Raw genomic sequence first — 227420 nt, 5'->3', positions numbered from 1 at the left:
AGTCACCACCGTGATCAAGACCGGCCAGTGGGCCCAGGGCGCGTTGCGCCAGGTGGTCACCGATCACGTCAACCGTTTCGAATTGATGGACGACGCCTACCTGCGCGAGCGTGCCTCGGACGTCAAGGACCTCGGTCGACGCCTGCTGGCTTACTTGCAGGAAGAGCGTCAGCAAACCCTGGTCTACCCCGACAACACCATTCTGGTCAGCGAAGAACTGACGCCGGCGATGCTCGGCGAGGTGCCGGAAGGCAAGCTGGCCGGCCTGGTATCGGTACTCGGCTCCGGCAACTCCCACGTCGCCATCCTTGCCCGCGCCATGGGCATCCCGACGGTGATGGGCCTGGTCGACCTGCCGTACTCCAAGGTCGACGGCATCCAGATGATCGTCGACGGCTACCACGGCGAGGTCTACACCAACCCGAGCGACGTGCTGCGCAAGCAGTTCGCCGAGGTGGTCGAGGAAGAGAAACAACTGGCCCTCGGGCTGGATGCGCTGCGCGATCTGCCGTGCGTGACGGTCGATGGCCACCGCATGCCGCTTTGGGTCAACACCGGCCTGCTGGCGGATGTGGCGCGGGCGCAGAAGCGCGGTGCCGAAGGCGTTGGCCTGTACCGCACTGAAGTGCCGTTCATGATCAACCAGCGTTTCCCGAGTGAAAAGGAACAGCTGGCGATCTACCGCGAGCAACTGTCCGCATTCCACCCGCAACCGGTGACCATGCGAACCCTGGACATCGGGGGCGACAAATCGCTGTCGTACTTCCCGATCAAGGAAGACAACCCGTTCCTCGGCTGGCGCGGCATTCGCGTCACCCTTGATCACCCGGAAATTTTCCTGGTGCAGACCCGCGCCATGCTCAAGGCCAGCGAAGGCCTGAACAACCTGCGCATCCTGCTGCCGATGATTTCCGGCACCCACGAGCTGGAGGAAGCCCTGCACCTGATCCACCGTGCCTGGGGCGAAGTGCGTGACGAGGGCTGCGACGTACCGATGCCGCCGGTTGGCGTGATGATCGAGATTCCGGCGGCGGTGTATCAAACCAAGGAGCTGGCGCGGCAGGTCGATTTCCTGTCGGTCGGCTCCAACGACCTGACCCAGTACCTGTTGGCCGTGGATCGCAACAACCCACGGGTGGCCGATCTTTACGACTACCTGCACCCAGCGGTGCTGCAAGCCCTGCAGAATGTGGTGCGCGATGCCCATGCCGAAGGCAAGCCGGTGAGCATCTGCGGCGAAATGGCCGGTGACCCGGCGGCGGCGGTGCTGTTGATGGCGATGGGTTTTGACAGCCTGTCGATGAACGCCACCAACCTGCCGAAAGTGAAGTGGATGCTGCGCCAGATCAACCTGAGCAAGGCCAAGGAGTTGCTGGCCGAGCTGATGACCATCGACAATCCGCAGGTTATTCACAGCTCGCTGCAATTGGCGCTGAAGAACCTCGGGCTGGCTCGGATGATCAATCCGGCTTCGGTCAAGACGCTCTGAGTCTGTACCGGCCTCTTCGCGAGCAAGCCCGCTCCCACATTTGGAATGCATTCTCCCGTGGGAGCGGGCTTGCTCGCGAAATGGCTCGCATAGACAACGCAAAACTAAAGCCTGATCTCCACTTCCCCAAGATGCCCACCAAACGGCCCGAAGCTCCTTTCGACCATATGCCGCGCCCCATCCGCCTGCACAATCAACGCCGTGCTCGCCCGCGTTCCATAACTCTGGCTGGCAATGAACACACTCGACAACAACGTCTCGGTGGCCAGCCCCACTCCGGTATCCGGCAACTCGGCAAACGGCGCGGTCTGCGCATCGCTCAATAACGCCAACAGCGCCTGAGGCCGCGGATCATCCAGCACCTCGTTCAATGCAGCCTTGGCCTTGAGCAATTTCGGCCACGGCGTGTCCAGCCCGGCGTTGGATAATCCGTAGACCCCCGGGGCCAGCATCACCGCTTCCGATTCCCGTTGATTGAAGTGCCAGAGCTCATTGGCATTGCCGACCAGCAGATTAAAGCCGCCATATTCCATCGATCGGGCGACAACGTCGGCTAAATAGTCGTCTATTGGAATTTCCCCGGTGAGAAACCGCGCGACCAGCTCCCCTCGAGACTTGCGCCCTGGCGGGCGATGGGGATCGCGGATGTTGGTCAGCGCCGCAAAACGTCCGTTGGCACCGACACCGAGCCAGGTGCCCCCCGCCTCGAGGTCGCGCCCCGCATGGACGTGGGGCGCTTCGGGCCATGGTGCCAGAGGCAGGCTGGGGCGGGCGTAGAACTCATCGCGATTGGCCGCCACGACCAGCGGCAGGGCATGACCCGGGCGCCAGGCAAAAACAATCAGGCACATAAGGCTGTCCTTGTGTGTTTTTTGCCCACTCTACGCAGACATCGCTCATCGATCCATCGCCTTGCACAGTGGAGCTTGAGGCCATGCATCCGTTACCATGCCGCTCCGGTTTTGGGGATGCGGGCGGGATAACCATGGAATTTCTGCTCTATCTGGCGCTCGGCGCCTTTGCAGGTGTGCTCGCCGGGCTGTTTGGCGTGGGTGGCGGGATCATCATCGTCCCGGTGCTGGTGTTCAGCTTCAAGGCCCAAGGGTTCGATCCGTCGATTCTCACGCACCTGGCAGTGGGAACGTCCCTGGCGACGATCATCTTTACCTCGGTCAACGCGGTACGTGAGCATCACCGCCGTGGCGCCGTGCGTTGGCCGATCTTCATGTGGATGACCGTCGGCATTCTGATCGGTGCCGGGTTCGGCGCGCTGACGGCAGAAGCGATTTCCGGCCCCAACCTGCAGAAGCTCATTGGTGTGTTCGCCCTGGTGATCGCCGCGCAGCTGGCGCTGGAGGTCAAGCCCAAGGCCAGCCGAACCGTGCCGGGCAAACTCGGTCTGACCGTGGCCGGCAGCGTGATTGGCTGGGCTTCGGCGATTTTCGGCATTGGCGGCGGTTCGTTGACCGTGCCATTCCTGACCTGGCGCAGCGTGCCGATGCAGCAAGCGGTGGCCACTTCATCGGCCTGCGGTCTGCCGATTGCCCTGGCCAGTGCATTAAGTTTCATGATTCTGGGCTGGCACGATCCGTTGCTCCCGGCCCATAGTCTCGGCTTCATTTATTTGCCGGCGTTGCTGGGCATTGCCCTGACCAGCATGGTTTTCGCCCGTTTGGGTGCGCGATTGGCCCACAGGTTGTCGCCGAAGTTGCTGAAACGGCTGTTTGCCGCTTTGCTGTTCTGCGTCGGTCTGAACTTTCTAGTCTGAAGCATCTGCTCTGACGGGCAGCGCAATCCTGGCTTAATCCTGAGGTGGCAGCGTCGCCCGGGAATTTTTAAGATTTGAACTCTAACGAGGAGTCGCAATGCTGCCTTACCCGCAGATCGACCCGGTGGCCCTGGCCATCGGTCCGCTGAAAATCCACTGGTACGGCCTGATGTACCTGATCGGCATCGGCGGCGCCTGGCTGCTGGCGTCCCGCCGGTTGAACCGTTTCGACCCGACCTGGACCAAGGAGAAACTCTCCGACATGGTGTTCTGGATGTCGATGGGGGTGATCGTCGGCGGGCGACTGGGTTATGTGCTGTTCTACGATCTGAGTGCTTATCTGGCCAACCCGACGCTGATTTTCGAAGTGTGGAAGGGCGGCATGTCGTTCCACGGTGGTTTCATCGGCGTGATGCTGGCGGCGTTGTGGTTCGGTAAAAAGAACAACAAGTCGTTCTTCCAGCTGATGGACTTCGTTGCGCCGATGGTGCCGATTGGCCTGGGTGCCGGGCGTATCGGCAACTTCATCAACGCCGAGCTGTGGGGCAAGCCGACCGACGTACCGTGGGCGATGATCTTCCCGCCGTTCAGCGACCCGGCGCAGTTGCCGCGTCACCCGTCGCAGCTCTACCAGTTCGCCCTCGAAGGCGTGGCGCTGTTCCTGATCCTCTGGCTGTTCTCGCGCAAGCCGCGGCCGACCATGGCGGTCTCGGGGATGTTCGCGCTGTTCTACGGCATCTTCCGTTTCATCGTGGAATTCGTCCGCGTACCGGACGCGCAACTGGGCTATCTGGCCTGGAACTGGCTGACCATGGGCCAGGTGCTGTGCGTGCCGATGATCCTCGGCGGTCTGTTCCTGATCTGGCTGGCGTATCACCGCGCTCCGGCGGCTCCAGCGGCAGCTGTATAAAATTCGAACCCCGCAGCGATGGCTGCGGGTTCAAGGACACAGGTAATTCATGAAGCAATATCTCGAACTGGTCGCCCACGTCATCAAGAACGGCACCAAACAGGCCAACCGTACCGGCGTGAACACCATCAGTTTTCCCGGTGCGATGCTGCGTTATGACCTGCAGGAAGGTTTCCCGGCAATCACCACGCGCAAGATGGCGTTCAAATCGGCTATCGGCGAAATGTGCGGATTCTTGCGTGGCGTGAACAATGCTGCCGAATTCCGGGCATTGGGCTGCAAAGTCTGGGACCAGAACGCCAACGAAAACGCCCAGTGGCTGGCCAACCCGTTCCGCCAGGGCGAAGACGACCTCGGCGAAATCTACGGCGTGCAATGGCGCAAATGGCCGGCGTACAAGCAGATCCCGCTGAGCAACCCGGCCGCCATCGAGCAGACCTTGAAGCAAGGCTATCGCCAGATTGCCGAAGGCGAGGAGGATGGTCAGGCCTACGTGGTGCTGTACAAGGCCATCGACCAGGTCCGCCAGTGCGTCGACACCATCATCAAGGACCCGGGCAGCCGGCGCATCCTGTTCCACGGCTGGAACTGCGCCCAGCTCGATGAAATGGCCCTGCCGCCGTGCCATTTTGCGGACAGCACTACAATCACTGTCAAAAAACGTCAGCAAGATTCCGTATTGGTGTCTGCGACCGAGCAAGGGGTATTCCTAGCATGAAGCAATATCTTGAGCTTCTAAGAGACGTCATCGAAAATGGCTCTGAGAAAGGGGACCGTACTGGGACTGGCACTACTGCCGTATTTGGTAGGCAGTTTCGACACAATCTTGCTGATGGATTTCCACTACTGACCACCAAAAAACTTCATTTCAAAAGCATTGCCAATGAATTGATTTGGATGCTGAGCGGGAACACCAATACGAAATGGCTCAATGAAAATGGTGTGACGATCTGGGATGAGTGGGCTACCGAAGAGGGTGACCTCGGACCAGTCTATGGTGCGCAGTGGACTGCTTGGCCCACGAAAGATGGCGGTAAGATCAACCAGATTGACTACATGGTTGACTGCTTGAAGAACAACCCGAACAGCCGACGCATCCTCTTTCATGGTTGGAACACTGAATATCTTCCTGACGAGAAATTGTCACCTCAAGAAAACGTAAAAAATGGAAAGCAGGCGCTGGCGGTATGTCATCTGCTTTACCAAGCATTTGTTGCTGAGGGGAAGCTTTCCATGCAGCTCTATATCCGCAGCTCAGACGTCTTCCTCGGTCTCCCATATAATACGGCCGCTCTGGCACTACTGACTCACATGTTAGCTCAGCAATGTGATTTGATTCCTCATGAGATCATTGTGACGCTGGGAGATGCCCATGCCTATGCGAATCATAGAGATCAAATCGATACTCAACTGATGCGAACACCGAAAAAGTTACCGCAATTAATAATTAATAGAAAGCCGAGTAGCATTTATGATTACAAGTTTGAAGACTTTGAAATAGTGGGCTATGAGTCTGATCCTAGTATCAAGGCTCCTGTCGCTGTTTGAGAGCTTTATTCTTAATGTATTATGGCAAGTCTCAGGGAGAGTTATGAAGGAAGATTGCGTTTTTTGCCGAGAGCTAATCGGGCGTAAGGATACTAACTTTGCTCGGTTATATCCTGAGTTCAGCAGTCGGGTGATCGCTGAAACAGACGATCTCGTTGTGTTTCCATGCATTGGCCAGTTAACTCCTGGTCATTCCTTGGTCGTTACGAAAGCTCACTATTCGAATTTCGCAGAGGCCTTCAACGCATTATCGGATCTGGCTATTCAGTTGAAGTCTGCTCTAGAAAATGCCAACGAATTTCTAGGGTTTAAATCGAAAGACACGCTTTATTTTGAGCACGGAGCGATCACTGCTGATCATGGCGGGTGTGGAATATACCATGCCCATTTGCATTTGGTTCCACAGGCCGGTGGTGTGAAAATTGGTTCTGTATCAGGCTCCGATCCCCAAAGCTTCAAGAGTTTAATGGATGCTTATTTTGCCATCGATGGTGCCAAACCCTATGCTCTAATCGGATCTGAGCAGTCGGGATTTACCACTGAAAGCCTAAATGTCGCTCTTCCGAGTCAAACTATCCGTCGAAAAGTTGCCTCAGAGTTAGGTTGTCCAGTTTGGGATTGGAGAGAGGCAGGTCAGGAAAAGGGAATGATTGATCTATTGAGCAGGAAGCTAGCATGATGGCCGAAGAAACTATCGATTATGTGTGTCCGATAAAATTCGAATATCGCTTTGATAGAAATGCAGCTAAGCACAGTCAGGCTTTGACTATACGTCGCGCATTGGCAAACGCGTATGCTGAAAAGCATCAATCAAAGAACAAAGGCGCTTTCGAGATCGAAAGTTTTGAGCTGTATCCTGTTCCTCGCGCAGGTAATAGTGGTAGCGAAGTTTTCTATTTAGATATCTATCATCAAGGCCAGCAACAGCCCAATCGGTTTGTAGCAAAGTTTCAAGATGTTAAATCAACTAAAAAGGAGTACGTCAGCTCGCTGCGTGCAAAAAGAGCACAAATGTGTTCTGAGGTTGAATATGAGGTTGATGAAGTTAATGACGTAGGAATAATTATCTGCGAACTAGCACGAGTTGCCCACCATTGTGAGTTTAGAGTCTTCTTCCTAGACCTTAAGAATTCCGATGAGCAATGTGCGAGCGCTCTTAGCTCGATCCTAAGCAATGTTGGCAATCAACCAAATGATCAAGGTGAGAGAAAAAATTTCGTCAGTGATTATGAATGGTACGTTGACCGAAAAAATCAACCACTTCTTCGCCTAGATGCGATTGTTCGTTCTGGTGACGACTGTCAAGGGCTAAGCCTTTTAGCTCAAGGGGTAAAAAGCCACTACGACAGAATGGTGGCGGATTTCGATCATCAGGTACTTCCTTATTTGGTGCATGGCGATCTGCATGCTCGGAATTTGATGGTAAATAGTAAAAATGCTAATCAAACTGAACTGATTGACTTCGGTTGGGTGCATGATGGTCACCCTGCGAAAGATTTCGTCTTAATGGAAGCTACGATCAAATACCAATTGCTCAGAGAACTGTTAAGAGACATCAGGCCAGATAGAGCCGAGAATCAGCATCTTTCGGTCGAGTACTTTGAAAGCTTTGAACGCTTCATGTGCAGAAGGGGCATGTGGTTGCCTGAGTTTGAAGAGTATAAGCAATCGGAAAATATTGAGCAGTATTTGCGGGAGGATCAGGTCCAAGCTGTGCGACGTGTTTACGTGTGCGTTGCGCAAATCCGTCAGCAAGCCAGGACCGCTTTGCAGCGGTATATTAGTTTGGCTGGCACAGATAAGTATTCCATTGAACAGCATTATTTTGCGAGTCTATTTTTAGTGGTTCTAGGGCTGAGTGCAATGCCCGAGATGGATATGATCTGGACACTTATAGCGCTTAACAAGATAGGTGATCGGATATGGAACAGCCCGAACTGACCGTCGGAGACGTTGGCGAGCTAAGGCTTTTAAAGGACTTTATTCTGCCTGATGTCTCCTCTTCGGCGTTACCTGGAGACGACTGTGCACATTTGTATATTGGGAGTAGCAGCCTTCTTTGGTCAATGGACCCTTGCCCTACTCCAGTAGCAAACTGGTTTGGTAAGGCTGCGCCAGAAGTTTGGGGATGCTACACCGCAGCTATAAACCTGTCAGATATTGCCTCTTCTGGGGGTAAACCACTGGGTATGCTCGTTTCGTTGGAGATGCCTGATACAACTCCAGTATCCTTCGTACAAGGATTCCAGCGTGGACTGATGGAGTCCCTGACGAATGCAAACGCCAGGTTACTTGGTGGGAATGTAAAAAGCTCTAGCCGCTTCTCTGCAACAGGTACGATCATCGGGAGCCCTGTTTCACGAAGTATCACACGCTCAATTAGTGGCACTGAGTTTTCTGTCTATTTGATTGGGAAAACTGGAGGCTTCTGGACATCGGTAGTAGCCAATCACTTCGCTTGGAAGTCTGTACCGGAATCTCTTCAGCGTCAGTTGGATCGATCACTTTGTTTTCCTGTTCCGCAGGTGGAAGCTGGACAACGGCTTAGCAGCCTTCCCTTCGAAGTGGCTTGCATGGACTGCTCCGATGGCGCAGCGAATGCGATTTATCAATTAGGATCAACTAATAACCTAGATGTCATTTTAGAGCGCGACATTAAGTGGGATTTGCCTAGCGAGTTTGTGAATATCCTGAAGTCTCAGAATATGCTAATTGAAAATGCTTGTTTTAGTTTTGGAGACTGGCAGCTGGCGTGTCTCGTCCCGAAACGCCATGAGGTGATTTTCGAGGAGCAGCTTCGCGAATATACTGTGACGTATCTTGGTCATGCCTTTTCGGGAAGCGGGAAGATAAACGTCGATGATGGTCGAAAACTACTACCTGAACGTTTAAATCAAAATTTCCAGCAAGGGTACAACTCAATTGAGAGCGTCGACGATTTGATCGATGTTTTTATGAGGAAGCCAATTTTTGCGTAGCGAAAGCGTGAGTGAGTCATGATCGTTTCTGGTAATTGATCCGGTATTACAGGTCCTTTGGCTACCTCAAAATTTTTTATTATAGCTACGTCGTGCTCGTCAGAAATATGACTATAAGTGTTCCATCGAAGTAGGCTTTCCTTTTCGATACCGCGCAAGAGGTTGAAAGGTTAGCCATGCTCACGAATAAGCCTAAAGTCATGCAAATGGCTGGTCAGGTCGGATGCAAATGGGTGGGCAGGTCCGTGCAATTACTCACCTGTGATTTGGGATCAAAATCGATTCGCCCAAGTGCCAAGCGCAAATCCAAACGTGGCAGAACATTTCTTGCTGGCTGATGTTGGTGTCAGCCATCCACATGATGAAATCACTGACTGCATCCTGTGATACCACAGGCGAAGGCCTCGTAAACTTTGGCTTGTAAAGAGAATGCTGCCCATTCGAAGGCGGTTTTTTTACCCGATCGCAGAGGAAAATGGGCCTTAGGGCCGGTAAATGCTGACCTTTACACCGTGCTGCCGCAGGTATATATAGCGTTGCCAGGCACCCTGGGGACCAGGCTCGTATTTCCGCAGGCCTGAGTTGAAATGCTTCACGACAATCAAGGAGCAGTCATGGCCGACTCACCTGAAAAAGTAGCTGCACTGGCGAAGTTAGCGCAGCTCGTGCAAGAACTGGAGGCAGCCCAACAAGCGCTCGCTCAATGGCAAGACCGCGATATGAACCGGAGAGACGGAAGCACACGGCAGGACAACATGCACGAAGAAGACGGCCGAGAGGCGCGCGATCGAGTATGGTCCGCACGCAACGCTGTGGATGCGCAGCAAAAGCTGATCGCCTCATTTCCATAGGCCGGAACCCAGGTATCAGCCTAGTAAAACCTGAAGAAGGATCTGCTATGTCTATAACCGATACCGTGCAATACCCCGACGAGCTTGAGAAGCAGGAACTCAAGCTGAAAGAACTAAAGGTGGAACTTAAGTCCGCTCAAAGCGCCATGGACTAATGGGAAAGAGAGGCGGTGGATCGAGACGATGGCAGCCCAGCCCAAGACCGCCGTTTCGAAGAGATGGGTGAGCGCCGTCGAGAGGCCCGTGACAGAGCTCACGATGCCGTCGATGCTCATCAGAAGCTCGTCGATAGTCGCAAATACTTCTGATTGCACCGTTACACCGAAAGCCCGCGATTGCGGGCTTTTTTTTTTGGGGGTCGTATGGATGTAGCAGGCGATAGTGGCGAATTGATCTTTGCATGGGATCGAATGTTACTATCGGCACCCGGACGATACCGCATCTCCTAGCGGCGTTCCGCTTTGACGTATTGATTTCATACGGCTATGGTTTGATTTTCTTACGAGCAGTGCGCAATGGATATCAAGACGCAAATCGAGACCTTGCTGAATGCTTTTTGGGACAAGCGAGCGCAGGACATCATCGACGATCCCCTGTCGACAGATCAACTGGGGGCTCCTCTGGACTCCATCTCTGCTATCGACGCGTTTGTCGGTATTGACAAGCTGGTCCAGCGCAAGCTGCCCGTTGAGCTGATCATCCGCCATGGCGGTTATAACTCGAAGGAGCAGTTCGTCACGGACGTTACCGACAAGGTGCTCCGGCATCTCAAGGAGGTGCCGAAATGAGCGATGTCATGTCTTCGGACCGCAATGATATGGGTGATCGCCTGCGGCAGGCTCGCGAGTATGTAGGGCTCTCGCAAGAAGAAGTCGCAACGGCCATGGGGCTGTCTCGTCCATCGATCACTAACATCGAGCTGGGTGCCAGAAAGGTTGAGGCGACCGAGCTCGGGAAGCTGGCGAAGCTATATCGCCGAACATTGGAATACCTTTTGACGGGCATTGAGCCTGCTCCCAGCGGGCCGGAGCAACTGGCATTCCTGGCAAGGGCGGTGAAGGGCTTATCCGACAAAGATCTGGAAGAAGTCGCACGCTTTGCTGAATTTCTGAAGCAATCTGTGCGTAACCGCGGGGAGTAAATCATGGCCGCACGCGACATCGCGATGGCGACAGCCAGGGTGGCTGCCGAGGTCTTCACTTCCTCTCGCGCCATGGAACGCATCGAGCAAGACGGCTACACACGCATTGATCCCTTTCGCATTGCAGCAGACGAAGGCATTTCGGTGTTGTTGCGGCCTATGGAAAAGCTTCTCGGCGCTTTTATGCGTGAGGATTGCCCCGGGATTCTGGTGAACTCGGCTCGCCCAGCCGGCCTGATCCACATGACCTGCGCTCATGAATTAGGGCATTACTTCATGGGCCATCAGAGCGCGCTGGATGAAACCATCGACTATGGTGGCCAGGCCGCGGTGATGGAACAGGAGGCTGAAACCTTCGGCTACCACCTGTTGGTGCCGCGGCCTCTGCTGTCCATCATCTGCAAGCGCAAGGGCTGGAACAAGGCGTCGCTGAGCAATCCTCACGTGCTCTACCAAATGTCTCTTCGACTGGGCGTGAGCTATTCCGCAGCGGCCTGGTCTCTGGTCCGGCACAAGATCCTTTCATACGACGCGGTTCAGGAACTGTTGAAAGTACAGCCTGCCTCGATCAAGCAGTCACTGTTTCAGGGGCAACTGCCGGATGCCACGAAGGACGTGTGGCTGTTCGACGAAAACGATCAATCCTCGGTTCTGGAGCCTCGTCCGGAAGATCACCTGGTAGTGCGCCTCAAGAGCCACGCATCCGCTGGCTACCTGTGGCGGGCGGACTCGGTGGAGCAACTGACCGAACAAGGCTTTACACTGCTTCCATTGACAACCGCGCGCCCTATGGATTCGCAGGCCGTTGTGTTCGGTGCTGAACCCATGCTGGACTATGTGCTCTCGTCGAAGCGGATGGATGTTGAACAACCCCACCCAGTAACGCTTTCCGAAGTTCGACCATGGATGGGCAAGCAGGCCGGCGATGCCTCTTTTCATTCCAAGACTCATTTCGAGCCGATCGTTGAAGGGCTTTCTCGCGAATCGAAGCGCGCGCTGATTCAAGAGGTCGCCGGCTCGTGATAACAGTCGAGTGTCTGGTCGACAACTCCCCGGTCAAAGCGAGAAACCAGGGGAATCGTCCGACGTGCGTGGCCTTCGCCGTGACCGACTTGAATCGTCAATTTTCTGATGATGATCTTGGTCCCGAGTATTTCTACCGCGCGACGATCCAGAGGATTGCTGGTTGGCAACCCGGAGACGGGGTTCAGGCCGTTGCGGCGGCGGAAGCTTCGCAGGCTGGACATGCCCGGGAAGCCGATTTTCCTTATCAGGCAGATGAGCCCGCTGTTCCCCTTGAGGCCCTGCCTGACGCGCTGGAGTTGTTTGGTCACCCCATCCGCTTCTTCAATGCCGCCGTCGATGAACTGATCGATAGTATGCGCATGGGCGTGCCTGTTGGCTTGGCATTGCGGCTTACCTACGAGTTCTATGCGCCTGTCGATGGAATCGTCCCGTTTAGTCATTCGGTCGTTCCCGGGGCAATGCAGCACGCGGTGGTGGCTGTGGGACTGGGTGTTGACGCTCTCGGCGAGGCTTGGTTTTTAATCCGCAACAGCTGGGGGGAAGAGTGGGGCCAGCAGGGGCACGCCTGGATCCCGGCTGAATATATCGCTGTGCATGCGACGTGCACATTTGGAGTGGAACATGGCAGTCCTGATTCAGCATGACCGAGTAGTGTCCGCCTGGCTGGCTGCGGCCCGCCATCTGGCGACGTGCCCAGATTACGTTGCCAGAAACCTGGTGTTGGAGATCGCTTCGCCCGGCGCTCTGGAAGCGCAGGACAGAGATGTCATTGGTGCGGTCGATGCTGCGATCCGGCGGCGCTGGCCGAAGCTTAGTGTGCAGACGGTAGCGGGCACCATCTTCCCGAACGAGATGTATCGCAGGGATGGGCGTCCTGCATTCTATGAGTCTTACCAGAACGCGATGGCTCGCGGGATGAAGGGTGGGACGTGGGGAACCTATGCCCACAGGATGATGCGCAGGGTCAGCCGGGACGGCAAGACGATCTTCAATCCATTGGAGGTGATCGTCCGAAAACTTCAGGCCTCCAAAACTGGCCGCTGCTATCAGGCGGTATACGAGCTGGGTGTGGTGGATGTCGAATACGACATTGAAGACGACGGATTCGGCTTCGAATTGCCGTTGTACGACCCTGCGACTGATGGGAATAAGCCGATGAATATGCCGTGCTTAAGCCATCTCAGTTTCAAGGTGACCGGCGACAAGCTGGACCTGACGGCGGTCTACCGTTCTCATTGGTACGGCCAGAGGGCGCTGGGAAATCTAATCGGGCTGAGCAATCTGCATAAGTTTGTCAGCGAGGAGTCCAAATTCGAGCGGGGCGTTCTGACCTGCATTGCCACCCATGCGTTCCTGGATGTGGAATCGTTGGGCGGCGCGGCAGAAGCCAAGCAAATGCTCGCGGCGTTTCCTGGTTAGAACAGCGAGCCCTGGCGTTTGGAATTGAATGTCTCAACTGGGATGTTGTACAGGGCACTCATTCCGTTGCGGAAGTCCTTGATGCCGCCGTAGCTTGGATGTCGGATGGCAACAACTTCGACATCGAACCGGCTCGCGTAGCTGTAGGCATCCCCGCCAATGGCGACGACGCGGCGCACGCCCAGCCACTTGATCAATGTCTCGTTGAGCAAGTCAACCTTCTGCAGCTCGCGCGCGGTGAACTTGCGATTGGTAAACGGATTGCCTGGCTCGTGTGGGTGAAACGGGAACACGTTCCACAGTAGCGGCGGGAGCGCGAGCGCCCTAAGCACCGACCAGATTTCGGATGCCGTGCGCTCGACCACTGCCGGGCCGACCGTTGCCTGCTTGAAGTTGGAGCCAGGGTAGCGCTGCATCATTTCCGGCAGGTGGTATTCGTCGGTCAACGCAAGCCCGGTCCGCCGCCCGCCGCGATACCCCAAATCTCGTCCCATCCAGATAGTGTCGACACCGATATCGGTCGCGGCCTTGAGGTAGCCACGCAGATTTCGCCGGCGTGCGGCGACGGCATCGCTGCGGTCATGGACGGGGCACTTGTCAGCGTAGGGATTGAACACGTTGTCCAGCTTCAGCTCAGACAGGGCATTCACAAAGGCGGTAGGGTTCATGGCTGCTCTTTCTTTTCTAAAGGTTCAAAGTGCATGGTGTGCTCGTGCACGTTGATATGTACAGTGCCGCCCCGGTGCTTCTGCAATTCGCGAAAGACCTGAAACCCGGTGAGGATCGCTTTTTCCCATTGCCACAGCTTGCACGCCTCGACCTCGTAGCCTTCAACCATGCTTTTGATTTGTTTTAGCACGCTGTAATCCAGCGCGCCTGGCTCGGCGTCGATAAAAAATTTGCGGCTCTTGGCATGATTGAAGATCCAGGTCGCGATGCCTTCCTCGATGATCATCGCGCGGGCACCGTCTTCGTTCTCGTCCTTCTTCGAATCGGACTTACGTTTGCGTTTGAGCAGTGCGCGCAGTACCGGAGACCAGCCCAAGAAGGCAGCGTACGCCAGATGGAAAACGTCGTGGAAGCGGTAATCGTCCGGCTCGTTGCTGTTGTCCGTGAGCCGATCGCCGATGAAAACACCCCTCAGGCTCTGCACAACGTAGCCGTTCTCTGGAGTGCCCCGCTCATTGAATTCCATGGCCAATTCGGCGGGGAATTGTTCATGATCAGGGCACTTGAGATCAAACGGTTGGGGATAAACGGCTTCGTTGTCTGGCCACCGGCTGAGGATCTTGTCGATATTGCTCCGTGCCACATCCTCGAATCTTAGCTCGAAACTAGCACAGGCGATGGCCAGCTCTGCAAGATGAATCCCCAGGTTCTGGCTGCGCGACGGGGGGGACATTGCTCGCATGGATGTAAACGAAACTTCGGCCAGAACACCGGCACGGTTCGCCAGTCTAGCGAGTTGGGAGGAGCGGTCGACATTATCGGGGCTTCTGCGCATCTCCATGAGGCTGTCGATGTGCCGAAAGGTCACCGGCAGGATGGGGGGCAGCTCGCTCTCCCCATACTGGGAGCGCAGATAGGCGATGCAGCTGGCACCTATTTCATCCGGGCCGACATCCACGGCTGCAGCAATGTTGATCAGATACCACAGCGCGTCACCCAGCTCCTCGGCTGCCAGCTCGCTGATTGATGCTGCCAGGCGGTCGCGGCCGACCTTTTTGACTGCGGAGAGCAGACCGCCGACTTCGCCGAAGTAGCCAAATTTCAGCTTCAGATAGCCCCCCTCGTCGGTCTGAAAGCGATTGGTCCCACCGGCCTTCAGTCGGTATTGGGGGATCGATAGCGAAGGTAGCTGCTGTATCGGTGCTGGCATGGAAGGGCCCTTTCCATTAGTTAGATGCCGCAGAGAGCATCTCGATGAGCCTGAATCATCTCGGATCGCATCTGCCTTGCGTAAATGACAATTTTTTCCCTGTCAACGCCATGCGCACCCATCGCCAGTGCACGCGTCCTGACGGACTTGGTTACATCGTAATGCGGATAGAGCGTCTTGGACTGGAACCAGCTGCGTCTCAGCCCGAGTCTGTCAGCGAAGGCGTGCAGCTCATCCAGCGAGTCGGCAACCAGATGGCTCCATTCACGGCCGCGCCACTTGATTTCTTCTGCATCAACATAGACAGCCATGGTGCTCGCCTTGGAAACGAAAATGTGCAAATATTTTGCACATAGTTAGCAAAAAAATTCAATCGAAATGAACGCATCCGACCTTGGCAAAAGTATAAAAACCGTACGCAGGCAAAAGGGATTTACCCTGAAATACCTGCATCAGAGCACTGGAGTTCACTACACTCAGATCTCCAAGATGGAGCGTGGTGGCTGTAAGCTGCCGAGCAAAAATTTGCTAAAAGTTTGTGATTTTTTGCACATTTCGTATGCTCCCGCTACCAAGCCCGCTCGATCCGAAAGCGTGACTAAGAGGGTCCAGGAGTTGATTCGCTCATGGCCGCAAAGCGAAGGGGTTATTCGCCACTTCCTGGAAGGGGTTGAAATGGCGCTTGAGGCTGGGCATTTAACCTAGGTCTCTGGCTTGAGCATTGCTGAAAGGCGCACGCCGATATCGTCGGCACGAAGTACTTTGAGGAGTCGACGGACCTCGAGAGGAAGTATCAGCCTCTACGCCATCATGCGCAGTCTGTGCTGACCCAAAGGATGCTTTTAGTGCCTTCCTGATGGGAGTGACCAGCGTCTCTCCCAGATACCGCTAGAACGCACGCTGGAATGATTCCTTTGGAACGCTGCCTGGCTGCTGCCGGGCTAACGCCAGGAAGCTGGCCGGCCTCGAAGGCCTCGATCAGGGATAGCCTTGAACCAGGCATCCACTTCAGCCCTAAAGTCTTCAGAGAACGTGTTTCGGTAGTTTCGTGAATGAGGGTAGAGATCGTCTCCTGCAAATTGCCGTAGATGTTCAGGAATTTCCACTGCGCTCGCCCCCCAATAAACAAACTCTTCTCCGATCAAAACGTTGTCCGAATAGGTATCTCGGACAAGGTTCGCCTGGTTCAACTGTCCTCCCACGAAGCTGTGATGCGAGTCTTCCTGAATCCAGTTCTCGCCATCCCGATGGTACATGTTGTCACCATAGGCCAGGCTTTTGCTCGCACGCAGGTTTGGCCGTTTGATCCGGAAGGTCTCGTGATCCCAATATTCCTGGAAGGAAAGCTTGTGGGAAACTCGCATCGCGAAGATGACCCTTCCCTCCAGGTTCAGAGCGACGCTGCCACAGCCGACGATAATATCCCCTACCTGGGCTGATCTCCTGATCTGTGGTTTGCAGGTGCCCAGCGTGCAGATGCCGTGAAACGGATTCGGCGCAAAGCCATAATCCCTTACGAGCTTGTACGAAAACACTTTTGGCACATCACTCATTGGCACTTGACCCGATCAATTTCACGTTCTGTGCTCGGGCTGCCGTCCGCGCGCTCCCAGACATGTTCGCCCTGGATGACGTCGCTCAGGCGTGGGCTGTCGAACGTGAGTACAGAAGTGGCATGGTCGTCGAATACCTGAGGCAGTGATTCGACATTTTCGGCAATGGCCACCATGGTTTTGCCACTCGCCGCGGCATGTTCCGCAGCCCGTTGCAGGCCTCCGTACCCTTCTTCCGGAATCAGAAAAATGCTGATGACAGCATTGTCGATGCAGCTTTGGATCTCCTTGGAGACGGGCTGTGCTGCCTGTGCGGCTTCGACTTCCTCCTGCTCGGCCTCGGCCATGCAGACATCGAAGCCTTGCTCATTCAATTGTTGAGAGACGGCCTGGGCTTTTGATTCGAGCCCTGTCGTGAAGACGATGCACGCTTTATCGCTACTCATGTGTGGAACTCCTCAATTGCATGTGTGGGTTATTGGATGGACTCAAGGGAAGAGAGCACCTTGCTCAGCGCTCTAAAGTGCATTTCACAGACGATGGCTATTCATCGTCGTCATTGCCTTCGCGAAAGCTGATCGTGTGATTCTCGAAGTCCGCCATCACATAACCTTTTCGTTTATCAACGAGCTGCCGGAATATGCTGAATCCGTCCATGATCGCCTTTTCCCATTGCCACAATGCGCACCAGGCAACTTCGTAGCCTCTGACGAAATCCTGAATGGACTTCAGCAGGTCATAGTCGACGTGATCGACTTTCTCGAACAGTTCGCACTCAAGCCCGCGACCAAAGATGAACGTGGCCACACCTTCTTCGATGAGAATGGCCCGGGCGCCGTCCTGGTTTTCGTCAAGCTCAGGGTCGCATTTACGTTTCAGATGAAGGAGCGCCCGGAGTACGGGGGACCACCCCAGATGGACTGCGAACGCCAGGTGGAAGACATCGTGGAAGCGATAGTCATCACGCGCCATCTTGTTGTCAGTCAGACGATCGCCAATGATGATCTTGTTGCACTTCTGAATTACGTACTGCTTCTCACCTGCCGTCTCTTCAGCAATGTAGAACTCCAGCCGCGGAGGGAGTCGTTCATTTTTAGGCATGCCGGCATCGAATCGCGGCGGGTAGGTCGTCTCCGCAGGCCATCGGCTGAAGGTCTTCTTGAGGTTTTCAAGCGCAGCGGCGCCCATGTCCACATCTGCTGAGTCCGCAGCGGCGACCAGCGCCCGAAATATCTCCACCATATGGGCGGAGAGCTTATCGCGGTTGTGATCGAAGATTCCGGTCTTGAAGTCGTTGAGAAGGTCACCCACACAGCCGGCTAGAGCAAGCACCTGAGCACTGAATGACTCTTCCGGGACGGGCTGACCGTGGCGGCTCTGCACGTCTGCGAACCCGAGGGTGGGGTCCGCCGGCTTCACGCTGCTCCAATCAGCCAGCTTACGAAAAGCCAGTTGAGCGATGGTAGAGAGATCAATTTTGGCGCGCGTGGCGAGTGTTGAAAAATACCAGAGAGTGTCTCCAAGTTCCTCCAGGATGGTTGCGTTGTAGCGTTTGAAAGCCGCCCGATCGCGCTGGCGTTTCTTGAAAGCACTCAAGAGGCTGCCGACCTCGCCGAATAGACCAAGAACCGTCAGCTCCAGCCCTTCATCAGGCAGCTTGTCGGTCGTTTTCGCGATTTGCTGGTACGTGCTGATACTCATCCGACCGTCATGAATCTCGGGTGGCAGGATGACGAAATGTTCGGGTGTTTTGGATGGGTCGAAACGGTCGTTCGATGGGGGTGAAGTGTGCGCGTCCATGCAGGCTCCAACTGATCTGATATCTCAGGTTCGACCGTCAACGGTGTGAAGTCGATTTGCCATCATCATGATGGATCCGATGTGAGCTGTTCAAGCCCTGATCTTGGGATTCAGACGGAGAGTCGTGGTGCTGACGCGGGCAGAGATGAAGACATTGTTCATCGCCCTGCGTCGAGAGCGGGTGGCATTTGCGGCCACCCACTGATATCGGAGGGGACGCGCCTCCGAGCGCTGAGGTGCGGGCGGTTAAGGGGGAGTTGCTTCCCAGCAAGTTCCGCCATAGTTGCGCGCTCGATTTTTGCGGCTGTCCATTGAATCTGAGCCAACGGGTGAGTTCGACGCCTTTCTCCTGCATCACGGTCAGGAAAAAACAGCGGGTGGGGCTTCCATTCCTCTAGCGGAGCGTCTTGAAGTGATGCTGCATTCCCGAGCAATCCGCCTGGCGGTGTCCAGCTGCAGTTCAATCGCCAGCTAGCTTCTTCTCGTGAGCTGGTAGTCAGTACCGCTTGCGATCGATACAGCTGCTCCATAAAGACGATGGCCGGAACTATCAATTGGAAGAGCTGCTATTACTAGGTCTAGATCTGCATACGAAAGCTCGATTCCGAAAGAGCCACCTGCTGTACCAGTTCCACCCGAATGTCGAGACCAAGGAGATCTCTCTGACCCTCTACATCCGCTCCAACGACCTGGGCCTGGGCACGCCGTTCAACCTCACCGAAGGCGCGGCGCTGCTGAGCCTGATCGGACGCCTGACCGGCTACACGCCGCGCTGGTTCACCTATTTCATCGGTGATGCCCACGTCTACGAAAACCACCTGGACATGCTCAACGAACAGCTCAAGCGCGAGCCGTTCCCGATGCCGAAACTGGTGATTTCCGAGCGTGTGCCGGAGTTTGCCAAGACTGGCGTGTATCAGCCGGAATGGCTGGAGCTGGTGGAGCCGGGCGATTTCTCCCTAGAAGGCTACGAGCACCACGCACCGATGACCGCGCCGATGGCGGTCTAACGCGCACCATCGAACCCATGTGGGAGCGGGCTTGCTCGCGAAAGCGGTCTGTCAGTGAAATCTATATCAACTGACACGGCCCCTTCGCGAGCAAGCCCGCTCCCACATTGGGTTTTGCGGTGTTAGTGGCCGTGACTACGGCCCACATGTGAATGCTCCACCTCCGGCGCCACAACCCCGCCACTCACTTCCAACCGCTGCAAAATCCCGCATTGATCGACTCCCGGCCCTTCGCCACAGCGTTGGCGCAGGTCGAGCAGTTGTGCCTGCAAGGCCAGCAAGCCGTCGATCCGCGCCTTTACATGGTGGATGTGCTCGTCGATCAGTGCGTTGACGCTTTCGCACTGGTCCTGCGGACTGTCGCGAAACGCCAGCAGGCTGCGGATTTCCTCGAGCGTCATGTCCAGGGTGCGACAGTTGCGGATGAAGGTCAGGCGCTCGGCGTGGGCCTGGGTGTAGACGCGGTAATTGCCGTCACTGCGGGCTGGTTCCGGCAGAAGGTTCTCGCGCTCGTAGTAGCGGATCGTTTCCACGGCACAGTCCGTGAGCTTCGCCAACTCTCCAATCTTCATGACGACAATCTCCAAATCTCCAAAATGGGTGCTTGACCCTATAGTGGCTACAGGGTCTTTACTTGGCAACAGGCACTCTTATGGACGCAACCAATGAGCGATTCCCTGCATTCCCACAAACCCGGGGCTGAACACGAGCACAGCCACAAGCTCAAACCCGTGCAAAAGCATGGCCACGGCGGTCACGGCGATTCCTGCTGTTCATCCAGTGCGACGGCGCCAGCGATAGTAATGCTGAGCGAAGCGCCGACGAACGGGGCCAGACTGAGCAACTTTCGCATTGAAGCGATGGACTGCCCGACCGAGCAGACGCTGATCCAGAATAAGCTAAGCAAGATGACCGGTGTGCAGCAGCTTGAGTTCAATCTGATTAATCGGGTACTCGGCGTGACCCACGATTTGCCCGGTATCGAGCCGATCGTCGAGGCCATACAATCCTTGGGCATGCATGCCGAGCCGCTGGATCAGGGCGCGAAAACGCCGGCGTCGAAGCCGGAGCCCCGGAAAAAGCCATGGTGGCCCCTGGCGGTGTCCGGCATTGGTGCATTGCTGGCAGAAGTTATCCACTTCACCGGTTCCGCGCCGAACTGGGTGGTGGCGGTCATTGCGCTGGTCTCGATTCTCAGCGGTGGTCTCGGCACTTACAAAAAAGGCTGGATCGCCCTTAAAAACCGCAACCTGAACATCAATGCGCTGATGAGCATTGCCGTGACCGGCGCGGTGCTGATCGGCCAGTGGCCGGAAGCGGCCATGGTGATGTTCTTGTTCACCGTGGCCGAGTTGATCGAAGCCCGGTCCCTGGACCGCGCGCGCAATGCCATCGGCGGCCTGATGCAGATGACCCCGGACACGGCAACGGTGTTGCAGGCTGACGGGAGCTGGCTTGAGCAGGATGTCAAAACCATTGGGCTCGGCGCGCGGGTACGGATCCGTCCCGGTGAGCGCATCGGCCTGGACGGTGAAGTGCTGTCCGGTCGCTCGACCATCGATCAGGCGCCCATCACCGGTGAAAGCCTGCCGGTGGAGAAAACCGTTGGCGACAAAGTCTTCGCCGGCACCATCAATCAGGCCGGCTCACTGGAGTACGCGGTGACTGCGGCGGGGGATAACTCGACCCTGGCGCGCATCATCCACGCCGTCGAGCAGGCCCAGGGAGCGCGGGCGCCGACCCAGCGTTTTGTCGACAGCTTCTCGAAAATCTACACCCCGGCGGTGTTCGTCCTGGCCCTGGCCGTGGCGGTGATTCCACCGTTGTTCATGGGCGCGTTGTGGTTCGACTGGATCTACCGGGCGCTGGTGCTGCTGGTGGTGGCCTGCCCATGTGCACTGGTGATTTCCACGCCGGTGACCATCGTCAGCGGCCTCGCGGCAGCAGCGCGCAAAGGCATTCTGGTCAAGGGTGGCGTCTATCTGGAGGGCGGTTACAAGCTTGACGCCCTGGCCCTGGACAAGACCGGCACCATCACCCATGGCAAACCGGTGCAGACCGATTACCTGTCGCTGGACCCGACCGCCGACGAGTTGGCACCGGCCATTGCCGCCGCGCTGGCCGGGCGCTCGGATCACCCGGTTTCCCTGGCCATCGCCAAAGCGGCTGTGGATAAGCAAATCGAGCCACTGGTTGTGGATAACTTTGAAGCGCTGGGTGGGCGTGGTGTGCGCGGCGAGATCAACGGCCAGCTCTATCATCTGGGTAACCATCGTCTGGTGGAGGATCTGGGGCTGTGCTCGCCAGCGCTGGAAGAGAAACTGTTCGCCCTGGAAAAACAGGGCAAGTCGGTGGTGCTGCTGCTTGATTCGTCCGGCCCGTTGGCGCTGTTCGCCGTCGCCGATACGGTAAAAGAGTCCAGCCGTGAAGCCATCCGGCAACTGCATGAGCTTGGCATCAAAACCTTGATGCTCACCGGCGATAACGTCCACACCGCGCAAGCCATTGCTGAGCAGGTCGGCATCGACGAGGCCAGGGGCGACCTGTTGCCGGGTGACAAATTGCAGGCTATCGAGGCCCTTTATGCCCAAGGGCGCCGGGTCGGCATGGTCGGTGACGGCATCAACGACGCCCCGGCCCTGGCGCGTTCCGAGATCGGTTTCGCCATGGCCGCCGCCGGCACCGATACTGCCATCGAGACCGCTGATGTCGCCTTGATGGACGACGATCTGCGCAAGATCCCGGCATTTATTCGCCTGTCGCGGCAGACATCGAGCATCCTCAAGCAGAACATTGCCCTGGCATTGATCATCAAGGCGATCTTTCTTGGGGTAACCTTCGCCGGGGTCGCTACCATGTGGATGGCAGTGTTCGCCGACATGGGCGTGAGTCTGCTGGTGGTGTTCAACGGTTTGCGCCTGCTGCGCAAATAAAGGATGAGGGACGGTTGTGCTGAGTGCCGAGCTGAAGGCGTTTTACATGGTGGCCCGCCTGGGCAGTATTACCCAGGCTGCAAAAAAGCTCGGCCTGAGCCAACCGACGGTGACGACGCAGATTCGCAACCTCGAAAGTCAGTATTCGGTTGAGCTGTTCTACCGTGGCGGCAGGCGTCTCAGTGTCAGCGAGGAGGGCGCGCGGCTGTTGCCCATGGTCAAGGCGCTGATGCAACAGGAAGCCGACATCGAGTTTTTCCTGCGTAACTGCGGCCAGGTCCAGGGCACATTGCGCATTGCCGCCACGGCGCCGTATTACATCCTCGACCTGGTGAAGACTTTCCGCGAGCGACTGCCGCAGGTTGAGGTTTCGGTGGAAATCGGCAACTCCCAGCAGGTGCTCGAAGCGCTGGAGGATTACCGGGTCGATGTCGCCGCATCGTCGCAACTGCTCGACGACGCGCGGCTGATTCGCCGGGTACTCGGCAGCGATCCGCTGGTGCTGGCGGTGCATCGCAATCATCCGCTGGCGGTGCACGATCACGTGCCGCTCGACGCCTTGGCCGGACATACCCTGCTGATGCGCGAACCGGGCTCGACCACTCGGCGCTTGACCGAAGAGTTGCTGGCCGGCGCCGGAGTGGGTTTCGGACCGCTGCTGGAGATCGGCAGTCGTGAATCGATCCGCGAAGCCGTGCTGCGCAACATCGGCATCAGCATCATTGCCCGTCAGGAAGTGCCTCATGATCCGCAGCTGCGGGTACTGACCATCGAGAATGCGCCGCAGATTCCCGAGTACCTGTACTGCCTCAAGGAGCGCAAAGGCGCGCGACTGCCGGCGGCGTTTCTGGGGTTGGCGCAGGAAATGGCCCCGGCTTGAGATTTGTGGTGCCTGTCCTGGCCTCTTCGCGAGCAAGCCCGCTCCCACAGGGGACCGTGATCAATTGTGGGAGCGGGCTTGCTCGCGAAGGCGCCAGATCAAACAACACAGGGCTTGAAGGCTTAACCAAAAATCCCGAATACCACTATCGGCAGTTTTTGCCTTACTGCCACATGACGGACTCATTACAACTCTAGGATGGCCCCATCTGCTAGATGAGGTCCGTCCATGAACAACTCGATCGCAACTGCCCTGACCAACCCCGGCGCACCGATGAAGGTGCGCGGCGTACAGAAGCGTTTTGGCGCCTTCACGGCGCTGGACAACGTTTCCCTCGATGTTGCTGCCGGTGAGCTGGTGTGTCTGCTCGGCCCGTCGGGCTGTGGCAAAACCACCTTGCTGCGCTGCATTGCCGGCCTGGAGAAGCAGGACAGCGGCGAGTTATACCTCGGTGATCGCAACGTTTCCCACCTGGCGCCCCAGGCGCGGGACTACGGCATTCTGTTCCAGTCCTACGCGTTGTTCCCCAACCTCACCGTCGAAGCGAACATTGCATACGGCCTCGCCGGCAATGGCCGCGACCAGATTCGCCAACGTGTCGGTCAGATGCTGGAACTGGTCGGCCTGAGCGGCAGCGAGAAAAAATACCCCGGCCAGTTGTCCGGCGGCCAGCAACAGCGTGTCGCCCTGGCTCGCGCCCTGGCGCCGGCGCCTTCGCTGTTGCTGCTCGACGAGCCGATGTCGGCCCTCGATGCCCGGGTACGCGAGCATCTGTGCACCGAGTTGCGCCAACTGCAGCGCAACCTTGGCATCACCACCCTGATGGTTACCCACAATCAGGACGAGGCCATGCTGATGGCCGACCGCATTGCCGTGATGAACAACGGCAAGGTCGAGCAATACGCCACCCCGCAGGAAATCTACAATCGCCCGGCCACGCCATTCGTGGCTGAGTTCGTCGGCCAGGGTAACTGGCTACCGTTCCAGCGCAGCAGCGACAGTCACGCCCAGGTCGGCGGGATGAACATGCGTCTGGCCGATGGAAGTGCCAAGACCGCTTCCGGCCGTTTGTTCTGCCGTCCGGAAGCGATCAACGTCAACCCACTGGTGCACGAGGAAAACCTGTTCCCGGCCAAGGTTCGCGAAATAACCTTCCTCGGCAACCGCTGCCGCATGAGCTTCGAGCTCGATCATTTGCCGGGTCATGCGCTGTTGGCGGAGCTGGCACCTGAAGCCATGCCGCGCCTTGGCGCCCAGCAGATCATGGTCGCCTTGCCACCGCGCAGCCTGCAGGTGTTTGCCTGATGAGCGCGAACATCGCGCTGCCACTGCCGCAAAAGCAGGTTCGGCAGATATCCCGTGCCGAGATCGGTGACCGGCTGTTCGTGGTCGGCGGCAAGGTCCTGCTGCTGGTGTTGCTCGGCGTCGCCGTGTTGATGCCGTTGCTGGCGATCTTCTGGCGTGGTTTCAGCGCTGAGGCCGGGCAGGGCGGTGGTTGGCTCGCCGCGAAGGAATTGGTAACCAGCGAAAACTTTCACTGGTTGCTGGGTAATAGCTTGAAGGTTTCCCTCAGCGTCGCGGCCATCGTCGTACCGCTGGCCTATCTGTTTGCCTACGCCCTGCAGCGCACCTTGATTCCGGCTAAAGGCATCTGGCGTGGCATCTCGTTACTGCCGTTGATGGCGCCGTCGATGCTGCCCGGCATCGCCCTTGTTTACCTGTTCGGCAACCAGGGCATGTTGCGTGGCCTGCTCTCGGACAACATCTACGGCTTCTGGGGCATTGTGCTCGGCGAGGTCATCTACACCTTTCCGCATGCCCTGATGATCCTGCTGTCAGCCTTGTCCCTGGCCGATGCGCGGCTGTTCGACGCTGCTTCCAGCATGGGCGCCAGCCCGGCGAAAGCCTTCCGCAGCATCACCTGGCCGGCGACCCGTCAGGCGGTGTTCGCTGCGTTCTGCCTGGTGTTCACCCTGACCATCACCGACTTTGGTGTGCCGGTGGTGGTCGGTGGCGACTATCAAGTGCTGGCGCTCGAGGCCTACAAGGCTGTGGTGGGTCAGCAGCAATTTGGTCGCGGTGCGTTGATCGGCATGGTGTTGCTGTTACCCGCGCTGTTCAGCTTCGGTGTCGATGCCTGGTTGCGTCGACGTCATGGTGACTCCATGAGCGGCCGCGCCCAGGTATTCAAGCCTGCACCCTCGAAGCTGCGCGATGGTTGCTACCTGGCCATCGTCCTGTTGATCTGCGCCGCGTTGCTGCTGGTGTTCGGCATGGCGGTGTTCTCGTCCCTGGTGAAGTTCTGGCCGTACAACCTGTCGCTGTCGCTCAATCATTACCAGTTCAACGAAACCGCCGGCGGTGGCTGGCTGGCCTACGGCAACAGCCTGAAGATGGCCTTGGGCACGGCGTTGATCGGCAGCCTGCTGATCTTCACCGGCGCCTACCTGATGGAAAAAACCAAAGGCCAGCGCGGCTTGAACCTGACCTTGCGCATGCTCAGCTTCGTGCCGATGGCGGTGCCGGGCCTGGTGCTGGGGTTGGGTTACGTCTTCTTCTTCAACCTCACCGGCAACCCGCTGCATGTGCTCTACGGCACCATGACGCTGCTGATCGTCTGCACCATTGCGCACTATCTGACCACCGCGCAAATGACCGCCACCACCGCGCTGCGCCAACTCGATGCCGAGTTCGAAGCCGCCGCGCTGTCGCTCAAGGCGCCGCTGTACCGCCATTACCTGCGCGTCACCGTGCCGATCTGCCTGCCGGCGCTGCTGGACATCGTGCGCTACCTGTTCGTCTCGGCCATGACCACCGTCTCGGCGGCGATCTTCCTCTACAGCCCCGACACCATCCTCGCGGCGGTGGCGGTGCTGAACATGGACGACGCCGGCAACGTCGGCGGTGCGGCAGCGATGTCGACCCTGATCCTGATTACCTCGGCGGGCGTTTCCCTGCTGCTGGCCTGGGCTTCGCGCGGTTTGCTGCGCCGCTCACAAGCCTGGCGGCAGACCGCGCCCGGTCATTGAATCTGCACAACCCCTCAACTCAAAAAACAGGAAAAGATCATGTTCAAGCCTATGGCCCTGGCCGCTGCTGTCCTCACCGCTTTCAGCCTGAACGCCTTTGCGGCGAAAACCGAGTTGACGGTGTACACCGCCCTCGAAGCCGAGCAACTGAAGACCTACAAAGAGGCTTTCGAGAAGGCCAACCCGGACGTCGAAATCAAGTGGGTACGCGATTCCACCGGCATCATCACCGCCAAACTGCTGGCCGAAAAAGAACGCCCGCAGGCTGATGCCGTGTGGGGCTTGGCGGCTTCCAGCTTGGCGATCCTCGATCAGCAAGGCATGCTGCAAAGCTACGCGCCGAAGGATCTGGGCAAGATCGGCGGTAACTACCGCGACGCCGCCAACCCGCCAGCCTGGGTCGGCATGGACGTCTGGGCCGCGACCATCTGCTTCAACACCGTCGAAGCCGAGAAGCAGGGCCTGACCAAGCCGGTGAGTTGGCAAGACCTGACCAAGCCTGAGTACAAAGGCAAGATCGTCATGCCCAACCCGGCCTCGTCCGGCACCGGTTTCCTCGATGTCAGCGCTTGGCTGCAAACCTTCGGCGAGAAGCAGGGTTGGGCGTACATGGACGGCCTGCACCAGAACATCGGCCAGTACGTTCACTCCGGCTCCAAGCCTTGCAAACTGGCGGCGGCTGGCGAATTCCCGATCGGTATTTCCTTCGAATACCCGGCCGTTCAGCTGAAACGCCAGGGCGCACCGCTGGACATCATCCTGCCGAAGGAAGGCCTGGGTTGGGAGATCGAAGCGACCGCCGTGATCAAGGGCACTGCCCACGAAGAAGCGGCGAAGAAACTGGCTGATTTCTCCGCCAGCCCTGAGGCGATGGAACTGTACAAAGAAAACTTCGCCGTACTCGCCCAGCCTGGCATCGCCAAGCCGCAAACCGAATTGCCGGCCGACTACGAACAGCGCCTGATCAAGAACGACTTCGCCTGGGCTTCGAAGAACCGCGACGAGATCCTGACCGAATGGCGCAAGCGCTATGACGGCAAGTCCGAGAAAGTCGTCGCCAAGTAAAATCTATATCGACTGACAGGGCCTCTTCGCGAGCAAGCCCGCTCCCACATTGGAACGCATTCCCCTGTGGGAGCGGGCTTGCTCGCGAAGGCAGTTCCACATTCAGGACAAGACTCCATGACACAACACAACGACATGCTGATCGTCGGCGCCGGCATCCTGGGCCTGTCCCACGCGTATGCAGCCGCCAAACGCGGTCTCAAGGTCACGGTTTTCGAGCGCAGCGCAACACCTGTCGGCGCTTCGGTGCGCAACTTCGGCCAGGCACTGGTCACCGGCCAACCACCGGGACCGATGCTGGAACTGGCCCGTGCCAGTCGCGGAATCTGGGGCGATTGGGCGCAGCTTGCCGGCCTGCAACTCAAGCGCAATGGCTCGTACCTGTTCGCCCGCACCGAAGCGCAAGAGCACCTGCTCGAAGCTTTCTGCGACGGCCGCGCGGTGGAGCACGGTTATCGCGTCGACCTGTTGCGCGGTGCCGCCTTGCGCGATTTGTACGGCGGGCAGTTCCGCCATCACCGCGCGGCATTGCACGGCATGGACGACCAGCAGCTGTATTCGCGCGAAGCGATTCCGGCGTTGATCGACTTCCTGCGCCGCGACCTGGGCGTCAAGTTTCACTTCTCTACCCTGGTCCGCGATATCGAGCCGGGCCGCCTGCACAGCACCGCCGGCAGCTTCAATGCCGAGCAGATCATCGTCTGTTCCGGCCACGATTATCAGACCTTGCTGGCCGAGCAGATCGCCGAACTCGATCCGCAAATCTGCCGCCTGCAAATGCTCCGTGCGCGACCGCAGATCAATCTGAACCTGCAACATGCCTTGCTCACCGGATTGAGTTGCGTGCACTACGGCGCCTTCGCTGATTTGCCGGAAGCTGCAGCGGTACAGGCCGAGATTCTGCGGGACGCGCCACACCTGCATGAAAACGGCATCCACTTGCTGATCAGCCCGACGCCCCATGGCGAGTTGATCATTGGCGATTCCCACCACTACGGCAGCGATCCTTCGCCCTTCAATGCCGAGCAGGTCGACGACTGGATGATCGAGCTGGCCGAGCAGACCCTGGGCTGCAAGGTGCAAGTGGTCGAACGCTGGCAGGGCGTCTATGGTTCACGGGGGCCGGGACCGTTCTCGTTCCTGCGTCCGGCAGAAGGCCTGAGCGTGGCGTTGATGCACACCGGTGTCGGCATGAGCGTCGGGCCGGCGATGGCTGAACGCAACGTTGCCACCGTATTGGAGGAAATCTGATGCAGCGTGAAGAGCAAGTGATTGCCGAGGTGTTCGGTTTGTACGAGCGCTTTGGCGATAGCGACTACATCGGCGAGCCGGTGTCGCAGATCGAGCACATGTCCCAGGCGGCGCAATTGGCCATGGCCGAAGGCTTCGACGATGAAGTGGTGCTTGCGGCGTTTTTCCACGACATCGGGCATATTTGCGCCGATAGCGCGGAGAACATGGGCGGCTTCGGCGTGGTCAGCCATGAACGCCTCGGCGCCGACTACCTGCGTCGCGCCGGCTTCAGCGAGCGCATGGCGCGGCTGGTTGAGTACCACGTGCAGGCCAAGCGTTATCTGACGCTGAAAGAGCCGGGGTACTACGAGCGCTTGAGTGAAGCCAGTCGCCGAACCCTGGAGTTTCAGGGTGGGGTGATGACGGCTGAAGAGGCTGAGGCGTTCGAGCAGGATCCTTTGTGTGCCGTGAGTCTGCGCATGCGTCAGTGGGATGAACTGGCGAAAGAGATGCATGTGCCGGTGATTGATCTGGCGGTGTTGAAGGACAAGGCGTGGCGCCTGTTGGCTGCGTAAACCTTTGAACCGAGGCGCTGCCTTCGCGAGCAAGCCCGCTCCCACATTGGATCTGTGATTGACACAAATCCCCTGTGGGAGCGGGCTTGCTCGCGAAGAGACCGGTCGCCTCACCACCATTGCCAAGGGCTAAAGCTGCTGCGCCAACACCTCAACCTGCTCCTGCCGCTCCGCCTGATTCAACTTTGGATGAGGATTGAGCGACGACCATTGCGGATGCGCCCGAGCCTTGTGCAAAGCCTCGGGCAGTTTGCCTTCGCGCCAGCTCTTGTCCTGGGGCGTGGCCACCTGAATGCTGTCCATCGCCGCGTGCCCACGGGCATTGAGCGCTTGCAGCAATTGCCGTTGGCGCAGCGCCAACAGGCGCAGCACATTGTCATCCACCGTCAGTTCGCGCTGGCCCCTGATCTTGCCCAGCAAACGGCTGCCATAACTGCGTGCGGTTTGCAGGGCGCCGCCAGCGATGGCGCCGGCCAGTGCGGCGGCGCCGAGGGTGATGCCACCCACCAGCAAATCGACCCCGGCCCCGGCCGCCGCGCCGGCAGCGATTCCGCCACCGACGCGCACGCCCAGTTGCTTGAGGGTTTCCGGGTTGAACAGGTCATCGCCCCAACGACCGTCGAGCAGCGGCAAATCACTGGCCGCGGCATCCTGTGGGCGGAAGGCGTAGAGCTTGAGCAGGGCCTCGACGCAACGCTGCTCACGCTGGCGCACGGCTTTGCGCAGTTCACTGATCGCCTGTTGTTCCTGATCGGCTTCACTGACCACGCTGCGCCGGCAGGCCGCGCAATCGATCAGCAATTCGGCAATCAATCGCTCTGCGCTTTGTTGACGAGCCAGACGCTGGGCTTGCTGATCGGCGATCAGGCGCTCCAGTTGCGGCCGCGCGGTTTCCAGTAGCAGGGCGAGACTTTCATACAGTCGGCGTTCGCCATCCTCTGGCGGCGCGACGCTATCGAAGCGCACCAGGGCATGCAGGCCCAGCCGTGCCAGCGCTTCACGCCAGGCCGGTTCGCGGTGGTTGGCGCTGCTGACGAAATTCAGCACTGGCAGCAAGGGTTTGCCGCAACTGGCCAACACTACCAGTTCGTCGCGATACTTGGCCAGCACCGGCTCACGGGCGTCGATCACATAGAGACCGGCATCCGATGCCAGCAACTGGCGCAGCACCTTGGCCTCCTGTTCGAAGCGTTGCCGGGCTTCGCTGCCATCGAGGAAACGCGCCAGCCGTGCCGGGCCGTCGAGGCGCTCGCCGGGCCGTTCCAGACGTTCGAGATAATCGAGCAGGGCGATGGCGTCTTCCAGGCCCGGGGTGTCGTAGAGATCGAGCAGCGGCTCGCCGTCCACCGACAACCGTGCGCCCTCGACATGCCGTGTGGTGCTGGGGCGATGGGACACTTCACCGAAGCCGACGTCGCGGGTCAGGGTACGCAGCAACGAGGTCTTGCCGACATTGGTGTGGCCGACCACGGCGAGTTTCAGAGGCTGCTTGCGGGTGTCAGTCATGGCCCGTCTCCAGCCAGTTCATCGGTGCGCAATCGGCAAACGGTAGCTCAAGCTGTTGCAGCGCCACATGCCAGTCGCCCAGGCGCTCGGCGTCCAGTGCTTCACCGGGCGGTGCCTGCAACAACCACACGCGGGTGGCGCTGGCGCTGCGGGCCAGTTCGGCAATCAGGGCCAGGCTGCCGCGATCCGGCGAGCGCTGTGGATCGCAGGCGATGGCCAGGCGCGCCGGGGGAAAGCGGCTCAGTTGTTCGAGGAGTTTGTGCCGCGATTCGCGACTGTCGAGGATGCCGGCGTTGCTGACGTTTTTCGGCAATTGCGGCGGCCACGGGCGCTGGTCATCCAGCTCGATGGCAACCAACAGCGCGCCGTCGCTTTGCTGTTCGCTGACGCCGCTTTCCACGCGATGCAATTGCGCCGGTGCCGCATCGCTGACACCGAGGCGCTCGCTGGTAGGCATCAAGCGCTCGCGCAATTGCGCGTAACCGGGCAGGTTCAAGTCCAGGCGCAGGGCGGTTTGCCCCGCTTTCCAGCGCCACAGGCAAAACAGTGCGAGCAGCAAGCGCGGCAATACGCCGTAGACCAGCAGCACCCCCACCAGCCACGCGGCCCAGGCCTGCCGGGCGCTTTCAATGTTCAGTGCAGCATCACCACTGGCGCGGATCATCTCCTCGGTCGGCACGCTGAAGCCGAGCAGAGCCGGTAGCGCGCCAAGGGCCTGGGTGACGGCAATAAAGGTGTCGGCACTGAGGATCGTGGTTTCCCAGACGAAGCCGTAGCGTCGGGTCGCCATCAGTGTCAGCAGAATCACCAAGGCACTGAGCATCGCCAGCAACCACAAGCCGTTGACCAGCACGCCGATGGCCCAGCGATTGAGTTTCTGGCGTTGCAGCAACAGGAGCAAGGCAGGGGCCAGTTGCGCGGCTTTGGCGTCCCGGGCGAGCTTTTCACTGAGCCATAGCCACAGGCGCCCGAGGCTGGCGCCATGTTCACCGGCAAACATCAGGCCCAGTGCCCAGCTCAGCAGCAGGATCAGATTGAGCCCGAGCAGGCTGCCCAAGGCCCAGAATACGTTCACCGGGTGCAGGCCATCGCCCATTGCCGCGAAGGCCAGGCCGGCGCCGCTGATCACGGCCAACACCGCCATAACGATCAGCGCCAGGCGTGCGCCTTGCAGCCAGTGCTTGAGGGCCGCAGCCAGGCCATCGCGTTCAGCCAGCCACAAGGCCCGGCGTTGAATGCGCGACGGCAAATCGCCGCCCGCGCTGCGGGCCAGTCGGTTGGCTTCAAGGTCTTCCAGGGGACCTGCGTGTTCTTCGCGCAGTCGAATGGTTTCTGTCAGCCAGAGGGTATTGAGTTCAGTCACGCGGCATCCCGTCGCTTAATTGAGCTGTGAGCATAACCGCTGTGGCGCTTATCGGCGAAAGCCCGGCTCTGCTATCCTCGCCGGCATGACTAAATCACTCCCCCTCAGCCTGATCGCAGCCCTCGGTGAAAACCGCGTGATCGGCGTCGACAACAGCATGCCCTGGCACCTGCCGGGGGACTTCAAATACTTCAAGGCCACCACCCTCGGCAAGCCGATCATCATGGGGCGCAAGACCTGGGATTCCCTCGGTCGGCCGTTGCCGGGCCGCTTGAACATCGTGGTCAGCCGGCAGGCGGATCTGGTGTTGGAAGGTGCGGAGGTTTACCCATCGCTGGAAGCTGCCGTTATTCGCGCTGAAGAATGGGCGAAGGAACAGGGCGTCGATGAGCTGATGCTGATTGGCGGTGCGCAGTTGTATGCGCAAGGAATGGCGCAGGCCGATCGCTTGTACCTGACCCGCGTGGCGCTGAGCCCGGAAGGGGATGCGTGGTTTCCGGAGTTTGATTTGAACCAGTGGAAACTGGTTTCGAATGTTCCGAATCCGGCGGAAGGCGATAAGCCGGCATACAGCTTCGAAGTCTGGGAAAAAGCTTAAAAGCTTCGCGAGCAAGCCCGCTCCCACATTGGATCTGTGATCGACACAAATCCCCTGTGGGAGCGGGCTTGCTCGCGAAGAGGCCGGCTCAGTCGCTGAAAGACTTAAGCGTGAGCCAACTCCGAATGCTCATCCGAATCCAGCAGCGCCTTATCAGTCTGCTGCATCACCTGACTGGTAATCGCCCCCGCCGTCATCGAACCACTGACGTTCAACGCCGTACGCCCCATATCAATCAGCGGCTCGACTGAAATCAGCAACGCCACCAGTGACACCGGCAAACCCATCGCCGGCAGCACGATCAGCGCGGCAAAGGTCGCGCCGCCACCGACCCCGGCCACACCGGCCGAACTCAGCGTGACAATCGCCACCAGCGTCGCAATCCACAGCGGGTCCAGCGGGTTGATGCCCACGGTCGGCGCCACCATCACCGCCAGCATCGCCGGGTACAGACCGGCACAGCCATTCTGGCCGATGGTCGCACCGAACGAAGCGGCGAAACTGGCGATGGACTGCGGGATGCCCAGGCGACTGGTCTGCGCTTCGATGCTCAACGGAATCGTCGCGGCGCTGGAGCGGCTGGTGAAGGCAAACGTCAACACCGGCCAGATCTTGCGGAAGAAGCGCAGTGGGTTGATCCCGGCGGCCGACACCAGCACGCCATGCACCACGAACATCAGACCGAGGCCGATGTACGACACCACGACAAAACTGCCGAGCTTGATGATGTCTTGCAGGTTCGAACCGGCAACCACTTTGGTCATCAGCGCCAGCACGCCGTACGGGGTCAGCTTCATCACCAGGCGTACCAGACGCATCACCCAGGCTTGCAGGGTGTCGATGGCGTTGATCACTTTCTGACCTTTCTCGGCGTCATCCTTGAGCAGTTGCAGCGCGGCGACACCCAGGAACGCGGCGAAAATCACCACGCTGATGATCGACGTCGGCTTGGCTCGCGCCAGGTCGGCGAAGGGGTTTTGCGGAATGAACGACAGCAACAACTGCGGCACATTCAGGTCGGCGACCTTGCCGGCGTAGTCGGTCTGGATGGTTTGCAGGCGCGCCATTTCCTGGGTGCCGGCCACCAGGCCTTCGGCGGTCAGGCCGAACAGGTTGGTCAGGCCGATGCCGATCAGCGCCGCGATGGACGTGGTGAACAGCAGCGTGCCAATGGTCAGGAAGCTGATCTTGCCCAAGGACGAGGCGTTATGCAGGCGCGCCACGGCGCTGAGGATCGAGGCGAACACCAGCGGGATCACGATCATTTGCAGCAGTTGCACATAACCGTTGCCCACCAGATCGAACCAGCCGATCGAGGCTTTCAATACCGGGTTGCCGGCACCATAGACAGTGTGCAACGCCACACCGAACGCCACGCCCAGCACCAGAGCGAGCAGGACTTTTTTCGCCAGGCTCCATGTGGTGTGGCGGGTTTGCGCCAAGCCGAAGAGCAGGGCGAGGAACACCAGCAGATTGAGGATCAGCGGCAGATTCATGAGAACTCCGAGTGAGACTTGTGCCAGCCACCTTCCGGGGCAGCTGTGAACCGGCAAGCCTAACAGCTTGAAAACTAATGAATTAATATCAAAAACGTATGGTGACTGTCGTTTTTGGAATAAGCGGATGTCGCTGTCAGAAATGCAACTGACGCGAAAGGGACGTGGGCGGTCGCTGACAGACGAGGACTGTCACACTTATTTGTTAGCGTCGATGTCTTTCATTCAGGGAGATATGCACATGAAGTTCGCACCGAAATTTCTGGCTGCAGCAATTTGCCTTGGCCTTGCCGGCCAGGTTCTCGCAACGGATCTGAAACACTGGCCGGCCGATCAGGCCAAGGTGCTGGACGCGATGATCGCGGCTAACGCCAACAAGGGTAACTACGCGGTGTTCGACATGGACAACACCAGTTACCGCTACGACCTCGAAGAGTCGTTGCTGCCGTTCATGGAGAACAAAGGCCTGATCACCCGCGACAAGCTCGATCCCTCCCTGAAGCTGATGCCGTTCAAAGACACTGCCGATCACAAGGAAAGCCTGTTCAGCTACTACTACCGCCTCTGCGAAGTCGACGACATGGTCTGCTACCCATGGGTCGCCCAGGTGTTCTCTGGCTTTACGCTCAAGGAACTCAAGGGCTATGTTGACGAAATGATGGCGTCCGGCAAACCGGTACCGGCCACTTATTACGAAGGCGATGTGGTCAAGAAACTCGACGTCAACCCGCCGAAAATCTTCACCGGCCAGCAAGAGCTGTACAACAAACTGATGGAGAACGGCATCGAGGTCTACGTGATGACCGCCGCCTCCGAAGAATTGGTGCGCATGGTCGCGGCCGATCCGAAGTACGGCTACAACGTCAAACCGCAGAACGTGATCGGCGTGTCGCTGCTGCTCAAGGATCAAAAAACCGGCGAATTGACCACCGCGCGCAAGCAGATCACCGCCGGCAAATATGACGAGAAGGCCAACCTCGGCCTGGAACTGACCCCGTACCTGTGGACCCCGGCGACCTGGATGGCCGGCAAACAAGCGGCGATCCTGACCTACATCGATGAGTGGAAAAAACCGGTGCTGGTCGGCGGCGATACCCCGACCAGTGACGGCTACATGCTGTTCCACAGTGTTGACGTGGCCAAGGGCGGCATCCACCTGTGGGTCAACCGCAAGGACAAGTACATGACCCAGATCCAGGGCATGATGGCCAAGAACGCCGCAGCCCAGGCCAAGGAAGGGCTCACCGTGACTGCCGACAAGAACTGGGTGATCGTCAAGCCTGAAGAAATCCAGTAAGACCGGGTAGCTACTGTAGGAGCGAGCTTGCTCGCGATGGTCGTTAACGATGGCGCGTGCTTTCTGATTTAGCGCGGTGTCTTTGCGTTCATCGCGAGCAAGCTCGCTCCTACAAAGTTCTCGGGTGAAACCCAGGCCGTGTGAACACCGAAGATCCCCTGTGGGAACGGGCTTGCCCGCGATGGGGCCAATCGGTGCAATGAAAGCCTCCGCTCGAACGACATCTCCTTACAGTCGCAACCTACGCATTCTTGCGTAAGGGCCTACGACTACGCCAGAATCCGCCGGCTTGTGCGCCTTACTCCTGGAATCTACCGTCTACCTGTCACTGAGCATCAGTGATCGGGTTTGGTAGCCCGGCTGTGTAGGGTGCAAAGCATCATGATTTGCAGGCGTTCTTGCGTCTCTGCTTTTTATGGTGGTCATGCACAGGGCGCTTTCGGGCGCGCCGGTTTCCTTACACCCCGGTCTACCAACCTGCGCATGGCCGCCACCCTTCGTTTGGTAGCGAGGGTGATGGCTCCTTGTCTTATGGTGTAAGGAGTTTTATCTATGCTCAAAATTACCCCCGATCCTCCGCGCAAACCCAGCCGAACATTCGTCATCGCCCCCGGCCTCGACACCGAAACCCTGTTGGCCCACGCCTGCGAATCCCTCGCCTCGGCCAATGTCATGGCCAGCGATTTCGCCGCACTGCTGGAAGGTTCGCAACGCAGCACGATGCTGGGGATTGCACAGGTGATCATGCTGGGCGAATTGGCGGTGAATCAGGCGCTGGATAATCTCGACCCGCAGGACTGATCGATGTGACGCCCACTGTAGGAGCGAGCTTGCTCGCGATGAACCTGAGAACGCCGCAGGGTGTCAGGATGCCAGCGTTATCGTTGACGACCATCGCGAGCAAGCTCGCTCCTACAGGGGATCGGCGCAAAAAAATGCCCCGCACTTGGCGGGGCATTTTCATGTTCGACGGTTAACGCTTACAGCCCGTCAAGCATCGCCTTGTTACGCACAGCACCCTTGTCGGCACTGGTGGCCAGCAGGGCGTAGGCTTTCAACGCGGTGGTCACTTTGCGTGGACGCACTTCCACCGGTTTCCAGCCTTTCTTGTCCTGCTCGACCCGGCGTGCCGCCAGTTCTTCGTCGCTGACCAACAGGTTGATCGAGCGGTTCGGAATGTCGATCAGCACTTTATCGCCGTCCTGCACCAGACCAATCGCACCACCGGCAGCCGCTTCAGGCGAAGCGTGGCCGATGGATAGGCCCGAGGTGCCGCCGGAGAAACGGCCGTCGGTGAGCAGGGCGCAGGCTTTGCCCAGGCCTTTGGATTTCAGGTACGAAGTCGGGTAGAGCATTTCCTGCATGCCCGGGCCGCCTTTCGGGCCTTCGTAGCGAATGATGACGATGTCGCCTTCCTTCACTTCGTCGGCGAGGATGCCGCGCACGGCGCTGTCCTGGCTTTCGAAGATCTTGGCGTTGCCTTCGAACACGTGGATCGACTCGTCGACGCCGGCGGTTTTCACCACGCAGCCGTCCAGGGCGATGTTGCCGTAGAGAACGGCCAGGCCGCCTTCTTGCGAGTACGCGTGCTCGACACTGCGGATGCAGCCGTTCTCACGGTCGTCGTCCAGGGTTTCCCAACGGGTCGACTGGCTGAACGCGGTTTGCGTCGGGATGCCCGCAGGGCCAGCCTTGAAGAAGTGATGCACGGCTTCATCGTTAGTCTGGGTAATGTCCCACTTGGCGATGGCTTCTTCCATGCTGCGGCTGTGCACGGTCGGCAGCTGGGTGTGCAGCAAGCCGCCACGGGCCAGCGAACCGAGGATGCTGAAGATGCCGCCGGCGCGGTGCACGTCTTCCATGTGGTACTTCTGGATGTTCGGCGCGACCTTGCACAGTTGCGGCACGTGACGGGACAGACGGTCGATATCGCGCAGGTCGAAATCGATCTCGGCTTCCTGGGCGGCGGCCAGCAAGTGCAGGATGGTGTTGGTGGAACCGCCCATGGCGATGTCCAGGGTCATGGCGTTCTCGAACGCCTGGAAGTTGGCGATGTTGCGCGGCAATACCGACTCGTCGTTATCAAAGTAGTAACGCTTGCACAGCTCGACGATGGTGCGGCCGGCCTGCAGGAACAGCTGCTCGCGGTCGCTGTGGGTGGCCAGGGTCGAACCGTTGCCAGGCAGTGCCAGGCCCAGTGCTTCGACCAGGCAGTTCATCGAGTTGGCGGTGAACATGCCGGAGCACGAACCGCAGGTCGGGCAGGCGCTGCGCTCGTACTCAGCGACTTTCTCGTCAGAAGCGCTGGAGTCGGCGGCGATCACCATGGCGTCGACCAGGTCGAGGCCGTGGGAAGCGAGTTTGGTCTTGCCGGCTTCCATCGGACCGCCGGAAACGAAGATCACCGGGATGTTCAGGCGCAGGGACGCCATCAGCATGCCAGGGGTGATCTTGTCGCAGTTGGAAATGCAGACGATGGCGTCGGCGCAGTGGGCGTTGACCATGTACTCGACGGAGTCGGCGATGATCTCGCGGCTCGGCAGCGAATACAGCATGCCGTCGTGGCCCATGGCGATGCCGTCATCGACAGCGATGGTGTTGAATTCCTTTGCCACGCCGCCAGCGCGTTCGATTTCGCGGGCAACCAGCTGGCCCAGGTCCTTGAGGTGGACGTGGCCCGGTACGAACTGGGTGAAGGAGTTGGCAATGGCGATGATCGGCTTCTTGAAGTCGTCATCTTTCATCCCCGTGGCGCGCCACAGTGCGCGGGCACCGGCCATGTTGCGGCCGTGGGTGGATGTTTTCGAGCGGTAATCAGGCATGAAACACTCCGGGCGGCTAATCAGGTATCAAAAGGGAAGTGAGCTTCTATTGACGTCTGGAACACTCAGAAATGGCCGCGTGTCCGGAAGTTGCCGATAACTTTGCGGGATCGCCGCGCGCTTCAGCTTGAGCTCATAAACCCGCCGGGGATGACTGGCGATGAATGTTCGCGATTCTACACGGCTGGCGGCTGGAGGGAATGGTCGTAAGCGTGGAGGCAGCATTCACAAGACGTGCGGGCAGGCCTGCGGAACTTCACATGGAACGATTATCTGTAGGAGCGAGCTTGCTCGCGATGAACCAGCGGGCAACGCGTTCATCCAGAATAAACGCGTTATCGTTGACGACCATCGCGAGCGAGCTCGCTCCTACAGTTGGCTGCGTTTCAGAGCCAGATGGCGTCCCATAGCGGATATTTGCCGATATGGTCGACTAGCCCTGCTCGCAATGGGTTGGCAACGATGTATCGGGCCATCGCTTTCAGGTCGTCCTCGCGACGCAGCGCCCGGTCAAAATAACCTTTTTGCCATAGCGTCTCGTGACAGCCTCTCGCTTTGTTGATAGCGCGGGCGCTTCGAGATTTGGTGGCTTGCATCAGTTTCGGCAAATCACCGCTATGCAACTCGACCAGCCAGTGAAAGTGATCTGGCATGATCACCCAGGCAATAGAAGAGGCTTGGCCGTCCTCAGTTGCTTTCCTGAATTCGCTTACCACCGTACGACCCATATGCAAGTCCTTGAAGACGGGTTGTCGCTGGTGGGTGACAGCTGTGAGCAAATAAATCCGGCCGTTTTCCGAGTAGCGGCCGGTGCGTAAGTGATGGGCATGGGGTGCGTTGGACATTCCTTGGTCCTCTTCTGCGATTGGAAGAGAAACGGTAGGTGAGGAAGGGGAGCCTGTCGGTCCGACAGTAGTTCCAGATGTGTCTTATATCTGTAGGAGCGAGCTTGCTCGCGATGAACCTACAGACAACGCTGGTTACCAGAAGCGCTGCGTCATTGTTGACGTTTTTCGCGAGCAAGCTCGCTCCTACAAGTCAGCGCCCGATCCTGGTGTTCGTCAGCAAACCCCAAAGACTGAATACGATGTAGCTGACGGCAATGGCGATCAGCAAATTGTCCCCGGCTTGTGCGAGGGCGGCGCTGCTGACGGCCGCGGTGATGAACATGATGCTGTTGCCTGCGGATGCTGCCGTTCCGGCACTGCTTGAGAACAGCAACATGGCTGCGGAAATGGCGGCAGGGCGAACCAGGGTGACTGCCAGAGCACTGATCAGCATCGGTATGAGCAAGGTGATGGTTGTCATCGCCTCATAACGGATGATCAACGCCAACAATACGCCAGCGGCACCCAGTAAACCGAGGCCGATGTTGATTTGCAGAGAGAGGGAAATATGTTTCTGCACAGTGCTGGCAACGACTCCGCCCAGGAAATAGGCGACCCCATACACCATAAGTACCCAAGCGTACTGGTACTCGGACAGTTTCAACTCATCCATGAAGATCAGCGGTGTCACGCTGATCAACGCGAAATAGCAAGCGAACACTAACGCGGCTATCCACCAGTACCGGATGAAGTCTCGATTTCCAACAATGGATTTCAGCGTGCGTAGAACGGAAACGGGTGTTCTTTGATGGTTGACTGCTTTGGAGGGTAGTATCACTTGGGCATGGATAAACATGCCAAGCGCCATGAGCGCAAAACCATAAAAACTTCCCTGCCAGTCAAACGTGGTTTGCAACCATGATCCCAGTAGCGGTGACAGTGCAACAAAGGAACCGCTCAGCGTCATGTAATAAATGCGCACCCGGGCCCGATCCTGTTCTTCGAACAAGTCTTCCACCAATGCGTGACCCAGCACAAAAAAACCACACCCGATTGCCTGCATGATGCGAAATAGCAGGAAGCCCAGATAGTCCGTAGCCAGCGCGCACCCTATTGAGCCGAGCGTAGAAACAACGATGCAACCAAGAAGAACTTCCTTGCGCCCCCACTTATCTGAGAGTGGGCCGGTTACTAATTGAGAAATCGCAAAAACCAGCGTGAACAGGCTGGTGGATAGGGCGATTTCTGCAGTTGAAGTGTTGAACTTCGCGGCCAGGGCAGGAAAAGAAGGCAGGAGGATATTCAGCGGGAAAAAACTGATTAACGAAATATTGGTAATCAGGATAAAGCGGGAGGCCCGTTGGCGTTTCAGGTCGCCACTTAGAGCTGGGTAAGAGGACTCAGACATTGTTTTTGTTTTCCGGAGTGTTCAAGCGTTCATGCTTGAAACCAGAAACCGATACTAGTCTGGGACGCAGGCAATTCAATCAGAAGCGCTGTAGGAGGCTTCCTGTTTTGATGCCGGGAGCCTCTGTAGGAGCAGCCGGTCGACGCTCGATTGCTCGCGATGAGCCTGAGAGCGCCGTGGGGCGTCAGGTTGCCAGCGTTATCGTTGACGTCCATCGCGAGCAAGCTCGCTCCTACAGGGGTAGGGCTTTAGCTGTTTGGCAGCAACCGGCAGGTGATGCTCTTGATGTAACGGGTTTCAGCGATAGCAGGGTGAACCGGGTGATCCGGACCCTGGCCGCCGCGCTCGAGCATCTGGATATTGCGGTCCAGGTGGCGGGCGCTGGTCAGCAGGATGTTTTGCAGGTCGTCTTCCGGCAGGTGCATCGAGCAGGAGGCGCTGACCAGGATGCCGTCCTTGGTGAGCAGGCGCATGGCTTGCTCGTTCAGGCGGCGGTAGGCGCCTTCGCCGTTTTTCATGTCTTTCTTGCGTTTGATGAACGCCGGCGGGTCGGCCACGATTACGTCGAAGCGTTCTTCGCTGGCTTTCAGTTCTTTGAGGGCTTCGAACACGTCGCCTTCGATGCAGGTCATTTTTTCGGCGAAGCCGTTCAGCGCGGCGTTGCGCTCGACGCCGTCGAGGGCGAAGGCCGAGGCGTCGACGCAGAACACTTCGCTGGCGCCGAATGCAGCGGCTTGTACGCCCCAGCCGCCGATGTAGCTGTACAGGTCCAGTACGCGTTTGCCTTTGGCATACGGTGCCAGGCGGGCACGGTTCATGCGGTGGTCATAGAACCAGCCGGTTTTCTGGCCCTGGATGACCGGGGCTTCGAATTTCACGCCGTTCTCTTCGAGAGCAACCCACTCTGGCACCAGGCCGAACACGGTTTCGACGTAGCGGGTGAGGCCTTCGGCATCACGGGCGGCGGAGTCGTTCTTGAACAGGATGCCGCTTGGCTTGAGCACTTGGGTCAGCGCCGCGATCACGTCGTCCTTGTGGGCTTCCATGGTCGCCGAGGCGATCTGCACCACCAGGATGTCGCCGAAACGGTCAACCACCAGGCCTGGCAGCAGGTCGGAATCGCCGTAGACCAGGCGATAGAACGGCTTGTCGAACAGGCGATCGCGCAGGGACAGGGCCACGTTCAGGCGGTGTACCAGTAGCGACTTGTCCAGCGGCAGCTTGATGTCGCGCGACAGCACACGGGCGCAGATCAGGTTGTTCGGGCTCATGGCGACGATGCCCAGCGGCTTGCCGCCGGCGGCTTCGAGGATCGCCTGGTCGCCGGCCTTGAAACCGTGCAAAGGCGTAGCGGCTACATCGATTTCGTTGCTGTAGACCCACAAGTGACCGTTGCGCAGACGACGGTCGGCGTTGGCTTTGAGGCGCAGGCTAGGCAGGGACATGTCGTCGCTCCGGAAAAAAGAGCGGGAGTATAGCGTGTTGAAGCGTACGCCGGTTCAATGGTGGACATGTGGCGAGGGGGCTTGCCCCCGTTCGGTCGCGAAGCGGCCGTCAAGCAGACGAATGGAGTCTGCCTGACAAACCGCAGGTGCAGATTTCAGGACCGCTTCGCGGCCCAACGGGGGCAAGCCCCCTCGCCACAGAGACTTGTCATGCGATTTGGTATGTCGGATCCAACTTCATAAAGGTTAGAATCGCCGTCTGACCCAGAGTGTGCACAAATGTCCCAAGAGCTGACTTCCGAACAGATCCAACAAGCCCTGCAGGGCATCAGCGTACCGGCCCAGCCGCAAATCATGGTGGATTTGCAGATGGAGCAGTACATGCCCGACCCGGATCTGGAAGTCATCGCCAAGCTGATCTCCCAGGATCCGGGGCTTTCCGGTTCCCTGTTGAAGATCGTCAATTCGCCGTATTACGGGCTGAGCAACAAGATTGCCTCGATCCAGCGCGCGGTGAATCTGCTGGGCAGCCGCTCGGTCATCAACCTGATCAACGCGCAGTCGATCAAGGGCGAAATGAATGACGACACCATTGTCACCCTGAACCGTTTCTGGGACACCGCTCAGGACGTGGCCATGACCTGCCTGACCCTGGCCAAGCGCATTGGCATTGAAAATGGCGACGAAGCCTATGCCCTGGGCCTGTTCCACGACTGCGGCGTGCCCTTGATGCTCCAGCGTTTCCCCAACTACATGGGCGTTCTGGAGCAGGCCTATGCCAATGCCAGTGCCGAATGCCGGGTGGTGGATACGGAAAATCAGGTGTTCAATACCAATCATTCGGTGGTTGGCTATTACACGGCCAAGTCGTGGCGCCTGCCGGAACACGTGAGCGCGGCGATCGCCAATCACCACAATGCGTTGGCGATTTTCAGCGATGAATCTTCGCGCAACAGTTCGTTGAAGAACCTGCTGGCGATCCTGAAGATGGCCGAGCACATTTGCGCGTCGTACCGGGTGCTGGGCAATCAGACCGAAGATCACGAGTGGAACAGCATCGCGCCGCTGGTGCTCGATTATGTCGGCCTCTCGGACTACGACTTCGAGACCCTCAAGCAGACGATTCGCGACCTCGGTACTCATCGCTGAGTACCGGGCTTTCTTCTTTCAAGAGAGCACCATGCCTGAATTGCCAGAAGTCGAAACCACCCGTCGCGGTATCGCGCCGTACCTGGAAGGCCAGCGCGTCAGCCGGGTGATCGTGCGTGATCGGCGCTTGCGCTGGCCAATTCCCGAAGACCTCGATGTGCGCCTGTCCGGGCAACGCATCGTGTTGGTGGAGCGGCGGGCCAAGTACCTCCTGATCAACGCCGAAGTCGGTACCTTGATCAGCCACTTGGGCATGTCAGGCAACTTGCGCCTGGTGGAAGCCGGGTTGCCGGCGGCCAAGCATGAGCACGTGGACATCGAGCTGGAGTCGGGCCTGGCCCTGCGTTACACCGACCCGCGGCGCTTTGGCGCAATGCTCTGGAGTCTGGATCCGCTCAATCACGAGTTGCTGATCCGCCTGGGGCCGGAGCCGCTGACCGACCTGTTCGACGGCGAGCGTCTGTTCCAGCAGTCCCGTGGCCGTTCGATGGCGGTCAAGCCGTTCATCATGGATAACGCGGTGGTGGTTGGCGTTGGCAATATCTACGCGACTGAAGCGTTGTTCGCCGCGGGGATCGACCCGCGCCGCGAAGCCGGGAGCATTTCCCGGGCGCGTTACTTGAAGCTGGCCATCGAAATCAAGCGCATTCTGGCAGCCGCCATCGAGCGCGGCGGTACCACGTTGCGGGACTTTATCGGTGGTGACGGTCAGCCTGGCTACTTCCAGCAGGAACTGTTCGTGTACGGCCGTGGCGGTGAACACTGCAAGGTCTGTGGCACGGGGCTGCGGGAAGTGAAGCTTGGGCAGCGTGCGAGTGTGTTTTGTCCGCGCTGTCAGAGCTGAAAGTCAGTTAGATTTTCAGTGAGGCTGATGACGCCTTCGCGAGCAAGCCCGCTCCCACATTTGGAATGCATTTCCCCTGTGGGAGCGGGCTTGCTCGCGAAGGTGGCCTGACAGGCGCCGGATGCCTCAAGCCTTGCCGGTAATTTTCCGGTACTTCTCCATCAACTGTTCTTCAGTCTCCGGATGAGCTTCGTCCAGTGGAATGCAATCCACCGGGCAGACCTGCTGGCACTGCGGTTCGTCGTAGTGGCCGACGCACTGGGTGCACAGGTTCGGGTCGATCACGTAGATCTCTTCGCCTTGGGAAATGGCGGCGTTCGGGCACTCGGGTTCGCAGACGTCGCAGTTGATGCAATCGTCGGTGATGATCAGGGACATGCTAACTCCAGCCGGGGCGGCAGGCCCGGGCGTAATAAACCAATGCGCACAATTGTGCCGCATTGGCGCCTGCGTTGCACGCAGGTGCGACGTACTGTAGGAGCCAGCCTGCTGGCGATGAAGCCGAGAACGCCGCGGGGTGTCAGGTTTCCCGCGTTATCGTTGACGTCCATCGCGAGCAGGCTCGCTCCTACAGTTTGCGGGGATTATTTCTTGAAGCGTTCGGTCAGTGCGTCCGCCACCACAGGGTGCACGAACTTGGTGATATCGCCGCCCAGGGCTGCGATTTCACGGACCAGCGTCGAGGAAATGAACGAGTAGCGCTCGGACGGGGTCAGGAACAGGCTTTCCACGTCCGGGGCCAGTTGGCGGTTCATGTTGGCCAGCTGGAATTCGTATTCGAAGTCCGACACCGCGCGCAAACCACGCAGGAACACGTTGGCATTCTGCTCTTTGGCGAAGTGCGCCAGCAGCGTCGAGAAACCGACGACTTCAACGTTCGGCAGATGTTTAGTGACCTCGCGCGCCAGTTCCACACGTTGTTCCAGAGGAAACAACGGGTTTTTCTTGGGGCTCGCGGCGACGGCGATGATCACGTGATCGAACAGGCGCGAGGCGCGTTCGACCAGATCGCCATGGCCCTTGGTAATAGGGTCGAAGGTACCTGGGTACAACACTCGGTTCATCGCGTCGTCCTGGCGGGAATCCGTTGGGGAGTCGGATGGTATCGCAGCCTTCCCGGTCGGCCAAGTCGCCTGTTGGGTAAGAAAGCACTATAGACGATGGGAATTATCGTCATTTTCATGGTTTTTTTAAACGTTCGGCCAGGGATGTCGCCAGTTGCGCCGTCAGTCCATAGACCGACAGCTGCGGATTGGCGCCAATGCTGGTGGGGAACAGCGAACCGTCGTGGATCGACAGATTGCCCAGTTGATGATGCCGGCCGAGGCTGTCGGTCACGGCGTTCACCGGGTCTTCACCCATGGCGCAACCGCCCATCACATGGGCACTGCCCAGGCGTGTGCGATACAACTCCAGGCTCAGGCCGTCGATCAGCGTGCGGGCTTCGGCTAGGGTCTTCACGTAGCGGGCGTCGGCGTGCATTGGCATGACAGCCCTGGCGCCACCGGCAAACTGGATCTCGGCCATGGTGTGGAACGCCCGGCGCAATCCATCCCAGGCGTACTGTGATAGTTGGTAATCCAGCACTGGCGTGTCATCGCTGCGCAATTCGACGCTGCCACCGGGGCTGTCCGGGTGAAAACCATCGCGCAGCAACGCGAGCATGGCGTGGGTATGCGGCAGATTGGCCATGTGCTGCGAGTTTTCCTGGCCGAAACCACCCAGCAATGTCGTGGCCAGCGCCGGGTGCAGGGGCGGGACTTCCAGTTTGAAAGACATCTTGCCCGTGGTGCCGTCCTGCCATTGGAAATGGTCCGAATAGATCGACTGCGGCGCGCCGTAGAACGGGTTGACCACTTCGTCGAACAACGCGGCGGACATGTTCACCGGGTGCAGGAACGTACGTTTTCCCAGGCGCTTGTGTGGGTCAGGCGCACTGGAGCGCATCAACAAGGCCGGGCTGTTGATACCGCCACCGGCCAGCACGAAATGCCGTGCCTTGACCGTGATGGTGCGCCCGGTCGGTGCGACGCAGCGCTCATCCATCGCCGAACATTGCAGACCGGTGACCTTGTCGCCGCTGATCGTGAGTTTTTCGGCGCGGGCCAGATAAAGCAGCTCACCGCCTTTTTCCAGGGTAGCTGGAATGGTGGTGACCATCATCGATTGCTTGGCGTTGGTCGGGCAGCCCATGCCGCAGTAGCCGAGGTTCCAGCAGCCGCGTACGTTGCGCGGGATGACGTGCCATGAGTAATTCAGTGCTTCGCAGCCCTTGCGGATCACGTCATTGTTGGCGTTGGGCGGCACCATCCACGGCGCGACGCCCAGGCGCTGCTCCATTTTTTCGAACCACGGCGCCATGTCCGTCGGGCTGTGACCCTTGACGTTGTGTTCTTTGGCCCAGTGTTCCAGGGTCGGCTCCGGCGTGCGGAAACTGGAGGTCCAGTTGATCAGCGTGGTGCCGCCCACCGCCCGGCCTTGCAGGATGGTGATCGCGCCGTCCTTGCTCATGCGGCCGATGCCTTCCTGGTAAAGGCTGGCGTAGGCCTGGTCTTCGAGCATCTTGAAGTCGCTGCTGGTCTTGAGCGGGCCTTCCTCGATCAGCAGCACCTTGTAGCCGGCCGCGCTGAGGATTTCAGCGGTGGTGCCGCCGCCGGCACCGCTGCCGATGATCGCCACGTCCGCTTCGAGTGTCAGGTCCTGGGTCAGTTGCGAGCCGTTGTAGGTTTTCCAGCCTCGGGCCATGCCTTCGCGGAACGGATCGGGTACGGGCATCTTCGGGTTCTCTTTTTATTATGGTTAGGTTCTGTGGTGATGCGACCGACGCCTTCGCGAGCAAGCCCGCTCCACAGGGTCATGCGGTCAATGTGGGAGCGGGCTTGCTCGCGAAGGCGTCGACTCGGTATCAAACGGTAGGCGGCCCGGGATACCCACAATGCGCCCACGATTCCTTGCGTCCGTACCAGGCCATCATCACCAGTTGCAGCAATGAACTGTGGCCCATGCGCAACAGGCTCAACGAGCTGTTTTCCCAGCGATCGAGAAAGCGCCGAATATCGTCGGCGCTGGCGTTTTCCCAACTGCCCCAGATCCCGGTCAGCGGTCCGCGAGTCACGGCCATGCCCAGCACATCGAACAGTTGTTGGGTCAGCTTGAGCATTTGCGGCGACAGATGGGCGAGGTTGTAATCCAGGCTTTTCAGTGTGCCTTCGACCGCCTCGGGCCTCCGTTCGGAGGGCGCCGCACCCTCGAGCATGACCGGAATCAACGCCCGTAAAAACGGCAGATCGCCGCTGCGCAGCGTGACGAAACCACTGGCTGGCGCACTCGGCGAACAACCGCTGAGGCTGGCTCCGAGCCCGGCGGTAGCGAGGAAAGCTGTGGCACCGAGGCTGAATTTAAGCAGCCCGCGCCGTGACAGCGCGGGTGTATCGGACAGGCTGGGGGTCATTGTTGTTATTACCCGACTGTGATGATTGTTAGCGGATGAACAGCTTCTGGATCAGCTTTTGAATCGACTTGCCGTACGGCGGGTAGATCAGTTTCGCCGCGTTGAACCGCTGTTTGATCAGCACGCCCTTGGCCTTGCTGAAGGTCAGGAAGCCTTCATGGCCATGGTAATGACCCATGCCCGAGGCACCGATGCCGCCGAACGGCATGTCGTCCTGGGCAACGTGCAGCAGGGTGTCGTTCAGGCACACACCGCCGGAATGGGTTTCGTGCAGCACACGCTGTTGTTCGCGCTTGTCGTAGCCGAAGTAATACAGCGCCAGTGGGCGAGGGCGCTGGTTGATGTAGGCAAACGCCTGATCCAGATCCTTGTACGGCACGATCGGCAGCAGTGGCCCGAAGATCTCGTCCTGCATCACCGTCATGTCGTCAGTGACATTGAGCAGCAGGCTATGGCTCATGCGGCGGCCTTGACCCTGGTCGAACAGCGGCATCAGCAACGCACCCTTGCTGGTGGCGTCGCTGACGTAGCCGTTGAGGCGCGCCAGTTGGCGCTCATTGATGATCGCGGTGTAGTCCGGGTTGTCGGCGAGTGTCGGATAAAAACTGCGGACGGCGGTGCGATAGGCCTCGACGAAACCACCGACGCGATCCTCCGGCACCAGCACATAATCCGGGGCCACGCAGGTCTGGCCGGCGTTCAGGGTCTTGCCGAAGGCGATGCGCTCGGCGGCGTCCTTGAGCGGTACATCCTGGGAAACGATGGCCGGGGACTTGCCGCCCAGTTCCAGGGTCACCGGGGTCAGGTTTTCCGCGGCGGCGCGCATGACGTGTTTGCCGATGCTGGTGGCACCAGTGAACAGCAGGTGATCGAACGGCAGCCGCGAGAAGGCCACGCCCATATCAGCCTCGCCCAGCACCACGCAAACCAGGTCTTCAGGGAAGATGCGCGCCAGCAGTTGCTTCATCAGCAGACCGGTCGCGGGGGTCGACTCACTGAGCTTGAGCATCACCCGATTGCCTGCGGACAGCGCGCCGACCAGCGGACCGATGGCCAGGTAGAGCGGGTAGTTCCACGGCACGATGACCCCGACCACGCCCAGCGGTTGGTAAACGACTTTGGCAGAGGCGGGCTGGAAAGCGGCGCCAACCTTGCGTCGCGAGGCTCGCATCCAGCCCTTGAGGTGTTTGCTGGCGTAATGGATGCCGTGCAGGCTGGGCATCAGTTCGGCGAGCAGGGTTTCATCGGCGCTGCGATGGCTGAAGTCCTGGCTGATCGCATCGATCAGGGCCTGGCGTTCATTGTTCAATAAATCCTTCAGCGCCTTGAGCCATTGCTGACGCTGCGCGGCGGGTGGCATCGGGTTGACGGCGTACGCGGCACGCTGGGCGTCGAACAGAGCCTGAAGCTCTTCCAGCGGCTGCTGTAGGTTCTGCAGGTAGGAAATTTCAGCAGTCATGGTCGGCTCCGGATTTATTGTAATGAAGCACTTTTTAGAGTCTATGCTCTAGAAAGTCAAATGACATCCTGGAACAGCTTTGTTTTATCCGCTCGCGGATAGATCTAAGATGCCCGTCAACGCACTCTGAATTAAAGCTCAAGCCATGGCCCCACGGATCAAAACCAGCGAGCGCATCGTGCAGAACAGCCTGGAGCTGTTCAACCAGCAGGGCGAGCGCAGCATCAGTACCAACCACATTGCTGCCCATATGGAAATTTCCCCGGGCAACCTGTACTACCACTTCCCTAACAAGCAGGCGATCATCGCCGTTTTGTTCAGCGAGTACGAAAGCCTGGTGGACAGCTTCCTGCGCCCGCCCCAGGGCCGTGCCGCCACGGTGGAAGACAAACGCTTCTACCTCAAGGAGCTGCTGTCGGCGATGTGGCGCTACCGGTTTCTGCATCGCGATCTCGAACATTTGCTCGATAGCGACCCCGAGCTGGCCGACCGCTATCGACGCTTTTCCCAGCGTTGCCTGATCCAGGGTGGGGCGATCTACGAAGGTTTTGTCGCCGCCGGCATTTTGAAAATGGACAAGGTGCAGATCGAATCCCTGACCCTCAATGCCTGGATCATCCTCACGTCATGGGTGCGCTTCCTGTGCACCACGCGGGAGAACTCCAGTCACTTGAGCGAACAGGCCATTAAACGCGGGGTTTATCAGGTTCTGGTGCTGGAAGCGGGGTTCGTCACGGATCAGTCCCGCGATGCGGTCAACGCCTTGTTCGAAGAGTTTTACGTGCCCCTGGCCCAGGCACTGGAAGAAGTACAGTAGGATCAAGACCGACTTAATCACAGGAGCCCGTTATGCCCATTGCGCAACTGATCAGCCCGCAAGCACTGGACCTGAAAAAGGACCAGCCGGGGCTGGTGATTCTGGATTGTCGTTTTGCTCTCGAAGACCCGGATTACGGCCAGCGCAGCTATGCCGAAGGGCACATCGCCGGTTCGCGCTATGCCGACCTTGAGCGTGATCTGAGTGGCGCCGTGGTCAAGGGCGTGACCGGGCGTCATCCGTTACCCGAGCCGGCGCAATTGATCGAGCGCCTGCAAGCCTGGGGCGTCAACGCCGATAGCGAAGTGGTGCTGTATGACGACGGTCCGGGTGCCTATGCGGCGCGGGCCTGGTGGTTGCTGGCCTGGCTGGGCAAGCGTGACGGTGTATTCATCCTCGATGGCGGGCTCAAGGCCTGGCACGCAGCCGGTTTGCCGCTGAGCCTGGATGCGCCGGCGATCCTCCGTGGTTCCTTCACTGGCAAGCCTGACACGGCGTTGCTGATCAGTGCCGAGCAATTGCAAAAGCGCCTCTCCCGGCCGGAACTGACCCTGCTCGATGCCCGCGCATTGCCGCGTTTCAAGGGCGAAGTGGAGCCGATCGATCCAGTGGCCGGACACATTCCCGGTGCCCAGTGTGCGGCGTTTACCGACAACCTGGGCAGTGACGGTCGCTTCCTGCCGGCCGATCAACTCAAGCAGCGCTTTGCCGCCAAACTGGGCGATCGTTCGCCGAATGATCTGGTGGCGTACTGCGGTTCCGGCGTGACGGCGTGCCACAACCTGTTTGCGTTGTGCCTGGCCGGTTATCCGTTGGGTTCGTTGTATGCCGGGTCGTGGAGCGAGTGGATCAACGAACCTGCGCGGGGCGTCGCCACCGGCGAATAATCACCACACAACCCTGTGGGAGCGGGCTTGCTCGCGAAAGCGGTGTGACAGTCAAAGAAGATGTTGACTGAACCACCGCTTTCGCGAGCAAGCCCGCTCCCACAATGGATTTTTGTTGTCATCGAGATCCAGGTAACTGCCGGGCTGTGCGATACGCCCCCGGCCCAACCCCATACACCTGCTTGAACTGCCGGCTCAGGTGACTCTGGTCGGCAAACCCCAGTTGCATCGCGACTTCCAGCGGCAGACAACCACTTTGCAGCAACGCCCGGGCCCGGGCGATGCGTTGTTGCATCAGCCATGTGTGCGGCGGCATGCCGGTGGCCCGGCGGAACACCCGGGTGAAATGGAATGGCGAGAGATTGACCGCCGCCGCCAGTGCCTCCAGTGAGGGCGGTGCCGCCAGTTGTGCGTGCAGCAACTCCTTGGCCAGGCTCACGGCCCGGTGTTCCTTGCCAGGTTGGCCTGCATCGGGCACTGCTGCATGACGTTGCAACAGCGACAGCACCAGTTCCCGCCAGACCGTTTGTTGCTGCAATGCGGTGGCCGGGCTTTCCAGCAGGCGGTGGAGCTGGCAGAAGCCGTTCACCAGATCCTGGTCGCGATACAGCGTGGCGCCGAAGGCCGGCAAGTGGTGGGTCGGCAGTTCGAGTTCATCCAGCAGCGAGGTTATCTGCCTGCTGTCCGGATAAAACGCCCGGTACAGCCAGCCATCCTCGGTGCCTTTGTGGCCGGTGTGCAGTTCATCGGGGTTGATCAGCACCAGCGTGCCGCTGCCCGCCAGGTGTTCGACACCGCGATAGCGATAACGTTGGGCGCCGGCCATGATCATGCCGATCACATAGCCGTCATGTACGTGGGGGGCGAAACGATGATCGATGTAACGGGCGGACAACAACTCGACCCCGGCCAGCGGCGGGGTTTGCCAGAAGTGGATGGACTCGCCCTGGTCAGCATCCATGATTCAAGCGCGCTCCATGGCGGCCAGCCACTCGGGGATGCGCCGTTCCAGGTAGTAACCCGGTTGCCTGAGCGTACCGTCGACGAAGCCGACATGCCCGCCCTTGGCTTGCAGTTCGAATTGCGTGCAAGCGGACAGTTCATCGATGTGCGGCAGGCTGTGGGGGAACACGAAGGGGTCGTCCGCGGCCTGAATCATCAAGGTCGGCGTACGAATTTCGCCAAGGAAATAGCGGCTGGAAGCGCGGCGATAGTAATCCTCGGCATCGGCGAAACCGTGCAGTGGTGCGGTGACGCGTCCGTCGAAATCCCAGAACGTGCGCATGTTTTCCAGTGATCCGAGGGCCGCCAGGGCTGCCAGTCCCTCTTCGCGTCCGTCGTGCTGGAACTGTCGCTGTTTGTTCTTGATGTAGGCGACCATCTCGCGCATGAAGTGCGCCTGGTAAATTTTCGAGAAGCCCTGGCCGATGCGATCGGCGCACTGGTCCAGGCGGAACGGCACCGACACCGCCACGGCAGCCATCACGCCGCTGTCGGTGCCAGTCTCGCCCAAATGCTTGAGCAGGACGTTACCGCCCAGGGAGTAACCCACCGCATACAGTGGCGCGAGAGGCCGTTTGGCGCGCAAATGCCGGATGGTTTCGGCCAGGTCTTCGCTGGCACCGGAATGGTAGCTGCGTGGCAACAGATTGGGCTCACCCGAACAGCCCCGCCAGTTCAGCGCGACGCTGGCCCAGCCCCGGTCACCCAGGGTCTTTTGCATGCCGGCCACGTAAGGCGAATTCGACGAACCGGTGAGCCCGTGCAACACCAGCACCAAGGGAGCCTCGGCGCTGTGCGGACCGTGCCAGTCGAGGTCGAGAAAATCGCCATCTTCAAGCCACAGGCGTTCGCGCTCGCGGGCGATGTGCACGGTTTTACGCCACAGCGGCCCCCACAAGGTTTGCAAGTGCGGGTTGCCAATGCCGAAGGCGGGGGTGAACGGTAGTGGTTGGGCTATTGCGGAGTGCGGGTGCACAGCGGTTCTCGGAGAAAGTGCTCATGAGTCTGCCCGAAGACGCGGCGGGACAGAGCCGCGACCGCGTCGTCGCGAGTAACTAACTTGCCACAATCTCTTCAGGTGCGCGACACATGGCGTTGGTTGTGCTTTCGATTGGAGCTGGCAACGCTTGTTGATCTGTCTTCGGCCCCAGGATGACAACGCGCCATTGGTCGGCGTGGTGATGTCGCTTGAGGGCATTCTTGACTGATGCGAGGTTCAGCTCCAGGGCGGCTTGTATGGAAAAGTCGAGATCCAGCGGCAGATTGTGGATGCCGATGTTGTGCAGTCGGCTCAAAATCTGTGCATTGGTGGCGCGGCCCAATGGAGCGCTACCGGCCAGATGCTGCTGGATGTCGTCGAGTTCCTGTTGGGTCGGCCCTTGAGCGAGGAAGTCGCTGAACATCGACTTGATATGGCCCAGCACGGCATCGGCCTGATCCGGTCGGGTCTGCAAGTTAATGCTCAGAATCCCTTTTGCCTGAAGGGATGAGAGGTCGGCTTCAACGTGGTAGGTCAGGCCTCGGCGTTCACGAAGTTCATTAGTCAGGCGTTTGGTGAAAACTTGCGTAGCCATCTGCAGTGCGAGGTAGTCCGAACTGCTGCGCAGGACACTTGGCTGGGCAAGGTACAAGTAAGCCTGGGTTGATGGTCGCTCGACACGCAGCAGATCCGGAGCGGCTGGACTTGTCACAGACTGGATCGCGGCAGTGGCCGGTCCCAGGGGCAAGGCCGCGGATATCTGCGCGCCGATGCGCTGGGCTTCTTCCTCGGTGAGATCACCGACCAGTGTGATCTGGGCATTGCCCGCGGCATAAGCCGTGCGATGAAAGTCTTGCACCTGGGTGCGGGTGATGGAGGCTAGTCCGGCCCGGGTTCCGTAGAGAGACTGAGCATAACTGTGTTCGGGAAATAGCTGGCCGAGATTGGCTTCTCGGGCTTGAGCTGCATGCGACTGATCTTCACGGTCCAGTAAGTACTGCATTTCGGATTTCACCCTAGGCAGGGACTCTTGCGGCAACAGCGGTTTGCCGAGTACTTGGGCAAACAGTTCCAGAGCTGGAGCGCGCCGGCCTTCGTCGCTCAGGCTGCGCAGAGAAAAAAGGGTCCGATCCTGGTTGATGTCCATTGCCACCCTTGCACCCAGATTATCGAAGGTCGCTTGTATGGCGTTGACGTCCTTGCCCGCTACGCCTTCATTCAAAAGACTGAAGGTCACCGCGGCCAGACCGGGTTGATGCAGTGTATGGGCGCTGCCGGCGGCAAAGCTCACAAGGGCATCAAACATCGGCAGGCCAGGGGTGCGGATGAACAGGATCTTCGTTCCACTGAGAGTTTTATAACCCTTGATCGACAGCGTGCGGTGGATCGCCTGAATCTGTGGTTCATTGAGCGATTGCAGCGTTGGTTTCTGGGGTGCCGTGGTTGCAGCGGCAAGGGCCTGTGTACTCAACAGCATGCCGGCCAGAATCAATCCATTGATCAGGCCTTTGAGCTTATCCATTATTTTTTCTCCGGCAAGATTGTCGCGGTACTCAGGCGTTCACGCGTCAGGTAAGTCTTTGCGACCTGTTGAATATCCAGGGGAGTGACCTTATTCAGCTCGTCCGTATCCTGATCGGCCAGCCGCCAGTCGAGGCCGATGGTTTCCAGCAGGCCCAGGGTGCCTGCCTGCCCTTGCAGATCATCCTGCGCATAAACCGCGTTAGCGATCAGGAGGTTTTTCGCGCGCTCCAGCTCTGCTGCTTCCGGTGCCTTGTCTTTTAGTGCATTGATCACTTTCCAGAGTCGGGCGAGCGCCTCGTCGGGGTCTTTGAGTTTGTCCGGATTGAGCTGTGTGCTGATGGTCAGCAACGAATCGCCGCGATTGAAGGCGTCGTACTCTGAGTGGACTTCAGTGAATATTGCTTCGCCCAGTTGCAGTTGCTCTTTGATTCGCGCGCTGTTGGACCCGGCCAGCAACACATCAAGCAGACGCAGGGCATGGGCGGTCCGATGATCCAGGGCCGTGGCCAGGCTGGGCGTGTTGAAGCTCATGATCAGGCGCGGGGATGCTATCGGTGCATGCAGGGTCAGTGACCGTTCACCGGCAGAAGCCAGCTCGACGGGTGCAGGCGCCACAGGTGTCGCGCGCCGCTCAAGGTGTCCGAAGTACCGCTGTGCCAGGGCCTTGATCTGCTCAGGTGCAACATCGCCAACGACCACCAGCGTTGCATTGCCCGGCGAGTACCAGGCCTGGTACCACTGCTGCAATTGCACGGCGTTCATTCGTTGCAGGTCGTGCATCCAGCCAATCGTCGGGGTGCGGTAGCCGCTGGCCGGGTGGGCGATGCTGTTCAGTCGTTCGTGAGCCAGCACGGTGATTTCATCATCAACGTGCATCCGACGCTCCTCCTGAATCACCTTGAGCTCCGGTGTGAAGTCCTGTGCATCCAGCTTGGCCGTACTCATCAGGTCGGCGAGTATTTCGAAAGCGACGCCAGCGCGGCCCGAAGAAAGTGTTTGGTGATATACCGTGAAGTCAGTGCCGGTAACTGCGTTTTCGCTGGCGCCCAGTTTTTCCAGTATCGCCGAGAACTCTCCGGCGCAGGCCTTGCTGCTGCCTTTGTAGACCATGTGTTCGAGGGCGTGGGACAGGCCCGACTGGCCGGGCGGTTCGTAGCTTGAACCGACCTTGATCCAGAGTTGGGCGGTGACGATGGGGGAGCGGTGGTCCTCGCGCACGACAACCTTGAGGCCGTTATCCAGTACGAAGTCTTGTGTCGCAGGGGGTGTCGCCGCGCTAGCCATGAGCGGCAGCCAGGCGATAAAGGACAGCACAAACGTGCTGCGGGAAGTGTTCATCCGTGTACATCCTCAGTGGTTTGCAGGTATTTGCGCAAACCACTGTGGATGATCCGGGAGGGTGTCAGGCGGTAACTATGTAGGGCATTGCCAAGTAGGCTTTGGTGCTGTCATCTCGCCAGGCATTCAGGCGCTGCGTTGCCACAACGAGTAATACACGCGCCCGGATTTTTGCTCCCGGTGCAGGCGCCAGTTCTCCGGCAGGCCCAGGGTCGAAGGCGCCGACTCGCTTTCGGTATACACCCAGGCATCTTCGGCCAGCCATTGGCGTTCTTCGAGCAACTTGCAGACGGCGGGCAGCAGGTTCTGGTTGAACGGCGGATCGAGGAACACCAGGTCGTAGGCCGTTGCGGTCTGGGTTTCCAGGTAGCGCAGGGCGTCAGCGGTCTGGACCTGGCCGTTGGTGCAACGCAGCGTACCCAGGTGCTCCTTCAGGCTGGACACCGCGATATTGCTGGCATCCAGCGCCTGGCCCATGGCCGCGCCGCGAGATAAGGCTTCGAGGAATAGCGCACCGCTCCCGGTAAACGGGTCGAGCACCTTGGCGCCCGGCACGTACGGCGCGAGCCAGTTGAACAGGGTTTCACGCACGCGGTCCGGCGTCGGGCGCAGGCCCGGGGCGTCGGGGAAGCTCAGCTTCCGGCTGCGCCATTCGCCGCCGATGATGCGCAGTTGGTTCACGCCGTTATGGACGTTGCGTGCTGGTTTTTTTGGACTGGCCATTAATGCTCCGGAACCCCGAGCGGCTGCTCGGAAGGTTTATCAGTAGGGGCCGGTAACGGCTTTTGCGGCACGGTCGGGCCAGCGCTGACGATGACCATTTTATCCGTGCTCAGGTGTTTGTTCATGGCCGCTTTGACCTGCTCGACGGTCAAGTCCTGGGACTGTTGCATGAAGTCTTCCAGGTGACTCAGCGGCAGGTTATAGAAGCCGATGGCGCCCAGTTGGCCGACGATATCGGCATTGCTCGCGGTGGACAGCGGGAAGCTGCCGGCCAGTTCGCGCTTGGCGTCGTCGAGCTCTTTTTCCGTCGGGCCGGTTTTAAGGTAGTCGGCGAGCACGTCCTGCACCAGTTTCAGGGTGCCCTCGCTCATCTCGGCCCGGGTCTGCAGATTGATCATGAACGGGCCGCGCACCTGCATCGGGGTGAAGCCCGAATACACGCCGTAAGTCAGGCCACGCTTCTCGCGCACTTCGCTCATCAAGCGGGTGCCGAAGCCACCGCCACCGAGAATCTGGTTACCCATGGACAATGCCGCGTAGTCCGGGTCGTCGCGGTCGATGCCCAATTGCGCGAGCATCAGGTTGGTCTGCTTGGACGGGAACTCGATGTGGCCGACGCTGGCCTTGGGTTCGACCGGTTGCGCGATCTTCGGCAAGGCCGGGCCTTTGGGCAGGGCGTTGGAAACCTGCGCAGCAATGGCTTCTGCTTCTGCGCGGGACAGGTCACCGACCAGTGCGATGACCACGTTACCGGCTGCGTAGGCTTTCTCGTGGAAAGCACGCAGTTGTGCCGCGGTGATCGCCGGTACGCTTTTCGCCGTGCCGTCGCTGGAATGCGCGTACGGGTGATCACCGTACAGACGGTTCATCAGTTCCAGGCTCGCCAGTTTGCCGGGGTTCTGTTTCTGGTATTCAAAACCGGCGAGCATCTGGTTCTTGATGCGCTCCAGCGAATCGGCAGGGAAAGTCGGCTTGCCGATGACTTCGGCGAACAACTGCAGGGCCGGCTCGCGTTTGTCCTTGGCACTGAGACTGCGCAGCGAGGCGATTGCCATGTCCTTGTAAGCGCCGTTGCCGAAATCGGCGCCCAGGCCTTCGAAGCCCTGGGCAATGGCACCGACGTCCTTGCCGGCCACGCCTTCGTTGAGCATGGCGTTGGTCAACAGCGCCAGGCCCGGTGCGTCGCCGTCCTGGCTACTGCCGGCGGCGAAGATCAGGCGCATGTCGAACATCGGCAGCTCATGGGCTTCGACAAACAGCACTTTGGTGCCTTCGGCGGTGTTCCAGGTCTGCACGTCCAGCTTGCGGTGGTCCGGTGCCTTGCCGTTGAGCTCGGTCAGCGACTGCAGTTTCTGGCTGGCCTTGGCCTTGTCCAGGGCTTCACTGGCATTGGTTTGGCCAGAGCGCGACAAATAGAACGCGGCAGAACCGATCACGGCAACGGCGATCAACCCGATCAGGGCCAGGCGGGATTTTTTACGCTCACTCATGAGTCGTCTCCAGAGGCAGTACATGGGCGACGCTGAGACGTTCGCGGGTGAAATACAGCTTGGCGGCTTTCTGGATGTCTTCCGGCGTGACGCTTTCCAGGTCGGCCAGTTCGGTGTCCATCAGTTTCCATGACAGACCGACGGTTTCCAGTTGGCCAATGGCCGTGGCCTGACTGGTGATCGAGTCGCGCTCGAAGACCAGGCCGGCGATGACTTGTGCACGTACGCGTTCAAGCTCTTCAGCGGTTGGCGCCGTGGTTTTCAACTGGTCGAGCAGCTTCCACAAACCGGCTTGCGCCTGGGCAATGGTCTTGTTTTTCTGCGAGTTTGGCGATGCCGACAGGGTGAAGAGGCTGTCGCCGCGGGTGTAGGCGTCGTAACTCGACGAGCCGCCGGACACCAGTTCTTCGCCACGCTCCAGTTGCGTCGGGATGCGTCCGCTGTAGCCGCCGTCGAGCAGCGCCGAGATCAGGCGCAGGGCATTGACCAGGCGTTTGTCGTCGGCGGTGGAGATGCTCGGTACGTTGAAGGCCAGCATCAGGCTGGGCAGTTGGGTCTGCACATGCAGGGTGATCTGGCGCTCGCCCGGTTCAGCCAGTTCCAGCGGTTTTTTCGCGGCCGGCACTTCACGCCGGGCGATCGGGCCGAAATAGCGTTGGGCCAGGGTTTTGACTTCGTCCGGGGTGACATCGCCAACCACCACCAGCGTGGCGTTGTTAGGCACGTACCAGGTTTCGTACCAGTGGCGCAGCTCTTCGACTTTCATCCGCTCAAGGTCGGCCATCCAACCGATGGTCGGCGTGTGGTAGCCGCTGGCCGGGTAGGCCATGGCCTTGAAACGCTCGTAGGCCTTGGACATCGGCTTGTCGTCGGTACGCAGGCGACGTTCTTCCTTGATGACCTCGATTTCCTTGGCGAACTCATCAGGTGGCAGGCGCAAGCTGGCCATGCGGTCGGCTTCCAGCTCGAAGGCCACGCCCAGGCGATCCCGGGCCAACACTTGGTAGTACGCGGTGAAATCATCGCTGGTGAATGCATTCTCTTCAGCGCCGAGGTCGCGCAGGATCAGCGAGGCTTCGCCGGGGCCGACTTTCTCACTGCCCTTGAACATCATGTGTTCCAGGGCGTGGGACAGGCCGGTATTGCCCGGCGTCTCGTAGCTGGAGCCGACCTTGTACCAGACTTGGGAAACCACCACGGGTGCACGGTGGTCTTCACGCACGACCACCTTCAGACCATTGTCGAGGGTGAATTCGTGGGTGGGTTGCGGGTCGGCAGCCAGGGCCGAGAGGGGCAGGCAAACCGTGCTGAGCAGCAGGCCTGCGGCGCGGCGGGCAAGAGCATTCATTCGTTTTTAAACCTTTGGGGCTGCCCGCTTGTTCTTAGCGTCAGCGGGCGAGAGGGTGCTAGGATACTGATCCGTTTTACTGGCGGCCACGCCTATCAGGCCTTTGACCGGCCTGTGGGTTGCATGGGTTACCGGCAGAGACTTTGAGTTTGTCAGCTAAACTCTGCGTTTTCGCCGACGATGCCGTTCCAGTCCTTCGTGTTAGTCGACCTTTGAGGCGCCGTTGGCTCCTCGACAAAATGTTGCGCGTGAACAAGCTGGGTCAATCGCAGTCTGTTCTGCATCGATTATTTATTTGCCGGGGCGCCATTGGCGCGTCGCTACCGTGAGATAGCCGTCCTCCATGTTTGGTTCCAACGACGACAAGAAGACCCCAGCTGCGGCTGGCGAGAAGAAAAGCCTGTTCGGATGGCTGCGCAAAAAGCCGCAGGAAACCGTCGTCGAACAGCCACAAGCCGTTCCTGAGCCAGCGCCTGTCGCGGCTCCGGTAATAGAAGAAGCGCCCGCGCCGGTGGTCCTGCCGATTGCCGAGCCGGTGCTGCAACCGCAGGCCCAAGTCGTTGCCGAACCTGTCAGTGAAATCTTCGAGCAACCGCTGAGCACTGCTGCCGAGCCGTGGCTGACCCTGCCTGTGGCGGAAGAGCCCGTGGCATTGGTCGAGAATGACCTGGCTCCTCACGTGACTCCACCGATTCCGGCTCCGGCAGCGTTTACGCCGGCGCCGGTTCATGCGCCAGTGGTTGAGCCGATTGTTGAACCGGTCATCGTGACCGAGCCTGCGCCCGTTGTCAGCCAGCCAGAGGTTCCGGTATTCGTTGCTCCGGTTGCTCCGGTTGCTCCGGTTGCTCCGGTTGCTCAGGCGCCTGCACCCGCTCCGATTCCTGAATCGATCGCGGCGCCCGTCGAAACCCCGGTAGAGCCTGTGCGCAGCGAAGAAACCAAAGCCGGTTTCTTCGCCCGACTCAAACAGGGCCTGTCCAAGACCAGCGCCAGTATCGGCGAAGGCATGGCCAGCCTGTTCCTGGGCAAGAAGGCGATCGATGACGAACTGCTCGAAGACCTCGAAACCCGCTTGCTGACCGCCGACGTTGGTGTCGAAGCCACGTCGGTGATCATTCAGCGCCTGACGCAGAAGGTCGCGCGCAAAGAACTGGCCGACTCCGACGCCCTGTACAAATCCCTGCAGGCCGAGCTGGCCGCCATGCTCAAGCCTGTCGAGCAGCCGCTGAAAATCACCTCGCAGAACAAGCCGTTCGTGATTCTGGTTGTCGGCGTCAACGGTGCCGGCAAGACCACCACCATCGGCAAGCTGGCGAAGAAGCTGCAGCTGGAAGGCAAGAAAGTCATGCTCGCCGCCGGCGACACCTTCCGCGCCGCGGCGGTGGAGCAGTTGCAGGTCTGGGGTGAGCGCAACAAGATCCCGGTGATCGCGCAGCACACTGGCGCCGACTCGGCTTCGGTGATCTTCGACGCCGTGCAGGCCGCCAAGGCCCGTGGCATCGATGTGCTGATCGCCGACACCGCCGGCCGCCTGCACACCAAAGACAACCTGATGGAAGAGCTGAAAAAGGTTCGCCGCGTAATTGGCAAGCTCGACGCCGACGCTCCTCACGAAGTGCTGTTGGTGCTCGACGCCGGCACCGGCCAGAACGCCATCAACCAGGCCAAGCAATTCAACCAGACCGTCGAACTGACTGGCCTGGCGCTGACCAAACTCGACGGCACCGCCAAGGGTGGGGTGATTTTTGCCCTGGCCAAGCAATTCGGCCTGCCGATCCGCTACATCGGTGTCGGTGAAGGCATCGACGATTTGCGTACCTTTGAAGCAGAACCCTTTGTCCAGGCATTGTTTGCCGAGCGGGAGCGTTCATGATTCGTTTCGAACAGGTCGGTAAGCGCTACCCGAACGGTCACGTCGGCTTGCATGAGCTGAGCTTTCGAGTCCGTCGTGGCGAGTTCTTGTTTGTCACCGGCCATTCCGGCGCCGGTAAATCCACACTCTTGCGCCTGCTGCTGGCGATGGAGCGCCCGACCAGCGGCAAGCTGCTGCTCGCCGGGCAAGACTTGAGCACCATCAGCAACGCGCAGATTCCTTTCTTGCGTCGGCAGATCGGCGTGGTGTTCCAGAATCATCAGTTGCTGTTCGATCGCACGGTGTTCAACAACGTCGCGCTGCCTTTGCAGATCCTGGGGCTGTCCAAGGCCGAGATCGCCAAGCGCGTGGACTCGGCACTGGAGCGCGTGGCGTTGTCGGATAAAACCGATCTGTATCCGGGCGACCTGTCCACTGGTCAGCAGCAGCGCGTCGGCATCGCCCGCGCCATCGTTCATCGCCCGGCCTTGCTGCTGGCGGACGAACCGACCGGTAACCTCGACCCGCGTCTGGCCGCCGAGATCATGGGTGTGTTCGAAGATATCAATCGCCTGGGCACCAGTGTGCTGATCGCCAGTCACGACCTGGCCCTGATTGCCCGCATGCGCCATCGCATGCTGACGCTGCAACGCGGTCGATTGATCGGTGACGGGGAGGCGGCAGTATGAGTGCGACACGTAGCCCCAAGGTTTCCGAGCGCGTAGCCCCGAAGGCTGCCGATCCGCAGCCGCAAAAGAAGAAACACGATGATGATGACGGGCCGGACTTTGCCACGTTGTTCCGCGCCTGGATCGAAAGTCATCGCGCCAGCATGGTCGACAGCCTGCGCCGCCTGGGCAAGCAGCCGATCGGCAGTTTTTTCACCTGCATGGTGATGGCGGTGGCCCTGAGTTTGCCCATGGGCCTGTCACTTTTGCTAAGTAACGTCGAACGCTTGGGTGGTTCCTGGCAGCGCGCGGCACAGATCTCCCTGTATCTGGACCTTGAGGCCAAGCCGGCCGAAGGCGAATCGCTGCGCGATCAGATCAAGGGCATGCCTGGTGTGGCCGATGCCGAATACGTTGGCCGCGAGCAGGCGCTGGAAGAGTTCCAGCAACAGTCCGGGCTGGGCGAGGCACTCAAGGAATTGCCGGAGAACCCGCTGCCGGGCGTGGTCCTGGTGACGCCGAACGAAGTCGACAAGCCGGCCCTTGAAGCATTAAGACAAAAACTATCCGAGCTGCCGAAGGTACAACAGGCGCAACTTGATTTAGTCTGGGTCGAGCGTCTGGCAGCCATTCTCAAGCTGGGTGACCGATTTGTCTTCGGTCTGACCGTGCTTTTGGTTTCTGCATTACTTTTGGTGATAGGCAATACCATTCGTCTTCATATTGAAAACCGCCGCACAGAGATAGAAGTGATTAAACTGGTCGGCGGCACTGACAGCTATGTACGCAGGCCCTTTCTGTATATGGGTGCGTTGTATGGCTTCGGTGCGGGGATTCTGTCCTGGGGGGTGCTGGCTTTCGGCCTTGATTGGCTGAACGACGCGGTAGTAGGGCTGGCTGGTTTGTACGGCAGTGATTTTGCGCTGGCTGGAGTGCCAGTTGCCGACGGTCTGTCTCTCTTGCTTGGCGCGGTGCTGTTGGGGTATATCGGTGCATGGATTGCAGTCGCACGCCACCTGAGGGAGCTTGCGCCTAAGTAGTATCATTTTGCTCGTATTGACCTTTCAGCGTTTTTGGGTTTTAGGGAACTTGTCTTTCGGTTTCCGGTCAATTTTCGCAGTGCTGAACTGCACGAGTTTGTAAGTCGGAGGTTTTTTCGTATGACCAATTCTTTGCAACCTGCATATGCTCTGGTCCCGGGTGCGAACCTGGAGGCCTATGTGCACACCGTCAACAGCATTCCATTGCTGTCGCCGGAGCAGGAGCGTGAACTGGCCGAGAGTCTCTATTATGAGCAGGATTTGGGGGCGGCTCGGCAGATGGTGCTCGCCCACCTGCGTTTTGTCGTACATATCGCCCGTAGCTATTCCGGCTACGGCCTGGCTCAGGCTGACCTGATCCAGGAAGGCAACGTTGGCCTGATGAAGGCCGTGAAGCGCTTCAACCCGGAAATGGGCGTGCGCCTGGTGTCCTTTGCCGTGCACTGGATCAAGGCGGAAATCCACGAGTTCATCCTGCGCAACTGGCGCATCGTGAAAGTCGCGACCACCAAGGCCCAGCGCAAGTTGTTCTTCAACCTGCGAAGCCAGAAGAAGCGTCTGGCCTGGTTGAACAACGAGGAAGTCCATCGTGTGGCGGAAAGCCTGGGTGTAGAGCCTCGGGAAGTGCGCGAGATGGAAAGCCGCCTGACGGGCCATGACATGGCTTTTGACCCGGCTGCCGAAGCGGATGACGACAGTGCTTTCCAGTCGCCGGCCAACTATCTGGAAGACCACCGGTACGACCCGGCCCGTCAACTGGAAGACGCAGACTGGAGCGACAACTCCAACCACAACCTGCACGAAGCGCTGGAAGTGCTGGACGACCGCAGCCGTGACATCCTCTACCAGCGCTGGCTGGCGGAAGAAAAAGCCACGCTGCACGACCTGGCGCAGAAGTACAACGTGTCGGCCGAGCGTATTCGTCAGCTTGAGAAGAGCGCGATGAACAAGCTCAAGTTGTCGATCGCCGCCTAACCGGCGAGCAGGCAATAAAAAACGCCCCGGTCATTGATCGGGGCGTTTTTGTTTGTTCGATGAGCCTTGGTACACCACAGAGCCAATGTGGGAGCGGGCTTGCTCGCGAAGGCGTCCTGTCAGTCGACATTGACGCTGTCTGATACACCGCTTTCGCGAGCAAGCCCGCTCCCACAGGGGATCTTCAGTGTTATTCGGCCCAAGGCGCCCGGCGCGAATCGTTCAGCCCCACCAGATAGCTGTCGCCACCCAGCTGGCTCATCTGTTGCCGGATCCACCCCGCCCGCCGCGCTACATAGGAAGTCGGATGGCTGGCGCTCCAGACCCGCGGGTTGGGCAGCACGGCGGCGAGCAAGCTCGACTGCTGGCGGCTGAGGCCTTTGGCGCTCACGCCAAAGTGGTGTCGGGCCGCCGCTTCGGCGCCAAACACGCCGTCATCCCATTCGACACTGTTGAGGTACACCTCAAGAATTCGCTGTTTGGGCCAGGACACTTCGATCAGCGCGGTAAACCAGGCCTCCAGGCCTTTGCGCAGCCAGCTGCGGCCGGACCACAGGAACAGGTTTTTCGAAACCTGCTGGCTCAGGGTGCTGGCGCCACGGATCGAGCCGCCGCGCTCGTTATGGGCAAATGCCGCCTGAATCGCGCCGATATCGAAGCCCCAGTGCTCCGGGAATTTCTGATCTTCGCCGGCAATCACGGCGACTTTCAGGTCATCGGAGATCTCGTCCCAGGGTTTCCAGGTCCGTTGCAGGTCTATGGGTTCGCCATCGAACCAGGATTCGATCTTGCGCTCGACCATCAACGCCGTCCCCGGTGGTGGCACCACGCGAAAGATCAGCACCAGCAATACGCTGCCACCCATGAACCAGAGCACGGCCTTGGTGAAGCGACGGAAATAGATACGCAGCATAGAGATGGCTTGGCCGAACCCGTTGAGCGGGCCATTATACAGACCCTTTGGATCGAAACTGACTGGAGTTCTGCATGCTGCGTGGCTTTCTGATGCTGGCCGCTTTTTTCGGCTTCACCGGTGTCGGCCTCGGGGCCTTTGCCGCCCACGGCCTGAAAAACAGCTTGAGCGCCGAGTACCTGGCGATCTTCCATACCGGCGTCACCTATCAACTGGTGCACACCCTGGCATTGTTGGGCGTCGCGTTGCTGGCCACGCAGATCCCCGGGCGTCTGGTGACTTGGGCGGGTGCATCGTTTGTCATCGGTATCTTGCTGTTCTCCGGCAGCCTGTATCTATTGACGCTGACGGGCATCAGCAAACTCGGCATCATCACCCCGTTCGGTGGCCTGGCCTTTCTGGTGGGCTGGTTGTGCCTGGGCCTCGCTGCCTACCGATTGGCCTGACCTGTAGGAGCCGGCTTGCTGGCGATACGGACGACGCGGTGAAACAGACAGACCGAGTCGCCTGCATCGCCAGCAAGCCGGCTCCTACGGTTCGTCTGTCCATTTCAAGACGAATGGCTTGGGTCGGCCTGATTGATCGGGCTAGAATGCCTGCCCCTAAAAATGATGGCGGCATCCGGCATGCGCATTCAGTTGAACGGCGAATCCTTTGAACTGCCCGACGGTGAAACCGTTGCGGCCCTGATCTCCCGTCTGGAACTGACCGGACGCCGGGTGGCAGTCGAACTCAATCTGGATATCGTCCCGCGCAGTCAGCACGCCGATACCACGCTCAACGACGGCGACAACGTCGAAGTGGTGCACGCCATCGGCGGCGGCTAGCAACCTCGGCCCAGTGGCCACAGAATTCTGCAAGTACCTCACCCCTACAGAGGATTTCCCATGAGCATCGTTCGTAGCGACAAGCCTTTCGTCCTGGCCGGTCGTACTTACCAGTCGCGTTTGCTGGTCGGTACCGGCAAGTACCGTGACATGGAAGAAACCCGCCTGGCCATCGAAGCCTCGGGCGCCGAGATCGTCACGTTCGCCGTGCGCCGCACCAACCTCGGGCAGATCGAGGGCGAGCCGAACCTGCTCGAAGTGCTGTCGCCGGATCGTTACACCTTCCTGCCGAACACCGCCGGTTGCTACGACGCCATCGAAGCCGTGCGCACCTGCCGCCTGGCCCGTGAACTGCTCGACGGCCACAACCTGGTCAAGCTGGAAGTGCTGGCCGACCAGAAAACCCTGTTTCCCAACGTGATTGAAACCCTCAAGGCCGCCGAAACGCTGGTCAAGGAAGGCTTCGACGTGATGGTCTACACCAGTGATGATCCGATCATCGCCCGTCAATTGGCGGAAATCGGCTGCATCGCGGTGATGCCGCTGGCCGGTCTGATCGGCTCTGGCCTGGGGATCTGCAATCCGTACAACCTGCAGATTATCCTCGAAGAAGCCAAGATTCCCGTGCTGGTGGATGCCGGTGTCGGCACTGCTTCCGACGCCACCATCGCCATGGAGCTGGGGTGTGATGCGGTGCTGATGAACTCGGCCATCGCCCACGCCCAGCAGCCGGTCATGATGGCTGAAGCCATGAAACATGCGATCGTCGCAGGTCGCCTGGCCTATCTCGCCGGCCGCATGCCGAAAAAACTCTATGCCAGCGCCTCTTCGCCGCTGGATGGTCTGATCAAGTAAGAGCCATTGATGACTGAATCGAACGACACGCCAATCCAGACGGAAGAAGGCGACGAGCGCCAACACCGCCGCATCAAGAGTTTCGTGATGCGTGCAGGGCGCATGACCGAAGGCCAGCAAAAGGGCCTGGAGCAGGGCACGCCACTGTTCGTGCTGCCGTTGGCCGACGCACCGGTGGATTTCGACCAGGTGTTCGGTCGCTCGGCACCGCGCTCACTGGAAATCGGTTTCGGCATGGGCCATTCGCTGCTGGAAATGGCAGCGGCTGCGCCGGATCAGGACTTCATCGGCGTCGAGGTTCACCGTCCGGGTGTCGGTGCGCTGCTCAATGGCGTACTGACCCAGGGTTTGACCAACCTGCGAGTCTACGATTGCGATGCCATCGAAGTGCTCAATCGCTGCGTGGCCGATAACAGCCTCGATCGCCTGATGCTGTTTTTTCCGGATCCGTGGCACAAGAGCCGTCATCACAAGCGCCGTATCGTTCAGGCGTCCTTCGCTGAGCTGGTGCGCAGCAAGTTGAAAGTCGGCGGCATTCTGCACATGGCCACCGACTGGGAACCGTATGCCGAGTACATGCTGGAAGTGATGAACGCTGCGCCGGGTTACCGCAACCTCGCCGAAGACGGCAAGTGCGTACCGCGCCCGGTCGAGCGGCCGATTACCAAGTTCGAACGCCGTGGCGAACGTCTTGGGCATGGGGTTTGGGATTTGAAGTTCGAAAAACTGTCCTGATCCGTACAAACCTGTAGGAGCCGGCTTGCTGGCGATGGTGTGCCAGTCAACACTGAAGTGTCTGACCCCCCATCGCCAGCAAGCCGGCTCCTACAGGTTTTTTTTACGCCTGGAAGTCAGCGGCGGTCAGCCACGACGCCAATCAACACCAGCACCACCAGTAACACCGGTGCCAGGCTGTAGTTGTTGAACTGGCTCAAGCCGCGCACGACCCACGGTGTGGCGTAGATCAGTGCCGCGCCGCTGCCGATCATGCACAGCAGGGACATCAGCGGCACGCGCAAGGCGCCGGCGATGCTGCCCAGACGCTGCTCGACCCAGCCTTTGAAGTCCGCACCAAACAGCACCAGCAGGCAACCCACCAGGGCCAGGGCGATTTCCGAGAGGTTGCTGCGGCTCCAGCGAGACACGGTGGCAAGCAGGTCGAGTACCAAATCCATTGGATTTCCTTATGTCAGAAATTTCTGCAGCAAGTCGTTGAGGAAGAGTTGTCCGCGCGCGGTGGCTACCAGACGTGACGGTTCGACCTGCAACAGGCCGCTTTGTTCGGCTTCAAGGCGGCCTTCGGCAAGGCTTTCCAGGGTCATGCCGGTACGTTCCGGGTACAGCCGCGATTCGACGCCTTCAGTCAGGCGCAGCGCGTTCATCAGGAATTCGAACGGCATTTCATCGTTACCCAGCGCTTTCTCGCCGGCCCGGAAGCTTTTTGCCGGATTCAGGTAATCCTTCGGCAGGCGGGTCTTCCAGGTGCGAATGATGCGTCCGTCCGGATGGCTGAGCTTGCCATGGGCGCCGGCGCCGATGCCAATGAAGTCGCCAAAACTCCAGTAATTGAGGTTGTGGCGCGCCGGGCGACCGGGCAATGCATAGGCCGATACTTCGTACTGTGCGTAACCGTGTTCGGCCAGCAGCGCTTGCCCGGCTTCCTGGATGTCCCACAGCGTATCGTCTTCGGGCAGCGTCGGCGGCTGGTTCCAGAACACCGTGTTCGGTTCCAGGGTCAGTTGATACCACGACAGGTGTGTCGGTTTCAGGGCAATGGCTGTGTGCAGGTCGGCCAAGGCGTCGTCCAGGGACTGATTCGGCAAGCCATGCATCAAGTCCAGGTTGAAGTTGTCGAACCCGGCCTGCCGCGCCATGCCAGCGGCGCGTACGGCTTCGTCGCCGTTGTGAATCCGCCCCAGGGCCTCAAGCTTTTCTTGCTGGAAACTCTGGATGCCGATCGACAGGCGATTGATCCCCAGCTTCCGGTACGCCACGAACTTGTCTTGCTCGAACGTCCCCGGATTTGCTTCCAGCGTGATTTCGATGTCGCTGGCAAACGGGATGCGTTGTTCGACGCCTTTGAGCAATCGACCCAGCGAATCAGCACTGAACAGGCTCGGCGTGCCGCCACCGAAGAAAATCGAGCTCAACTCACGACCATAGACGGCGTGCAGGTCCTGATCGAGGTCGGCCAGCAAGGCGTCGACGTACTCTTCTTCCGGCAGCACAGGGCTGGCGGTGTGGGAGTTGAAGTCGCAGTAAGGGCATTTGCGCACGCACCACGGGATGTGGATATACAGCGCCAGTGGCGGCAGCACAGGCAGGGTCGCTCGAGGCGATTGAGCGTCGCCGCCGAAGATCAGCGGCGACGCGGATGATTCACGGGTCATTTCAAGCCCAGACGCTGGCGCAGCAGATCCATTGCACGGGCGCGGTGGCTGATCTGATTCTTGTCGCCCGGGCCCAGCTCGGCGCTGGAGCAATCGCGCTCCGGTACCCAGAACAGCGGGTCGTAGCCAAAACCGTGATCGCCGCTGGCCTGGGTCAGGATGCGCCCGTGCCACAAACCTTCGCAGAGGATCGGCAGCGGATCGTCAGCGTGACGCACCAGCGCCAGCACGCACACGAACTGTGCGCCACGTTCGGCTTCAGGCACGTCTTTCAACACGTCGAGCAGCTTGGCGTTGTTCGCCGCATCACCCTTGCCGTCGGCATAACGCGCCGAGTAGATACCTGGCGCACCGCCGAGGAAGTCCACGGCCAGCCCGGAATCGTCGGCCAGCGCCGGCAGGCCGGAAATACGCGCGGCATTGCGGGCCTTGAGGATGGCGTTCTCGACGAACGACAGACCGGTTTCTTCAGGCTCGACGCTGCTGAACTCGCCGATCGAGCGCAGTTGCACCGATTCGCCGAGCATGGCCTGGAGTTCCTTGAGTTTGCCGGCGTTATGGCTGGCCAATACGAGTTGCGTGAAGTTGGTCATTGGCCGGGGAAGAGCTCTTGGTTGAAATTGATGGTGTTGATTTTGTCGCCGGTCTGCACCTTGATGTCGAAGGTGCGGATTTCCTGCTGGGGTACCGGGTATTGGGCGATGTAGTAGATCGCTCCCTGCTCGGTGACTTGTTTGAAGTTCAGTGTGTAGCTTTGGCTGGTCAGGTCTTTAACGGTGCCGCTGACCTCGGCCATCATCGGCGTGCCGGCCTTGATCACCGAAATGTTGATCACGCCCTGGTCCTTGGCGCGCGTCAGTTGGGCGGCTTTGGCAACGTCCGGTAGCAGGTAGGTGGAGTTGAAGGTGTTGTAATGCACCGTCACGTCACCGAAGGTTTCCTGGCGTTCGCTCTTGATGGCGTCGGCGGCCATGGTGGTGACGCTCAGGCAGGCAGTGATTAGAAGCAACGCTAGACGACCCATGATCGTTCTCCTTGAAATAGGGTGGATCAGACCGCGACCTTGTGGTCGGAAAGTCCCGGACTGCTGACGCGGTAGATTCCGATCTCACCTAACAGATTAGGCCATAGCTTACTGGCCCACCCGTGCCGATGCTGTTGATCCACGGCAAGCCGATCAATGACCTTCGCTTCACGTTCGCGACACAAGGCTTCAAAGTCCGCGAAGGTACAGAAGTGGATGTTCGGCGTGTTGTACCAAGTGTAAGGAAGGAATTCAGAAACCGGCATCCGGCCCTTGCTCGCAAGGTACCAGCGGCAGCGCCAGTGCCCGAAATTCGGGAAGGTGATGATGCACTGGCGGCCGACCCGCAGCATTTCGTCGAGGATCTTGTCCGGGTAGTGCACCGCTTGCAGCGCCTGGGTCATGACCACGATATCGAAGCTGTTGCTGGCAAAGTTGCCCAGGCCCTTGTCCAGGTCCTGTTCGATGACGTTGATGCCCTTGGCCACGCATTCGGCAATGTTGTCGGCGTCGTTTTCCAGGCCATAGCCGGTGACTTGCTTGTTGTCGCGCAGCCAAGTCAGCAGTTCGCCATCGCCGCAGCCGAGGTCAAGCACGCGGCTGCCGGCGGGGATCCATTCCTGGATGATTTCCAGATCAGCTCTCATGGCTTTCTCACAACGTAATGCGGTTCATGTAATTGCCGAATGCCTGCAGGTAGCGCGGGATCGGAATCAGGAAGGCGTCGTGGCCTTGCGGTGCGTCGATCTCGAGGTAGCAGACGTCCTTGCGCGCGGCCATCAGCGCGTCCACCAGTTCCCGCGAGCGGGCAGGGGAGAAGCGCCAGTCGGTGGTGAACGACATCACGCAGAACTTGGCTTTGGCACCTTCAAAGGTTTTTGCCAGGTTATCGTCGAAGTTCGCCGCCGGATCGAAGTAGTCGAGCGCTTTGGTCATCAACAGGTACGTGTTGGCATCGAAGCGCCCGGAGAACTCTTCACCCTGATAACGCAGGTAGCTTTCAACCTGGAACTCGACGCTGTGGAAGTCGTAGTTGAGCTTCTCGCTCTTGAGCCCGCGGCCGAATTTTTCACCCATGGAGTCGTCGGACAGGTAGGTGATGTGCCCGACCATCCGCGCCAGCATCAGGCCGCGCTTGGGGATCACGTTGTGTTCCTGGAACGAACCGCCGTGGAACTCGGGGTCGGTGAGGATCGCCTGGCGCGCCACTTCGTTGAAGGCGATGTTCTGCGCCGACAGCTTGGGTGCCGAGGCGATGGCCAGGCAGTGACGGATGCGGTCAGGGTAGGTGATGCTCCATTGCATCGCCTGCATGCCGCCGAGGCTGCCGCCGATCACGGCCGCGAACTGGGCGATGCCGAGTCGATCGGCCAGGCGCGCCTGGCTGTGCACCCAATCTTCGACGGTCAAGACCGGGAAGTCGGCGCCGAACGGCTTGCCGGTCTCCGGATTTATGCTGCTGGGGCCGGTGGAACCGTTGCAGCCGCCGAGGTTGTTCAGGCTGACCACGAAGAACTTGCTGGTGTCGATCGGCTTGCCGGGACCGATGCAGCTGTCCCACCAACCGGGCTTGCGGTCGTCGGTGCTGTGGTAGCCGGCGGCATGGTGGTGACCGGACAAGGCGTGGCAGATCAGCACGGCGTTGCTCGCCGTGGCGTTCAGCGTGCCGTAGGTTTCGTAAATCAGGTCATAGGCCGGGAGCGAACGACCACAGGCCAAGGCCAGCGGCTCGCTGAAGTGCGCCACTTGCGGCGTTACCAGACCAACAGAATCGGGGGGAAAGGCAGCTGGCATCGACCCTGCTCTCATTGAAATGAGGCGTAAGTCTAAAGACCGCTGGGGTCAGCGGCAAGCAACGATCGGGCCTGATTTCATTCAGCAGAACCGCGGTGCGGCCTTCGCGAGCAAGCCCGCTCCCACAGGAGATCGCATTCCAATGTGGGAGCGGGCTTGCTCGCGAATGAGACGACTCGGTGGATCAGACTGGACGCACCAGATCAGGCAAGTCCGGCAACTTCTTCGGCGAGCAGATTCGCACCCGCTTCTGCCGGTTCAACTCGCCACTGATCAAACTGACCTGGCTCTTGGACACGCCAAAGGCCTTGGCCAGGAACGCCATCAGATAGGCGTTGGCCTTGCCCTCGACCGGCGGCGCGGTCAGGCGGATCTTCAGGCGATCACCGTGCAGCCCGCAGAAACCATCGCTACGGGCTGCCGGTTGCAGGTGACACTCCAGAATCAGGTCGTCACCTTCCCAGCGAAACCAGCTCACCGGGTCAGATCAACACGCGGAGGATTTCCGGCATCATGGTCATGGCGGCGAGGTTGTTGATCACCAGCATGTCGATCAGCTTGATCGCCAGGAACGCAAAGATCGGCGACAGATCCAGCCCGCCCAGGTTCGGCAGGAACTTGCGGAACGGCGCCAGGGCTGGCCCGCAGATGTCGTTCACCAGTTCGGCGCCCGGGTTATGGCTGCCCGGGGCGACCCAGGACAGGATCACGCTGATGATCAGGGCAAAGAAGAAAATATTCAGGAACAGCGCGGTCACACCGATGATCGACCAGATCAGCAGTTGCAGCGGATTACCAGTGGTGCCGTAGGTCAGCAACAGGGTCAGGGCCATCAGTGCCAGTTGCACCAGGATCGCCAGCACCAGCGAGGACATGTCCAGGCCGAACACGCTCGGGATGATTCGGCGCAGCGGCTTGAGCAGCGGCTGGGTGGCTTTCACGGCGAACTGGCAGATCGGGTTGTAGAAGTTCGCCCGCACCAGTTGCAGTACGAAGCGCATCAGCACGATCAGCAGGTACAGGCTGCCGAGGGTTTGCAGCACGTAGACCGCTGCGGTGTTCAATCCAATCATGAAAAGCTCCTTATTGACCCAGTTGTTCGGCCATCTCGGCCGAGCGATGCGCGGCAGCGCCGAGTGCTTTCTCGACCATGGCTTCAAAACCATTGGCCTGGAACGACTTGATTGCAGCTTCAGTGGTGCCAGCAGGCGAGGTGACACGGCGGCGCAACTCGGCGGCGTCGACGTCGCTGGAGACAGCCATGTGGGCGGCGCCCAGTGCGGTTTGCAATGTCAGTTGCGCGGCGATGTCCGCCGGCAGACCGAGTTTCACACCCGCGGCGGTCATGGCTTCGATCAGCAGGAAGAAATACGCCGGGCCCGAACCGGAAACGGCAGTGACGGCGTCCAGTTGCTGCTCTTCATTCAGCCAAAGGGCGATGCCGACCGCGGACAGCAGCTCCTGGGCGTGCTGACGCTGTTCGGCAGTCACTTCGGCGGTGGCGAACAGGCCGCTCACGCCCTGACGCAACAGCGCCGGGGTGTTGGGCATGCAGCGCACGATCGGCTGGGCGCCGAGCCAGTTGTTCATGCTGGCGCAAGTGATGCCTGCGGCAATCGACACCACCAGCTGATGGGGCTTGAGGCTTGGGCGAATCGCTTCGCACACGGCTTTCATCGCCTGCGGCTTGACCGCGAGGACGACGACGTCGGCGCCGTCGATGGCCTGGGCGTTGTCGGCGAAGGTTTCGATGCCGTGCTCAGCGCTCACGCGGGCACGGGTTTCTTCGCCCGGATCGCTGGCACGGATCTGCGCCGCTTCCAGACCCTTGGCCCGCAGGCCGCCGATCAGGCTGGCGGCCATGTTGCCGGCACCGATAAAGGCAATACGCGTCTTGCTCATGTCAGGTCCTTATAAAGAAGAGAGTCAGCCATGGGTTATGGCCGATCGTAATCGCGAGCGCCAAACAAGGCCGTTCCGATACGGACCCAGGTGGCACCCTGGGCGATGGCCGACTCAAGGTCGTGGCTCATGCCCATGGAAAGTGTGTCGAGTGGCAGGTTCAGGCTGGCCTGCAGGCTTTGCACGGCAGCAAACGCGGCATCCTGGGCGGCGCGATCTTCAGTCGGCTCAGGGATAGCCATCAGCCCGCGCAATTTCAAGCGCGGCAGGGCGCTGATGGCATTGGCCAGGGCCGGCAGATCGGCCGGGGTACAGCCGGATTTGCTGGCTTCACCGCTGACATTGACCTGAATGCAGATGTTCAGGGGCGGCAAGTCGGCGGGACGTTGTTCGGACAGGCGTTGTGCGATTTTCAGACGATCCACGGAATGCACCCAGTCGAAGTGCTCGGCGATAGCACGAGTCTTGTTCGATTGAATGGGGCCAATGAAGTGCCAGATCAAGGGCAGGTCGGCCAGTTCCAATTGTTTGCCCAGCGCTTCCTGCAGGTAGTTCTCGCCAAAGTCGCGCAGGCCGGCGGCGTAGGCTTCACGCAGGTCTTGTGCGGGTTTGGTCTTGCTCACGGCCAGCAACCGGACACTGTTTTCGGCGCGGTTGGCGGCGAGTGTTGCGGCGTTTATGCGCGAACTAACCTGAAGAATGTTGTCTGCTATGGTGGACATCAAGAGGCGCCAGCGGTCTGAAGGTTCGCGGCATTCTACTGGAATTGAGAGGCGCAATGGATATCACCGAACTGCTGGCATTCAGCGCTAAACAGGGTGCATCCGACCTGCACTTGTCCGCCGGCCTGCCGCCGATGATTCGGGTAGATGGCGATGTGCGGCGCATCAACCTGCCGGCCCTCGATCATGCTCAGGTGCAGGCGCTGATCGATGCAATCATGAATGACGCCCAGCGGGTGGACTTCGAGAACCATCTGGAAACCGACTTTTCCTTTGAAGTGCCCGGTGTGGCGCGTTTTCGAGTCAATGCATTCAATCAGAACCGTGGCGCGGGCGCGGTGTTTCGCACCATCCCGTCGAAAGTGCAGAGCATGGATGAGCTGGGCATGGGGGATGTGTTCCGCAAAATGACCGATGCGCCCCGTGGCCTGGTACTGGTGACCGGTCCCACCGGCTCCGGCAAGTCCACCACGCTGGCGGCGATGATCGATTACCTGAACACTCATCGTCATCACCACATCCTTACCATCGAGGACCCTATCGAATTCGTCCACGAGCCGCGCAAATGCCTGATCAACCAGCGTGAAGTCCATCGCGATACCCGTAGTTTCGCCAGCGCCTTGCGTTCGGCACTGCGAGAAGACCCCGATGTGATTCTGGTAGGAGAGATGCGCGATCTGGAGACCATTCGCCTGGCTTTGACCGCCGCCGAAACCGGCCATCTGGTGTTCGGCACGCTGCACACCACGTCTGCGGCGAAAACCATCGACCGGGTGGTCGACGTGTTTCCGGGGGACGAGAAGTCGATGGTGCGCTCGATGCTCTCCGAGTCGCTGCTGGCGGTGGTATCCCAGACCTTGGTGAAAAAGGTCGGTGGTGGGCGCATCGCGGCCCACGAGATCATGCTGGGGACGTCGGCGATCCGCAACCTGATCCGCGAGGACAAGGTGGCGCAGATGTATTCGGCGATTCAGTCGGGAGGGGCGCTGGGGATGCAGACGCTGGATATGAGCTTGAAGGACCTGGTGGCCAGAGGGGTGATCAGTCGTGATCATGCGCGGGAGAAGGCGCGGTCACCGGATGGTTTTTGAAGTTGCGCGGGACCTGTGGCGAGGGGGCTTGCCCCCGTTCGGCTGCGGAGCAGACGCAAAGCAGGCAGCGGGTTGTCCCTGATAAAACCATTAAGCTGGCTTTGGGGGCGCTGCGCGCCCCAACGGGGGCAAGCCCCCTCGCCACAAGTGCTCACCTTCAGGTGGGCATTAGCCAATCAACGCTGAACCACACGCAACTGATTCGGCTCTTTCGGCAGAACCCGCTTGGCAACCACGTAGTGGCTTTCCCAGTACGGTTTCTTCAAAGTGTCGATGCTCACCGACTTGCCGCGACGTGGCGCGTGGATGAAGCGGTCGTTACCCAGGTAAATGGCAACGTGATTGACCCGACGGCTCTTGATGTTGAAGAAAATCAGGTCGCCCGGCTTCAGGTCGTTGCGATCGACTTTCTCCCCATGACCGCTGGCCATGGCGTTGGAGGTGCGTGGCAGGTCGAACGTGGCGTCGTTGAACGCGTATTTCACCAGGCCGCTGCAATCGAAGCCTTTGCTTGGGCTACTGCCGCCCCAACGATAGGGAGTGCCAAGGACGTTCACGGCGCGGCTCAGCACGTCGCTACTGACCTTGGTGCCCATCGGTGGAACCAGGCCGCTGTTGCTGGCCAGGGTTGGAGCATGTTTAGCGGATTTTTTGTCTTTGCTCGAAGGAGCAGAGGCATGGGATTTTGGGGTGTAACCATTAACGTTAGGAAGACGTTGCTCACGATTGGTGGCGTGGGCGGCCAGTGGCATCAAAAGGCAAATGGTTAGCCATGTCTTGAAAAATGAACGCATTAGGCAAGGCTCTTAATAAGTTAGCGCGCAACTTTATAACAGCTTTTTTGCCGCTTCCGAGGCCGTTGGTCGATTCAACCCGGGGGGCAATGGTGGCAAAAAAGCGGCAAAATGGCGCAATTGTCGGACAGAAGTCCGGTGTTACAAGGCTTTGACAGGTGCGAAGCTAGCATTTGCCATACGTCGGGTGCCTGTAAAAAAGTCACAAAGAAATGAAGAATATTTATCTATCGCGCGAATCGAGGTCATTCATGAACCCCTATCAACAGGCTGTCCCGCAACAAGACACCCACAGCAAAGTGATCGGTTACCTGCTGTGGATTTTTGGTTTTACCGGCGCTCACCGCTTCTATTACGGCAAGCCGGTGACCGGGACGATCTGGTTCTTCACCTTTGGCTTGCTGGGGATCGGCTGGCTGATCGACCTTTTCCTGATCCCGGCGATGGATCGCGAGGCTGACCTGCGGTTTACCGCCGGCCCCATCGAATACAACGTGGCGTGGATTCTGCTGACGTTTCTAGGTGTGTTCGGTGTGCATCGGATGTATCAGGGGAAATGGATCAGCGGGTTGCTGTACCTGCTGACGGGCGGGTTGTTCTTTATTGGCGTGCTGTATGACTTCTGGACGTTGAATGACCAGGTTTCGGTGCGTAACGCGCAGAGTCGCGGCGCCTTTTAGTCAGTTGTGGTGAGGGAGCTTGCTCCCGTTGGGTCGCGAAGCGACCCCAAAACAGGTCTGCTGCGCAGCCCAGCGGGGGCAAGCCCCCTCGCCACAGTGTTACGCCTGGTGGCTGATCCGCCCATCCACCAGGGTGTAACGCACCACACCCGGCAGGCTGTGGCCGATGAACGGGCAGTTCTCGCCCTTCGACAACCAGGTTTCACCGGCGACGGTCGAGGCCGCAGGGTCGAACAGCACGATGTCCGCCGCGCCACCCACCGCCAGTTTGCCTGCCGGCAGGCGCAAGGCCTCGGCAGGGCCGGTGCTCAGGCGCTTGAGCAGCGTCGGCAGGTCCAACAGGCCGTCTTCGACCAGGGTCATCGCCATCGGCAGCAGCAGTTCGACGCTGCTGATGCCCGGCTCGGTGGCGCCGAACGGTGCCAATTTGGCGTCACGCTCATGGGGTTGGTGGTGACTGGAGATCGCCGAGATCACCCCCGATTTCACCGCAGCACGCAGGCCCTCGCGGTCGGCGCGGGTGCGTAGCGGTGGCTGGACGTGATACAGGCTGCTGAAGCCGATCAGAGCTTCGTCGGTCAGGATCAACTGGTACAGGGCGACATCCGCGGTGACCTTCAGGCCCCGGGCCTGGGCCTGGGCGATCAGCTCCACGCCGCGAGCGCTGGTGAGTTGGCTGAAGTGCGCGCGCACGCCGGTCTGTTCAACCAGCAGCAGATCCCGGGCCAGGGCGACGGTCTCGGCACTTTCCGGAATGCCCGGCAGGCCAAGGAAGCTGGCAGTCGGACCTTCGTGAGCCAGACCACCTTCGGCCAGGTCGTGATCCTGGGAGTTGAAAATCACCGTCAGGTCGAAGGTTGCTGCGTAGTCCAGCGCGCGGCAGAGGGTGCGGGTGTTGCGGAAGCTCTCCAGGCCATTGCCGAAGGCCACGCAACCGGCATCGCGCAGGGCCACGAGCTCAGCCAGCTGTTCACCGTCCAGACCTTTGCTCAGGGCGCCAATCGGGAAGACTTTGGTGTTGCCAGCCTCACGGGCGCGGTCGAGGATCAGTTCGGCCACGGCCGAGGTGTCCAGCACCGGTTTGGTTTTTGGCGGGCAGCACAGGCTGGTCACGCCGCCAGCCGCCGCTGCGCGGGTCTCGCTGACGATCGAGCCTTTACGGCTGTAACCCGGCTCGCGCAGGGCAACATTGAGGTCGACCAGGCCGGGAGCGGCCACCAGGCCTTTGGCGTCGATCGTGTCGACGGCGACAAAACCGGCTGGCGCAGCGCCAAGGGCGACGACTTTGCAGGCTTCAATATGGATGTCGGTAACTTGATCCAGGCCACTGGCCGGATCGATCACGCGGGCGCCGAGAATGCTGAGCTTCACTGGGCGTTCTCCTGCTCGAATTGGCGCTGGGCTGTTTGCCCGCTCATGGCCATGGACAGCACGGCCATACGAATGGCGATCCCGTAGGTCACCTGGTTGAGGATCACCGAGTGCGGGCCGTCAGCCACTGCGGACTCGATTTCCACGCCACGATTGATCGGCCCCGGGTGCATCACGATGGCATCGGGCTTGGCGCCGGCCAGGCGTGCGGTGGTCAGGCCGAACAGGCGGTAGAACTCGCCTTCGCTCGGCAGCAGGCCGCCGGTCATGCGTTCACGCTGCAGGCGCAACATGATCACCACGTCGACGTCTTTCAGGCCTTCGGTCATGTCGGTGTAGACCTTCACGCCGTATTGCTCGATGCCGATCGGCAGCAGGGTCTTCGGCGCGATCACACGGATGTCCGGGCAACCGAGGGTTTTCAGGGCCAACATGTTCGAGCGTGCGACCCGCGAGTGCAGGATGTCGCCGACGATGGCCACCGAAAGGTTTTCGAATCCGCCCTTGTGCCGGCGGATGGTCAGCATGTCGAGCATGCCCTGGGTCGGGTGCGCGTGCCGGCCGTCGCCACCGTTGATGATCGCCACCTGCGGGCAGACATGTTCGGCGATGAAGTGCGCGGCCCCGGAATCACCGTGACGCACGACGAACATGTCGGCGGCCATGGCTTCGAGGTTGCGCAGGGTGTCGAGCAGGGTTTCGCCCTTGCTCGCCGACGACGTCGACACGTTGAGGGTGATCACGTCCGCTGAGAGCCGCTGGGCCGCCAGTTCGAAGGTGGTGCGGGTGCGGGTCGAGTTCTCGAAGAACACGTTGCATACGGTCTTGCCGCGCAGCAGCGGGACTTTCTTCACGGCCCGGGCGCCGACTTCGAGGAAGGAGTCGGCGGTGTCGAGGATTTCCGTCAACAGCTCGCGGCGCAAACCGTCGAGCGAGAGGAAGTGGCGCAGCTGGCCCTGATCATTGAGCTGCAGCGGGCGCTTGGTTTCTAGAGGCGTCATCGCAAGGGGGACTCTCAATAGGGCGAATTAAAGGGCGAGGTCTTGCAGTTCGAGCGCGAGCTCCGGGCCGGACAGCTTCACCCGTTCGTGGGCAGCCAGCGACAGGGTCGCGCCAACCACGTTCGGGCGGATCGGCAGTTCGCCGGCGTCCAGGTCCAGCATGCACACCAGCGTTACGCTGGCCGGGCGGCCGTAGTCGAACAGTTCGTTCATGGCGGCGCGGATGGTCCGGCCGCTCATCAGCACGTCGTCGATCAGCACCAGGTGCTGGCCTTCGATCTCGAACGGCAGCGCGGAAGGGCGAACCTGCGGGTGCAGGCCGTTCTGGCTGAAATCGTCGCGGTAGAAGGATACGTCCAGGGTGCCGAGGGGCTCATCGCTGCCCAGCTCCTTGAGCAGGGCTTGGGCCACCCAGACGCCGCCGGTACGAATGCCGATGTAACGCGGTTCGCTGATGCCTCGTTTGGCCAGATAGGCGTCAAGTCGGGTTGCCATCTGGCTGATCAGTTCGGCGGGATTGGGCAGGCTCATGGTTGCTCCTTCTTGGGCCCGAGCCGGCTTGTGCGGGAGTGGCTCGGGTTGTAGCTAAGAGAGACGCGCAGCGGCTCTTCAGGATTCAAACAGTGCGGTGTTTTCGTCCAGCCAGCCTTGCAGTAGCAGGGCGGCGGCGATGGCATCGACCGGGTTGTCGCGGTAACTGCCTTTCTGGCCACCACGAGCCAGGCGTTCGCCCTTGGCCTCGAAGGTGGTCAGGCGTTCATCGTGGGTATAGAAGGGCAGGTTGAAGCGGCCGTTCAGGCGCCGGGCGAACTTTTCCGCGCGGGCGCACATGTCGCTGGGCGTGCCGTCCATGTTCAACGGCAGGCCGACCACCACGGCATCGGGCTTCCACTCTTTGATGAGGGCTTCGACCTGGTTCCAGTCGGGGATGCCGTTCTGCGCTTTCAGGGTGCACAGTTCACGGGCCTGGCCGGTCACCACCTGGCCGACCGCAACGCCAATCTGTTTGGTGCCGTAGTCGAATCCGAGAATCAACCGCAGGGCCATCAGGCGTGCCCCGCCTGGCTGGTCAGCAGGCTGAGGTTGACGCCCAGGTGCTTGGCCGCCGCTTCCAGGCGCAGTTCGCTGCTGGTGTTGAACAGGATGTCCGCGTCAAACGGGCAGTTCAGCCAGGCATTCTGTGCCAGTTCGGCTTCCAGCTGCCCGGCTTCCCAACCGGCATAGCCGAGGGCAATCAGGCTTTTTGCCGGGCCGACGCCATCAGCGATGGCGAACAGAATGTCCTGGGTGGTCGACAGGGATAACTCGTCTTCCAGATCAACGGTTGCCTGGAACGTCAGCCCCTTGGGGTGAAGGACGAAGCCACGATCGGTCTGCACCGGGCCGCCGATAAAGATCGGCACATGCTGGCAGAGCGCTGGCGGTTCGATATCCGGGCGCAATTGCTCAAGGATATCGGCCAGGCTCAGCTCTTGCGGACGGTTGACGACCAGCCCCATGGCCCCATTGGCCGTGTGCTCGACGATATAGGTCAAGGTGTGCGCAAAGTTCGGGTCGGCCATGTGCGGCATGGCGATCAGGAATTGATGCTTGAGGTAGCTGGGGCTGACGTTTTTCATGTGCGCTAGTGTGGCGTTCGAGGGGCGAACTGACAAGCTGGGGATGGCGCATTTTGGTAGTCGACACCGATCAAATGTGGGAGCGGGCTTGCTCGCGAAGGCGTCGTGTCAGTCGACATTTATATTGAATGACAGACCGCATTCGCGAGCAAGCCCGCTCCCACAGGGGGTTGCGGTGAATCAATTGCTGGAGAGTCGATCCCCGCGGGCAAATTTCCAGGTGCGGATGATCTCCAGCCGGTCAATATCCGACAGATCACCGGTAAACGGTGCAAACGGCGCCGCCAGCCGGACGATCCGTTGCGCCGCCTGGTCCAGCAGGGGCTGGCCTGAAGACTCCAGCACCAGCACTTCATACAGCGAACCGTCGCGATTGATCGACACCATCAAGCGCAAGTTGCCGTAGATCTGCTTGCGCCGCGCTTCGTCGGGGTAGTTGAGGTTGCCGATGCGCTCGACTTTCTTGCGCCATTCGTCCTTGTACCAGGCGCCCTTGTCGCGCATGGTCGAGGCCGCGCTCAAGCGGTGAATGCGCGGGCGTTTGGCGTACAGCTGTTGTTCGGCGGCCAGTTCCGCTTCGAGGCTGGCGATGTCACTGGACAGCTGCTCGCTGTCGAACGTCGGTGCCTGGACCTGAGGCTTGACCTCGGTCTTGGGTTCCTCGGTCTTGGCCGGGGCTTTTTTCGGCTTCGGCGCCACGGTGGTCACGGCAGCCTTGGGCGGGGCTTCCTGTACTTCGGGCTTGGCGGCCGGCGGTGGCGTGACTTTCTGTACCTTGTTGTCCTGGAATGGCGCGACCTCGGTGGTCTTGGGAATCGCCTTTTTAGCCAGGGTGCCGCTGCCTTGCTGATTCTCCTGGGCCAGGAAATCGGCTTTCTCGGGCTTCTTTTCGCTTTTGAAGGTGGCGAGGGTGATTTCCAGGGTCTTGCTGATCTGCTTGGGCTCGACCACTGCAAACCCGATACCCAACAGCAAGGCCAGATGGATCAGCGCGGCCAGGAATAGGGTAAAACCGAGGCGATCGGCCGGGCGCACGCCACGATGGGCGAGTTCGACAGGCAGATCGGACGGGAGGGTCATGACAAAAAAACCAACATCGCGTTTTCACAGGCCGCGCATGATAACGCAATGTTGGTTTGGCTAATCAACGTGCCTTGAGCTTCTGATCGATGGCATCCATCAACATGCCGCCAATATCGGTGCCAAACGCGTTATCAATTTCGCGAATGCAGGTCGGGCTGGTGACGTTGATCTCGGTCAGGTGCTCGCCGATCACGTCCAGGCCAACGAACAACAGGCCTTTTTCACGCAGGGTCGGGCCGACTTGCGCGGCGATCCAGCGGTCCTTGTCGGTCAGCGGGCGGGCTTCGCCACGGCCACCGGCGGCGAGGTTGCCACGGGTTTCGCCCTGGGCCGGGATCCGCGCCAGGCAATAATCCACAGGCTCACCGTCGATCATCAGGATGCGCTTGTCGCCGTCCTTGATGGCCGGCAGGTAGGCCTGGCCCATGATCTGCTGGGCGCCGAGGGCGGTCAGGGTTTCGAGGATCACCGACAGGTTCGGGTCGCCCGCGCGGTGACGGAAAATCGATGTGCCGCCCATGCCGTCCAGTGGCTTGAGGATCACATCGCCGTGTTTGGCGGCGAATTCGCGCAGTACGTCGGCGCGGCGGCTGACCACGGTCGGCGGGGTGCACTGCGGGAACAGCGTGGCGAACAGCTTTTCGTTGCAGTCGCGCAGGCTTTGCGGCTTGTTGACCACCAGCACGCCGGCGCGCTCGGCTTGTTCCAGCAGATAAGTGGAGTAGACGAACTCCATGTCGAACGGCGGATCCTTGCGCATCAGGATCACGTCCAGATCGCTCAGCAGCGCATCGCTTTCGGCACCCAGTTCGAACCATTTTTCCGGGTTGGCGAACACCTGCAGCGGACGCATCCGCGCCCGGGCCTCACCTTCGCCTTGGTACAAGTCGCGCTGTTCCATGTAGAACAGCTCCCAGCCACGCTTCTGCGCGGCCAGCAACATGGCCAGCGAGCTATCCTTTTTATAGGAAATGCTGGCGATAGGGTCCATGACAATCCCGACGCGAACGCTCATTGGGTTTTCCTCGAAATTTTGGGGCGAGAACCGCCTTTCTGTAGGAGCGAGCCTGCTCGCGATGAACTCAAGGACACCGCGGGGTGTCAGGTTTCCCGCGTCATCGTTGACGTCCATCGCGAGCAGGCTCGCTCCTACAATTAAAAGCAGCGATGCCGTATAAAAGTGGCGTCAGAGTGGCGCTGAGTGTGTTCCCGGTCAAGGAAAAACCACCTTGCGGGTCGGCCGATAGATTGGTTCTGGAGACTGTGCTAAAAAGGCTGCCATGTCGTGCTGGCCCTTGAGCACCAAGGGTTTCGAGCCGCGTTAACCGGCAAACGGACAAATAGTTTCGCAAAGGCGACGGTAGAGCATTTTATGGAACAGCACCCCAGCGCCTTGAAGGTCATGGTGATCGATGATTCGAAGACGATTCGTCGCACCGCCGAAACGCTGCTCAAGAATGTGGGTTGTGAGGTCATCACGGCCATCGACGGTTTTGATGCCTTGGCCAAGATTGCCGACAACCACCCCGGCATCATCTTTGTCGACATCATGATGCCGCGCCTGGATGGCTACCAGACCTGCGCCCTGATCAAGAACAACAGCGCGTTCAAGTCCACGCCGGTGATTATGCTGTCATCCAAGGACGGCCTGTTCGACAAGGCCAAGGGGCGCATCGTCGGCTCTGACCAGTTTTTGACCAAGCCTTTCAGCAGGGAAGAATTGCTTGATGCGATCCAGGCTCATGTTCCTGGTTTCGCCGCCGTTTTGCCGCAGTAGGACACGCACAGTGACGCTCGGCCATCGGGCCCGGCGTCGACAAGAATGGGGAAGACCATGGCACGTATTCTGATCGTCGATGATTCGCCGACCGAAATGTACAAACTGACCGGCATGCTGGAAAAGCACGGTCATGAAGTGTTGAAAGCAGAAAACGGCGCCGACGGCGTGGCCCTGGCCCGCCAGGAAAAACCCGACGCGGTCCTGATGGACATCGTCATGCCCGGCCTCAACGGCTTCCAGGCGACACGTCAGCTGACCAAGGACCCCGAAACCGGGCACATTCCGGTGATCATCATCACCACCAAGGATCAGGACACCGACAAGGTCTGGGGCACGCGCCAGGGTGCCAAGGACTACCTGACCAAACCGGTCGACGAAGACACCCTGATCAAAACCCTGAACAACGTGTTGGCCGGTTGATCTTCAGGTCATGAACGAGTCGCTGACGGCTTTCGAGCTGCTGCTGCAAATCGACCAGCGCTGTCGTTTGCTGGCGGCGGACTTGCCGTCCCAGCCACCCCGGCGGGACAGTTGGAGCGGCATCGGTTTTCGCCTGGGCGAGCACTGGTATGTCGCGCCCATGAGCGAAGTCAGCGAAGTCTTGCATGAGCCGCGTTTCACCCAGCTACCGGGGGTCAAGTCCTGGGTCAAGGGCGTTGCCAACCTGCGCGGGCGTTTGCTGCCGATCATGGATTTGTGCGGCTTCTTCGGGCACGAGCTTTCGGCGGTGCGCCGACAGCGGCGGGTGTTGGTGGTGGAGCATGAAGAGGTGTTTGCCGGGCTGCTGGTCGATGAAGTCTTCGGCCTCCAGCACTTTGCCCAGGACAGCCTGGAGCCGGTGCCGGCAGACGAGTTGAAGGGGCCGATGGCGACGTTCGTCAAGGGCCGGTTTCAGCGCGAGCAGTGCTGGCAGGTGTTCAGCCCGTTTGCGTTGACGCAGTCCCAGGGATTCATGAGCGTCGCGGTGTAAGCGGAACAACAGAGAACCAATGTGGGAGCGGCTTGCTCGCGAAGAGGGCAGTCCATTCAACATTGATATTGGCTGATCTACCGCTTTCGCGAGCAAGCCCGCTCCCACAGGGTCTCGGGTAAGCGCAGAAGTTGCTTAACAGGCGAGGACCGATGATAAAAGCAAAAGCAGGCAAGCCAATGGAAGGGTCGCGCAGCCGGTCGCAGATTATCGTGCTGTTCATCGCGCTGATCGTCTTCATCATGCTGCTGTTCGCCAACTTCGCGTACCTCAACACCCAGGCTACCTACGACAAACAGTACATCGGCCACGCCGGCGAGCTGCGCGTGCTGTCCCAGCGCATTGCCAAGAACGCCACCGAAGCCGCCGCCGGCAAGGCTGCCGCGTTCAAGTTGCTCAGCGATGCGCGCAACGACTTTGCCCGGCGTTGGGGTTATCTGAAGAAGGGCGACCCGGCCACCGGCCTGCCGCCGGCCCCCGCCACCGTGCGTCCAGAGATGCGCGCAGTGCAACAGGACTGGGAACGCCTGCTGAAAAACACCGACGCGATTCTCTCCAGCGAACAAACCGTATTGTCGCTGCATCAGGTCGCCGCGACCCTGGCCGAAACCGTGCCGCAGTTGCAGGTCGAGTACGAAAAGGTCGTCGAGATTCTCCTGCAGCGGGGCGCCCCGGCGGCCCAGGTCGCGATGGCCCAGCGCCAATCACTGTTGGCCGAGCGGATCCTCGGCGCGGTCAACACGGTATTGGCCGGCGACGAAAACTCACAGCAGGCCGCCGATGCGTTCGGACGTGACGCAACGCAGTTCGGCAAGGTGCTCAACGGCATGCTGCAGGGCGACCCGGCGCTCAAGGTCAGCCAGGTCGAAGACCACGACGCCCGTGCGCGACTCGCGGAAATCGCCGAGCTGTTCGAGTTCGTCTCCGGCTCGGTGGACGAGATCCTCGAAACCTCGCCGGAGCTGTTCAAGGTCCGCGAATCGGCCTCGAACATTTTCAGCCTGTCGCAAACCCTGCTCGACGAGGCCTCACACCTGGCCAGCGGTTTTGAAAACATGGTCGGCGGACGCACCACCGATACCATTGGCGGTTATGTGCTGGGCTTGCTGGCGCTGACTTCGATCATCCTGATCGGCCTGGTGATGGTGCGCGAAACCAATCGTCAGCTGCGCGAAACCGCCGAGAAAAACGAGCGTAACCAGAACGCGATCATGCGCTTGCTCGACGAGATCGAGGACCTCGCCGACGGCGACCTCACGGTGACGGCCTCGGTGACCGAAGACTTTACCGGCACCATCGCCGACTCGATCAATTACTCCGTCGACCAGCTGCGCGATCTGGTCGCGACCATCAACCTCACCGCCGGCCAAGTGGCCGCCGCCGTGCAGGAAACCCAGGCCACCGCCATGCACCTGGCCCAGGCGTCTGAGCACCAGGCCCAACAGATTTCCGAGGCCTCCACGGCGATCAACGACATGGCCGAGTCCATCGACCAGGTGTCGGCCAACGCGGCGGAATCTTCGGCGGTTGCCGAGCGCTCGGTGGAGATCGCCAACAAGGGCAACGAGGTGGTGCATAACACGATCCACGGCATGGACAACATTCGCGAGCAGATTCAGGACACCGCCAAGCGCATCAAGCGCCTGGGCGAGTCGTCCCAGGAAATCGGTGACATTGTCAGCCTGATCGATGACATTGCCGACCAGACCAACATCCTTGCCCTCAACGCGGCCATCCAGGCGTCCATGGCCGGTGACGCCGGTCGCGGTTTCGCGGTGGTCGCCGATGAAGTGCAACGCCTGGCCGAGCGCTCATCCGCCGCCACCCGGCAGATCGAAACCCTGGTGCGGGCGATCCAGACCGACACCAACGAAGCGGTCATCTCCATGGAGCAGACCACGACCGAGGTGGTGCGTGGCGCCCGTCTGGCGCAGGATGCCGGTGTGGCACTGGAGGAAATCGAAGGCGTGTCGAAGACGCTCGCGGCGCTGATCCAGAGCATTTCCAATGCGGCGCAGCAGCAGACGTCGTCGGCCGGCCAGATCTCCCTGACGATGAACGTGATCCAGCAGATCACCTCGCAGACGTCGTCGGGTTCCACTGCCACGGCCGACAGCATCGGCAACCTGGCGAAAATGGCCAGCCAGTTGCGCCGTTCGGTGTCCGGCTTCACCTTGCCGGCGGCCAAGGCGCAGGTTGTGGACAAGGCGTGAACCGCCCGCAGGTAGAACTATTGTGACTGGAGTGGTTATGGGTGATCGGCACGACTATGTGGCCCTCGAGTGGGTCAAGGGCGAGATTGCCGAAACGCTGAAACAGGCTCATCACGCGATTGAAAACCTGCTCGATGACCCGCAGGCGACCCAAGCGCTGGATGATTGCCTTTCGTGCATCCATCAGGTCCACGGCAGCTTGCAGATGGTCGAGTTCTACGGTGCGGCGTTGCTCGCCGAAGAAATGGAACAATTGGCCGTGGCCTTGCAGGGCAATCGTGTCAGCCATCGCGACGAGGCGTTGCACCTGTTGATGCAGGCCCTCGGGCAGTTGCCGATCTACCTGGACCGGGTGCAAGGCGCGCGTCGCGATTTGCCCTTGGTGGTGTTGCCCCTGATCAACGACCTGCGCAGTGCCCGTGGTGAAAGCCTGCTGTCGGAAACCAGCCTGTTCAGCCCGCAATTGCCGGAGTTGCCAGCGCTGGACGCACAAGCGCTGGCGCAGCTGGAACCGGCCGAATTACCCAATGTGCTGCGCAAGTTGCGGCAGATGCTGCAAATGGCGCTGGTCGGCTTCCTGCGTGAGCAAGACAACGACACCAACCTCGATTACCTGGCCAAGGTCTTCGCCCGCCTCGAAGCGCTGTGCGCCAATGCGCCCCTGAGCCCGTTGTGGCAGGTGGCATCGGCGCTGGTCGAAGGCATGCAGGGCGGCGCGATCGCCAACAGCCCGGCCTTGCGCAGCCTGTTCAAGGATGCCGACAAGGAACTCAAGCGCCTGCTCGAACAAGGCATGCACGGCATCAACCAATCGGCCCCGCCGGAGCTGCTCAAGAGTTTGCTCTTCTACATTGCCAAGGCCGAACATCCCACCGGGCAGATGCTGACCATGAAAGAACGCTACTCACTGGACGAGGCGCTGCCTGACAGCGCGATGGTCGATGAAGAACGCGCGCGGCTGGCCGGTCCTGACCGTGACGCCATGCGCTCGGTCCTGGCGGCGCTGTGCGAAGAACTGGTGCGGGTCAAGGAGCGTCTGGATCTGTTCGTGCGCAGTGACCGCCAGCACACGTCTGACCTCGAAAGCCTGCTGGCGCCGCTGCGGCAAATCGCCGACACCCTGGCAGTCCTGGGCTTCGGCCAGCCGCGCAAGGTGATCATCGACCAACTGGCGGTGGTGCTCAGCCTCGCACAGGGCCAGCGCGAACCCAACGATGCGATCCTCATGGACGTTGCCGGGGCCTTGCTGTACGTCGAAGCGACACTGGCCGGCATGGTCGGGACCGTGGAGCCGGAGAGCCAGGATGACAATCGCCTGCCAACCACCGACCTGACGCAGATCCATCAGATCGTGATCAAGGAGGCCCGCATCTGTTTACAGCAGGCCAAGGACATGATCGTCGACTACATCGACGCCGATTGGGACCGCCAGCATTTGCAGGCGCTGCCGGCCTTGCTGACCCAGGTGCGCGGCGCCCTGGCGATGATTCCGTTGAGCCGGGCGGCGAGCCTGGTGGAAACCTGCAATCACTTCATTCGCGAGCACCTGTTGTTCGAGCCGGGTCAACCGGGCTGGCAGGAGCTGGACAGCCTTGCCGACGTGATCACCAGCATCGAGTACTACCTCGAACGTCTCAGTGATGACCCGCAAGCGCAGGGCGAAAACCTGCTCGATGTCGCGGAAAAAAGCCTGGCGAGCCTCGGCTTTTTCCCCAGTGAGCAGCATGTGCCGGTGCTTGATGAGGTGCTCAACCCGAGCGAAGCGCAGGTCCTGCAGATGATGCGGGAGCTGGAAGATCCGCAGACCGTCCAGACCCTGGCCGATGTGCTTGCCAGCCCGGTTTCGAGCCTGAACCCGCCCGCGCTGAACACCCCGGGCAGCCTGCTGCCGCCGCCCGCAGGCGAAGAGCCGGTGGACGAGGAACTGCGCGAAGTGTTCCTCGAAGAAACCGACGAAGTCCTGGAAATCCTGCGCGAGTACTTGCCGCGCTGGTCGGCCAACCCTGACAACCACTCGGCCCTGAGTGAGCTGCGCCGCGCCTTTCATACCCTCAAGGGCAGTGGCCGCATGGTCCGCGCCCTGGTACTGGGCGAGTTGGCCTGGGCGGTGGAAAACCTGCTCAACCGCGTACTGGAAGACAGCGTGGAGCCGGGCGCTACGGTGCAGCAACTGATCGGCGATGTGCTGCATCTGCTGCCGGAGCTGGTGGCTGAATATGCCGCCAATGCCCAGCGTCAGCGCAACGATGTCGATCAGTTGGCCGCCCGTGCCCATGCCCTGGCCAAGGGCGATGAACCGGTGTCCGATGAGGATACCCAAGACGTCGCGGCCCTCGACCCGCTGTTGCTGGAGATCTTCCGCAAAGAGGCCGAAACCCATCTGGGCAGCCTCAATCGCTTCCTTGATCAGGCCGCCGAACATGTACCGCTGCAGGCCAGCGACGAATTGCAGCGCGCCTTGCACACCCTCAAGGGCAGTGCCTCCATGGCCGGTGTCTTGCCGATTGCCGAGCTGGCCACACCGCTGGATCAACTGGCCCGGGAATACAAGGCGCACCTGATCGCACTGGACCTGGATGAAGTCGAATTGCTGCTGGAGGCAGAAGGGCTGTTCCGCCTTGGTTTGCGCCAGCTCAAACGCGATCCGTTGGCGGAAATTCCCGGCGCGCGGAGTTTGATCGAACGCGCCAGGGCGCTGCTGGCCGAGCGTCTGGAAAACCTCCTGAATACCCCGAACACCGGGCTGCGGGTCAAGCGCGATCCGCAACTGATCAACAACTTCCTCGCCCAGGGCATGGACATCCTGCTGGATGCTGAAAGCCTGTTGCAGCGCTGGCAGCAACACCCCGGCGAACGTCAGGAACTCAGCGCGCTGCTGGACGAATTGACCACCCTCGGCGAAGGCGCCCATCTGGCCGATTTGCACCCGGTGGATGAGTTGTGCGAGGCGTTGCTCGATCTCTACGGTGCCGTGGAAGAAAGCAGCCTCGCGGTCAGCGAGCGGTTTTTCCATGAGGCACAGGGTGCTCACGAAGCGCTGATCAACATGCTCGACGAACTGGCCGCCGGTCAGGAAGTCAGCCCGCAACCGCAACGGATCAGGGCCTTGCGCGAGCTGCTCGACGAGAGCCTCGACCCGTCGGCCATGGGCCTGATCCGCAGCGATGGCAGCCGCAGCCTGAGCATCCGCGAACTGGGCGCAGCCACCGCCGAACTGGAGCACACGCTGCCCCCTGCACCTGTAGGAGCGAGCTCGCTCGCGATGGACTCAAAGGCGCCGCGTTTATCCAATGACAACACGTCATCGTTAACGCCCATCGCGAGCGAGCTCGCTCCTACAGGAGAGGGGCGTGGGCTGGACGATGAAATCGTGGCGATCTTCCTTGAGGAAGCGGTGGATATCCTCGAAAGCGCCGGTCAGGCCTTGCAGCGCTGGTTGCGCGATTCGGACAACGCCGCGCCGCTGTCGTCCCTGCAACGGGATCTGCACACCCTCAAGGGCGGCGCGCGCATGGCCGAGGTCGGGCCGGTCGGCGATCTGGCCCATGAGCTGGAAAACCTTTACGAAGGGCTGGTAGATCGTCGCTATGCCTTCAGCGAGTCACTGGCGGTGCTGTTGCAGCACAGCCATGACCGTTTGGCGCAGTACCTTGAGCAGCTACAGCACCGCCAGCCGTTGGACGACTGCGCCGAACTGATCGAGGCCATTCGCGCCTACCGGCAGGGCCATGCGGGCACCACCGAGGTCAGCGAACCGGCGGCCACCCAGGATTCGGCCGCCCATGATCCCGAATTGCTGGAGATCTTCCTCGAGGAAGGTTTCGACATCATCGAAAGCTCCGGGGCGGCGCTGGAGCGCTGGCAGGCCCAGCCTGCGAATCGCCAGGAAGTGGAAACCCTGCTGCGCGATCTGCACACCCTCAAGGGCGGCGCGCGCATGGTGGAAATCGCCGCGATTGGCGATCTGGCCCATGAACTGGAGTTCCTCTACGAAGGCCTGTCCACTGGCATGTTGCAACCGACGGCGCCGTTGTTTGCGCTGTTGCAGCGCAGCCATGACCGCCTCGCGCAGATGCTCGACGCGGCCCGCGCCGGTGAGCCGATGCCGCCGGCCGACCGCTTGATCGATGCGATCAAGAACTTCAGCCACCCGGCGGTGCCTGAAGCGTCCACGCCGGTTGCGCCATCGACCACGCCCAAGGCCGAGCCGCTGGCGTCGCCGTCCGATGCCGGCGCCGACATGGTCAAGGTCTCGGCGGAACTGCTCGACGATCTGGTCAACCTGGCCGGTGAAACCTCGATCTTGCGTGGCCGCATCGAACAGCAGGTCAACGATGCGCACATCGCCCTGAGTGAGATGGAGACCACCATCGAGCGCATGCGCGACCAGTTGCGCCGCCTCGATACCGAAACCCAGGGGCGGATCCTCAGCCGTCAGCAGGTCGACGCCGAACGCCTGGGCTACGAAGAATTCGACCCGCTGGAAATGGACCGCCATTCACAGTTGCAGCAACTGTCCCGTGCGCTGTTCGAATCGGCCTCTGACTTGCTCGACCTCAAGGAAACCCTTGAGCGACGCAATCAGGATGCGGAAAATTTGCTGCAACAGCAGGGCCGCATCAACACCGAGTTGCAGGAAGGCCTGATGCGTACGCGCATGGTGCCATTCGAGCGCATGCTCCCGCGTTTGCAGCGCATCGTCCGGCAGGTGGCCGACGAACTTGGCAAGGACGTGGATTTCATCGTCGATAACGCCGAAGGCGAGATGGATCGCAACGTCCTTGAGCGCATGGCCGCGCCGCTGGAGCACATGCTGCGCAACGCCGTCGACCACGGCCTGGAGTCCGTCGAAGCACGGCTGGCGGCGGGGAAACCGGCCAAGGGCAAGATCACCCTCGATCTGCTGCGCGAAGGTGGCGATATCATTTTCGATATCTGCGACGATGGCGCCGGTGTGCCGCTGGACGCCGTGCGGCGCAAGGCGATCAAGCGCGGCCTGCTGTCCCCGGACAGCGTCATCAGCGATCACGACGTGTTGCAGTTCATCCTGCAGCCGGGGTTTTCCACCGCCGAGAAAGTCACCCAGATCTCCGGGCGCGGCGTCGGCATGGACGTGGTGCACGAAGAGGTGCGGCAACTGGGCGGCACCATGAGCATCGACTCGGTGCCCGGGCAAGGCGTGCATTTCCGCATTCGCCTGCCGTTCACGGTATCGGTCAACCGGGCGTTGATGGTGCAGTGCGGTGAGGATCAATATGCGATTCCGCTCAATACCATCGACGGCATCGTTCGTGTCCTGCCCATTGAACTCGAAGGGTATTTCCGTTTCGATTCGCCCACCTACGAATACGCCGGGCAACGTTACGAGCTGTGCTATCTGGGTGAGCTGCTGAAAACCAGCCCGCGCCCGAAGCTGTTGGGCCAGAGCCTGCCGTTGCCGGTGCTGCTGGTGCAGTGCAACGAACGGCACATCGCGGTGCAGGTGGATGCCATGGCCGGCACCCGTGAGATCGTGGTCAAGAGCCTGGGGGCGCAATTCGCGGCGGTGCAAGGGGTGTCCGGAGCGACAATTCTCGGCGATGGCCGGGTGGTGCTGATTCTGGATTTGCTGGCGCCGATCCGTGCCATGCAGGCCCGTGTGCCCCAGCGTCCGGCGGGGCAAGAAGTCGAGGCCGAACCGCATCGGCCGCTGCTGGTGATGGTGGTCGACGACTCGGTCACCGTGCGCAAGGTCACCAGCCGTTTGCTCGAACGCCACGGCATGAACGTGCTGACCGCCAAGGACGGAGTCGACGCCATGCTGCTGCTGGAAGAGCACATGCCCGACCTTATGCTGCTGGACATCGAGATGCCACGCATGGATGGTTTCGAAGTCGCGACCCTGGTGCGCAACGACGAACGCCTGCAACACCTGCCGATCATCATGATCACTTCACGTACCGGACAGAAACACCGCGATCGCGCCATGGCCATCGGCGTCAACGACTACCTCGGCAAGCCGTACCAGGAATCGGTGCTGCTCGAAAGCATCGCCTTGTGGAGCAAGACCCATGCTTGAGCACCGCACCAGCAACCTCACCGGCCTGCTGCTGCCATTGGCCGACCGCAACCTGATCCTGCCCAACGTCGCCGTTGCCGAGCTGATCGATTACCAGCCACCGGGGACTTTCGACCTCGACACGCCGCCGTGGTACCTGGGCCTGGTGACGTGGCGCGATCGACAGATTGCGCTGCTGAGTTTCGAGTCGGCCTGCGGGCAGAAAATCGTCATTGGCGAGCGTGCGCGGATTGTCATCCTCAACACCCTCGGCGGGCGCCCCGAACTGAAATTCATCGCCCTGCTGGTGCAGGGCATTCCGCGCTCCTGCAAGCTCGACAGTCAGTTGAGTTATGTGGATGTGCCGTTGTGTGCGCTGGAGCAGGCGGCGGTGCAGGTGGGGGATCAGGTGGCGAAGGTGCCGGATCTGTTGGCGCTGGAAGCGTTGCTGGTGGGGGCGGGGTTAATCTGACCGAACCCCTGTGGCGAGGGTAATGCTGTTCAGTTAAGGAAATTGTAGGAGCGAGCTTGCTCGCGATGGACTCAAGAGCGCCGCGTTTAGCCAGTAAATACGCGTTATCGTTAACGACCATCGCGAGCAGGCTCGCTCCTACAGAGGACCACATTCGCTTAAGTGAACAGCATTACGGTGGCGAGGGAGCTTGCTCCCGCTGGGTCGCGAAGCGGCCCCAAAAAGCGCCGCTTTGACTCGACTGTATAACGAGAGCCTTTAACCGCTGCCAACTGCCCGCCGTCACGCACAAAATCACACCTCGTTGACTCTCTGGAAAGAGCCTTGAATCGCAGCTCACCGGAAAACGCGCATCCGGCGATAGGGCTGCATGGCCTTCAAATAAGCGAATCGATGTCCAGGTTGTAGGGCGCACCGATGGCATGGCCGTAGATCGAAGCCAGCAGTTCGTCATGATTTCCGTTGGCTGGCGCCATGGCCAACTGCTCAATGACCTGATTTTCCGCATGGGCAAGCCAGCGTTGCAGGTTTTCGGCCAGCTGCTCGGGCTGAGTCGTAAGCGATCCGTAGACCTTTTGTTCGGTGACGCGCTCGTAGCGCAAGGTTTTCAGTCGGGCGAGTGTCGAACTTACTTTGTCGGTCTCAAGCACGAGGGCGTTGATATCCGCCTGGTGGGTTTCTTGATACTTCATGGTTTGGTTCGAGAAGTGACGCCGAGTTGAACGCAACTGATCGGTAATGTTCTTGAGTGCATCCTCTATCCATTCAAACTCCAGGTCGGTGACGAGGGAGCGATTTCTCTCTTGAGCCTCCTGCGAACGCTTGAACGATGCCCAGCAGGCTGGAATGTAGCTGCCGGTCATCGAGTGGCTGCCGGCACTGAAGAGTTGGGCCAGCAAAAAAGGTCGATCCGGAAGCCCGTTTTTTTGCTGGATGGCCACCGAGCAGGCGGCATGCTGGGCAATCGTGTCGCATCCGGGTTCCCAGAGGATCATGGACGCTTCCCTGGCGTTGAACTGCACCGGCATTGCGTGACGCAGGGTACCGTGATGTTCGTAGGGTTCGCCTTTCCAGTTAGTGATGCCTGCTACAAAGACCGAGAGGCCAACCGGCACGTTGGCAAAGGTCAAAACTGCCCCCACCCCGTAGATGTCTGCCCGGGTGTTCATCCAGGTACCGGGCACGCTCGGCACCGGGTCGTTATGGGCGACCATGCGGTAGTGCACCAGCGGCTTCGCACCTTTTGCGAAATTGGCGTCGCCGGCGCGGGGGGCGCCGTAGGTGTAGAGCTGGATGTTGTAGTCGAAGCCTTCTCGTCGGCGCAGCATTTCCGAGAGCAGCAACGCCACTGCACCCCCGAGGCTGTGGCCGCAGATCAGTAGCTTTTGACCGGCATAAAACTTGTCGAGGTACTTCACCGCGAAGTCGTAGGCTTTCTGTGCTGCCCCATAAAAACCACGGTGCACCTTTCCATTGGTGTCTTCAAACGGCACTTGTAACGCATCAGCATCGCGCAAGCCATCCGCGATTTTTTCACTGGTGCCCCGTATTGAAATCAGAATCAGTTCGTCGTGGTGGGTGATGAAGGCCTGGGTATCGGTGGCTGCCGAGCCAAGGTCCCGGTCGTCTAGGAAGTGAATTTTCGCAGGAGTTTCCTGATCGTCTTTCAGTTCAGGGCTATTTTTTACGGCATAGAGAACTGGGTCGAATGGCACGATTTCAAGGCGCCTGGAGTACGGCACGTCCTCATACAGCGGGTAGTAGGCGCTTGTTTGCGTCGAATCGACTTTTCCCAGTTCTTCAAACTTGGCCAGTGCGTCCCCGAACCAGTTGCCCACGCTGGGTTGCAGGGGAAAGCTGACAGTCGCGGTATCCACGGGGTGACCATCGGGGTTTTGACCAAAGGGGCAATAGCTCAAGGTGGCCATCAGCGCCAGTTGGTACAGGTTGAGCGAACAGTACGCAGAGTCCGTGGACAGCATGGGGCGCAAGGCCCGCAGCGGGCGCACTTCCAGCACGGTGTGTTTTAGTGGCAGCAGGGCAACACCGCTCAAGCCCTGTTTGCCCATGATCTTCGCCGGCCCCGACCCCATCGGGTAATGGCTGTAAACCTGAGGCGGCAAATGTGCGACGTGCTTGACCAGATGGCGCACTTCCACCTGGAAAAATGCATCGGCGCAGGCTTGTGCGGGGTTTTCTCGGGTGCGGGTGGCGTTAGGGTTCAGGTAGCGGGTGTGCTCGGCGCGGACCTGGAGTTCTGTGATTTCGAGGGGGTAGTGGGGTTGTTCGATCGCGCGCACATAAACCATTTCCTCCCCTTGGTACTTCTGATCAAAGCTGAGTGCAATGGGGCCTGCGAAGTGATCGGTGACCTTGCCAGTACCTGCGGCATCCAGATTGCCATCATAGGTTTTCCCTTCCGAGTCGATTGCGACGTAGGCCAACCCGGCATAGGGTTCGCCGGAGCCGAACTCGTCGACCAGCTGAAAGCTGCTCCATCGACCCTGTGCAGGGCATGCCAATATGCGGCTGCTTAGAGGCGATTCCAGTTCGTTTTCCAATGAGGTCATTTCGAAAGTTCCTTATTCTGTGCAGCCTGGATAGATGGTGCATTGCTTCCCGTCGGGCATCTGAAAGCTGCTGAAATCCCTGTAATTACCAAAGCAATACGCGTCTTGGTCTTCGAAACCTTTACCCATGCAGCGCTTCCAGCCGTTTGGAACCTTGACCCACGTATTCCCGATGGCGGGCCTTTCCTCGTCGGCCAACTTGATGTGCATCTTCACGGTCTTACCGGGCAGTTGGTCCGGGGTATAAGCCGCGAAAGGCTGGCCAGTTCCTCGCTCACCCTGCGCATCGATTGTTTTGCAACTGAGGAGTTTTACGATGCGTCTCTTTGACCCCGCGGTGCGGAACAGCCATTGGCATTCACCGTAGAAGGAACTTTCGCCCGCCTCGTTAACAGTGCTTTTGTACTGATCCTCCACCTTGTCGCGAATGAACACGCTGGCGACATCCGCGCCAAAATCTCCTCGGTCCTTTCCGTAGCGCCCAAAGATTTCCAGCTCGATGCGCCTGATCACCAACGGGCAGCCGCTGACCGTTCGGCGCAGGGCGATTTCAGCGGTTGGCTGATAGTTTTCACGCCAATTCATGTTGTAGCCGACTGCGGTATTTCGCCCACCCGGCACGGCGCAGGTTTCGCCTTCGGCGGGCACATACTTGGCAATGGCCTGATAGGCGACGTCGGGCGGCAGATCGGCGGTGAAGGTAAAGGTGTTCGGCTGACTGCTGGCGCAGCCTGCGGTTAACGCGAGACTGCCGCTCAAACCAAGGTTTTTAATCAGCGACTTCAGCAGCGGATACGACATTGTCATGGGGGATGTCCTTATTCGGTGCAGCCGGGGTAAATGGTGCATTGCCGTCCGTCGGGCATCTGAAAACCGCTGAAGTCTTTGTAATTGCCAAAACAGTAAGCATCCTGGTCTTCATAGCCCTTGCCCATGCAGCGTTTCCAGCCGTTCGGAACTTTGACCCACGTGTCACCCCAACCGGGCTTTTCCTCGTCGGCCAACTTGATGTGCATCTTCACGGTCTTACCCGGCAGTTGGTCCGGGGTATAAGCCGCGAAAGGCTGGCTAGTCCCTCGCTCACCCTGAGCATCGATTGTTTTGCAGTTGAGGAGTTTTCTAAGGATTCGGGGCTTTCCCGAGGTACGAAACAGCTGTTGGCATTCACCGTAGAAGGTGCTTTCGCCCGTTTCGTTAAAGACACTTTTGTACTGTTCTTCCACTTCATTTCGAATGAACACGCTGGCGATATCCACCCCGTAATCTCCCCGGGCTTTACCGTAAGTTGCGTAGATATCCAGCTCGATGCGGCTGATGACCAGCGGGCAACCGCTCACTGTTCTGCGCAGGGCTATTTCAGCGTTGGGCTCGTAGATTCCACGCCATTTCATGTTGTAGCCGACTGCGGTATTGCGCCCGCCCGGCACGGTGCAGGTTTCGCCTTCGGCGGGCACATATTTGGCAATGGCCTGATAGACGAAGTCGGGCGGCAGATCGGCGGTGAAGGTAAAGGTGTTCGGCTGACTGCTGGCGCAGCCGGCGGTTAACGCGAGACAGCAGCCCAGAATTGCTGTGCGGATCAGGCGCTTCATAGGGCGCCTTCTCCTTGCCAAAATGCCGTTGTTTGATACACCCGTTCAAAGTGTTCATCCGGACTTTCATCTGGGCGAACTCGCCAATGCGCCGCCAGCTTATAAGCAGGCGCTTGCAGGCTCTGGATCAGCAGAAATTCCAATTGATCCGGTGCGAACCATCCCCACGCCTGCGCCTGCGCCAGTCTGCTGCGTAGCCACATATCAGGGTCATGTTGTTCAGCGAGATTGGCGTAGGCCTCGACATGCTCCGCCAGCAGGTAGCGACGAGCATTGGTCAGGCGAATTTCATCAGCCTGTTGGTTGGGCGCTGGCACTTGATGCCACAGCGGCTGATCTGGCACTGGATAGGTGCCGGGGGCAGGATTGTCCGTGCTTTCCCACCGTGTGCCTTGCCAGTAACACACGCTGATCGCCGGCCCGAGGTAGGCCGGACAGGCCTCGACAGGTAGATGCGCCAGGGCCCGGCTCAGCACCCGATTATCGTGGAAGCGGTACAGTGCCTGATCAGGCCGTGCGCCAATGATCAATCGCTCCCGCCAGTGTTTGACCAGTGTGGGCAGATCGCCCTTTTGCAGGCTGGCGAACCAGCCCCAGTTTCGCTGCGGATGTTTGAGCAACTCGTCGATGCGGCTGTCGTTGACTTGATCGAAGGCGAAGACAAACGGCCCGGCGTCCGCCAGGTCAGCCACCTGGGTTTCGCCGTACACGCTCGAATACTGGTCGTACCGGCAGGTCTTCAACAACGATTGGCGGGTGTCGCGTTCGTTCTCCGAGTCCAGAACGAGGCACAAGACATGGCCAAGACGTTGTTGCTCGAGCATCCATTGGCGGGGTAAGGAGTCAGTCATGGGGTGGCTTCCTGTGTCATGCAAATGCCTTCTCGGCACGCTTCGCAGATGGGGCAGAAATCAGCTCCCATGACGTTGCTGGCCGACATGAGGGCGCCTTGGCTGGGGGCAATCATGGGCGGCAGTTGCGATGGCTCCGACAGGGCGTCCAGGGTTCCGGGCATCGATAACGAACCGGCCGGGCCCGCCATCGGAGCCCCCCCGATCTGGATTTCGCTGCTACTGAAAATGCCACCGTGGCTGATCACAATGTGCTGTCCACCGGCCTTCAGGCTGATGCTCGCGCCAGCATCCAGGATCAGGTGCGCCCCGGCTTTGATGTGCACTTGCTGACCGGCCTCCACCACCAGCGTTTGATCGACTCGGGTGTGGCTGTTACCGGCGACATGCAGATAGTCGTTAGCCTTGAGCTGTACTTTGCGGTCGGCGGTGACGGTTCGGTGCTCTTGGGCTTCCAGTACGGTGATGCTGTCGCCCTTGATGGTTTCCCGGCGCTCGTTGCCGACTTCCAGGCGGCTGTCGTTCTCGACCTTCTGCTCCATGTCGCGTTGGGCGCGCAGGTAGATCAATTCCCGCCCGGCGCGGTCTTCCAGGTGCAATTCGTTGAACCCGCCGCTGTCCGGTGAGCTGCGGGAGCGAAAAACGCTACGGGTTTTGTGGGTGGGTAGTTCGAAAGGGACCGGGTTGGCGCTGTTGGCAAGACACCCACTGATCACCGGTTGATCAGGGTCACCTTCAAGAAAACTGACCAACACCTCCATGCCCACTCTCGGGATGGTGACGCTGCCATGGGCATTGCCAGCCCAATTGGAGGACACCCGCAACCAGCAACTGCTTTTGTCGTCGTGGCGACCTTCGCGATCCCAAAAAAATTGAGCCTTGACCCGACCGTACTTGTCACAGTGGATTTCCTCACCTTGGGGGCCGGTGACCATGGCAGTCTGGCTGCCCAGCACTCGCGGTTTTTTGTAACGATGTGGCGGACGGTAGAAAACATCCCAAGGTATGGCGACAAACCTGTTTCGATAACCTTGGACAAGATCATCTTCATGACTGGAGGCAACGCGGGCAAAGTTCTCTTCAAGTACTTGCGGCTGCTTGCATTCGTGGCGAACCTCCGTCAGCAACCAAAGATCGTTCCACTCCGCGCGTGAATGCTCCGACATTTGCAGAAAATGCCCGGCCACCAATGTCTGTTGATCGCTTTTGCCTTCTGCTTGGCGGTAGTCGGCACGATGGCGTTCCAGTGCTCGTTTGGCTAATAACTTGCCACGCTCTCGCAAAGTAAAGCGTCCGGGGTAGTCGTAATCTTCCAGATCGGGCGGCGTCCGCTGGATGTCAGGTTGGTAGCCGGACTCCAGCAGAATGCGGGCCTTTTCAAAATCGTAGTCACGACGGGTGGTGCGGCTGGTACGTGCTTCTACACGCAGGCCAAACTGTTGGATCACCGCCTCTTCGGCAACCATGCCACCGTCCTGTTTATAGGGCGTTGGCCGTTCAAGTACGGGGAACACGGTCTGGTCGTCACCAAAGACCATCAGGTGTTTCTCTCGGCTGTGCCGAAAGTGGTAATGAATGCCTTCCTCTTGGCAAAGCCGTTGAATGAAATGCAAATCTGACTCGTCGTACTGCACGCAGTACTCACGATCTGGATACGTGGAGCCCAACTGAAACAGGTGGAAGTCACGATGAATGCCGTGCTCTTCCAGCACTTGCGTAATGATCTGCGGGACGGTCAGTTGTTGAAAAATGCGTTGGTTGATGCGGTGGCCCAGATAAGCCACCCGAGGAACCATTGTCACGTTGTAACGAGTCAGACGCTTGCCGACGTCGCCTTGGGCAACGCGATGGATTTGCCCATGGAAGCCATTGCCACCCTCGCTATAAGCCAGAAAGGCTTGTTTATGCAGCAGGCTTTCAAGATCGATGTTCGGTCTCTCGCTGACCAGAACCACGTCAAAGGCATAGGGCGTACTTATCGCTTCCTGACCGGTGAATTCAAGGACTTGAAGGTCGTGTTCGAGGTCCTGGATCGTCAGGTTGAAACGCGCGAGATGGCTAGAGTTGAACATCCTTTGTTCCTTCGGCGGTCGCTGAGGGCGTTTTGTATCTGAATTTGTTGAGGGGGAGGCGAAGGGGCGAAAGCTAACAAGGGTGCAGGAGAATTGATGTAGGACGGTTCTGATGTGGCTGAGGGAAAAGGCCCTGATTTTCCGGCCTGCCACTGGCCGGCAGTAACTTCATCCAGCCCAACGTCGCCGTTGCCGAGCTGATCGATTACCAGCCACCGGGGACCTTCGACCTCGACACGCCGCCGTGGTATCTCGGCCTGGTGACGTGGCGCGACCGGCAGATTCCGCTGCTGAGTTTCGAGTCGGCCTGCGGGCAGAAAATCGTCATTGGCGAGCGTGCGCGGATCGTCATCCTCAACGCCCTTGGCGGGCGCCCCGAGCTGAAATTCATTGCGCTGCTGGTGCAGGGGATTCCGCGCTCCTGCAAGCTCGATAGCCAGTTGAGTTATGTGGACGTGCCGTTGTGTGCGCTGGAGCAGGCGGCGGTGCAGGTGGGGGAGCAGATGGCGAAGGTGCCGGATCTGTTGGCGCTGGAGCAGATGTTGGTGAATGCCGGGTTGGTCGACTGACTTCAGTTTTTGTATTGATGGTGCTGACCTCTTCGCGAGCAAGCCCGCTCCCACAGTTGATCTGTGGTGAACATAAAACCCTGTGGGAGCGGGCTTGCTCGCGAAGGCGTCAGTTCTGACAACCATTACCCTGAGCGTAACGATCCAGCGCTCTGCTTGATTGATGCCCCCCACCCAACACTCCTAAGGTAGCTCCACGACAGCGAACCCGTGGAGTGGTCATGACAACAACAATATCCCCCGACTCGCGATGGACGCGACGGCGCAGCGAAAAGCAGCGGCGTCTCGAGCTGGTGCGAGGTCTTGCCGACGGTGTGGTGTTGCCCACCGATAACATCGTCGCGGCGCTGGAAGCGTTGATCCTGCCGGGCGACCGCGTGGTGCTCGAAGGCAACAACCAGAAGCAGGCGGATTTCCTTTCGCGCTCCCTGGCCAAGGCCGACCCCGCGAAGCTGCATGACTTGCACATGATCATGCCCAGCGTCGGCCGCGCCGAGCACCTGGACCTGTTCGAGCGCGGCATCGCCCGCAAGCTCGATTTCTCTTTTGCCGGCACCCAAAGCCTGCGCATCAGCCAGTTGCTCGAAGACGGCCTGCTGGAAATCGGCGCGATCCACACCTACATCGAACTCTACGCACGGCTGGTGGTGGACCTGATTCCCAACGTCGTGCTCTCGGCCGGGTTCATGGCCGACCGCGCCGGCAACATCTACACCGGGCCGAGCACCGAAGACACCCCGGCGCTGATCGAGCCGGCGGCCTTCAGCGACGGCATTGTCATCGTCCAGGTCAATCAACTGGTGGACGACGTCAGCGACCTGCCACGGGTAGATATCCCCGCTTCCTGGGTCGATTTCGTGGTGGTGGCCGACAAGCCGTTCTACATCGAACCGCTGTTCACCCGTGACCCACGGCACATCAAGCCGGTGCACGTGCTGATGGCGATGATGGCGATCCGTGGCATCTACGAAAAACACAACGTGCAGTCCCTTAACCACGGCATCGGTTTCAACACCGCTGCCATCGAGTTGATCCTGCCGACCTACGGCGAATCCCTCGGCCTCAAAGGCAAGATCTGCCGCAACTGGACCCTCAACCCGCACCCGACGCTGATCCCGGCGATTGAAAGCGGCTGGGTCGAAAGCGTGCATTGCTTCGGCACCGAGCTGGGGATGGAGAACTACATTGCGGCGCGGCCGGATGTGTTCTTCACCGGGCGCGACGGTTCCCTGCGTTCCAATCGGATGTTCAGCCAGCTGGCCGGGCAATACGCGGTGGACCTGTTCATCGGCGCGACTTTGCAAGTCGATGGCGACGGCCATTCCTCCACCGTCACCCGTGGGCGCCTGGCCGGCTTCGGCGGCGCACCGAACATGGGCCACGACCCGCGCGGTCGTCGCCACAGCACGCCAGCCTGGCTCGACATGCGCAACACCGATGTGGCCGAGCCGATGCTCGAACGCGGCAAGAAACTCGTGGTGCAGATGGTCGAGACCTTCCAGGAGGGCGGCAAACCGACCTTCGTCGAAACCCTCGATGCCGTTGAAGTGGCGAAGAAAAGCGGCATGCCGCTGGCGCCAATCATGGTCTACGGCGACGACGTGACCCATCTGTTGACGGAAGAAGGCATCGCTTATTTGTATAAGGCGCGCTCGCTGGAAGAGCGCCAGGCGATGATCGCCGCCGTCGCTGGGGTGACCGCCATCGGCCTGCGCCACAACCCGAAAGACACCGCGCGCATGCGCCGCGAAGGCCTGATCGCCTTGCCCGAAGACCTCGGCATCCGCCGCACCGACGCCACGCGCGAACTGCTCGCGGCGAAAAGCGTGGCCGATCTGGTGGAGTGGTCTGGTGGCCTCTACAGCCCGCCCGCCAAGTTCAGGAGCTGGTAATGCACGCACTTAACCTGCAACCGAAAAACCTGAGCCTGGCCGAACGGCTGGCGGATCTGGCGGTGGACGCGCTGATCGACGAGGCTGACCTGTCGCCGAAACCGGCACTGGTCGACCGTCGCGGCAATGGCGCCCACACCGATCTGCACCTGGGGCTGATGCACGCTTCGGCGTTGTCCTTGTGGCCGACATTTAGAGAAATGGCTGAAGCGGCTATCGAGTTCGACGAGATCGGCTTGCCCCTGCGCGAAGCCGTGGGCCGCATCGGTCGCGAAGGCGAGCAAGCCATGCTCGACACCACCGGCGGGGTGAACACCCATCGCGGGGCGATCTGGGCCTTGGGCCTGTTGATCACTGCCGCGGCGCTGGAACCTCAATCCTGCAATGCCAATAGCGTGGCGATACGTGCTGCGCGGTTGGCCCTGCTCGACGATCGTTTTGCTCCACGCCCGCTCAGTCACGGTGCGCAAGTCGCCCAGCGTTACGGCGCGCGGGGTGCCCGTGAAGAAGCACAACTGGGCTTTCCGGCGGTGTTGCATCGTGCGCTGCCGCAACTCAAACACAGCCGTGCCGCCGGCCATGGCGAACAGAACGCCCGGCTCGATGCGCTGCTGGCGATCATGACCGGGCTGGCCGACACCTGCGTGTTGTACCGCGCCGGTGAACAGGGTCTGCACACCATGCAATCCGGCGCTCAAGCGGTGCTCTACGCGGGCGGCAGTGCCAGCCTCGCGGGCCGTCGTCGTCTGCATGAACTGGATCAACAACTCATCGCATTGAATGCCTCGCCCGGTGGTGCCGCCGACTTGCTCGCCGCCACGCTATTGCTCGACCGTATCGAGCGCGACGGCATCCTTCAGGGAGCGTTTTGATGGAAACCTTATCTTTTGAATTCCCCGCCGGGCAGCCGCCACGCGGTCGCACCCTGGTGGGCTGCGTTGGCTCTGGCGATCTGGAAGTGCTGATCGAACCGGGTCAGCCCGGCAAGCTGACGATCAACGTGCAGACCTCGGTCAATGGCAGCGAACAACGCTGGCAACATCTGTTCGCACGGATGTTCGACGGCCAGACGCCGCCGGCGATGGATATCGACATTCACGATTTCGGCGCGACACCCGGCGTGGTGCGCCTGCGTCTGGAACAAGGCTTCGAGGAAATCGGCCATGACTGACAGCGCGTCCTTGCTGAACAAGCACAGCTTTGTCGAACTCGGTGCGCGGCAGCGGGCGAAAGCCTTGCTCGACGCCGATACCTTCCGCGAATTGCTCGATCCGTTCCAGCGCATCATGTCGCCGTGGCTGTCGCGCCAGGGCGTGGTGCCGCAAGCCGATGACGGCGTGGTGATCGCCAAGGGCAACCTCGATGGTTTGCCGGTGGTGATTGCGGCCATTGAAGGTGCGTTCCAGGGTGGCAGCCTCGGAGAAGTCGGCGGGGCCAAAATTGCCGGTGCACTGGAACTGGCCGCCGAAGACAACCGCAACGGCATCCCGACCCGCGCCGTGCTGCTGCTGGAAACCGGCGGCGTGCGCTTGCAGGAAGCCAACCTCGGCCTGGCGGCGATTGCCGACATACACGCAGCCATTGTCGACTTGCAGCAGTACCAGCCCGTGGTCGGTGTGGTGGCGGGCAGCGTCGGCTGCTTTGGCGGCATGTCGATTGCCGCCGGGTTGTGCAGTTACCTGTTGGTGACCCAGGAAGCGCGACTGGGCTTGAACGGCCCGCAGGTGATCGAGCAGGAAGCCGGACTCGAAGAATACGACTCCCGCGACCGGCCCTTCATCTGGAGCCTGACCGGTGGCGAGCAGCGCTTCGCCAGTGGTCTGGTGGACCGTTATGTCGATGACGATGTGGCGCAGATCCGCCAACAGGTGGGTGAGTTGCTCCAACAAGGTTTGCCGGCGCAATCACGCAGCCGTCAGGCCGAGCTGTTCTTGCAACGCCTGGCGCGCCTGGACGCCGAACCACAAATCGAGCCGTCCGTGGTTCGCGATCTGTACCAAGGAGAACGCCCATGAACTCGTATTCACTGCGTGGTTTGAACTGGTTCAACGCCTTGAGCGCCGGGGCGAAAGCGATCGAGGGTTTGCCGGCTTCGCTGAAAGTAGCTGACGGTTCGCTAGGCGACCGGCCTGTGCGTTTTATCGCGGTGGTGGCCGACCCGCAAAACCGCTTCGTCCGTGCACGCAACGGCGAGGTGGGTTTGCTCGAAGGCTGGGGCCTGGCCAAGGCTGTGGATGAAGTCATCGCCGCTGATCAGGACAAGGCACACAAACGCGCCTTGATCGCCATTGTCGACGTGCCGAGCCAGGCCTACGGTCGACGCGAAGAGGCCCTCGGCATTCATCAGGCGCTGGCCGCTGCGGCGGACAGTTATGCCCGTGCCCGCCTGGCCGGTCATGCGGTGATCGGTCTGCTGGTGGGCAAGGCGATGTCCGGGGCATTTCTGGCCCACGGCTATCAGGCCAACCGCTTGATCGCCCTGCGCGATCCGGGGGTGATGGTGCATGCCATGGGCAAGGCGTCGGCGGCGCGGGTGACCTTGCGCAGTGTCGAAGAGCTCGAAGCCCTGGCGGCCAGCGTGCCGCCGATGGCCTACGACATCGACAGCTATGCCAGCCTCGGATTGCTGTGGGAAACCCTGTCGGTGGAGCAGATCGAACAGCCGACTGCGGCGGATCTGGCGCGGGTGACCGATTGCCTGCATCAGGCGATTGGCGATGTGGCCGCCGGTGGTCGTGATCTGAGCGGTCGCCTCGGTGCGAGTAATCGTGCGGCCTCGAGCAAGGTTCGCCAATTGCTGAGAGCGCAGTGGTGAATGCGCTTCTGGCTCACGACCTGCTGTGGGGGATGACCCCGCAGCAATTGCCTGCGGATGCGCCTGCGTGGGTGGTCGAGTCGATCAGTGCCGGCCAGCCGGTGGTGGTCCGTCGCGCCTTGAGCGCGGCGGGGCAGGTGGCGGTGGGCGTGCGCGGGCCGTTGCGCGAGCAGCGATTTGCAGCGCTGATGGACGTCGCCGCCATCACGCGACGGGTGCAGCCGGAAGAACTCTGCCATGTTCAAGGCTGGCGTGATTTCCCGGCGCTGCGTGCCTTGTCGCAATTGCGCCCGCACCTCGATAGCTGCGGCTGGACCTGGGGTGTCAGTGGCAGTGCCGGGTTCGAGTTGGCCAGTGGATTTACCGCTTTGCACGAGGGCAGCGATCTCGATCTGATCCTGCGTACGCCACGTCCGTTGAGTCGTGTCGACGCGCAGGCGCTGGTGAACGTTCTCGACACGGCCGTGTGTCGCGTGGACCTGCAGTTGCAGACACCTTCGGGCGCCGTTGCCTTGCGCGAATGGGCTGGTGCTTCGTCGCGGGTCCTGCTGAAAAATGCCATTCAAGCCATTCTGGTTACTGATCCGTGGAATCCGCAGGAGCAGGCAGCGTGAGCAGCTTGTTGGTGTTTCCCGGCCAGGGCGCGCAACAACCCGGCATGCTGGCGCGTTTGCCTCGGCAAACGTTGAGCGAGGCGAGCGACCTGCTGGGTGAAGATGTGACGCAGCTGGATTCTGCCGAGGCGTTGCAGTCGACGAGGGCAGTGCAGCTTTGCCTGCTGATCGCCGGCGTCGCTGCTTCACGCCAGTTGGACATGACCCCGGACTACGTGGCCGGCTTGTCGATCGGCGCCTACCCGGCAGCGGTGGTGGCCGGTGCCCTGAGTTTCAGCGATGCGTTGCATCTGGTCAGCCTGCGCGGTGAGTTGATGCAGCAGGCTTATCCACAAGGCTACGGCATGACCGCGATCATCGGTCTGGACCTGGCCACGGTGGAGGCACTGCTGGCCCAGGTGCACAGCGCAGAAATGCCGGTTTACCTGGCCAATATCAACGCCGATAACCAGGTGGTGATTGCCGGTAGCGATGCGGCGATGGAAGCGCTGGCCGGGTTGGCGAAAGGTTGTGGGGCCGGCCTGGCCAAGCGTCTGGCAGTGAGCGTGCCGTCCCACTGCCCATTGCTTGAGGCGCCCGCGCAACGCCTGGCCGACGCCTTCGCCAACGTGCCGCTGCACACACCGAAGATTGGTTACCTGAGCGGCAGTCGCGCGCGACCGCTGATCAAGCCTGAAGCCTTGCGTGACGACCTGGCCTTCAACATGTGCCGCATTGTCGATTGGCGAGGCACGGTACAAAGCGCTTACGAGCGCGGCGTACGTCTACAGATCGAACTGCCGCCCGGCGCGGTGCTCACCGGGCTGGCGCGCCGGGTGTTCGAGCAAGGCACCGTGATTGCTTTCGACGGTGCGCGGCTCGACACCTTGCAGGCGCTGATGTGTGAGGAGGGCAGCCGTCACTCTTAAATCACCGACTCAGGCTTCGAACAACAAAAACAACATTCGAAAGGCACTTTGAGGACTACAACAATGATTATTTACGGTGTGGCGCTGTTGGCGATCTGTACGCTGGCAGGGGTGATCATGGGTGACATGCTCGGTGTGTTGCTGGGTGTGAAGTCAAACGTCGGCGGTGTCGGGATCGCGATGATCCTGCTGATTTGCGCACGGTTGTGGATGCAAAAACGTGGCGGCATGACTCGGGATTGCGAGATGGGTGTCGGCTTCTGGGGCGCCATGTACATCCCGGTAGTCGTTGCCATGGCGGCGCAGCAGAACGTGGTCACGGCGCTGCATGGTGGCCCGGTGGCGGTGTTGGCGGCAATCGGTTCGGTGGTGGTCTGCGGTTGCACCATTGCCTTGATCAGCCGGACCCACAAAGGCGAACCCTTGCCCGATGAACCGGCGGATGTAACGCCGGTTGGCACTCCAGTGGGAGGCCGCTGATATGTGGGATCTCATCAAGAACGGTCTGGAGCACAACGGTCTGGTCACCGCATTCGCCTTTGTCGGCGTGATCATGTGGGTGTCAGTGGTGATCTCCAAACGCCTGACCTTCGGACGCATCCACGGTTCGGCGATTGCCATCGTCATCGGCCTGGTACTGGCCTGGGTTGGCGGCACGATGACCGGCGGGCAAAAGGGCCTGGCGGACTTGACGTTGTTTTCCGGTATCGGCCTGATGGGCGGCGCGATGCTGCGGGATTTCGCCATCGTTGCCACGGCGTTCGAGGTGCAGGCCACTGAAGCGAAAAAGGCCGGTTTGATCGGCGTGATCGCGCTGCTGCTGGGCACGGTACTGCCGTTCATTGTCGGCGCGTGCTTGGCCTGGGTATTCGGTTATCGCGACGCAGTGAGCATGACCACCATTGGCGCCGGTGCGGTGACCTACATCGTCGGCCCGGTGACCGGAGCGGCCATTGGCGCCAGTTCCGATGTGGTGGCGCTGTCCATTGCCACCGGCCTGATCAAGGCGATTCTGGTGATGGTTGGCACGCCGATGGCGGCGCGCTGGATGGGCCTGGATAACCCGCGCTCGGCGATGGTGTTCGGTGGGCTGGCCGGGACAGTCAGTGGCGTGACCGCCGGTTTGGCGGCGACGGACCGGCGCCTGGTGCCTTATGGCGCGTTGACCGCGACCTTCCACACCGGGCTTGGCTGCTTGCTGGGGCCTTCGCTGTTGTACTTCATTGTTCGCGGGATAGTTGGCTAGGTTCAGGGGCTGAGTTGTCGGGTCTGACGCTTTCGCGAGCAAGCCCGCTCCCACATTTGGAATGCGGTCGAATGTGGGAGCGGGCTTGCTCGCGAAGGGTGCGACACGGTTTCAAACCTGCCGATTGGCATACATCCGGCACTCAGCCAGCAACGCCAGCAGATTCGGATCACGCTCCTTGGCCTTCAGGAACACCACGCCGATGTGCTGCTGCAACCGGTACTTTTCCTGCAACGGGATCAGCTTCACCCGGTTCTCGTACACCGCCGCAATCCGCCCCGGCAGCAACGCATAACCCACGCCCGAACTGACCATGCTCAGCAGGGTGAAGATGTCGTTGACCTGCATCGCCACCTTCGGCTCGAACCCTGCCTGCTCGAATACCCGCTTGCCGTCCTGATGGGTGGCGAAGCCCTGGGTCAGGGTGATGAAGGTTTCGTCGCGGACCTCGGCCAGGTCGACTTCGGTTCGCTGGGCAAACTTCGAGTCGGCGGGGGTGGCGAGGAAGATGTCGTCGGAAAACAGCGGGATCTGCTCGCAATCCGGATCGTTGACAGTCTCGTCCAGCGACACCAGGGCCGCATCGACTTCCATGTTCTTGAGCTTGTAGAGCAGGTCGATGTTGGAGCCCAGAATCAGGTCGATGTTGAGTTCGCTGCGGCGGATCTTCAGGCCCATGATCAACTGCGGCACGGTCTTCACCGTCAGTGAATACAGTGAACCCAGCTTGAATCGTTCGGCCGAGAACCCGGCGGCTTCGCGGGTCAGGCGCACGCTTTCGACGACATCCTGAATCAGCTTCTGCGCTCGTTCTTCCAGCACATAGGCGCTTTCCAGCGGCGTCAGGTTACGGCCTTCGTGCTTGAACAAGGGGCAGCGCAGGGCGCTTTCCAGGGAATGGATCGCCCGATGCACACTCACATTACTGGTCTGCAACTCGGCGGCGGCCCGCGCCAGATTGCCGGTGCGCATGAAGGCCAGGAACACCTCGAGTTTTTTCAGGGTCAACTCTTCATCGATCAGCATGGGGCGGACTCTTTTTGGAATGACTCGATTGTGCCCGGTATTCACAGACCTTTGTAGGAGCTGGCTTGCCAGCGATGGCAATCTTGAAAACAGCGCAAAACTCCATGGCCCCATCGCCAGCAAGCCGGATCCTACAGGGGGACTTTTGTTCTGAAACATTGCGCTTTTACGCTCCAGGGCTGAGCCTTGCGCGTTGCGGTGATGAAACTCGAGGGGAGCACCACATGTATCACGGGGAAAGACTGAACGCCTGGACGCATCTGGTCGGGGCCGTGGCGGCGTTTGTCGGCGGGGTGTGGCTGATTGTGCTGGCCAGTCTCGACGGTAGCCCGTGGAAGATCGTCAGCATGGCGATCTACGCCTTTACCTTGCTGGTGCTGTACAGCGCATCGACCGTGTACCACAGCGTGCGCGGGCGCAAGAAAGTGATCATGCAGAAGGTCGATCACTTTTCGATCTATCTGCTGATCGCCGGCAGCTACACGCCGTTCTGCCTGGTGACCCTGCGCGGGCCGTGGGGCTGGACGTTGTTCGGAATTGTCTGGGGGCTGGCGCTGATCGGCATCCTGCAGGAGATCAAGCCACGTTCGGAAGCGCGGATCCTGTCGATCGTGATTTACGCGGTGATGGGCTGGATTGTGCTGGTGGCGGTCAAGCCGTTACTCGCGGCATTGGGCGGCGCCGGGTTTGCGTGGCTGGCCTCGGGCGGTGTGTTGTACACCGTGGGGATTATCTTTTTTGCCCTGGACGACCGGCTGCGGCATGCCCACGGGATCTGGCATCTGTTCGTGATCGCGGGGAGTTTGCTGCACTTTGTGGCGATCTTCTTTTATGTCCTCTAGTCCGCGTTGCTGCCATTCGCGAGCAAGCCCGCTCCCACATTTGATCTGTGTCGAACACAGCAGCTGTGATCTACATAGGTCTACTGTGGGAGCGGGCTTGCTCGCGAAGGCGGACTAGAAATCACCCCAAAGCTGCTGGGCAACCGCTAGGGCAACAACCGGCGCGGTCTCGGTGCGCAACACCCGAGGGCCGAGGCGGGCGGCGTGGAAGCCGCCGGCCTTGGCCTGATCGACTTCGGCATCGGACAAACCACCCTCCGGGCCGATCAGGAATGCCAGGCTTGAGGGCTTGGCGTGACTCACCAAGGGCTCGGCCACCGGGTGCAGCACCAGCTTCAACTCAGCCTGCGTCTGCTTCAACCAGTCAGCCAGCAACAGTGGCGGATGAATCACCGGCACCCGTGAACGTCCGCATTGCTCGCAAGCGCTGATCGCCACCTGGCGCCAGTGCAACAGGCGCTTGTCGGCGCGTTCGTCCTTGAGCCGGACTTCGCAGCGATCGGTGAAGATCGGGGTGATTTCACTGACACCCAGCTCCGTGGCTTTCTGAATCGCCCAGTCCATACGCTCGCCACGGGACAGGCCTTGGCCGAGATGGATTTGCAGTGGCGATTCGACCTGCCCGGCGAAGCTTTCGTCGATCTGCACCACCACGCGTTTTTTGCCGACGTCGACCAGCCTGGCGCGAAACTCCTGGCCCGAGCCGTCGAACAGTTGCAGCGCATCGCCCTCGGCCATGCGCAGCACACGGCTGATGTAGTGGGCCTGGGCTTCGGGCAATTCGTGCTCGCCGGTGCTCAGGGGGGCGTCGATGAAGAAGCGGGACAGTCTCATTCTGGGTCTCTAAAAATTGGATCGGAATCGCATTTGTGGCTGACGGGCTTTTGTGGCGAGGGGACTCGCCCCCGTTCGGCTGCGAAGCAGTCGTAAACCGGCTAATGCGTTTTAACTGATGTAATGCAATTGCCGAATTTGGGGCCGCTTCGCGACCCAACGGGGGCAAGCCCCCTCGCCACAAGGGTTCTCCATTGGTCTTAGCCCGGATCACGGAACCCCGGATGGAAGTCCTTCGGCACCGCCACGCTGACACTGTCACGGGTCGCAATGTCGATCCCTTCGCTGGCCACTTCGGCGAGGAAGTCGATCTGTTCCGGGGTGATCACATACGGCGGCAGGAAATACACCACGCTACCCAGTGGACGCAGTAAAGCACCGCGTTCCAGGGCGTGCTGGAACACCTTCAGGCCGCGACGCTCCTGCCATGGATAAGCCTCTTTGCTGGCCTTGTCCTTGACCATCTCGATGGCCAGCACCATGCCGGTCTGGCGCACTTCCGAAACATTCGGGTGATCGACCAGATGTGCAGTGGACGAAGCCATGCGTTGCGCCAGGGCCTTGTTGTTCTCGATGACGTTGTCTTCTTCGAAGATGTCCAGGGTCGCCAGGGCCGCCGCGCACGCCAGCGGGTTGCCGGTGTAGCTGTGGGAGTGCAGGAAGGCGCGCAGGGTCGGGTAGTCGTCGTAGAAGGCGCTATAGACTTCGTCCGTGGTGATGCACGCCGCCAGCGGCAGGTAACCGCCGGTCAGGGCCTTGGACAGGCACAGGAAATCCGGGCGGATGCCGGCCTGTTCGCAGGCGAACATCGTCCCGGTGCGGCCGAAGCCGACGGCGATTTCGTCGTGGATCAGGTGCACGCCGTAGCGATCGCAGGCCTCGCGCAGCAGCTTGAGGTACACCGGGTGGTACATGCGCATGCCGCCGGCGCCCTGGATCAGCGGCTCGACGATCACCGCCGCGACCGTGTCGTGGTTTTCGGCCAGGGTCTGCTCCATGGCAGCGAACATGTTGCGCGAGTGCTCTTCCCAGCTCATGCCCTCGGGGCGCAGGTAGCAGTCCGGGCTCGGCACCTTGATGGTGTCCAACAGCAGGGCTTTGTAGGTCTCGGTGAACAGCGGTACGTCGCCCACCGACATCGCCGCCATGGTTTCGCCGTGGTAGCTGTTGGTCAGGGTGACGAAGCGTTTCTTGGCAGGCGTGCCGCGATTGAGCCAGTAGTGAAAGCTCATTTTCAGCGCGACTTCGATGCAGGACGAGCCGTTATCGGCGTAGAAGCACCGGGTCAGGCCTTCCGGAGTCATCTTCACCAGGCGCTCGGACAGCTCTATCACCGGTTGATGGCTGAAACCGGCAAGGATCACGTGTTCGAGTTGGTCGACCTGATCCTTGATGCGCTGGTTGATCCGTGGGTTGGCATGCCCGAACACGTTGACCCACCAGGAGCTGACCGCATCGAGGTAGCGTTTGCCTTCGAAGTCTTCCAGCCACACGCCTTCACCGCGCTTGATCGGGATCAGCGGCAGTTGCTCGTGATCTTTCATCTGGGTGCAGGGATGCCACAACACGGCGAGATCGCGTTGCATCCACTGATTATTCAGGCCCATTTTCACTCTCCTGGAGGCGGTCCGTGACCAGCGCGGACATACAATCGCGCAAGCCTATGCAATGCGTGCGACGGGGACAACCCATTGTGTCGAATGAGCTACTTTGTACGTACCGATAGACGTTGCTGGCAGGCGTCTGAAGGCTGACGTATCCTTCGCGCTTCTTGAGCCGTCTGGCTCGCAAATACTGCTGTTTTCCTCGTGTTATTCCGGAGTTCGCTGAATGTCTGTCGGTTGGCTGCGCGCCTGTGCGCTGGTGATGTTGGGGCTGTTCAGCGTTTCTGCGCTGGCCAAGGATAAAACCGCGATCGTGATCGGCGGCGGCCTGTCGGGCCTGACTGCCGCGTACGAGCTGCAGAGCAAAGGCTGGCAGGTCACCCTGCTGGAAGCCAAGTCGAGCCTGGGCGGCCGTTCCGGCATGGCCACCAGCGAGTGGATCGGCAACGACAAAGTCCAGCCGGTGCTGAACAAGTACGTATCGAACTTCAAGCTGAGCACCACGCCAGCCCCTGAATTCGTGCGGACCCCAAGCTATCTGATCGATGGCGAGTATTTCTCCGCCGCCGATCTGGCGACCAAGCAGCCGGCCACCGCCGAGGCGCTCAAGCGCTTCGACAAGACCGTGGACGACCTGGCGCGCTCGATCGATGACCCGCAGAACCCGGCCGCCAACAACACGCTGCACGCGCTGGATCAGATCAACGTGTCGAGCTGGCTCGACAAGCAGAACCTGCCAGCCACCGCCCGTCAGTTGATCAACCAGCAGATCCGGACCCGCTACGACGAACCTTCGCGCTTGTCGCTGCTGTACTTCGCGCAGCAAAGCCGCGTCTACCGTGGCGTCTCCGATCGTGACCTGCGCGCTTCGCGCCTGGTCGGTGGCAGCCAGGTGCTGGCCCAGGCCCTGGTCAAACAGTTGAAAGTCATCAAGACCAACTCCCCGGTCTCGGCGATCATTCAGGACAAGGACGGTGTGACCGTCAAAGTCGACAGCGTTGGTTATCAGGCTGACTACGTCGTGCTGGCCGTGCCTCTGCGCGCCCTGAACAAGATCCAGATGACCCCGGCGCTGGACGCCCAGCACCTGGCGGCGATCAAAGGTACCAACTACGGCTGGCGCGACCAGATCATGCTGAAGTTCAAGACGCCGGTGTGGGAACCCAAGGCGCGCATGTCCGGCGAGATTTTCAGCAACGCCGGCCTGGGCATGTTGTGGATCGAGCCTGCCCTGAAGGGCGGCGCCAACGTAGTGATCAACCTGTCCGGCGACAATGCGCGGGTGATGCAGGCGTTCGGCGACAAGCAGATGGTCGATCAGGTGTTGATCCGCCTGCACGCGTTCTATCCACAGGCCCGTGGCTCGTTCACCGGTTATGAAATCCGTCGCTACAGCACCGACCCGTCGATGGGCGGCGCTTACCTGGCCTTCGGTCCGGGCCAGATCAGCAAGTTCTGGCGCCTGTGGGAACGCCCGATCCAGCGCGTAACCTTCGCTGGCGAACACACCGACACCCTGTACCCCGGCACCTTGGAAGGCGCGCTGCGCACCGGTCAGCGTGCCGCCAGCCAGGTTGAAGACCTGGCGGCGGGCAAGTCGTTCGAACCGGCGAAAGTCGGCGCGGCCGCCGCGGCGGCGGGCGCTGGTGCGGTGGCGGCGAAGAAAGGCAATTTCTTCAGCAACCTGTTCGGCGGCTCGGATGACGAGAAGAAGCCAGAGCCGGTCAAGGCACCTGAGCCAGTAGCACCTGCTCCTGTGCCAGCACCTGCCCCGGCCGTTGCACCGGCTCCGGTCGAAGCACCGAAGCCTGCGACTCCGGTAAAAGCAGAGCCGGCCAAAAAGGCTCCGGCCAAAGCGCCAGCCAAGACCGAGGCGAAAAAAGCTCCGGCCAAGGCACCGGTCAAGAAGGCTGAGCCGGCGAAGAAGCCAGCGACCAAACCGGCTGCGACCCCGGCAACGGATGCCAAGGCGCAGTAACGGTCAGGCGTAAAAAAGCGCGGCTCAAGGGCCGCGCTTTTTTTTGCCTATCCTTCAAAGGTGAGATATTCCGGCCTTGTTTGGCATCGGGCTCGTGCAACCAACAATCTCGGTCCTACACGCTTTAGCGATATATCAGAAGCTTCCCACAAAGTAATCAGAAATGAATTATAGGTTTCGTATAATGTTCAATTATACGCTCTTAGAAAAACTTGGGGGGTATATGAAAATATTAGCTGCACTAGTAATTTTTATTGCGCTTATTGGTTGTGTGGATGGTGGTCTAACTATTCAAGGTCGCGACCTTGAGTTGACCCATAAATGCCAGATTGATCCGTACAAGCCAGATTGCTTACAGCCACCTCCTGTGATTAAAGGTCCTTAGATATCTAAGGTGTTTATCATAATTAGCGAGGGAATGAGAATTTCCAAGTTTTAATTTCTATGCCTTCAAATAAAACCTTGGCCTGCTTTGCCTTTGGAATGCGGCCAGGGACAAATCCAAAGCGAGCCCAGCACAGACTGCCCGTCCGTCCGTCGTAAATGACCAGATTTCCGTCATCTTGCATGACCATACAAGCGTTGTACCAAAGCGATTTGTCAGTGCTATGAGAGCTTTCGGCAACCCATAGACGCTTTCTGGAGGGGTCGTATAAAAAGCCACTATTACTGATTACAAACTGCAGTCGTTGATTCATTCTTTTTTGATATAAAGTCCTACTATAAATTTGATTGGCGTCCGCAACCCAAACTACAGCACCATTGTCGGTAATAACCAAATTTCCGTCAGCCTGCAACACCAATCGAAATTGTCCATTTTCAGACATGAGGTACTGTCCCGCCGACATCATTTGATTGGGGGGCAGTAAAGGCGAGCCGTTTGCTTGGAATGGAGTGTAAGTAATAGCCATGTTTTTTCCTTGTTCAATGAACTGTTGAGGTCTCATTGAACCAAGTTCAACTACGGAAGTGGCAATACATATTTATCGCTTGAATAAAAAACCGTCGATGTTTAGCCTGAAGCAGAAAAGGAAAGGGCCGTCATCAGGTGTTTGGATCGGGGAGGGTGGAGCCTGCCAGGACGGCACCGGTCAAAAAACTGAATCGGAGAGCAGTGGAGCGGCCACTGAGACCACAGCGCAGTAACGTTCAGGCGAAAAAAAGCGGGGCTCACGGGCCGCGCTTTTTTTTGCCTGAAGAAAAACCGGGAGCAGAATCGAATAAACCATTTGATACAGGTGTTCACTGGTTTGTATTCACTTTTTCTCACAATTTCGACTTTAATCTTTCCTTAACCCTTCGGCTTCAGACTCTTGATCGTATTTCTCGATATTTCAAAGCAAAATTTTCCGCTTTAATTCGATAGATAACTCGATAGTCTTGGGCCAGTACTCACAGGGATCTAGGCAATGCAGCTACGTAACTCTACCTCCCGCTACGGCTGGGTCAGTATCTTCATGCACTGGGGCGTGGCACTGGCCGTGTTCGGTTTGTTCGCCCTGGGGCTGTGGATGGTCGACCTGGGTTATTACGACCCATGGCGCAAGTCGGGGCCGGATCTGCACAAGAGCATTGGCTTGATCCTGCTGGGGGTCATGGTGTTGCGCGTATTGTGGCGCTTCATCAGCCCGCCGCCGCCAACCCTGGCCAGCTACGGCCGCATGACGCGTCTGGGCGCCATGCTCGGCCATGCTTTTCTGTATTTCTGTCTGTTCGCTGTGATGATTGCCGGTTACCTGATTTCCACCGCTGAAGGTGCCGGGATCCCGGTGTTTGACTGGTTTGAAGTGCCTGCCCTGATTTCCGGACTACCGGACCAGGCAGATAACGCTGGCGCGATTCACCTCTACCTGGCGTGGGCGCTGGTAATTTTTTCCGGCCTCCATGCGTTGGCAGCATTGAAGCACCACTTTATCGACCGTGATGTGACCCTCAAGCGCATGCTGGGTCGCAAAGCCTGAAGTTCAACCTCGACTCCCAAGGAAAACAAAGCATGTTGAAAAAGACTCTCGCCGCTCTGGCAATCGGCTCCGCTCTGCTGTCCGCCAACGTGATGGCGGCTGACTACACCGTCGACAAGCAAGGCCAGCACGCCTTCGTCGACTTCAAGATCAGCCACCTGGGCTACAGCTACATCACCGGTACTTTCAAGGACCTCGACGGCACGTTCAGCTTCGACGCTGCCAAGCCTGAAGACAGCAAGATCGAGTTCAACGTGAACACTGCCAGCGTCTTCACCAACAATGCTGAACGTGACAAGCACATCTCCAGCAAAGACTTCCTGAAAGTGGCTGATTTCCCCAAGGCTACCTTCAAGTCCACCAGCGTTAAATCCACTGGCAAAAACGCCGCTGGCAAAGACACTGCAGACGTGAACGGCGACCTGACGATTGCTGGCGTTACCAAGCCAGTGGTGATCAAGGCCACTTTCCTGGGTGAAGGCAAGGATCCATGGGGCGGCTACCGTGCTGGCTTCGAGGGCACTACCAGCATCAAGCGTTCCGATTTCGGCAAGATGATGGACCTGGGTCCACAGTCCGACGCAGTCGATCTGTACGTTACGTTTGAAGGTGTAAAAGCGAAGTAATGCTGAGACCGTAGGAGCCGGCTTGCTGGCGATAGCGTCTTCCGAGACACGGCAGAAACCGAGTTGCCCCAATCGCCAGCAAGCCGGCTCCTACAGGTTTTTCGCCATAAAAAATGCCCCGGCTCTTTCGAACCGGGGCATTTTTCATTGCAGCGATAACTCAGCGATTGCGGGTCAGCAGCGCTGGTTTCTCACCACGAGGACGGCTTGGCAGTTGATCCAGTTGCTCAGGTGTCGGGAAGCGGTCAGCCTTCGACTCCTTGTGCATGATCTTCGGCGCGGGGCCACGTGGGTTCTGCACAGCAGGTTCCGAACGCGGCTGGTCGTCACGGGCCGGGCGGCGATTGCGTGAGTCTTCACGACGCGCCTGACCATCGCGCGGCGCACCACTGCGTGGACCGCTGCGCTTGGCTGGCGGTGTGCCGGTGGTAGCGCCGTCGCTGTTGCGCGGACCGTTCTGACGACCACCCTGTGGCTTGCCGGAACGCGGAGCGCCCGCACCTGCTGCAGTGCCTTGTGCCGGAGCACCCGGACGACGGCCACGGCCTTGCGCGGGTTTCTGCTGAGGCACGTAGTCGACGCGGTTACCGAAGTTATCGATATCGTCATCCAGGAACTCGTCCGGGGCGCGGTCAGCGGCGGCACGAGGAGGCTGTGACGGACGCTGTTCGCGAGCCGGAGTGCCTTCACGTGGCTTCTGCTGACGGGCAGGGCGCTCGCCGCGTTCGCCGGCCGGCTTTTCCTTGCCCTTGTCTTTGCCTTTGTCCTTGCGACCGCCGCCGCCACCGCTGCCGTTCGGACCGTCGCCGCGCGGGCCACGTGGATTGCGCGGGTTGCGCATGTCCGGACGCTCGCGAACTTCAGGTTTTTCCGCTTCGATGGTGCTGGCATCGAAGCCCATCAGGTCGCCGTCGGCGATTTTCTGCTTGGTCATGCGTTCGATGCTTTTCAGCAGTTTTTCTTCGTCCGGGGCTACCAGCGAGATCGCCTCGCCCGAACGACCGGCACGGCCGGTACGGCCGATACGGTGCACGTAGTCTTCATCGACGTTCGGCAGTTCGAAGTTGACCACGTGGGGCAACTGGTCGATGTCCAGGCCGCGGGCGGCGATGTCGGTGGCCACCAGGATGCGCACGGTGCCGGCCTTGAAGTCGGCCAGTGCTTTGGTGCGGGCGTTCTGGCTCTTGTTGCCGTGGATCGCGACGGCGCTCAGGCCGTGTTTGTCCAGGTACTCGGCCAGGCGGTTGGCGCCGTGCTTGGTGCGGGTGAACACCAGTACCTGTTCCCAGGCGCCAGCGGTGATCAGGTGGGCCAGCAAGGCCCGCTTGTGGCTGGCCGGCAGGCGGAATACGCGTTGTTCGATGCGCTCGACCGTGGTGTTCGGCGGTGTGACTTCGATGCGTTCCGGGTTGTGCAGCAGCTTGCCGGCGAGGTCGGTGATGTCCTTGGAGAAGGTCGCCGAGAACAACAGGTTCTGGCGTTTGGCCGGCAGACGCGCCAGCACTTTCTTCACGTCGTGGACGAAACCCATGTCGAGCATGCGGTCGGCTTCGTCCAGCACGAGGATTTCCACGTGGGACAGGTCGACGCTGCCTTGGCCGGCGAGGTCGAGCAGGCGGCCAGGGCAGGCCACCAGCACGTCTACGCCACGGGACATGGCCTGAACCTGCGGGTTCATGCCAACGCCACCGAAGATGCAGGCACTGACGAACTTCAGGTCACGGGCATAGACCTTGAAGCTTTCATGCACTTGGGCTGCGAGTTCGCGAGTCGGGGTCAGGACCAGTACGCGCGGCTGGCGCGGGCCGTGACGCTGGGATTTGTCCGGGTGACCGTTAGGGAACAACCTCTCCAGGATCGGAAGGGCGAAACCGCCGGTTTTACCAGTACCTGTCTGTGCCGCGACCATCAGGTCGCGACCTTGCAACACGGCGGGAATGGCCCGCTGTTGCACCGGAGTAGGCTCGGTATAGCCCGCCGCCTCGATGGCGCGGACTAAAGCCTCGGAGAGACCGAGGGAAGCAAAGGACATGAGTAATCCTGTTCTAGTTAGGGCTTGGCCCAATGGGAGTCTTGCCTGGCGCGAATGGCGTTTAAGAGGACGCAATCCCGTCCGGTCCTGCTGGGTCTCGAAGGCTCGTCTGCAAGCGCTCGCGCGGGCTGAAAGCTGCGCAGTAGCGGGGTTGAGATGCCTTTAACGATTCCGAGCGTCCGGGCGTGAGCCTGGCGGGAAGGCCGGAGTATAACAGAGCAATCACTGCGCGCCGCTTTCCTGCTGCTCAACGGTTTTTTCCGTGGCGGCCGTGGTCTTTTCAGTCTTCACGCTGGCGCCCGGTTCCGCGCCATAGCGGGCACTCAGTTCGGCGTAGGCGGGTTCGCGCTTGAAACGTTTGAGTTCGGCGCCGAAACGTTGCACCAGCAGGTCCATGCCTGCATTGCGCCGCACCGCGAGAAACTGGCTCTGCTGGCTGATGACCGTGGGGTTTTCGGTGATCTTGTCGCGGATGCCCAGTTCGTCGAGCAAATGCTGGCCGACCCGGCGGTCGGTGATCAGCAGGTCAATACGCCCGCGTACCAGCTTGCCGAAGTTGGCCTCATGGGTGGGGGCCGGCTCGCGGGTGAACAGCGTCGAATCACTGAAGTCCTTGCTGTACAGGTAACCCGGCGAGGTGCCGATGGTCAGGCCGCGCAGGTCATCGAGGGTGCGAAACGGATGGGGCCGGTCATTGGCGTAGAACAGCACGAACTGGACTTCAGACAGTGGTTCGCTGGGGTAGAGCAGGGTCGCATCACGCTCGTCGCTGTGAAAAATGTCCAGCGCACCGTCGGCCTGGCCCGACTCAAGCATCGACAGGCAGCGTTTCCATGGCAGGAACTGCCACTCCACTTCGATGCCCAGGCGCTTGAAGACAATGGCGGTGGTTTCGTAGTCCAGGCCCAGTGATTTGCCGTTGTTGTCTTCGTATACGTAAGGCGCCCACGGTTCCGTGACAATGCGCAGCTTCTCGCCCCGGGCGGCGAAGCTCAGGCAAGTGAAGACAAGCAAGGCGATTAACTGCGTGATCAAAGGCATGGGCTGAGATTACGACGAGAAACCGGAAAGAGCCAGAAACTCACCGCAGATGCTCTAAGTCCGTGGATTGCCACACATTAATAGTGCGTTGAAAGCAAAAGATCGCAACCTGCGAAAGTTCCTACAGGAGCTGTCGAAGATTGCGATCCTTTGATTTTAGTCAGCAGCTTTTAGCTTGTAGCTGCTTCAGCGCGGCAACTTCAGGTTGTTCCACACTGCCAGGCTCGCTTCAGCCTGGTTCAGCGTGTAGAAGTGCAGCCCCGGAGCGCCGCCCTGCAGCAGTTGTTCGCACATTTCGGTGATGACCTGTTCGCCAAAGCGCTGAATGCTCTGGGTGTCGTCGCCGTAGGCTTCCAGCTGCTTGCGGATCCAGCGCGGGATTTCCGCACCGCAGGCATCGGAGAAGCGCGCCAGCTTGCTGTAGTTGGTGATCGGCATGATGCCCGGCACGATCGGGATGTTCACGCCCAGCGCTCGTACGCGTTCCACAAAGTAGAAGTAGCAGTCGGCGTTGAAGAAATACTGGGTGATCGCACTGTCGGCGCCGGCATTGGCCTTGCGCACGAAGTTGGCGACATCGTCTTCGAAGTTGCGCGCTTGCGGATGCATTTCCGGGTAGGCGGCGACTTCGATGTGGAAATGATCACCGGTTTCTTCACGAATGAATTCCACCAGGTCATTGGCGTGGCGCATTTCGCCACTGGCCATGCCCATGCCCGAAGGCAGGTCACCGCGCAGGGCGACGATACGCTTGATGCCGGCGGCCTTGTACTGGGCCAGCAGGCCGCGCAAGTCGTCCTTGCTGTCGCCTACGCAAGACAAGTGCGGGGCAGCAGGGATTTTGACTTCGCTTTCGAGCTGCAACACGGTGTTCAGCGTGCGATCACGGGTCGAACCGCCGGCGCCGTAGGTGCAGGAAAAGAAATCGGGGTTGTAGGTAGCCAGCTGGCGAGCAGTGGCGAGCAGCTTTTCATGCCCAGCATCGGTCTTCGTAGGGAAGAACTCGAAGCTGTAGCGACGATCTTGGGACATGGTCATATCCTTGGAAACGCGTAAGCCTGAGGGGCCGGTTTGTCCGCATTCGCCAGCAAGCCGGCTCCTACAGGATTTACGTCGTACCGTCATGTTGCGTACGACTACTCACTTGTAGGAGCCGGCTTGCTGGCGATGCAGGCAACGCGGTGTATCAGAACACCGCTATTGCCGATCAGCGGATCAGCGGATCAGTAGCGGTAAGCGTGCGGCTTGAACGGACCTTCGACGGTCACGCCGATGTAGTCGGCCTGGGTCTTGGTCAGTTGAGTCACGACGCCGCCGAAGCCACGGACCATTTCCAGGGCCACTTCTTCGTCGAGTTTCTTCGGCAGTACTTCAACGGTCAGGCGCTCGGCTTTCTGGGCTGGCGACAGGTCGGCGTACTTCTGGCCGAACAGGAAGATCTGCGCCAGGACCTGGTTGGCGAACGAGCCGTCCATGATGCGGCTCGGGTGGCCGGTTGCGTTACCCAGGTTAACCAGACGGCCTTCGGCCAGCAGGATCAGGTAGTCGTCGTTCTGTGGGTCGAAATCGCCAGCGCCGGTACGGTGGATCTTGTGCACCTGTGGCTTAACTTCTTCCCATGCCCAGTTCTTGCGCATGAAAGCGGTGTCGATTTCGTTGTCGAAGTGGCCGATGTTGCAGACAACAGCGCGCTTCTTCAGGGCCTTCAGCATGTTCGAGTCGCAAACGTTGACGTTACCGGTGGTGGTCACGATCAGGTCGATCTTGCCCAGCAGCGCTTTGTCGATGCTTGCTTCGGTGCCGGTGTTGATACCGTCGATGAACGGCGAAACCAGTTCGAAACCGTCCATGCAGGCTTGCATGGCGCAGATCGGGTCGACTTCGGAGACTTTAACGATCATGCCTTCCTGACGCAGGGACTGGGCGGAACCCTTGCCCACGTCACCGTAGCCGATCACCAGCGCTTGCTTGCCGGACAGCAGGTGGTCGGTGCCGCGCTTGATCGCATCGTTCAGGCTGTGACGGCAGCCGTACTTGTTGTCGTTCTTGCTCTTGGTCACCGAGTCGTTGACGTTGATGGCCGGGATTTTCAGCTCGCCCTTGGCCAGCATGTCCAGCAGGCGGTGAACGCCAGTGGTGGTCTCTTCGGTCACACCGTGGACGCGGTCCAGAACGGCTGGGTATTTCTTGTGCAGCAGCTCGGTCAGGTCGCCGCCGTCGTCGAGGATCATGTTGGCGTCCCAAGGCGCGCCATCCTTCAGGATGGTTTGCTCCAGGCACCACTCGTACTCTTCTTCAGTCTCGCCTTTCCAGGCGAAAACCGGGATGCCGGCAGCAGCGATGGAAGCGGCGGCCTGATCCTGAGTCGAGAAAATGTTGCAGGACGACCAGCGCACTTCGGCACCCAGGGCAACCAGGGTTTCGATCAGCACGGCGGTCTGAATGGTCATGTGGATGCAGCCGAGGATCTTAGCGCCCTTGAGCGGTTGCTCTTCGGAGTACTTGCGACGCAGACCCATCAGGGCTGGCATTTCGGATTCAGCGATGATGGTTTCGCGACGGCCCCAGGCAGCCAGGGACATGTCGGCGACTTTATAGTCGGTGAAATCTGCAGGCGTGTTGACAGCGCTCATGAAGAGCCTCCATTCGTAATGTATGCGAATGGGCGCCGTTGTGCGTTTAGTGTCTGGCTTAAGGCCAGGCAACGCCCCATCCGAGCCTGACAGGTCTAGCCTGCTGCAGCGCCCCTCGGACAGGTGGCGGGAAAACGGTATCAAGTGATGATGACCGTTTTGAAACGGTGGCGATTATAGCGGGCTATGCTGATCTTCCAAAGCGTTTCTGTCAGTCAATGTCCGAACGGTAATCGAGACCATAGTCGATGCTCAATAGAGCTCTAGCTCGGGCTCTGCCATGATGGTCAGCATCATTCGGCAAGACGCTCAGGAGTGAATATGAATTTCCACACCCGCAAATGGGTAAAACCCGAAGACCTCAACCCGAACGGCACGTTGTTCGGCGGCAGCCTGTTGCGCTGGATCGACGAAGAGGCGGCGATCTACGCCATCGTCCAATTGGGCAATCAGCGTGTGGTCACCAAGTACATTTCCGAAATCAACTTTGTCAGCGCCTCGCGCCAGGGCGACATCATCGAGCTGGGTATCACGGCTACCGAGTTTGGCCGCACCTCGATCACCCTGACGTGCGAAGTGCGCAACAAGATCACCCGCAAGAGCATCCTCACGGTCGAGAAAATGGTGTTCGTGAACCTCGGTGAAGACGGCTTGCCGGCACCTCACGGCCGGACCGAGATCAAGTACGTCAAGGATCAGTTCCAGGACGATGACGCTGGTCAGTGAGATCGGTGTCGTCCCCTTCGCGAGCAAGCCCGCTCCCACACTGGATCACCGTTGGACACAAATTTTGTATCCACTGAAGATCAAATGTGGGAGCGGGCTTGCTCGCGAAGGCGATCTGCTGAACCTGGAGATTTGTCTGCCTACTGAACAGTCGTGAACCCCACGGTGTCGTAGCTAAATAGCCCGCCACCGGTTGCGCATCCCATGAACTCGGCACACGACGGCAAGACCCCGAACCTTTCGGCGCAAGAAGAGCACGAAGTCGAAAAGAGCCAGCCGCCCCGTGCCGCGGTACTGCACGAGATCATTCGTGCCCAGGGCGATCAGGAGCTGGAGCGCAGCATTGCCGCGTTGTGGTGGTCGGCGCTGGCAGCCGGCCTGACCATGGGCCTGTCGCTAATGGCCATGGGCTTGCTCAATTCCCGTCTACCGGACGACGGAGGCTTCAAGGTGATCGCGAGTTTCGGCTATTGCGCCGGTTTTCTCGCAGTGATCCTGGCCCGCCAGCAACTGTTCACCGAAAACACCCTGACCGCCGTGCTGCCGGTGATGACCAAGCCGACGCTGGCCAATTTTGGCCGTCTGCTGCGGCTATGGACGGTGGTGTTGATCGGCAACCTTTGCGGCACCTTGCTGGTGGCATACGTGATGCTGGAGCTGCCGATCTTCGACAGCAAGACCGATGTCGCCTTCCTTGATATCGGGCGCAAGGTCATGGAGAACCACGCCAGCCAGATGTTCGCCAAGGGCATCATTTCCGGATGGATGATCGCCACCATGGTCTGGATGATTCCATCCATGGAGAGCGCCAAGATGTGGATCATCATCCTCATCACCTACCTCATGGCGCTGGGAGATTTCACTCACATCGTGGTCGGTTCGCTGGAGGTCTCGTATCTGGTGTTTGCTGGTGAGCTGCCGTGGAGTGATTTCTGGCTGGTGTTCGCCGGGCCGACGCTGGCGGGGAACATCATCGGTGGCAGTTTTATTTTCGCACTGATCAGCCATGCGCAGATTCGCAGCGAAAGCGGGCCGCCCAAGCAGGCTGAGGATCAAGGCGAGCAGCCCGACCCGCCCATGAAGCGAAAGTAATCAGCCCGCCACATCAAGCGCAGCTGCACCGCGACGCTGGCGATAGATAAAGAACATCGCCGTCAGTACGGTCAGCCCACTGACCAGTGCGCCCGTCCACGGCAAGTCCGCCAGATCCGCGCCGCTGGCCACCACCAGGCCACCGATCCAGGCCCCGGCGGCGTTGCCGAGGTTGAAGGCGCTCTGGTTCAAGGTCGAACCCAGGTTCGGTGCTTCGTGGGCCTGGTCGATGATCAGCAATTGCAGGATAGGGCACAGGGCGAAGGCGAACGTCCCCCACAGCACCAGCGTGATCGCCGCCGGGATTGCCGAATGGCTGGTTTGCGTGAAGGCCGCCAGCACCACCAGTACCGCGAGCGCCATGCCCACCAGCGAAGGCAGCAAGCGGCTGTCGGCCAGACGTCCACCGAGCATGCTGCCGGCGGTCAAGCCAACGCCGAACAACAGCAGCATGAGGGTGACGCCGTGCGGGCTGACGCCGGTGATGTCCTGCAGGATCGGCGCGATGTAGGTGAACACGCTGAACAGGCTGGTCGAGGCCAGCACACTCATGCCCAGGGCCAGCAGTACGTTGGCCTTGCCCAGCACCTTGAACTCGCTGGCCAGGTTGGCTTTATCCATTGCGATGTTTTTCGGCAGCCACACCCATTGCGCAATGGCGGCCAGCACCCCGATCACCGACACCGCCCAGAAGGTCGAACGCCAACCGGCGTATTGCCCGAGCGCGGTGCCCAGTGGCACGCCGAGCACGTTGGCCAGGGTCAGGCCGGTGAACATCATGGCAATCGCCTGGGCGCGTTTGTTCGGTGCGACCAGCCCGGCGGCCACCACCGAACCGATACCGAAAAATGCGCCGTGGCACAGAGCCGTGATCACTCGCGCGGCCATCAGCGTCGCGTAATTCGGCGCCAGGGCGCAGAGCATGTTGCCGAGGATGAACATCAGCGTCATGCCCAGCAGGGTAGCTTTGCGCGGCATGTTGGCGGTGCCGACGGCCAGGACCGGTGCGCCGAACACCACGCCCAGGGCATAACCGGTGATCAGCAATCCGGCATCGGGAATGCTCACGCTGAGGTCGCGGGCGACGTCGGGCAACAGACCCATGATGACGAATTCGGTGGTGCCGATGCCGAAGGCGGCAACAGCGAGGGCAAGCAAGGCGAGTGGCATGCGCAGGGTCTCTGTCGGTAGTCTTGACGCTGTGATCAGGCATACGCATGCCAAAGACCGTTCTCGGGGAGAGCGGGCCAAGGGCAGATTTTATTGGAATTGGTCTGTGCGCAACTGAGTGCGGCGTGGTCGTTTGCAGTATAAACAGCTGCTGACATATGGCGAATCAATTCTCTACCGAACACTGTAGGAGCGAGCTTGCTCGCGATGGACGTGAACGAAGACGCGTATTTGCCGGTTGGCTACGTTGCCCTCACGTTTTTCGCGAGCAAGCTCGCTCCTACAAGAGGTGGGTCAATATAAGGAGTAGGCCGTGCTTGCGACGGCGTTGGTGTTGGTGGCGGCGCTGTTGCACGCGGCGTGGAATACCCTGATCAAATTCAGTGCGGAGCGGCTGCTGGTGGTGGCCTGCATGGACAGCGTGGCGCTGCTCTTTGTCGCGCTGATGTTGCCGTTCCTGAGCGTGCCGCCGATGGAGATCTGGCCGTGGATCCTGGCATCGGCGGCGTTCGAGTTGCTCTATCGCTATTTGCTGATCCAGGCCTATCGGGTCGGCGACCTCGGGCTGGTCTATCCATTGATGCGCGGCCTGTCACCGTTGGTGGTGCTGGCGCTGACGCTGATCTTTGCCGGGGAAGTACTGACCCATCAACAGATTTTCGGCATCCTGCTGATCCCGTTCGGCATGCTGTGCCTGCTCTGGCAGGGGGGCGGCGGTGCGCGTTTGCCGTGGTCGATGTTGCCGGTGGTGGCGTTGATCGGCCTGTGCATCGGTTGCTACACCTACATCGACGGGCAGGCATTGCGGCGTTGGTCCCATCCTCTGGATTACCTGGTCTGGGTCACCATGCTCAGTGCCTGGCCGTTTCCGTTGTTGGCAGTGGTACGCAAACGACCCGCGTTCATGCTGTTCTGGCGCGAGCAGTGGCGGTTGGGCCTGGCGGTCGGGTTTTGCGTGTTGTTCAGCTACGCTCTGGTGCTGTGGGCGATGCAATTGGGCTCGATTGCAGAAGCAGCGGCGTTGCGCGAGATCAGCGTGATTCTGGTGGTGCTGTTTGGCATGCGTTACCTCAAAGAACCTTTTGGCGGACCGCGCCTCTTAGCCTGTGGGTTGGTGCTGATTGGCATATTGGTCATGAAATTTTGACTGTTCTGAAACGTGAAGAAGGGATTGCTTTATGACGGTTGCTCTGTGGTGCATTTTGATTGCGATCTTCCTGCCGTATCTGTGCACGGCCGTGGCGAAGATCAGCGGCGGATACGGTTTGAGACACAATCATGATCCACGAGGGTTTCTCGATTCGCTGGAGGGTTTGGGCAAGCGGGCGAATGCGGCGCAGCTGAACAGTTTTGAGGTGACGCCAGCGTTTGCAGCCGCAGTGATTGTGGCGCACCTGGCGGGCAACGCCGAATTGGTGACAATCAATGTGTTGTCGGTGTTGTTCATCACCAGTCGTTTGCTTTACATCATTTTCTATCTGACGGACCTGGCGGCGCTGCGGTCGTTGATGTGGTTCGTCGGGATGGGGCTGATCGTGAGTTTCTTTGTGGTGTCGGTCTGACAGATCTCCAGGGTTTTTGCCGGCCGCTTCGCGAGCAAGCCCGCTCCCACATTTGATCTTCAGTGGACACAAAACTTGTGTTCGACGGTGATCCTATGTGGGAGCGGGCTTGCTCGCGAAAGCGGCCTGTCAGGCGACGCGGGACTCAAGGATTGGCTTTGACCGCATCCGCCACCTGCGGCACTTGCGGCAACGCTGCACCTTTGGGCCAGAGCATCCAGATCTGCCCCTGCTGCTTCATGTCCCCGGCCAATTGCCCGGCCGCATCACCGGTACCCCAGAACAGATCCGCCCGGACTTCACCGGCAATTGCGCCGCCGGTGTCTTGAGCTGCCACGGGTCGAACCAGTGCGGTACCGTCCGGTCTGGTGGTGGACAGCCACAACAGGCTGCCCAGCGGAATCACCTTGCGATCCACCGCCGCACTGTAACCGGCGGTCAACGGTACGTTCAGCGAGCCGCGCGGACCTTCGTTGCTGTCCGGGTTGCGGGTGAAGAACACATAGCTGGGGTTGCTGCCGAGCAGTTCGGGAATCCGCGATGGATTGGCCTTGGCCCAGGTGCTGATGGCGCCCATGGTCACGTCTTCTTTTTTCAACTCACCCTGCTCCACCAGCCAGCGGCCGATCGGTCGATACGGGTGGCCGTTCTGGTCGGCGTAAGCAATGCGCAACTGGCGGCCATTGTCGAGCTGGATACGACCCGAACCCTGGATTTGCAAGAACTGCAGGTTCATCGGATCGGTCAGCCAGGCCACGACCGGGGCCTTGACCCCTTTGCTTTCGATGGTTGCCGCATCGTCGTACGGCTTGAGCACGCGACCTTCAAGTCGACCACGCAGGCGTTTGCCCTTGAGTTCCGGGTAAATGCTGTCGAGGGCGACGATGATCATGTCCTCGGGGACGCCATAGACCGGGACGTTGGCAACGTTGGTCTGGGTCAGGCTCCCGGGATAGACCGGTTCGTAGTAGCCGGTGATCAAGCCGTTGGGGTTGTCGTTGGCGGCACGCAGGCCATAGACATCGAGGTTCTGCTTGAGGAAGCCGCGAATGTCGCTGGCGGTTTGCGGCACATTGGCCGCCGCTGCGCAGGTGTCGCCCCAGACCGGGTCGGCCTTGAGTCGGGTGCAGGCGCTGCGCCAAGAACCGAAACCGGCTTCCAGATCGGTGTCGGACACCGCTGGCAGCGCTTCCCAGGTGGCGCTGGAGTAGGTGGCCAGGGCATGGGTTTTCGGTTGTTTGTTGTCGCCACCGGTGCAGCCTGCAAGCAGGGCCACCATCGGCAGGCTCCAGGCCAGGCTGTGACGCCATGCCTTGAAACGGCTGTTCATGGAGTGATTCCTTTGCCGGTTGCCTGAGCGCTCCATGCGTTCAGGCAACCCTTATTGATAATAGGGCTATTGGTCTTTGCCGATGAGGCGAGGATACTGGCCGCCGTTTCCCGTGACCTGAAGCCACCATGACTCTTAAAAGACTTTCTGTTGTATTGCTGGCCTGCCTGACATTGTCCGCTTGTGGCGGAGTCGACCCTAACTCGCCGCTCGGCCAGCGCAAGGCCATTTTCAAGCAGATGCTCAAGACCGGTGAAGACCTGGGTGGCATGCTGCGTGGGCGCATTCCGTTCGATGGCCCGAAGTTCGCCGAGGGCTCGGTGAAACTCGATGCGCTGTCCCGTGAGCCGTGGCAACACTTTCCGCAGGTCCGCGAGGAAGATCACACCAGCGCCAAGAGTGATGTCTGGGAGCAGCAGGCGCGTTTCCAGGGCATGGCCCGTGATCTTGAATCCGCCACCGGTGAATTGGTGATCGCCAGCCAGGTTCAACCCTACAAGGCCAGCAACCTGGGGCCGGCGGTGCAGAAAGTCGAAGATGCTTGCAGTGCGTGTCATAAGGCGTTTCGGGATCATTGATTCGCGGCTGCGACGGTCTGCTGTTGTGGTGAGGGAGCTTGCTCCCGCTCGGCTGCGCAGCAGACGTTAATGGGCTGTCGGGTTCGATCCGATGTCCAGGGTGGCTGGTTTGGGGCTACTTTGTAGCCCAGCGGGAGCAAGCTCCCTCGCCACGGTTAGCCTTGGGTGTTGCTTGTTTATTTATCCAGCTCATCCAGTGCGTCCTGCAATTCCTTGCGGGCATCGGCGAGTTTGTCTTTGCGCTTGTTGATCTTGTCGGAGTCGCCTTTGCTCATGGCTTTGTCGAGGTCCGCCTGACGCTTGCTGACTTCGTGCCTGGCGTCGAGCACCTTGTTTTCCCGTTCCTTCTTCAGCGAGGCGTCGGTGCAGTTCGCTTCGACTTCGCTCAGGGCTTTTTCCAGGCCTGCCTGTTGGTCGGCGTTGCCGTGGACCTTGGCCAGTTCGATCTGGTTGATGATGCCTTGCTTCTTGGCGGCGCAACCGGTCAGCCCTGGTGCTTCCTCGTCCGCCATCAACGGGGTGGCCAGCACGCAGCAGAGGGTCAACAGGGCGAGCGGTGAAAGAAGTTTCATAAAAGCTCCATGTAAGAAGGCAAGCGGGCCGGTGTGGCAATGGCTTGTTTGAGCCCGGCGGCCCCCTTGGGGTTCCCGCTGGGCGCAAGGCTGACCGCTAAAAGCCGTCAATCCCGGCATCTCGTAACGTTTCACTCAAGGCCAGGACCTGCGGATCGCGGAAAAAGGCGCTCAGTTGCCCCGCGCGTCCTGGCCCGATACCGGCCTCGGCCTGCCATTGTTCGATGTCTCGCTGCGCCAGAAACTGCCATGAATCTCCGAGGTGCACCTGACCTGTCGGCGGCAATCCCAGGGCTTTCAGCCAGTGTGCGAACGGACGTTGCCGGGCCTGGTTGAAGCTGTCTGCAAGACGAGCCGCACTGCGCTCGCCGAAACCGTCAATGGTAGCAAGCTCTTGGGCATTGAGGGTCAACCAATCCAGCAGACCGTTCAGGCGACCTGTTGCAAGAAGTTTTTCCCAAGTCCCTGGACCCACGTTGGGTAGTGCCAGACCCTGTTTGCTGCTGAGCCAGGTCAGGCGCGCGAGAAACTGGCTCTCACAGTCCGGAGTCGGTTGCCAGCAACTCAACGAGTGAAAGTCCGCTGCCAGCGGCGGGTTCAATTCGGTGCGTTCGCTGCTGCGCAGTACAACGCTATCGAGCCTGGGAATGGTCAGCCCGGCCAGGCTGATGGCGACCTGATCACCGGGACGTATGTCCAGTGCCTGCCAGCGTTGCATCGAACCGACATTGACGCGTTTGACCTGCCGGTCATCGAGCATCACCGGGGTCAGTTCAAGTACCGGAGTGATCCGCCCGGTCCGGCCGATGTTGAAGTGAACCTGGCGGACTTCGGCCAGGGCCTGGGCGAAGGGGTATTTCCAGGCGATGGCCCAATAGGGTGACCTGGCCTGCCAACGTTCGGCGGCCGGGCGCTGGTTCTGGCGCAGGACCACGCCATCGCTGGCAAAGGGCAGGGGCGAGCGATACCAGTATTCGCGCCAGCGTTCGGCATCGGCGACGGACGTGATGGGCTGGCTGTATGCCGTGGTACTCGGGAAGCCCAGCGCAGTCAGCGCCGCAGCACGCTCGGGCACGCTCGCCGGTCCTTGGGGCCAGTCCCAGACAAACAGATCGATGCCGGCGGCCTGTTCGGCGCTCAACACCTTGCGTGCCATCAGGCCGGCCACCGAGGCACGAGCATTGAGGCTGCCGGCCCGGGCCTGCACGTGATCGGTCAGGCGCCAATACAGCTCGCCTTGCACGATCAAGTCCCGGGCCGGCGATAGCCGTTGCGGGATGGCCGGAATCTGCCGTGCAGGAACCGTCCAGTCCTGACCACTCTCGCCATCGCCGCGGCTGATTGCCTGGGCCAACAGACCGTTGCGGTAAACCAGGGTCACCGCCACGCCATCGATTTTAGGTTGGGCCCAGACGTCCATCCGATCACGCAGCCATTTTTCCACGGCGGGGCGATCATGCAGTTTGCCCAGGCCAGTGTGGGCGATGGGGTGGGGCAACGTACCGCGCGCAGTGCGCAAGGGGTCTGCGGACGGGCTCAGGTTGAAGCAGTGGCGCCATTGGGTGAGTCGCGCGCGAGACTGGTCGTAGAGTTCATCGGCGACCAGTGAGCGTCCCTGGCGGTGGTAGTTGTCGTCCCAGAGGTCGATTTGCCGTTGCAGTTTGTTGACCTCGTTCAGGGCGCGCTCCGAGGCCCAGTCGGGGCACTCGGCGGCATTGGCGGTCAGGCAGGTAAAGATCAGCAGAAAGGCGAAAAACAGGCGCGGGTTGGCAAGCATCTTGAGCGTCCTTGCTCGGTGAGGTGCGTGAAGGCTAGGTCAGTATCAATTGGCGCAGCGGGTGGGGTTTTTACCGAGTGTTTCTAGTGGCGGAGCTGACCTCTTCGCGAGCAAGCCCGCTCCCACATGGGGTATCGGGTGCACACAAGCTTTGTGTTCACTGCAGATCAGGTGTGGGAGCGGGCTTGCTCGCGAAGGCCGCGACGCGGTGTAAAGCCAATCCCAATAAAAAGCCCCGCAAGGCGCGAACCGTGCGGGGCTTTTCGGTGTTGCGGGGAAATCTTACAGGCCGGCAGCAGAACGCAGGGCGTCGGCGCGGTCGGTTTTTTCCCAGGTGAACGTGGTGAAGGTGTCTTCGCCAACGGTCTTGGTTGCCGGGGTGCGACCGAAGTGGCCGTACGCAGCGGTTTCCTGATACATCGGGTGCAGCAGGTCGAGCATGGTGGTGATCGCGTATGGACGCAGGTCGAACACCTCGCGGACCAGTTTGACGATCTTGTCATCGCTGATCTTGCCGGTGCCGAAGGTGTTCAACGAGATCGACGTCGGCTGGGCAACACCGATCGCGTAGGAAACCTGAATCTCGCAGCGCTCGGCCAGGCCGGCGGCAACGATGTTCTTGGCCACGTAACGACCGGCGTAGGCCGCCGAACGGTCAACCTTCGATGGATCCTTGCCGGAGAACGCGCCGCCGCCGTGACGGGCCATGCCGCCGTAGCTGTCGACGATGATCTTGCGACCGGTCAGGCCGCAGTCACCTACCGGGCCGCCAATGATGAACTGGCCGGTCGGGTTGATGTGGAACTGGGTGTCTTTGCTCAGCAGTTCGGCAGGCAGCACGTGCTTGACGATCAGCTCCATCACGCCTTCGCGCAGGTCGTTGTACGACACTTCCGGGTTGTGCTGGGTCGACAGAACAACAGCGTCGATACCGACAACCTTGCCGTTTTCGTAACGGCAGGTGACTTGCGACTTGGCGTCCGGACGCAGCCAAGGCAGCAGGCCGGATTTACGGGCTTCGGCCTGGCGCTGTACCAGCTGGTGCGAGAAGGTGATCGGTGCTGGCATCAGCACGTCGGTCTCGTTGCTGGCGTAGCCGAACATCAGGCCCTGGTCGCCGGCGCCCTGATCTTCAGGCTTGGCACGGTCGACACCCTGGTTGATGTCAGGGGACTGCTTGCCGATGATGTTCATCACGCCGCAGGTGGCGCCGTCGAAACCGACGTCGGAGCTGGTGTAGCCGATGTTGGTGATCACGTCACGAACGATCTGCTCCAGGTCAACCCAGGCCGAAGTGGTGACTTCGCCGGCGATGATGGCCACGCCCGTTTTCACCAGAGTCTCGCACGCCACACGGGCGAACTTGTCTTCAGCAATGATGGCGTCCAGCACCGCATCAGAAATCTGGTCGGCGATTTTGTCCGGATGCCCTTCAGACACGGACTCGGAGGTGAAAAGGGAGTATTCGCTCATCTCGATTTTTTCCTGAAATTACCGATGGTGAGTGTCGCCAGCCGGCCGCTGAAAATGGCGGACCTGGATCTGGAAACCATTACGTAAGCCTACATAGAGGCTTTCCCCGGGAACGAGTCCCGCAGCGGTGGCCCAACGGGCCAGATCGTCCTGTTCAAACCCCAGCCAGAGATCACCGCAGGCCTCCTTGGCCCAACTCTGGTTGTGGCTACATAACTCTGTCACTAACAGGCTACCGCCTGGTTGCAGCAAGTGGGCCATGTGCTTGAGCGCATCGGCCGGTGCGGCAAAATGGTGCAGCACCATGTTCAGTACCACGCAATCGGCCTTGAGGCTGACGCCGTTCAATGCATCGGCCAGTTGCAGGCTAACGTTAGTCAGCTTGTCGCGTTCGCAGACCTGGCGCGCCAGTTCGAGCATCGCGGTGCTGTTATCCAGCGCCGTGACTTGCGAGAAACGGCGCGCCAGCTCCGGCAGGAATGCGCCATCGCCGGGGCCGACTTCAATGGCCGTGGCGTCTTTGTCGAAACTCAGCTTGTCGAGCAGTGCAACCACGCTTTCGCGGTACTGCGGCAGGCCGGCGATCAAGTCTTGCTGGGCGCGAAACTTCTCCGCTACCCGTGAGAAAAAGTCCTGGCTGGCCGCCGCGCGTTGCCCATGGACCTGGGCGATGCGCGACTGTACGTCGGCCGGCAGCGTCAGGTTGTCCACTTCTTCGAGCAGGGCCGCGTGCAATTTGCCGCCCAGCAGTTCGGTGTGGGGCAGGGCGCGACGGTAGAAGATCGCGTTGCCTTCGCGGCGCGTCGCTACCAGATCGGCCTGTGCCAGTACCTTGAGGTGGTGGCTCATGCCTGACTGGCCGATGCCGAAGATCTGCGCCAGTTCCAGCACGCCGAACGAATCGTTGGCCAATGCGCGCAAAACATTCAACCGCAGGGGATCGCCGCCAGCCTTGCACAAGGCCGCCAGCTCATCGCAATCGTCATGTTGAATGGAAGGCACGCGTAAATTCATAAGGCCGGCAGTCTAGTCACGGGTCGAAGGCATCGCAAGAGCAATATCAAAAAGTTTTGATATTGCTCGATAGATGGCACTTCCGGACGTTAGCTTCAGTCAACAAACGGACGGCGGAAAGGTTTCACCAAACGAAACCGTCGTTATCCATTGGAAAAACGCCTTTAGATGACTATCTGTCATTGCCCCGAGGCGTCCCGGTGAGGGAAAATGCTCGCCTTTTTTCCGTTTCGTTTTATTCAAGTCCCCCAGGAGAACAGCGATGCCTAGCCGTCGTGAGCGTGCCAACGCCATTCGTGCCCTCAGCATGGATGCCGTGCAAAAAGCCAACAGCGGCCATCCCGGTGCCCCAATGGGTATGGCGGATATCGCCGAGGTACTTTGGCGCGACTACCTCAAGCACAACCCGAGCAATCCATCGTTCGCCGACCGCGACCGCTTCGTGCTGTCCAACGGGCACGGCTCGATGTTGATCTACTCGCTGCTGCACCTGACCGGCTACGACCTGTCGATCGATGACCTGAAGCAGTTCCGTCAACTGCACAGCCGCACTCCGGGTCACCCGGAATTGGGCTACACCCCGGGCGTAGAAACCACCACCGGTCCACTGGGCCAGGGCCTGGCCAACGCCGTGGGCTTTGCCCTGGCTGAAAAAGTCATGGCGGCGCAATTCAACCGTCCTGGTCACAACATCGTCGATCACCACACCTACGTGTTCCTGGGTGATGGCTGCATGATGGAAGGCATTTCCCACGAAGTCGCTTCCCTGGCCGGTACCCTGGGCCTGGGCAAACTGATCGCCTTCTATGATGACAACGGCATCTCCATCGATGGCGAAGTCGAAGGCTGGTTCACCGACGACACGCCGAAGCGTTTCGAGTCCTACAACTGGCAAGTGATCCGCAACGTTGACGGTCACGACCCGGAAGAGATCAAGACTGCGATCGAGACCGCCCGCAAGAGCGCGCAGCCAACCCTGATCTGCTGCAAGACCACCATCGGCTTCGGTTCGCCGAACAAGCAAGGCAAGGAAGATTGCCACGGCGCCCCGCTGGGTGATGCGGAAATCGCCTTGACCCGCGCAGCGCTGAAGTGGAACCACGGTCCGTTCGAAATCCCGGCCGATATCTACGCCGAGTGGGACGCCAAGGAAGCCGGTAAAGCTGTCGAAGCCGAGTGGGACCAGCGTTTCGCTGCCTACTCCGCCGCGTTCCCGACCGAAGCCAACGAACTGATTCGTCGTCTGAGCGGTGAACTGCCGGCAGACTTCAGCGAAAAAGCTTCGGCCTACATCGCCGAAGTGGCTGCCAAGGGCGAAACCATTGCCAGCCGTAAAGCCAGCCAGAACGCCCTGAACGCGTTCGGCCCGCTGCTGCCCGAGTTCCTCGGCGGTTCGGCTGACCTGGCCGGTTCCAACCTGACCCTGTGGAAAGGCTGCAAAGGCGTCACCGCCGAAGATGCCAGCGGCAACTACATGTACTACGGCGTGCGCGAGTTCGGCATGACCGCGATCATGAACGGCGTTGCCCTGCACGGTGGCCTGGTGCCTTACGGCGCGACCTTCCTGATGTTCATGGAATACGCGCGCAACGCGGTACGCATGTCGGCCCTGATGAAGCAGCGTGTGATCCACGTCTACACCCACGACTCCATCGGTCTGGGCGAAGACGGCCCGACTCACCAGCCAATCGAGCAACTGGCCAGCCTGCGCTGCACGCCGAACCTCGATACCTGGCGTCCGGCCGACGCCGTTGAATCGGCAGTGAGCTGGAAGTACGCACTGGAGCGCAAGGACGGTCCTTCGGCCCTGATCTTCTCGCGTCAGAACCTGCAGCACCAAACCCGTGACGCCGGCCAGATCGCCGACATCAGCCGTGGTGGTTATGTGCTCAAAGACTGCGCGGGCGAGCCGGAACTGATCCTGATCGCCACCGGTTCGGAAGTCGGCCTGGCCGTCCAGGCCTTCGACAAACTGACCGAGCAGGGCCGCAAGGTTCGTGTGGTTTCCATGCCGTGCACCAGTGTGTTCGATGCCCAGGACGCCGGCTACAAGCAAGCAGTCCTGCCGCTGCAGGTCAGCGCCCGTATCGCCATCGAGGCTTCTCACGCGGACTACTGGTACAAGTACGTGGGCCTGGAAGGCCGCGTGATCGGCATGACTACCTACGGCGAGTCGGCGCCTGCGCCTGCCTTGTTCGAAGAGTTCGGCTTCACTCTGGAAAACATCCTGGGTCAGGCTGAAGAGCTGCTGGAAGACTGAAAGCACAAATGCGGTGGCTTCGGTCACCGCAATCCCCTGTAGGAGCGAGCCTGCTCGCGATGGTCGTTAACGAAAACGCGGGGTGCCTGGATGCCCGCGTTGCCTGGGCCACCATCGCGAGCAGGCTCGCTCCTACAGGGGAAATGTGTTGTTAACGAGATTTCGATCTACCTGCGTCTATCGAGAACCCCATGCCTCAACCGCGTCCCTACAAAGTTGCACTCAACGGCTACGGCCGGATTGGTCGTTGCGTCTTGCGTGCGTTGTTCGAGCGAGGCGAAAAGGCCGGGTTTGAAATTGTCGCGATCAATGATCTGGCAGACATGGCCAGCATCGAATACCTGACACGCTTCGACTCCACTCACGGGCGTTTTCCCGGCGAAGTGAAAGTCGACGGCGATTGTCTGCATATTAATGGCGACTGCGTGAAGGTCCTGCGCAGTGCCACCCCCGAAGGCATCGATTGGGCGTCCCTGGGCGTCGATCTGGTGCTGGAGTGCTCCGGCGCTTATAACACTCGCGAAGACGGCCAGCGTTTCCTCGACGCTGGCGCCCCGCGCGTGCTGTTTTCCCAGCCGATGGCCAGCGAGACCGATGTTGACGCCACCATCGTCTACGGCGTGAACCAGGATTGCCTGACCGGCGACGAACTGCTGGTGTCCAACGCGTCCTGCACCACCAACTGCGGCGTGCCGCTGCTGCGCCTGCTGAATCAGGCCATAGGCCTGGACTACGTGTCGATCACCACCATTCACTCGGCGATGAACGATCAGCCGGTCATCGATGCCTATCACCATGAAGACTTGCGCCGCACCCGTTCGGCGTTCCAGTCGGTGATTCCGGTGTCCACCGGCCTGGCGCGTGGTATCGAGCGCCTGTTGCCGGAACTTGCCGGACGAATTCAGGCCAAAGCCGTGCGGGTGCCGACGGTCAACGTGTCCTGCCTCGATATCACGATGCAGACCGCCACCGCGACCGACGCCACCGAGGTCAACCGGATCCTGCGCGAAGCCGCCACCAGCGGCCCGCTCAAAGGCCTGCTGGCCTATACCGAGTTGCCTCACGCAAGCTGTGATTTCAACCATGACCCACATTCGGCGATCGTCGATGCCAGTCAGACCCGCGTTTCCGGCCCACGGCTGGTGAACATCCTGGCCTGGTTCGACAACGAATGGGGTTTTGCCAACCGAATGCTGGACGTTGCAGAACACTATCTGCAAACAGCGACTTCAAAAAAACCTGCTCTCTAAGATCAGCTACTCAGGAAATGCGACCCATGACCGTGTTGAAGATGTCCGACCTCGATCTGCAAGGTAAGCGCGTATTGATCCGCGAAGACCTCAACGTCCCAGTCAAGGACGGTGTTGTCACCAGCGATGCGCGTATCCTGGCCTCGCTGCCGACCATCAAGCTGGCCCTGGAAAAAGGCGCGGCCGTGATGGTCTGCTCGCACCTTGGCCGTCCGACCGAAGGCGAGTTCTCGGCCGAGAACAGCCTCAAGCCAGTCGCCGACTACCTGAGCAAGGCGCTGGGCCGTGAAGTGCCGCTGGTGGCCGACTACCTGGGCGGCGTCGACGTCAAGGCCGGCGACATCGTGCTGTTCGAAAACGTGCGCTTCAACAAAGGCGAGAAAAAGAACGCCGACGAACTGGCCCAGCAATACGCCGCCCTGTGCGACGTGTTCGTGATGGACGCCTTTGGCACCGCTCACCGTGCCGAGGGTTCGACCCACGGCGTGGCCAAGTTCGCCAAAATCGCCGCTGCCGGCCCGCTGCTGGCGGCTGAACTGGATGCACTGGGCAAAGCCCTGGGTGCCCCGGCCCAGCCAATGGCGGCCATTGTTGCCGGTTCCAAGGTGTCGACCAAACTCGACGTACTGAACAGCCTGAGCCAGATCTGCGACCAGTTGATCGTCGGCGGCGGCATCGCCAACACCTTCCTGGCCGCTGCCGGTCACCCGGTCGGCAAGTCGCTGTACGAGCCGGACCTGCTCGACACTGCTCGCGCCATCGCCGCCAAGGTCAGCGTGCCGCTGCCAGTGGACGTCGTGGTTGCCAAGGAATTCGCTGAAAGCGCCGCTGCGACCGTCAAACTGATCGCTGACGTTGCTGCCGACGACATGATCCTGGACATCGGCCCGCAGACCGCGGCGAATTTCGCCGAGCTGCTGAAGTCGTCCAAGACCATCCTGTGGAACGGTCCGGTCGGTGTTTTCGAGTTCGATCAGTTCGGCAATGGCACCAAAGTGCTGGCCCAGGCCATCGCGGACAGCTCGGCGTTCTCCATCGCTGGCGGTGGCGACACCCTGGCGGCCATCGACAAGTATGGCGTGGCCGAAAAGATCTCCTACATTTCTACCGGTGGCGGCGCGTTCCTCGAATTCGTCGAAGGCAAGGTCCTGCCAGCCGTTGAAGTCCTGGAAAGCCGGGCCAAGGCCTGAGGGTCGCCCGTTTGGCCAGGCAAGGGAGTGTTGACATGGTCAAGACGTTAGCGCTGTTGATCGTCGCGGGTTCGCTGGTGGCGTGCGGGAGTAACCCGAAGGCCACACCGGAACCGGCGCCGTCCGAGTCGGACAAAGGCTGCTACCAGGCTGACTGGCAGGCCGAAACCAACCCGGTGCTCAACAAGCGTTCCGGGCCCGAGGGACTGGACAAATACGAGACCCGGACACCCGCCAAGGAACATGGTTGTCCTTGACGGGTCTGACTCTTTACTCAGGGCTGGCAGCGTGCGCCGCCAGTCGAGGGACACGGATGAAAGGTTTTATCGCCGTTACGGCGTTGGCGCTGTTGGCCGGTTGTGCTCAGTTGAACCCGTTCCAGTCGTCCGCGGCTGTGGATAACTGGACTACCTGGACCTGCGACAGCCAGGCCAAAGTGTTGTGGCGCTACACCGACGACAGTCGCACGGAAGTCGACGTGCGCCTGGGCGGTGCCGATCAGGTCTACCGCCTCAAGCAGGAACCGGGTGCATCGGGTTCGTTGTACAGCAATGACATGTTGGCGTTTCACATAAAAGGTGAGGAAGGCCTGGTTTACTGGGTCGCCACCAATGATTTGATTGGCCGTGGCTGCAAGGCTGAATAACACGATTGATTTGATGTACAGAGATCCAAATGTGGGAGCGGGCTTGCTCGCGAAAGCGGTGGATCAGCTTGCATAGATGTTGAATGTTGAGCCGCATTCGCGAGCAAGCCCGCTCCCACAAGGGTTCTGTGCAGTTGTTGAGATTTTCGCAACACCGAATTCGCAGCCCGGGCCAACCCCCGATCTGCAATAACTTGAATAGCCGCCGCCGCTACGGCAGGCTGGCACGATTAACGACCCTCAACCGGGAGAGATACACACAATGGCACTTATCAGCATGCGCCAGATGCTGGACCACGCAGCCGAGTTCGGCTACGGCGTTCCAGCCTTCAACGTCAACAACCTTGAGCAGATGCGCGCCATCATGGAAGCCGCTGACAAGACTGACTCCCCGGTGATCGTCCAGGCTTCGGCCGGTGCTCGCAAATACGCCGGTGCACCGTTCCTGCGTCACCTGATCCTGGCTGCCATCGAAGAGTTCCCGCACATCCCGGTGTGCATGCACCAGGACCACGGCACCAGCCCTGACGTCTGCCAGCGCTCCATCCAACTGGGCTTCAGCTCGGTGATGATGGACGGTTCCCTGGGCGAAGACGGCAAGACCCCGACCGACTACGACTACAACGTCCGCGTTACCCAACAGACCGTGGCCATGGCTCACGCCTGTGGCGTATCGGTAGAAGGCGAGCTGGGCTGCCTGGGTTCGCTGGAAACCGGCATGGCCGGTGAGGAAGACGGTATCGGCGCCGAAGGCGTTCTGGATCACAGCCAGATGCTGACCGACCCGGAAGAAGCCGCTGACTTCGTAAAACGCACTCAGGTTGATGCCCTGGCCATCGCCATCGGTACCAGCCACGGCGCCTACAAGTTCACCAAGCCACCTACCGGCGACGTGCTGGCGATCGACCGCATCAAGGAAATCCACAAGCGCATTCCGAACACTCACCTGGTGATGCACGGTTCGTCTTCGGTTCCGCAAGAGTGGCTGGCGATCATCAACCAGTACGGTGGCGACATCAAGGAAACCTACGGCGTACCGGTTGAAGAAATCGTCGAAGGCATCAAGCACGGCGTGCGCAAGGTCAACATCGACACCGACCTGCGCCTGGCATCCACTGGCGCAATGCGTCGCCTGATGGCCACCAACCCGAGCGAGTTCGACCCGCGTAAATTCTTCGGCGCCACCGTCACTGCAATGCGTGATGTGTGCATCGCTCGCTACGAAGCCTTCGGCACTGCCGGCAACGCTTCGAAGATCAAGGCGATCTCGCTGGAAGGCATGTATCAGCGTTATCTGAAAGGTGAGTTGAACGCCAAGGTCAACTAAGCCTGAGCGTTTAGCTTCATCAATAAAGAACCCGCCGAAACAGGCGGGTTTTTTGTGAGCGATGCTCCATGGTCGACGCGATCAGTGTGGGAGCGGGCTTGCTCGCGAAAGCGGTGTGTCATTCAACATTAATGTCGTCTGACCCTACGCCTTCGCGAGCAAGCCCGCTCCCACAGTGTCAACGATGCCTCGACATCATTGATTGTGATCGATATCCAGCTTGCTGAACGTCACCTTCCCGCCTTCACTGGTGTACCCGGTGTTGTCCTGCACATAGACCCCTGCCTTGAAATACAGCGGTTTGTCGCGCCAGGTTGCGCTGATTTGCGTATCCCATTGATAGCCTGCCGCGCTGATGCCCAGGGCCCCGCCGGGGCTGAGGTGAATGAGGTAGTTGAACTCCTGGTCGAGTTTCACCCCCGTCGCAACGATGATCACCCGGCCTGAATCGTCATCGGGATGCATCCGGACCTTGGCGACGATATTGCCGGTGCCTGTACTGGTTTTGTATTGGTATTCGACTTTCACCAGCGGTTTCTGGCTTTGAAAGGCATGGATCTGGCCAATGACAATCTTTCCGGAACTTGGCACCTGATTCACTGCCAGAGTGGCATGCAACAAATTGTCGGCATCCGGGTAATACCAGTTTTTCAACGTGCCGTTGCTGTAGGTTTCACGCAATTCGGTGCGCGGGTAAATCGCGTTTTCGGTACGGGAGCCGGTCACGGGTGACCAGAAAAACAATGTGCCGGTGTCGGAATGGAAGTATTGATCCTTGAAGCCATCCACCAGTTTGGCGGTTTCGACGGTGTACGGCGGGCTGCCAACGGGAACGCTGAGGTTCCAGGTTGCGAGATCGATCATGTCGGTTCTTCCACTGGGTTCATGCTGCACGGGCGTGCCAGAAGCTCTAGACCGCGCCTTTTGGGGCGGCCTTTATAAGCGTAGCGGGAGATTTTGTTAACGCCCGCCTGACGGGTGGTTGACGTCAACAACCTGTCGAAATGCCATCTTTCCCGGTTTACATCGGACTGAACAATCGACCGTTAGTCGGCAAAAAGACACAATGATTAAATGATGGCTCACTGACACCTTCTGCTTTTGCAGAACCGGGTCTAGAGTGAAGACACAGTATTTGTCCGGTTTTCACGAGAAACCGGCCTGACGCCCCGCAATTAGAGAAGCAGCATGGAATGCGCGCAACCCACGCCAGTAGAAGGCGGCTCAACCCTTTTAGTCGTCGACGATTACCCTGAAAACCTGATCAGCATGCGCGCGTTGTTACAGCGCCAGGACTGGCGGGTCATTACAGCCGCCTCGGGCTTCGAGGCCCTCGGTTTGTTGCTTGAACACGATATCGACCTGGTGCTGCTGGACGTACAGATGCCGGGTATGGACGGTTATGAAGTGGCGCGCCTGATGCGTGGTAGCCAGCGGACCCGTCTCACGCCGATCATTTTCCTGACCGCCAACGAACAGTCCCAGGATGCCGTGATCAAGGGCTATGCCAGTGGTGCGGTGGATTACCTGTTCAAGCCGTTCGACCCACAGATCTTCACGCCCAAGGTCCATGCGTTGCTCGAACACCAGCGCAACCGCCGGGCCTTGCAGCGCCTGAGTCATGATCTGGAATCCGCTCGTGCCTTTAATGCGTCGGTGCTGGATAACGCTGCCGAAGGCATTCTGGTGTTGGGCGAGGACGGTCTGATTCGCTTTGCCAATCCGGCGATGTCGCGACTGCTCAATGCCCCCCTGGAGGAGCTGCAAGGCAAGGAATTCCTGGACTACCTGCAAAAACCACATGTCCCGATCTGGGCCGATTCCGAATTCTTCGCCGGCTACAAACGCGGCGAGACCTTGCGTCTGCACGATGCCCTGTTGCGTACGACGCGCGGCCAGCAGGTGCCGGTGGCCTTGTCATGCGCACCATTACCAGCCGAACAACATGCAATGGTAGTGACCGTGCTGGACATGTCGGTGGTGCGCCATCTGCATCAGCAACTGGAATTTCAGGCGGTCACCGATCCGCTGACCGGATTGCTCAACCGCCGGGGGTTCTACCAGACCGTAGAGAACCTGCTGTTGCGCGGTGAGCGTTCCGACAGTTCCTGGGTCTTGATGTACCTGGACCTCGACGGCTTCAAGCGCGTCAATGATTCGCTCGGGCACGATGCCGGCGATCGGGTGCTGCGCTGGGTCTCCGAACAGTTGAAGACGTGCTTGCGGCCCTTCGACATTCTGGCGCGGATGGGCGGCGACGAATTCACCGCACTGCTGGATCTGGAGTTTCCCGAGCAAGCGGCGAAGATTGCCGAGAAACTCATCGAGCGCGTGTCGATCTGTCAGCAGGTCGATGGCCTCGATATCGCCCTGGGTGCCAGCATCGGCATCGCTACGTTCCCCGATTGTGGTGCCAATCTCGACGGCATGCTGCGGGCGGCCGATATCGCCATGTACGAAGCCAAGCGCGCCGGTCGCCAGCAATATCGCTTCTACGATCATGAAATGAACGGCCGGGCGCGCTCGCGGCTGATGCTGGAAGAGAGTGTACGAACCGCCATCGAGAACCGCGATTTCAAGCTGGTGTATCAGCCTCAGGTGGCGATTGCCGATGGGCGGCTTCGTGGCTTCGAGGCCTTGTTGCGCTGGCAGCATCCTAGCGTTGGCGATGTACCCCCCGGGCTGTTTTTGCCATTGCTGGAGGAGGCGCGGCTGATCAGTCGTCTGGGCAGTTGGATCTACCATCGCAGCGCCGGGCAACGCAAAGCCTGGGAGTCCATGTTTGCCGAGGATCTGGTGCTCGGCGTCAGTTTGAGCAGTACGCAGTTCGGCATGCCCAACCTGGCCGCCGAGTTGCGCCAGGTGCTGGAGCGTCATGACTTGCAGCCATGCCAACTGGAGGTAGAGGTCACGGAAGAGGCCTTGATGCATCACCCCGAGGAAGCCCGCAAGCAACTGCGCCTGCTGCACAACCTGGGGGTGCGAGTGGCGCTCGATGACTTCGGGGCCGGACCGTGTTCCCTGGCACACTTGCGCGACCTGGAACTGGACACCCTCAAGCTCGACCGGCATTTGATCGCAAGGTTGCCGGAATCAGTACGGGATGCGGCGCTGGTGCGCAGTGTGATCGACCTGTGCAAACAGTACGGGGTGCTGGTGGTTGCCGAAGGGGTGGAAACCGTCGCGCAGTATGAATGGCTGCAGGCCAACGGCTGCGAATATGTGCAAGGCTTTCTGGTGGCCCGGCCGATGATGGCCGAAGACACCGGGGTCTTTGTCCAGCCGTTTGACTGGAGCGCGCTGCCCCGCTGAATTCGTTACACTGGCGATCTGTCAGTGACCTGTATTGCCACCTCCGATGACCGTGTTGAAATATCTCCAGGCCTATCCCGCTACCTTGCAGGATCAGGTGCGCCAGCTGATCGCCGACGGTCGGCTGGGCGATTACCTTAGCCAGCGTTACCCGCAAAAGCATGGGGTGCAGAGCGACAAGGCGCTGTACACCTATGCTCTGGACCTCAAGCAGGAGTACCTGCGTAATGCTCCGGCCATCGACAAGGTGTTGTTCGACAACCGCCTGGACCTGACTCACCGCGCACTCGGCCTGCACACCACGATCTCCCGGGTGCAGGGTGGCAAGCTCAAGGCCAAGAAGGAAATCCGCATTGCTTCGCTGTTCAAGGAAGCGCCTTGCGAATTCCTGAAAATGATCGTGGTGCATGAGCTGGCGCACTTCAAGGAATCGGACCACAACAAGGCCTTCTACAAACTGTGCGAACACATGCTGCCGGGTTATCACCAGGTGGAATTTGATGTGCGGGTGTACCTGACGTGGCGGGACATGCAGTAGCTACACCGCCAAGAATCGCAACAAGGAGTGTGTGGATGGACGTGAGCAAGACCAAGAGCAGTTTCTATCGCCGCCTGTACGTGGCGTACCTGATCGACAGCGGGTTGGCCAGCAGCGTCCCGGCGCTGACCGAGGTCACCGGCATGCCCCGGCGCACGGCACAGGACACCATTGCGGCGCTGGCGGATCTGGATATCGTCTGTGAGTTCGAGCAGGAAGAGGGCGCACGCAACCATGCTGGGCGCTATCGGATTCGCGAGTGGGGTGCGATCGATCGCGGGTGGATCGAGCGTAATCTGCGGCAGATCAAGGCGGTGCTGGAGTATCCCTGACTTCAGCGGTGACTGGACTGACGCTTTCGCGAGCAAGCCCGCTCCCACATTAGATCAGCAGTGAACACAGAATTTTTGTGCGATAGAGATCAAATGTGGGAGCGGGCTTGCTCGCGAAGAGGCCTTCAGGGGCGACGCATTCCGATATGCGGAATGCCATCCTCGACAAACTCCTCGCCCGTCACGACAAACCCGTACCGCCCGTAATACCCCTGCAAATGCGTCTGGGCCGAGAGGTAGATCGGCGTTTGCGGCCAGCTTTCTTCAATCTGCTTCAACGCCTGGTCCATCAACTCATGTCCAAGCCCGGCGCCTCGTGCGTGTGGAGCAATGATTACCCGACCGATCACTACGTCCCCGCCTTGTAGTTCCGGGTCGAGCAGCCGCAGATAGGCCACCAGTTGATTGCTGTCCCAGGCCATCAAGTGACAAGTGTCACCTTCCAGGTCCTGGCCATCCACGTCTTGATAAGCGCATTGCTGCTCGACGACGAACACCTCGGCGCGCAGCTGCAAAATGGCGTACAGCTGCTCCTTGCCCAGGTCGCTGTGGTGTTTGCAGATCCAATCGACTGTCATGTTTTGATTCCCTGAAAACGTCGTTCCGATACTAAGCGCACTGACGCCAGAAGTCTTTATGGCGGAAGAATCTGTGACAAAGGCCAAAATGCCATCATTCATTTTTCGCGCGGATGACTTCTTTGTGTAATCTGAATTGAAGCGCTGTGCTATGGCTTCGATGAGCTAATGTTTAGTACCCGGGTCTTGCCGGTACGGGGCCTTGGGGTTTTGGCTGAAAACACGCCGGGCAATCCGCCCGCTAAGGATTTCTGGCATGCCGCGATTGCATCGAGCTTTTGCCTTGATTGGATTGCTGTTGCTGGTTCAGGGAGCGGCGGCAGAAAAACTGCGGTTGGTCGCTGATGCCTGGCCCCCCTTTACCGATTCCACGCTCGTCAACGGTGGTCTGGCCACGGATATTGTCAGTACCGCACTGGCCAGGGCCGGCTATGCCAGTGAGTTCGAACAGGTGCCCTGGGCGCGGGCTCTGATGGGCTTGGGCGAGGGCCGATACGACGTGCTGGTCAACGCCTGGTACAACGACGAGCGTACAAAACTCGGCCAGTTTTCCGGCGAGTACCTGCTCAATCGCGTGCGTTTTCTCAAGCGCAAAGACGCGCCCATCGAATTCAATAACCTGCAGCAATTGCACACTTATCCGATCGCCATCGTGCGTGGATACGCGTATTCGCCTTCTTTCGACAACGACGACTCGTTGCAGAAAATCCCCGTGCACAGTTTCGCCATGGCGGTGCGCATGCTTGCAGCGGAGCGGGTCAAGCTCACTCTGGAAGATGAATACGTCGCCCGTTACTACCTGGCCCGCGAGTCACCCAAGGTACGTAACGCCGTGGAGTTCCTGCCCAAGCCCTTGAGTGAGAACAGCCTGCACATTCTGGTCAGCCTGAAGAATCCGCAGCATGAGCAGATCGTCGCCGGTTTCGACCGGGAGATCGCGGCCATGAAGGCGGACGGGAGTTATGACAAGTTGATGAAGCAGCATGGGATGTGAGTAGGTTGATCCAGAATCCATGTTGTTTTTGCCGGCCTCTTCGCGAGCAAGCCCGCTCCCACAGGGGGCGAAGGCGAACACAAAATTTGTGACCATCAGATAACCCCTGTGGGAGCGGGCTTGCCCGCGAAGAGGCCCGCTCAGACAGCAGAGATCTCAATCTTCACTGGTGTCCTTGATGAGATGCGCCGCCAACGTCCGTAATGGCCCTAACTGCCGACAAATCAACGCCAACTGCGTCTGCACCAGCCGCTGCCCCTCATCGATTTCATCAGGCATCTGTTCCAGTTCATTGGCCAGTGCTTCTTCTTCATCACTCTGAATCGCAATCGAGGACTTGCTCGCCAGCCCTTGGGCGATCTCATCGATGCTGGCAGCCAGTTTCACCCCGGCCCCTTCGATCAATTGTTCACGCACGTCTGCCGGCAACAGGGTTTCCCGATGTGCGCCCAGGCCCGACAGGTAACTGAGTAGCGTGTGCGACAGCACCAGGAAGCGGAAGCCGACATCCGCTTCCTTACGGAAATGCCCAGGCTCCATCAGCATATTGGCCAGTGTGGTCGACAGCGCCGCGTCGGCGTTGTGCGCATTGCGGCGGGCCAGGCGGTAAGCCAGGTCGTCGCTTTTGCCTGCCGCGTATTGCTGCATGATCTGGCGCAGGTAAATGCTGTTGCAGGCCAGGGTGTTGGCCAGCACTTTGTTCAGGCGCCGGCCCTGCCAGTCCGGCAGGAACAGGAACACCGCGAGCCCGGCGATCAGGCTGCCGAGCAAGGTATCGAACAACCGTGGCAGGAACAGTCCGTAACCGTCACCCACCTGGTTGAAGCAGAACAGCACCATCAGGGTGATCGCCGCCGTCGCCAGGGTGTAGCGGGTGGTGCGGTTGGTAAAGAACACCACCCCGGCGGCAATGGCGAAACACGACTGGATCAGCGGGTTCGGGAACAGGTCGAACAACGCCCAGGCAAGGGTCAGGCCGATGGCGGTGCCGATGATCCGTTGACCGAGTTTGCGGCGGGTGGCGCCGTAGTTCGGTTGGCAGACGAACAGCGTGGTGAGGATGATCCAGTAGCCTTGGGACGGGTGGATCAAATGCACCATGGCGTAGCCGATGCTCAAGGCCAGGGGCAATCGCAGGGCGTGGCGGAACAGCAGCGAGGTTGGCGTCAGCTGCGTGCGCAAGCGCAGCCATACGTCCTTGAGGTTGCGCGGTGAGCGGTCCAGCAGGCTGCTGTCGGTGGCGTCGGCCAGGGCGTCGGGGTTGCTGGCATCGCTGAGCAAGCGGTCGAGGGTGCCAAGGTTGGCCGCCAGTGCCCGCAGTGAACGCAGCAAGCCGCGCCAGGCCGGGTTGCTCTGGACGCGCAGGTGTTCGAGGGAGGCATCGAGGTCGCTCAGGGCTTCGGCGAAACTGGCGTCATAGATGAACGGCTGGCGCATCTGGATTGATTCGGCGAGTGCCCGGCAGGCTTTGCCTTGCTGGCGCAGCAGGCGCTGGCAGCGGAACAGCACGTCGCTGTGGAAGAAGGCGTCGGCCAGGGCGTTATAGGGGTAGTGCGAAGAGCTGGCGCGCTCGTGGATGTCCTGGGCGAGGAAGTACAGTTTGAGGTAGCGGCTGACTTTCGAGCCTGGTCGACCGTTGCCGACGCGGTGCAGGATGATCTCCTTGGCGGCGTTGAGTGCCGCGACCACCCGGCCGTTCTGCTGGGCCAGTTCCAGGCGCCGCGCCTCCACGTCCATCTGCCGGATCGGTTCGAACAGCGAGGATTTCAGCTTCAGGTAATAGCCCAGCTCGCGGAACAACCGCGCCAGGCTCTGCTGTACCGGCTGATTGGAAAACAGCGCCTGCCACAACACCGAAAGCAAGCCGTACCAGGCGGCACCGGCCACCAGCAGTACCGGCTCGTGCCACACGTCGATGACCGCACCGCCACGCTGGTCCACGCCAATCATGGTGTAGACCGACAGAATCAACGTCGCCGAGGCAATCGCGCCATAGCGCTCGCCGAGGGCGCCGAGCATGGTCAGGCAAAACGCGGCCAGGGCGAAGGCGATGATAAACAGCGAGGGATAGGGGAAGAGCAGTTCGACAGACAGCGCGGCGACCGCGAAACACACCAGCGTCACGGCCAGCGCATTGAGACGGCCCTGCCAGCTGTCGTCGGTCTCGGCCAGGGCGCTGGCGATAATCCCCAGGAACAACGGGATCAGCAGGCCCATCTCGTCCTGATACCAACACAGCGCCATGGTGCCGGTCAGGGCAATGAATACCCGCACGCTGTAGCTGAATTTATCCAGCGCCCAAAGGCGACGCAGAGACTGGCGGAACGAAGTTGATGACATGAAATGCGAAGGCCTTCCGAGGCAATGACGCTAAATTGAGCCACTAATGACGCCGACGCAATGGCGCCGATCACATCAGACAGCAAAATCTGTTCCTTCCTTGTGCGAATACACTCTGCAAATTATCACAGACCCAATGTGGGAGCGGGCTTGCTCGCGAAGGCGGTGTGTCATTCAACATCAGTGTTGACTGATCCGACGCTTTCGCGAGCAAGCCCGCTCCCACATTTGTTTTGTGTACGCCAGTTGGTCAGACGTACTGTGCGGCGGCGTAACCGGAAGCCCACGCCCACTGGAAGTTGAACCCGCCCAGATGCCCGGTCACGTCGAGCACTTCGCCGATGAAGTACAGCCCCGGGCTTTTCAGCGATTCCATGGTCTTGGACGACACCTCGTTGGTGTTGACGCCGCCCAGGGTCACCTCGGCGGTGCGATAGCCTTCGGTGCCGGCGGGCACGACTTTCCAGCTCGCCAGTTTTTCCGCGATATCGGCCAGTTCCGCGTGGGTGTACTGCTTCATCGGTTTGGAGGTGAACCAGTTGTCCGCCAGCAGGTTGGCCATCTTCTTGGTGAAAATTTCCCCAAGCAGGGTTTTCAACTCGCTGTTGGGGCGTTCGGCCTGTTGCTGTTGCAGCCAGGATGGCACGTCGTGATCCGGCATCAGGTTGATCTCGACGGGATCGCCGGATTCCCAGAACGACGAGATCTGCAAAATCGCCGGGCCGCTGAGGCCGCGGTGGGTGAACAGGATGTTCTCGCGAAAGCTCTGGTCGTTGCAGCTGACCAGGCAATCCACCGACGTACCGGACAACTCGGTGCACAGGGCCTTGAGCTGATCAGTGATAGTGAACGGCACCAGGCCGGCGCGGGTCGGCAGCAGTTCGTGACCAAACTGTTTGGCCACCTGGTAACCGAAACCGGTGGCGCCCAGGGTCGGGATCGACAGGCCGCCGGTGGCGATCACCAGCGATTCGCAGGTGATCTGGTCGAGCGTAGTGTCCAGCAAAAAGCCTTTCTCAAGCTTCTCGATGGTCTGGATCGATGTGTCCAGGTGCAGGCTGACGCCAACCTGATCGCACTCGTTGAGCAGCATCTCAAGGATGTCGCTGGATTTGTTATCGCAGAACAGCTGGCCGAGTTTTTTCTCGTGGTACGGCACGCCGTGCTTGGCCACCATGCCGATGAAATCCCATTGGGTGTAACGGGCCAGGGCGGATTTGCAGAAATGTGCGTTCTGCGAAAGGAAATTGCCCGGTTCCGTGTACATGTTGGTGAAATTGCAGCGGCCACCGCCCGACATCAGGATTTTCTTGCCGGCCTTGTTGGCATGGTCGAGCAGCAGCACCTTGCGCCCGCGCCCGGCGGCGGTCAGTGCACACATCAACCCTGCGGCGCCAGCGCCAATGATCACGACTTCGGTAGAGCGCAAAACGGTGTCCTCACAAATTTTCAATCCAACACAAAGCCAGTAGGAGCCGGCTTGCTGGCGATGCAAACGCTGCGGTCCATCGAGTCGACCGCGTCATCGTTCATCGCCAGCAAGCCGGCTCCTACAGTGAATCAATCAGAGGATGCGCACGCGCAACGAGCGGCCCTTGATCTTGCCGTCATTCAAGCGCTGCAAAGCTTGCTTGGCGACGCCGCGCTCCACGGCCACATAGGCCTGGAAGTCGAAAATCGCGATCTTGCCGACCTGGGCACCGGGAATACCGGCATCACCCGTCAGTGCGCCAAGAATGTCGCCCGGACGAACCTTGTCCTTGCGGCCGGCAGCGATGCACAGGGTGCTCATCTGCGGCAACAGCGGACCACCGCCCTTGGAGGTGAGGTTGTCCACCTGATCCCAGGTCAGTGGCGTCTTCTGCAATTGTTCGATGGCTTGGGCGCGCTGTGCTTCGGACGGCGCGACCAGGCTGATCGCGAGGCCTTTCTCACCGGCGCGGCCAGTACGGCCGACGCGGTGGATGTGGATTTCCGAATCACGGGCCAACTCGACGTTGATCACCATGTCCAGGGAATCGATATCGAGACCACGAGCGGCGACGTCGGTGGCGACCAGTACCGAAGTACTGCGGTTGGCGAACATCGCCAGTACCTGATCGCGGTCACGTTGTTCCAGATCGCCGTGCAGGCCGACGGCGGAGATACCTTTGGCGGTCAGGTGATCGACGGTTTCCTGGACCTGCTGCTTGGTGAAGCAAAAGGCCACGCAGGACGCCGGGCGGAAGTGGCCGAGGACCTTGGTCACGGCGCTCATGCGGTCATCCGGGGAAATCTCGTAGAAGCGCTGCTCGATCTGCGTGTCGTCGTGGAACGCTTCGGCCTTCACTTGCTGCGGGTTGCGCATGAACTTCGAGGCCAACTGCTTGATGCCTACCGGGTAGGTGGCGGAGAACAGCAGGGTCTGGCGACGCTCCGGGGCCTGCATGATGATTTCTTCGATGGAATCGTAGAAACCCATGTCGAGCATGCGGTCGGCTTCGTCGAGGATCAGCGTGTTCAGGCCGTGGAGTACCAGCGAGCCCTTGCGCAGGTGCTGCTGGATGCGACCCGGAGTGCCGACGATGATGTGTGCGCCGTGCTCCAGCGAAGCGATCTGCGGGCCGAGGGAGACGCCGCCGCACAGGGTCAGGACCTTGATGTTGTCTTCGGCACGGGCCAGGCGACGGATTTCCTTGGCGACCTGGTCGGCTAGCTCGCGGGTCGGGCACAGGATCAGCGCCTGGCAACCGAAGTAGCGCGGATTGATCGGGTTCAGCAGGCCGATGCCGAACGCGGCGGTCTTGCCGCTGCCGGTCTTGGCCTGGGCGATCAGGTCCATCCCCTTGAGGATCACCGGCAAGCTTTGCGCCTGGATCGGCGTCATCTGGGCATAACCGAGGGAGTCGAGGTTAGCCAGCATGGCGGCGGACAGCGGCAAAGTATTAAATTCGGTGGCGATGGTGGTCACGGGACTGGCCTGCAAAACAAAATGTCGCGCAGTGTACCAGCCCGATGGCCATTCGCCCTAAGGCTCTATGTGTTCTTCCGGACGCTTGACGCGCCGTCCGTCTTCCTTTGAGAGTTGAGAAAAGATCGTTGCGGCCAGCATCGCCATGATTCCGACCGTGACAAACGTCAGCTGGAAGGCACCCAGAACCGTGTCTACACCGTCGTTTCCGATCTCCGCCGTGAACCCTCCGAGCAACGCACCGGCGCAGGCCACACCCAGGCTCAGGGACAATTGCGCGACCACCGACAGCAGGCTGTTGCCGCTGCTGGCGCTGGCGTCGTCGAGGTCGATCAGGGTCACGGTGTTCATCGCGGTGAACTGCAAGGAGTTGATCGCCCCGAGGATCGCCAGCTGGCACAGCAGCAGCCAGTACGGCGTCTGCTCGCTGACCAGGCCCATGCTTGCCAGCATGATCCCCAGCGCCAGGGTGTTGCCGGTGAGCACGATGCGATAACCCAGACGCTCGATCAGCGGCCGCGCGACCCACTTGGCGATCATTGCCGCCGCCGCCAGCGGGAGCATGCTCATCCCGGCCTGGGATGGCGAATAGCCCAGCGCCACTTGCAACAGCAACGGCACCAGAAAGGGCAGGGCGCCGCTGCCCAGGCGGGCGAACAGGTTGCCGAGAATGCCCACGGCAAAGGTCCGGGTCTTGAACAGCGACGGCGCGAACAACGGATTGTCGATATGCCCGGCACGCAGCCAGTACGCCGCCAGGCACGCCATGCCGCCGAACAGCAGCAACATCACCCGCAGGTGTGGCAGGTGCAATTCGCCCAGGCCTTCCATGGCAATGGTGATCAGGATCATCGCCGCGCCGAACAGCACGAAACCCAGGCTATCGAAGCGGGTTCGTTCGGAACCGCGCAGGTCCGGGATGAATCTCCACACGGCGTAGCAACCGACCAGCCCCACCGGCAGGTTGATCAGGAAGATCCAGTGCCAGGTCAGGTATTGCACCATCCAGCCGCCCATGGTCGGGCCGATCAGCGGGCCGAGCAGCCCGGGAATGGTGATGAAGCCCATGATCCGCACCAGTTCCGAACGCGGGTAGGCGCGCAACACCACCAGCCGCCCGACCGGCAGCATCAACGCACCGCCCAGGCCCTGGATTACCCGCGCGCCGATCAACTGGGTCAGGCTGGTCGACAATGCGCAGAGCAGCGAGCCAAGGCTGAACAACAGAATCGCACTGAAGAAGATCTTCCTGGTGCCGAAGCGATCGGCGATCCAGCCCGAAGCGGGAATCAGCAGGGCGACCGTGAGCATGTAGGCGATGATCACGCCCTGCATGCGCAACGGGTCCTCAGCCAGGTCGCGGGCCATGGCCGGCAGGGCAGTGTTGAGGATCGTCCCGTCGAGGGACTGCATGAAGAAGGCAATGGCGACAACCCACGGAATCCAGCGGGCGGTAACAGCGTCGAGAGGTGGGCGGTTGGGCATGGGACCTCTAGTCAGTGTGAGCTTTACTCCGTTCCTGTAGGAGCGAGCTTGCTCGCGATGAATGTGAAGGCGATGCATTTTTCCAGGCAGCACGCGTCATCGTTCACGACCATCGCGAGCAAGCTCGCTCCTACAGGGGCATGCGTGTTTACAGTGTCAACGTTAGTCGGCTGACCAACGCCCCCGGCAACAGCGCAGAAGCCGTCGCCCGCTGGCTGTAGGTGCTCGCCGACAACAGCAACTCCCGCTCCTCGGTCAGCGCTTCGAGTTGCGAACCGAGCAGGCTGAAGGCGCTGTCATCAAAACGCATGGTGCTGACCGGTGCCTGGATCTCGCCGTTCTCGACCCAGAACGTGGCAAAGCGGGTCATGCCGGTCAGGCGTGCGGCGGGTTGATCCGAGAAGTTCAGGTACCACAGGTTGCTGATGTACAACCCCGTGCCCAGTTGCTTGAGGATGTCCGCGTCAGGCAATGCTCCGGCTTTCATGTTCAGTGCGCTTGGTGATTCACCGCCGCTGGCGCCGTTGGCGGTCAAGCCGTATTCCGCAGCGCTGCGCGAGCTGACCAGTTGTGCCCCGGCCTTGCCGTTGACGATCAACCCCAGATCACTGCGTGGATAACCTTCGTCGGAGAACGCCGGGCTCAGCGAGCCGCTGACTTTTTCATCCAGCGAGACCAGCGGGCTCAACGCGCTGTCGCCACCGTAGAGCTTTTGCAGCGGGCTGCTTTTGCTGGCAATCGACTGTGCCGAGAAACCACCCCAGCACAGCATGCCCATGATTTCTTCCAGCGCCGCCGGTGCGAGGTAGGCGCGGTACTGGCCGGGCGCCAAAGTGCGCAGCGGCCGGCCCAGAAACTCCAGCTCCTCGCGAGCTTGCTGGAAGCGTCTGGCAAAGCCTTCACCGCTCCAGTCATGCCCAGCGTAGCTGGCTTTCACGGCCTGGCCGTTCTCGTGGAACAGGCTGAAGTCGAAATTGAAACTGTTGGCCTGATGCCAGCCGAAGGCGCCCGAAGAACTGGCAAAACCGCGACTGATCGGGCCGGCTGCGTAGAAGCCGACAAGATCCAGGCCTTCGGCGGCCTGGGTGATTTGCGCGACCACTTCCTCGGTGTCCGGCAGCGGGTGCGATTGCACGTTGTTGCTCTGCCAGCCGTTGTGGTTGAGCAGCAGGTACGGATCTGGAGGCAGCAGCGGCAAGGTGTCACGCAACTGTTGCAGGCCTTCGCCCAGGCGCTGCGCATCCACCTGCGGATCGCCGGCCAGGGTGATTTTCAGGTCGGCATGCCGGCCTTCGTTGATCAGTTTCAGGCTGATGCTTGCCTGCTGCACCTGACCGGCCTGGCGCACCTTGGCGTTGTTGAAACGCACGAAGGCCGACGACTCGGCGGCGTAGCTGAGGGTGAACTGCTCGGGCTCGAGAAGCGCCTCACGCAAGCTGTTGACCAGCGCCTTGAACGACTTGGACTGGCTGATTGAAGGATTCATCAGGCGTCTCCTCCGAATACATCAACGTTGCTGAACACGCAGGCCGGTGACGCGTGACCGACGCGGATCACCTGGTTTGGTTCGCCCTTGCCGCAGTTCGGTGTGCCGAGGACCTTGAGGGTACTGGCATCGCCGACGGCGCTGAGGCTTTTCCAGAACTGCGCGGAGATGCCCCTGTAATTGGGATTCTTCACCACACCCTTGAGTTCGCCGTTTTCGATCAGTTGGCCCCATTCGCAGCCGAACTGGAATTTGTTGCGCGCATCGTCGATCGACCAGGAACGGTTGGTCGACATCAGCACGCCGTGTTCGATGCCGCCGATCAGTTGCTCGATGGACTGATCGCCCGGCTCGATATTGAGGTTGGCCATGCGATCGATCGGCGGGCGGTTCCAGCCGCAGGCGCGACTGTTGGCGACGCCGTCCATGCCGGCACGGAATTGCGACAACGCACCGCCCAGCGGGCGCAGCAACAGGCCTTCACGGATCAGGAACTGTTTGCTGGCGGGGGTGCCGTCGTCGTCATGGCCGTAGCTGGCGAGTTCTTCGGGGATCTCTGGATCGAAGGTCACGTTGAGCAGGCCGGAACCGTATTGCAGGCGGCCGAAATCACTGGCTTTGACGAAACTGGTGCCGGCGTAATTGCGCTCGTCGCCGAGGATGCGGTCCAGCTCCAGCGGATGGCCGATGGACTCGTGGATTTGCAGCATCATCTGGTCAGGCATCAGCAGCAAGTCGCGCTTGCCCTGCGGGGTGTTTGGCGCCAGGAGCAATTGCAGGGCCTGATCGGCCACCTGGGCACCGGCACCGATCAGGCCGCAGCGGCTGATGACGTCCGCCGCGCCTTGCTGGCCGAAGTTCTCGCGGCCCAGGCTGCGGGTCTGGCTGTCGTTGCCGTCGTAGGCCGTGACGTCCAGCCCAGGGTACACAAAGCGTTGGGCCTGGCGCAGTTCGGCACCGGCGCTGTTGAGGTAGATCTGCTCGACGTGGGTGATGCCGAGGCTGACCTGCCAGTTCACCAGGCGCTCGTCCCTGGGTACGGCGGCGGATTCGGCGCCGAGCAACTGGTAGCAGTCGCTCAGGGTCGGGAAGGCCTGGTCGAGGTTGGGTGAAAAGTAATCGGCGCGGTCGCTGGAAACGGCTTGTTCACGCAGGTCCAGCAAGGCGTGGGGCTTGAGCCGGCGGGCCTGCAGTTCGGCGCGTTCGAGGGCGGCTTGCAGGCCCTGTTGCGACAGATCGTTGGTGGCCGCATAGGCCTCGACGCCATTGACTCGCACGGTCAGCATCGCCCCTTCGTCACGGCTCAGGCTCGGCGGTTCGGCGACGTTCTTGCGCACCGACAGGTACTGCCCGGATTCGCGCACATAACGCAGGGAAAAGAATTCGGCACCCGTGCGCAAGGCAGCGAAGCGCTGCTTGAGCTGGGGATGGAAATCGAACATTCATGAACCTCCTGGGTATGGAGTGGCGATAGAGCGGTGTTGCGAGGGGAGTGGTGAAACGATTGTGTGGCGCTAGATTAGGCCTGCACGGGGGGGAGGATCAAGGGTGGAGCGGTCTGGAGCGGGGGATACTTTGGGAGGGGGGTGGCTGACAGGGCCCATTCGCGAGCAAGCCCGCTCCCACATTTAATCCCGGGTGTTCACAAAATCTGTGTCCGCTGGAGATCAAGTGTGGGAGCGGGCTTGCTCGCGAAGGCCGCACCGCGGTTTAACGGTTGTTAAGCGATCTGGCTCACTTCCCGCACCGGCTTGCCCTTCACCGGCGCTTCACCCGCCACATAGTAAGTGGCGGTGCTGCGCGGCAATGGCTTGCGGCCACGGATCTTGTCGGCGATTTTCTCGGCCATCATGATCGTTGGTGCGTTGAGGTTGCCGGTGGTGATGATCGGCATGATCGAGGCATCGACCACTCGCAGGCCTTGCATGCCATGCACGCGGCCTTCGCCATCGACCACGGCCATGTCGTCGGTGCCCATCTTGCACGAGCAGGATGGGTGGAACGCGGTTTCGGCGTGTTCGCGAATGAACTTGTCCAGCTGTTCATCGGTTTGCACGTCGATGCCCGGGCTGATCTCGCGACCACGGAAGGCGTCCAGCGCAGGCTGCTGCATGATTTCACGGGTCAGGCGGATGCCGTCGCGGAATTCCTGCCAGTCCTGCTCGGTGGCCATGTAGTTGAACAGGATGCTCGGGTGCTGGCGTGGGTCCTTGGACTTGGCCTGGATGCGCCCACGGCTCGGCGAACGCATGGAGCCCATGTGCGCCTGGAAACCGTGCTCTTTCACACCGTTGCTGCCGTTGTAGTTAATCGCTACCGGCAGGAAGTGGTATTGGATGTTCGGCCATTCGAATTCCGGACGGGTGCGGATGAAACCGCCGGCTTCGAACTGGTTGCTGGCGCCAATGCCGGTGCCGTTGAACAGCCACTCGGCACCGATGGCCGGCTGGTTGTACCAGAGCAGCGACGGGTACAGCGAGACCGGTTGGGTGCAAGCGTATTGCAGGTACAGCTCAAGGTGATCCTGCAGGTTTTCACCGACGCCCGGCAGGTCGTGGACCACTGGAATGTCGAGCTTGTTCAGCAACTCGGCCGGGCCGACGCCGGAGCGTTGCAGGATCTGCGGCGAAGCGATGGCGCCGGAGCACAGCAGCACTTCCTTGCGTGCTTTGACTTCAACGCGCTCTTCAGCAGCGCCGACCAGGTAACGCACGCCGACCGCACGCTTGCCTTCGAACAGGATCTTGTCGGTCAGGGCGTGGGTGACGATGGTCAGGGTCGAACGCTTCTTGGCCACATCCAGGTAACCACGGGCGGTGGAGGCACGACGGCCCTTCGGCGTCACGGTGCGGTCCATCGGGCCGAAGCCTTCCTGCTGGTAGCCGTTCAAGTCTTCGGTGCGCGGGTAACCGGCCTGCACGCCAGCTTCAACCATGGCGTGGAACAGCGGGTTGTTGCCGGCTTTCGGCGTGGTCACGCTGACCGGGCCTTCGCCACCGTGGTAATCGTTCGGGCCGATGTCGCGGGTTTCCGCCTTGCGGAAATACGGCAGGCAGTCCAGGTACGACCAGTCTTCCAGGCCTGGCAGTTTCGCCCAGCCGTCGTAGTCCATGGCGTTGCCGCGGATGTAGCACATGCCGTTGATCAGCGAGGAACCGCCCAGGCCCTTGCCGCGACCGCATTCCATGCGACGACCGTCCATGTGTGGCTCGGCATCGGTTTCGTAGGCCCAGTTGTAGCGACGGCCTTGCAGCGGGAACGCCAGGGCGGCCGGCATTTGTGTGCGGAAGTCGAAACGGTAGTCCGGGCCGCCGGCTTCGAGCAGCAGGACGGTGACGCCGGCGTCTTCGGTCAGACGGGTCGCCAGGGTGTTACCGGCCGAGCCGGCACCGATGATGATGTAATCGAATTCTTGGGACATTGAATGCACCCTCTTTGATGTTGGTCAGGTCGAGGTCGCTGGGACACTGCATAACCTGTGGCGAGGGGGCTTGCCCCCGTTCGGCTGCGCAGCAGTCGCAAATTCAGCGACCTCGTTCTATCTGAAAGCATGCGGCGTCTGGATGGGGCCGCTCCGCGGCCCAACGGGGGCAAGCCCCCTCGCCACAATGGCGTCCACTCCAGAGCGCGTGCGAATCAGAACACCGAGACGTAATCGCCCAGCTCGACCTGTACCGATTTGATGCGGGTGAAGTTGTTCAGCGAGCTGATGCCGTTTTCACGGCCAACACCCGACTGCTTGTAGCCGCCAACCGGCATCTTCGCGTCGGACTCGCCCCAGGCGTTGATCCAGCAGATACCGGCTTCCAGCTGATGAATCACGCGGTGGGCGCGGTTCAGGTCCTTGGTGACGATACCGGCGGCCAGGCCGAAGTCGGTGTCGTTGGCGCGGCGGATCACTTCTTCCTCGGTTTCGTACGACAGGATCGCCATCACCGGGCCAAAGATTTCTTCACGGACGATGGTCATGTCGTCGGTGCAGTCGGTGAACACGGTCGGCGCGACGAAGGCGCCTTTGGCGAATTCGCCGTCGGTCAGGCGTTCGCCGCCGCACAGTACGCGGGCGCCTTCTTCCTTGCCCTTGGCGATGTAGCCCAGCACGTTTTCCATGTGGGCGAAGCTGACCAGCGGGCCGAAGTTGGTGTTTTCGTCTTCCGGGTTACCGATGCGGATGCGCGCAACGCGCTCAACGATCTTGGCTTCGAAATCGGCTTTCAGGTGGGCCGGTACGAACACGCGAGTGCCGTTGGTGCAGACCTGGCCGGAGCTGTAGAAGTTGGCCATCATCGCGGTGTCGGCGGCGCGATCGAGGTCGGCGTCGTCGCAGATGATCAGCGGGGATTTGCCGCCCAGTTCCATGGTCACGTCTTTGAGCGACGAAGCCGAAGCGCTGGCCATGACTTTCTTGCCGGTGTCGGTGCCGCCGGTGAACGAGATCTTCTCGATGCGCGGGTGCTCGGTCAGCCAGGTGCCGACTTCGCGGCCGCTGCCGGTCAGGACGTTGAACACGCCGTTTGGCAGGCCGGCTTCGGTGTAGATTTCGGCCAGTTTCAGGGTGGTCAGCGAGGTGACTTCGCTTGGCTTGAAGATCATCGCGTTACCGGCCGCCAGGGCAGGTGCGGATTTCCACAGGGCGATCTGGATCGGGTAGTTCCATGCGCCGATACCGGCCACGACGCCCAGCGGCTCGCGACGGGTGTAGACGAACGAAGTGGTGCGCAGTGGGATCTGCTCGCCTTCGATGGCCGGTACCAGGCCTGCGTAGTACTCCAGCACGTCAGCACCGGTGACGATGTCGACGTACTTGGTTTCGGAGAACGCTTTACCGGTGTCCAGGGTTTCCAGGGCGGCCAGTTCGTCGTTGCGCTCACGCAGGATTTCCACGGCGCGACGCAGGATGCGCGAACGCTCCATGGCGGTCATGGCAGCCCAGATCTTCTGGCCCTTTTCGGCGCTGACGACGGCGCGTTCGACGTCGTCCTTGGTCGCACGTTGCACTTTTGCGAGGACTTCACCATTAGCCGGGTTGATGGCTTCGAAAGTGGCGTCGCTGCTGGCGTCGCTGTAAGCACCATCGATGTAGAGTTTTTGCAATTCGAAACGGGCCATAAAGTCCTCGCAAGAGCATAAGTGGTTGGCACGGTCCGGTGGTTGAGCGTTTGTGTGTGCTCTAACTCACCCGCTTGGCCAGTTGGGTATCCATGTATTCGTAAGCGATCTGTTGCGCCTGCTCGGTGTCGAAAGCATCTCCCGACAGCGCGCCGCGCAACCACAATCCGTCGATCAACGCTGCCAGGCCCCGGGCGGCACTGCGCGCATCATTGAGCGGCAGCACGCGGCGGAACTGGCAGCACAGGTTGGAATACAGGCGGTGATCGTTGATCCGCTGCAACCTGTGCAAAGACGGCTGGTGCATGCTGGTGGCCCAGAAGGCCAGCCAGGTTTTCATTGCCGGGCCATTGACTTGGCTGGCGTCGAAGTTGCCTTCGATGATCACCTGCAGATGCGCCCGCGGGCTGTCATCTGTCAGCGCCAATCGGCGCGCGGTGACGTTCTCGCTCAGGACCGTCATCAGGTACCCCATGGTGGCGGCAATCAGGCCGTTCTTGTCCTGAAAGTAATGACTGATGATGCCATTCGAGACACCGGCCAAACGGGCGATCAGCGCAATGCTGGCGTCCCCCATTCCGACCTGGTCGACGGCCAGCAAAGTGGCTTCGATCAATTGCTGGCGGCGGATGGGTTGCATACCGACCTTGGGCATCTTGCACATCTCCTTAGGCCTTCCGGCAGACGCAGAACGTCCATCGGCTTGAGGGCCAGTCTATTTTGTTTTGATTGAACGTTCAATCAACAAAGAATAAGATCTGCGACAAATCGTCGCTGCCTACAGGTTTTTCCTACTTGTAGTTGGCGGAAAAACGACATCAAAAACTGCTCGAAACCTACGCGCTGTGGCGCTCCAGGGGTTTCGGGCTTTTTTCGGGGTGTCTTTATATCACCCGCCGGTCGGCTGCCCACTAACCGATTGGTCGGGTAACTCGTTTGTCTTGCGTTCTTCTCTCGCACTGCCCGGAGCATCTGTGCCATGAGTTCTGCCTCGCTAATAAAGACCCCACCCGAGAAGGTGACGGTCAACGGTTGGGTGTTCTACACCTCTACCGCGTTGATTCTGTTGTTGACCGCCATTCTGATCATCGCCCCGCAAGAGGCCGGCAGAATGCTGGGTACGGCGCAAGCCTGGTTGTCCCGCAGCTTCGGCTGGTACTACATGGTGGTGATTGCCGCCTACCTGATTTTTGTCGTCGGCCTGGCGTTTTCGTCCTACGGCAAACTCAAGCTGGGCAGCAAGGACGACACCCCGGACTTCAGCTACGGCGCCTGGGCGGGGATGCTGTTCTCGTCGGGTATCGGCATTTCGCTGCTGTACTTCGGCGCATCGGAGCCGCTGGACCACTACTTCAACCCGCCGGAAGGCGTGGCCGGCAGCAACCTTGCCGCCCGTCAGGCGGTGCAACTGACGTTCCTGCACTGGGGCCTGCACGGCTGGGCGATCTACGCATTGGTCGGTCTGGCCGTTGCCTACTTTGCTTATCGTCATAACCAGCCGCTGGCGTTGCGTTCGGCGCTGTATCCGCTGGTGGGCGAGCGTTGGGTCAAGGGCGCGGCCGGGCATGCGGTGGACGGCTTCGGCATGTTCGTGACCCTGCTGGGTCTGGTGACGAACCTGGGGATTGGTTCGCTGCAAGTGTCGTCGGGGCTGGAAAACCTGTTCGGCATGGAGCACAGCAACACCAACCTGCTGATCGTGATCATCGTGATGAGCACCGTGGCGACCATCGCCGCCGTGTCGGGCGTGGAAAACGGCATCCGCCGCCTGTCCAACCTGAACATCGTGCTGTTCAGCGGCTTGCTGATTTTCGTGCTGTTGTTCGGCCCGACCCTGCACCTGCTCAACGGTTTCGTGCAGAACGTCGGTGACTACCTGAATGGCGTGGTGCTGAAGACCTTCGACCTCTATGTGTACGAAGGCGACAGTGAGAAGTCCGACCGCTGGCTGGGCCTGTGGACTCTGTTCTACTGGGCCTGGTGGATTTCCTGGGCGCCATTCGTGGGCATGTTCATCGCGCGTATTTCCCGTGGTCGTACCGTGCGCGAACTGGTCGCGGGCGTGCTCCTGATTCCGCTGGGTTTCACCCTGGCGTGGCTGTCGATCTTCGGTAACTCGGCCCTGGACCTGGTGATGAACCATGGGGCGGTGGAACTCGGGAAGACGGCGCTGGAACAGCCGTCCATGGCGATCTACCAGTTGCTTGAGCATTACCCTGCGTCGAAGGTTGTGATCGGCGTATCGATTTTCGTCGGTTTCGTGCTGTTCCTGACCCCGGCGGATTCCGGCGCGGTGATGATGGCCAACCTGTCGTGCAAGGGCGGCAACGTTGACGAAGACGCCCCGCACTGGTTGCGGATCTTCTGGTCGGCGGTGATCACCCTGGTGACCATCGGTCTGCTGTTCGCCGGCAACTTCGAAGCCATGCAAACCATGGTGGTGTTGGCTGGCCTGCCGTTCTCGGTGGTGCTGGTGTTCTTCATGTTCGGCTTGCACAAGGCCATGCGCCAGGACGTGCAGATCGAACAGGAGCAAGCGGAGCTGGCGGCACGCGGTCGTCGTGGTTTCAGCGAGCGCCTGACCCAACTGGACCTGCAGCCGAGCCAATCGGTGGTACAGCGCTTCATGGACAAGCAAGTGAGCCCGGCGCTGCAAGATGCGACGGCGCAAATGCGTGCTCAAGGCCTGCAAGTGCAGACACTGCTGGGCAAATCCAAGCGCTGCATGGGTGTACGGGTGGAAATGGAAGAGGGCAACCCTTTCGTCTACGAAGTGAGCCTGGACGGTTATCTGGCCACGCCGACCGAGTCTGCCCAGTCCGATGAGGCGCGTCAGCGTTTCTACCGTGCCGAGGTTTACCTGCACAACGGCAGCCAGGACTACGACTTGATGGGTTTCACCCAGGATCAGATCACCCGTGACGTGCTCGATCAGTTTGAAAGCCATCGGCAGCTCCTTGGCCGGGTTTATAGCTAAGAAGTGAGGTACTGCGGTGCAGTCAATGCTCCGCAGTTCTAATTGTGGTGAGGGGGCTTGCCCCCGTTGGGTTGCGCAGCGACCCCAAATCCAGACACCGCAGTAGTTCAGATAAACCGCATTATCCGGATTTACGACGGCTACGCCGCCGAACGGGGGCAAGCCCCCTCGCCACAGGGTTCTCTGCTTACAGCTGAATATCTGCACTAACAAAAACGCCGCGATCCTCTCGCGGCGTTTTTGTGTCTGTTGCCTTACCCCAGGTTCTTGCCGAGCAGTGCGTGATACAACTCGCTGTCGCCGAGAATCCCCACCACATGGTTGTTATCGTGCAGCACCAGTTTGTTGCCGGTCTGATAACGAATCTGCAGCGCATCGCGCATGCCGATGTTCGAGTCCACCAGAGTTGGTCGACGGCCCAGGCCTTCAACGGCCTGACCCGGTACCCAGTTCTGCAAGTCCAGCGCAGACCCGTTCTGGCGAGCGCCCTTGATGGTGTTGCCTTCAGCCAGGTCCAGCCACGAATCGCCGCCCGGATCCAGGCACACCGAACCGTTGATGCGTTTGCAGTTGTCCAGGGTGCGCATCAGGCTGCGGCCGCACAGTACGTTCAGCGGGTTGGTGTGGGCCACGAAGGTCCGCACGTAGTCGTCCGCCGGGTTGAGGACGATTTCTTCCGGTTTGCTGTACTGGATGATCCGGCCGTCTTTCATGATCGCGATGCGGCTACCCAGTTTCAGGGCCTCGTCGAGGTCGTGGCTGACGAACACGATGGTCTTGCTCAGCTTGCGTTGCAGTTCCAGCAGTTCGTCCTGAAGACCCTGGCGGATCAGCGGGTCGAGTGCCGAGAACGGTTCGTCCATCAGCAGGATGTCGGCGTCCATCGCGAGGGCACGGGCCAGGCCCACGCGTTGTTGCATGCCACCGGACAGCTCGTTGGGTTTCTTGTTGCGCCACTGGGTCAGGCCCACCAGCTCAAGCTTGTCGTCTACCAATTTGCGGCGTTCTTTCTCGGGGCGGCCCTGCATTTCCAGGCCGAAGCTGATGTTCTCGCGAACGGTCAGCCAAGGCATCAGGGCGAACTTCTGGAACACCATCGCGATGCGCTTGGTGCGCATCATTTTCAGTTCTGCCGGGGTGCAGGAGGCGATATCGATCTGCTTGCCTTCGTGCTCGACGAACAACTTGCCGCGGCTGACGGTGTTCAGGCCGTTGATGCAGCGCAACAGGCTGGACTTGCCGGAGCCGGACAGGCCCATCAGTACGCAGATCTCACCTTTTTCGACGTCCAGGCTGGCTTTTTCAACGCCGACAATCTGCCCGGTCTTTTTCAGGATTTCGTTGCGGGTCATGCCCTGATCCAGCAGCTTGAGCGCCTCGCGTGGATCCTTGGAGAAGATAACGTCAACGTTATCGAAGCGAATTATGCTCATGCATCACCCCCTACTTTGGCGTCGGGTTGTTTGCAGATACGGTCGAGCATGATCGCCAGCAGTACGATCGCCAGGCCAGCTTCGAAGCCCAGCGCGATATCAGCAGTGTTCAGTGCGTTGACCACCGGTTTACCCAGGCCATCGGCGCCCACCAGTGCCGCGATCACCACCATCGAAAGAGACAGCATGATGCACTGGGTAATACCGGCCGCGATGCTTGGCATGGCGTGGGGCAGTTCGATTCGCGAGAGCAGTTGACGTCGCGAGCAGCCAAAGGCTTTGCCGGCGTCCATCAGTTCTTCCGGAACATCGCGGATACCCAGGTAGGTCAGGCGGATGGGCGCGGCAATCGCGAACACCACCGTGGAGATCAGGCCCGGGACCACGCCCAGCCCGAAGAGGGTCAGGGTAGGAATGAGGTAAACGAAGGTCGGTACGGTCTGCATCAGATCGAGTACCGGACGCATTAAAGTATAGAACATCGGCTTGTGCGCGGCGACGATGCCCAGCGGCACGCCGATGACCACGCAGACCAGGGTGGCGAACAGCACCTGGGCGAGGGTTTCCATGGTTTCCTGCCAGTACCCCAGATTGAGGATCAGCAGGAAGGAGGCAACGACAAAGGCGGTCAGGCCCCATTTGCGTTGAATGAAGTGTGCCAGTAGTGCGATCAGGCCGATCAGTGCCAGCGGGTTGAACCAGGTCAGCGCAAACGTCACGCCGTGGATCATCGTTTCCAGTGTCACGGCGATGGCGTCGAAGGTGCTGGCGCCGTGTTGCGTCAACCATTCAACGAAGCTCGCGATGTACTGGCCTAGGGGTATTTTCTGATCAATCAGCATGGTAGTGAACGTCCGCATGCAAGGAAATAAACAGCCCGGGCAGGCGAACCTGCCCGGCATAAGCGATTACTGCAGTTTGGCTTTCACGGCCTCCAGGCCAGGTTTACCGTCAATGGTGGTCACGCCAGCGAGCCAGGTATCGAGCACCTGTGGATTCTTTTTCAGCCAGGCCTTGGCGGCCGCGTCAGGCTTCATCTTGTCGTCCAGGATGTTGCCCATCAGTTCACTTTCCATGTCGACGGTGAACTCCAGGTTCTTCAGCAACTGACCAACGTTGCCGCACTCCTGCGCGTAACCCTTGCGGGTGTTGGTCGCCACGGTGGCGGCACCGAAGTCCGGGCCGAAGAAATCATCACCACCGGTCAGGTATTGAATCTTGAAGCGCTTGTTCATCGGGTGCGGCGCCCAGCCGAGGAACACCACGGCGGTGTCGCGTTTCTGCGCGCGGTCTACTTGCGACAGCATGCCGGCTTCGGAGGATTCGACGACTTTGAAACCGGCGGCCTTCAAGCCGAAGGCATCTTTGTCGATCATGCTCTGGATCAGGCGGTTGCCGTCGTTGCCAGGCTCGATGCCGTAGATCTTGCCGTCGAGTTCTTTCTTGAATTTGGCGATGTCGGCGAAGTCATGCAGCCCCTTGTCGTACAGCGCCTGGGGAACGGCGAGGGTGTACTTGGCGCCCTTGAGGTTGGTGCGCACGACATCCACGGTGCCCGCGTCGCGATAGGCCTTGATGTCGTTTTCCATGGTTGGCATCCAGTTCCCCAGGAACACGTCCATGTTCTTGCCGTCGGCCAGGGACTTGTAGGTCACGGGCACGGAAATCATGGTGGTCTTGGTCTTGTAGCCGAGGGCATCGAGCACGACGCTGGTGGTCGCGGTTGTCGCGGTGATGTCGGTCCAGCCGACATCGGAGAAATTTACGGTACTGCACTGCGCCGGTTCTGCGGCTTGCGCCAGAACCGGCAGACTAAGCATGGCGGCCAACAACAACGACGGGGAACCTTTCATGGATGGACTCCTTGGTGTTTTTTTTGGCAGTGTTCCGACTGGACCACCGCACTTATAGGTTGCGGTTGGATGGCGTTTTGGAGACAGCTCTACCACGGCGCCTTGCAATCGAGTCGATATGATCATGTACCAGTGAAAATCTGACGCCTACAGGGTGCGTCGTATCCAGTACAGGGATGGTCGCTTCCAGTGTCGGTGACGTCGTTTACAGATTTTTTCAGCCCTTTTTCCCCCTCCGAACCGCAAAAAAACGGCGAAAACACTGCGTAAAAGACACGCGGCGTTAGTGGGCATGAGTGCGTCGGTTAGAGACGTCGAACAACACGATAAAAGCTTGATGATGCGGTCATCTCGGCGGATTGCAGCTTGAGCGTAGCAGCTCCGTCACCGTGCGCTTTCGCGTGCGCAGTGGGCCCATCCAGGAGTTCGGCAGTAATGGCTATCAGTGTTTTCGACCTGTTCAAAATCGGCATCGGCCCGTCCAGTTCGCACACCGTGGGGCCCATGCGGGCGGCGGCGTTGTTTGTGCAGGGCCTGCGCGAGCGCGGGCTGCTGGAGCGGGTGCGGCGTGTCGAAGTACAGCTGTTCGGTTCGTTGTCGGCCACCGGCATCGGCCACGGCAGCGACAATGCCGTGATCATGGGCCTGATGGGCGAGTGGCCGGATGCAATCGATCCGTCGCAAATCGGCATCCGCATCGCCACACTGCGTGAGACCGATACGCTGCTGCTCGACGGTCGCTTGCCTGTGCCCTTCACCTGGGCCCGGGACATGCGCCTGATCGATGAGAACTTGCCATTCCACCCCAACGCCATGACCTTGATAGTCGAGGGCGATGACGGCGAGTTGCATCGCGACACCTACTATTCGGTCGGCGGCGGTTTTGTCGTCGATGAGGCTCAGGCCGCAAGCGGTGTCGTCGACCTCGACCGCACCGTGCTGCCCTATGACTTTTCCAGCGCTGCCGAGCTGCTGGAGCTGTGTAAAAAACACAATCTGCGCGTAGCTGAATTAATGATGGCTAACGAGAGGGTGTGGCGCAGCGAGGATGAAATCCGCAGCGGCTTGATGACGCTCTGGCGCGCCATGCAGGATTGCGTCGAACAAGGCCTGAAACACGAAGGCATCCTGCCCGGCGGGCTGAATGTGCGCCGTCGTGCGGCCAAGCTGCACCGTAGCTTGCAGGAGCTGAACAAACCCAACGTGATCGGCTCGACCTTGAGCGCCATGGAGTGGGTCAACCTGTTCGCCCTGGCGGTCAACGAAGAGAACGCCGCTGGCGGGCGCATGGTCACGGCACCGACCAACGGCGCGGCGGGGATCATTCCGGCGGTGTTGCACTACTTTATGAAATTCAGCGAGGCGGTGACCGACACCAATGTCGTCGACTACTTCCTCAGCGCGGCGGCTGTGGGAATCCTGTGCAAGAAGAACGCCTCGATCTCCGGTGCCGAAGTTGGCTGCCAGGGCGAAGTCGGTTCGGCCTGCGCCATGGCGGCAGCCGGGTTGGCGGAAATTCTCGGCGCCACGCCGGAGCAACTGTGCAACGCGGCGGAAATCGGTCTGGAACACAACCTCGGCCTGACTTGCGACCCGGTGGGTGGGCTGGTCCAGGTGCCGTGCATCGAGCGCAACGCGATTGCCGCGGTGAAAGCGATCAACGCGGCGCAAATGGCATTGCGCGGTGATGGCCAGCACTTTATTTCGCTGGATCGAGTGATCCGCACCATGCGCGATACCGGTGCCGACATGCATGACAAATATAAGGAGACATCGCGGGGTGGGTTGGCGGTTAGCGCGGTGGAGTGCTGAGACCGAACCCTGTGGCGAGGGGGCTTGCCCCCGTTCGGCTGCGAAGCAGTCGTAAAAATCTTAGGGCCGCTTCGCGACCCAACGGGGGCAAGCCCCCTCGCCACAGACCAGTCAAAACTGCGCGCTAAGTGAACACCTGCTCGAAAACGCGCCACCTTTTGGCGCGTCGCTCTCAGATAAATCGTCTTGCCAGCCGTCGGCGTCTTTCAAGCCCTCGACCGCCCGTCACCCGTGCCTGCGGTGACACTCTTTTACAGCGGCTCGCAGCCCTGTTCCCACAAGTGCTACCGAATTGCTCACAGCGTGTGGGCCGGGGTGCTTGCCAGTCCTGATGGCCATTTAAATCCCCACGCCTTGCAAGACATATATAGACACATTCCGACGTCGTTTTTAGGAGTTATTGAACGCGCATTCAAATTTAGGCATGGCAATTGCTCTGTCATTACAAAGCCCGTCTCCCACGCGAGAACGATGGCAATAAAAAGAGCCTCCGCCTGAGGCCATCACCCGCTTTGTGTGAGGAGATACCGCGATGACGACGTTCAACTCCGGGGCCCAACCCCAGAACCGTGCGCCTCAATCCATCGGCTTTCTGCTGCTGGACAATTTCACGCTGATTTCTCTGGCTTCCGCAGTGGAACCCCTGCGCATGGCCAACCAGTTGTCCGGTCGCGAGCTGTATCGCTGGACCACCCTCACCGTCGATGGCGGCCAGGTCTGGGCCAGTGACGGCCTGCAAATCACCCCTGACGCCTCCATGCACAAAGCCCCGCCAATGGACACTGTCATCGTCTGCGGCGGTATTGGCATCCAGCGTACTGTTACCCGCGAACACGTGTCGTGGCTGCAAAGCCAGGCCCGCCAGTCGCGCCGTCTCGGCGCGGTCTGCACCGGCAGCTGGGCCCTGGCCTGCGCCGGCCTGCTCGACGGTTTCGATTGCAGCGTGCACTGGGAATGCCTGGCGGCGATGCAGGAAGCTTTCCCCCGGGTAGCGATGAGCACCCGTCTGTTCACCCTCGACCGTAACCGGTTCACCAGCTCCGGCGGCACCGCGCCGCTGGACATGATGCTGCACTTGATCAGCCGAGATCACGGTCGTGAGCTGTCGGCGGCGATTTCGGAAATGTTCGTCTACGAGCGCATCCGCAACGAGCAGGATCACCAGCGTGTGCCGCTCAAGCACATGCTCGGCACCAACCAGCCGAAACTGCAGGAAATCGTTGCGCTGATGGAAGCCAACCTCGAAGAGCCAATCGACCTCGACGAACTGGCGGTGTATGTCGCGGTGTCCCGTCGTCAGCTCGAACGCCTGTTCCAGAAATACCTGCACTGCTCGCCGTCGCGTTACTACCTCAAGCTGCGCCTGATCCGCGCGCGCCAGCTGCTCAAGCAAACGCCGATGTCGATCATCGAAGTGGCGTCGGTGTGCGGTTTCGTGTCCACGCCGCACTTCTCCAAGTGCTACCGCGAATACTTCGGCATTCCGCCGCGTGACGAGCGCGTAGGCTCCAACACCACCCAGCAAGTGGCGATGATGCCGCTGCCGCAAGCACTGGTGCTGTCGCCGTTGTCCGGGCCGTTGTCGGCGTTGAGCCAGGCGCGTAATGAGTCGACGTTTGCCAGTGTAAGGCTCTAGTCCGAGGCGTTTTCATTCGCGAGCAAGCCCGCTCCCACATTTGATCTGTGTCGTTCACAGAACCAATGTGGGAGCGGGCTTGCTCGCGAAGGCTTTTTATCGGCCTGTGTGGCTCTGCTGATACTCAGCCAACGCCGGCAACAACTGCTTGTCGATCGCCTGGCGCACCGCCGGCAGGATGGTCGCGCTGCTGGTGTACATCTGCTTGACCATGGTGCGCAGGGTCATTGCCCGCACATCGTTCAATCCCCGTACCGCACACTCGCAGGCCTGCTCGGCGGTGGCGCCGGTGGGCACTTCGAATCCCAACGACTTGAGCTGGCCCAACAGGTCTTCCTGGTCTATCAAATCGGCGTGCATCATGACGCAATCCTTCTTCAGGGAACGGGGTCGTGGTTCGATTCTGGTGGGGGTGCCGGGTGTCGGCAAGGGCGATTTGTCGCAATGGCAGCATTGGCTATGAACAGGTCGTTTTCGGGCAACTTGCCGGCCTGAGGAGGGGGCACACTGGACTCAGCTCGCTTCACGAAGGTTTGGTCACCCTCGCACGGCAGCTCCTCAACAGTACCCTCTGCCTCGATCCTGTCACGGCTTGATCGGGGCTTTTTTTGTCTGTGATTCAGTGGGTTTTGTGTTGATTGATATACCGCCTTCGCGAGCAAGCCCGCTCCCACATTCGACCGAGTTCCTTCAGGGGGAATGCGGTTGAATGGGGGAGCGGGCTTGCTCGCGAAGAACGATTACGCGGTCTAGCGTTGCAACACCAGAATCCGCGACAGCAACTCATCCCGGTCGACATAGCAGCCCTGGAAATGCCGGGCGCCGGTGGTGGGGTCGAAGGCGTTGCGGGCGTGCAGGGTGCGGCGGTTGTCGAAGCACCACAGCTCACCGGGATTGAGTCGCTGCATCAGGCGGAAGCGGGGTTCGCGGGTCATCGCGATGAAGCGCCGGTAGGCCTGGTACAGCCTGGGCATCTGCTCTACCGAAGCATCGAACGGCCCGCGCAGAAAGTTCGCCATGCGGATTTCCGACACACTCCCCAACGCATCCAGGGCAATGATCGGCGCGAGACAGCGGTAGTCACTGTGACGGTCCTTGTTGCGAAACTCCACGGGGATTTCGCAGAGGCTCTTGAAGGATTCTGGGTCTTCCCGGCGCAAGGCGTCGGCAATGGCGAAACCATCGACAAAAATGCTCTCGCCACCCTCGGCGTCATTGACCAGGCAATGCAGGAACTGCAGCCCCGGTTGCAACTCCCGAGTCGGCAAATCGCTGTGCAGCGGCAGGTTGAACGCGGTGTAGGCGTTGCTGTCGGCGTCGGCCTTGGATTGCACGTTGAACAGCACGCCGAAGTTGCTCTCGCGGATGAAGGAAATACGCTGCGCGATCAGCTTCAACGAGCCGGGCTCGGTGGGCACGCCGCGGACTTGGGTCAGCCCGACATCGCGTACCGCCAGCAGCCATTGCAACAGAGCGTCGTTATCGGTCATCAGCGCCTGATACTCGAACACCGGCAACTGCAAGTCGCTGTGCCAAAGCCTGGCTTTTGGCTTGCGTGCCTGGCGCTCGGCGCGGGATTCGTCGTCATAGGCATGGGCGCGCAGCCAGCCGGGATCGAAGCGGCTGGCGTGGCCGTCCTGCCAGTCCACCGACAGGCAGCCTTGCGTGTCGATGTGTACGGCGTCAGGCATCAGATCCTGAGCCACATCGACGATTTCCAGCACTTGTTCGCGGGTCACGGTGTAGACGCATTGCGGGCACGGGCAATTGTCCCGCAGCCATTGATGGTGGAAAGGGCTGACGCGATCGTCGGCCCACTTCACCAGAACACGGTCCGCCAGAGTCTGCACGCCAGTCAGCGCGCTGATTAACGGATAGGTACGAAAGTCGGCAAATGCAGCAGCGGTGTTCATGGCGATCTCCTTGTTATTTTTTGGAGGGTAATGCGATCACTCGGCCTATGTACTCGGGTGTTGGTAGGTCTACCTGTTCGGCGACGATGGCTTGCAGCCGGGTCAAGGACTGTTCGCTGAACGGTGCCGAGCGCGGCCCGGCGAGGTCCACGTGCAGCAGCATCTGCTCATTGCCGGCGAGTTCCTTGTCATCACCGACCAGATGCAGGCTGTGATAGAGGTGCACGCGCTTGCCGTCGTGGGCAATGATTTGGGTGTGTACCTCGACCTGGGCGTCGAGCTTCACTTCGTGCAGGTAGTTCAGGTGCAGTTCGAGGGTGAACAGCGAGTTGCCACTGGCTTCGCGGCTGTTGCTGTCCAGGCCCAGGCGATCCATCAGGGCGTCGGTGGCGTAGCTGAAGATCAGCAGGTAGAAGGCGTCGCGCAGGTGGCCGTTGTAGTCGACCCAGTCGGGGATGATGGTGGTTTGGTAGGTGGTGAGGGTGGGCATGATGTTAGTTCCGACATTGATGGTGACTGGGCTGCCGTCTTCGCGGGCAAGCCCGCTCCCACAGTGATTTGCAGTGTGAATACAATCTAGGTCACTCAGCAGATCCCCTGTGGGAGCGGGCTTGCTCGCGAAGAGGCCGGTACTGCTGGCCTCATAACATAAGGCTTACTCGCTGAAGGCCATCCCATGCTTCTCTTTGGTGGTCTTCACCGCCTCCAGTACCGCCAGCAGGCAGTCATCACGATAGCGCTCCAGCGCCGAAATGCTGTGTTTGCCCAGTTGATCGCTGGTGCCGTCGACCACGTCGTCGATCAGCTTGTCGGTCAGTTCCGGCGCCGGCAGGTAGGTCCATGGCAATTGCAACGCCGGGCCGAACTGTGCCATGAAGTGGCGCATGCCGGCATCGCCACCGGCCAGGGTGTAGGTCAGGAAGGTGCCCATGAACGACCAGCGCAAGCCCGCGCCAAAGCGGATTGCATCGTCGATTTCGCCGGTGGTCGCCACACCGTCGTTGACCAGGTGCAGGGCCTCACGCCACAGCGCCTCGAGCAGACGGTCGGCGATGAAGCCCGGTACTTCCTTGCGCACGTGCAGCGGGCGCATGCCCAGGGATTCATAGACCTTCATTGCCGCTTGCACGGCTTCAGGGGCGGTGTTTTTGCCGCCGACCACTTCCACCAGGGGTAGCAGGTAAACCGGGTTGAACGGGTGGCCGACTACGCAGCGCTCCGGGTGTGTGGCGCTTTCGTAGAACTCGCTCGGCAACAGGCCGGAGGTGCTGGAACCGATCAAGGCGTTGGGCTTGGCCGCTGCGCTGATTTTGCTGTGCAGGTCCAGCTTCAGCTCAAGGCGTTCCGGGGCGCTTTCCTGGATGAAGTCGGCGTCGCGCACGCACTCCTCGATGGTCGCGACAAAGCGCAGGCGATCCTGTGATGCGCCCGGCGCCAGGCCTTGTTTCTCCAGCGCGCCCCAGGCATTGGCGACGCGTTTGCGCAAGGCGGCTTCAGCGCCGGGAGCTGGGTCCCAGGCCACTACATCCAGACCATGGGCGAGGGCGCGGGATACCCAACCGCTGCCGATGACACCGCTGCCCAGCGCTGCGAAGGTTTTGATTTCGGTGATAAAGCTCATGGTGACTTCCTGAAGAGTTCGGTGATCGTTGTAGGAGCCGGCTCTGTGGCGAGGGGGCTTGCCCCCGTTCGGCTGCGAAGCAGTCGTAAAGCTTTTAGGGCCGCTTCGCGACCCAACGGGGGCAAGCCCCCTCGCCACAAAAGCCGGCTCCTACAAGGTTGTGTTTGGGAGGATTAACCGCGCTTGGTCAGGCCCATTTTTGCCCGGCCTTCAGCCGGCGTTAGAACGCGGGCACCGAGGCGGCTGAGGATTTCGCCGGCGCGCTCGACCAGTTGGCCGTTGGTCGCCAGCACGCCCTTGTCCAGCCACAGGTTGTCTTCCAGCCCGACCCGCACGTTGCCGCCGAGCAGCACCGCTTGCGCCGCCATCGGCATCTGCATGCGACCGATACCGAAGCCGGCCCAGACCGCGTCGGCGGGCAGGTTGTCGACCATGGCTTTCATGGTGGTGGTGTCCGCCGGAGCGCCCCACGGGATGCCCAGGCACAGTTGGAACAGTGGGTTGTCGAGCAGGCCTTCCTTGATCATCTGCTTGGCGAACCACAGGTGGCCGGTGTCGAAAATTTCCAGCTCGGCTTTAACGCCCAGCTCTTGAATGCGTTTGGCGCCAGCGCGCAGCTGCGCCGGGGTGGACACGTAAATGGTGTCGCCGTCGCCGAAGTTCAGGGTGCCGCAGTCGAGGGTGCAGATTTCCGGCAGCAGTTCTTCGACGTGGGCCAGGCGGGTCAACGGGCCGACCAGGTCGGTATTCGGGCCGAACTCCATCGGGTTCTCGCCGGAGCCGATCTCCAGGTCGCCGCCCATGCCGGCGGTGAGGTTGACGATGATGTCCACGTCCGCCTCGCGGACGCGCTCCATCACTTCGCGGTACAGCGCCACGTCACGGCTGAACTTGCCGGTTTGCGGGTCACGCACATGGCAGTGAACCACGGTGGCGCCGGCCTTGGCGGCTTCCACGGCGGCGGCCGCGATCTGTTTCGGGGTGACCGGCACGTGTGGGCTTCTGGCGGTCGTGTCGCCAGCACCGGTGAGTGCGCAGGTGATGATGACGTCGTGGTTCATGGGGCGGTTCCTTACAGGCGAGTTTTTGGTTTTGGCCAGGCGTGGTGGTCCCGTTCGCAGCCCGTTGGGGCTGCGAGGCGGTGGTTCGTTCGGGTTTATTTACTGGTCAGCTGCAGGTTTTCAGCGGCCGGTTTGCCATCGAAGGTGGTGACGCCTTCAAGCCAGCGTTTTTTGTCCTGCGGGTGATCCTTGAGCCATTGCTTGGCCGACTCGAAGGCGTCCTTGTGATCCAGCAGTGGCTGCATCATCCGACTCTCGTCTTCGGCGGTGAATGTCAGGTTGCTCAGCAAGCGACCGATATTCGGGCATTGTTCGGCGTAGGTCGGTGCGGTGACGGTCCACACGGTGGCCTTGCCTTCGTCTGGCCCCAGGGCGTTTTCACTGCCGGTGAGGTAGGTCATTTTCACGTTGACGTTCATCGGGTGCGGCGCCCAGCCGAAGAACACCACGGCTTCGTTGCGACGTACGGCGCGATCAACCGCGGCGAGCATGCCGGCTTCGCTGGACTCGACCAGCTGGAACTTGCCGAGGCCGAACTGATTCTTGGAAATCATCGCCTTGATCTGGGTGTTGGCGCCCGAGCCAGGCTCGATGCCGTAGATCTTGCCGCCCAGTTCTTTTTCGAATTTGGCGATGTCGGCGAAGGTTTTCAGGCCCTTGTCGGCGAGGTAGGTCGGCACGGCGAGGGTCGCGCGGGCGTCCTGCAGGCTTGGCGCTTCAAGCACCTTGACCTGTTTGGCATCGACGAACGGGGTGATGGTCTGGGTCATCAGCGGGTTCCAGTAGCCGAGGAACATGTCCAGACGCTGGTCGCGGATCCCGGCGAAGATGATTTGCTGGGAGGCGCTGGTTTGTTTGGTGCTATAGCCGAGGCCATCGAGCAATACCTGGGTCATGGCGCTGGTGGCGATCACGTCGGTCCAGTTCACTACACCCATGCGCACGTTCTGGCATGCGGCGGGTTCGGCGGCCATGACACTGGCGCTCAGTAACGCGGTACCACTGAGTGCAAGAACACAGCTGCTGATCAGTCGTTTCATTCTCAGGTTCCTCGGCAGTTCGTTTATTGTGAGTTCCGGTGTCTGATGCGCCGGTGATGCCAAGTTACGCAGCAAAGCACCGATGAAAGCGCACTGCGGCGACCAGCTCTTGCACTGCAGCGACCTGTGCTCTTGAATGCCGCGTGCAAGTGGCGTATCAACGTCCACACGCTGTCCGCCCTCTCGTTACCTGGCCTCTTGTTACCTGCTAAGCGAGTGCGCTCCATGTCCCAGGATTTCTACTTCTTGTTGATGCCGGGTTTCTCGGCCATCGGATTTATCTCGGCCATCGAGCCGTTGCGGGTCGCCAATCGCTTTCGCGGCGAGCTCTATCGCTGGCATGTGCTGAGCGCCGATGGCGGGGCGGTGCTGGCCAGCAACGGCATGTCGGTGAACGCCGATGCGGCTCTGGAGCCGCTAAAGAAAGGCGCGACACTGCTGGTGGTCGCCGGGTTCGAGCCGCTGAAGTTCGCCACTCCGGCGCTGGAACACTGGTTGCGTCGGCTGGACAACGAAGGCGTGATCCTCGGCGCCATCGACACCGGCAGCTTCATTCTCGCCGAGGCGGGTTTGCTCGACGGCCATCGCCTGACCCTGCACTGGGAAGCTATCGACGCCTTCAAGGAGTCCTATCCACAGCTCAGCGTCACCCAGGAGCTGTTCGAGATCGACCGACGGCGCATCACCTCCGCTGGCGGCACCGCCTCCATCGATTTAATGCTGGATCTGATCGCCCAGGCCCACGGCCCGGAACTGGCGATCCAGGTCAGCGAACAGTTCGTACTCGGCCGCATCCGCCCGCGCAAAGACCACCAGCGCATGGAAGTCGCCACCCGTTATGGCATCAGCAACAAGAAGCTGGTGCACGTGATCGGCGAGATGGAACAGCACAGCGAACCACCGCTGAGCACGCTGGAATTGGCGGAATCGATCAAGGTGACGCGGCGACAGCTAGAGCGCCTGTTTCGCCTGCACCTGAACGACACACCGAGCAATTTCTACCTGCGCCTAAGGCTGGAAAAGGCCCGGCAGTTGCTGCGCCAGACCGACATGAGCGTATTGGAGGTGAGCATTGCCTGCGGGTTTGAATCGCCCTCGTATTTCACCCGCAGTTACCGGGCGAAGTATGAGCGCTGTCCGCGAGAAGACCGACGTACCGCGCAGGCATAAACACCCGAGAAACCTGTGGGAGCGGGCTTGCTCGCGAATGCGATGTATCAGTCGACAGATAATTAGACTGACCCAGCGCCTTCGCGAGCAAGCCCGCTCCCACATGTGTACGGCGGCGCCTGGAGTTACTTCTTCACCAACGCCGAACACGCCGCCCTGAACGCTTCATGCTGATACTTGTTCAGCGTTCCCGGCAGTTCGAAATTATGCTTCTTGGCCTGGGCATTGATTGTCTGCGGCGACAGCAAGGTCACCTCGCAATTCTCCAGCAACTGGAAAACCCCTTCGATCTTGAACGTCGTCGGCCCGCCCGCGAATTCGCCTTTCTTGCTGCGCTTCTTGATCGCGATGCGGTCGATGGAGTTCTCACGGACAAACGAAGCGACCTGAGCGGCGAACACTTTGACGTTGGCAGCTTCGTCGTCATCGTCCAGGGCGATTTTCTTGGTGGCGAGCGTGAGATGGCTCAACGCCTGACCGTCCAGCGTGGCCACGGCGATGATCGCTTCGCTGCCCTTGATTTCGATGCCGCAGACTTTCATGTTGGATCCTTTACTGGCTGAAGCGTGCAGCTTACAGCTCAAGTTGACTCGCGGTGATGCCAAACGCCGCGGCGATCTTCTCGCGGGTGGCTTTGCGTGGCTTGGCGACTGTTTCCTGTTGGGCGAAGGCCGGTTGGGTAATGCCCATGCGTTTGGCCACTTCATCCTGGGTAAGGTTCAAATGTTCGCGCCAGGCGCGGATGGGTGTGGCGCCATCGACGATACGACTGACCACTTCGTGAGGAATCAGATCGGGATCAATCTTCTGCGCCACATATTGCGCATAGGGAATGACCACGAAGGCTGGATTGCCTTCGGCGTCGTTGATGATTTGAATGTCAGTAGGTGCGTTCATCGCGTTTTTTGACCTCTTGAATACTGACCACTTTGATCGCGCCATCCCAATCAAACATGACTCGATAGTTACCGACACGCAGCCGATAAGCGTAGTCATGACCGACCAGTGCTTTGACATTGCCTACTTCGGGCATGCCTGCCAGCGCCGTGATGGCATCACGAAGCTGGCCCTGATGAGCGGAATGCAATTTCAGGAGTTGCTTAACGGCCTTTCGAGTCCAGTGGATGCTGTTCATGGAAGAATATAAGTCTTTTATAAGACTTGCGAATCTTTACTTATATTTTCCAGGTGGCCAATCAACAATAGTTGTCAGCATGTTGCTTGAAAAGCCCACAGATTAGGGCTTCCAAGCAATACGTGTAGGCGAGGTCATAGCGGGTTGTAGGAACAAGGGAAAGTGCTGTTGAAAGCTGGATGCAGTTCCGGCATTCACCGGAATATTCAGGACTATTCCTGCCCAATCGACTCCAAAAACTCCGACCGTTCATCGCTCATCCGCGCCACACAATCATTCTGCGCGATGGTGAACGCCTTGCTGCCACTGGTGGCCGGGAAGGCTTCGACGGCGCAGTCTGCGTCGCGGGTCTTCAGCCACTGCTGTTGGGCGGCCTTGAGCTTGGCGGTGATGTCAGCCAGTTGCGACGGGTTTTTGCCGTATTGCGACTGCATGCGCTCGGTCAGGCCCTGGAGGTTTTCCTTGAGCAGGTCTTCGGCGGTGGTTTTGCTGAAGGCCGAGCATTCGAGAGTCTGGATGTCGTTTTCGACTTTGTCGCAGGGGTTGTCGTCGGCCTCCTCCGCTGCGTGTACGCCGGTCGCAATCAGTGCCATTGCCAGAATGATCGATTTCATTATCGTCGCCGCTCTTGTCCAGTGAAGCATCCAGTGATTCGCCGAATTCTGGCCCAAGCCGAGGGCCTTGAACAGGTCGGTGATTGTGCCTGGCGACGACCCTTTGTCGCGGATTGACGCTTTCGGCAAACCCCCTGTCGTTTTTGCACCCGGCTGCCCCCTCCCTCAGGCATATGCTGGCCCCAAAGCGCCGGCAGACGATTCGGCGCATGAATCGCTAATAAGGGGACAGCCTGATGAGCCCAGCCGAATTGCACGCCGACAGCATCGTTATCGACGGGCTGATTATTGCCAAGTGGAACCGTGAACTGTTCGAAGACATGCGCAAGGGCGGTTTGACCGCGGCCAACTGCACCGTGTCGGTGTGGGAGGGCTTCCAGGCCACCGTCAACAACATCGCCGCCAGCCAGAAGCTGATCCGCGAGAACAGCGACCTGGTGATTCCGGTCCGCACCACTGCCGACATCCGCAAGGCCAAGGAGCAGGGCAAGACCGGCATCCTTTTCGGCTTCCAGAATGCCCACGCCTTTGAAGACCAGATCGGCTATGTCGAAGTCTTCAAGCAGCTCGGCGTTGGCATTGTGCAGATGTGCTACAACACCCAGAACCTGGTGGGCACCGGTTGCTACGAGCGTGATGGCGGCCTGTCGGGCTTCGGTCGCGAAATCGTCGCCGAGATGAACCGCGTCGGCGTGATGTGCGACCTGTCCCACGTCGGATCCAAGACTTCCGAAGAAGTCATCCTCGAGTCGAAGAAGCCGGTCTGCTACTCCCACTGCCTGCCGTCGGGGCTCAAGGAGCACCCGCGCAACAAGTCCGATGAAGAACTGAAGTTCATCGCCGACCACGGCGGTTTTGTCGGTGTGACCATGTTCGCGCCGTTCCTGGCCAAGGGCATCGATTCGACCATCGACGACTACGCCGAAGCGATCGAATACACCATGAACCTGGTGGGCGAAGACGCCATCGGCATCGGCACCGACTTCACCCAGGGCCATGGCCAGGACTTCTTCGAATACCTGACCCACGACAAGGGCTACGCCCGCCGCCTGACCAGCTTCGGCAAGATCATCAACCCGCTGGGCATCCGCACCGTCGGCGAGTTCCCGAACCTGACCGAAACCTTGCTCAAGCGCGGCCATTCCGAGCGCGTGGTGCGCAAGATCATGGGCGAGAACTGGGTGAACGTGCTGAAAGACGTCTGGGGCGAATAAGCCGCCGCACTTCTGAATCCTTTCCCGCTGCCGTCCGTGCAGCGGGCAACACAACGAATTTTCTGGAGTTAAGTTTCCATGGCCAAGATCGCCCCGCAATTGCCAATCGAAGTCGACAGCGAAACCGGTGTCTGGACCTCCGACGCCCTGCCGATGCTGTATGTGCCGCGCCATTTCTTCGTCAACAACCACATGGGCATCGAGGAAGTGCTGGGCGCTGAAGCTTATGCCGAAATCCTCTATAAGGCCGGCTACAAGTCCGCCTGGCACTGGTGTGAAAAAGAAGCCGAATGCCACGGACTGGAAGGGGTGGCGGTGTTCGAACACTACATGAAGCGTCTGTCGCAACGTGGCTGGGGCCTGTTCAAGATCCAGGACATCGACCTCGACAAAGGCACCGCCAGCGTCAAGCTCGAACACTCGGCGTTCGTCTACGTGTACGGCAAGGTCGGGCGCAAGGTCGACTACATGTTCACCGGCTGGTTTGCCGGTGCAATGGACCAGATCCTCGCCGCTCGCGGCAGCAAGATCCGCACTGTGGCCGAGCAAGTCTACGGTGGCTCCGAAGAGGGCCACGAAGACGGCTTGTTCACCGTCAAGCCGTTGTAAGTCGAGGAACCCGCCATGGCTTTCGAAGCAATGTTCCAGCCGATCCAGATCGGCAAACTGACCATCCGCAACCGCGTGCTCAGCACCGCGCACGCCGAGGTCTACGCGACTGACGGTGGCATGACCACCGACCGGTACGTCAAGTATTACGAAGAGAAAGCCAAGGGCGGGATCGGCCTGGCGATTTGCGGCGGCTCGTCGGTGGTCGCCATCGACAGCCCGCAGGAGTGGTGGAGTTCGGTAAACCTGTCCACCGACCGCATCATTCCGCACTTCCAGAATCTGGCCGACGCCATGCACAAGCACGGCGCCAAGATCATGATCCAGATTACCCACATGGGCCGTCGCTCGCGTTGGGACGGCTTCAACTGGCCGACCCTGATGTCGCCATCGGGTGTGCGTGAGCCGGTGCACCGTGCCACCTGCAAGACTATCGAGCCGGAAGAGATCTGGCGGGTGATCGGTAACTACGCGCAAGCGGCACGCCGCGCCAAGGCCGGTGGCCTGGACGGTGTCGAGCTGTCGGCCGTGCACCAGCATATGATCGACCAGTTCTGGAGCCCACGGGTCAACAAGCGTACCGACGAATGGGGCGGCACCTTCGAAGGCCGCATGAAATTCGGCCTGGAAGTGTTGAAAGCCGTGCGCGCCGAGGTCGGTGACGACTTCTGCGTGGGCATGCGCATCTGCGGTGACGAGTTCCACCCCGACGGCCTGTCCCATGAAGACATGAAGCAGATCGCCAAGTATTACGACGACACCGGCATGCTCGATTTCATCGGCGTCGTGGGCTCGGGTTGCGACACCCACAACACCCTGGCCAACGTGATTCCGAACATGAGTTATCCACCGGAGCCGTTCCTGCATCTGGCTGCCGGCATCAAGGAAGTGGTCAAGGTTCCCGTGCTGCACGCGCAGAACATCAAGGACCCGAACCAGGCCACGCGCATTCTGGAAGGCGGTTACGTCGACATGGTCGGCATGACCCGCGCGCACATCGCCGACCCGCACCTGATCGCCAAGATCAAGATGGGCCAGATCGACCAGATCAAACAATGCGTTGGTGCCAACTACTGCATCGACCGTCAGTATCAGGGCCTGGATGTGCTGTGCATCCAGAACGCCGCGACGTCCCGTGAGTACATGGGCGTGCCGCACATCATCGAAAAAACCACCGGCGTGAAACGCAAGGTGGTGGTCGTTGGTGCCGGTCCTGCGGGGATGGAAGCCGCTCGCGTTGCCGCCGAACGTGGCCACGACGTGACCCTGTTCGAGAAAAAAGAATTCATCGGCGGGCAAATCACCACCGCTTCGAAAGCACCGCAACGGGACCAGATCGCCGGTATCACCCGTTGGTATCAGCTGGAGCTGGCTCGGTTGAAAGTCGACCTGCGCCTGGGTACCGCGGCGGATGCGCCGACCATCATGGACCTGCGTCCGGACGTGGTAGTGCTGGCCGTCGGCGGTCATCCGTTCATCGAACAGAACGAACACTGGGGCGCGGCTGAAGGCCTGGTGGTCAGCAGCTGGGATGTGCTCGACGGCAAGGTGGCGCCTGGCAAGAACGTGCTGGTCTACGACACCATTTGCGAGTTCACCGGCATGTCGACTGCCGACTTCATTGCGGACAAGGGCAGCCAGGTCGAGATCGTCACCGACGACATCAAGCCGGGCGTGGCCATCGGTGGTACGTCGTTCCCGACTTACTACCGCAGCATGTACCCGAAAGAAGTGATCATGACCGGCGACATGATGCTGGAGAAGGTCTACCGCGAAGGCGACAAGCTGGTGGCGGTGCTGGAAAACGAATACACCGGCGCCAAAGAGGAACGGGTGGTGGACCAGGTGGTGATCGAGAACGGCGTGCGTCCGGACGAGGAGATCTACTACGCGATGAAGGAAGGCTCGCGCAACAAGGGCCAGATCGACGTCGAAGCCTTGTTCGCGATCAAGCCGCAGCCTTGCCTGGAGCAGAGCGGCGACGGCTACTTGTTGTTCCGCATCGGCGACTGCGTGGCCCAGCGGAACGTGCATGCGGCGATCTATGACGCGCTGCGGTTGTGCAAGGACTTCTAAGCCTGCCACCTGTAGGCGCCGGCTTGCTGGCGATGAACGATAACGCGGTCTGCCTGAATCACCGCGTCGTCTGAATCGCCAGCAAGCCGGCTCCTACAAGACCGATGCATGACTCCGTGGTTTGTGGGAGCTTCACCATGTTGAACACCCTTCTTCCAATCCTGTTGTTCGCCGCCTTGGGCCTTGGTGTCCTGGGTGCGTTGCGGCGGGTGGCCATGTGGCGCCGGGGCCGGGCTTCGAAAGTCGACCTGATCGGCGGCCTGTTCGCCATGCCCAAGCGTTACATGGTCGACTTGCACCATGTGGTGGCGCGAGACAAATACATTGCCAACACCCACGTGGCCACGGCCGGCGGTGCGGTGGCGTCCATCGTGCTGGCGATTCTGGTGCACGGTTTCGGCCTGCATAACCGCTTCCTCGGCTATGCGCTGCTGCTGATGACGGCGGTGATGTTCGTCGGCGCGATCTTCGTTTACCTGCGTCGGCGCAACCCGCCGGCGCGCCTGTCGAAAGGCCCGTGGATGCGCCTGCCGAAAAGCCTGCTGGCGTTCTCGGCCTCTTTCTTCCTGGTGACCTTGCCGGTGGCCGGCATCCTCCCGGAAAACTTCGGTGGCTGGCTGTTGGCAGTGATTCTCGGAGTCGGCGTGTTGTGGGGCGTGTCGGAGCTGTTCTTCGGCATGACCTGGGGCGGGCCGATGAAACACGCCTTCGCCGGTGCGCTGCACCTGGCCTGGCACCGTCGCGCCGAACGTTTCGGTGGCGGTCGTTCCACGGGCCTCAAGCCGCTGGACTTGAACGATCCGACCGCGCCACTGGGCGTGGAAAAACCCAAGGATTTCACCTGGAACCAGTTGCTCGGCTTCGACGCCTGCGTGCAGTGCGGTAAATGTGAAGCGGCGTGCCCGGCGTTTGCTGCCGGCCAGCCGCTGAACCCGAAAAAACTGATTCAGGACATGGTCGTCGGCCTGGCCGGTGGCACCGATGCGAAATTCGCCGGCAGCCCGTATCCGGGCAAGGCCATCGGTGAACACGCCGGTAATCCGCATCAACCGATCGTCAACGGCCTGGTAGACGCCGAGACCCTGTGGTCGTGCACCACCTGCCGCGCCTGCGTCGAGGAATGCCCGATGATGATCGAGCACGTCGATGCCATCGTCGACATGCGCCGTCATCTGACCCTGGAAAAAGGTGCGACCCCGAACAAGGGCGCCGAGGTCCTGGAAAACCTGATCGCCACCGACAACCCGGGCGGCTTCGCGCCGGGCGGGCGGATGAACTGGGCGGCGGACCTGAACCTCAACCTGCTCAGCGAAAAGAAATCCACCGACGTGCTGTTCTGGGTTGGCGACGGTGCCTTCGACATGCGCAACCAGCGTACCCTGCGCGCCTTCGTCAAAGTGCTGAAAGCGGCGAAAATAGACTTCGCCGTGCTCGGCCTCGAAGAGCGCGACAGCGGTGACGTGGCGCGGCGCCTGGGCGATGAGGCGACTTTCCAACTGTTGGCCAAGCGCAACATCCAGACCCTGGCCAAATACAGCTTCAACCGTATCGTCACCTGCGATCCGCACAGCTTCCACGTGCTGAAAAACGAGTACGGCGCCTTCGATGGCAACTACCTGGTGCAGCACCACAGCACCTACATGGCGGAAATCATCGATGCTGGCGCGCTCAATCTTGGCCAGCACAAAGGCGACAGCGTGACCTATCACGATCCGTGCTACCTCGGCCGCTACAACGGCGAGTACGAGGCGCCGCGCCAGGTCCTGCGCGCCCTCGGGATCGAAGTGAAAGAGATGCAACGTTCCGGTTTCCGTTCGCGCTGCTGCGGCGGCGGTGGCGGCGCGCCAATCACCGACATTCCGGGCAAGCAGCGGATTCCCGACATGCGCATGGAAGACATCCGTGAAACCGGCGCCGAACTGGTGGCGGTGGGTTGTCCACAATGCACCGCCATGCTCGAAGGCGTGGTCGAACCCCGGCCGTTGATCAAGGACATTGCCGAACTGGTGGCCGATGCGTTGCTGGAAGACTCAGCGCCAAGCAAGCCAGCTGCACCGGCCCAACGTGAACCTGCGGAGGTGCACTGATGAGCGACATTATTCGCCGCGACCCGCGGGCTGAATGGATCGCCCGCAACCGTCTGCACCCGCTGCATGCGGCCATGCAGCCGGCGCAACACAGCTGGATGGGCCCCAACGGTGTCATCCGCAAGAATCCCCATGGCATTGGCTTTATCGGCCCCAACGGGATCAAGCGAATCGACCGCAGTGGCGCGCAGCAGGGCGGGGCGACCAAGCGTACCGCCGCTGTTGAAGTGCAATTGCCGCTGCATCAAGTGCCTGCCCCGGCGCACTACATCTGCGTGGTACCCGACATGGTCGGTGGCCGCCTGAGCAGCCATGACCGCGACCTGTTGGGCCTGGCCCATCAACTGGCCGGCAATGACGGCGCGGTGCTGGCCGTGGTCTTCGGCGAACACAAGGAAAGCGCTTTTGCCACGGCGGGCGTCGACCGCCTGCTGGTGCTGGAAGGTGAAGAATTCAACGGTTATGCACCGGAACAACGGGTCCAGGGCCTGAGGGCTGTGGATAACCAGTTCAGCCCACGTCACTGGTTGCTGCCGGACAGCCGCAGCGGCGGTGGCGAACTTGGCCGACGCTTTGCCGCAGCGCTGGGCGAACGCCCGGCGACGCGGGTCTGGCAGGTCAAGGACCAGGAGTGCATCGGCCGCGCCGGTGCCGGTCTGCAAGACCTCGCGCGTCCGGTTGCGCGCTTGATTCTGGCGGCGGCCGAGTGCGCCGAACCGGTCAGTGAAACCCGTCACGAAGCCTTGCCGGTGGAGTTATCCACAACCGTGGCGCGCAGCCTGTCGCGGATCGAAGACCTGGGTGCGGTGGCAGTCGATCCGGCGGCGATCCCCATGGCCGAAGCCGAGTTCATTTTCTCCGGCGGCAACGGGGTCAAGGACTGGGGACTTTTCCACAGGACCGCCGAAGCCCTCGGCGCGACCGAAGGCGCATCGCGGGTGGCGGTGGACGACGGCTTCATGGCCCGCGACCGTCAGGTCGGCGCGTCCGGCACCTGGGTTACCGCACGGGTTTATGTGGCAGTAGGGATTTCCGGGGCGATCCAGCACCTGCAAGGCATCGGTGCCTGCGACAAGGTGGTGGCGATCAACCTTGACCCTGGCTGCGACATGATCAAGCGCGCAGACCTCTCGGTGATCGGCGAGAGCGCGGAGATTCTTCAAGCCTTGATCGAGGCGGTAGAGGCTTACCGCAACGACGCCAAGCGCGATGCGGCTTAAGGGAAGGAAAGGGTTATGAGCACGAAAATCATCAGCCTGGTGTCCATCGGCGCCCACCCGACCTCCGGTCGGCCGCGTCGCGCGGAACAGGATGCACGGGCGGTGGAACTGGGTCTGCAACTGGCTGGGGATAACTTGCAAGTGCTGCATGCCGGCGACATCACCGAGCCTGCGCTGCGCGCTTATCTGGGCATGGGCCTGGAACAGTTGCATGTGCTTGAGCAACCCGAGGGTGCCGATGCACTGCCGGCATTGACCGAATATCTGCGCGATGCCGGTGCTCAGGTGGTGTTGACCGGCAGCCAGGCAGAAACCGGTGAAGGTTCCGGCATGTTGCCCTTCCTGCTGGCCGAAAGCCTCGGCTGGCCGCTGGTGGTGGGGCTGGCGCAGGTCGAGTCGATCGATGGCGGTTCGGCGCTGGTGCTGCAAGCCTTGCCCCGTGGTCAGCGTCGTCGGTTGAAGGTGCGTCTGCCGTTCCTGGCGACTGTGGATAACGCAGCGCCAAAGCCGCGCCAGAGCGCCTATGGCCCGGCCCGACGCGGGGTGTTGCAGGCCCGGGACGTGGAAATCGTCGACGATGAACTGCTGGCGGTCGCCACCCTGCAACCGGCCAAGCCACGGCCAAAGCGCTTGAAAGTGATCAAGGCTAAAAGTGGCGCCGATCGTATGAAAGCCGCAACGGCCAAGGCCAGTGGCGGCGGCGGGCAGGTGCTTAAAGGCGTGACGGCGCAAGCTGGGGCTGAGGCAATCCTCAAATTGCTGATTGAAGAGGGCGTGGTTCGCTGAAGTGGTGGCGAGCAAGCCCGCTCGTGCATTCGATCCAGGGTGATTATGGACCAAGGGCTGCGGGAATGGGTGCCGGCTGTACGGGTGGCGGTACGGTCGGCGCTGCCGTTTGCTGTTGCACCGGCGGCGGCAACGGCTGCCAGCTGGCGTCCGGTTGCTGCATCGGCGGTAGCAGCGGTGCACCCAGGGTACTCGGAGCGCCGCTGGATTTGAGAGTGACGCTATTGCTGGTGTCACGCAGGATCATCCCTTCGGTGGAACTGCGCGCCTCGGTACCGCTGTGGAAGGTGCTGACCTGAGAGATCGGCAGATCCAGATTGCGCTCGATCCGGGGGGTGAGCAGCAGGATGATTTCTGTCCTCTGCTGGGTGCCCAGATTGGTACCGAACAAGGTTTTGCCCAGCCACGGGATATTGCTCAGCCATGGCAAGCCCGACCCTTCATCAATATCTGCCGTGCGGATGAGTCCTGAGACCACTTGGGTTTCATTGTTGCGTGCTGTCAGCATGGTTTTGGTGGAACGGGATCCCAGCTCAAAGGTAGCCGGAACATTTTCCGAGCCAGGGATGCGTTTGGTGATGTGGCTCATTTCCACAAACAGATCGAGGCTGATTTCGTCGGCCAGGCTGATGTTGGGCTGCACTTCGATTTTCAGGCCCACGTCCTGGTAGCTCACTGAAGAAGTGCTGATCTGGTTGGCGGTCGTGGTGGTGATCACTGGAATCTTGTCTCCGATATTGACCTGAGCCTGCTCGCGGTTTTTCACACGAACCCTTGGGTTGGCCAGGGTCACGGTGTTGCCGCTGCGTTGTAGCAAGTTGATCCGTGCTGAAGTACTCCCGGTGTCGAGCAAAATGTTATCGCCATTGATCCCCCGCAATGCGCTGATAGGGGTGCCGGCGAGCCCCTCGGGCAGGTTGGTGAAGTTGCCCACCGAAAGGCCGATGCTTTCGGGGTAGGCGATCCCCAGGTTCTGTTCGTCCGCCAGGCTGACCTCGAGCACCTGAATATCAATGGTCACTTCCGACTGGGCGATGTCGATGGCTTCCACTAGTTTTTCCACGGCGCTCAAGGTGTCGAGACCATCGCGCACAATCACTGCGTTGAGGCGCTCATCCACCAGCACTTCCTTGGGCTTGAGCAACTGCTTGATTTCGGCGGCGATCAACTTCGGGTCGCTGTGGCTCAGGTAGAAGGTACGCACCGCCAGTTCACGGTATTCGCGATCTTTTTCCGGCCGTGAGGGGTACACCAGGATGGTGTTGGCGTTGAGGATTTTCTTCTGCAGTTGCTGGGTTGCCAGCAGCAGGTTGAGTGCATCTTCAGCGGTGGTTCTGGTGGCGGTCATGCTGGCGGCGGCATTGGGGTTCACGTCCTTGTCGATGACGAAGTTGACGCCTGACACGCGGGCGATGGTCTCGAAGATGGCCGTCAGGCTCTGGGAGCTGAACTCCAGACTCACGGGTTTGCGCATGGCGTCACTGAGGTCGGGGCTCAGGTAATCGGCGCTCACCAGTTCGCGGGTCAGGGCATTGCGCAGCTCAAGGGCTGCGCGATAGTTGGGTTTCTGCGCGATGATCTGGCGCACCAGATTCAGGGCTTCTACCGGATTGCTGCCTTTCATCGCGAAAGCCCGAGCCAATTGCGGGCGTAGCTGCTGCATCATCTGGATGCTCTGGATTTCCTGGCGGGCGCCGAGGTTGCCAGGGTCGTACTTGAGGATGGTTTGCATGGCGGCGATGGCCGCGGCGTCATCACCACGCAGCAACGCGGCGCTGGCCTCGCGGCTGTATTGGGCGACCAATATTTCCAGTTTGCTGAAGTTGGCGGTGCGCAGTCGTACATCGTCGGGGTTTTCCCTGGCTTCGGCTTGCAGCAGTTCTACCGAATCCACGATTTGACCTTGCTGGCGCAGTTCATCGCTTTGCTCGATGGCGCGCTGCGTCTGGCAACCGGTCAGCAGGAACAATCCAAGGCAGCAGTGAACTAGTGTGCGCGTTGACATGGGCACTCTCTTTTTCCGTCACGGTTGGGTTCCCAGATGTAAAGTGCTGACGTGCTTCATCGGTAAGTACGTCAGCACCACGCTGGTGTCGGTCAATTTGTCCAGCCGGTAGTCTTTGTCGAGCATGCCGCCAGGCCGAATCCGGCCCGGTACGGTGCATCGGTTGCACAAGGTGTATTGGTTGCCGTTACCTCTGAGCACGACGATCTTGGCCTGGTTTTGATAGCGCCATTGCGCACTGACAACAAACGGCAGGGGCGGCGGTGTCGGTGTCGGGTTGCTGACCACCGGGGGTGGAGGTGGTGGCTTCCAGGTCTGAATCGGGAATACATCCACCAGAGGGCCGGTTTCAGCAACCGCCGTTTGCGTCGGCTCAGGTGGCGTCGGGGTGGATACTTCGGACACTGCTGCGGGGGATGTTGGTGTGTTGGGGCTGCCGGCCTGATCCTGCCAGAACAACCAGCCGCAACCGCACAGGGTGAGCAGTAGCAAGATCCGCAGATAGAGTGGCACTTTCAATCAACCACCCCCAATACGCTCAACTTGAGGTTGATGGTCAACTGCGCAATGTCGATCTCCTTGCGCTCCAGAGTGAGGTTTTCGATACGCACCGCCGGTTCTTGCACCACGATGGCCAAGGCCTGACGCAATGCTGGATAAGTGCCAGCCAGGGGGATGTCGATGTCCAGCCGTTGCAGTCCGTCATCGCCGGGCGTTGAGTAGGACAGGGTGGTCTGGTCGATGTTGAATCCCTGTTGCTGAATCAGCGTCAGGATCTTTTCCAGGCGAGTCGCGAAGGCCTGGGCACTGGGTAATTTTTCTACCACTGCCGGCTCGGTGACCTGTACATCTTGAGGGCGTTCGGCGATGGCTGCCTGCAGTTCCTGGCGACGCAAGGCGTCCTGTTCAAGGGACGGGACAATCAGTGTCCATTTAATCAACAACGAGCAGGTAATGACCCCGAGGGCGAGCAGGCCCCAGAAGCCGAGGATTTGCTGCCAATGCGCCAGTTGCCACTGCAGGCGTGGTAGCCATTGAACGAGGGAGGGCAGGCGACGCGTCAAGCGCTTGATCATGGCTTATCCGCCGTCAAGGGTTAGCTTGACCAGCACCGGGAGGGCTGGATCGTTGGTTTTACGGCTGCTTTGTTGCAGGTTTACTTGAATGCCTTTCAGGGTCTTGAGTCGCTCGACAAAGCGAAACGCGTCGCCCAGAACCCGAGCTTCCAGGTCAAGGTTCAGTATTTGGGTCTGGGTGTTGACCTCCAGGCGTGTCAGCGCCACATCGTGGGACCACGCTTGCCCCACGGCATCGAGCAGGGGGAACGGGGTGACCGCTTGCCTGGCGAAGATCACCAACTGTTGCTTTTGCTGGGGTGAAAGGTGGATGGCAGACTGAATCAGTTGTTCCTGTTGCCGGGCCAGTTGGATGAACTGCTGCTCCAATTCGTCGGTCTGTCGCTGTTGATGCTGCATCTGCTGCCAGTGCTGCGATGTGGTGAGCAACACCATCAGGGCGATCAGCCATAGCAACGCCACAAGGGGGCGGCGGGTGGCACCGGGGTGCAGAAAATCGATCGTCGGCAAGCGCGGGGCCCGCAGGCGTTGCCAGCGGTTGCGCAGCGCGAGGTTCATGGTGCCGGCTCCATCAACCAGGGGTGGGGTGGCCCCAGCCAGTGTTCGGGCGGCTCCACGGGGCGAGGGGTGGCGACAAAGGTGGTTGGCGGGTGTTGTTCAACCAATAGGTTGGCGGTGAACAGGTTGTTACTCAGGAGACTGTCGGGAGCGGTGTGTATCAAGCAGACCTGGCTGACTTTCCCTTGCTGCAGGTAGACGCAACCGAGGGCGCTGGTTTCAGGCACCGCCAACACACAGTCACCACGCAACTGCTTGCCGTAATGCTGCAGGGTTGCTGTCAGCAAGGGTACACAGGCACTAAACGGCAGGGCCTTGAGCTTGAACAGGATGCGCAAGTCTTCCAGCAGATCCAGGGGAGTAGCCACCGCAAGGCAGCTTTGACCGAAGCCTGGCGGTGCGACCTGTACCTGCCAGAGGGTCGGGTCAATGCCGGTCTGCTGGCTCAAGCTCGCCCGGGCGTAACCTTGCCAATCGGCCTGGCTATACAGGCCTGCTTGCCAGGGCAGAATCCAGTAGTGCACATGGGGAAAGCCCAACAGTAATGTGACCCGGTCCAGATAGCGCAAACGCCCTCTTGGCGCCCGTTCCAGCAGGGCGGCGCAAGCACCCAGGGGCTCGCCGTCCTGGTGACTGCGCCAGGTCGTTGCGGTTTTCCAGCGGGGGCGGGCGGCCCAGCTGGCGCCCGTGCTTTGCAGCAACACCACGTGCTCAATACAGAGAGATGACACGGTGAATCTCCTTGAGTGTGGTGTGTCCGGCGGCAGCGCTGGCCAGTGCGATATCGCGGATAAACAGGTGGCCAGCCTGCTGCGCCAACTCCCGCAGGGCAGACGCCGAACTGCGTTGCAGCAATCCTTCCTTGATGCTGTCGGTGACGGTCAACACCTCGGCCAGTGCCAATCGCCCGCGATAGCCGGTGTGACGACAGGCCTCACAACCCTTGCCGACCCGGTAACGACCGTCCTTCAAGTGCAATGGCGACAGCTTCGCCAGTCGCGTCAGTTCAGCATCGGGCTCGATATCCACGGCGCACTCCTCGCAGATGCGCCGTACCAGTCGTTGGGCAACCACACCGTTCAGCGCCTCGACAAAACTGGCCGGCTCCACGTCCATGTAGATGAAGCGCTCCAACACGCTGAAGGCGCTGTTGGCATGCACCGAGGACATCACCAGGTGCCCGGTCAGCGCTGCCTGTACGGCTATGCCGGCAGTCTCGCCGTCGCGGATTTCCCCCACCAGAATCGTGTCCGGGTCATGACGCAGGATCGAGCGCAGGCCACGGGCGAAGGTCAGCCCCTTTTTGTCGTTGACCGGAATTTGCAAGACCCCTGGTAACTCGTATTCCACCGGGTCTTCGATGGTGATGATTTTCTTTTCGCCAGTATTGGTCTCCGACAAGGCGGCATACAAGGTGGTGGATTTGCCGCTACCGGTTGGCCCCGTCACCAGCAACATGCCGTAGGGCTCACTGGCCAGGACACGAATACGCGCGATGGTGTCGGCAGCCAGTCCCAGGGAATCGAGGCTCAGTGCTTCGCCCCGTTGCGACTTGTCGAGGATACGCAGCACGGCATCTTCGCCGTGGATACTGGGCATGATCGACACCCGAAAATCCACTTCGCGAGCCTGAATCCTGGCCTTGAAACGACCGTCCTGAGGCACCCGTCGTTCGCCTATGTCCAGCTCCGACAAGACCTTGATCCGCGACAGCGACTGCTCTGCCATATCCAGCCCGGCTGCCTGCCCCATTTTTTGCAGCACACCGTCGATGCGGTACTTGATCTCCAGGCCCTGGGGCGTGGATTCGACGTGAATATCGCTCGCGCGGCTTTGCAGGGCATCGAATAACATTGAGTTGACCAGGCGCACCACCGGGTTGTCGTCGCGGGCAATACTGCTCAGTGAGATCTCCTGGGCTGCCTGCATTACTCGAGCATTTTCGTCGTCCTCGCCGAAGGGTTGCATGACCCGTTGGCTGGCTTCGGCCAGGGTCAACTGCTGTTTCACCGCGCCCGCCAAACTCATGCCCAGAGGCAGTGATTGCAAGGTTCTGGAAGACTGGATCCAGCGACGACTGGCCAGTGAAAACGGATCCCCCAACACCAGGCAGGGCTCACCTTGATTGTCCACCACCAGCACCTGATGGATCAGCGCCTGGGGCAGGGGCAGCAGGTCGAAACGCCAGTGATTGTCGAGTTCTCGCGGGTCGATGGCCTTCAAACCGAGTTGTCTGGCAATTGCCTGCAATTGCTCGGGCGTGTTGTTCAGCTCCTCCAGCAAATAATTGGCCATCGACAGCCCTTGCCGGTCGGCGAGGATTTGCCATTGTCGGGTTTGATCACTCATCGCATTACCCCTGGATGGAGCCCGCCAACTCGAAAATCGGCATGTACAACATGAACACGATCAGCCCGATCAAGCCGCCGACCACCAGCATCAGTAGGGGTTCGAAGACCTTGCTGAACAATTCGATGGCCCGTTCGAGCGCCTCATCATGAAATTGCGCAATGCGTTCACACATCGCCGCCAATTCACCGCTTTGCTCGCCCACCCGCAACAGGCGTTCAGCGACAGCGGTGGTCAGTTGGTGGCGTGCCAGGGATGTCGACAGCGGCTGGCCAGCCTGGATGTCGGTCATGGCCTGGCGCAGTGCGCCCTGGCGTTCACCGGGCAGCAGCGCGCCGGACAACGCGATCGCCGTGACCACCGGCATCCCGCCCATCAGCAGCATTCCGGCGGTGCGGTAAAAGCGGGCGAGGATAAACAGCGTGCGCTGGGCACCCAGGCTCGGGATTTTCCAGAACAGTGCGCTGGCCCGCTGCTTGAAGGCGTCGCTGCGCAACAGCAGCACCAGGCTGGCGACAGCCACCAGGGTGCCGAGCATCAGCTCCACACCACGCGTTTGCACCAGTGCTCCCCACCACACCATGAACCGGGCGGTGGCCGGCAGATCGGCTACCGCATCGAACACCGAGGCAAATCGCGGGATCACAAAAAACAACAGGAACAGCAGGATCAGCGCGCCGACACTCAGTACCACCAAGGGATACATCAGTGCACCGCTGATGCGTTTTTTCACCGTCTCCAGGTGAGCCTCGAAATGGTGATAACGCCGCAGCGCGACGGACAACTGGCCGCTGTGCTCCGAGGACGCCACGGTAGCAATCAACAGCGAAGGAAACGTCTGCGGCTTGAACTGCATTGCCCGGGACAGCGCGTTGCCCTGGTACATCGATTCCAGCAGCTCACTCATGAGCTGCCGATTGACGCCGGGTGCCGCTTTGTCGCGCAAGGTTTCCACCGCTTCCACCAGCACCAGGCCGGCATCGAGCAATACCACCAGTTCCTGAATGAACAGGCCCAGGGCAAATTTTGTGCGACGGCTGGGCAGCTTCAGTTGGCGACGCGCTTGCACAGAGATGATCTGCGTACCGTCGTCCTGCAACTGCCGGCGTGCCTGGGCAAGGTCCGGCGCCTGGATGCGCAGGGTCTGCAAATGGCCATCGCGGATGATGCGTGCCTCGAAGTCGATCATGGTGTTGGCCCGGCCAGTTGTTGCCTGCGCTGCTGCAGTTCACCGTAATAACGCCAGACGGCGGCGGCGTAGCGCGAACGACGGGCATCACGTCCGGGGCGCGTACCGGCGTTATAGGCACCGACGGCTTGCCAGCCGTAACCTTTCTCGCGGATGAACCCGGCGAGCACCCATGCTCCGACGATCACGCTGGTGCAGGGTTGGGTCAGCAGGTGTTGTTCGGTGATGCCGAATTGCGCCAGTGCTGGCAGATGGCGGCTGTTGATTTGCATCAAGCCGATGTCATGGCTGCCGTCGCTGTTGAGGTTGCGGGCGATCGGGTTCAAGCCCGACTCAACTCTGGCGATGGCGTAGAGCAGCAATGGGTCAATGTGGTATCGGCTGCCCGCCAGTTGCCAACAATTGGCGTGCGCGCCGTTGATCAAAAACATGGCGCCCAGTGCGAGGACGAAACGGTGCATGTTCATTGACCAAACACGATGTCAGCACTCGTCCCTTCGCCGCCAGCCTGGCCATCGCGGCCCAGGGAGATAATCTCGATCTCGTGGGCTGCTCCAGGGTTTTTGTACAGGTAGGGATTGTTCCATGGATCGGGTGGTGCGCCTTTCGGCAGATAAGGGCCATGCCAATTGGGCTCGGATGCAGGGCGTTCGATCAGCGCTTTCAAGCCCAGGGCTTCGCTGGGGTAATGACTATTGTCCAGGCGGTACTGATTCAAGGTATCGCCCAGGGACTTCATCTGGCCTTTGGCGGATTGCACCTTGGCCAATTCAAGTCGATCGAACATCTTCGGTCCGACGTAGCCGGCGAGCAGGGCGATAATTAGTAGAACAACCAGTAGTTCTAATAAGGTGAAACCCTGTTGTGCGCGTGAGGCAATAGAAGGTATCGATAGAGAGCGCATTGAAATACCCTGTTGGGAGTGCCAAGGCACGGCGGTTGTATAGGGTTTTTCCGGCCCGTAATTACACAGGCACAGCCGGTAGAACTGCGTCACTGTACTTCTGGGTGAATCGGATTGTCGTTTAAGGTCGAACCAGAGTTATGTCATTAATTTGAAGTATGTTTTCGTTTATTAAAAGCGCCGCACTGCAAAGCGCGGCGCTTAATAGGTGGAAATCAATCGGAATGTAGTTAATCTATTTCGATCCAGGCATCTTTCCAGTGACTACCCGTTCCAGGCGCGTAAAAGCTCGGGGCTTGCGAACACCACCCACTCTCACCACCGGGTTTGCACTGATAGTTTGCACCTTTGTTCGAAACCTTCTCATTAGGGGCGTATGGAGGTGTTTTGTTCTCTACATAAGGGGGATAAGTGTCGCCGTTGGCCGGATTGATCTTCACGGGGAACTCGGTGGGGGCGCTGGCTTTCCCATTTTGAGTATCGCGCACGATCAACCGTACAACGTGATCTCCTGGTTGTGTGGAGGAGTAGGCTTTGAACGTCACTGTGTCGCCATTCAGTACTTCGGTCGTCCCAGCAGGGACCCAACTAAAGAGCAACCTACCGTTGTACCCGATTGAGGACTGGCCAGAAAAGGTATAAGTCTGTCCTGACACCAAAGTGCTTGGGCCGGTAATCCTTGCTACTGGGGCTGTTGGGTTGATAGGCGTCTCACCATCACCGGGGAGGATGGACATGGCCTTGGTGTAAGCCTCATGGGTTGCGTAGACAGAGTTGGCGGCAGCGTTGATGGCGTTGAACACCACGTTATTGCCGTTTTTTTCACCAATCCTGGCGATATTCGCCGGCACTTGTTCAGCTACCTGACGCCCCCAGACGTTAGGGTTCAAGTTATTTTGGTCGATCTTTTGCGTGATATCGACGACTTCCTTGAACGCCGGCGGACCGCCCAAGATGCGGAAATGCACGGCGTACCCTACTTTGAGGTCATCCATACCGGAAATAAATGGACCCAGATCATGTAGCGGATCAGGTGTCCCGGCACCGGCAATGTTGATGTCGCTGCAGTTGTAAAAGCCTTCGCCTGCCGGATCCTCACGCTGCCACCGGGTATAGAGCACGGCATCACCCGAACGGCCTGGGGGAATGGCTACGTTGAACTTGAAGAAACCCGTGGCCCCTGCAATTTTCGGCGGCTGACTGCCCCAGTCAGTGCGGGCCACCTTCATCGTTTCTTCATGGATTAATTCCAGGTCGCTCCACTTCAGCTTCGTCGTCGCAGCGTTATAGCCGGGTTTACTGAGGTAAATTTTCACGAAGCTTTCGACATGGGGGGCGGTACCGATAATCCGTACTTCCATGATGCCATTCTTGGGTGTGATAGATGTTTTGTACCAGGAGGCCAAGGGTAGGTTAAGTCCGTTTTTGAGTGGGTCGGCGGCAGAGCAGAGTTGTCCATCCGGTATCGCCTCCATGACCGCAGTGTCATTTTTGTAGTCTTTGACCAGTTTGGCCACTTCGTTCCATTGTTGCCCCGGATATGATCCGCTCACCTCGTGTACAGCTTTGCAGGCCGGGTCATTGGTACCTCCCCAGAAACCCGGGAGCGTATAGCAATGCACCTGTCGTGAAACAGGAATATCCACTGCGCCATGGGCCCAGACGAGTGTGGGTACTAATAACACTGCCGCCATCATCCAACGCAGCAAGGAACGCTTGTTTCGCTGTAGGTTCTTCATGTGGGTGTCCACCTTCAATTCAGATATGCGTGTTCCGAACTGCATGGAACAATCAGGGTGATTTGTCGCTGTTAACTTCATCCGGTCGGTTCAACTCCATTGGGCGTGAAACTTATTGGAGGGTTACTCTGTCCAGGGACGTACAGAAACATCCACCCTTGATAACTGCCTTGTCCCGTGAAGCTCTGATTCTTTTTGGAGAAGTTGTTTTGCTTGAAAGGTGTTCCCTTGGCGGTGCTGAAGACGCCCATGATGCTGTTGCCCGGGCCCTTGATCAGCCCCCATTCGGTGGTACCCGACAGGGGGTCCTCATAGACCCGGCGCAAGTAGCGTTTGGTGGTCGGCATGCGGCGATCCAGCACCAGGTCATCGAGGGTTTTGGGGAAGGATTTGCCATGTTCGTAATACAGGCCGATGGCCTGGCGTATTTCACCGCCGCGGGCCAAAAGTTCCAGTTCGCGTTCGCGTTGCAGCACACTTGACCAGAGCGTGCCAGTTTCCATCAGCATCACCGCGACAATTGCCACTGAAACCAACATGCCCATGAACACCGAGCCTTGCTGGCGCTGTTTACCCGTCTGAAGGGTGTTGTCGTTGATAACGAGCTTTTCGTTCTTATGTGCGTTTAATAGATAATCTCGAGCATAAAATAGCGCTATGAGGTTTTCTCTATGGACAATCGGAGTCAGTTTTTCCATTGTCGTATTCATTTCGCTTTATTTGGAATGAGTCCAAAAAATTTCAAAAGTTAAATCATGTCTGAAATGAATACGCCAAGTGAGCGACTGCCACTAGCTGTTAGAAATAACAGTTACGACGAACGGTCACGTGAAGATACAAGGAGAGGAAAGGCGTAGCGACGCGCAAGTTAGCGAGGATCAGGGCTGCTTACCAGTCTGCATAGGGCGTTCCGTCATTGCCTTGGCCTGAGGCACCGCTGCGCACATCACCCAGGCCTTGCTCATCGGCAGTTTGTAATTGCCAGGTGTCACGCTTGCCAGTAATGGGGTCGAGGGGGATTTCCCGCAGGTAGCGGCGGTTGACGAGGTCCTGGAGGGATCCGGGGTTGTTGCCGTGATCCTCTCGATATTGATCCAGTGACTGGCGGATCGACGTCAGATTATGCCGAAGTACGGTTTCCTTGGCCTTGGTGTGTTGGCGAAAGTATTGGGGCGTGACGAGAGTCATGAGCGTGGCAATGATCGCCATGACCACCAGCAGTTCGATCAGGGTAAATCCCCGGGAGGCCCGGTTACCACCGGGTGTAGGGCGTTCCATTGAGACTCTCCCGTTGGTTGCGGGATGAAACGTCAAATACATCTTCTCCCTCTGATGGGTTGTCGACACTGCTTTGGTAACTGCGTAACTGCCAGGTATCTATGGGTGGAAGTTCGGGGCATTCACAAACAGGGTCGCGGGGGATACGGCGCAGGAAGAACAGTTTTCTGCCTTTGATATCACTCTTGTCGGTGACACCCTGGACCAAGGCTTGCAAGTTGGGGGGGTAACCGCTGTCGCTGATACTTTTTTCAATACGGCCGTCGTCCGCGGCTTCTTTATAAGAATCAATCGCCCGCCGTATTTCCCGCAGCGAACGCTGCAGTTCAAGTTCCCGGTCGCGTTTTCCCATCACCGCCGTCAGCGGATAAGCTACTGTCGAAAGCGTGGCCAGCAGAGCCAGCGTCAGTAGTAATTCAATCAGCGTAAAACCTTTGGCGCAGCGATGGCTCGGCGCTATCAATGATAGCTTGCCCTGCCACATCACCGTTTAACCTCCGTGCCCGCCAAGGACTTCTTCAATAACCCAGGCAATTGGAATTAACTGCTTGCCTGAGTGTAAAACAAATTTTGTCTTGAACAATATAACTTGAGAAAGAATGCGCCTCGCTCTGCATCCAGCATCACGGTGAACTACAGTTTTTATGCGCAGTTCGAGGTACTGCATGGTTGCGCGATCTGTCAGGTGTCCACGGCTTGCGGATTAAACTCGTTTCTTATGAATGGGTTGAACATGACGGCTTTCAATCGGTCTCTGATGCTCTTTGCATGGGCGATCTGCGTGTCTTCGGGATCGATGCCTGCCACCCCGACAAACGGCTCTGGGGCAGGTCATGAGGTCGATAGGGATTATGATCAATGGCTGCAGTCGAAGCAGGGGCAGAAAGCCACCGTGGCGCAGATGCGACAACGCTGTGAGCAATTTCTGGATGCCATGAGTAACTTGAATTGCTCAGTTTCCGTGATTGGCCGGATGTTGGAGCTAAAAGCCGCCAATCAGATCCCTGACTACTACCTGGCGATCAAGCGAAAACACGCTCGGCTCATAGCAGCCGATGCTGAGCTGACAGTGCTGTTTTCCATGTTCGGCAACGAGTCGCTCTCGATATTGAGGGCCAGTGATGATTTTTCGGTGAGCAGAACGCGGCAGCGAGAGGTGCTGGCAATTCATCCCTATTCCAGTGATTTTTCCATTGCTGACCAAGAGCTGCCGTTCATAGACGTCCATGGGGCAAGTGGTCATTCAGCTCGATTTGTTCTGGATACCGGTGCTCCGCAAACCCGCGTCAATCAAGCAACCGCGAAGCTGATGGGAATCAGGTTGCTGACCGACTCCCACTACGCCTACAGCACCTTTTATGGCGAGAAGGACCTGTCTGCCAGCCTCGGAATTGTTGATTCGCTAACCGTCGGCACAAGCCAGTTCAAGAATGTGCTGGTGTTTGTCAGTGATCGTGACAATTTGTTGGGGCTCGATCTGATCAGCAAACTGGGGCGGCTGAAAATCACCAAAAAAGCGCTGGAGTTCAATCCTGTGCCTGCCGCGCGATGCGAGTCGCCCATTGCCTACACCCGCACGGACATCAACCAGAGACTGACCATCGAAGCACAGCTGGATAATCGGGCAACATTGGCAATTGTGGATACCGGAAACGTGGATTACCTGACGTCGGCTGCGCCAGGTGAGTCGGTCAACGCTTTCGACTCCATGGGCCCTAACTCAAGCACGAACGCCACCGGAAGACAACGCTTCCAAGCCTTCAAGGGCGTGTTGAAATTGCCGGGCAGCACTCAGATGATCAGCTACAAATATTATCCAGGCTTCACCATTCCACCGTCGATATTGTCTGGGCGCTACGTGCCCTCGATTTTGCTCGGCTGGCGTGCCTTTAATGACTTTGAATTGAATCTGGATATCGACACGGGGCGGTCTTGCTTCAACCGGGTCTGATGGGATTTACCCACAATCCCTGTTAACGCCACTGTGGATAACCTGTTCGCCCCTCGCTACAGCCCATGCAGATCGGGCTCTCCAGCCATGTGATCAAAAAACAACCACGCTAAGTTGCGGTTTTCCATGGTTTTTCCTGGGGGATAAGCACGCTCGAGCGCTTCGACTTGCCCCCAAAGTCTGTTGGCGCTTCTGTGGATAAGATGTTCGCTTACCGCCACAAGCCATATAAACCGTGGCTTTCAGGATTCTGATCAAAAAACGATCATTTCATGGTTTTGTACCGCTTAAGCCTGTGCAAGCGCAGAGTTTTTGCGGCCTGTAGCGGTTTTCCACAGCACCTCGCAAGTTGCCCCCAAAGTCTGTTGGCGCTTCTGTGGATAAGGTGTTCGCTATCTTCTGAACGCTATACAGACCGTGCCTTCCAAGAGATTGATCAAAAAGTGATCAGTGCGTTCTTGAAAGCAGGCTTCTGGATAAGTCACGGTTTTTCTTTGGTTTCAGGGAAGAAATTTTGCGAGATTTCCACAGTTGTCCCCAATAGCTGTGGGTGGAGGTGTGGATAACTTGTTCGCGGAAGGCTGGGAGGTGCGGCTGGCATAGGTCTGAACGAGATAGATCATATTTCGTACAGTTCTAAGCTGGTTGTAGGAGCGAGCCTGCTCGCGATGGACGTCAACGATAACGCTGGCAACCTGACACCCAGCAGCGTTCTCAGGTTCATCGCGAGCAGGCTCGCTCCTACAGAGGGCAGGGGTTAGCCTTGGACGGGTACACCCTTGAGATACGGCGCAGGCTCGGCCCCCAGGTTGCTCAGCAGGCGCTCGCTGTACCAATCCACGAAGTTCACCACACCGAACTCATAGGTCTTGGAGTACGGGCCAGGCTGGTACGCGGTGGAGTTGATGCCACGCTGGTTCTCTTCGGCCAGGCGACGGTCCTGGTCATTGGTGGCGTCCCAGACCTGGCGCATGCGCTCCACGTCGTAGTCCACGCCTTCGACCGCGTCCTTGTGCACGATCCACTTGGTGGTGACCATGGTTTCCTGGGCGCTGATCGGCCACACGGTGAACACGATGATGTGGTCGCCCATGCAGTGGTTCCAGGAGTGCGGCAGGTGCAGGATGCGCATCGAGCCCAGGTCCGGGTTCTTGATGCGGCCCATGAGCTTGGCGCAGCCCTGCTTGCCGTCCAGGGTCATCGACACGGTGCCCTTGAGCAGCGGCATGCGCACGATGCGGTTACGCAGGCCGAAGCTGGCGTGGGCGTAAGGGATCTTCTCGGCTTCCCACGCAGCGGCGGAGGCGGCGACGTGGTCCTTGAACGCCTGGTCGGCGCGCGGGTCGGTGACGTCGTCCCATTCCAGCAGGGTTTTCAGCAATTCCGGGTGCGACGCGTTGCAGTGGTAGCACTCGCGGTTGTTTTCCAGCACAAGCTTCCAGTTGGCCTTTTCCATCAAGGTGGTGGTGATCGCCACCTTGGTGTTCTCCATGTCGTACGGTTCCATGTAATGGTTGAGCGTCGACAGGAAGTCATCGATGGCCGGCGGGTTCTCCGCCAGGCTGATGAAGATGTAGCCGCCGGCAGTCTTCACGTTCACCGGCTTGAGGCCGTACTGCTTCATGTCGAAGTCGGCGCCCATTTCGGTGCCGGCGAACAGCAGGCGACCATCAAGCTCGTAAGTCCACTGGTGGTAGTGGCAAACCAGCTTGGCGACCTTGCCTTTTTCGCTGGTGCACAGGCGCGAGCCACGGTGGCGGCAGACGTTATGGAACGCGTGCACCACGCCTTCGGCGCCACGGATCACGATGATCGGGTTCTTGCCGACCTGCAGGGTCAGGTAGTTGCCCTTGGTGGGGATTTCGCAGGTCATGCCGGCGATCAGCCACTCCTTCTGAAAGATTTCCTGCATGTCGATATCAAACAGGCGCTCGTCGGAGTAAAACGGCTGCGGCAGCGAGTAGGTGCGCTCGCGCTCTTGCAGCATCTGTGCAGTGGCCTTGCGTGCGGGTTCCAGCGGATCGCCCAGGCTCAGGGTAGTAGTGACGTCCATCATTTAATCCTCAAGGCCATTCTGTGTGGCCGGCGAATAGTGGCTACGGTTGTGCGACGCAAGACAAAAAACAGCAGTTATCTGTTGAGGCGAGTGTGGGGCCGGCGCTGGCCAGAACCTTATCCATGGGCGACATGGTGCAATCTGTTCCCGACGCGCAAGCCCCGGTAGTTGGGGGCTGGTCGCGATAAGCATGTCAATGTCGCAGATAGGTAAACGGGTGGTTCGCGCTATACGCAGAATCGCCAACATGAAGGCCGACAGTCGGCCGTGGAGATCAGCATGTCCAACAGCTTCCTGAACCCGGTAACCACCCAGACCTGGGCCAATGGTCGACACATCGTCCGTTGCGTCAAAGTCATCCAGGAAACCTGGGATGTGCGCACCTTTTGCTTCATGGCCGACCAGCCGATCCTGTTCTTCTTCAAGCCGGGGCAATTCGTCACCCTGGAGCTGGAAATCGAAGGCCAGCCGATCATGCGTTCTTACACCATTTCCAGCTCGCCGTCGGTACCCTACAGCTTTTCGGTGACCATCAAGCGCGTGCCGGGTGGCAAAGTTTCGAACTGGCTGCACGACACCCTGCACGAAGGCCAGGAGCTGGCGGTGCACGGCCCGGTCGGACTGTTCAATGCCATGGACTTCACCGCGCCGAAAGTGCTCTACCTGAGCGGTGGCGTTGGTATCACGCCGGTCATGTCCATGGCCCGCTGGTTCTACGACACCAACGGCAATGTCGACATGGTGTTTATCCACAGCGCCCGTTCGCCTAAAGACATCATTTACCACCGTGAGCTGGAACACATGGCGTCGCGGATCGACAACTTCAGCCTGCACCTGATCTGCGAGAAGCACGGCATGGGTGAGCCCTGGGCCGGTTATCGCGGTTACCTGAACCACAGAATGCTTGAATTGATGGCGCCTGACTTCCTTGAGCGCGAAGTATTCTGCTGCGGCCCGACACCCTATATGAATGCGGTCAAGCGCTTGCTGGAAGCCGCTGGCTTCGATATGGCGCGTTATCACGAAGAATCCTTCGGTGCGACGCCGCCAGAGGCGCGCGCTGACGCCGTGGAGCACGCCGAGCAGGCGGCAGACGCGCCGGAAGTCGACGCCGCGGACTTGCATCAAGTGGAGTTCACCGCCTCCGGCAAGAGCATTCGCGTGGCGCCGGGCGAGACCGTACATGCGGCGGCGGCGAAGGTCGGCCTGATGATTCCGAAAGCGTGCGGCATGGGGATCTGCGGCACCTGCAAGGTGCTGAAGCTGGGCGGCGAAGTGGAGATGGAACACAACGGCGGGATCACCGAGGAAGACGAAGCCGAAGGGTACATTCTGTCGTGCTGCAGTGTGCCGAAGGGCGACGTGCGCATCGAGTTCTGATCAACACCGATCTACTGTAGGAGCGAGCCTGCTCGCGATGAACCTGAGAACGCCGCGGGGTGCCAGGTTGCCAGCGTCATCGTTGACGTCCATCGCGAGCAAGCTCGCTCCTACAGGGGAGGGTGTTTAGTCGACAAACAGGTCAGTCATCAGCTTGTCGCTGCTGTCGGGGGCGAACCGGTAGTGTTCGAACTCGGTAATGCCGCTCTCCCGCAGTATTTCCTCATCAATCAGCAAACGCCCGGTCAAGCTGCGGTTGGCGCTGCTCAGGATCACATGCGCCGCATCCGCCATGATCGCCGGTGTGCGCGCATGCTTGAACGATTCCCTCGACCCCAACTGAAACTCGATCGCGGCGGTGGCGATCATGGTCTGTGGCCACAGCGAGTTGACGCTTATGCCGTAGTTCCTGAATTCCTCACTCATGCCCAGGGTCAGCATGCTCATGCCGTACTTGGTCACGGTGTAGGGGCTGTATTGGGCGAACCACTTGGTCGCCAGGTTCAGCGGTGGGGACAGGTTGAGGATGTGTCCACCAGACTTTTTCAGATACGGCAGTGCCGCCTGGCTGCATAGCAAAACGGCACGGGTGTTGATCTGGTGCATGAGGTCGAAGCGCTTGAGTTCTATGTGCTGAACACCGGTCAGCTTGATCGCGCCGGCGTTGTTGATCAGTGCATCGATGCTGCCGAAATGTTCGTTGGCCTGGGCCAGCGCCGCCCGTACGGCGTCTTCATCACGCACATCAACCTGCAACGCCAAGGCCTTTCCCCCGGCGGCTTCCACTTCCTCTGCGACGCTGAAAATCGTCCCCGGCAGCTTGGCGTGGGGTTCGGCACTTTTGGCGGCGATCACAATGTTGGCCCCGTCGCGGGCGGCCCGCAGCGCAATCTCGCGGCCAATGCCGCGGCTGGCGCCGGTGATGAACAGGGTTTTGCCTTGCAATGACATGTACACGCTCCTGATTGTTGTTATGTGAGCGGATTGGCTCGACAGACAATGTAGACGAAGTCGTTCAGGAGTCGTAGGGAGGGCGATGAGCATGCGCCCATGACGAAGTCATCATTACCTTCGCCAGGATTGATTGCGTTGTTAATCAGCCCACCTCAACACGTGAGGTGGGCTGTTAGATAACTTACTTTGCTTCGGAGTAGATTTTTATGTCGAATTGGTTATTCGCTTTCTGTTCGAACACCTTGAGTGCAATGAGGCTCTCACTCCCTGAGTTGTATTTAATTACATCGCCAGATTGTACCAGTTTGAGAACTTCATCCCAATCCAGTTCAATAGCGATTTTGCCGCTTTTTGGCAGCAGTTCGACCAGGTTTTGCTTGCTCATTTAAATTGCTCTCCGCTAGAACATGGTTTTGTGTTGGAAGTTCGACACGCGATTGTTCCCGAAAGACTGCGTAAGTTCCTTTTCAGGTCGGAAAACCCTACACCCGCGATATCCATATCTGGAACTGTAAGAAATACCAGAGCCGATGAGCGGCAGGCGAAATTCTGTTGCACCCGTCACTGGCAGTATCGATTTCAGGCGTTCCGGATCACTAGTAGGCGTCTGAAAGGCTCCGCGTCTAGGAGGCTTTGACACGGAGCATTGAGCGATAATTTACGACTGTGTTGTGTAGAGTGTAATTACGTATTTTCGTGACGGGTTTCGCGTGAATACTTTTTTTACAATAGTTGATTCTGAATTGTCGGAATATCTAAACTTGTCGCCGATGTTCGCAATTTTCAATACTTCCTCATACTCCAGCTCTTCTTCAACTGCGTTTTCATTTTTCAGAGGTATACCTTCAGATTGATTGCTCATTTGAGTCACTCTCCCTACTGAAATACGGATAACGTCGAATACTCGACAGACCATGGTTCCTGAAAAGCTATGTAACGTTTCAGGTGGTCCGACATTACGCCCGTGTTGTAGAGAGATTGAACTGTCAGAAATGTCAGATCCGATGAGCGGCACGACGCAATCCGGATGCGCCTGCCGCTGCTGGTGCCAGACTCAGGCACTCATCACTTCGCGAATATCCTTCGCCAATTCCCGCACACGTTCCTCCTCGGTATCCCACGAGCACATGAAGCGGGCGCCGCCGTTGCCGATGAAGGTGTAGAAGCGCCAGCCCTTGGCGGTCAGCGCGGCGATGGCCGGTTCCGAAAGTTGCAGGAACACGCCGTTGGCCTGTACCGGGAACATCAGCTCCACGCCCGGGATGTCGCTGACCAGCTCGGCCAGCAATTGCGCGCAACGGTTGGCGTGGTTGGCGTATTTGAGCCAGGCGTCGTTTTCCAGGATCCCGACCCAGGGTGCCGACAGGAAGCGCATTTTCGAGGCCAGCTGCCCGGCCTGTTTGCAGCGGTAATCGAAGTCTTCAGCGAGTTTGTGGTTGAAGAACAGAATCGCCTCACCCACTGCCATGCCGTTTTTTGTGCCGCCAAAGCACAGCACATCGACGCCGGCCTTCCAGGTCAGGTCAGCCGGGGTGCAGCCGAGGAATGCACAGGCGTTGGAGAAACGCGCGCCGTCCATGTGCAGGTTCAGGCCCAGTTCCTTGCAGGTAACGCTGATGGCGCGGATTTCGTCCGGGGTATAGACGCTGCCGACTTCGGTGGCCTGGGTCAGGGTCACGACGCGGGGTTTCGGGTAATGGATGTCCTGGCGCTTGAGCGCGACCTCGCGGATCGAATCCGGGGTCAGCTTGCCGTTTTCAGTGCGGGCGATCAGCAGTTTGGAGCCGTTGGAGAAGAATTCCGGCGCGCCGCATTCGTCGGTTTCGACGTGGGCGGTTTCCGAGCAGATCACGCTGTGGTAACTCTGGCACAGGGACGACAGCGCCAGCGAGTTGGCGGCGGTGCCGTTGAAGGCGAAAAACACTTCACAGTCGGTTTCGAACAGTTTGCGGAAATCGTCGGAGGCGCGGGCGGTCCACTCGTCGTCACCGTATGCGCGCTGGTGGCCGTGGTTGGCCTGTTCCATGGCGGCCCAGGCTTCAGGGCAGATGCCGGAATAGTTGTCGCTGGCGAATTGTTGGCTCTTGTCGGTCATGGCCTGCTTCCGTGGTCGAGATGCCTATGGTGAAGCGTCCCGTGGTCAATGAGGGTGCGCACTTTACCCAAGATCGTCAGGTGGAGCGCACAGGATGTCGCTGTCGGGAAAATACACAGTCGAAGGGTAATTATGCACGTGAGTTCAAGGGACGGGGCACTGGATCTGCTCAAGTGGCTGGCGCTTTTGAGCATGGTCCTCGATCACCTGCGATATGTCGGTTATTCCGCCGATTGGCTGTATGTGCCGGGGCGCCTGGCCTTTCCGTGGTTCTGCCTGGCGATGGCGGTCAATCTGGCGCGCGTGCGGACTACGACGACCGGTGGCCAGTGGCGCTATCTGGGCTGGCTGTTGCTGTTCAGCGCGGTGAGTGAAATTCCTTACCGAATGTTCATTGCCAATCCCGACACCTTGAACGTGCTGCCCACCCTTGCCCTGGGCTGGCTGGTGGTTCGCGGCTGGCAGCAGCCAGTGCTTGCGTCGCGCCTGCTGGCCGTTGGCGCGGTACTGCTGGCCGGGTTTTTCTCCCAGCGATTGATGTTCGGGTTCTTTGGCGTTCTGTTGCCGCTGGCGATGTTGCTGATACTGCAACGGCCATGGTATTTCGCGCTGTTGGCGGGGTTGGTGTGCCTGGCGGCCAACCAATGGCAGGTGCTGTATTACGCCGCCCGACTGGGCAATGTCGCGGCGATTCCGGCCATCGTCACGTGTCTGATCGCGCCATGGCTCGGGCTGTTCTTGTTGCGACATGCAAAGGGCGCAAAACCACCACCGATGCGGCGTTGGGCGTATGCGCTTTATCCCGCGCATTTCCTCGCTCTTCTGGCGGTACGTCAGGTTGTCGCATGACCCTGTGGGAGCGGGCTTGCTCGCGAAAGCGGAGTGTCAGTCACTTCAATGCTTACTGATACACCGCTTTCGCGAGCAAGCCCGCTCCCACAAGGGATCCATTCTGATTTGAGGTTTGTGTTCGGCATGCCATTTCCCGCCATGTCGTAAACGCACCTTTGCGTGGCGCCCGTAGGCATTTGACGACTCCAAGCCAGTCATACCATCGCTATCAAAGGGCACTGCCAAAAAACCAGTGCCTCACCGAGACGAATGGCGCACCGCCGCCGCTGGGAGAGACGCGATGTTCAGCAAGCAAGACCAGATCCAGGGTTACGACGATGCACTGCTGGCGGCGATGAATGCCGAAGAGCAACGTCAGGAAGATCACATCGAGCTGATCGCGTCGGAGAACTACACCAGCAAACGCGTCATGGAAGCGCAAGGCAGTGGCCTGACCAACAAATACGCCGAAGGCTATCCGGGCAAGCGCTACTACGGCGGTTGTGAGCACGTCGACAAGGTTGAAGCACTGGCCATCGAGCGCGCCAAGCAACTGTTCGGCGCCGATTACGCCAACGTGCAGCCGCACTCCGGTTCCTCGGCCAACAGCGCCGTGTACCTGGCCCTGATTCAGGCCGGCGACACCATCCTCGGCATGAGCCTGGCCCACGGCGGTCACCTGACCCACGGCGCCAAAGTGTCGTCCTCGGGCAAGCTGTACAACGCCGTGCAGTACGGCATCGACACCAAGACCGGTCTGATCGATTACGACGAAGTCGAGCGCCTGGCCGTCGAGTGCAAGCCGAAGATGATCGTTGCCGGCTTCTCCGCCTATTCCAAGACCCTCGACTTCCCGCGCTTCCGCCAGATTGCCGACAAGGTGGGTGCACTGCTGTTCGTCGACATGGCCCACGTTGCCGGTCTGGTCGCTGCCGGTCTGTACCCGAACCCGCTGCCTTACGCCGACGTGGTCACCACCACGACCCACAAGACCCTTCGCGGTCCACGTGGTGGCCTGATCCTGGCCAAGTCCAACGAAGAAATCGAGAAGAAGCTCAACGCGGCAGTGTTCCCGGGTGCCCAGGGCGGCCCGCTGATGCACGTGATCGCTGGTAAGGCGGTGTGCTTCAAGGAAGCGCTGGAGCCTGGCTTCAAGGTCTACCAGCAACAAGTGATCGACAACGCCCAGGCCATGGCCGGCGTGTTTATCAAACGCGGCTACGATGTAGTGTCCGGCGGTACCGACAACCACCTGTTCCTGGTCAGTCTGATCCGTCAGGGCCTGACCGGCAAAGAGGCGGATGCCGCCCTCGGTCGCGCCCACATCACCGTGAACAAGAACGCTGTCCCGAACGATCCACAGTCGCCGTTCGTGACCTCCGGCCTGCGCATCGGCACCCCGGCGGTCACCACTCGCGGCTTCAAGGTGACCCAGTGCGTCACGCTGGCCGGCTGGATCTGCGACATCCTCGACAACCTCGGCGACGCCGATGTCGAGGCCAACGTCGCCGAGCAAGTGGCAGCCCTGTGCGCGGACTTCCCGGTTTATCGCTGAGTGCGGTTTTGGAGTAAATGACTATGCAACGCTACTCGGGCTTCGGCCTCTTCAAACACTCTCTCAGCCATCATGAAAACTGGCAGAAAATGTGGCGCACGCCGACCCCTAAAAAGGTCTACGACGTGGTCATCGTCGGTGGTGGCGGGCATGGTCTCGCCACGGCCTACTACCTGGCCAAGGAACACGGCATCACCAACGTGGCCGTGGTCGAGAAAGGCTGGCTGGGCGGCGGTAACACCGCGCGCAACACCACCATCGTTCGCTCCAACTACCTGTGGGACGAGTCGGCGCACCTGTACGAACACGCGATGAAACTGTGGGAAGGCCTGTCCCAGGACCTGAACTACAACGTGATGTTCTCCCAGCGCGGCGTCTACAACCTGTGCCACACGCTTCAAGACATCCGTGATTCCGAGCGTCGGGTCAGCGCCAACCGCCTCAACGGCGTGGACGGCGAATTGCTCGATGCCAAACAAGTGGCCGACGAGATTCCGTACCTCGACTGCTCGAAGAACACTCGCTACCCGGTGATGGGCGCGACCGTCCAGCGTCGCGGCGGCGTGGCCCGTCACGATGCCGTGGCCTGGGGCTTTGCCCGGGCTGCCGACGCCCTCGGCGTGGACCTGATCCAGCAGACCGAAGTGATCGGTTTCCGCAAGGAAAACGGCGTGTGCATCGGCGTTGAAACCAACAAGGGTTTCATCGGCGCCAAGCGCGTCGGCGTAGTGACCGCCGGTAACTCCGGGCACATGGCCAAGCTCGCAGGTTTCCGCCTGCCGATCGAATCCCACCCGCTGCAAGCGCTGGTGTCCGAGCCGATCAAGCCAATTATCGACAGCGTGATCATGTCCAACGCCGTGCACGGCTACATCAGCCAGTCCGACAAGGGCGACCTGGTAATCGGCGCCGGTATCGACGGCTACAACGGCTACGGCCAGCGTGGTTCATACCCGGTGATCGAGCACACCATCCAGGCCATCGTCGAGATGTTCCCGGTCTTGTCCCGCGTACGCATGAACCGTCAGTGGGGCGGCATCGTCGACACCACGCCGGATGCCTGCCCGATCATTTCGAAAACCCCGGTACCGAACATGTTCTTCAACTGCGGTTGGGGCACCGGCGGCTTCAAGGCCACCCCTGGCTCGGGCAACGTGTTTGCCGCGAGCCTGGCCAAGGGTGAAATGCACCCATTGGCCGCACCTTTCTCCATCGACCGTTTCCACAACGGTGCGTTGATCGATGAACACGGCGCTGCTGCGGTTGCCCACTAACAGGAGAAATCCCCATGTTGCATATCTTCTGTCCTCACTGCGGCGAACTGCGCTCCGAAGAGGAATTCCACGCATCCGGCCAGGCGCACATCCCGCGTCCACTGGATCCGAACACCTGCACCGACGAGGAGTGGGGCGACTACATGTTCTTCCGCGATAACCCGCGCGGTCTGCACCACGAGCTGTGGGATCACGTCGCCGGTTGCCGTCAGTACTTCAACGTCACCCGTGACACCGTGACCTACGAGATTCTCGAAACCTACAAGATCGGCGCCAAGCCACAATTCACCGACAAGACCGATAGCCCGAAAGCGGCCAGCACGGCTCTGGGAGAGAAGGTATGAGCCAGATCAATCGCCTGTCCAACGGCGGACGGATCGACCGCAACAAAGTCTTGACCTTCACCTTCAACGGCCAGAACTACAAAGGCTTCGAAGGCGACTCCCTGGCCGCTGCATTGCTGGCCAACGGCGTCGACATCATTGGTCGCAGCTTCAAGTATTCCCGTCCGCGCGGCATTTTCGCCGCGGGCGCTGAAGAGCCAAACGCGGTGCTGCAGATCGGCGCCACCGAAGCCACGCAGATCCCGAACGTGCGTGCCACGCAACAGGCGCTGTACCAAGGCCTGGTCGCCACCAGCACCAACGGCTGGCCGAGCGTGAACAACGACATGATGGGGATTCTCGGCAAGGTCGGCGGCAAGCTGATGCCACCGGGCTTCTACTACAAAACCTTCATGTACCCGCAATCGTTCTGGATGACTTACGAGAAGTACATCCGCAAGGCTGCCGGCCTGGGCCGCTCGCCGACCGAGAACGATCCGGACACCTACGACTACATGAACCAGCACTGCGACGTGCTGATCGTCGGCGCCGGCCCTGCTGGCCTGGCCGCTGCACTGGCGGCTGCGCGCAGTGGTGCCCGGGTGATCCTCGCCGATGAGCAGGAAGAGTTCGGCGGCAGCCTGCTCGATTCCCGCGAAAGCCTCGACGGCAAGCCTGCGACTGAGTGGGTCGCCAGCGTCATCGACGAACTGAAGAACACCCCGGACGTGCTGCTGTTGCCGCGCGCCACCGTCAACGGCTACCACGACCACAACTTCCTGACCATTCACGAGCGCCTGACCGATCACCTCGGCGACCGTGCACCGATTGGCCAGGTGCGTCAGCGCATCCACCGGGTCCGCGCCAAGCGTGTGGTGCTGGCGACCGGCGCTCACGAGCGTCCACTGGTCTACGGCAACAACGACGTGCCGGGCAACATGCTCGCCGGCGCCATTTCGACCTACGTGCGCCGTTACGGCGTGGCACCGGGCAAGAAGCTGGTGCTGTCGACCAACAACGACCACGCCTACCGCGTTGCCCTGGATTGGCTCGATGCCAGCCTGCAAGTGGTGGCCATTGCCGACGCCCGCAGCAATCCACGTGGTGCGCTGGTGGAAGAAGCCCGCGCCAAAGGTATCCGCATCCTCACCGGCAGCGCCGTGATAGAGGCCCGTGGCAGCAAGCACGTGACCGCTGCCCGCGTGGCCGCCATCGATGTCAAGGCGCACACCGTGACCAGCCCTGGCGAATGGCTCGACTGCGACGTGGTGGCCAGCTCCGGTGGCTACAGCCCGGTGGTTCACCTGGCTTCGCACTTGGGTGGCAAGCCGATCTGGCGTGAAGACATCCTCGGTTTCGTACCGGGTGAAGCACCGCAGAAACGCGTGTGCGTCGGTGGCATCAACGGCGTCTATGGCCTCGGCGATTCCCTGGCCGACGGTTTTGAAGGAGGCGCTCGCGCCGCCGCTGAAGCCGGGTTCCAGACCGTCGAAGGCTTGCTGCCAAAAGCCCTGAGCCGTCTCGAAGAGCCGACCCTGGCGCTGTTCCAGGTGCCCCATGAAAAGAACACCGCACGGGCACCGAAGCAATTCGTCGACCTGCAAAACGACGTCACCGCCGCCGCTATCGAACTGGCGACCCGTGAAGGTTTCGAGTCGGTCGAGCACGTCAAGCGCTACACCGCGCTGGGCTTCGGCACCGATCAGGGCAAGCTCGGCAACGTCAACGGCCTGGCCATCGCCGCCCGCTCGCTGAACGTGACCATCCCGCAGATGGGCACCACCATGTTCCGTCCGAACTACACACCGGTGACTTTCGGCGCCGTGGCCGGCCGTCACTGTGGGCACATCTTCGAGCCTGTGCGCTACACCGCCCTGCATCAATGGCACCTGAAAAACGGCGCCGAGTTCGAAGACGTCGGCCAGTGGAAACGTCCGTGGTACTTCCCGAAATCCGGTGAAGACCTGCATGCCGCCGTGAAGCGCGAATGCAAAGCCGTGCGCGACAGCGTCGGCCTGCTGGACGCTTCGACCCTGGGCAAGATTGACATCCAGGGCCCGGACACTCGCGAGTTCCTCAACCGCGTCTACACCAACGCCTGGACCAAGCTCGATGTGGGCAAGGCCCGTTACGGCCTGATGTGCAAAGAAGACGGCATGGTCTTCGACGACGGTGTGACGGCTTGCCTGGCCGACAACCATTTCGTCATGACCACCACCACCGGCGGCGCGGCTCGCGTCCTGCAGTGGCTGGAGCTGTACCACCAGACCGAATGGCCGGACATGAAGGTGTACTTCACCTCCGTGACCGACCACTGGGCAACCATGACCTTGTCCGGGCCGAACAGCCGCAAGCTGCTCAGCGAAGTCACCGACATCGACCTGAGCAACGAAGCCTTCCCGTTCATGACCTGGAAAGAAGGTCTGGTGGGTGGTGTGCCGGCGCGGGTATTCCGGATTTCGTTTACCGGTGAACTGTCGTACGAAGTCAACGTGCAAGCCGACTATGCGATGGGCGTGCTGGAAAAAATCGTCGACGCTGGCAAGAAGTACAACCTGACCCCGTACGGCACTGAAACCATGCACGTGCTGCGGGCCGAGAAGGGCTTCATCATCGTCGGTCAGGACACTGACAGCTCGATGACCCCGGACGACCTGAACATGGGCTGGTGTGTCGGTCGCACCAAACCGTTCTCGTGGATCGGCTGGCGTGGCATGAACCGTGAGGACTGTGTGCGTGATCAGCGCAAACAGCTGGTTGGCCTGAAGCCGATCGATCCGAACAAATGGCTGCCGGAAGGTGCGCAACTGGTGTTCAACACCAAGCAAGCCATCCCGATGACCATGGTCGGTCACGTGACTTCCAGTTACCTGCACAACTCCCTGGGTTATTCGTTCGCCATGGGCGTGGTCAAGGGCGGGTTGCAGCGCATGGGTGAGCGAGTGTTCGCACCGCTGGCCGACGGCAGCGTGATCGAGGCGGAAATCGTTTCTTCGGTGTTCTTCGATCCGAAAGGCGAACGCCAGAACGTGTGATTGCCGGATGTGGTTTTGACTGTAGGAGCCAGCTTGCTGGCGATGAACGATAACGCGGTGCATCTGATACACCGCGTCGTTTGGATCGCCAGCAAGCCGGCTCCTACAGGAGGCGACCGCACTATCAACAGAATTCAAGACAGGTGCTTTATGACCGCAGCCAATGTTTACCAACAACGCCCAACCTCCGGGGCCAAGGCCGAGTCGTCGCTGCATCACGCCGATCTCGCCAGCCTGGTGGGCAAGGGTCGCAAGAACGCCGGCGTGATCGTGCGTGAGAAAAAACTCCTCGGCCACCTGACCATTCGTGGCGATGGCCACGACGCCGCGTTTGCCGCAGGCGTGCACAAAGCCCTGGGCATCGAATTGCCGGGTGCGCTGACTGTCATCGTCAAAGGCGAAACCAGCCTGCAATGGATGGGACCGGATGAGTGGCTGCTGATCGTGCCGACCGGTGAAGAACTGGCCGCCGAGCAGAAACTGCGCGAAGCGCTGGGCGATCTGCACATTGCAATCGTCAACGTCAGCGGTGGCCAGCAAGTCATCGAACTGAGCGGCCCGAACGTGCGCCAGGTGCTGATGAAGTCCACCAGCTACGACGTGCACCCGAACAACTTCCCGGTGGGCAAAGCCGTCGGCACGGTGTTCGCCAAGTCGCAACTGATGATCCGCCACACCGCCGAAGACACCTGGGAACTGCTGATTCGTCGCAGCTTCTCGGATTACTGGTGGCTGTGGTTGCAGGATGCTTCTGCCGAGTATGGGCTTAGCGTTCAGGCCTGATCACACCCGACCCTGTAGGAGCGAGCCTGCTCGCGATGGACTTCAGAGCGACGCGTTGAATCAGGAAGTACGCGTCATCGTTGACCTCCATCGCGAGCAAGCTCGCTCCTACAGGAGGCATCTACCGCATTCAAAGGAGTCACCGCACCATGAGCCGCGCCCCAGACACATGGATTCTGACCGCCGACTGCCCGAGTGTGCTCGGCACCGTGGACGCGGTGACCCGCTTTCTGTTCGAGCAGGGCTGCTACGTCACCGAGCACCATTCCTTCGACGACCGGCTCTCGGGCCGTTTCTTCATTCGAGTGGAGTTCCGTCAACCCGATGGCTTCGACGAACAGTCGTTCCGCGCGGGCCTGGCCGAGCGTGGCGAAGCGTTTGGCATGATCTTCGAACTGACCGCGCCGAACTATCGACCGAAGGTGGTGATCATGGTCTCCAAGGCCGATCACTGCCTCAACGACTTGCTCTACCGCCAGCGCATCGGCCAGTTGTCGATGGATGTGGCCGCCGTGGTCTCCAACCACCCGGACCTCAAGCCACTGGCCGACTGGCACCAGATTCCGTACTACCACTTCCCGCTGGACCCGAACGACAAACCGTCGCAAGAGCGTCAGGTGTGGCAGGTGATCGAGGAGTCCGGCGCCGAACTGGTGATTCTTGCGCGTTACATGCAGGTGTTGTCGCCGGAACTGTGCCGCAAGCTCGATGGCAAGGCGATCAATATCCACCACTCCCTGCTGCCCGGGTTCAAGGGTGCCAAGCCCTATCACCAGGCCTACAACAAGGGCGTGAAACTGGTGGGCGCCACGGCGCATTACATCAACAACGATCTCGATGAAGGCCCGATCATTGCCCAGGGCGTCGAGGCAGTGGACCACAGCCATTACCCGGAAGACCTGATCGCCAAGGGGCGGGATATCGAAGGGCTGACGTTGGCGCGGGCGGTTGGGTATCACATTGAGCGACGAGTGTTTTTGAACGCTAATCGCACCGTTGTTCTTTAGGTTTTTGGGGCCGCTTCGCAGCCCATCGCCAGCAAGCCGGCTCCTACAGGATTGCGGTCGGCGCAGCGATCCCTTGTAGGAGCCGGCTTGCTGGCGATGAGGCCCACACGAACAACACAAAACACACAGGCAACACCCAGAGCAATCAACGCGGCGCCGATCCCTGGTGACGCGACCGCTACATAAAAACAACAGCGAGGTGAAAGCATGTCTGGCAATCGTGGTGTGGTGTATCTCGGCGCTGGCAAGGTCGAAGTACAGAAAATCGACTATCCGAAAATGCAGGACCCGCGTGGCAGGAAGATCAACCACGCCGTCATCCTGCGTGTGGTTTCCACCAACATCTGTGGTTCCGACCAGCACATGGTGCGCGGTCGTACCACCGCTCAAACCGGCCTGGTACTGGGCCACGAAATCACCGGCGAAGTGATCGAGAAGGGCAGCGACGTCGAGAACCTGCAAATCGGCGACCTGGTATCCGTACCGTTCAACGTCGCTTGCGGGCGCTGCCGTTCCTGCAAAGAGATGCACACCGGCGTGTGCCTGAGCGTCAACCCGGCGCGTCCGGGCGGTGCCTATGGTTATGTCGACATGGGCGACTGGACCGGCGGCCAGGCCGAATACGCCATGGTGCCGTACGCCGACTTCAACCTGCTGAAACTGCCGGATCGCGACCGGGCCATGGAAAAAATCCGTGACCTGACTTGCCTCTCCGACATCCTGCCGACCGGCTATCACGGTGCCGTGACTGCCGGCGTTGGTCCTGGCAGCACGGTGTACATCGCCGGTGCCGGTCCGGTCGGTCTGGCGGCGGCCGCATCCGCTCGCCTGCTCGGCGCGGCAGTGGTGATCGTCGGTGACGTCAACACCGTGCGCCTGGCCCACGCCAAGGCCCAAGGCTTCGAGATCGCCGACCTTTCCCTGGACACTCCGCTGCACGAACAGATCGCCGCGTTGCTGGGCGAGCCGGAAGTGGATTGTGCCATCGACGCCGTCGGCTTCGAAGCCCGTGGCCACGGCCATGACGGCGTGAAACACGAAGCCCCGGCCACCGTGCTCAACTCGCTGATGGGCGTGGTGCGGGTGGCAGGCAAGATCGGCATTCCCGGCCTCTACGTGACCGAAGACCCGGGTGCTGTCGACGCTGCCGCGAAAATGGGCAGCCTGAGCATTCGCTTCGGTCTGGGCTGGGCCAAGTCCCACAGCTTCCACACCGGCCAGACCCCGGTGATGAAGTACAACCGCGCGCTCATGCAAGCGATCATGTGGGACCGCATCAACATCGCCGAAGTGGTGGGCGTTCAGGTGATCAGCCTGGATCAGGCACCGCAGGGTTATGGCGAGTTCGATGCCGGCGTGCCGAAGAAATTTGTGATCGATCCGCACAAGATGTTCAGCGCGGCGTAAGCCTTCACGCAAAATGAAACGGCGACCTTCGGGTCGCCGTTTTTTTTGAGCTGTAAATCAGATCTGGTGATCGACATAACCTTGTGGCGAGGGGAGCTTGCTCCCGCTGGGCTGCGGAGCGGCCCTGAATCCTGGGTATGGGGTATATCAGCTGTACCGTGGTGGATCGTTTGCGACGGCTGCGCCGCCGAGCGGGAGCAAGCTCCCTCGCCACAGGAAAGATTTATCGCCTTCAGAGCGTCGCCAATGCCCCTTGATACAACACCGGCCCCGTCGGCTGCCCAGTCGGCGAACCACCCTTCGGTTCGAGGCTGACCGCCAGCGCAATCGGTTTACCGATCAGCGCTTTCTGCGCGTCGCTCAGCTCAACTTTGCCTTTGCCGCCCGCCGGGATCACGCCAAGGGAAATCGGTTTGCCGTCCGCCGGGATCGCCCACAACTCCAGGCTTTGCCCCGGTTCTATCGCTGCCAGTGTCAGCGGTTCGACTTGCAGGTAATCGGCATGGGCCAGAACACGCAACGCCGGTTGGGCGTCGGCGCCGGCCAGGGTCGCGCTGTAGTGGGCATCGTCGCGGGTGTAGATCACACCAAGGGTCAAGGCGATCAGCAGCGAGCAAACCGCCGCCGTCACTCGCAGCCAATTCCAGAACGGCCGTTTCGCCGGCACATGCAATTCTTGCGGGTCGATCCGCGCGGTAATGCCTTGCCAGACGCGATCCGGTACCGGCTGCTCCGGCAGGGCGTCGGTCAGGCTGGCCAGGCTTTCCTGCCAATGCGCCAATTCCGCGCGCAAGGTCGCATCTTCCAGCAACAGCTGTTCGAAACGCCGGCGCGCGGTGGCGGGCATCAGGCCAATGGCATAGTCGGCGGCGAGGGCGCGGCGCAGGGTCGGGGTTCGATAGTTCATGATTCAAGGCACCTGCGCAGGCGTTCCATGCCGCGGCGAATCCAGGATTTCACCGAGCCTAGCGGCGCGGCCAGGTGTTCGGCCAGTTCCGAGCATGACAGTCCCTGAAAATAGGCGACGGTAATCGACTGGCGCTGCATGCCTTCGAGGCTATCCAGGCAGCGGCTCAAGGCGCTGGCGTCGCGGGCACTGGCCAGTTGCTCGTGGGCCGATGGGCTTTCATCCATGAGCATCTGTTCTTCGAGATTGCTCAATGGCCGATCGCGATGTTTGCGCAACTGGTCGATGGCTTGATGACGGGTGATGTTGATCATCCAGGTCAACGGCGCCGACAGATGCGCTTCGTAGCGCGATGCATTGTTCCAGATGCGCACGAAGCTCTCTTGCAGCACCTCTTCGGCCAGGTCCGGCCGGCCCATGAAGCGCAGCGCTACCCCGTGCAGACGCGGGCCGACGCTGCGGTACAGCGTCTCGAACGCGCGGCGGTCGCCCAGTGAACACTGGGCCAGCAGTTGCCTGAGCTGATCGGCGTCGGTGATGGGAATAGCGGTTCTCCCGGAAAGCGGGGCAAGGGGCCGGTTGCAGGCAGAGGTTAGTTCACGGTGCGCAGTTGTTCCATTCACGGCGAACACCCCGGGAGTACCGCCGGCCCCTAAGCGCGGGGACGGCGGTATGGCTCAGCTTTTCGGCATCAGCACCTTGTCGATGACCTGTATCACCCCGTTGGACTGGTACACGTCATAGGTGGTGATGTCCGCGACGTCGCCCTTTTCATCCTTGATGGTGATGTTGTGCGGGCCGTTCATCATTGCCCACAGTTTGCCGCCGGCAACCGTCGTCAGTTCGGCCTTGCCACCACCGGCCCTGATCTTCTCGGCCAGGGTCATCATGTCGAGTTTTCCGGCGACCACGTGGTAGGTGAGGAGGTGGGTCAGCGTGGCCTTGTTGGCCGGTTTGAGCAGGGTGTCGACGGTACCGGCGGGCAGGGCGGTGAAGGCCGAATTGACCGGGGCGAACACGGTGAACGGGCCTTTACCCTTGAGGGTGTCGACCAGGCCGGCGGCTTTTACCGCGGCCACCAGGGTGGTGTGATCGGCGGAGTTCACTGCGTTATCGACGATGTCCTTGCTCGGTAGCATGGCCTGGCCACCGACCGTGACGGTGTCGTGGCCCATGTCCGCCGCTAGCGCGGTGTTCAGGACGAGTCCGCCACCAAGGGCCAGGGTCAGCAGGCTGGCAATCAATGGCGTTTTGATCGAAGTGCGTTTCATGGTGATGATCCTTGTGATGAGAATCGGCCAGGAGTGTCTGTCCGTGCTTGATATACGCGGGAGACGTCAGACTGGATGCAGGGCGCGGGAATTTTTCCTGTAGGAGCGAGCTTGCTCGCGATGGACTCCAGGCCAACGCGTTAATCCAGGAAGTACGCGTTATCGTTAACGTTCATCGCGAGCGAGCTCGCTCCTACAGGGGGCTGGGAACAATCCTCGGGGATACCAGTCCAATGCACAGTTTTTCGCCGCCCATTGCCGGGCGGTGTTCATAGAGGATGTCTGAATGAAGGTTTTACGCGGTTTTGCCCTGGCATCGCTCTTGACCCTGGCGGTCAGTCCGGCCTTTGCACAGTTCAACCTGAGCGATGCGGCCAGCGCGATTGCGGGCATGCAGGGCGGTGACGCGGCTGCGACTGCCGCACCAACGCCGCAGACAGCCGACCTGCTGAGCACGCTCAGTCAATTGAACATCACCCCACAGCAAGCCGTTGGCGGTGCCGGGGCGATGCTGGGGCTGGCGAAGAATCAGTTGAGTTCGACCGATTACTCGGAACTGGCCAAAAGCGTGCCGGGCATCGACATGCTCTCGGGCGGCGGTGAGTTGGGCGCGCTGGCCGGCCTGCTCGGTTCCAGCGGCAAAGCGGCAGGGCTGGATAACGCCCTGGGCAACGTCAAGGACACCAACGACCTGAACAACGCCTTCAGCGCCCTGGGCATGGACAGCGGCATGATCGGCCAGTTTGCTCCGGTGCTCCTGCAATACTTCGGCCAGCAGGGCGTCGGCGGTTCGTTGCTGGGCAGCCTGGGCAGCATCTGGGGCGCCGGCACCGCCGGTAGCTGATTCAGCGAGGCTCGGCGCGCAAGGCGTCGATGCGCTGGTCCTTCTCGATCCAGAGCTGGTTGACCCAGTTCTGGATTTTTTCGCGAAACAGCGGATCGTTTTCGTAATCGCCCTGCCACAGCGTCGGGTCGAGTTCGCGGGTCTTTATGTCGATGATGACCCTTGGCACATTGCCGCTGATCAAGTCCCAGAACCCCGGAATCTTCTGCTGCGGGTAAACCACCGTCACATCGAGAACGGCGTCCAGTTGTTCGCCCATCGCGGCCAGCACAAAGGCCACCCCGCCGGCCTTGGGCTTGAGCAAGTGAGTGAATGGCGACTGCTGTTGAGCGCTTTTCACTGCAGTGAAACGCGTACCTTCCAGATAGTTGACCACCGTCACCGGTTGGCGCTTGAACAGCTCGCAGGCTTGTCTGGTGATCTCCAGATCTTTGCCCGCCAGTTCCGGGTGCTTGGCCAGGAACGCCTTGCTGTAGCGCTTCATGAACGGGTAATCCAGCGCCCACCACGCCAGGCCGAGGAAAGGCACCCAGATCAGCTCTTTCTTGAGGAAGAATTTGAAGAACGGCGTGCGCCGGTTCAGCGTCTGGATCAGCGCCGGGATGTCGACCCAGGATTGATGGTTGCTGATCACCAGATACGAGGTATCGCGGCGCAGATCGTCACCGCCACGGATGTCCCATTGGGTGGGGATACACAGGCGGAAAATCAGCTTGTCGAATTCCGACCAGGTCTCGGCGATCCACATCACCGCCCATGAGGCGTAATCGCGAAAGCGGCCGGGCAGGATCAGTTTGAGCAGGGCAAACACCATCAACGGCCCGATCAGGACCAGGGTATTGAGCAAAAGCAGCAGGGTCACGAAACAGCCGGTGAGCAGGCGGCGCATAAATCACTCGTGCAAGCGGTTGGGCGCGCCATGATAAGCAGCTTCGGGCGACAGGCCAAATCGGCGGTGACGAATGTTTCACTTTTGCGGCGTTATGCTGGGGTGAAATCGGATCGGCCATAGTGTTGCAGTGTTTGATCTGGCCTCTTCGCGGGCAAGCCCGCTCCCACAGGTGGTTCACTGCAGTCCATTGTGGGAGCGGGCTTGCTCGCGAAGCGAACTCAAGGCGAACGAATAGCGGGCTGACTGTCTAAAATCCCGCGATCGACGCCCATATTCCCAAGGAAGCCCATTACGTGAAATCCCTCCTTGCAGTGCTCTCCCTTATCGCCCTGCCGGTCATGGCCGCCGAGCCGACCCTGTACGGGCGTTACGAATACATCGCCCTGCCGGAAATCGGCGGGCAAGTCCTCAAGGCCAAAATGGACACCGGCGCCCTGACCGCGTCGCTGTCGGCCAGGGACATCGAAACCTTCAAGCGTGGCGGTGAAGACTGGGTGCGCTTCCGCCTCGGCACCAAGGATGCGAGCAACCAGGTCTACGAACACAAGGTCGCGCGCATCAGCAAGATCAAGACCCGTTCCGAAGAGGACGAAGAGGACAACGAAGTCGTCGCGCCGACGATGCGCCCGGTGGTCGATCTGGAACTGTGCCTGGGCAACGTCAAGCGCACCGTGGAGGTCAACCTCACCGACCGCAGCAGCTTCAACTACCCGTTGCTGATTGGCGCCAAGGCCTTGCGTGAGTTTGGCGCTGCGGTGAATCCGGCCCGGCGGTTTACGGCGGACAAGCCCGATTGCTGATTGACGGGGTCTGAGGCTTGGGGCACCGTTCGCCCACATCCCTGCCGGGCTAGGACGCCATGCCTCATATCCTGATTGTCGAAGACGAAGCGGCCATTGCCGACACCCTGATTTTCGCCCTGCAAGGCGAGGGCTTCAGCACCACCTGGCTGAGCCTCGGCGCGGCGGCGCTGGAGCATCAGCGCCAGACCCCGGCCGATCTGATCATTCTCGATATCGGCCTGCCGGACATCAGCGGCTTCGAAACCTGCAAGCAACTGCGGCGCTTCAGTGAAGTGCCGGTGATGTTCCTCAGTGCCCGGGATGGCGAGATCGATCGCGTCGTGGGCCTGGAAATCGGCGCGGATGATTACGTGGTCAAGCCGTTCAGCCCCCGGGAGGTGGCGGCGCGGGTTCGGGCGATTCTCAAGCGCATGGCACCCCGCCCGGTGAGCGAACCGTCGACGGAGCTGTTCCGCATCGATGGCGAACGCGTGCAAATCAGTTATCGCGGTCAACTGCTGACCCTGACCCGCCATGAATTCCGTCTGCTGCAATGCCTGTTGGAGCAGCCCGAACGCGTCTTCAGCCGCGAACAGTTGCTCGATGCGGTGGGCGTGGCCGCCGACGCCGGTTACGAGCGCAGCATCGACAGCCACATCAAGAGTGTGCGCGCCAAGTTGCGATTGGTGAAGGCCGATGCCGAACCGATCCAAACCCACCGTGGCCTCGGCTACAGCTACAACCCGGGACACAGCTGATGTCGCTGGGAATCCGGATTTTCCTGGTCTACGCCCTGTTCATCGGCCTGACGGGCTACTTCGTGCTCAACACGGTCGTGCAAGAAATCCGCCCCGGCGTTCGCCAGTCCACCGAAGAAACCCTGGTCGATACCGCCAACCTGATGGCCGAGATCCTGCGCGATGACTTCAAGGCCGGCACCCTCAACCAGAGCCGCTGGCCGGAGCTACTCAAGGCCTATGGTGAGCGCCAGCCTGCGGCGAAAATCTGGGGCTTGCCGAAGAACCAGGTCAACCACCGCATCTACGTCACTGACGCCAAGGGTATCGTCGTGCTGGATTCCAGCGGGGCGGCGGTGGGGCAGGACTATTCGCGCTGGAATGACGTGTACCTGACCCTGCGCGGTGAATACGGTGCTCGCTCCACGCGCAGTGACCCGAACGATCCGGGGTCTTCGGTGATGCACGTCGGTGCGCCGATTCGCGACAGCGGCCAGATCATCGGCGTGGTCTCCGTGGCCAAGCCCAACAGTTCGCTACAGCCTTATGTGGATCGCACCGAACGCCGATTGCTCGCCTATGGCGCCGGACTGATCGGACTCGGTTTGCTGTTCGGCGCGGTGTTGTCCTGGTGGCTGAGTCGCGCCCTGCGCAAACTGACGGCGTACGCTCAAGGCGTCAGTGAGGGTCGGCGGGTTGAAGTGCCACACTATCGTGGCGGTGAACTGGATCAGTTGGCCACGGCGGTGGAGCAGATGCGCACGCAGCTTGAGGGCAAGGCCTATGTCGAGCGTTACGTGCACACCTTGACCCATGAGCTGAAGAGTCCGCTGGCAGCGATTCGTGGCGCGGCGGAACTGTTGCAAGGCGATATGCCTCCGGCTCAGCGGCAACGCTTCGTTGGCAACATCGATAGCGAAAGTGTGCGCATGCAGCAGTTGATCGAGCGCTTGCTGAATCTGGCGCTAGTCGAACAGCGCCAGGGCCTGGAGGAACGCGTCGACGTGCCGCTGGCGGCATTGGTGAGTGAATTGCTGAGTGCCCAGGCGGCGCGAATCGAAACCCGTCAGTTGCAGGTGGAGCAGACGATTGCCGCCGATCTGACGCTCAGTGGCGAGCCGTTCCTGTTGCGGCAAGCATTGGGCAACCTGTTGGAAAACGCCCTGGACTTCACCCCGCCCCAAGGCTTGGTGCGCCTCAGTGCCCAGCGAATGGGCGGGCAGGTCGAGTTCAAGCTGTTCAATCAGGCCGAGGCCATTCCAGACTATGCGTTGCCAAGGCTGAGCGAGCGTTTCTACTCACTGCCGAGGCCGGACAGCGGGCGCAAAAGCACCGGGCTTGGGCTGAACTTTGTCGAGGAAGTGGTCAAGCTGCATGGCGGCACCCTGAGCATCGGGAATGTCGACGGCGGAGTGCAAGTGACAGTGCGCCTGCCTTAGGGCTGGCCCAGTCTCCACAAAGTCTCCACATTCCCTCCATTCATTCCTCACACAGCCAACCCAGACTTTCCCCATCCAAAACAGGGAGAGTCCCATGAACCGTAGCCTGACCCTAAAACTTGGGGCAATTGCCCTGTTGATTCTGTTGTTGCTGATCCCGCTTCTGATGATCAACGGCGTGATACGTGACCGTCAGCAACTGCGTGACGGCGTGCTCGACGACATCGCCCGCAGTTCCAGCTTCAGCCAGCAAGTCAGCGGTCCGTTGATGGTGGTGCCGTATCGCAAAGTGGTGCGCACCTGGAAGACCCGTGAAAAAACCAACGAGCGTTATCAGGACATCAGCGAAGAGCGCGGTCGTCTGTATTTCCTGCCGGAACGCTTCGAACTCGACGGCCAGGTGCAGACCGAGTTGCGCTCCCGGGGGATTTACCAGGCGCGGCTGTTTCATGCCGACAATCGCATCAGTGGGCGTTTTTCGCTGCCGGCGCGGCTCGGTATCAAGGAGGACTTTGCCGATTACCGGTTCGATCAGCCGTTCCTCGCCGTTGGCATCAGCGATATCCGTGGTATCGAAAATGCCTTGAAACTCGAACTCGACGGCCAGAGCCTGGACTTCATTCCCGGTAGCCAGGTCGGCTGGCTGGGTGAGGGCGTGCACGTGACGCTGCCGGCGCTGAATACTGAGCAGGCTGCGGAACTGGATTTCGGGTTTGACCTGCGCCTGCAAGGCACGGGCGTGTTGCAGGTATTGCCGGTGGGTAAAACCAGTACAGTCTCGTTGAGTGCCGACTGGCCTCACCCAAGCTTCATCGGCAACTATCTGCCGGCCCAGCGTAAAGTCACCGATCAGGGGTTCACCGCCAGTTGGCAGGCGTCGTTCTTCTCTACCAATTTGCAGGAGGCCTTGAGCAGTTGCGTCACTGGCGGTGACTGCGCAGCCTTCAGCGGCCGCAGCTTCGGGGTGAGCTTCATCGACCCGGTGGATCAGTACCTGAAAAGCGACCGGGCGATCAAGTACGCGCTGCTGTTCATCGTCCTGACGTTCGCCGGTTTTTTCCTCTTCGAAGTACTGAAAAGCCTGGCCGTACACCCGGTGCAATACGCACTGGTGGGGGTGGCCCTGGCGTTCTTTTATCTGCTGTTACTGTCGTTGTCCGAGCACATCGGTTTTGGCCTGGCGTATCTGTTGTCGGCGGCTGGTTGCGTGTCGTTGATCGGTTTTTATGTGTGCCATGTCCTGCGCAGCGTCGTGAACGGGTTGAGCTTCTCCGCGGGGCTGGCGGCGTTGTATGGCCTGCTTTATGGCGTGTTGAGCGCCGAGGATTACGCACTGCTGATGGGCTCATTGCTGCTGTTCGGTCTGTTGGGCGTGTTCATGGTGCTGACCCGCAAGCTGGACTGGTACGGAATCGGGCAGAACGCGGCCAAGCCGGTAGCGTTTGAAGTGGGAGCGGTGGAATGAGCCGGTCGTTGGGGTTGCGCGAGGATCAGCGAGAAGGGAGGGTGTTGGCGACGCTGGTTGCCGGGTTGTTTGCGTTAGATCCAGCTCGCTCCCACATGAGGCCACAGTCAAAGGTGGGAGCGAGCCTGCTCGCGAACAGGCCAGTACCGTCAGCGAAGATTTAAACCTTGGGCATCGTCGCAATCATCGAAGGCCGCTGACTCACTTCGAAATACCACGCCGCCAACTGCGGGTTCACCGTGCGCCAATCCAGATCCGGATGGCGCAGGTCCAGGTAACCCAGTGCACAGGCCACACTGATCGCGGCCACGTCGAAGTGGCAAGTCAGTTCGGCAATCGCGTCCTTTTCCAGCAATGCCAGGGCACGGCGGATCTTGTCGCGCTGGCCCTCGAGCCATTCGTCCCAGTGTTTTTCCGGGGCGCGCAGGGCGACTTCGTAGCGCACCAGCACGGCTGCGTCCATGATCCCGTCGGCCAGCGAAGCGAGCGTCAGGCGCCGCCAGCGAGCCGAGCCTTCGCGGGGGATCAGCGGGTTGCCGACGTGCTGCTGATCGAGGTAGTCGAGGATGACTCGGCTGTCATGGATGATGTTGCCGTCGGCCAGGCGCAGGGCCGGGATCTTGCCCAGGGGGTTGTCTTCGATCAGCGTGAGGTCGGGGTTGACCGGGGTGAGTACGCTGGTCTGCAACGCCACGCGGTCTTGCTGACCGGTTTCGTGCAGCAGCACCATGACTTTGCGAACGAAGGGGGAAAGGGGGTTGTGGTACAGGGTCATGCTCGGGGCGGACATGGCAGCGTCTCGATCGGTGGCGGTGTCACGCAGCATAACGTGTGGATGCGATAGCTCAAGATCACCGTCACCTGTAGGAGCGAGCCTGCTCGCGAAAAACCTGAGGGCGCCGCTTGGTGTCAGGTGCCCAGCGTCATCGTTAACGACCTTCGCGAGCAGGCTCGCTCCTACAGGGGTTGCGTTTTAGCTGGCGGGTTGCAGTGTCTGCCCGGCTTGCGGCCCCGAAACAGCCTGTGGCTTGATCTCACGGGCCACGGTCCAGACGATGAACGCAGCGACGATGTCGAAAATCGCCAGTACCACGAACAGCGGGCTGTAGCCGATCTTGGTCACCATCACGCCAAACACCAGGGTGAACGCGGCCGCGCCCAGGTAACCGAACATGCCGCCCATGCCGGTGGCGGTGGCCACTTCGTTCTTGCCGAACGAGTCAGAGGTGATCGCATACAGCGCGCCGGACAAGGTCTGGTGCGCGAAGCCGCCGATGCACAGCAGCGCAATCGCAGTGTAGGGGCTGGCGACCAGGCCGATGCAGGCCGGGCCGATCATGCACGAGGCGCCGAACAGCAGGACCATCTTGCGCGAGGTGAACAGCGACACGTTGCAGTACTTGTGGAAGAACGGGCTCAGGTAACCGCCGAGCACGCAGCCGAGGTCGGCGGCGAGGAACGGCAGCCAGGCGAACATCGCGATCTCTTTGATGTTCATGTGCCGTTCGGTCATCAGGTACAGCGGAATCCACGCGTTGAAGGTCTGCCAGGCCGGCTCGGAGAGCATGCGCGCACTGGCGATGGCGTAGAAGTTGCGGCTGCCGATGATCTTTTTCCAGTTGCCTTTTTGCTTGGCCGTGTCTTTGAAGTGATCTTCCTGACCGCTGAGGATGTAGTCGCGTTCTTCGTCGCTCAGGCGCTTCTGGTCCCGTGGGTGCTTGTAGAGGACCATCCACAGGAAAGTCCAGGCCACGCCCAGGCCGCCCACGATCAGGAACGCCAGTTCCCAGCCGCTGTGCAGGATCGCCCAGACCACCAGCGGCGGCGCCAGTACGGCACCAATCGACGAACCAATGTTGAACCAGCCGATGGCCACCGAGCGCTCTTTGGCCGGGAACCATTCAGTCGACGTCTTGACCGCCGCCGGCAAACCCGCCGCTTCGGTCAGGCCAAGCAGGCCGCGGACAAAGGCTAGGCCCTGCCAACCGGTCGCCAGGGCTGCCAGCGCGCAGGCAATCGACCAGGCAAAGGCGAAAATGGCGAAGCCCATTTTGGTGCCGATGGCATCGATGATGTAGCCGGCCACCGGTTGCATCAGCGCATAACACACCTGCCACGCGACGACGATGTGCGAGTACTGCTCGGTGGAGATGTTCATTTCGCTCATCAGGGTCGGAGCGGCCACTGACAGGGTATTGCGAGCCAGGTAGTTGACCATCAGGCCGGCCGTCACAAGGCCGACCATCCACCAGCGGATGCCTTTGACTTTCATCACTTCACCATCATTTTTTTGGATTTATTTTTGGTGCCGCATTTGTTGTAGGTTGTCGTACAACATGCGTCTTTATAGAAGCGCAAGGGTAAAACTGTCAACAGATATGTCAGAGGATTTGCAGGGAGAGGCGACGGGTGGGGAGTGTTGTCATCGTATGACTGGCGAATACTTGAGACTTGTCACGGGACCTGTGGGAGCGGGCTTGCTCGCGAAAGCGGTGTGTCAGTCGCCATTGATGTTGGTAGACACACCGCATTCGCGAGCAAACCCGCCCCCACAAGGGGTCAGCGGCGTTGCAAGAGACCGCGCAGCCCTAGAATGGCGGGGATCCCCAAGCCCACCCAGCTCAGCGAATCCCACACCCCATCCCCGAGCAACGCGGCGAACAACCCTGCCGCGCTGAGCAGCGCGATTCCGGTTGGAATGGCAAAGACTTTCCAGAAGTTCGACTGCCGGGGCTTCATGCCGCGCTCTCCGCTTTTTCCAGCACTGGCCGCGCAGCCTTGCGCCGCACTACCCACAGGTACACCCCGCTGCTGAGCACGATGATGGTCAGCACATCGAGGGTCGCCCAGAGGATTTGCATCGGCATGCCGCCGTAGTCTCCGAAGTGCAGAGGCTGCGACATGCCCATGGCGTCCATGTACCACGGTCGTTCGGCCACGGCAGTGACTTGCAGGGTGCTGGCGTCGATCAGTACCGGGGTCAACAGGTGCGAGGTCAGGTGCGTGCTGCCTTTCATGAACACCGCGTAATGGTGCTCGCTGGAAAACCGCGTGCCGGGGAACGCGATGAAGTCCGGCTGCATGCCCGGCGCGACATCCTTGGCGATGTCGAGCAAACGGGTGGCCGGCGCCAGTTGCGTCAGCGGCGGCGCGTCGCGGTAGGGAGCGACCATGGCGCTCAGGCTGTCGTTGCGCCAGGCGGCAATGATCAGGTCGGCGCAGGCACTGATCACGCCGGTCACGCCAACCACCAGGGCCCAGGTCAAGGTCACCACACCGATCAGGTTATGCAGGTCGAGCCAGCGCAGGCGCGTGGATTTGTCCTGGCGCACGGTGGCGAACTTCAA

Annotated in this window: 213 protein-coding genes, 1 pseudogene and 1 riboswitch (2 of these 215 running past the window's edge); of the genes and pseudogenes, 100 read left to right on the top strand and 114 right to left on the bottom strand. The window is 60.1% G+C overall.

From position 1 onward, the window contains the following. On the top strand, positions 1-1489 hold the 3' portion of the coding sequence (gene ptsP / locus QMK54_RS29675; protein WP_110661640.1) for a phosphoenolpyruvate--protein phosphotransferase. It extends 791 nt beyond the left edge of the window; only the last 1489 of its 2280 coding nucleotides appear in the window; its start codon lies off the left edge, out of view; it ends in the stop codon at positions 1487-1489. Between the two features lie 104 nt (positions 1490-1593). On the opposite strand, the gene QMK54_RS29670 is transcribed toward ptsP, so the two are convergent. Continuing rightward, complete coding sequence (locus QMK54_RS29670; protein ID WP_320401763.1) at positions 1594-2340, bottom strand: NRDE family protein; 747 nt, start codon at positions 2338-2340, stop codon at positions 1594-1596. Between the two features lie 134 nt (positions 2341-2474). On the opposite strand from QMK54_RS29670, the gene QMK54_RS29665 reads away from it, so the two are divergent. The 13 genes from QMK54_RS29665 (at position 2475) to QMK54_RS29605 (ending at position 13130) form a co-directional block, all read left to right on the top strand. Continuing rightward, positions 2475-3257, top strand: a complete 783-nt coding sequence (locus QMK54_RS29665; RefSeq protein WP_110660212.1) for a sulfite exporter TauE/SafE family protein — start codon at positions 2475-2477, stop codon at positions 3255-3257. 97 nt (positions 3258-3354) lie between these two features. Further along, positions 3355-4167 (top strand): prolipoprotein diacylglyceryl transferase, encoded by an 813-nt coding sequence (lgt, locus tag QMK54_RS29660; protein ID WP_110660213.1) that lies wholly within the window; start codon positions 3355-3357, stop codon positions 4165-4167. A 49-nt stretch (positions 4168-4216) separates the two neighbouring features. Continuing rightward, entirely contained in the window at positions 4217-4885 is a 669-nt protein-coding gene (gene thyA / locus QMK54_RS29655; RefSeq protein ID WP_320401762.1) for a thymidylate synthase, read from the top strand. After that, positions 4882-5715, top strand: a complete 834-nt coding sequence (locus QMK54_RS29650; RefSeq protein ID WP_320401761.1) for a thymidylate synthase — start codon at positions 4882-4884, stop codon at positions 5713-5715. Before thyA ends, QMK54_RS29650 begins: the two co-directional genes overlap by 4 nt. A 43-nt stretch (positions 5716-5758) precedes the next feature. Beyond that, positions 5759-6394, top strand: a complete 636-nt coding sequence (locus QMK54_RS29645; RefSeq protein WP_320401760.1) for an HIT family protein — start codon at positions 5759-5761, stop codon at positions 6392-6394. After that, the gene (locus QMK54_RS29640) at positions 6391-7656 is read left to right on the top strand and encodes a phosphotransferase (protein ID WP_320401759.1); all 1266 of its coding nucleotides are present in this window, start codon (positions 6391-6393) and stop codon (positions 7654-7656) included. Before QMK54_RS29645 ends, QMK54_RS29640 begins: the two co-directional genes overlap by 4 nt. Continuing rightward, on the top strand, positions 7638-8693 hold the full coding sequence (locus tag QMK54_RS29635; protein ID WP_320401758.1) for a thiamine-phosphate kinase: 1056 nt from the start codon (positions 7638-7640) through the stop codon (positions 8691-8693). Before QMK54_RS29640 ends, QMK54_RS29635 begins: the two co-directional genes overlap by 19 nt. A gap of 614 nt (positions 8694-9307) precedes the next feature. Beyond that, positions 9308-9544 carry a hypothetical protein gene (locus QMK54_RS29630; RefSeq protein ID WP_320401757.1) on the top strand — a complete coding sequence of 79 codons (237 nt, stop codon included), beginning with the start codon at positions 9308-9310 and terminating at the stop codon, positions 9542-9544. Positions 9545-10059: 515 nt separating this feature from the next. After that, positions 10060-10332, top strand: a complete 273-nt coding sequence (locus QMK54_RS29625) for a hypothetical protein (RefSeq protein ID WP_320401756.1) — start codon at positions 10060-10062, stop codon at positions 10330-10332. Next, positions 10329-10685 carry a helix-turn-helix transcriptional regulator gene (locus QMK54_RS29620; protein WP_320401755.1) on the top strand — a complete coding sequence of 119 codons (357 nt, stop codon included), beginning with the start codon at positions 10329-10331 and terminating at the stop codon, positions 10683-10685. The genes QMK54_RS29625 and QMK54_RS29620 overlap by 4 nt, the downstream gene beginning before the upstream one ends. 3 nt (positions 10686-10688) lie before the next feature. After that, on the top strand, positions 10689-11708 hold the full coding sequence (locus QMK54_RS29615; RefSeq protein ID WP_320401754.1) for an ImmA/IrrE family metallo-endopeptidase: 1020 nt from the start codon (positions 10689-10691) through the stop codon (positions 11706-11708). Between the two features lie 80 nt (positions 11709-11788). Continuing rightward, the gene (locus QMK54_RS29610; protein ID WP_320401753.1) at positions 11789-12355 is read left to right on the top strand and encodes a C1 family peptidase; all 567 of its coding nucleotides are present in this window, start codon (positions 11789-11791) and stop codon (positions 12353-12355) included. Continuing rightward, the gene (locus QMK54_RS29605) at positions 12333-13130 is read left to right on the top strand and encodes a hypothetical protein (protein WP_320401752.1); all 798 of its coding nucleotides are present in this window, start codon (positions 12333-12335) and stop codon (positions 13128-13130) included. The genes QMK54_RS29610 and QMK54_RS29605 overlap by 23 nt, the downstream gene beginning before the upstream one ends. On the opposite strand, the gene QMK54_RS29600 is transcribed toward QMK54_RS29605, so the two are convergent. From QMK54_RS29600 to QMK54_RS29590, 3 genes are read right to left on the bottom strand one after another with little or no spacing between them, the layout of a single operon-like run. Continuing rightward, a complete protein-coding gene (locus QMK54_RS29600) occupies positions 13127-13798 on the bottom strand; it encodes a uracil-DNA glycosylase (protein ID WP_320401751.1) in 672 nt (223 codons plus the stop codon). The genes QMK54_RS29605 and QMK54_RS29600 overlap by 4 nt on opposite strands. After that, complete coding sequence (locus QMK54_RS29595) at positions 13795-15009, bottom strand: nucleoside triphosphate pyrophosphohydrolase family protein (protein ID WP_320401750.1); 1215 nt, start codon at positions 15007-15009, stop codon at positions 13795-13797. The genes QMK54_RS29600 and QMK54_RS29595 overlap by 4 nt, the downstream gene beginning before the upstream one ends. A gap of 20 nt (positions 15010-15029) precedes the next feature. After that, entirely contained in the window at positions 15030-15320 is a 291-nt protein-coding gene (locus tag QMK54_RS29590) for a DUF4031 domain-containing protein (protein ID WP_320401749.1), read from the bottom strand. A 67-nt stretch (positions 15321-15387) separates the two neighbouring features. Between QMK54_RS29590 and QMK54_RS31330 the strand changes: the two genes are divergently transcribed. Further along, on the top strand, positions 15388-15714 hold the full coding sequence (locus QMK54_RS31330) for a helix-turn-helix domain-containing protein (RefSeq protein ID WP_413787353.1): 327 nt from the start codon (positions 15388-15390) through the stop codon (positions 15712-15714). Positions 15715-15950: 236 nt separating this feature from the next. Here the strand turns inward: QMK54_RS31330 and QMK54_RS29585 are convergent, their stop codons facing one another. The 3 genes from QMK54_RS29585 to QMK54_RS29575 form a co-directional block, all read right to left on the bottom strand. After that, positions 15951-16562 (bottom strand): hypothetical protein, encoded by a 612-nt coding sequence (locus tag QMK54_RS29585; protein ID WP_320401748.1) that lies wholly within the window; start codon positions 16560-16562, stop codon positions 15951-15953. Beyond that, the gene (locus QMK54_RS29580) at positions 16559-17008 is read right to left on the bottom strand and encodes a hypothetical protein (RefSeq protein ID WP_320401747.1); all 450 of its coding nucleotides are present in this window, start codon (positions 17006-17008) and stop codon (positions 16559-16561) included. The genes QMK54_RS29585 and QMK54_RS29580 overlap by 4 nt, the downstream gene beginning before the upstream one ends. 97 nt (positions 17009-17105) lie before the next feature. Further along, positions 17106-18362: a nucleoside triphosphate pyrophosphohydrolase family protein gene (locus QMK54_RS29575; protein ID WP_320401746.1), complete on the bottom strand. Its 1257-nt coding sequence runs from the start codon at positions 18360-18362 to the stop codon at positions 17106-17108. Between the two features lie 614 nt (positions 18363-18976). Between QMK54_RS29575 and QMK54_RS29570 the strand changes: the two are divergent. Then, positions 18977-19372, top strand: a pseudogene (locus QMK54_RS29570) (thymidylate synthase); the annotation flags it as partial. Positions 19373-19494: 122 nt separating this feature from the next. Here the strand turns inward: QMK54_RS29570 and cadR are convergent. Then, positions 19495-19944: a Cd(II)/Pb(II)-responsive transcriptional regulator gene (cadR, locus tag QMK54_RS29565; protein ID WP_110660215.1), complete on the bottom strand. Its 450-nt coding sequence runs from the start codon at positions 19942-19944 to the stop codon at positions 19495-19497. Positions 19945-20037: 93 nt separating this feature from the next. Between cadR and QMK54_RS29560 the strand changes: the two genes are divergently transcribed. The 7 genes from QMK54_RS29560 to QMK54_RS29530 all read left to right on the top strand — a co-directional run bounded on the left by QMK54_RS29560 (position 20038) and on the right by QMK54_RS29530 (position 29087). Beyond that, positions 20038-22305 carry a heavy metal translocating P-type ATPase gene (locus QMK54_RS29560; protein ID WP_320401745.1) on the top strand — a complete coding sequence of 756 codons (2268 nt, stop codon included), beginning with the start codon at positions 20038-20040 and terminating at the stop codon, positions 22303-22305. Between the two features lie 16 nt (positions 22306-22321). Continuing rightward, entirely contained in the window at positions 22322-23185 is an 864-nt protein-coding gene (locus QMK54_RS29555) for a LysR family transcriptional regulator (protein WP_320401744.1), read from the top strand. Between the two features lie 228 nt (positions 23186-23413). Continuing rightward, on the top strand, positions 23414-24490 hold the full coding sequence (locus QMK54_RS29550; protein ID WP_110660219.1) for a putative 2-aminoethylphosphonate ABC transporter ATP-binding protein: 1077 nt from the start codon (positions 23414-23416) through the stop codon (positions 24488-24490). Further along, the gene (locus QMK54_RS29545) at positions 24490-26214 is read left to right on the top strand and encodes a putative 2-aminoethylphosphonate ABC transporter permease subunit (protein WP_110660220.1); all 1725 of its coding nucleotides are present in this window, start codon (positions 24490-24492) and stop codon (positions 26212-26214) included. The genes QMK54_RS29550 and QMK54_RS29545 overlap by 1 nt, the downstream gene beginning before the upstream one ends. A gap of 39 nt (positions 26215-26253) precedes the next feature. After that, positions 26254-27279 (top strand): putative 2-aminoethylphosphonate ABC transporter substrate-binding protein, encoded by a 1026-nt coding sequence (locus tag QMK54_RS29540; RefSeq protein WP_223589501.1) that lies wholly within the window; start codon positions 26254-26256, stop codon positions 27277-27279. Between the two features lie 117 nt (positions 27280-27396). Beyond that, positions 27397-28530 (top strand): TIGR03364 family FAD-dependent oxidoreductase, encoded by a 1134-nt coding sequence (locus tag QMK54_RS29535; RefSeq protein ID WP_223589503.1) that lies wholly within the window; start codon positions 27397-27399, stop codon positions 28528-28530. Beyond that, entirely contained in the window at positions 28530-29087 is a 558-nt protein-coding gene (locus QMK54_RS29530) for a phosphonate degradation HD-domain oxygenase (RefSeq protein ID WP_320401743.1), read from the top strand. The genes QMK54_RS29535 and QMK54_RS29530 overlap by 1 nt, the downstream gene beginning before the upstream one ends. 129 nt (positions 29088-29216) lie before the next feature. Here the strand turns inward: QMK54_RS29530 and QMK54_RS29525 are convergent, their stop codons facing one another. Further along, positions 29217-30593 (bottom strand): GTPase/DUF3482 domain-containing protein, encoded by a 1377-nt coding sequence (locus QMK54_RS29525; RefSeq protein ID WP_320401742.1) that lies wholly within the window; start codon positions 30591-30593, stop codon positions 29217-29219. Then, positions 30586-31956: a DUF2868 domain-containing protein gene (locus QMK54_RS29520; protein WP_110660888.1), complete on the bottom strand. Its 1371-nt coding sequence runs from the start codon at positions 31954-31956 to the stop codon at positions 30586-30588. Before QMK54_RS29520 ends, QMK54_RS29525 begins: the two co-directional genes overlap by 8 nt. A gap of 85 nt (positions 31957-32041) precedes the next feature. Between QMK54_RS29520 and QMK54_RS29515 the strand changes: the two genes are divergently transcribed. Next, positions 32042-32554, top strand: coding sequence for a dihydrofolate reductase (locus tag QMK54_RS29515; RefSeq protein ID WP_320401741.1), 513 nt, complete (start codon positions 32042-32044; stop codon positions 32552-32554). 104 nt (positions 32555-32658) lie between these two features. Here the strand turns inward: QMK54_RS29515 and QMK54_RS29510 are convergent, their stop codons facing one another. Then, positions 32659-34050, bottom strand: a complete 1392-nt coding sequence (locus QMK54_RS29510) for an L-cystine transporter (RefSeq protein ID WP_320401740.1) — start codon at positions 34048-34050, stop codon at positions 32659-32661. Positions 34051-34291: 241 nt separating this feature from the next. Here QMK54_RS29510 and QMK54_RS29505 point away from each other — a divergent pair, with 241 nt between their 5' ends. Beyond that, a complete protein-coding gene (locus QMK54_RS29505; protein ID WP_320401739.1) occupies positions 34292-35347 on the top strand; it encodes a haloacid dehalogenase-like hydrolase in 1056 nt (351 codons plus the stop codon). Between the two features lie 552 nt (positions 35348-35899). Then, the gene (locus tag QMK54_RS29500; protein ID WP_110660892.1) at positions 35900-36148 is read left to right on the top strand and encodes a DUF6124 family protein; all 249 of its coding nucleotides are present in this window, start codon (positions 35900-35902) and stop codon (positions 36146-36148) included. Positions 36149-36327: 179 nt separating this feature from the next. On the opposite strand, the gene ilvD is transcribed toward QMK54_RS29500, so the two are convergent. From ilvD to QMK54_RS29480, 4 genes are all read right to left on the bottom strand, one after another. Beyond that, positions 36328-38169 (bottom strand): dihydroxy-acid dehydratase, encoded by a 1842-nt coding sequence (ilvD, locus tag QMK54_RS29495; RefSeq protein WP_223589629.1) that lies wholly within the window; start codon positions 38167-38169, stop codon positions 36328-36330. A 386-nt stretch (positions 38170-38555) separates the two neighbouring features. Further along, positions 38556-39014, bottom strand: a complete 459-nt coding sequence (locus QMK54_RS29490; protein WP_320401738.1) for an REP-associated tyrosine transposase — start codon at positions 39012-39014, stop codon at positions 38556-38558. Between the two features lie 193 nt (positions 39015-39207). Further along, positions 39208-40404: an MFS transporter gene (locus QMK54_RS29485; protein ID WP_320401737.1), complete on the bottom strand. Its 1197-nt coding sequence runs from the start codon at positions 40402-40404 to the stop codon at positions 39208-39210. A 248-nt stretch (positions 40405-40652) separates the two neighbouring features. Continuing rightward, positions 40653-41849 (bottom strand): class I SAM-dependent rRNA methyltransferase, encoded by a 1197-nt coding sequence (locus tag QMK54_RS29480; protein WP_103395796.1) that lies wholly within the window; start codon positions 41847-41849, stop codon positions 40653-40655. A gap of 279 nt (positions 41850-42128) precedes the next feature. On the opposite strand from QMK54_RS29480, the gene QMK54_RS29475 reads away from it, so the two are divergent. Together QMK54_RS29475 and mutM are read left to right on the top strand one after the other, a co-directional pair. Beyond that, positions 42129-42998, top strand: a complete 870-nt coding sequence (locus QMK54_RS29475) for an HDOD domain-containing protein (protein ID WP_110662739.1) — start codon at positions 42129-42131, stop codon at positions 42996-42998. A gap of 31 nt (positions 42999-43029) precedes the next feature. After that, on the top strand, positions 43030-43842 hold the full coding sequence (mutM, locus tag QMK54_RS29470; protein WP_110662736.1) for a bifunctional DNA-formamidopyrimidine glycosylase/DNA-(apurinic or apyrimidinic site) lyase: 813 nt from the start codon (positions 43030-43032) through the stop codon (positions 43840-43842). A 126-nt stretch (positions 43843-43968) separates the two neighbouring features. Here mutM and QMK54_RS29465 read toward each other — a convergent pair whose 3' ends face one another. The 5 genes from QMK54_RS29465 to QMK54_RS29445 all read right to left on the bottom strand — a co-directional run bounded on the left by QMK54_RS29465 (position 43969) and on the right by QMK54_RS29445 (position 48752). After that, positions 43969-44220: a YfhL family 4Fe-4S dicluster ferredoxin gene (locus QMK54_RS29465; protein ID WP_003195146.1), complete on the bottom strand. Its 252-nt coding sequence runs from the start codon at positions 44218-44220 to the stop codon at positions 43969-43971. Between the two features lie 206 nt (positions 44221-44426). Next, entirely contained in the window at positions 44427-44906 is a 480-nt protein-coding gene (coaD, locus tag QMK54_RS29460; protein ID WP_007939322.1) for a pantetheine-phosphate adenylyltransferase, read from the bottom strand. A gap of 115 nt (positions 44907-45021) precedes the next feature. Further along, positions 45022-46617 (bottom strand): GMC family oxidoreductase, encoded by a 1596-nt coding sequence (locus tag QMK54_RS29455; RefSeq protein ID WP_320401736.1) that lies wholly within the window; start codon positions 46615-46617, stop codon positions 45022-45024. 130 nt (positions 46618-46747) lie between these two features. Further along, positions 46748-47293, bottom strand: coding sequence for a twin-arginine translocation pathway signal protein (locus QMK54_RS29450; protein WP_320401735.1), 546 nt, complete (start codon positions 47291-47293; stop codon positions 46748-46750). A 28-nt stretch (positions 47294-47321) separates the two neighbouring features. Continuing rightward, positions 47322-48752 (bottom strand): coniferyl aldehyde dehydrogenase, encoded by a 1431-nt coding sequence (locus tag QMK54_RS29445; protein WP_223589643.1) that lies wholly within the window; start codon positions 48750-48752, stop codon positions 47322-47324. 145 nt (positions 48753-48897) lie between these two features. Here QMK54_RS29445 and QMK54_RS29440 point away from each other — a divergent pair, with 145 nt between their 5' ends. Then, positions 48898-49569: a TetR/AcrR family transcriptional regulator gene (locus QMK54_RS29440; protein ID WP_103395789.1), complete on the top strand. Its 672-nt coding sequence runs from the start codon at positions 48898-48900 to the stop codon at positions 49567-49569. A 32-nt stretch (positions 49570-49601) separates the two neighbouring features. Then, complete coding sequence (locus QMK54_RS29435; RefSeq protein ID WP_320401734.1) at positions 49602-50456, top strand: sulfurtransferase; 855 nt, start codon at positions 49602-49604, stop codon at positions 50454-50456. 118 nt (positions 50457-50574) lie between these two features. On the opposite strand, the gene QMK54_RS29430 is transcribed toward QMK54_RS29435, so the two are convergent. The 7 genes from QMK54_RS29430 to QMK54_RS29400 form a co-directional block, all read right to left on the bottom strand. Continuing rightward, entirely contained in the window at positions 50575-51417 is an 843-nt protein-coding gene (locus QMK54_RS29430) for an AraC family transcriptional regulator (protein ID WP_110660805.1), read from the bottom strand. A gap of 3 nt (positions 51418-51420) precedes the next feature. Next, a complete protein-coding gene (locus QMK54_RS29425) occupies positions 51421-52434 on the bottom strand; it encodes a hydrolase (protein ID WP_223589652.1) in 1014 nt (337 codons plus the stop codon). 79 nt (positions 52435-52513) lie between these two features. Continuing rightward, positions 52514-53959: a pitrilysin family protein gene (locus QMK54_RS29420; protein ID WP_320401733.1), complete on the bottom strand. Its 1446-nt coding sequence runs from the start codon at positions 53957-53959 to the stop codon at positions 52514-52516. Continuing rightward, a complete protein-coding gene (locus tag QMK54_RS29415) occupies positions 53959-55299 on the bottom strand; it encodes a M16 family metallopeptidase (protein ID WP_223589657.1) in 1341 nt (446 codons plus the stop codon). The genes QMK54_RS29420 and QMK54_RS29415 overlap by 1 nt, the downstream gene beginning before the upstream one ends. A gap of 126 nt (positions 55300-55425) precedes the next feature. Next, the gene (gene rsmD / locus QMK54_RS29410; RefSeq protein WP_110662683.1) at positions 55426-56022 is read right to left on the bottom strand and encodes a 16S rRNA (guanine(966)-N(2))-methyltransferase RsmD; all 597 of its coding nucleotides are present in this window, start codon (positions 56020-56022) and stop codon (positions 55426-55428) included. Continuing rightward, positions 56022-57512 (bottom strand): M16 family metallopeptidase, encoded by a 1491-nt coding sequence (locus QMK54_RS29405; RefSeq protein ID WP_223589660.1) that lies wholly within the window; start codon positions 57510-57512, stop codon positions 56022-56024. The genes rsmD and QMK54_RS29405 overlap by 1 nt, the downstream gene beginning before the upstream one ends. After that, entirely contained in the window at positions 57505-58860 is a 1356-nt protein-coding gene (locus QMK54_RS29400; protein WP_223589664.1) for a M16 family metallopeptidase, read from the bottom strand. The genes QMK54_RS29405 and QMK54_RS29400 overlap by 8 nt, the downstream gene beginning before the upstream one ends. Before the next feature lie 343 nt (positions 58861-59203). Here QMK54_RS29400 and ftsY point away from each other — a divergent pair, with 343 nt between their 5' ends. From ftsY to rpoH, 4 genes are all read left to right on the top strand, one after another. Continuing rightward, complete coding sequence (gene ftsY, locus QMK54_RS29395; protein WP_320401732.1) at positions 59204-60733, top strand: signal recognition particle-docking protein FtsY; 1530 nt, start codon at positions 59204-59206, stop codon at positions 60731-60733. Then, positions 60730-61401, top strand: coding sequence for a cell division ATP-binding protein FtsE (ftsE, locus tag QMK54_RS29390; protein ID WP_007975383.1), 672 nt, complete (start codon positions 60730-60732; stop codon positions 61399-61401). The genes ftsY and ftsE overlap by 4 nt, the downstream gene beginning before the upstream one ends. Next, entirely contained in the window at positions 61398-62420 is a 1023-nt protein-coding gene (gene ftsX / locus QMK54_RS29385; protein ID WP_110661215.1) for a permease-like cell division protein FtsX, read from the top strand. The genes ftsE and ftsX overlap by 4 nt, the downstream gene beginning before the upstream one ends. A gap of 120 nt (positions 62421-62540) precedes the next feature. Next, the gene (gene rpoH, locus QMK54_RS29380) at positions 62541-63395 is read left to right on the top strand and encodes an RNA polymerase sigma factor RpoH (RefSeq protein WP_007975386.1); all 855 of its coding nucleotides are present in this window, start codon (positions 62541-62543) and stop codon (positions 63393-63395) included. Between the two features lie 190 nt (positions 63396-63585). Here rpoH and mtgA read toward each other — a convergent pair whose 3' ends face one another. Next, entirely contained in the window at positions 63586-64308 is a 723-nt protein-coding gene (gene mtgA / locus QMK54_RS29375; protein ID WP_320401731.1) for a monofunctional biosynthetic peptidoglycan transglycosylase, read from the bottom strand. A 74-nt stretch (positions 64309-64382) separates the two neighbouring features. Here mtgA and QMK54_RS29370 point away from each other — a divergent pair, with 74 nt between their 5' ends. The 4 genes from QMK54_RS29370 (at position 64383) to trmB (ending at position 66725) form a co-directional block, all read left to right on the top strand. Continuing rightward, a complete protein-coding gene (locus QMK54_RS29370) occupies positions 64383-64754 on the top strand; it encodes a DUF423 domain-containing protein (RefSeq protein WP_110663371.1) in 372 nt (123 codons plus the stop codon). Between the two features lie 180 nt (positions 64755-64934). Beyond that, complete coding sequence (thiS, locus tag QMK54_RS29365) at positions 64935-65135, top strand: sulfur carrier protein ThiS (protein ID WP_320401730.1); 201 nt, start codon at positions 64935-64937, stop codon at positions 65133-65135. A 60-nt stretch (positions 65136-65195) separates the two neighbouring features. Beyond that, positions 65196-65990: a thiazole synthase gene (locus tag QMK54_RS29360; RefSeq protein ID WP_007975390.1), complete on the top strand. Its 795-nt coding sequence runs from the start codon at positions 65196-65198 to the stop codon at positions 65988-65990. A 9-nt stretch (positions 65991-65999) separates the two neighbouring features. Beyond that, positions 66000-66725, top strand: coding sequence for a tRNA (guanosine(46)-N7)-methyltransferase TrmB (gene trmB / locus QMK54_RS29355; protein ID WP_320401729.1), 726 nt, complete (start codon positions 66000-66002; stop codon positions 66723-66725). A 116-nt stretch (positions 66726-66841) separates the two neighbouring features. Here trmB and QMK54_RS29350 read toward each other — a convergent pair whose 3' ends face one another. The 10 genes from QMK54_RS29350 to QMK54_RS29305 form a co-directional block, all read right to left on the bottom strand. Further along, on the bottom strand, positions 66842-67165 hold the full coding sequence (locus QMK54_RS29350) for a DUF3392 domain-containing protein (RefSeq protein ID WP_007987827.1): 324 nt from the start codon (positions 67163-67165) through the stop codon (positions 66842-66844). Between the two features lie 9 nt (positions 67166-67174). After that, positions 67175-68380 carry a radical SAM family heme chaperone HemW gene (hemW, locus tag QMK54_RS29345; protein WP_320401728.1) on the bottom strand — a complete coding sequence of 402 codons (1206 nt, stop codon included), beginning with the start codon at positions 68378-68380 and terminating at the stop codon, positions 67175-67177. Continuing rightward, positions 68377-68973, bottom strand: coding sequence for an RdgB/HAM1 family non-canonical purine NTP pyrophosphatase (gene rdgB, locus QMK54_RS29340; RefSeq protein WP_320401727.1), 597 nt, complete (start codon positions 68971-68973; stop codon positions 68377-68379). Before rdgB ends, hemW begins: the two co-directional genes overlap by 4 nt. Continuing rightward, a complete protein-coding gene (locus QMK54_RS29335) occupies positions 68970-69404 on the bottom strand; it encodes a DUF4426 domain-containing protein (protein ID WP_110659973.1) in 435 nt (144 codons plus the stop codon). Before QMK54_RS29335 ends, rdgB begins: the two co-directional genes overlap by 4 nt. A 26-nt stretch (positions 69405-69430) precedes the next feature. Then, positions 69431-70051 carry a methionine biosynthesis protein MetW gene (gene metW / locus QMK54_RS29330; RefSeq protein WP_007987819.1) on the bottom strand — a complete coding sequence of 207 codons (621 nt, stop codon included), beginning with the start codon at positions 70049-70051 and terminating at the stop codon, positions 69431-69433. Between the two features lie 7 nt (positions 70052-70058). Next, entirely contained in the window at positions 70059-71198 is a 1140-nt protein-coding gene (metX, locus tag QMK54_RS29325; protein WP_110659972.1) for a homoserine O-succinyltransferase MetX, read from the bottom strand. Between the two features lie 184 nt (positions 71199-71382). Then, positions 71383-71676 (bottom strand): DUF167 domain-containing protein, encoded by a 294-nt coding sequence (locus tag QMK54_RS29320; RefSeq protein WP_223589680.1) that lies wholly within the window; start codon positions 71674-71676, stop codon positions 71383-71385. A 4-nt stretch (positions 71677-71680) separates the two neighbouring features. Further along, the gene (locus QMK54_RS29315) at positions 71681-72271 is read right to left on the bottom strand and encodes a YggT family protein (protein ID WP_110659970.1); all 591 of its coding nucleotides are present in this window, start codon (positions 72269-72271) and stop codon (positions 71681-71683) included. Positions 72272-72281: 10 nt separating this feature from the next. Next, positions 72282-73100 carry a pyrroline-5-carboxylate reductase gene (gene proC / locus QMK54_RS29310; protein WP_110659969.1) on the bottom strand — a complete coding sequence of 273 codons (819 nt, stop codon included), beginning with the start codon at positions 73098-73100 and terminating at the stop codon, positions 72282-72284. A gap of 35 nt (positions 73101-73135) precedes the next feature. Further along, positions 73136-73822, bottom strand: a complete 687-nt coding sequence (locus QMK54_RS29305) for a YggS family pyridoxal phosphate-dependent enzyme (protein ID WP_110659968.1) — start codon at positions 73820-73822, stop codon at positions 73136-73138. A 56-nt stretch (positions 73823-73878) separates the two neighbouring features. Here QMK54_RS29305 and QMK54_RS29300 point away from each other — a divergent pair, with 56 nt between their 5' ends. After that, complete coding sequence (locus tag QMK54_RS29300; protein ID WP_110659967.1) at positions 73879-74913, top strand: type IV pilus twitching motility protein PilT; 1035 nt, start codon at positions 73879-73881, stop codon at positions 74911-74913. Positions 74914-75089: 176 nt separating this feature from the next. On the opposite strand, the gene QMK54_RS29295 is transcribed toward QMK54_RS29300, so the two are convergent. Next, on the bottom strand, positions 75090-75707 hold the full coding sequence (locus QMK54_RS29295; RefSeq protein ID WP_110659966.1) for a C40 family peptidase: 618 nt from the start codon (positions 75705-75707) through the stop codon (positions 75090-75092). Positions 75708-75958: 251 nt separating this feature from the next. Between QMK54_RS29295 and QMK54_RS29290 the strand changes: the two genes are divergently transcribed. After that, on the top strand, positions 75959-76387 hold the full coding sequence (locus QMK54_RS29290; RefSeq protein WP_223589684.1) for an NINE protein: 429 nt from the start codon (positions 75959-75961) through the stop codon (positions 76385-76387). A 99-nt stretch (positions 76388-76486) separates the two neighbouring features. Here QMK54_RS29290 and QMK54_RS29285 read toward each other — a convergent pair whose 3' ends face one another. The 7 genes from QMK54_RS29285 to gshB all read right to left on the bottom strand — a co-directional run bounded on the left by QMK54_RS29285 (position 76487) and on the right by gshB (position 82476). Beyond that, complete coding sequence (locus QMK54_RS29285; RefSeq protein WP_320401726.1) at positions 76487-77758, bottom strand: dihydroorotase; 1272 nt, start codon at positions 77756-77758, stop codon at positions 76487-76489. Continuing rightward, a complete protein-coding gene (locus tag QMK54_RS29280) occupies positions 77755-78759 on the bottom strand; it encodes an aspartate carbamoyltransferase catalytic subunit (RefSeq protein WP_007939362.1) in 1005 nt (334 codons plus the stop codon). Before QMK54_RS29280 ends, QMK54_RS29285 begins: the two co-directional genes overlap by 4 nt. Positions 78760-78786: 27 nt before the next feature. Further along, on the bottom strand, positions 78787-79290 hold the full coding sequence (pyrR, locus tag QMK54_RS29275) for a bifunctional pyr operon transcriptional regulator/uracil phosphoribosyltransferase PyrR (RefSeq protein ID WP_110660098.1): 504 nt from the start codon (positions 79288-79290) through the stop codon (positions 78787-78789). A 78-nt stretch (positions 79291-79368) separates the two neighbouring features. Continuing rightward, positions 79369-79806 carry a Holliday junction resolvase RuvX gene (ruvX, locus tag QMK54_RS29270; protein ID WP_110660097.1) on the bottom strand — a complete coding sequence of 146 codons (438 nt, stop codon included), beginning with the start codon at positions 79804-79806 and terminating at the stop codon, positions 79369-79371. Next, positions 79806-80378, bottom strand: a complete 573-nt coding sequence (locus QMK54_RS29265; RefSeq protein WP_110660096.1) for a YqgE/AlgH family protein — start codon at positions 80376-80378, stop codon at positions 79806-79808. The genes ruvX and QMK54_RS29265 overlap by 1 nt, the downstream gene beginning before the upstream one ends. A 180-nt stretch (positions 80379-80558) precedes the next feature. Beyond that, a complete protein-coding gene (locus QMK54_RS29260) occupies positions 80559-81458 on the bottom strand; it encodes an energy transducer TonB (RefSeq protein ID WP_110660095.1) in 900 nt (299 codons plus the stop codon). A 64-nt stretch (positions 81459-81522) separates the two neighbouring features. Beyond that, entirely contained in the window at positions 81523-82476 is a 954-nt protein-coding gene (gshB, locus tag QMK54_RS29255) for a glutathione synthase (protein ID WP_110660094.1), read from the bottom strand. Positions 82477-82833: 357 nt separating this feature from the next. Here gshB and pilG point away from each other — a divergent pair, with 357 nt between their 5' ends. The 6 genes from pilG to QMK54_RS29225 all read left to right on the top strand — a co-directional run bounded on the left by pilG (position 82834) and on the right by QMK54_RS29225 (position 92933). Further along, positions 82834-83238 (top strand): twitching motility response regulator PilG, encoded by a 405-nt coding sequence (pilG, locus tag QMK54_RS29250; protein WP_103396761.1) that lies wholly within the window; start codon positions 82834-82836, stop codon positions 83236-83238. 57 nt (positions 83239-83295) lie between these two features. Further along, complete coding sequence (gene pilH / locus QMK54_RS29245) at positions 83296-83661, top strand: twitching motility response regulator PilH (protein ID WP_101209186.1); 366 nt, start codon at positions 83296-83298, stop codon at positions 83659-83661. Positions 83662-83671: 10 nt separating this feature from the next. Beyond that, positions 83672-84211 (top strand): chemotaxis protein CheW, encoded by a 540-nt coding sequence (locus QMK54_RS29240; RefSeq protein ID WP_223589692.1) that lies wholly within the window; start codon positions 83672-83674, stop codon positions 84209-84211. Between the two features lie 152 nt (positions 84212-84363). After that, entirely contained in the window at positions 84364-86424 is a 2061-nt protein-coding gene (locus QMK54_RS29235; protein ID WP_110660092.1) for a methyl-accepting chemotaxis protein, read from the top strand. Positions 86425-86461: 37 nt separating this feature from the next. Beyond that, on the top strand, positions 86462-92482 hold the full coding sequence (locus tag QMK54_RS29230; RefSeq protein WP_320401725.1) for an Hpt domain-containing protein: 6021 nt from the start codon (positions 86462-86464) through the stop codon (positions 92480-92482). Continuing rightward, positions 92475-92933 (top strand): chemotaxis protein CheW, encoded by a 459-nt coding sequence (locus QMK54_RS29225; RefSeq protein ID WP_320401724.1) that lies wholly within the window; start codon positions 92475-92477, stop codon positions 92931-92933. The genes QMK54_RS29230 and QMK54_RS29225 overlap by 8 nt, the downstream gene beginning before the upstream one ends. Positions 92934-93310: 377 nt before the next feature. Here the strand turns inward: QMK54_RS29225 and QMK54_RS29220 are convergent, their stop codons facing one another. The 5 genes from QMK54_RS29220 to QMK54_RS29200 are packed head-to-tail and all read right to left on the bottom strand — an operon-like array spanning position 93311 to position 100018. Further along, entirely contained in the window at positions 93311-95503 is a 2193-nt protein-coding gene (locus QMK54_RS29220) for a lipase family protein (protein WP_320401723.1), read from the bottom strand. A gap of 12 nt (positions 95504-95515) precedes the next feature. Beyond that, complete coding sequence (locus QMK54_RS29215; RefSeq protein WP_413787352.1) at positions 95516-96310, bottom strand: hypothetical protein; 795 nt, start codon at positions 96308-96310, stop codon at positions 95516-95518. A gap of 11 nt (positions 96311-96321) precedes the next feature. Then, positions 96322-97095: a hypothetical protein gene (locus QMK54_RS29210; protein WP_320401722.1), complete on the bottom strand. Its 774-nt coding sequence runs from the start codon at positions 97093-97095 to the stop codon at positions 96322-96324. Beyond that, positions 97092-97946, bottom strand: a complete 855-nt coding sequence (locus tag QMK54_RS29205) for a DUF4123 domain-containing protein (RefSeq protein ID WP_320401721.1) — start codon at positions 97944-97946, stop codon at positions 97092-97094. The genes QMK54_RS29210 and QMK54_RS29205 overlap by 4 nt, the downstream gene beginning before the upstream one ends. After that, positions 97943-100018, bottom strand: a complete 2076-nt coding sequence (locus QMK54_RS29200) for a type VI secretion system tip protein VgrG (RefSeq protein WP_320402956.1) — start codon at positions 100016-100018, stop codon at positions 97943-97945. The genes QMK54_RS29205 and QMK54_RS29200 overlap by 4 nt, the downstream gene beginning before the upstream one ends. Positions 100019-100164: 146 nt before the next feature. Between QMK54_RS29200 and QMK54_RS29195 the strand changes: the two genes are divergently transcribed. The 10 genes from QMK54_RS29195 (at position 100165) to madM (ending at position 108062) form a co-directional block, all read left to right on the top strand. Then, on the top strand, positions 100165-100587 hold the full coding sequence (locus QMK54_RS29195; protein WP_320402955.1) for a chemotaxis protein CheW: 423 nt from the start codon (positions 100165-100167) through the stop codon (positions 100585-100587). 221 nt (positions 100588-100808) lie between these two features. Continuing rightward, positions 100809-102479, top strand: a complete 1671-nt coding sequence (gene mdcA / locus QMK54_RS29190; RefSeq protein WP_110660809.1) for a malonate decarboxylase subunit alpha — start codon at positions 100809-100811, stop codon at positions 102477-102479. Continuing rightward, complete coding sequence (locus tag QMK54_RS29185; RefSeq protein ID WP_320401720.1) at positions 102479-103351, top strand: triphosphoribosyl-dephospho-CoA synthase; 873 nt, start codon at positions 102479-102481, stop codon at positions 103349-103351. Before mdcA ends, QMK54_RS29185 begins: the two co-directional genes overlap by 1 nt. Next, complete coding sequence (locus tag QMK54_RS29180; RefSeq protein WP_223589698.1) at positions 103351-103650, top strand: malonate decarboxylase subunit delta; 300 nt, start codon at positions 103351-103353, stop codon at positions 103648-103650. The genes QMK54_RS29185 and QMK54_RS29180 overlap by 1 nt, the downstream gene beginning before the upstream one ends. Continuing rightward, on the top strand, positions 103643-104494 hold the full coding sequence (locus tag QMK54_RS29175) for a biotin-independent malonate decarboxylase subunit beta (RefSeq protein WP_320401719.1): 852 nt from the start codon (positions 103643-103645) through the stop codon (positions 104492-104494). The genes QMK54_RS29180 and QMK54_RS29175 overlap by 8 nt, the downstream gene beginning before the upstream one ends. Next, entirely contained in the window at positions 104491-105294 is an 804-nt protein-coding gene (mdcE, locus tag QMK54_RS29170; protein WP_110661578.1) for a biotin-independent malonate decarboxylase subunit gamma, read from the top strand. The genes QMK54_RS29175 and mdcE overlap by 4 nt, the downstream gene beginning before the upstream one ends. Further along, the gene (locus QMK54_RS29165) at positions 105288-105908 is read left to right on the top strand and encodes a malonate decarboxylase holo-ACP synthase (protein WP_320401718.1); all 621 of its coding nucleotides are present in this window, start codon (positions 105288-105290) and stop codon (positions 105906-105908) included. Before mdcE ends, QMK54_RS29165 begins: the two co-directional genes overlap by 7 nt. Next, a complete protein-coding gene (mdcH, locus tag QMK54_RS29160; protein ID WP_320401717.1) occupies positions 105905-106816 on the top strand; it encodes a malonate decarboxylase subunit epsilon in 912 nt (303 codons plus the stop codon). The genes QMK54_RS29165 and mdcH overlap by 4 nt, the downstream gene beginning before the upstream one ends. 63 nt (positions 106817-106879) lie before the next feature. After that, on the top strand, positions 106880-107296 hold the full coding sequence (gene madL, locus QMK54_RS29155) for a malonate transporter subunit MadL (protein WP_110661572.1): 417 nt from the start codon (positions 106880-106882) through the stop codon (positions 107294-107296). Between the two features lies 1 nt (position 107297). Then, a complete protein-coding gene (gene madM / locus QMK54_RS29150; protein ID WP_110661570.1) occupies positions 107298-108062 on the top strand; it encodes a malonate transporter subunit MadM in 765 nt (254 codons plus the stop codon). A gap of 111 nt (positions 108063-108173) precedes the next feature. Here the strand turns inward: madM and QMK54_RS29145 are convergent, their stop codons facing one another. Beyond that, on the bottom strand, positions 108174-109088 hold the full coding sequence (locus tag QMK54_RS29145) for a LysR substrate-binding domain-containing protein (RefSeq protein WP_110661568.1): 915 nt from the start codon (positions 109086-109088) through the stop codon (positions 108174-108176). A gap of 224 nt (positions 109089-109312) precedes the next feature. On the opposite strand from QMK54_RS29145, the gene trhA reads away from it, so the two are divergent. Continuing rightward, positions 109313-109930: a PAQR family membrane homeostasis protein TrhA gene (gene trhA, locus QMK54_RS29140; protein ID WP_110661566.1), complete on the top strand. Its 618-nt coding sequence runs from the start codon at positions 109313-109315 to the stop codon at positions 109928-109930. 114 nt (positions 109931-110044) lie between these two features. On the opposite strand, the gene QMK54_RS29135 is transcribed toward trhA, so the two are convergent. After that, entirely contained in the window at positions 110045-110764 is a 720-nt protein-coding gene (locus QMK54_RS29135) for a 16S rRNA (uracil(1498)-N(3))-methyltransferase (RefSeq protein ID WP_110663231.1), read from the bottom strand. Positions 110765-110964: 200 nt separating this feature from the next. Further along, positions 110965-112371, bottom strand: a complete 1407-nt coding sequence (locus QMK54_RS29130; protein ID WP_223589718.1) for an adenosylmethionine--8-amino-7-oxononanoate transaminase — start codon at positions 112369-112371, stop codon at positions 110965-110967. Positions 112372-112594: 223 nt separating this feature from the next. On the opposite strand from QMK54_RS29130, the gene QMK54_RS29125 reads away from it, so the two are divergent. Continuing rightward, complete coding sequence (locus tag QMK54_RS29125) at positions 112595-114346, top strand: flavin monoamine oxidase family protein (RefSeq protein WP_320401716.1); 1752 nt, start codon at positions 112595-112597, stop codon at positions 114344-114346. Positions 114347-114753: 407 nt separating this feature from the next. On the opposite strand, the gene QMK54_RS29120 is transcribed toward QMK54_RS29125, so the two are convergent. Then, positions 114754-115257, bottom strand: a complete 504-nt coding sequence (locus tag QMK54_RS29120; RefSeq protein WP_223589722.1) for a hypothetical protein — start codon at positions 115255-115257, stop codon at positions 114754-114756. Between the two features lie 498 nt (positions 115258-115755). Here QMK54_RS29120 and QMK54_RS29115 point away from each other — a divergent pair, with 498 nt between their 5' ends. Together QMK54_RS29115 and QMK54_RS29110 are read left to right on the top strand one after the other, a co-directional pair. Next, a complete protein-coding gene (locus QMK54_RS29115) occupies positions 115756-116307 on the top strand; it encodes a cytochrome b (RefSeq protein ID WP_110660522.1) in 552 nt (183 codons plus the stop codon). Positions 116308-116339: 32 nt separating this feature from the next. Further along, the gene (locus tag QMK54_RS29110) at positions 116340-116933 is read left to right on the top strand and encodes a YceI family protein (protein WP_223589725.1); all 594 of its coding nucleotides are present in this window, start codon (positions 116340-116342) and stop codon (positions 116931-116933) included. 160 nt (positions 116934-117093) lie between these two features. Here the strand turns inward: QMK54_RS29110 and QMK54_RS29105 are convergent, their stop codons facing one another. From QMK54_RS29105 to ahcY, 4 genes are all read right to left on the bottom strand, one after another. Beyond that, positions 117094-118965, bottom strand: coding sequence for a DEAD/DEAH box helicase (locus tag QMK54_RS29105; protein WP_223589728.1), 1872 nt, complete (start codon positions 118963-118965; stop codon positions 117094-117096). Positions 118966-119187: 222 nt separating this feature from the next. Beyond that, positions 119188-120006, bottom strand: a complete 819-nt coding sequence (locus tag QMK54_RS29100) for a substrate-binding periplasmic protein (protein ID WP_320401715.1) — start codon at positions 120004-120006, stop codon at positions 119188-119190. 186 nt (positions 120007-120192) lie between these two features. After that, positions 120193-121038: a methylenetetrahydrofolate reductase [NAD(P)H] gene (metF, locus tag QMK54_RS29095; RefSeq protein ID WP_110660518.1), complete on the bottom strand. Its 846-nt coding sequence runs from the start codon at positions 121036-121038 to the stop codon at positions 120193-120195. A gap of 191 nt (positions 121039-121229) precedes the next feature. Further along, entirely contained in the window at positions 121230-122639 is a 1410-nt protein-coding gene (ahcY, locus tag QMK54_RS29090) for an adenosylhomocysteinase (protein ID WP_110661711.1), read from the bottom strand. Between the two features lie 23 nt (positions 122640-122662). Further along, a riboswitch (S-adenosyl-L-homocysteine riboswitch) is annotated at positions 122663-122762 on the bottom strand. Positions 122763-122960: 198 nt separating this feature from the next. On the opposite strand from ahcY, the gene QMK54_RS29085 reads away from it, so the two are divergent. After that, positions 122961-123365 (top strand): acyl-CoA thioesterase, encoded by a 405-nt coding sequence (locus QMK54_RS29085; RefSeq protein ID WP_008050263.1) that lies wholly within the window; start codon positions 122961-122963, stop codon positions 123363-123365. A 204-nt stretch (positions 123366-123569) separates the two neighbouring features. Next, entirely contained in the window at positions 123570-124457 is an 888-nt protein-coding gene (locus QMK54_RS29080) for a formate/nitrite transporter family protein (protein WP_320401714.1), read from the top strand. On the opposite strand, the gene QMK54_RS29075 is transcribed toward QMK54_RS29080, so the two are convergent. Next, positions 124458-125627: an MFS transporter gene (locus tag QMK54_RS29075; RefSeq protein ID WP_110661713.1), complete on the bottom strand. Its 1170-nt coding sequence runs from the start codon at positions 125625-125627 to the stop codon at positions 124458-124460. A gap of 313 nt (positions 125628-125940) precedes the next feature. Between QMK54_RS29075 and QMK54_RS29070 the strand changes: the two genes are divergently transcribed. Both QMK54_RS29070 and QMK54_RS29065 read left to right on the top strand, forming a co-directional pair. After that, on the top strand, positions 125941-126774 hold the full coding sequence (locus QMK54_RS29070) for an EamA family transporter (protein ID WP_110661714.1): 834 nt from the start codon (positions 125941-125943) through the stop codon (positions 126772-126774). Positions 126775-126805: 31 nt separating this feature from the next. Beyond that, positions 126806-127189, top strand: coding sequence for an MAPEG family protein (locus QMK54_RS29065; RefSeq protein WP_223589735.1), 384 nt, complete (start codon positions 126806-126808; stop codon positions 127187-127189). 145 nt (positions 127190-127334) lie between these two features. On the opposite strand, the gene QMK54_RS29060 is transcribed toward QMK54_RS29065, so the two are convergent. Continuing rightward, complete coding sequence (locus QMK54_RS29060) at positions 127335-128519, bottom strand: murein transglycosylase A (RefSeq protein ID WP_110662940.1); 1185 nt, start codon at positions 128517-128519, stop codon at positions 127335-127337. Positions 128520-128647: 128 nt separating this feature from the next. Here QMK54_RS29060 and QMK54_RS29055 point away from each other — a divergent pair, with 128 nt between their 5' ends. Then, positions 128648-129097, top strand: coding sequence for a c-type cytochrome (locus QMK54_RS29055; RefSeq protein WP_110662942.1), 450 nt, complete (start codon positions 128648-128650; stop codon positions 129095-129097). A gap of 176 nt (positions 129098-129273) precedes the next feature. Here the strand turns inward: QMK54_RS29055 and QMK54_RS29050 are convergent, their stop codons facing one another. The 4 genes from QMK54_RS29050 to QMK54_RS29035 all read right to left on the bottom strand — a co-directional run bounded on the left by QMK54_RS29050 (position 129274) and on the right by QMK54_RS29035 (position 133933). After that, positions 129274-129669, bottom strand: a complete 396-nt coding sequence (locus tag QMK54_RS29050) for a DUF1090 domain-containing protein (protein WP_110662704.1) — start codon at positions 129667-129669, stop codon at positions 129274-129276. Between the two features lie 97 nt (positions 129670-129766). After that, a complete protein-coding gene (gene ligB / locus QMK54_RS29045) occupies positions 129767-131446 on the bottom strand; it encodes an NAD-dependent DNA ligase LigB (protein ID WP_320401713.1) in 1680 nt (559 codons plus the stop codon). Between the two features lie 282 nt (positions 131447-131728). Continuing rightward, on the bottom strand, positions 131729-132919 hold the full coding sequence (gene metK / locus QMK54_RS29040; RefSeq protein ID WP_103396728.1) for a methionine adenosyltransferase: 1191 nt from the start codon (positions 132917-132919) through the stop codon (positions 131729-131731). A gap of 18 nt (positions 132920-132937) precedes the next feature. Continuing rightward, positions 132938-133933: an ArsR/SmtB family transcription factor gene (locus QMK54_RS29035; RefSeq protein WP_110658724.1), complete on the bottom strand. Its 996-nt coding sequence runs from the start codon at positions 133931-133933 to the stop codon at positions 132938-132940. A gap of 262 nt (positions 133934-134195) precedes the next feature. On the opposite strand from QMK54_RS29035, the gene tkt reads away from it, so the two are divergent. From tkt to fba, 6 genes are all read left to right on the top strand, one after another. Further along, a complete protein-coding gene (gene tkt, locus QMK54_RS29030) occupies positions 134196-136193 on the top strand; it encodes a transketolase (protein WP_110658726.1) in 1998 nt (665 codons plus the stop codon). A 191-nt stretch (positions 136194-136384) separates the two neighbouring features. Then, the gene (gene epd / locus QMK54_RS29025) at positions 136385-137443 is read left to right on the top strand and encodes an erythrose-4-phosphate dehydrogenase (protein ID WP_110658728.1); all 1059 of its coding nucleotides are present in this window, start codon (positions 136385-136387) and stop codon (positions 137441-137443) included. 26 nt (positions 137444-137469) lie between these two features. Continuing rightward, the gene (locus QMK54_RS29020) at positions 137470-138633 is read left to right on the top strand and encodes a phosphoglycerate kinase (RefSeq protein WP_110658730.1); all 1164 of its coding nucleotides are present in this window, start codon (positions 137470-137472) and stop codon (positions 138631-138633) included. Between the two features lie 35 nt (positions 138634-138668). Then, on the top strand, positions 138669-138890 hold the full coding sequence (locus QMK54_RS29015) for a hypothetical protein (RefSeq protein WP_110658732.1): 222 nt from the start codon (positions 138669-138671) through the stop codon (positions 138888-138890). A gap of 56 nt (positions 138891-138946) precedes the next feature. After that, a complete protein-coding gene (locus QMK54_RS29010; RefSeq protein ID WP_320401712.1) occupies positions 138947-139279 on the top strand; it encodes an MliC family protein in 333 nt (110 codons plus the stop codon). A 262-nt stretch (positions 139280-139541) separates the two neighbouring features. Continuing rightward, entirely contained in the window at positions 139542-140606 is a 1065-nt protein-coding gene (gene fba, locus QMK54_RS29005) for a class II fructose-bisphosphate aldolase (RefSeq protein WP_007981624.1), read from the top strand. A gap of 195 nt (positions 140607-140801) precedes the next feature. Here the strand turns inward: fba and QMK54_RS29000 are convergent, their stop codons facing one another. After that, positions 140802-141470, bottom strand: a complete 669-nt coding sequence (locus QMK54_RS29000; protein ID WP_110658736.1) for a polysaccharide lyase family 7 protein — start codon at positions 141468-141470, stop codon at positions 140802-140804. Positions 141471-141794: 324 nt separating this feature from the next. Here QMK54_RS29000 and QMK54_RS28995 point away from each other — a divergent pair, with 324 nt between their 5' ends. From QMK54_RS28995 to QMK54_RS28985, 3 genes are read left to right on the top strand one after another with little or no spacing between them, the layout of a single operon-like run. Then, positions 141795-143918, top strand: a complete 2124-nt coding sequence (locus tag QMK54_RS28995; RefSeq protein ID WP_223589742.1) for a putative bifunctional diguanylate cyclase/phosphodiesterase — start codon at positions 141795-141797, stop codon at positions 143916-143918. 46 nt (positions 143919-143964) lie between these two features. Next, positions 143965-144456, top strand: coding sequence for a YgjP-like metallopeptidase domain-containing protein (locus QMK54_RS28990; RefSeq protein WP_110658740.1), 492 nt, complete (start codon positions 143965-143967; stop codon positions 144454-144456). Between the two features lie 35 nt (positions 144457-144491). Then, complete coding sequence (locus QMK54_RS28985) at positions 144492-144788, top strand: winged helix-turn-helix domain-containing protein (RefSeq protein WP_007894945.1); 297 nt, start codon at positions 144492-144494, stop codon at positions 144786-144788. 125 nt (positions 144789-144913) lie between these two features. Here the strand turns inward: QMK54_RS28985 and QMK54_RS28980 are convergent, their stop codons facing one another. Further along, positions 144914-145366 (bottom strand): GNAT family N-acetyltransferase, encoded by a 453-nt coding sequence (locus tag QMK54_RS28980; protein ID WP_320401711.1) that lies wholly within the window; start codon positions 145364-145366, stop codon positions 144914-144916. Positions 145367-145622: 256 nt separating this feature from the next. Between QMK54_RS28980 and QMK54_RS28975 the strand changes: the two genes are divergently transcribed. Continuing rightward, complete coding sequence (locus QMK54_RS28975) at positions 145623-146360, top strand: substrate-binding periplasmic protein (RefSeq protein WP_110658744.1); 738 nt, start codon at positions 145623-145625, stop codon at positions 146358-146360. 156 nt (positions 146361-146516) lie between these two features. Here QMK54_RS28975 and yccS read toward each other — a convergent pair whose 3' ends face one another. The 9 genes from yccS to betI form a co-directional block, all read right to left on the bottom strand. Further along, positions 146517-148700, bottom strand: coding sequence for a YccS family putative transporter (yccS, locus tag QMK54_RS28970; protein WP_110658746.1), 2184 nt, complete (start codon positions 148698-148700; stop codon positions 146517-146519). A gap of 250 nt (positions 148701-148950) precedes the next feature. Next, positions 148951-150129, bottom strand: a complete 1179-nt coding sequence (locus tag QMK54_RS28965) for an NAD(P)/FAD-dependent oxidoreductase (RefSeq protein WP_223589746.1) — start codon at positions 150127-150129, stop codon at positions 148951-148953. A 135-nt stretch (positions 150130-150264) separates the two neighbouring features. Beyond that, entirely contained in the window at positions 150265-151602 is a 1338-nt protein-coding gene (gene dbpA, locus QMK54_RS28960; protein ID WP_230853210.1) for an ATP-dependent RNA helicase DbpA, read from the bottom strand. A gap of 105 nt (positions 151603-151707) precedes the next feature. Next, the gene (gene mdtD, locus QMK54_RS28955; protein WP_110662491.1) at positions 151708-153135 is read right to left on the bottom strand and encodes a multidrug transporter subunit MdtD; all 1428 of its coding nucleotides are present in this window, start codon (positions 153133-153135) and stop codon (positions 151708-151710) included. 148 nt (positions 153136-153283) lie between these two features. Further along, positions 153284-154621, bottom strand: coding sequence for a TldD/PmbA family protein (locus QMK54_RS28950; protein WP_110662552.1), 1338 nt, complete (start codon positions 154619-154621; stop codon positions 153284-153286). Next, positions 154621-156063: a TldD/PmbA family protein gene (locus QMK54_RS28945; RefSeq protein ID WP_320401710.1), complete on the bottom strand. Its 1443-nt coding sequence runs from the start codon at positions 156061-156063 to the stop codon at positions 154621-154623. The genes QMK54_RS28950 and QMK54_RS28945 overlap by 1 nt, the downstream gene beginning before the upstream one ends. A gap of 278 nt (positions 156064-156341) precedes the next feature. After that, positions 156342-158042 carry a choline dehydrogenase gene (gene betA, locus QMK54_RS28940; RefSeq protein WP_223589756.1) on the bottom strand — a complete coding sequence of 567 codons (1701 nt, stop codon included), beginning with the start codon at positions 158040-158042 and terminating at the stop codon, positions 156342-156344. Positions 158043-158257: 215 nt separating this feature from the next. Next, on the bottom strand, positions 158258-159730 hold the full coding sequence (gene betB, locus QMK54_RS28935; protein WP_110661900.1) for a betaine-aldehyde dehydrogenase: 1473 nt from the start codon (positions 159728-159730) through the stop codon (positions 158258-158260). Positions 159731-159791: 61 nt separating this feature from the next. After that, complete coding sequence (betI, locus tag QMK54_RS28930) at positions 159792-160385, bottom strand: transcriptional regulator BetI (RefSeq protein ID WP_223589762.1); 594 nt, start codon at positions 160383-160385, stop codon at positions 159792-159794. Positions 160386-160766: 381 nt separating this feature from the next. Here betI and QMK54_RS28925 point away from each other — a divergent pair, with 381 nt between their 5' ends. Further along, positions 160767-162707 carry a BCCT family transporter gene (locus QMK54_RS28925; protein ID WP_413787380.1) on the top strand — a complete coding sequence of 647 codons (1941 nt, stop codon included), beginning with the start codon at positions 160767-160769 and terminating at the stop codon, positions 162705-162707. 254 nt (positions 162708-162961) lie between these two features. Here the strand turns inward: QMK54_RS28925 and choV are convergent, their stop codons facing one another. The 3 genes from choV to QMK54_RS28905 all read right to left on the bottom strand — a co-directional run bounded on the left by choV (position 162962) and on the right by QMK54_RS28905 (position 165993). Then, a complete protein-coding gene (gene choV / locus QMK54_RS28915) occupies positions 162962-164140 on the bottom strand; it encodes a choline ABC transporter ATP-binding protein (RefSeq protein WP_223589767.1) in 1179 nt (392 codons plus the stop codon). Further along, positions 164137-164982: a choline ABC transporter permease subunit gene (gene choW, locus QMK54_RS28910; RefSeq protein ID WP_110662211.1), complete on the bottom strand. Its 846-nt coding sequence runs from the start codon at positions 164980-164982 to the stop codon at positions 164137-164139. Before choW ends, choV begins: the two co-directional genes overlap by 4 nt. Before the next feature lie 66 nt (positions 164983-165048). Further along, positions 165049-165993 carry a choline ABC transporter substrate-binding protein gene (locus QMK54_RS28905; RefSeq protein WP_110662210.1) on the bottom strand — a complete coding sequence of 315 codons (945 nt, stop codon included), beginning with the start codon at positions 165991-165993 and terminating at the stop codon, positions 165049-165051. 435 nt (positions 165994-166428) lie between these two features. Here QMK54_RS28905 and QMK54_RS28900 point away from each other — a divergent pair, with 435 nt between their 5' ends. Together QMK54_RS28900 and QMK54_RS28895 are read left to right on the top strand one after the other, a co-directional pair. Then, complete coding sequence (locus QMK54_RS28900; protein WP_320401709.1) at positions 166429-167805, top strand: L-serine ammonia-lyase; 1377 nt, start codon at positions 166429-166431, stop codon at positions 167803-167805. A 532-nt stretch (positions 167806-168337) separates the two neighbouring features. Then, the gene (locus QMK54_RS28895; protein WP_007975492.1) at positions 168338-169441 is read left to right on the top strand and encodes a GlxA family transcriptional regulator; all 1104 of its coding nucleotides are present in this window, start codon (positions 168338-168340) and stop codon (positions 169439-169441) included. 96 nt (positions 169442-169537) lie between these two features. On the opposite strand, the gene QMK54_RS28890 is transcribed toward QMK54_RS28895, so the two are convergent. The 6 genes from QMK54_RS28890 to QMK54_RS28865 form a co-directional block, all read right to left on the bottom strand. Beyond that, positions 169538-169804 (bottom strand): hypothetical protein, encoded by a 267-nt coding sequence (locus QMK54_RS28890; protein WP_007995656.1) that lies wholly within the window; start codon positions 169802-169804, stop codon positions 169538-169540. 386 nt (positions 169805-170190) lie between these two features. Further along, positions 170191-171354 (bottom strand): gamma-butyrobetaine dioxygenase, encoded by a 1164-nt coding sequence (locus QMK54_RS28885; protein ID WP_223589769.1) that lies wholly within the window; start codon positions 171352-171354, stop codon positions 170191-170193. 13 nt (positions 171355-171367) lie between these two features. Next, the gene (locus tag QMK54_RS28880) at positions 171368-171844 is read right to left on the bottom strand and encodes a thioesterase family protein (RefSeq protein WP_223589772.1); all 477 of its coding nucleotides are present in this window, start codon (positions 171842-171844) and stop codon (positions 171368-171370) included. Between the two features lie 165 nt (positions 171845-172009). Then, positions 172010-172975: an L-carnitine dehydrogenase gene (locus QMK54_RS28875; RefSeq protein WP_095964145.1), complete on the bottom strand. Its 966-nt coding sequence runs from the start codon at positions 172973-172975 to the stop codon at positions 172010-172012. A gap of 173 nt (positions 172976-173148) precedes the next feature. Next, positions 173149-174036 (bottom strand): 3-keto-5-aminohexanoate cleavage protein, encoded by an 888-nt coding sequence (locus QMK54_RS28870; protein WP_320401708.1) that lies wholly within the window; start codon positions 174034-174036, stop codon positions 173149-173151. Between the two features lie 95 nt (positions 174037-174131). Beyond that, positions 174132-175076 (bottom strand): choline ABC transporter substrate-binding protein, encoded by a 945-nt coding sequence (locus QMK54_RS28865; RefSeq protein ID WP_110659637.1) that lies wholly within the window; start codon positions 175074-175076, stop codon positions 174132-174134. A 225-nt stretch (positions 175077-175301) separates the two neighbouring features. Here QMK54_RS28865 and QMK54_RS28860 point away from each other — a divergent pair, with 225 nt between their 5' ends. Next, positions 175302-176246 carry a GlxA family transcriptional regulator gene (locus tag QMK54_RS28860; RefSeq protein WP_110659636.1) on the top strand — a complete coding sequence of 315 codons (945 nt, stop codon included), beginning with the start codon at positions 175302-175304 and terminating at the stop codon, positions 176244-176246. A 125-nt stretch (positions 176247-176371) separates the two neighbouring features. Here QMK54_RS28860 and QMK54_RS28855 read toward each other — a convergent pair whose 3' ends face one another. The 4 genes from QMK54_RS28855 to QMK54_RS28840 all read right to left on the bottom strand — a co-directional run bounded on the left by QMK54_RS28855 (position 176372) and on the right by QMK54_RS28840 (position 177995). Continuing rightward, a complete protein-coding gene (locus QMK54_RS28855) occupies positions 176372-176788 on the bottom strand; it encodes a DUF3010 family protein (RefSeq protein WP_110659635.1) in 417 nt (138 codons plus the stop codon). Positions 176789-176819: 31 nt separating this feature from the next. Then, a complete protein-coding gene (locus QMK54_RS28850) occupies positions 176820-177143 on the bottom strand; it encodes a helix-turn-helix domain-containing protein (protein ID WP_110659634.1) in 324 nt (107 codons plus the stop codon). Further along, positions 177127-177381, bottom strand: coding sequence for a type II toxin-antitoxin system RelE family toxin (locus QMK54_RS28845; RefSeq protein WP_110659633.1), 255 nt, complete (start codon positions 177379-177381; stop codon positions 177127-177129). The genes QMK54_RS28850 and QMK54_RS28845 overlap by 17 nt, the downstream gene beginning before the upstream one ends. A gap of 212 nt (positions 177382-177593) precedes the next feature. Next, positions 177594-177995 (bottom strand): lysozyme inhibitor LprI family protein, encoded by a 402-nt coding sequence (locus tag QMK54_RS28840; protein WP_110659632.1) that lies wholly within the window; start codon positions 177993-177995, stop codon positions 177594-177596. A 236-nt stretch (positions 177996-178231) separates the two neighbouring features. Between QMK54_RS28840 and QMK54_RS28835 the strand changes: the two genes are divergently transcribed. The 6 genes from QMK54_RS28835 to QMK54_RS28810 all read left to right on the top strand — a co-directional run bounded on the left by QMK54_RS28835 (position 178232) and on the right by QMK54_RS28810 (position 185987). Beyond that, positions 178232-179209, top strand: a complete 978-nt coding sequence (locus QMK54_RS28835) for a dipeptidase (protein WP_108216971.1) — start codon at positions 178232-178234, stop codon at positions 179207-179209. A 78-nt stretch (positions 179210-179287) separates the two neighbouring features. Continuing rightward, on the top strand, positions 179288-179818 hold the full coding sequence (locus QMK54_RS28830; protein ID WP_008048169.1) for a DUF5943 domain-containing protein: 531 nt from the start codon (positions 179288-179290) through the stop codon (positions 179816-179818). 15 nt (positions 179819-179833) lie between these two features. Beyond that, entirely contained in the window at positions 179834-181894 is a 2061-nt protein-coding gene (gene dgcA, locus QMK54_RS28825) for a dimethylglycine demethylation protein DgcA (RefSeq protein WP_110659631.1), read from the top strand. A gap of 137 nt (positions 181895-182031) precedes the next feature. Further along, a complete protein-coding gene (gene dgcB, locus QMK54_RS28820) occupies positions 182032-183981 on the top strand; it encodes a dimethylglycine demethylation protein DgcB (RefSeq protein WP_223589781.1) in 1950 nt (649 codons plus the stop codon). Further along, complete coding sequence (locus QMK54_RS28815) at positions 183981-185201, top strand: electron transfer flavoprotein subunit alpha/FixB family protein (protein WP_110659629.1); 1221 nt, start codon at positions 183981-183983, stop codon at positions 185199-185201. The genes dgcB and QMK54_RS28815 overlap by 1 nt, the downstream gene beginning before the upstream one ends. 15 nt (positions 185202-185216) lie before the next feature. Continuing rightward, positions 185217-185987 carry an electron transfer flavoprotein subunit beta gene (locus tag QMK54_RS28810; RefSeq protein WP_223589784.1) on the top strand — a complete coding sequence of 257 codons (771 nt, stop codon included), beginning with the start codon at positions 185217-185219 and terminating at the stop codon, positions 185985-185987. A gap of 43 nt (positions 185988-186030) precedes the next feature. Here QMK54_RS28810 and QMK54_RS28805 read toward each other — a convergent pair whose 3' ends face one another. The 13 genes from QMK54_RS28805 to QMK54_RS28745 form a co-directional block, all read right to left on the bottom strand. Further along, the gene (locus QMK54_RS28805) at positions 186031-187992 is read right to left on the bottom strand and encodes a secretin N-terminal domain-containing protein (RefSeq protein WP_320401707.1); all 1962 of its coding nucleotides are present in this window, start codon (positions 187990-187992) and stop codon (positions 186031-186033) included. An 18-nt stretch (positions 187993-188010) separates the two neighbouring features. Further along, complete coding sequence (locus QMK54_RS28800; protein ID WP_413787351.1) at positions 188011-188511, bottom strand: hypothetical protein; 501 nt, start codon at positions 188509-188511, stop codon at positions 188011-188013. Further along, complete coding sequence (locus QMK54_RS28795) at positions 188508-189068, bottom strand: GspMb/PilO family protein (protein WP_320401706.1); 561 nt, start codon at positions 189066-189068, stop codon at positions 188508-188510. Before QMK54_RS28795 ends, QMK54_RS28800 begins: the two co-directional genes overlap by 4 nt. A 3-nt stretch (positions 189069-189071) precedes the next feature. Beyond that, positions 189072-189626, bottom strand: coding sequence for a hypothetical protein (locus tag QMK54_RS28790; protein ID WP_320401705.1), 555 nt, complete (start codon positions 189624-189626; stop codon positions 189072-189074). Further along, on the bottom strand, positions 189623-190357 hold the full coding sequence (locus QMK54_RS28785; RefSeq protein WP_320401704.1) for a hypothetical protein: 735 nt from the start codon (positions 190355-190357) through the stop codon (positions 189623-189625). Before QMK54_RS28785 ends, QMK54_RS28790 begins: the two co-directional genes overlap by 4 nt. Continuing rightward, positions 190338-191975 (bottom strand): GspE/PulE family protein, encoded by a 1638-nt coding sequence (locus QMK54_RS28780; RefSeq protein ID WP_110661774.1) that lies wholly within the window; start codon positions 191973-191975, stop codon positions 190338-190340. Before QMK54_RS28780 ends, QMK54_RS28785 begins: the two co-directional genes overlap by 20 nt. 4 nt (positions 191976-191979) lie before the next feature. Then, a complete protein-coding gene (locus QMK54_RS28775; protein ID WP_320401703.1) occupies positions 191980-193164 on the bottom strand; it encodes a type II secretion system F family protein in 1185 nt (394 codons plus the stop codon). Further along, positions 193161-193625 carry a transglycosylase SLT domain-containing protein gene (locus QMK54_RS28770; RefSeq protein WP_320401702.1) on the bottom strand — a complete coding sequence of 155 codons (465 nt, stop codon included), beginning with the start codon at positions 193623-193625 and terminating at the stop codon, positions 193161-193163. The genes QMK54_RS28775 and QMK54_RS28770 overlap by 4 nt, the downstream gene beginning before the upstream one ends. A gap of 2 nt (positions 193626-193627) precedes the next feature. After that, positions 193628-194068, bottom strand: coding sequence for a type II secretion system major pseudopilin GspG (gene gspG / locus QMK54_RS28765; RefSeq protein WP_110662148.1), 441 nt, complete (start codon positions 194066-194068; stop codon positions 193628-193630). A 230-nt stretch (positions 194069-194298) separates the two neighbouring features. After that, complete coding sequence (locus tag QMK54_RS28760; RefSeq protein ID WP_320401701.1) at positions 194299-195852, bottom strand: lytic polysaccharide monooxygenase; 1554 nt, start codon at positions 195850-195852, stop codon at positions 194299-194301. A 32-nt stretch (positions 195853-195884) separates the two neighbouring features. Beyond that, on the bottom strand, positions 195885-196505 hold the full coding sequence (locus QMK54_RS28755; protein WP_320401700.1) for a type II secretion system protein: 621 nt from the start codon (positions 196503-196505) through the stop codon (positions 195885-195887). Positions 196506-196695: 190 nt separating this feature from the next. Next, positions 196696-197085, bottom strand: coding sequence for a type II secretion system protein (locus tag QMK54_RS28750; RefSeq protein WP_223589804.1), 390 nt, complete (start codon positions 197083-197085; stop codon positions 196696-196698). Continuing rightward, positions 197060-197569 (bottom strand): type II secretion system protein, encoded by a 510-nt coding sequence (locus tag QMK54_RS28745; protein WP_110662145.1) that lies wholly within the window; start codon positions 197567-197569, stop codon positions 197060-197062. The genes QMK54_RS28750 and QMK54_RS28745 overlap by 26 nt, the downstream gene beginning before the upstream one ends. Before the next feature lie 249 nt (positions 197570-197818). Between QMK54_RS28745 and QMK54_RS28740 the strand changes: the two genes are divergently transcribed. Continuing rightward, a complete protein-coding gene (locus QMK54_RS28740) occupies positions 197819-199036 on the top strand; it encodes a retropepsin-like aspartic protease (RefSeq protein ID WP_413787350.1) in 1218 nt (405 codons plus the stop codon). A gap of 757 nt (positions 199037-199793) precedes the next feature. On the opposite strand, the gene gbcA is transcribed toward QMK54_RS28740, so the two are convergent. Next, positions 199794-201089: a glycine-betaine demethylase subunit GbcA gene (gene gbcA, locus QMK54_RS28735; RefSeq protein ID WP_320402952.1), complete on the bottom strand. Its 1296-nt coding sequence runs from the start codon at positions 201087-201089 to the stop codon at positions 199794-199796. Positions 201090-201371: 282 nt separating this feature from the next. On the opposite strand from gbcA, the gene gbcB reads away from it, so the two are divergent. Then, complete coding sequence (gene gbcB, locus QMK54_RS28730) at positions 201372-202472, top strand: glycine-betaine demethylase subunit GbcB (protein ID WP_110662070.1); 1101 nt, start codon at positions 201372-201374, stop codon at positions 202470-202472. 126 nt (positions 202473-202598) lie between these two features. Here gbcB and QMK54_RS28725 read toward each other — a convergent pair whose 3' ends face one another. The 3 genes from QMK54_RS28725 to QMK54_RS28715 form a co-directional block, all read right to left on the bottom strand. Next, positions 202599-203423 (bottom strand): SDR family oxidoreductase, encoded by an 825-nt coding sequence (locus QMK54_RS28725; RefSeq protein ID WP_223589806.1) that lies wholly within the window; start codon positions 203421-203423, stop codon positions 202599-202601. 184 nt (positions 203424-203607) lie between these two features. Then, positions 203608-203811 (bottom strand): hypothetical protein, encoded by a 204-nt coding sequence (locus QMK54_RS28720; protein WP_223589808.1) that lies wholly within the window; start codon positions 203809-203811, stop codon positions 203608-203610. Positions 203812-204480: 669 nt separating this feature from the next. Beyond that, positions 204481-205521 carry a low specificity L-threonine aldolase gene (locus QMK54_RS28715; protein WP_223589812.1) on the bottom strand — a complete coding sequence of 347 codons (1041 nt, stop codon included), beginning with the start codon at positions 205519-205521 and terminating at the stop codon, positions 204481-204483. A gap of 132 nt (positions 205522-205653) precedes the next feature. Here QMK54_RS28715 and QMK54_RS28710 point away from each other — a divergent pair, with 132 nt between their 5' ends. The 8 genes from QMK54_RS28710 to fdhA all read left to right on the top strand — a co-directional run bounded on the left by QMK54_RS28710 (position 205654) and on the right by fdhA (position 215736). After that, positions 205654-206370 carry a TraX family protein gene (locus QMK54_RS28710; RefSeq protein WP_110662448.1) on the top strand — a complete coding sequence of 239 codons (717 nt, stop codon included), beginning with the start codon at positions 205654-205656 and terminating at the stop codon, positions 206368-206370. Positions 206371-206653: 283 nt separating this feature from the next. Further along, entirely contained in the window at positions 206654-207907 is a 1254-nt protein-coding gene (gene glyA / locus QMK54_RS28705) for a serine hydroxymethyltransferase (RefSeq protein WP_110662447.1), read from the top strand. A gap of 23 nt (positions 207908-207930) precedes the next feature. Further along, on the top strand, positions 207931-209181 hold the full coding sequence (locus QMK54_RS28700) for a sarcosine oxidase subunit beta (RefSeq protein WP_007947735.1): 1251 nt from the start codon (positions 207931-207933) through the stop codon (positions 209179-209181). A gap of 14 nt (positions 209182-209195) precedes the next feature. After that, complete coding sequence (locus QMK54_RS28695) at positions 209196-209525, top strand: sarcosine oxidase subunit delta (protein WP_056726580.1); 330 nt, start codon at positions 209196-209198, stop codon at positions 209523-209525. Then, positions 209522-212539 (top strand): sarcosine oxidase subunit alpha, encoded by a 3018-nt coding sequence (locus QMK54_RS28690; RefSeq protein WP_223589817.1) that lies wholly within the window; start codon positions 209522-209524, stop codon positions 212537-212539. The genes QMK54_RS28695 and QMK54_RS28690 overlap by 4 nt, the downstream gene beginning before the upstream one ends. A 150-nt stretch (positions 212540-212689) precedes the next feature. Then, positions 212690-213322 carry a sarcosine oxidase subunit gamma gene (locus tag QMK54_RS28685; RefSeq protein WP_110663341.1) on the top strand — a complete coding sequence of 211 codons (633 nt, stop codon included), beginning with the start codon at positions 212690-212692 and terminating at the stop codon, positions 213320-213322. A gap of 149 nt (positions 213323-213471) precedes the next feature. Then, positions 213472-214329, top strand: a complete 858-nt coding sequence (gene purU, locus QMK54_RS28680; RefSeq protein ID WP_007981374.1) for a formyltetrahydrofolate deformylase — start codon at positions 213472-213474, stop codon at positions 214327-214329. A gap of 207 nt (positions 214330-214536) precedes the next feature. Continuing rightward, positions 214537-215736, top strand: a complete 1200-nt coding sequence (fdhA, locus tag QMK54_RS28675; RefSeq protein WP_103396677.1) for a formaldehyde dehydrogenase, glutathione-independent — start codon at positions 214537-214539, stop codon at positions 215734-215736. A 232-nt stretch (positions 215737-215968) separates the two neighbouring features. Here the strand turns inward: fdhA and QMK54_RS28670 are convergent, their stop codons facing one another. From QMK54_RS28670 to QMK54_RS28660, 3 genes are read right to left on the bottom strand one after another with little or no spacing between them, the layout of a single operon-like run. Next, a complete protein-coding gene (locus QMK54_RS28670; protein WP_320401699.1) occupies positions 215969-216643 on the bottom strand; it encodes an anti-sigma factor domain-containing protein in 675 nt (224 codons plus the stop codon). After that, complete coding sequence (locus tag QMK54_RS28665) at positions 216640-217266, bottom strand: sigma-70 family RNA polymerase sigma factor (protein WP_320401698.1); 627 nt, start codon at positions 217264-217266, stop codon at positions 216640-216642. Before QMK54_RS28665 ends, QMK54_RS28670 begins: the two co-directional genes overlap by 4 nt. A 54-nt stretch (positions 217267-217320) precedes the next feature. Continuing rightward, the gene (locus tag QMK54_RS28660) at positions 217321-217914 is read right to left on the bottom strand and encodes a fasciclin domain-containing protein (protein WP_320401697.1); all 594 of its coding nucleotides are present in this window, start codon (positions 217912-217914) and stop codon (positions 217321-217323) included. A 286-nt stretch (positions 217915-218200) separates the two neighbouring features. Between QMK54_RS28660 and QMK54_RS28655 the strand changes: the two genes are divergently transcribed. Next, the gene (locus QMK54_RS28655; protein WP_320401696.1) at positions 218201-218758 is read left to right on the top strand and encodes a DUF2780 domain-containing protein; all 558 of its coding nucleotides are present in this window, start codon (positions 218201-218203) and stop codon (positions 218756-218758) included. Between the two features lies 1 nt (position 218759). Here the strand turns inward: QMK54_RS28655 and QMK54_RS28650 are convergent, their stop codons facing one another. Continuing rightward, on the bottom strand, positions 218760-219647 hold the full coding sequence (locus QMK54_RS28650) for an acyltransferase (protein WP_320401695.1): 888 nt from the start codon (positions 219645-219647) through the stop codon (positions 218760-218762). A gap of 296 nt (positions 219648-219943) precedes the next feature. On the opposite strand from QMK54_RS28650, the gene QMK54_RS28645 reads away from it, so the two are divergent. From QMK54_RS28645 to creD, 4 genes are all read left to right on the top strand, one after another. Continuing rightward, a complete protein-coding gene (locus tag QMK54_RS28645; protein ID WP_320401694.1) occupies positions 219944-220450 on the top strand; it encodes an ATP-dependent zinc protease in 507 nt (168 codons plus the stop codon). A 59-nt stretch (positions 220451-220509) separates the two neighbouring features. Beyond that, complete coding sequence (gene creB / locus QMK54_RS28640; protein WP_110660142.1) at positions 220510-221190, top strand: two-component system response regulator CreB; 681 nt, start codon at positions 220510-220512, stop codon at positions 221188-221190. Beyond that, positions 221190-222608: a two-component system sensor histidine kinase CreC gene (gene creC / locus QMK54_RS28635; protein WP_320401693.1), complete on the top strand. Its 1419-nt coding sequence runs from the start codon at positions 221190-221192 to the stop codon at positions 222606-222608. The genes creB and creC overlap by 1 nt, the downstream gene beginning before the upstream one ends. 94 nt (positions 222609-222702) lie before the next feature. Next, entirely contained in the window at positions 222703-224073 is a 1371-nt protein-coding gene (gene creD, locus QMK54_RS28630) for a cell envelope integrity protein CreD (protein ID WP_320401692.1), read from the top strand. Between the two features lie 160 nt (positions 224074-224233). Here the strand turns inward: creD and QMK54_RS28625 are convergent, their stop codons facing one another. The 4 genes from QMK54_RS28625 to QMK54_RS28610 all read right to left on the bottom strand — a co-directional run. Then, positions 224234-224863, bottom strand: coding sequence for a glutathione S-transferase (locus tag QMK54_RS28625; protein ID WP_181432053.1), 630 nt, complete (start codon positions 224861-224863; stop codon positions 224234-224236). A 183-nt stretch (positions 224864-225046) separates the two neighbouring features. After that, positions 225047-226345, bottom strand: coding sequence for an MFS transporter (locus QMK54_RS28620; protein WP_320401691.1), 1299 nt, complete (start codon positions 226343-226345; stop codon positions 225047-225049). A 287-nt stretch (positions 226346-226632) separates the two neighbouring features. Continuing rightward, positions 226633-226812, bottom strand: a complete 180-nt coding sequence (locus tag QMK54_RS28615) for a hypothetical protein (protein ID WP_223589837.1) — start codon at positions 226810-226812, stop codon at positions 226633-226635. Continuing rightward, positions 226809-227420, bottom strand: partial view of a PepSY domain-containing protein gene (locus QMK54_RS28610; protein WP_320401690.1) — the 3' portion only. It continues 519 nt past the right edge of the window; the window shows 612 of its 1131 coding nt (coding positions 520-1131); its start codon lies beyond the right edge, outside the window — the gene reads right to left on this strand; its stop codon occupies positions 226809-226811. The genes QMK54_RS28615 and QMK54_RS28610 overlap by 4 nt, the downstream gene beginning before the upstream one ends.

The sequence above is a fragment of the Pseudomonas sp. P5_109 genome (genome assembly GCF_034009455.1).
Taxonomy (GTDB): domain Bacteria; phylum Pseudomonadota; class Gammaproteobacteria; order Pseudomonadales; family Pseudomonadaceae; genus Aquipseudomonas.
The sequence above is the reverse complement of the archived record's forward strand: the minus strand, read 5'-3'. Positions and strand labels throughout refer to the sequence as shown.

Coding starts and splice junctions, on each gene's coding strand:
- QMK54_RS29670 (WP_320401763.1), bottom strand. CDS start 2,340: ATGTGCCTGATTGTTTTTGCCTGGCGCCCGGGTCATGCCCTGCCGCTG.
- QMK54_RS29665 (WP_110660212.1), top strand. CDS start 2,475: ATGGAATTTCTGCTCTATCTGGCGCTCGGCGCCTTTGCAGGTGTGCTC.
- lgt (WP_110660213.1), top strand. CDS start 3,355: ATGCTGCCTTACCCGCAGATCGACCCGGTGGCCCTGGCCATCGGTCCG.
- thyA (WP_320401762.1), top strand. CDS start 4,217: ATGAAGCAATATCTCGAACTGGTCGCCCACGTCATCAAGAACGGCACC.
- QMK54_RS29650 (WP_320401761.1), top strand. CDS start 4,882: ATGAAGCAATATCTTGAGCTTCTAAGAGACGTCATCGAAAATGGCTCT.
- QMK54_RS29645 (WP_320401760.1), top strand. CDS start 5,759: ATGAAGGAAGATTGCGTTTTTTGCCGAGAGCTAATCGGGCGTAAGGAT.
- QMK54_RS29640 (WP_320401759.1), top strand. CDS start 6,391: ATGATGGCCGAAGAAACTATCGATTATGTGTGTCCGATAAAATTCGAA.
- QMK54_RS29635 (WP_320401758.1), top strand. CDS start 7,638: ATGGAACAGCCCGAACTGACCGTCGGAGACGTTGGCGAGCTAAGGCTT.
- QMK54_RS29630 (WP_320401757.1), top strand. CDS start 9,308: ATGGCCGACTCACCTGAAAAAGTAGCTGCACTGGCGAAGTTAGCGCAG.
- QMK54_RS29625 (WP_320401756.1), top strand. CDS start 10,060: ATGGATATCAAGACGCAAATCGAGACCTTGCTGAATGCTTTTTGGGAC.
- QMK54_RS29620 (WP_320401755.1), top strand. CDS start 10,329: ATGAGCGATGTCATGTCTTCGGACCGCAATGATATGGGTGATCGCCTG.
- QMK54_RS29615 (WP_320401754.1), top strand. CDS start 10,689: ATGGCCGCACGCGACATCGCGATGGCGACAGCCAGGGTGGCTGCCGAG.
- QMK54_RS29605 (WP_320401752.1), top strand. CDS start 12,333: ATGGCAGTCCTGATTCAGCATGACCGAGTAGTGTCCGCCTGGCTGGCT.
- QMK54_RS29600 (WP_320401751.1), bottom strand. CDS start 13,798: ATGAACCCTACCGCCTTTGTGAATGCCCTGTCTGAGCTGAAGCTGGAC.
- QMK54_RS29595 (WP_320401750.1), bottom strand. CDS start 15,009: ATGCCAGCACCGATACAGCAGCTACCTTCGCTATCGATCCCCCAATAC.
- QMK54_RS29590 (WP_320401749.1), bottom strand. CDS start 15,320: ATGGCTGTCTATGTTGATGCAGAAGAAATCAAGTGGCGCGGCCGTGAA.
- QMK54_RS31330 (WP_413787353.1), top strand. CDS start 15,388: ATGAACGCATCCGACCTTGGCAAAAGTATAAAAACCGTACGCAGGCAA.
- QMK54_RS29585 (WP_320401748.1), bottom strand. CDS start 16,562: ATGAGTGATGTGCCAAAAGTGTTTTCGTACAAGCTCGTAAGGGATTAT.
- QMK54_RS29580 (WP_320401747.1), bottom strand. CDS start 17,008: ATGAGTAGCGATAAAGCGTGCATCGTCTTCACGACAGGGCTCGAATCA.
- QMK54_RS29575 (WP_320401746.1), bottom strand. CDS start 18,362: ATGGACGCGCACACTTCACCCCCATCGAACGACCGTTTCGACCCATCC.
- cadR (WP_110660215.1), bottom strand. CDS start 19,944: ATGAAGATTGGAGAGTTGGCGAAGCTCACGGACTGTGCCGTGGAAACG.
- QMK54_RS29560 (WP_320401745.1), top strand. CDS start 20,038: ATGAGCGATTCCCTGCATTCCCACAAACCCGGGGCTGAACACGAGCAC.
- QMK54_RS29550 (WP_110660219.1), top strand. CDS start 23,414: ATGAACAACTCGATCGCAACTGCCCTGACCAACCCCGGCGCACCGATG.
- QMK54_RS29545 (WP_110660220.1), top strand. CDS start 24,490: ATGAGCGCGAACATCGCGCTGCCACTGCCGCAAAAGCAGGTTCGGCAG.
- QMK54_RS29540 (WP_223589501.1), top strand. CDS start 26,254: ATGTTCAAGCCTATGGCCCTGGCCGCTGCTGTCCTCACCGCTTTCAGC.
- QMK54_RS29535 (WP_223589503.1), top strand. CDS start 27,397: ATGACACAACACAACGACATGCTGATCGTCGGCGCCGGCATCCTGGGC.
- QMK54_RS29530 (WP_320401743.1), top strand. CDS start 28,530: ATGCAGCGTGAAGAGCAAGTGATTGCCGAGGTGTTCGGTTTGTACGAG.
- QMK54_RS29525 (WP_320401742.1), bottom strand. CDS start 30,593: ATGACTGACACCCGCAAGCAGCCTCTGAAACTCGCCGTGGTCGGCCAC.
- QMK54_RS29515 (WP_320401741.1), top strand. CDS start 32,042: ATGACTAAATCACTCCCCCTCAGCCTGATCGCAGCCCTCGGTGAAAAC.
- QMK54_RS29510 (WP_320401740.1), bottom strand. CDS start 34,050: ATGAATCTGCCGCTGATCCTCAATCTGCTGGTGTTCCTCGCCCTGCTC.
- QMK54_RS29505 (WP_320401739.1), top strand. CDS start 34,292: ATGAAGTTCGCACCGAAATTTCTGGCTGCAGCAATTTGCCTTGGCCTT.
- QMK54_RS29500 (WP_110660892.1), top strand. CDS start 35,900: ATGCTCAAAATTACCCCCGATCCTCCGCGCAAACCCAGCCGAACATTC.
- ilvD (WP_223589629.1), bottom strand. CDS start 38,169: ATGCCTGATTACCGCTCGAAAACATCCACCCACGGCCGCAACATGGCC.
- QMK54_RS29490 (WP_320401738.1), bottom strand. CDS start 39,014: ATGTCCAACGCACCCCATGCCCATCACTTACGCACCGGCCGCTACTCG.
- QMK54_RS29485 (WP_320401737.1), bottom strand. CDS start 40,404: ATGTCTGAGTCCTCTTACCCAGCTCTAAGTGGCGACCTGAAACGCCAA.
- QMK54_RS29480 (WP_103395796.1), bottom strand. CDS start 41,849: ATGTCCCTGCCTAGCCTGCGCCTCAAAGCCAACGCCGACCGTCGTCTG.
- QMK54_RS29475 (WP_110662739.1), top strand. CDS start 42,129: ATGTCCCAAGAGCTGACTTCCGAACAGATCCAACAAGCCCTGCAGGGC.
- mutM (WP_110662736.1), top strand. CDS start 43,030: ATGCCTGAATTGCCAGAAGTCGAAACCACCCGTCGCGGTATCGCGCCG.
- QMK54_RS29465 (WP_003195146.1), bottom strand. CDS start 44,220: ATGTCCCTGATCATCACCGACGATTGCATCAACTGCGACGTCTGCGAA.
- coaD (WP_007939322.1), bottom strand. CDS start 44,906: ATGAACCGAGTGTTGTACCCAGGTACCTTCGACCCTATTACCAAGGGC.
- QMK54_RS29455 (WP_320401736.1), bottom strand. CDS start 46,617: ATGCCCGTACCCGATCCGTTCCGCGAAGGCATGGCCCGAGGCTGGAAA.
- QMK54_RS29450 (WP_320401735.1), bottom strand. CDS start 47,293: ATGACCCCCAGCCTGTCCGATACACCCGCGCTGTCACGGCGCGGGCTG.
- QMK54_RS29445 (WP_223589643.1), bottom strand. CDS start 48,752: ATGACTGCTGAAATTTCCTACCTGCAGAACCTACAGCAGCCGCTGGAA.
- QMK54_RS29440 (WP_103395789.1), top strand. CDS start 48,898: ATGGCCCCACGGATCAAAACCAGCGAGCGCATCGTGCAGAACAGCCTG.
- QMK54_RS29435 (WP_320401734.1), top strand. CDS start 49,602: ATGCCCATTGCGCAACTGATCAGCCCGCAAGCACTGGACCTGAAAAAG.
- QMK54_RS29430 (WP_110660805.1), bottom strand. CDS start 51,417: ATGGATGCTGACCAGGGCGAGTCCATCCACTTCTGGCAAACCCCGCCG.
- QMK54_RS29420 (WP_320401733.1), bottom strand. CDS start 53,959: ATGGATAAGCTCAAAGGCCTGATCAATGGATTGATTCTGGCCGGCATG.
- QMK54_RS29415 (WP_223589657.1), bottom strand. CDS start 55,299: ATGAACACTTCCCGCAGCACGTTTGTGCTGTCCTTTATCGCCTGGCTG.
- rsmD (WP_110662683.1), bottom strand. CDS start 56,022: ATGGCCAGTCCAAAAAAACCAGCACGCAACGTCCATAACGGCGTGAAC.
- QMK54_RS29405 (WP_223589660.1), bottom strand. CDS start 57,512: ATGAGTGAGCGTAAAAAATCCCGCCTGGCCCTGATCGGGTTGATCGCC.
- QMK54_RS29400 (WP_223589664.1), bottom strand. CDS start 58,860: ATGAATGCTCTTGCCCGCCGCGCCGCAGGCCTGCTGCTCAGCACGGTT.
- ftsY (WP_320401732.1), top strand. CDS start 59,204: ATGTTTGGTTCCAACGACGACAAGAAGACCCCAGCTGCGGCTGGCGAG.
- ftsE (WP_007975383.1), top strand. CDS start 60,730: ATGATTCGTTTCGAACAGGTCGGTAAGCGCTACCCGAACGGTCACGTC.
- ftsX (WP_110661215.1), top strand. CDS start 61,398: ATGAGTGCGACACGTAGCCCCAAGGTTTCCGAGCGCGTAGCCCCGAAG.
- rpoH (WP_007975386.1), top strand. CDS start 62,541: ATGACCAATTCTTTGCAACCTGCATATGCTCTGGTCCCGGGTGCGAAC.
- mtgA (WP_320401731.1), bottom strand. CDS start 64,308: ATGCTGCGTATCTATTTCCGTCGCTTCACCAAGGCCGTGCTCTGGTTC.
- QMK54_RS29370 (WP_110663371.1), top strand. CDS start 64,383: ATGCTGCGTGGCTTTCTGATGCTGGCCGCTTTTTTCGGCTTCACCGGT.
- thiS (WP_320401730.1), top strand. CDS start 64,935: ATGCGCATTCAGTTGAACGGCGAATCCTTTGAACTGCCCGACGGTGAA.
- QMK54_RS29360 (WP_007975390.1), top strand. CDS start 65,196: ATGAGCATCGTTCGTAGCGACAAGCCTTTCGTCCTGGCCGGTCGTACT.
- trmB (WP_320401729.1), top strand. CDS start 66,000: ATGACTGAATCGAACGACACGCCAATCCAGACGGAAGAAGGCGACGAG.
- QMK54_RS29350 (WP_007987827.1), bottom strand. CDS start 67,165: ATGGATTTGGTACTCGACCTGCTTGCCACCGTGTCTCGCTGGAGCCGC.
- hemW (WP_320401728.1), bottom strand. CDS start 68,380: ATGACCCGTGAATCATCCGCGTCGCCGCTGATCTTCGGCGGCGACGCT.
- rdgB (WP_320401727.1), bottom strand. CDS start 68,973: ATGACCAACTTCACGCAACTCGTATTGGCCAGCCATAACGCCGGCAAA.
- QMK54_RS29335 (WP_110659973.1), bottom strand. CDS start 69,404: ATGGGTCGTCTAGCGTTGCTTCTAATCACTGCCTGCCTGAGCGTCACC.
- metW (WP_007987819.1), bottom strand. CDS start 70,051: ATGAGAGCTGATCTGGAAATCATCCAGGAATGGATCCCCGCCGGCAGC.
- metX (WP_110659972.1), bottom strand. CDS start 71,198: ATGCCAGCTGCCTTTCCCCCCGATTCTGTTGGTCTGGTAACGCCGCAA.
- QMK54_RS29315 (WP_110659970.1), bottom strand. CDS start 72,271: ATGATTGGATTGAACACCGCAGCGGTCTACGTGCTGCAAACCCTCGGC.
- proC (WP_110659969.1), bottom strand. CDS start 73,100: ATGAGCAAGACGCGTATTGCCTTTATCGGTGCCGGCAACATGGCCGCC.
- QMK54_RS29305 (WP_110659968.1), bottom strand. CDS start 73,822: ATGTCCACCATAGCAGACAACATTCTTCAGGTTAGTTCGCGCATAAAC.
- QMK54_RS29300 (WP_110659967.1), top strand. CDS start 73,879: ATGGATATCACCGAACTGCTGGCATTCAGCGCTAAACAGGGTGCATCC.
- QMK54_RS29295 (WP_110659966.1), bottom strand. CDS start 75,707: ATGCGTTCATTTTTCAAGACATGGCTAACCATTTGCCTTTTGATGCCA.
- QMK54_RS29290 (WP_223589684.1), top strand. CDS start 75,959: ATGAACCCCTATCAACAGGCTGTCCCGCAACAAGACACCCACAGCAAA.
- QMK54_RS29280 (WP_007939362.1), bottom strand. CDS start 78,759: ATGACGCCTCTAGAAACCAAGCGCCCGCTGCAGCTCAATGATCAGGGC.
- pyrR (WP_110660098.1), bottom strand. CDS start 79,290: ATGAGCCTGCCCAATCCCGCCGAACTGATCAGCCAGATGGCAACCCGA.
- ruvX (WP_110660097.1), bottom strand. CDS start 79,806: ATGGCCCTGCGGTTGATTCTCGGATTCGACTACGGCACCAAACAGATT.
- QMK54_RS29265 (WP_110660096.1), bottom strand. CDS start 80,378: ATGAAAAACGTCAGCCCCAGCTACCTCAAGCATCAATTCCTGATCGCC.
- QMK54_RS29260 (WP_110660095.1), bottom strand. CDS start 81,458: ATGACCCTCCCGTCCGATCTGCCTGTCGAACTCGCCCATCGTGGCGTG.
- gshB (WP_110660094.1), bottom strand. CDS start 82,476: ATGAGCGTTCGCGTCGGGATTGTCATGGACCCTATCGCCAGCATTTCC.
- pilG (WP_103396761.1), top strand. CDS start 82,834: ATGGAACAGCACCCCAGCGCCTTGAAGGTCATGGTGATCGATGATTCG.
- pilH (WP_101209186.1), top strand. CDS start 83,296: ATGGCACGTATTCTGATCGTCGATGATTCGCCGACCGAAATGTACAAA.
- QMK54_RS29240 (WP_223589692.1), top strand. CDS start 83,672: ATGAACGAGTCGCTGACGGCTTTCGAGCTGCTGCTGCAAATCGACCAG.
- QMK54_RS29235 (WP_110660092.1), top strand. CDS start 84,364: ATGATAAAAGCAAAAGCAGGCAAGCCAATGGAAGGGTCGCGCAGCCGG.
- QMK54_RS29230 (WP_320401725.1), top strand. CDS start 86,462: ATGGGTGATCGGCACGACTATGTGGCCCTCGAGTGGGTCAAGGGCGAG.
- QMK54_RS29225 (WP_320401724.1), top strand. CDS start 92,475: ATGCTTGAGCACCGCACCAGCAACCTCACCGGCCTGCTGCTGCCATTG.
- QMK54_RS29220 (WP_320401723.1), bottom strand. CDS start 95,503: ATGACCTCATTGGAAAACGAACTGGAATCGCCTCTAAGCAGCCGCATA.
- QMK54_RS29215 (WP_413787352.1), bottom strand. CDS start 96,310: ATGACAATGTCGTATCCGCTGCTGAAGTCGCTGATTAAAAACCTTGGT.
- QMK54_RS29210 (WP_320401722.1), bottom strand. CDS start 97,095: ATGAAGCGCCTGATCCGCACAGCAATTCTGGGCTGCTGTCTCGCGTTA.
- QMK54_RS29205 (WP_320401721.1), bottom strand. CDS start 97,946: ATGACTGACTCCTTACCCCGCCAATGGATGCTCGAGCAACAACGTCTT.
- QMK54_RS29200 (WP_320402956.1), bottom strand. CDS start 100,018: ATGTTCAACTCTAGCCATCTCGCGCGTTTCAACCTGACGATCCAGGAC.
- mdcA (WP_110660809.1), top strand. CDS start 100,809: ATGACAACAACAATATCCCCCGACTCGCGATGGACGCGACGGCGCAGC.
- QMK54_RS29185 (WP_320401720.1), top strand. CDS start 102,479: ATGCACGCACTTAACCTGCAACCGAAAAACCTGAGCCTGGCCGAACGG.
- QMK54_RS29180 (WP_223589698.1), top strand. CDS start 103,351: ATGGAAACCTTATCTTTTGAATTCCCCGCCGGGCAGCCGCCACGCGGT.
- QMK54_RS29175 (WP_320401719.1), top strand. CDS start 103,643: ATGACTGACAGCGCGTCCTTGCTGAACAAGCACAGCTTTGTCGAACTC.
- mdcE (WP_110661578.1), top strand. CDS start 104,491: ATGAACTCGTATTCACTGCGTGGTTTGAACTGGTTCAACGCCTTGAGC.
- madL (WP_110661572.1), top strand. CDS start 106,880: ATGATTATTTACGGTGTGGCGCTGTTGGCGATCTGTACGCTGGCAGGG.
- madM (WP_110661570.1), top strand. CDS start 107,298: ATGTGGGATCTCATCAAGAACGGTCTGGAGCACAACGGTCTGGTCACC.
- QMK54_RS29145 (WP_110661568.1), bottom strand. CDS start 109,088: ATGCTGATCGATGAAGAGTTGACCCTGAAAAAACTCGAGGTGTTCCTG.
- trhA (WP_110661566.1), top strand. CDS start 109,313: ATGTATCACGGGGAAAGACTGAACGCCTGGACGCATCTGGTCGGGGCC.
- QMK54_RS29135 (WP_110663231.1), bottom strand. CDS start 110,764: ATGAGACTGTCCCGCTTCTTCATCGACGCCCCCCTGAGCACCGGCGAG.
- QMK54_RS29130 (WP_223589718.1), bottom strand. CDS start 112,371: ATGGGCCTGAATAATCAGTGGATGCAACGCGATCTCGCCGTGTTGTGG.
- QMK54_RS29125 (WP_320401716.1), top strand. CDS start 112,595: ATGTCTGTCGGTTGGCTGCGCGCCTGTGCGCTGGTGATGTTGGGGCTG.
- QMK54_RS29120 (WP_223589722.1), bottom strand. CDS start 115,257: ATGGCTATTACTTACACTCCATTCCAAGCAAACGGCTCGCCTTTACTG.
- QMK54_RS29115 (WP_110660522.1), top strand. CDS start 115,756: ATGCAGCTACGTAACTCTACCTCCCGCTACGGCTGGGTCAGTATCTTC.
- QMK54_RS29110 (WP_223589725.1), top strand. CDS start 116,340: ATGTTGAAAAAGACTCTCGCCGCTCTGGCAATCGGCTCCGCTCTGCTG.
- QMK54_RS29105 (WP_223589728.1), bottom strand. CDS start 118,965: ATGTCCTTTGCTTCCCTCGGTCTCTCCGAGGCTTTAGTCCGCGCCATC.
- QMK54_RS29100 (WP_320401715.1), bottom strand. CDS start 120,006: ATGCCTTTGATCACGCAGTTAATCGCCTTGCTTGTCTTCACTTGCCTG.
- metF (WP_110660518.1), bottom strand. CDS start 121,038: ATGTCCCAAGATCGTCGCTACAGCTTCGAGTTCTTCCCTACGAAGACC.
- ahcY (WP_110661711.1), bottom strand. CDS start 122,639: ATGAGCGCTGTCAACACGCCTGCAGATTTCACCGACTATAAAGTCGCC.
- QMK54_RS29085 (WP_008050263.1), top strand. CDS start 122,961: ATGAATTTCCACACCCGCAAATGGGTAAAACCCGAAGACCTCAACCCG.
- QMK54_RS29080 (WP_320401714.1), top strand. CDS start 123,570: ATGAACTCGGCACACGACGGCAAGACCCCGAACCTTTCGGCGCAAGAA.
- QMK54_RS29075 (WP_110661713.1), bottom strand. CDS start 125,627: ATGCCACTCGCCTTGCTTGCCCTCGCTGTTGCCGCCTTCGGCATCGGC.
- QMK54_RS29065 (WP_223589735.1), top strand. CDS start 126,806: ATGACGGTTGCTCTGTGGTGCATTTTGATTGCGATCTTCCTGCCGTAT.
- QMK54_RS29060 (WP_110662940.1), bottom strand. CDS start 128,519: ATGAACAGCCGTTTCAAGGCATGGCGTCACAGCCTGGCCTGGAGCCTG.
- QMK54_RS29055 (WP_110662942.1), top strand. CDS start 128,648: ATGACTCTTAAAAGACTTTCTGTTGTATTGCTGGCCTGCCTGACATTG.
- QMK54_RS29050 (WP_110662704.1), bottom strand. CDS start 129,669: ATGAAACTTCTTTCACCGCTCGCCCTGTTGACCCTCTGCTGCGTGCTG.
- ligB (WP_320401713.1), bottom strand. CDS start 131,446: ATGCTTGCCAACCCGCGCCTGTTTTTCGCCTTTCTGCTGATCTTTACC.
- metK (WP_103396728.1), bottom strand. CDS start 132,919: ATGAGCGAATACTCCCTTTTCACCTCCGAGTCCGTGTCTGAAGGGCAT.
- QMK54_RS29035 (WP_110658724.1), bottom strand. CDS start 133,933: ATGAATTTACGCGTGCCTTCCATTCAACATGACGATTGCGATGAGCTG.
- tkt (WP_110658726.1), top strand. CDS start 134,196: ATGCCTAGCCGTCGTGAGCGTGCCAACGCCATTCGTGCCCTCAGCATG.
- epd (WP_110658728.1), top strand. CDS start 136,385: ATGCCTCAACCGCGTCCCTACAAAGTTGCACTCAACGGCTACGGCCGG.
- QMK54_RS29020 (WP_110658730.1), top strand. CDS start 137,470: ATGACCGTGTTGAAGATGTCCGACCTCGATCTGCAAGGTAAGCGCGTA.
- QMK54_RS29015 (WP_110658732.1), top strand. CDS start 138,669: ATGGTCAAGACGTTAGCGCTGTTGATCGTCGCGGGTTCGCTGGTGGCG.
- QMK54_RS29010 (WP_320401712.1), top strand. CDS start 138,947: ATGAAAGGTTTTATCGCCGTTACGGCGTTGGCGCTGTTGGCCGGTTGT.
- fba (WP_007981624.1), top strand. CDS start 139,542: ATGGCACTTATCAGCATGCGCCAGATGCTGGACCACGCAGCCGAGTTC.
- QMK54_RS29000 (WP_110658736.1), bottom strand. CDS start 141,470: ATGATCGATCTCGCAACCTGGAACCTCAGCGTTCCCGTTGGCAGCCCG.
- QMK54_RS28995 (WP_223589742.1), top strand. CDS start 141,795: ATGGAATGCGCGCAACCCACGCCAGTAGAAGGCGGCTCAACCCTTTTA.
- QMK54_RS28990 (WP_110658740.1), top strand. CDS start 143,965: ATGACCGTGTTGAAATATCTCCAGGCCTATCCCGCTACCTTGCAGGAT.
- QMK54_RS28985 (WP_007894945.1), top strand. CDS start 144,492: ATGGACGTGAGCAAGACCAAGAGCAGTTTCTATCGCCGCCTGTACGTG.
- QMK54_RS28980 (WP_320401711.1), bottom strand. CDS start 145,366: ATGACAGTCGATTGGATCTGCAAACACCACAGCGACCTGGGCAAGGAG.
- QMK54_RS28975 (WP_110658744.1), top strand. CDS start 145,623: ATGCCGCGATTGCATCGAGCTTTTGCCTTGATTGGATTGCTGTTGCTG.
- yccS (WP_110658746.1), bottom strand. CDS start 148,700: ATGTCATCAACTTCGTTCCGCCAGTCTCTGCGTCGCCTTTGGGCGCTG.
- dbpA (WP_230853210.1), bottom strand. CDS start 151,602: ATGCTGGCTAACCTCGACTCCCTCGGTTATGCCCAGATGACGCCGATC.
- mdtD (WP_110662491.1), bottom strand. CDS start 153,135: ATGCCCAACCGCCCACCTCTCGACGCTGTTACCGCCCGCTGGATTCCG.
- QMK54_RS28950 (WP_110662552.1), bottom strand. CDS start 154,621: ATGAATCCTTCAATCAGCCAGTCCAAGTCGTTCAAGGCGCTGGTCAAC.
- QMK54_RS28945 (WP_320401710.1), bottom strand. CDS start 156,063: ATGTTCGATTTCCATCCCCAGCTCAAGCAGCGCTTCGCTGCCTTGCGC.
- betA (WP_223589756.1), bottom strand. CDS start 158,042: ATGTCCCAAGAATTCGATTACATCATCATCGGTGCCGGCTCGGCCGGT.
- betB (WP_110661900.1), bottom strand. CDS start 159,730: ATGGCCCGTTTCGAATTGCAAAAACTCTACATCGATGGTGCTTACAGC.
- betI (WP_223589762.1), bottom strand. CDS start 160,385: ATGCCCAAGGTCGGTATGCAACCCATCCGCCGCCAGCAATTGATCGAA.
- choV (WP_223589767.1), bottom strand. CDS start 164,140: ATGAGCATAATTCGCTTCGATAACGTTGACGTTATCTTCTCCAAGGAT.
- choW (WP_110662211.1), bottom strand. CDS start 164,982: ATGCTGATTGATCAGAAAATACCCCTAGGCCAGTACATCGCGAGCTTC.
- QMK54_RS28905 (WP_110662210.1), bottom strand. CDS start 165,993: ATGAAAGGTTCCCCGTCGTTGTTGTTGGCCGCCATGCTTAGTCTGCCG.
- QMK54_RS28900 (WP_320401709.1), top strand. CDS start 166,429: ATGGCTATCAGTGTTTTCGACCTGTTCAAAATCGGCATCGGCCCGTCC.
- QMK54_RS28895 (WP_007975492.1), top strand. CDS start 168,338: ATGACGACGTTCAACTCCGGGGCCCAACCCCAGAACCGTGCGCCTCAA.
- QMK54_RS28890 (WP_007995656.1), bottom strand. CDS start 169,804: ATGATGCACGCCGATTTGATAGACCAGGAAGACCTGTTGGGCCAGCTC.
- QMK54_RS28885 (WP_223589769.1), bottom strand. CDS start 171,354: ATGAACACCGCTGCTGCATTTGCCGACTTTCGTACCTATCCGTTAATC.
- QMK54_RS28880 (WP_223589772.1), bottom strand. CDS start 171,844: ATGCCCACCCTCACCACCTACCAAACCACCATCATCCCCGACTGGGTC.
- QMK54_RS28875 (WP_095964145.1), bottom strand. CDS start 172,975: ATGAGCTTTATCACCGAAATCAAAACCTTCGCAGCGCTGGGCAGCGGT.
- QMK54_RS28870 (WP_320401708.1), bottom strand. CDS start 174,036: ATGAACCACGACGTCATCATCACCTGCGCACTCACCGGTGCTGGCGAC.
- QMK54_RS28865 (WP_110659637.1), bottom strand. CDS start 175,076: ATGAAACGACTGATCAGCAGCTGTGTTCTTGCACTCAGTGGTACCGCG.
- QMK54_RS28860 (WP_110659636.1), top strand. CDS start 175,302: ATGTCCCAGGATTTCTACTTCTTGTTGATGCCGGGTTTCTCGGCCATC.
- QMK54_RS28855 (WP_110659635.1), bottom strand. CDS start 176,788: ATGAAAGTCTGCGGCATCGAAATCAAGGGCAGCGAAGCGATCATCGCC.
- QMK54_RS28850 (WP_110659634.1), bottom strand. CDS start 177,143: ATGAACGCACCTACTGACATTCAAATCATCAACGACGCCGAAGGCAAT.
- QMK54_RS28845 (WP_110659633.1), bottom strand. CDS start 177,381: ATGAACAGCATCCACTGGACTCGAAAGGCCGTTAAGCAACTCCTGAAA.
- QMK54_RS28840 (WP_110659632.1), bottom strand. CDS start 177,995: ATGAAATCGATCATTCTGGCAATGGCACTGATTGCGACCGGCGTACAC.
- QMK54_RS28835 (WP_108216971.1), top strand. CDS start 178,232: ATGAGCCCAGCCGAATTGCACGCCGACAGCATCGTTATCGACGGGCTG.
- QMK54_RS28830 (WP_008048169.1), top strand. CDS start 179,288: ATGGCCAAGATCGCCCCGCAATTGCCAATCGAAGTCGACAGCGAAACC.
- dgcA (WP_110659631.1), top strand. CDS start 179,834: ATGGCTTTCGAAGCAATGTTCCAGCCGATCCAGATCGGCAAACTGACC.
- dgcB (WP_223589781.1), top strand. CDS start 182,032: ATGTTGAACACCCTTCTTCCAATCCTGTTGTTCGCCGCCTTGGGCCTT.
- QMK54_RS28815 (WP_110659629.1), top strand. CDS start 183,981: ATGAGCGACATTATTCGCCGCGACCCGCGGGCTGAATGGATCGCCCGC.
- QMK54_RS28810 (WP_223589784.1), top strand. CDS start 185,217: ATGAGCACGAAAATCATCAGCCTGGTGTCCATCGGCGCCCACCCGACC.
- QMK54_RS28805 (WP_320401707.1), bottom strand. CDS start 187,992: ATGTCAACGCGCACACTAGTTCACTGCTGCCTTGGATTGTTCCTGCTG.
- QMK54_RS28795 (WP_320401706.1), bottom strand. CDS start 189,068: ATGATCAAGCGCTTGACGCGTCGCCTGCCCTCCCTCGTTCAATGGCTA.
- QMK54_RS28790 (WP_320401705.1), bottom strand. CDS start 189,626: ATGAACCTCGCGCTGCGCAACCGCTGGCAACGCCTGCGGGCCCCGCGC.
- QMK54_RS28780 (WP_110661774.1), bottom strand. CDS start 191,975: ATGAGTGATCAAACCCGACAATGGCAAATCCTCGCCGACCGGCAAGGG.
- QMK54_RS28775 (WP_320401703.1), bottom strand. CDS start 193,164: ATGATCGACTTCGAGGCACGCATCATCCGCGATGGCCATTTGCAGACC.
- QMK54_RS28770 (WP_320401702.1), bottom strand. CDS start 193,625: ATGCACCGTTTCGTCCTCGCACTGGGCGCCATGTTTTTGATCAACGGC.
- gspG (WP_110662148.1), bottom strand. CDS start 194,068: ATGCGCTCTCTATCGATACCTTCTATTGCCTCACGCGCACAACAGGGT.
- QMK54_RS28760 (WP_320401701.1), bottom strand. CDS start 195,852: ATGCAGTTCGGAACACGCATATCTGAATTGAAGGTGGACACCCACATG.
- QMK54_RS28755 (WP_320401700.1), bottom strand. CDS start 196,505: ATGGAAAAACTGACTCCGATTGTCCATAGAGAAAACCTCATAGCGCTA.
- QMK54_RS28750 (WP_223589804.1), bottom strand. CDS start 197,085: ATGGAACGCCCTACACCCGGTGGTAACCGGGCCTCCCGGGGATTTACC.
- QMK54_RS28745 (WP_110662145.1), bottom strand. CDS start 197,569: ATGTGGCAGGGCAAGCTATCATTGATAGCGCCGAGCCATCGCTGCGCC.
- QMK54_RS28740 (WP_413787350.1), top strand. CDS start 197,819: ATGACGGCTTTCAATCGGTCTCTGATGCTCTTTGCATGGGCGATCTGC.
- gbcA (WP_320402952.1), bottom strand. CDS start 201,089: ATGGACGTCACTACTACCCTGAGCCTGGGCGATCCGCTGGAACCCGCA.
- gbcB (WP_110662070.1), top strand. CDS start 201,372: ATGTCCAACAGCTTCCTGAACCCGGTAACCACCCAGACCTGGGCCAAT.
- QMK54_RS28725 (WP_223589806.1), bottom strand. CDS start 203,423: ATGTCATTGCAAGGCAAAACCCTGTTCATCACCGGCGCCAGCCGCGGC.
- QMK54_RS28720 (WP_223589808.1), bottom strand. CDS start 203,811: ATGAGCAAGCAAAACCTGGTCGAACTGCTGCCAAAAAGCGGCAAAATC.
- QMK54_RS28715 (WP_223589812.1), bottom strand. CDS start 205,521: ATGACCGACAAGAGCCAACAATTCGCCAGCGACAACTATTCCGGCATC.
- QMK54_RS28710 (WP_110662448.1), top strand. CDS start 205,654: ATGCACGTGAGTTCAAGGGACGGGGCACTGGATCTGCTCAAGTGGCTG.
- glyA (WP_110662447.1), top strand. CDS start 206,654: ATGTTCAGCAAGCAAGACCAGATCCAGGGTTACGACGATGCACTGCTG.
- QMK54_RS28700 (WP_007947735.1), top strand. CDS start 207,931: ATGCAACGCTACTCGGGCTTCGGCCTCTTCAAACACTCTCTCAGCCAT.
- QMK54_RS28695 (WP_056726580.1), top strand. CDS start 209,196: ATGTTGCATATCTTCTGTCCTCACTGCGGCGAACTGCGCTCCGAAGAG.
- QMK54_RS28690 (WP_223589817.1), top strand. CDS start 209,522: ATGAGCCAGATCAATCGCCTGTCCAACGGCGGACGGATCGACCGCAAC.
- QMK54_RS28685 (WP_110663341.1), top strand. CDS start 212,690: ATGACCGCAGCCAATGTTTACCAACAACGCCCAACCTCCGGGGCCAAG.
- purU (WP_007981374.1), top strand. CDS start 213,472: ATGAGCCGCGCCCCAGACACATGGATTCTGACCGCCGACTGCCCGAGT.
- fdhA (WP_103396677.1), top strand. CDS start 214,537: ATGTCTGGCAATCGTGGTGTGGTGTATCTCGGCGCTGGCAAGGTCGAA.
- QMK54_RS28670 (WP_320401699.1), bottom strand. CDS start 216,643: ATGAACTATCGAACCCCGACCCTGCGCCGCGCCCTCGCCGCCGACTAT.
- QMK54_RS28660 (WP_320401697.1), bottom strand. CDS start 217,914: ATGAAACGCACTTCGATCAAAACGCCATTGATTGCCAGCCTGCTGACC.
- QMK54_RS28655 (WP_320401696.1), top strand. CDS start 218,201: ATGAAGGTTTTACGCGGTTTTGCCCTGGCATCGCTCTTGACCCTGGCG.
- QMK54_RS28650 (WP_320401695.1), bottom strand. CDS start 219,647: ATGCGCCGCCTGCTCACCGGCTGTTTCGTGACCCTGCTGCTTTTGCTC.
- creB (WP_110660142.1), top strand. CDS start 220,510: ATGCCTCATATCCTGATTGTCGAAGACGAAGCGGCCATTGCCGACACC.
- creC (WP_320401693.1), top strand. CDS start 221,190: ATGTCGCTGGGAATCCGGATTTTCCTGGTCTACGCCCTGTTCATCGGC.
- creD (WP_320401692.1), top strand. CDS start 222,703: ATGAACCGTAGCCTGACCCTAAAACTTGGGGCAATTGCCCTGTTGATT.
- QMK54_RS28625 (WP_181432053.1), bottom strand. CDS start 224,863: ATGTCCGCCCCGAGCATGACCCTGTACCACAACCCCCTTTCCCCCTTC.
- QMK54_RS28620 (WP_320401691.1), bottom strand. CDS start 226,345: ATGAAAGTCAAAGGCATCCGCTGGTGGATGGTCGGCCTTGTGACGGCC.
- QMK54_RS28615 (WP_223589837.1), bottom strand. CDS start 226,812: ATGAAGCCCCGGCAGTCGAACTTCTGGAAAGTCTTTGCCATTCCAACC.